Raw genomic sequence first — 230,686 nt, 5'->3', positions numbered from 1 at the left:
ACGAGGTCGGCCGAGTCGAGCATCTGGTCGGCATGTGGACCTCGTTCGCCGGATACGTCGCACACCACCAAATCACCTGCGGCACGACCTGCTTCGACGACGGCACGCACCGCGGCGGAACCGATCGCGCTCGGCAAGCGCCCGGCACCACCGCGTCCGCACGACAGCACGGCCAACCCGGGAGCGGCCGCCGGTAGTGCGCTGTGCAGCGCGGCCGCCGACACCCGGCCGTCCTCGATCACCAGATCCGGCCAGCGCAGTCCGGCCGTGGTTTCGATACCGAGCAGCATGTCGAGGCCTCCGCCGAGCGGTGCGCCATCGACGAGCACGGTGTCACGGCGAAACCGTTCGGCGGCCGATCGCAGTGCGGTCGCCGCGGCCAATGTCGAGGCGCCCGCGCCGCCGCCCGCACCGGCGATCGCGACGACCGCGCCGTCGCCGACACGGTTTTCGCCGTGCTCAGCAAACTTCTCGATAAGCCCGACCGCGGCGCCGGGCAGCGCGATAACGCGCTCCGCCCCGACCGCCGCGGCAGCCTGCCAATCGATCAATCCGGGCTCGCCGTCGGTCACCAGAACGACGCCGACACGCCGCAGATATCCGGCCTCCGCGCACTCCCGAGCCGCCGCTGTTTCGAGAATCACCAGCGGCGCACCGGTCCAGGCGTGCCTGCCCACAGGCAGCTCACGCTCGTCGAGACCGCGTTCCGCCGCGGCCGCGACGCGTCGAACCTCGTCGCGCAGGCGGGTATCCCGGATGAGCACAAGTGCCGGTGGCGTCGTAATCGACGGTGCAGCTTCGAGATCCATGCAGGTCAGCGTGGTCGATGCCGAGACGAAGCAGAAGAGGCAATATGCCGAGTGTGGATAACCCCGGGGCTGTGGATAACTCCGGAGCGAAAGGAATCGAACCGTCCCCTAAATAGAGGACGGCCCCAGCCGGGGGGGGAGGAGGCTGGGGCCGTCGGGTTCAGCCCCGGGGGGTCGGGCTGAACGCGCCTGGACTATGTCCAGGTGACAGCAATACTACACCCAAGCCCCGGCCACAACGCAAGTCTGTCGCCGGAGAACTTTGTGGCTGTCACCGGCCCGCGTGTCCAGGGCAAACTCGCCGCGTCAACCCGACGCGCGGCCCATTGACCAGCATCATCGGCGCGTGCGGAGTCGACGCAGCGGACCGCCTATTCTGAACGGGTGACGGCCGAGAGCGACCAAACCGGGCTTCCGGATCAGCCAACCACCGGAGGCGGACGTGTCGCCGCCTTCTTCGATCTCGACAAGACGGTGATCGCGAAGTCGAGCACCTTCGTGTTCAGCAAGCCGTTCTATGCACAGGGCCTGTTGAACCGCCGCGCGGTATTGGAGAGCAGCTATGCCCACTTCCTGTTCCTGCTGTCGGGTGCCGACCACGATCAGATGGAACGGATGCGCGCCCACCTGACCGACATGTGCGCGGGCTGGGACGTCGAACAGGTAAAATCCATTGTGGCAGAGACACTGCACGAGCTGGTCGACCCGCTGATCTACGCCGAGGCCGCCGATCTCATCGCCGACCACAAGATCCGCGGCCACGACGTGGTGATTGTGTCTGCCTCGGGCGAAGAGATCGTCGGCCCGATCGCCGAGGTGATCGGCGCCTCGCATACGGCGGCGACCCGCATGGTCGTCGCGGACGGCAAATACACCGGCGAGGTCGAGTTCTACTGCTACGGCGAGGGCAAGGTGGCTGCGATCGAAAAGCTTGCCGCGACTGAGGGTTACGACCTCGCGCGGTGCTACGCATACTCCGATTCGGTAACCGACCTGCCGATGCTCGGCGCGGTCGGCCATCCGACGACGGTGAATCCCGATCGCAATCTGCGCAAGGAGGCCACCGCCAGGGGCTGGCCGATCTTGGCGTTCTCCAACCCGGTGTCGATGTGGGCGCGGTTCCAGACGCCCTCGTCGACCACCCTTGCCGCGACGGCGGTGGTCGGGTTGAGCGCGGTGGTGGCCGGCGCGCTGAGCTACCGGTTACTGCGTGGGCGCCGCTGAGGCTTGGTCCAGACAGGCCACGCGTACTGGCTGTTGGGGAGCCAGCGGGTTGCTTGCCGGAGCGTTTGCTGACATAACACGAAGGATGTCGCGACCAGGGATTTAACCACGAAACGCCGATGAACACGCCGAATATTGGATGTTTCCCAGCCCTTGATGTGAGGGCGGTCACAGTGTAGAAAGGTAATTACGGAAGGTCGGAAGGCCAAGGCGGAACCAGAAGAGAAGGTTCAGTCTCCCGTCTGCTCTTCCCAGCACGGACACCAGGTACCCACGCGGAGCGCGCCGCGACAAGGGCAGAAGCGTTGTGGGCCTGCGAAATACGGATTGCCGACGGCGAGCGCCTCGCACAGGTTGCGGGGATGAACCGGTGGAGTCTGCATTATCGCCGAGGCCGCAGAACACAACCCACCTAGCACGCTTGGTAACCGGGTGATCCGTGTTAGCGGGCGGTGAGGTCGTTCAGACGACAACGCCGCCCGCTTTGATGTGCGCAGGGCTTGTGCTGTGTACGGGCCTCGCCGCCGCCCGCCCTAACCCGACGCCGAATCGGCGATCGACGTGGCCTCCCTTGCGCCGTCCTCGAAAGCGCCGCAGCACAGGATCACCCAGCCGCCCACCGCATCCGGAGCACCCGAGCCGAACGCGGCGGCCGCATCCAGGTACGCCTGCCGTCGCCGCAGCCAGAACACCTCGGGCACGCCGAGACTGTGCGGGTCGAGTCCGCTGGACACCGCGACCAGCCGCGATGCCGCCCGCGCCACGATGCCGTCGGCAGTCCCGAATGGCTGCAACGCCAACAACTCTCCGTGCACGACGGCCGCGACAACCGGTGCGGGCGCGGTGGAGGCGAGCACGGTCTGTACCAGCATGTCCAGCCGCTCGGCGACACCGGCGTCACCGCGGGGTCGGCCGAGCAGCGCCTCGTCGGTCACGAGATCGGCCGCGGCCAGCAGGTGCAGCCGGGCCAGCGCCTGCAGCGGAGCCCGCTGCCAGGTGCCGACCAGGTTCCGCAGTGCGTCACCGTCCAAGGCCTGCCCCACCCGCAGCGACCCGGCCAGGATCGGATCGTCTACGCGCCCATCGGCGGGCACCTCGGTGGTTCCCCCGTCGATGGCGGCGGAGGATCGGGCCGCGCGCACCGCGGCCTCCGCGGCCGTGGTCGGCCATCCACGCCGGTTCGCCTGGTGCCGATGCACGTCGGCAAGCGCGTCGCGGACCCTGTCAGCGCTTTCGCGCACACCGGGCAGATCGACGAGAGGCTGTAGCGGATCGGTCACGGGATACGAGGCTAGTTCAGTCGACCGCTGCCGCCCGGGGCCGGGCAATGGTCTCCTCGATACCGGTCAGTGCCGTCACCTGCTCCGACGCTAAAAGGTCGGTGAAGTGGCGGCGGACCGTGATCGGCATGTCGCAGGACCCTCTTGGCCATCGGCGCCGCGCTCGGCTGGGCGGCTAGGTCCGAGCTGCCGGGGATCGGCGCGCTCATCGTCGCCGCCGATGCACTCTACGCGGCGGTGACAGCTCATCCCGCCAACAGGTCGCGCCCCGGAATTGCGTCCAGCAGGCGGCGGGTGTACTCCTCTCGGGGGTTGTCGAAGACTTCGTCGGTGGTCGCGGCCTCGACGACCTTGCCAGTCTGCATCACCAGGACGTCGTCGGCGATCTGACGGACGACGGCCAGGTCGTGGGTGATGAACAGGTAGGACAAACCCAGCTCGGCTTGTAGGTCGTTGAGCAGCTTCAGGATTTGGGCCTGCACCAGGACATCGAGCGCGGAGACCGCCTCATCGCAGACAACTACCTCCGGGGCGAGCGCCAGCGCACGGGCGACCGCGACGCGCTGGCGCTGGCCGCCGGACAGCTCGTTCGGGTAGCGCCGCATCACCGTTGCGGGCAGCGAAACCTTGTCCAACAGTTCGCGTACCGTCGCCTCACGTTCCTTGCTGGTGCCGATCCGGTGGGTGCGCAGCGGCTCCTCGATGGTGCGGTAGATCGAATACATCGGATCCAATGAGCCGTAGGGATCCTGGAAGATCGGCTGCACCCGGCGGCGGAACGCGAAGGCGCCCTTGCGATCCAGCTTGGCCACCTCCTTGCCGTCGAAGGTCACCGTTCCGGCCGTTGGTTCGAGCAGTCCCAGAACCATTTGTGCGACAGTGGATTTGCCCGACCCGGACTCGCCGACGATCGCGGTGGTGGTGCCGCGCTCGAGCCGGAACGACACATCGTCTACCGCGATGAAGTCCGTCGACTTCCACGGTGCATTGCCGCGAATCTTGAACGCCTTGGTCAGATTCTGCACGATCAGCACATCGTCGGAGACCACCACGAGCTCGGTGTCGGCCGCCGCGACCTCCTCGGCGACCTGCACGGCCTGTTTGCGGATCTCGATGCGCTCCCGCACCGACGACAGCCGCTGCGAGGCGAGCGATGGCGCCGAGTTCACCAGACGCTCGGTGTACAGATGCTGCGGTTCCCGCAGAATCTGCAGTGCCGGACCGGATTCCACCACTCGGCCGCGATACATCACCACCAGATGCTCCGCGCGTTCGGCGGCGAGGCCGAGGTCGTGGGTGATCAGCAGGACCGCGGTGCCGAGTTCGCTGGTGAGACCGTCGAGATGGTCGAGGATCTGGCGCTGCACGGTGACGTCCAGGGCCGAGGTCGGTTCGTCCGCGATCAGCAGTTTGGGACGGCAGGCCAGCCCGATCGCGATGAGCGCACGTTGGCGCATACCGCCGGAGAATTCGTGCGGATACTGGTTGACCCGACGTTCCGCGTCGGACATCCCCGCTTCCTCGAGCAGTTCGATCGCTCGCTGCTTGGCCGCCTTGCCCTTCGCGATTCCGTTCGCCTCCAACGTTTCCCTGATCTGGAACCCGATCTTCCACACCGGATTCAGATTCGACATCGGGTCCTGCGGTACGAGCCCTATGCCGCTGCCCCGGACCGCGACGACGTCGCGCTTCGACGCCTTCGCGAGGTCCTTGCCGTCGAACAGGATGGACCCGGAGGTGACCTGTCCTGTTCCGGGCAGCAGGTCGATGATCGCGTGCGCGGTCGTGGTTTTCCCGGATCCCGACTCGCCGACGATCGCGACTGTCTGGCCGGGATACACCGCCAGATTGACATCGCGGACGGCCGGAATCTTCTTGCCCTCGGAAGTGAAACAGACATTGAGATTCTGGATCTCGAGCAGTGGTTTGTCGGACATCGCCGCGGTCACCTCTTCCTGGCCTTCGGGTCGAGCGCGTCCCGCACCGCGTCGCCGAGCAGGATGAAGCTCAGCACGGTGAGCGCCAAAGCCGTTGCGGGATAGAACAGAATCGGCGACCCACCACGCAGCTCATGCTGGTTGGTGTTGATGTCGGAGCCCCAGGACACGATCGTGCGCGGCAGCCCGACACCGAGATACGACAGCGTCGCCTCGGTAACGATGAAGGCGCCGAGCCAGATCGTAGTGACCACGATCAGCGGACCGGCCGCATTCGGTAGCACATGGCGCAGCAGCGTCCTTATTCGTGAGACGCCCAATGCCTTTGCCGCCGTGACATATTCGCTGTTCTTCGCCTCGATCACGGCACTGCGCGCGATGCGGGCCGCCTGCGGCCAGGTGAACGCCGCCAGGATCAGGATGACGGTCCAGATCGTCCGCGAGTCGAGCAACTGCATGATCACGATCGCGGCCAGCATCAGCGGGATCGCGTAGAAGATCTCCGCCACGCGTGACACCACTGAATCGAGCAGCCCGCCGTAGAAGCCCGCGAGCGCCCCGAGCGTGCCACCGATCACCAGGAACAACGTCGTCGCGCCCAAACCCGCCTCCACGGAAGCCCGTGCGCCGTACACGGTTCGGGTGTAGACGTCGCAACCCTGTTTGTCGAAGCCGAACGGGTGACCGGGACTGCGCGGGTGCATGCTGAAATCGCCGTTGCAGTAGCGCGGATCCTGATCGGTGAACAGGCTGGGAAACAGCACGACGATGACGATGAACAGGATCAGCAACGCGGCGACGATGAAGATCGGGTTGCGCCGCAACTGCCGCCACGCGTCCTGCCAGATACTTGTCGGCGAGCCGGATTCGTCGACCTGATCGGTGGCGAGGACTTGCACCTCGTCGGCCGGTGCGACGAAGTGCTGCTGCCGTGGCGGGGTTTCGTTGTCGAGGTCAGGCATATCGGATCCTCGGGTCGAGCGCGGCGTAGAGCAGGTCGACGATCAGGTTCGAGATCAGGAAGACGACGATGAGCACCGTCACGAAGGAGACCACCGTCGGCGGCTCGCCGCGCGTAATCGCCTGGTAGAGCGTTCCACCGACGCCGGGGATGTTGAAGATGCCCTCGGTGACGACCGCGCCGCCGATCAGCGCACCGAGATCGGCGCCGAGGAAGGTGATGACCGGGATCATCGAGTTACGCAGAATGTGCACGGTGACCACCCGGGGCCTGCTCAGCCCCTTCGCGGTCGCGGTACGCACGTAGTCGGCAGACATGTTCTCGGCCACCGAGTTTCGGGTCAGCCGTAGCACGTAGGCGAACGACAGCGACCCGAGCACGAACGCGGGGACCAGCAGCTCGGTGAAACTCGCCTTGCCGGTGACGGTCACCGGCGCGATGCCCCATTTCACGCCGAGCAAGAACTGAGCGAGAAAGCCGATCACGAAGATCGGGACGGCGATGATGATCAGGCTGACCACCAGCAGCGTCGAGTCGAACAGTTTTCCCTTGCGCAGCCCCGCGATCAGGCCGAAGACGATGCCGAAGAATCCCTCGATGACCACCGCCATCAAGGCGAGCTTGATGGTGATCGGGAACGCCCTTGCGAGCTCGGCGCGCACCGGCCTGCCGGAGAAGGCGGTCCCGAAGTCAAGCGTGACGATGCCCTTCAGATACAGCAGGTACTGCATGAAGAACGGGCGGTCGAGGTGATAACGCGCGCGAAGTTGGGCTTCCACGGCAGGCGTCATCGGCTTGTCGCCGGCCAGCGCGTGGATCGGATCGCCCGGAACTAGGAAGACCAGCGCATAGATGAGCAACGTCGCCCCGAGGAATACGGGGATCATCTGGAGCAGACGCCGCAAGACATACCAGGCCATTTCATCTCCTGGGTCGGCGGCGGAGCCGTGCCGTCGAGGTTCGGCGGCACGGCACCACCAAGGCGGCTACTTCTCGATGTTCTCGAAGTCGAACAGGCCATTCCAGGCGAGGTCGGCCTTCTTGACCTTGTCCGACCGACCTGCGGCGGCAAGGTAATCGATGATCGGGATGTCGGCCATGTCCTTGATCAGCAGGGCCTGGGCCTGCGCGACGATCTTGTAGGATTCGTCCAGGGTCGGCGCGGCGAGTGCGGCGTCGAGCAGGTGATCGAACTCCCGGCTCTTGTAGTCGACGTTATTGGTCTCCGAGTAGCTGTAGTACTGCGAGGTAAGGAACTGCAGCATCGTCGGGTAGTCACCTTGCCAGCCGTAGCGGAAGGCTTTCCCGATTGTCTTGGCGTTCACCAGGTCTCGGATGTTCTTGAAGGTCGGGTAGGGCGTGCCGACCGCGTCGATGCCGAGGGTGTTCTTCACGCTATTGGCCACCGCTTCGATCCACGCCTGGTGACCGCCGTCGGAGTTGTAGGCGATCTCGTAGCGGCCCGACCACGGCGAGATGGCGTCGGCCTGGGCCCACACCTTCTTGGCCTCGTCCGGGTTGTACTTCAGCACCTCTGCGCCCGGGAGGTTCCCGTTGAAGCCGGGCAGGGTGCTCGCGGTGAAGTCGCGCGCCGGGATCTTGGTGCCGTGGAAGATGGTCTCGCAGATCTGCTCTCGGTTGATCGCCATCGAAATAGCCCGACGCCGCAACAGGCCCTCTTCGCCGCCGAAGTGCGCGACGTTCGCCTGGACGCCGATGTGCTGGTTCTGCGCGGACGGCTCGATGATCGCGCGGTCGCCGAGATCCTTCTTGTAGGAGCTCAGCGCGCTATCCGGGATGGTGTCGAGGGTGTCGAGGTTGCCCGCCTGCAGGTCGGAGTACGCGGTGTCGAACGACTGGTACATCACGAATCGCAGACCCTTGTTCTTGGCCGGGCGCCCGCCCTTGTAGTCAGGATTCGGCGCCAGGTCGATCTTGACGTTGTGCTCCCACTTGTCGAACTTGTAGGGGCCGTTGCCGATCGGGTTCTCACCGAAGGCCTTCATGTCCTTGAACGCGGCGTCGGGCAGTGGATAGAACGGTGCGTAACCGAGTTCGGTTTCGAAGTCGATGGACGGCTGCTTCAATGCGACGGTGAAGGTCCGGTCGTCGACCACCTGCAGACCCGACAACGTCTGTGCCGTCGGCTTGTCCGCCGACACCTCGTCAAATCCGACGATCGGGGTGAACACGTAGCTCTGCAACTGCGCGTTGGTGCCGAGCGCGCCGTAGTTCCAGGCGTCGACGAACGACTTGGCCTTGACCGGGGTGCCGTCGGTGAACTTCCAGTCCGGCTTGATGGTGATCGTGTAGTTCTTCCGGTCCGTCGTCTTGATCGACTCCGCCATCTCGTCGTGGGCAACGCCCTTGCTGTCGTAGTACTTCAGGCCGGCGAACAGCCGGTCGACTACGCGGCCGCCCATATTCTCGTTGGTATTGGTTGGCACCAACGGATTCTGCGGCTCACCACCGTTGGTCGTGACGATGCCGGCATCAGCACTATCGCTCGACGAACATGCGGACAGTCCCAGACTTGTGGCCAGTAGGACTGCCGCGGTCAACGCTGTAGCTCTGTGGAATCTCAACGCGTTCTCCCGATTTCGAGACAGGCAAAGGAGATCGGCAACACGCGCAGGAGATCACTTTCCAGCGCGTCTCGATTCGATCGCCTTGGAATGTCACGGACAGTAGCTATTTGGACTCGCCTTGTCATCGGATTGACCGAGGTTCGTTCCACTTGTTACCAATCCGGCAACATTGCCGAAACACGAAAAACATGGCGCTGAAAACACCAATTCGCCGGAACAATGCCGCAGTGCGGGTCATCCGGTGCTGGAGGAGTAGAAGAAGACCATAACCAGCGTCGGGCCCGTTTGTCTGCCGATCGGGCCGGATACCCACCCTGGTGACGGGATGGAAACCCGGTGGACATACCGGACACGCCGTAGGTCACAGTTGATTAGTGTCGAACTGGCCCGCACCGGGCGCGTCGAATCGAGCGCTGCAGATTTACGTGAAAGAAGAGACGAGATGACCGATACCTCTGCTGACCACCGGGACTCGTACCCACCGACCTCGGAGTTCGCCGCCGCGGCGAACTCCGACGCCGCGCTGTACCAGCGCGCCGAGGCGGATCGTGATGCGTTCTGGGCCGGACAGGCCGGACGGCTGCATTGGGATCAGCCATGGACGCAGGTTCTCGATTGGAGCGGTGCGCCGGTCGCGAAGTGGTTCGTCGACGGCAAGCTCAATGTCGCCTACAACTGCGTGGATCGGCATGTCCTCGACGGGCACGGCGATCAGGTCGCCATCCATTGGGAAGGCGAGCCGGGCGACTCTCGCGACATCACCTACGCCGAACTGCTCGCCGAGGTGAGCCGCGCCGCCAACTACTTCACCGAGCTCGGCCTTGCGGCCGGCGACCGGGTGGCCATTTACATGCCGATGGTCCCCGAGGCCATCGTCTCGATGCTGGCCTGCGCCCGGCTCGGCCTCACCCACTCGGTGGTCTTCGCCGGTTTCTCCCCCACCGCGCTGCGCCAGCGCGTCGACGACGCCTCCGCGCGCCTGATCATCACCACCGACGGGCAGTGGCGGCGCGGCAAGCCCGCTCCGCTCAAGGAGGCGGTGGACGAGGCCCTCTACGCCGACGGCAGTGCTGTTTCGAGCGACCTGCGAGCAGTCGCTAGCGATGCTGTTTCGAGCGACCTGCGAGCAGTCGCTAGCGATGCTGTTTCGAGCGACCTGCGAGCAGTCGCTAGCGATGTGCCGCACAGTGTCGAGCACGTACTTGTCGTGCGGCGCACCGATATCGAAGTGCCCTGGACCGACGGCCGCGACGTGTGGTGGCACGAGACGGTCGCGCAGGCATCTCCGGAACACGAAGCGCAGGCGTTCGACGCCGAGCATCCGCTGTTCATCCTCTACACCTCCGGCACCACCGGCAAACCGAAGGGCATCCTGCACACCTCGGGTGGATATCTGACGCAGGCGTCCTACACCCACCACAACGTCTTCGACCACAAGGCCGGTAAGGACGTCTACTGGTGCACCGCCGACATCGGCTGGGTGACCGGGCACAGCTACATCGTCTACGGTCCGCTATCGAACCGGGCGACACAGGTCGTCTACGAGGGCACGCCGAACTTTCCGGACGAGCACCGGCACTGGCAGATCGTCGAAAAGTACGGCGTCTCAATCTATTACACCGCGCCGACGCTGGTACGCACCTTCATGAAGTGGGGCCGCGAGATCCCCGCCGCGCACGATCTGTCCAGCATCCGGGTGCTCGGCTCGGTGGGCGAGCCCATCAACCCGGAGGCCTGGCGCTGGTACCGCGAGGTGATCGGCGCGGGCACCGCACCGATCGTGGACACCTGGTGGCAGACCGAGACCGGCGCGATCATGATCTCCCCGCTGCCCGGCGTGACCGCCGCCAAGCCGGGCGCCGCGATGACCCCGCTGCCGGGCATCTCGGCGACGGTCGTCGACGAGGAGGGCAAGCCGGTCCAGCTCGGCGAGACCGAGGCCAACGGCTACCTGGTGCTCGACCAGCCGTGGCCGTCGATGCTGCGCGGCATCTGGGGCGATATGGAGCGGTACAAGACCACCTACTGGGAGCGCTACGCCGAGCAGGGCTGGTACTTCGCCGGTGACGGCGCCAAGCTCGACGCCGACGGCGACCTGTGGGTGCTCGGCCGGGTCGACGACGTGATGAACGTGTCCGGGCACCGCATCTCCACCGCCGAGGTGGAGTCCGCGCTGGTCGGGCACCCCGGTGTCGCCGAGGCTGCAGTGGTCGGGGCCAGTGACGACACCACCGGCCAGGGCATTGTCGCGTTCGTCATACTCACCGCCGAGGCCGAGGACACCGGCGCGTCGCTGATCGATGAGCTGAAGGCGCAGGTGTCGCGCGAGATCAGTCCGATCTCGCGGCCGCGGGAGATCCACGTGGTCCCCGAACTGCCCAAGACACGCAGCGGCAAGATCATGCGTCGACTGCTGCGCGACGTTGCCGAGGGCCGCGAACTCGGCGACACCTCGACGCTGGTCGACCCGAACGTCTTCGAGGCGATCCGGGCCAGTCGCGGCTGATCCAGGTAGGCAAACGGCAGGTGATCCGTTAGATAGAATTGCGTAAGGTGTGCCGGGAAGTCTGGTCGGCGTGCGGTCGTGAACCCGAAAGCTGAATCGGTGGGATTGTGCGTCCGCAGCCCTGACCACCGTGCCGGAAGGTTTCCCGTGATCACCCAAGTGCGCTCGGAACTGACGCGCTATCTACGCACCGAAACCGTCGGCGGCGCAATGCTTCTCATCGCGGCTGCTACCGCGTTGCTGTGGGTGAACTCGCCGTGGGGCGACAGTTACGTCACCATGACCGAGACGGTGCTGCCCATCGCGCCGCTGCACCTGGATCTGACCTCGGCCGACTGGACCGAGGACGGCCTGCTTGCCATCTTTTTCTTCGTCGCCGGACTCGAGCTCAAACGCGAGCTCGTCGTTGGTGAGCTCGCCGACCCCAAACGCGCCGCACTGCCGATCATCGCCGCGGTCGGCGGCGTGGTCACCCCGGCGCTGATCGCGCTGTTCGTCGGGTTCGGCGTCGACGGGATGGATCGAGGCTGGGCCATTCCGGTGGCCACCGACATCGCGTTCGCGCTCGCGGTGCTTGCCATGACCGCCTCCCGGATTCCGGCCGGCGCGCGAGTGTTCCTGCTCAGCCTCGCGGTAGTCGACGATCTGCTCGCCATCCTGCTGATCGCGGTGCTGTTCACCACCGCGCTCTCGGTCTTGTGGCTGGTCGCGGCCGCGGCCTGTTTCGCCGGATGGGCGCTGGCGCAGCACAAGCGGGTCAGCACGCCGATCGTCTACCTGCCGCTGGCGCTGATCGCCTGGTATGCGCTGCACGAGGCGGGCATCCATCCCACGCTGGCCGGTGTCGGACTCGGCCTGTTGACCAGAGTGAAAACCGATCCCGGCGAGCAGGAGCCGCCCGCCACCCGGCTGGAGCACATGATCCAGCCGATCTCGGCCGGACTGTGCGTGCCGCTGTTCGCGCTGTTCGCCTCCGGAGTTCCATTGGACGGCAAGGTCTTCGGACAGCTGTTCACCGACAGGCTGTCGCTGGCCATCATTCTCGGATTGCTGCTCGGCAAGACCATCGGCATTTTCGGGATCAGCTGGGTGGCAATCCGGTTGGGTATCGCGAAGCGCCCGGCGAATCTCGGTTACCGCGACATGTTCGCCCTGTCGGTGCTCGGCGCGATCGGCTTCACCGTTAGCCTTCTCGTGGCAGAACTCGCGCTGACAGACGTCGGCGACGGCTCCGCTGTCGAATTGGCAAAGGCAGCGGTGTTGGTGACATCAATGGCGGCGTCGCTCGCTGGTTCAGCGCTACTGTTGCGGCGTGGGCGCGTCCACCAGGCGCGTCGTGACGTGCGTGCGCTACAACCAGAAGAGTGAGGCCGAGGCAGTGCCGGGACAGGGAGAAGGGTCGACCAAGTGAGTTTCACAGACGGCGGTAACGGAAACGACGCACGACGCGACCGGTCCGCATCGCACGATTCCGGCCACACGGTCACCTCGATTCCACTCACCGACGCCCACCCCAACGGGTCCGCCAGCTTCGGCAGCCTGGTCCGCGACGCGACCGAGCAGATGTCGATGCTGGTGCGCGCCGAGGTGGAGCTGGCCAAGGCCGAGGTGACAGGTGAGATCAAGAAGGGGCTGCAGGGCAGCGTCTACTTCATCCTCGCGCTGACCGTCCTGCTGTTCAGCACGTTCTTCTTTTTCTTCTTCCTCGGCGAGCTGCTAGATCTCTGGCTGGCGCGCTGGGCGGCGTTCCTGATCGTGTTTCTGCTGATGATCGCCGCGACGGCGGCGCTCGCGTTCCTCGGCTACCGGCGGGTGAAGAAGTTGCGCGCCCCGGAGAAGACGATCGATTCGCTCAAACAGGCTCGTGCGGTGCTGCCGAGCGGATTCGGCGCGGCTGCGCACGAGGAACACCTTTCCCTCGACAAGCCGAGCAGCTAGGCGGTGGCCGGACCTTCGTCCGGCCACGCCGACCACTAGGCTCGATCGGCGTGTCGTCGAACTCCTTTCCGGATCCGTCCAGCGTCCGTTATGACGGACCGTGGACGCATCGGGACGTTCATGCCAACGGCATTCGATTCCATGTCGTGGAGGCCACTCCCGAGCGCGCGAACGCGCCGTTGGTCGTGCTGCTGCACGGCTTCGCCGACTTCTGGTGGTCCTGGCGCCACCAGCTGACCGGCCTTGCCGAACTGGGGTATCGCGCGGTCGCGGTGGATCTGCGCGGCTACGGCGACAGCGACAAACCACCGCGCGGCTACGACGGCTGGACGCTGGCGGGTGATGCCGCCGGACTCATCCGGGCACTCGGCTACACCGAGGCCAGCCTGGTCGGACATGCCGAGGGCGGACTGGTCTGCTGGGCGACCGCGGTGCTGCACCCGCGCCTGGTGCGTTCGATCGCCCTGGTGAGCTCGCCGCACCCGGCCGCGCTCAAGAGCGCGGTGCTGCGGGACGGCCGCCAGCGCAGGGCGTGGCTGCCCAACTTCCTGCGCTATCAGCTACCCCGATATCCCGAGGGCCTGCTGACCACACAGGACGGCTTCGAGGTCGAGCGGCTGCTGCGCCAGCGAGTCGGCGGAACCTGGTCGGGCACTGCCGAATTCGTCGACACCGCGCGGCGCATGCGCTCGGCCATCCAGATCCCCGGCGCGGCGCACTGCGCGCTGGAGTACCAGCGCTGGGCGTTCCGCAGTCAATGGCGTCCGGACGGTCGTCGGTTCATGGCCACCATGCGCGATCCCGTCGACATCCCGGTGCTGGCGTTGCGCGGCGAGCTGGACAACTACTTGCTGCGCAACACCTTCCACCGCGGTCAGCAGTGGTCACCACGACGACGCCTTGCGACCATCCCCGGCGCGGGGCACTTCGTGCACCAGGAAAACCCGGATGCCGTCACCACGGAATTGGCCAAACTACTGACCTGATCCCGACGGCACCGATATTTCGGCGGATGCCGAATCCAGCAGGGGCCGTCGGGATCAGGCTGCTCGACAGGTAGGGCGGCCGGTCAGCTCAGGACACAGGCCCCGGTGCCGACCGCCGCGTCCTCCGCGGGTGCGATATCCAGTTGAGCACGGACCTCGGCCAGGGTGAGCACGTAGCCGGTGTCGTCGTCGGTGACGGCGGCGCCGAACACCACACCGAGCACCTCGCCCTCCGTATCCACCAGTGGCCCACCGGAATTGCCCGCCCGAACCTGACCGCGCACGGTGTAGACCTCGCGCTCCACCGTGCCGTTGCGATAGATGGTCGGCCCGGTCAGATCCAAGGTCTCACGCACGCGGGCCGCGCTGGCCGTGTACGGCCCGCCACCCGGGTAGCCGAGCACGATGGCGCTGTCGCCGGAGCGGGCGGGCTTGGGAGCCTGCGGCACCACCGGAGCGGTGAGGCCGGGCACCGCGAGCACCGCGACGTCCTTGGACGGGTCGAACAGCACCACGGTCGCATCCAGCGGACCGCGTGCGGTGTCCGCCTTGACGCTGGTGGTGCCCGCGACCACGTGGGCGTTGGTCATCACCCGCTCGGGCGCGATCACGAAGCCCGAACCCTCCAGCGCCCGCTGACAGCTCGGCGCCACACCGCGGATCCGCAGCACGCTCTGCTGCAGCGAGCCCGCAACCGGGCTGGCGAGCACGCTCGGGTCCGGCGGTTCGGCGGCCGCGATCGGCGCACGGCCGAACGGGCCGATCACATCCGGCAGCCCGGAAGTGTTGAGCAGCTTGGAGAATTCGTTCGGAACCCGGCGCAGCCAGTTCGGAGCGACGTTGTTGACGTCGGCGAGGACCCGGGATCCATTGATCGCGGTGGCAATCGCCGGTTGCGACGTCGACGCCAGCGGCAGTGCCAGCAGCCACGCGGTGACCAGCACGGCCACCGCCTGCAGCACCGCGCCGACCACGCTGTCGACGCTGCGGGTGAGCGAATGCCGCATGCCGCCACGCGCGGCGCGACCGAGCACCATGCCCGCGACCTCGCCGACAATCACCAGCACCACGATCAGCAGCACGCCGGTGAGCACCCGGGTGCGGCCCTCGTTGACGTGGATCAGGATGTGCGGCGCGATCAGGATGCCCGCGACCGCGCCGAGCACGACGCCGAGGAAGGCGAGCGCGGACGCGACCGCGCCCGACCGCCACCCGGACGAGGCAGCGAGCAGCGCCAGTAGCACGACCGCGATGTCGAGCCAGGCCGAGGAGCTCATAAAGTCATCCCTACTGCGGCGAGCGACGTCTCCAGATCACGCACGTCCGTGTGGTCCCAATCTCGTTCCCAGCCAGCGGCTTTGAACAACCCGGCGAGAATACCGCCGGTCAGTCCCCAGACCAGCATGCCGTCCACCTGGAAGGCGGGGCTCTGATAGCCGAGGCTGCCGCGCACCAGGAAACGGTTCGCCGGATCGAGCATCTCGGCCAGCGGCACCCGTGCAACCCGTTCGGTCTCGGTCTGGTTCACCACGGCGACTTCCCTCGGCGTCCGCCAGTAGGCCACCACCGGGGTCACATCGAATCGGGACGGCGGCACAAACAGCTTCGGTAGCACCGCAAGGGGTTCCACGCCTTCTCGCTCCAGCCCGGTCTCCTCGCATGCCTCACGCAGGGCCGTGTCGATGGGTCCGGTGTCACCGGTTTCGACCTCACCGCCGGGAAAGGCGACCTGACCGCGGTGCTGTCGCATGGTGGAGGCCCGCTGGGTGAGCAGTACGTCCGCGTCGGCGGGTAAACCGCCGGCTGCGTTCGGGTCCGGCTCGGGTGAGCCGCTGAACAGCACGAGCACGGCCGCCTGGCGGGGTGTGCTCGTGATGGTCATCGCCCTGCGCAGTGCCCGCGCCCGCGACAGCGTGTCGGTGGCATCGGTGTCCGGCGCGGTCGCCCGGCGCAGCCAGGGCGGGATGTTCTCCGGTGTGGGGGCTGTCATGCCGGTACTCCCAATTCACTTGCGACGGTGTCGGCGATGTCGCCGACTCCGTCGAATGCGCGCACGACCACCTCGGCCACGGACCCGTCCGCTCGCAACAACACCGACACCGGCAACACGGCAGGTGCGCCGACCGCGGTGCGCACCTTGGTTCCGGCGTCCAGCACTCCGGGCAGGGTCACTTTCAAATCGGCAAGCAGAGCCAGTCCCTCCGCTTCGCCCGGATCGCTGTGCACGGTCAGCACCGTAATCGCGTCGCCGACTCGTTGGGCATACTCCTGTAGATACGGCAACTCCTTGGCACACGGTCGGCACCAATACGCCCACAGGTTCAGCAGCGCGGGCTTGCCCGCGAGCGCGGCGGCCAGGTCGACCGGCTTGCCATCGGCCAGGCAGCTGAGCGTGATCCCGGCCAGCGGGCCGTGCCCGACCGCACCCGCGGCGGGCTGCGGGCAGGCGGTGAGCCCGGCCTCGGCGCGCAACTGGTCCGACATCAGCGCGCTCGATTGCACCTGACGATCACCGGCGACAGTGCCACCACCGCCACGCGGCCACAACGCAACCGCCAACGCCACCACGGTGATCAATCCCGCCAGTGCAAGGCGTGCCGCGACAGGTACCTGGCTCACCGGCCCACCAGCTCGAGCAGGTGCTCCGCCTCCGGACCCTTCACGAGCTCGGCCGCGGCTTCCGGATCGGTCGGCCCGATCCCGAACGAGGGGCAGTCCTTGGCCAGCACGCACACGCCGCACGCGGGCTTGCGGGCATGGCAGACCCGGCGCCCGTGGAAGATCACCCGGTGCGACAGCATCGTCCAGTCCTTGCGCTCGATGAGCTCGCCGACGATGTGCTCGACCTTCACCGGGTCTTCCTCGGTGGTCCATCCCCAACGCCGCACCAAGCGGCCGAAATGGGTGTCGACCGTTATTCCCGGCACGTCGAAGGCGTTGCCGAGGATGACGTTGGCGGTCTTGCGGCCAATGCCTGGCAACTTCACCAATTCATCGAGAGTGTGAGGCAATTCACCGTCGTACCGCTCGATCAGCGCCTGTCCGAGGCCGATCAGCGAGCTCGTCTTGTTCCGGAAGAAGCCGGTCGGGCGGATGTATTCCTCGAGCTCGGCGCGGTTTGCCTCGGCGTAGGCGCGGGCGTCCGGATACTTGGCGAAGAGCGCAGGTGTGGTGAGATTCACCCGCTCGTCGGTGCACTGCGCGGAAAGTATTGTGGCGACCGCCAATTCGAGCGGTGTGGTGAAGTCCAGCTCGCAGTGCGCGTCCGGGAACGCCACTGCCAGCATGCGGTTCATCCGGCGGGCCCGCCGGGTGCGGCCGAGCTGCGTTTCCGCTTGTCGCGCTCGCGATTTGCGTTTGAGTGCGCCGCCCGCGGCAGGTTGCGCATCGGTCGTCGCGGGGGCCGGCGAAGACCCGCTCACGGCGGCTGCAGAGGGGGAGACACGCACCCGTCCACCATACGGAACCACCACGCAACGGTGCCCGTTCAGATCAGCTGCCGTGTTCCATCTGAGACCTAGACCGTGTTTACTCCTCCCTATGCAAGGACTCGCTGTGGCGCTCTTCCCAGTGGTGCTGATGCTGTTTGCACTGGTTATGGAGCGGGTCGAGAACCGGCTCCGCAAACTTCTCGAACCCGATGAAGAGGTTCAGCAGTACCTGGACAACGCAAGCAACGCCGAAGTGAAGGAGCTGACGAAGCTCGGACTGCCCGCCGCGGTTGCCCGGATGCGCAAGCGCCGGTCCCGCAGCGAAGAGCTGGACGTCGCTCGGGCGAGCTAATCTAGGGCCCGAACCCCGCATCGGCGCGCCGCGCAATACACTCGTTACGTGGTGTCTGTCACTGCGCTGCCCCGATGCCGCGTAGACTGCTCTGTTGGCCGATTCGCTTCGGTCCAGGACAGAGCCATTTCCCATAAGGAGCACATTCGTGGACGAGGCCCTCGCCAGAGCCGGCATCTTCCAAGGCGTAGAGCCCACCGCGGTCGCGGCTCTCGCCAAACAACTGCAGCCCGTGGATTTCCCGCGCGGCCATGTCATCTTCAACGAGGGCGAACCCGGCGACCGCTTGTACATCATCACGTCCGGCAAGGTGAAGATCGGCCGACGTTCCCCCGACGGCAGGGAAAACCTGCTGACCATCATGGGGCCGTCGGACATGTTCGGTGAGTTGTCGATCTTCGACCCGGGCCCGCGCACCTCGACCGCCACCACCGTGACGGAGGTCCGCGCCGTCACGATGGATCGCGACGCACTCAAGTCCTGGATCGACCAGCGGCCCGAGATCGCCGAGCAACTGCTCCGCGTCCTCGCCAGGCGGCTGCGTCGTACCAACAACAACCTGGCCGACCTCATCTTTACCGACGTCCCCGGCCGGGTCGCCAAGGCGCTGCTGCAGCTCGCACAGCGGTTCGGCACCCAAGAGGCGGGCGCGCTGCGGGTCACCCACGACCTCACCCAGGAGGAGATCGCCCAGCTGGTCGGCGCCTCCCGCGAGACCGTGAACAAGGCGCTCGCCGACTTCGCGCACCGCGGTTGGCTGCGGCTCGAGGGCAAGAGCGTACTGATCTCCGACTCCGAGCGACTGGCCCGGCGCGCGCGCTGAGCCTTCCCGTCGGTCGGGAAGTCCTTTCGTCATCCCGGCGTTCGCCGGGATGACGTTATGCCTGCTCGGCGCGCAGGTACTCCAGCTGCGCCTGTACCGAACTGCGGGCGGCGAGCCATAGCCGCTTGTCGACGTCGACGTAGACCTTCCGCACCACGGCCATCGCGCCCGCGTCGGGGCCGAGCACGCGCAATGCCTCCCGGACCTGGTCGAGACGTTCCTGCCGGTGCTTGATGTAGAACCGGGCCACCGGCTCGAGATCCGGATGATCCGGCCCGTGCGCGGGCAGCAATGCGCGCCCGGCGCCCGCCTCGACCAGTCGATCCAATGACCTCAGGTAGTCGGCCAGTTTACCGTCGCTCGAATCGAGCACCGTGGTGCCGCTGCCCAGGATGGTGTCGCCGGTCAGCACGGCGTCGTCGAGGACGAAGCTCACCGAGTCGAGGGTGTGCCCGGGGGTGTCGAGGACGGTGATCCGCAATCCGGCCGCCTCGATTACCTCGCCGTCGACCAGCGGCGCATCCGAACCGCGCAGGAATTCCCCGGTCCTTGCCCGCACCAGGGTGCCGGTGAGCTCGACAAGTCGGTCGATGCCGCCGGTGTGATCGTGATGCCGATGGGTGATCAACGTGAGGGCGATATTGCCCTCGGTGACCCGGGCGATCGCCTCGCTGTGCGCTTTGTCCTTCGGGCCCGGGTCGATCACCACACAGTCCGACCGTCCCGGTGCGCGCAGAATCCAGGTGTTGGTGCCCTCCAGGGTCATCTGGCCCGGATTGTCGGCGAGCAGGACCGCCGCGATCGGCGTCACCTGCCGTAGCTGCCCGTACGCGGGATGAGTCAGCGTCATCGGATTACCCCAGTCGATCGAAAATGGTGGCCGCTAGCGACTGCTTGCAGGTCGCTCGAAATTGTCCCCGCTAGCGACTGCTTGCAGGTCGCTCGAAATTGTCCCCGCTAGCGACTGCTTGCAGGTCGCTCGAAATTGTCCGAGAACCTGTTTAGCGCACCTCGGCGATGAGTTCGACTTCGACGGGGGTATTCCTCGGCAGTTCGTATACGCCCACCGCGGAGCGCGCGTGCACGCCCGCGTCGCCGAGCACCTCACCGAGGAATTCCGAGGCGCCGTTGATCACGACCGGCTGATCGTTGAATCCCGGTGCGGAGGCGACGAATCCGACCACCTTGACGATCCGCACCACCGCGTCGAGCCCGACCAGGTCGTGCACCGCGGCCAGCGCGTTGAGCGCGCACAGCTTCGCCGCTTCCTTGGCATCCTCGACCGACACCTCGGCGCCGACCTTGCCGACCGCCGACAGCTGACCATCAACGAACGGCAACTGTCCGGAGGTGTAGACCAGCGAACCGGTCCGGATCGCCGGGCTATAGGCGGCGACCGGAGCCACGACCGGGGGCAGGGTCAGTCCGAGCCGGGCGAGATTCTTCTCCCACTGGGTCACTGCTGACATCCCTTCTCTATTTTGGGCGCTTGAGGTAGGCGACGTGCTGCTCGCCGGTCGGGCCAGGGAGCACGGTCACCAGCTCCCAGCCGTCGGAGCCCCACTGGTCGAGGATCTGCTTGGTCGCGTGCGTCAAAAGCGGAACGGTGGCGTACTCCCACACGGTCACATCACTCATAACGGTGAGCGTATAGCTCTGTCCGATCTGCCGCGCCTGCGGCACGGCGTGTTCGCGGCCGCCTCGGGCTGATGTCCGAACGGCCGGGACGCGCCGAGCCGTCTCACTGTCTGGTACAGAACGGTCGAGAAACCGACCAGTAAGCCTATCCCTGGGACGAGATCTCAGAACGGGTTATAGGCTCGCGATCGTGGGAGTACCAACAGCAGTGCCTATTTCGGCGGAGCCGGGGCTAGAAACGGGTTGGCCGAACCGGGCGGAAAAGGCCCGCTTGCACTTCGTGTCCGGAAAAGGGGGAACCGGAAAGTCCACGGTCGCCGCGGCACTGGCGCTCGCCCTTGCCGCAGGTGGTCGCCGGGTACTGCTGATCGAGGTGGAGAGCAGGCAGTCCATTGCCCAGCTGTTCGATCTGCCGCCTCTGCCGCCGACCGAGACCAGGATCGCCACCGCCGACGGCGGCGGCGAGGTGGTCGCGCTTACGCTCGATATCGAGCACGCCTTTCTCGAATACCTCGACATGTTCTACAACCTCGGCTTCGCCGGGCGGGCGATGCGCCGGATGGGCGCCATCGAGTTCGTCACCACGATCGCACCTGGCCTGCGCGACGTCATTCTGACCGGCAAGATCAAGGAGTGCGCCGTCCGCGTGGACAAGGCGGGCAAGCCCGCCTACGACGAAATCGTGGTCGACGCACCGCCGACCGGCCGGATCGCCAGCTTCCTCGATGTCACCCAGGCTATGGCCGAGGTGGCCAAAGGCGGGCCGATCGCCTCGCAGGCCGAGGGCGTCTCGAGGCTACTGCACTCAGATCAGACGATGATTCACCTGGTCACGCTGCTGGAGGCGCTGCCGGTGCAGGAGACCGCCGACGCGGTCGCCGAGTTGGAGGCCGCCGATCTGCGCATCGGCACGGTGATCGTGAACCGGGCGAGCAAGGCCCTGCTGCCCGCGGACGTGCGCAACCGCGCCTCCACCGGTGATATCGATACCAACGCCATCCGCACCGTTCTGGCCGAGGTGGGAATCTCGTTGTCGGACCAGAACTTCCATGGCCTTATTACCGAAACCATCGAGCACTCGGCCACTTTGCGGGCGCAGGACGACAGCGCGTCCGAGCTCACCCAGGTCAACGTGTCGCGGCTGTATCTGCCCGCTCTCGAGGACGGCATGGACCTTGGCGGCCTATATGAATTGGCCGAGCATCTGAGCGCGCAGGGCGTCCGATGAGTACACCTGGCACGAACGCCACTGCGCCACTAGACATTTCGAAGATCATCGCCGATCGCGCCGCCCGCGTCGTCGTCTGCTGCGGCTCCGGCGGCGTCGGCAAGACGACCGCCGCGGCGGCGATCGCACTGCGCGCGGCCGAAATGGGCCGGAAGGTGGTGGTGTTGACCATCGACCCGGCGCGCCGACTGGCCCAGTCACTCGGCGTCGCCGATCTGGACAACGCCCCGCAGCGGGTACCGCTCGACCCCGAGGCCAAGGGCGAACTGCACGCGATGATGCTCAATATGCGCCGCACCTTCGACGATATGGTGCTCGAACACACCAGTCCGGAGAAGGCGGGGCAGATTTTCGCCAACCCCTTCTATCAGACCGTCGCCTCCTCCTTCGGCGGAACGCAGGAGTACATGGCGATGGAGAAGCTGGGTCAGCTGGCAAACCGGAAGGAGTGGGACCTGATCGTGGTCGACACTCCCCCGTCGCGCAATGCGCTGGACTTCCTCGACGCGCCGAAACGGCTCGGGAACTTCCTCAACGGCAGGATGATCCGGGTCATCATGGCCCCGGGCCGCGGCGTCACCCGGCTGGTGACCGGCGCGATGAGCCTGGCGGTGCGCGGTGTGTCCACCATCGTCGGCGGCCAGATGCTCAAGGACGCGTCGAACTTCCTGCAATCACTGGAATCGCTGTTCGGCGGTTTCCAGGATCGCGCCGACCGGACCTACGCGATGCTGTCCAATCCGGGCACGCACTTCCTGGTGATCGCGGCCGCCGAGCCGGACGCGCTGCGGGAGGCATCGTTCTTCGTCGACCGACTGTCCACCGAGCGCATGCCGCTGGCCGGACTCGTGTTGAACCGGACACATCCGGTGTTGAGCGCACTGTCGGCCGACCGTGCGCTGACCGCCGCCGAACAGTTGGCCGAGACGGATCCGATCACATCCGCGGTGCTGCGCATTCATGCTCAGCGCGTCGCAACCGCGAAACGGGAACAGCATCTGCTGCACCGGTTCACAAGCGCGCATCCGCGGGTTCCGATCGCCTCCGTGACCGCGCTGCCGTTCGAAGTCTCCGACCTCGAGGCGCTGCAGGCCGTCGGCGATCAACTCACCGGCACTTCGGCACCCGAGCCGGTCGTGATATCTGATTGATATAGCCCTCTTAACGCCGAACGAGCCCGCTTCCGCGGGCTCAATCGGGCTTCGGCTAGGGACTAGATCGCCACCTGGTGCTGACGCTGCGCCTGGAAGAAGTCCGACCAGGAAGTCACCTCGGGGTGCTGCTTCAGCAGCGCACGCCGCTGCCGCTCGGTCATCCCTCCCCACACGCCGAACTCGACACGATTGTCCAGGGCGTCGGCACCACACTGCATCAGCACCGGGCAGTGCCTGCAGATCGTCGCCGCTTTGCGCTGTGCAGCGCCACGGACAAACAACTGATCGGGATCTACTTCTTTGCATCGAGCCTGGGCAACCCAGGCGATCCTTGCTTCGGCCTGCTCTACGTCCAATCGAGCGATGGGGGTTGTCATGTGCATTTGGTGTGCCCCTTTGCAGTCCGAACACCGGGTCAACGGCGCTCCAGAATCGCGTGTCAGCGTCGCAGCAACTCAAACCCCGCTGCGAACTGCACCACATTCCACTTTGAGTGTTAGCTCTATCACACTGGGTTCTCAATCTAGGTAAAGGTATAGCTCGAGCGCAAGACCGTCCCGAGACTTTTTGGTACGTCCGTCCCTCCAAACGTGATAGAAAACCGCGCGGTCGACTCGACACGCGCCTCGCCCTCTCGCGACACGCCGGATCCCGTCGCGCGACACGCCCATACGAGCTCCGGAACCGCGAGTTCCGGTCAGAAAGCCACCCCGTAGGCTGAGCTTCGTGCCGATCACACAAACGCTCGCGAGGCTGGCCGGCAGCTGCGCGCTGGCCGCGGTGCTCATCGCCGGGCTGATGTTCCCCCTCGCAGGCGGTTTCGGATTCGTTTCCAACCGTGCCGCCGACGCCGTCGACAACGTGTCCGCGGAGCTGGTGGAGGGCACCGTCCCTGCCGTCTCGACCATGGTCGACTCGACCGGGGCGCCTATCGCCTGGCTCTACGAGCAGCGCCGCTTCGAGGTCCCCAGCGACAAGATCTCCAACAACATGAAGTTGGCGATCGTCTCGATCGAGGACAAGCGCTTCGCCGAGCACGCGGGTGTGGACTGGCAGGGCACGATGCGCGCGTTCCTCACCAATACGACAAGCGGTCAGGTCCAGCAGGGCGCGTCCACGCTCGACCAGCAGTATGTGAAGAACTTCCAGCTGCTCGTCGTGGCCAAGACCGACGCCGAGCGCCGCGCCGCCATCGAAACCTCCCCGGCGCGCAAGATCCGCGAGATCCGGATGGCGCTCACCCTGGATCGGGAGCTGACCAAGGACGAGATCCTCACCAGGTATCTGAATCTCGTCCCGTTCGGTAACTCCTCCTACGGCATCGAGGACGCAGCGCAGACCTACTTCGGCGTCGACGCGGCCGACCTGAACGTGCCGCAGGCAGCGATGCTGGCGGGCATGGTGCAGAGTAGCTCGAAGCTGAATCCCTACACCAACCCCGACGGAGTGAAGGTCCGGCGCAACACCGTGCTGGACACGATGATCCAGAACATCCCCAGCCGCGCCGACGAATTCCGCAAGGCCAAGGACGAAGCACTGGGCGTGCTGCCCGAGCCGAAGGGCCTGCCGCGCGGTTGCATCGCGGCCAACGATCGCGGCTTCTTCTGTGACTATGCGCTGCAGTATCTGGCCAATTCGGGCATCAGCCGCGAGCAGATCGACAAGGGCGGCTATCTGATCAAGACCACGCTCGATCCGTTGGTACAGGATTCGGTGAAGCGCTCGGTGTCCGAGGCGGCCAACCCGAACCTCGACGACATCGCGCAGGTCATGTCGGTGGTCGCGCCGGGACAGGACTCGCATCCGCTGCTCGCGATGGCGAGCAGTCGCACCTACGGCCTCAACCGGGACGCGAACGAAACCGTGCAGCCACAGCCGTATTCGATGGTCGGCGACGGTGCGGGCTCCATCTTCAAGATCTTCACCACGGCCGCGGCCATGGAGAAGGGCTTGGGCACCAACGCCCAGCTCGATGTGCCGGGCCGATTCGAAGCCAGGGGCATGGGTAACGGTGGTGCCCGCGGCTGCCCGCCCGCGACCTACTGCGTCGAGAACGTGGGCAAGTACAAGTCGCCGATGTCGGTGACCGAAGCGCTGGCCACCTCGCCGAATACCGCGTTCGTCAAGCTGATCCAGGCCGTCGGCGTCACCCCGACGGTCGATATGGCGGTCCGGCTCGGCATGCGCTCCTACACCGAACCGGGCAGCTCGGGGCATGGCAACCAGAGCCTCGCGGACATGATCAAGGAACAGAACCTCGGCTCGTTCACCCTGGGCCCGGTCGCGATCAATCCGCTCGAACTGTCGAATGTCGCCGCGACGCTCGGTTCTGGCGGCCGATGGTGTCCGGCGTCACCGATCAAGGAAGTCCTCGACCGCAACGGCAAGACGGTGCCGCTCACCCAGCAGGCCTGCGAGCAGGTGGTCGATCCCGGCTTGGCCAACACCCTCGCCAACGCGATGAGCAAGGACGACGTCAGCGGCACCGCCGCCGGCGCGGCCCACTCGGTCGGCTGGAACTTCCCGATGTCGTCCAAGACGGGAACCACCGAAAGCCACCGCTCCTCAGCCTTTCTCGGCTTCACCAACGCACTGGCGGCCGCTGCCTACGTTTACGGCGACAGCCCGACACCCGGCGAGATCTGCTCGTTCCCGCTGCGCCCCTGCGGCGACGGAAATCTGTTCGGCGGTAACGAACCGGCGCGCACGTTCTTCAACGCGATCAAACCGGTAATGCCGCACTTCCCACCACCGGGTTTGCCGCCGTTGGACGACAAGTACGTCCGCGGATCAAACGGCGCGCAGGTGCCGGACGTCGCAGGCATGTCGCAGGGCGATGCGACCGCCGCGCTGGTTCGCGCGGGCTTCCAGGCCTCGCCGGTGACCGGTGTCGGATCACAGCCCAAGGGCACGGTGATGGGGACCGCGCCGAACGGATCGGCGATCCCCGGCTCGGTGATCACGGTCTACATCAGTGACGGCACCGAACGGGCCGCACCGCCGCCGGGTCCCCCACCACCGGCTGTGCCCGGCCTGCCGCCGCCACCGCGGTTGCCACCGATCCCGATTCCGATTCCCATACCGCTACCCCGATAGTTTTATCGAGAAGTAGTCAGAGGCGGGCTTTGACGGCAGCCGAGAGTCGCGAACCGTCGGCCTTGCCCTCGGCGATCGCGGTGGCGGCCTTCATCACCTGACCCATCTGACGCATGCCCGGCCGCTCGCCCAGTTGCTCGGCGACCTGGGCGATCGCCGTGTCGGCGACATCGGCGACCTCCGCGTCGGACAGTTGCGTCGGCAGGTACTCGTCGATGATCCGCGCCTCGGCGTGCTCGTTGGCGGCCAACTCACCGCGCCCGGCCTGGGTGTAGACCTCGGCGGATTCGCTGCGCTTCTTCGCCTCTTTCTGCAGCACGACGATGACCTCGGCGTCGGATAGCTCACGCGCCTCCGGGCCTGCGACCTCGGCGTTCTGGATGGCAGCCAGCAGCATCCGCAGGGTAGCGAGGCGCAGCTTGTCCTTTGCTTTCATCGCGGCGGTCAGGTCCGCACGCAGCTGCGATTTGAGTTCCGACATGTGCCACACGGTAGCCGCTCGCGCGGGTCCGGCCCACTACATTTGCCATGCGGTCCGATTTCGGGCGAGACATCCGGACGCTTGTGCGTAAACACACTCGGCGTTCCTCAGCGAGGTCACCTATGCTGGGCAAATGCCCGTAATCTCGACGTCCGCCATCCGACGATCCGCGTTGGGAGCCGCCGGGGCCGCGGTCGCCGGAATCGGCTACGCCTCGCTGATCGAACGAAATGCCTTCGTGCTGCGCGAGGCGACCATGCCGGTGCTGGAGCCGGGTGCGGCGTCCCTACGGCTGCTACACATCAGCGACCTGCACATGATGCCTGGTCAGAAGCTCAAGCAGCAGTGGCTGCGCGAGCTGGACCGGCTGGAGCCGGACCTGGTCATCAACACCGGAGACAACCTGTCGCACCAGAAGTCGGTGCCGGCGGTGGTGCAGGCCCTCGGCGGATTACTTTCCCGCCCGGGCCTTTTCGTTTTCGGCAGCAATGACTATTTCGCGCCGGTGCCGAAGAACCCGATGAAGTACTTCAAGAAGGACCATCGCCGCGTGTACGGCGCGCCGCTGCCGTGGAAGGACCTGCGCGCGGCGTTCACCGAACGGGGCTGGCTGGACCTTACGCACGTCCGTCGCGATGTCGAGGTGTCGGGCATTCGCATCGCGAGCGCGGGCGTCGACGATCCGCACCTGCAGCGCGACCGATACGACACCGTCGCAGGGGCCCCGAACCCGCTGGCCGAGCTGAGTATCGGCCTGACCCACTCCCCCGAGCCGCGGGTGCTGGATCGTTTCGCCGAGGACGGCTACGACCTGGTCATGGCCGGGCACACGCACGGCGGTCAGCTGTGCCTGCCCGGGTACGGCGCGCTGGTCACCAACTGCGGCATCGACCGGTCCCGGGTGAAGGGCTCGTCGAAGTGGGGCGCGCACACCCAACTTCATGTCTCCGCCGGTCTCGGCACCTCGCCGTGGGCGCCCTACCGCTTCTGCTGCCGACCGGAGGCGACGCTCGTGACGCTCGTCGCGGCGCCGCCGAAGCGACCTGTCACCGACAGTGGGCAGGGTGTTTCAGCCTCGGAGGCCATCGCCCGCTAGGGTCGCTTGCCGAGACTGAAATGTCAGGCAGGGGACGACCGTGAGTGGATTCGACGACCGCCGCAACGAACCGACGGTTCTTGGACAACCCGAGGCCGCGTATCGGCAACAGCTATCTGGGGCAGGGCAATCCGGTCCCGCTGGGCAATGGGATAACGGGCAGGCGCAGCCGGATCAGGGTGCAAACGGCCCGACGACGCCATGGACGCCAGGCCGGGGCGGATCGGACGACACAGGGCTGCCCGACCCAAAATCGCAGTCGCAACCGCCCTTTGGCGCGCAGGGGCAGTCCGACGCCACGCAGCAGTGGAACCGTGGTGTGCAGCCGAATCCCGTGCAGCAGTGGGACTCTGGAGCACCAGCGCAACCGAATACTGCACAGCAGTGGAACGCCGGCACACCGGCCCAACCAAACGCCGCACAACAGTGGAACCCTGGCGCACCAGGCCAACCAAACCCCACACAACAGTGGAACCCAGGCGCACCAGGCCAACCAAACCCCACACAACAGTGGAACCCAGGCGCACCAGGCCAACCAAACCCCACACAACAGTGGAACCCAGGCGCACCAGGCCAACCAAACCCCACACAACAGTGGAACCCAGGCGCACCAGCGCAACCGAATCCCCCGCAGCAGTGGAACGCCGGCACACCGGCCCAACCGAACTCCATACAGCAGTGGAACCCTGGCACACCGGCGCAACCGAATACTGCACAGCACGGGAACTCCGGCGCACTAGACCAATCGAACCCCACCATGCAATGGCAACCGACTCCCGGTGGGCAGTGGGGCAATGAGGATCAGACACCTCCTCAGCAGGAGTCGCCCAGTAGTCCACCGCAGCCCGATCCGACTCTGCAATGGCAGCCCATCCCTGTCCAGCAATGGGCCACCGGCGCCGAGGCGACGCCGAACCCGCAGTGGCAACCGAACCAAGGCTGGCCCGCGCAAGCGGAACCCACACTGCAATGGCAGCCCGCGCCCGCGCAGACCGCGCCCGCCCAGTACGGCGAGATCCCGCCGATCGAGCAGTTTCCGGCGAATCAGTACGGCGCACCGCAGCCGACCTATGGCGGTTACGGTGAGCCGCCGCGGGTCGGTGGTCCGCCTCAACAATTTCCGCCCGGCTACGATCCTGACGGGCGGCCGAGCCGCGTCCGGGGCAAGGCGTGGCTGGCTGCGGCGGTGGCTGCGGTCGTGGTCGCGGGCGGCGCGACGGCCGCCGTGGTCGTGGCCAATCGCGGGTCCGACGACACCCGCGCGCAGGACACCTCGCCGTCCATGGTGAATGCACTGACCACGACGGCGGGTGCGCACAACCCGACCAAGACCAGCGCGGGCAGGCCGACCACCACCGGGCCCGCCACCCGCAACGAAGCCCCGGTCGTGCCTGGCTACCAGGTGGTCGTCGCGCCCGATCGCGGCGCCGCCTACGACGTGCCCGCCGACTGGACCGTGGCGCCCGAGGGCACCATCGGCGGTTTCGGCGAGCCGCCGAACGCCGTCGTCGGCAAGGGCTACGCCAGCGAAGGCAAGAGCTACTGCCCCGGCTCCACCCGCACCGTCTCGTTCCTCACCGGATCCAAAGAGTCCGATTCCGCGAGCGCCGCAACCGAAGTCGGCACCAAAACGGCCACCCTCGCCTATAAGAACGCATCCGCGACGCCGAGCGGCGGCCAAGCACTGAACTCGCTCGACGACACCCAACACGGCATGTTCGTCGAGACCAAGGGCACCATCCCCGACGCCAAACCCGGCTGCGCCACCCAGTACTCGGTCTATACCTTCGCCTCGCCCACCGAGAACGGTAACTTCGTCATGGTGATCGCCGCCGACACCGGCGTGCCCCATGCCGTCGACGTGGCGACCGCGAAGCGCATCTTCACCAGCGTCCGCACCCACGGCAGCTGATTGACCTGCGGGTTTAACGTCTAGACGTTAGCTGTTGTAAGCTACCTCAGGTCCGACAACGGGGTGTGGCGCAGCTTGGTAGCGCGCTTCGTTCGGGACGAAGAGGTCGCAGGTTCAAATCCTGTCACCCCGACTCGTTGGTTGAGACGACAGCAGGGCCCCTGACCAGTAGCTTTGGTCAGGGGCCTTACTCGTTGGATGGACGCCGACATCGGCGGTTCCGTGATTACGGCGAGCCGATCGAGCGGCCCGGGAGTCCGCCAGGTTCCTTGCTGGTCAGGCGTGCGGACTTCACCTCGCCGAGTGAGCGGTCAGCTATGTCTGCCTGTTGTGACCAGATCTTCAGAACGATTTAATTGTGTCTATCGGACGCAATGTGTCCAATTGGACACACTCGCTCGCGCCACGCCAGTGCAGCGGGAGGAGTGTGCGCAATCAGCGGAAGTTCGCCGAGGCAGTGCGAGACTGGCCGAGCACAGCTTCTGCGCTCCTCACACATGGAGGATTGTCATGACGAATTCTGTTGCACCACTCCGTCTGCCCACACCCCTGGTGATCACACTGGGGAATCTGAAGGGCGGTGTCGGAAAGACGACATCGGCGTTCTTCTTGGCCTCCTACTTCGCGTTGGTGCACGAGTTGAGGGTGCTCGTCATCGACGCTGACCCGCTCAGCCAAACGGGGTACTCCTGGTACCGGCGGCTGACCAAAGGGGAGATCGATGTGCCGTTCGAATTGATCGCCTTCCCGTCCCGGCACGTCGACGACTGCATCACGGACAACGCCGCCGCCTTCGACGTCATCATCGTCGACGCCGGGGGTGAGTCAGCGGAGATCTTCAAGGCCGCCGTTCCGGAGAGCCATGAGCTCATCCTGCTGACGAGTGTGAGCCCGTCTGAAGTGAAGCGGGTACCCAGCACCTACAGGGCCGCCGAGGAGGCGGTGGCCGAGCGGAACCGTCAGATCCGGGTGCGCGTCCTGATGACCAAGGTTCCGGTGACCATGAAGAACGGCGTGAACATGTCGACCGAGTACCGATCGCAGCGAAGGAACCTGGAGGACGCCGGGTACGACGTTTTCGAGTCCTACTTGAGCGCCTGGAAGTGGTACCGCGAGGCCGCCGATGGCGAGGTCGGCGACGGAGCCGAGAATCCGATAGAGGACCTGGGGGAATACCGGCGGGTGGGCGACGAACTCGTCAGCCCATATCGCGTCGCGGTGGAGGTGCCGGCCTGATGCCTCCGCAACGTAGGAAGGGTTCGATCGGCGGGGCCGCCAACCCGCTGTCCGATGGTGCCGAGCACACTCCGCCGGTGTCCCCGCTGCGCGACGCCGAGTGGCGCCGTCCGGGCGCTGAACTGCGGGTCGTCCAGGCGACCGCGGACACCGAGTCGCAGGCTCCGGGCCTGAACGTGTTGACGATGCCGCTGCCCGCCGGCGGCGAGGGCCCGCTGAGCGATAGCGAACAGGCTCAGCTGACAGTGTGCGAGTCGTCGATCGACAGCTTGCGCATTGCATTCTGGGCGGCCGGGCGCGCTCTGCAGATCGTGCGCGACGGCCGACTGTATCGCGACAGCCACGGGACGTTCGACGAGTACGTGGAACAGCGGTGGGATATGCAACGGTCGTATGCGCATAAGCTGATTCGCGCGTGGCCGCTCGCTGCGAAACTGCATCCGGTGGCGCCTGGCATCAACGAAGGTCAAGTCCGTGAGCTGCTGCCGGTGGCGGCCGAGCACGGCGAAGATGCGGCGATCACGGTATACACCACCATCGCCGAGACCACGGATGCGAAGGTCACCGCGGGCAAGATCCGGGAGGCGGTGGCGTTGCTCCCCGACCGTTTCGACCAGGCCGATGTGGTCGAGCGCCTGCGGGCCTGGCTGCGTGGTGAACTGCGTGACGACCCGAACGACCGCACGGCCGACCTGTTCGCCAGCGTGGGGTCGCGGCTCGCCGCATTGTCCCGGCGGGTTGTCAAGGGATCGAGCGACGACCCCGCCGGCGCGCGTGAATTCGCGGCGAAACTGCGCACTCTGGCCGAACAGATCGAGGAGCAGATCACCGCCTGAGACCGGGTTCGCACGAATGCCCCGCGGCAGAATTCATTCCGCCGCGGGGCATTTTCACGCCAGACCGGCTGCATATCTGATTCCTGCCAATCGACGCGTTATTAAAAGTACTTCCAGTAGTTATTGTTTCGTTATCTGAATTTGCTGTGCAGATGTGTCAAATGCCGGACGATGACAAATCGGATCCGCTGTACCGAACAGATCACCGTGCTGGTTTTCGAATCAATTCGAGGGCTTGGTGACAGCCACGAAGTGCGGCATCGCCCGGCCCTCGATACGAGGATCGGAGGACCGGATTATGGCTTCAACCGACGACGTACGATATTCGCGCTACCTGCGCCGAGTGGCCCTGTGGGCCCTGGCGATCGGAGCCGCGACCGCAGCGGCTATCGTTGCGACGCTGCTGAACGCGGGACAGGCGTCCGCCCAACCGCTGATAGTCCCAGCCGTGGGAACCGTCGAAGCCTCCGACGGCTTCGCGATCCCGACTGGAATCGGAGTATTGAATTCCGTGGATATTCCGGGAATCGCGGTCGAGCTCACCGCTGACATCCCCGTAATCCAGCTTCTGGAATCCACAGTTCCGGAATTAGAACGTCCGGCAATCGCAGATGTTTCGGAAGCGGAGATTATGGTCTCGAGCACCGCTTCGACAATCCCGCTCGCCGCAACCGATGCGATTCTGGGAACTGAACTCTCCGCGCCCGCCACGGTGCTGGGAACCCAACTTTTCGCGCCCGCCACGGTGCCGGGAGCCGAACTCCAGACGTACACAACCGTGCTGGGAATCGAGTTGCCGTTCCCGGTGCCCCTGCCGCGAATCGAACTCCCATTCCTCACCGGCATTCCAGAGATCGACCGCGCGGCGCCCGCCGCTCCCGCCGTGACGCCGAAGAAGACCACCGGCGAGGTCGCCGTCGAAGCGGCGCGGTCCAAACTGGGTGCCGATTACATCATGGGCTCGACCGGTCCCGACTCCTTCGACTGCTCGGGTCTGGTGCAGTGGTCGTACGAGCAAGCAGGCGTCGAAGTGCCGCGCACCAGCTACGACCAGCTCGCCGCGGGCACACCGGTATCAATGGACGAACTGGAGCCGGGCGATCTGGTGTCGTTCTACGGCGGCGGTCATTCGGCCCTTTACGCCGGTGACGGCCAGGTCATCCATGCCGCGACCGAAGGCATCGGCGTCACGATGACTCCGATTTCGCAGATGCCGGTGACGGGCACCCGCCGGTTCTGAATCCACCACGGCGGCAGCGGGAACCGCCTCGAGGTCACCGACCCAGGTGAGTTGCGTGAGCGCGTCCTCGGCGGCACCCTGCTCGACCTCTGACGTTGACAGTCATCACCAACCCACCCGAATTGCCTTGCTTACCAGGAACATATGACCTGGCACGAGAACGCCGACGCCTGACGGCCACGACCTGTGGTGGTGCGATGAGCCCCTCAGAGTCTGCGGAACGCGTCGGATTCCAAGTGTCCGGCGGCCAGCAGGATGCGGAAGGCCGCCGACTTTCTGGCGCAGCGGTCGATGTGGCATTGGCGGTGGCGTTGGAGGACTTGACCCGCCTCGGGGACGGTGAACGCGATGTCCGGTGCTTCGTGCAGCCAACCGACCGGCCCTGTCCGGCCGCGGGTCGCACGCCGCCGGCTCTCGCGGACGGCGAGGGGATGCTGGGTGGGAACCGGCCACCACACCGCGGCGGCGATGACCGCGAGTAGGCCGCATACGAGAGCCAGCAGTGCGATGAGGACTAGCGGCTTCATCGACACCTCCGCGACGCTGCTATTACTGGCGCCCGGCGCCGGGGCTGTTGCCACCGGCCGGCGGCTCTGGTCGGTCGGTGTGCCGATGAGAGGTAACGGCATCGACCCGGCGCCGGGGTTGCCCAATAGCCTTCTGCGGCAATGTGTCCGGCACCAGTCACGTGGTGTTGCCGAGTGTTTCCGTCCGCTCCCCGCGTCGCGACCGCGGCGGTGAGGTGTCGTCCACCTGGCGTTCGCTCGAGATTGAATGGCAGGCAGAACTGCCGTCGTGTTAGCGTCACGCGTTCGTATTCGACCTGATAAATGGCTGCAGGAGGTGGGTTGATGACCGTGCCGAAGACCACCGTCTCGCACGACGCCCGGACCCTCCACACGTTCCAGGTCCCGGTCTAGCCGACTCTCGTCCGGCGTTCGTGTCGCATGCCGCACGGCTCGCATGACGGTGGTGCCCTCTCTTCGAACGGGGCCGCATCACGAATACGGAGAATCCGGAATGACCACTCGTACCGACTGGATCGCACGTGTCGAGACCGACGCCGACATCCCCACAGTCCGGGACATCAATCTCGCTGCCTTCGCGACCGCCCTGGAGGCCGACATCATCGGCGCCCTGCGCGGTGACCCGTCCTCGGACGGCCCACTCACCGGCTACGCGCTACTGACCCGCTGCCACGTCGATGAAACCCCAGCATTGTGCCTGGGGCCCCTGCGCCGCTCTTCCTGAATACCAGCGCAGCGGCGCCGGTTCCGCCGCGATCCGCGCCGCACTCGACGCGGCACGAAAGATGGGCGAAGCCTTCGTAGTCGTCCTAGGACACCCGACGTACTACCCACGCTTCGGCTTCACCCGGGCCTCCCAGCACGGCATCGGCCTGAGCATCGACGTCCCGGACGAGGCGCTGATGGCGCTGACCCTGGACCTCGCACGACCACTGCCGCGCGGCACGGTCCACTACGCCGCACCATTCGGCATCGAGTAGCCGGAACCCCGGCCCCGGGGCACCTCAGACGCCCGGGGCCATCGGCGTCCCAGAATTTGTCCCAAGTTCAGAGGCATCGGGACATTGGAGTCGTAGCCGTCCGGGGAAGGGCGGTGAGGAGACTCTTACCGCTTGCTAACTTGCGGACATCTCGATGAAACGGGAGGTCCATAGCGTATACACGTATGTCGACAAGGGTGGCCACGCTGGCTGATGCGGCGGGGCGGCCGTTGCTGGACGTGGTTTACACGACGTTGCGTGGCGAGTTGATGAATGGGGACATCCGGTTCGGGGAGCGGCTGACCGAGCCCAAGTTGGCGGCTCGGTTCGGGATTTCGCGGACGCCGATTCGGGAGGCCCTGACGGTGCTGTGCTCGGATGGGTTGTTGCAGCGAGAGGACTACGGGTTCACGCCGGTGCGGCCGAGCATTCCGCTGATTCGGGATCTGTATGAGCTGCGACTTACCTTGGAGCTGGGGGGAATTCAACGGGCCATCGACAATCCGGCGGTGCGGCACGATCGTGCGCTGCTGGAGGCGGAGCGGGCTGGCTGGCTGAAGCTGAAGGCGGATCCGCCGAAGCAGGAACCGGGGTTCGTGGTTCGCGACGAAGAGTTCCATGTCTGCTTGCTGACGGCGGCGGGGAATGCCGAGTTGGTGCGGTCACTGAAGTCGGTGAACTCGCGGATCCGGCATGTCCGGATGTACGACTTCATGGTCAACAACCGGATCGAGACCACCATCTCCGAGCATCTCCGAATCCTGGATGCCGTCCTGGCAGAAGATCTTCCGCTCGCATACCGACTACTGCACACACACGTCGGCGGATCGCTGGATGTAGTGCTCGAGAGAGTCACGCGGGCCATCACCGCGATGTCCCTGGCAACTGAATAGGGAGTCGACGGTGACGCTGGAGTTCGATGCGGTGCGCGTCGCCGATCGCGGCGAGATCGCGTGCCGGGTGATGCGAACGGCCCCAGCGCTCGGTTTGGAGACGGTCGCCGTCTTCTCGGACGCCGATGTGGGCGCGGCCCATGTCGAAATCGCCGACGCTGCCGAGTTCGTCTACGACACCGACCACGGCGCGGCATCGTTCCTGGCCATTCTGGAAGCGATGAAACTCGAACTGCCCGCGCATAGCCCGGAAACGGGCACCGTGCTGAAGGTACTGGCCACACCCGGCGCCAAAGTGGAGCCGGGAACCCCGCTAGCCGTGATCGGAGTCGACTGAATGACCGCAGGTGTCCTAGGCAACACCGCAGTGCAACCGCAGGGATCGCCCACCGAACGAGTCGCCGCCGCCTATCGGCGGATCGCCGAGGTGGATCGACCCGAGGTGTGGATCACGCTGCGGCAGGAAGGCTATGTCGCCGCCGACGCGGCCGCCGTCGAACAACGGCTCGCCGCGGGTGAATCCCTGCCGCTGGCCGGGACTTTGGTGGCGGTCAAGGACAATATCGACGTCGCAGGGCTGCCGACCACCGCGGCCTGCCCCGAGTTCGCCTACACCGCCGAGGTCACCGCGGCTGCGATCGAGCGGCTGGTCGCGGCCGGCGCCATCTTGCTCGGCAAGACCAACCTGGATCAATTCGCCACCGGCCTGGTCGGCACCCGCAGCCCGTACGGTGCGGTTCGCAATGCGCACTATCCGGAGCTGATCTCCGGCGGCTCCAGCTCGGGGTCGGCGGTCGCGGTCGCATTGGGCATCGCGGACATCGGAATCGGCACCGACACAGCAGGTTCCGGTCGGGTGCCCGCCGCATTGCACGGAATCGTCGGTATCAAGGCCACTTTGGGCGTCATCCCGGCGCACGGCGTGGTGCCCGCGTGCGCCGATTACGACGCCGTCACCGTCTTGGCCGCCGACCTCGATCGTGCCGTCGCGGCCGCCGCGGTGATGGCCGGTCCGGAGCCACGCGACCCGCGTAGTCGGAGCTGGCCCACCGACGTCCACCTCGCCGCACCGCAGGCGCTGCGCCTCGCCGTTCCCCGAGCCGAGGACCTCGCGGCGCTCAGCGAGCCCTACCGCGATGCGTTCACCAGAACCGTTGCCGCCGTGACGAATTCCGGTATCGCGACAACGGAGATCGACATCTCGGGTCTGCTCGACGCCGCGCGACTGCTGTACGACGGCGCGATCGTCGCCGAACGCTACGCCGCGGTGGGCGCCTTCCTGGACACCGCACCGGCGGGCGCCGATCCCACGGTGACGGCCATCATCGAGGCGGCTCGTGCGACGACCGGTCCCGGATTCGCGGACGATCTCGACGCACTCGCTCGGGCGCGGTCCGCCGCCACCACCCTGCTGGCCGAGTTCCACGGACTGCTGCTGCCGACGACCACCGAGCACCCGAGTATCGTTGCAGTGCAGGCAGATCCGTTGGGGATCAATCGGCGGATGGGTACCTACACCAACTTCTGCAACCTGCTGGATATGACGGCGGTGGCCGTCCCCGGCCTACCCACTGCCGACGCCGCGCCGTTCGGCGTGATGGTCGTCGCGCCCGCTTTCGCCGACCAGGTCGCCGTCGATATCGCCGCACGCATCGTCGGCGTCGACACAACTCCGGCGCTGGTCGATCGCGGCACGGAATTGGCGGTCTTCGGCGCGCATCTGCGTGGACAGGCACTGCATTGGCAGTTGGAGGAGATCGGAGCTCGGTTCGCCGGGGAGATCCGCACCACCGACGCCTACCGACTCACCGCACTGGACACCACACCAACGAAACCAGGACTGGTGCGACACGGTGACGGTCTCGGCGCGCCGATCCTCGGTGAGCTCTTCCGAGTATCCGAGGCCGGGCTCGGTCGTTTCCTCGCGGCGCTGCCCGCACCAATGGCATTGACCAGCATCGAATTGGCCGACGGCCGTTCGGTTATCGGCTTCGCCTGCACCTATGACTCCGCACAGGCGGCGACCGATATCACCTCGTTCGGTGGCTGGAAGGCATACCTTCAGCGGCAGAGCTAGCCGTCGCGGGTGATGGCCCGGCGAATCCACGCTGGTAGATGCAGGTGCGGGCCGCGTGTAGCAGCGCTTCTCGGTTTTCCATGCAGACCACTGTACGCTCGTCTTACACATTTGTACTAGACAAGCGTGCAAGCCTTTGTTAAACATATGTCTAAGACACTCCAGTCGAGCAAGGGATTAGACAATGAACGCCAGCCACTCCGCCGCCAACCAGCCCCGCATCCTCGTCTCTGGCGGCGGTATCGGCGGTAATGCCGTTGCCCTGCAACTGCTTCGGGTCGGCATCCGGGCCACCGTCGTCGAGCGGGCCGACGCACCGCGCCCCGGCGGGCAGGCTGTCGACCTGCGCGGCCCGAGCGGCGAGGTGGCCGAGCGGATGGGCCTGATGCCGGGTATCCGGAACTACCAGCTCGACGAGCGCGGCATCGTCATGGTGGACAGCGAAGGCCGGGACCTGCTGCGCATGCCCGCCGAGATGTTCGACGGCAAGGGCGCTGTCGCCGAGAAGGAGCTCACCCGTGGCGACCTGAACCAGGTGCTGCTCGACGCACTCGCCGAGGCGGGCGGCGTGGACTACCGCTACGGCGAATGGATCACCGACATCAACCAGGACGACACCGGCGTCGAGGTCACCTTCGCCTCCGGCGGCACCGAGCGCTTCGACATCGTGATCGGCGCGGACGGACTGCACTCCGCGACCCGCCGCCTGGTATTCGGCCCCGAGGAACAGTTCTCGACCTACCTGGGCGGGTACATGTCGTTCTTCACGCTGCCGACCCCGGCGGGTACGGAAGACAACTGGTTCACAATGAATTCGCTGGTCGGCGCCACCGGCGTCGGGCTGCGCCCGGATCGCGACCCGGCCACCTGCAAAGCGATCATCACCATTCGCAAAGAGGCGGATCCGACACTGCGCCGCGATGTGCCCGCGCAGCAGCAGCAGATCCGCGAGCGGCTGGCAGGCGGCGGCCGGATCGCGAGCACGGTCAACGACGCCATGGCGGACGCGAACGACTTCTACTTCGACGAGCTGGCCCGCATCGATATGCCGAATTGGTCCAAGGGTCGGGTGACGCTGCTCGGGGATGCGGGCTCCTGCGGCTCGCCGCTCACCGGGCAGGGCACCGCCATGGCACTGGTGGGCGCCTACGTCCTCGCCGGTGAAATCGTCAAGTACGCAGGCGATCCGCAGCAGGCGCTGACCAGCTACGAAGAGGTGCTGCGGCCGTTCGTCGCCACCGCGCAGGAACTGCCGCCGGGTGGCCTGCGGTCGATGACGCCCAAGTCCCGCTTCGGAATTCGCGCGGGGCTCATGTTCAGCAAGCTGATGACCGCGAAGGTGATGAAGCCGGTGATGATGAAGATGCTCACCAAGACCGAGGATTACGACCTGCCGGACTACTCGGCCCAATCCGTCGGCTGACCACCCAAGGATTCGCGATGACCGGCGCCGTCGACCGCGGCGCCGGTCATCGCCTTTCCAGCAGGCATCATTCGATCGTCATCCGCTCGTCGAGCAGAAACGGCAGCACGAAATTTCGGAGCATCGCGCGCTCCTCGTTCCCGCCCGCACCGGGCAGGGTCAGTAACGACACGACCGCCCGGATCACCCACTGTCCGAGCAACCGGGCGGCGTCGGCGGATAAGCCGGGGCGGTAGCTTGCCACGAAACCGGCGCCGATCGCATCGATCACGTCCGACGAATTCGACAGCTGGGCAACGATTCCGGAGTTCGACGGCTCGAACCACACGGCCAGATGCGGGGTCTTGCGCACCTCGGCCAGCACCGCGGTCACCGTGTCGAGCAGTTGCTCCGCATGGTCGGCGGCGGCCTCGAAAGGCCGGTCGCGCCACACCCGCTCGACCAATTGCCGCGCCTCCCGGCCCGCGAAGGCCACATACAGCGCCTGCCGGTTGTCGAAATAGCGGTAGAGCGTCGCCCTGGAACATCCTGCGGCGTCGGCGACTTCGGCCATCCCGACCCCGCTGACGCCCTTCTCCAGAAACAGCATGCGCACCGCGTCGAGGATGCGTTCGGTCGCGAGTTCCGCGCGACCGTCGGCCAGCCAGTCTCCGTTCATGCCACGCACCGGAACGGGACCGTCGTCGGCCTACGCACGTAGGGCCCCGGCGCGTATTCGACCGCGTCGATATCTACGCGATAGTCGGGAAAGCGATCCAGCAACTCCTCCAAGGCAACTCGGGCCTGCATCCGAGCCGCGGCGGCACCGAGGCAGTGATGCGGTCCGTGCCCGAAGGTCATGATCCGCTGCGGATTCCGGTCGATATCGAGTTCTTCCGCATCCGCGCCGTAGGCCCGGTCATCGCGGTTGGCGGAACCGTAGACGAGCAGCACCTTGCGTCCGGCGGGCACCGTCGTCCCGGCCAACTCCACCTCCCGCGTCGCCGTCCTGGCCAAGCACTGCACCGGCGAGGTCAGCCGGGCGAGTTCCTCGATCGCCACGCCGATCCGGTCCTTGTCGGCCACCAGCGCGGCCCGCTGCTGCGGCCTCTGTTGCAGCAATTGCACTGCACCACCGAGCAATCCGGTGGTGGTGTCGTTGCCGCCCGCGACCATCGTCCAGGTGTAGGCCAAGATCTGCACCAGGCCGCGCACGTCTGCGTCTTCCGCGGCCATGCCCGCCTGCACCAGCAGCGACACCGTGTCGTCGCCAGGGTCGGTGCGGCGGCGTTTGATGAGTTCAGCGAAATAGCCGAGCATTTCGAACGATGCCTGCTGTGCGTGGGTATTGCGCGCGTCGATACTGCCCGCGACCACCGCGTCGGTCCAGCCGTCGAACCGCCCACGATCCTCGGCGGGCACACCGAGGTAATACGCGACAACCATGCTCGGCAGCGGCTTGAACAACTGCTTGACGATGTCTCCTCCACCCTGTTCGGCCAGCTGGTCCAGACGCTCGCGCACGAACCGACGAACCACCGGCTCGACCTCGACGACCTGCCGCGGGGTGAACCCGCGCGACACCAGCCTGCGGAACTCGGTGTGCACCGGCGGATCCTGCATCACCATCGGCGGATTGTCGGTCAGCCCGATCTGCTCCAACTCCCCGTACTCCACCGTCAACCCGTCACTCGAGGAAAACGTCTCGGTATCCCGAACCGCCGCATAGACATCCTCATGCCGAGTAAGCACCCAGTAGTCACGCTCCGGCCGCTCCCCGGGGACCACATGATGCACTGGATCCTGATCCCGCAACGCGGCATACATCCCCCACGGCGACCTCCAGGTCTCCCCCGACCGCAGCTCGAAGGACGGAGCATCACGATACTCTTGGAGCAACATGTTTCGACGATAAGACAGAATGACGGTTCTGTCTAGAGTAGTCGCTGAGCTGGCGGTTACCTGGCCCTCGATGATCCATTCCTCGTAGCGCTCGGCGAGCAACGGCAGGTAGAGCGTCACCGTGGCGCGCGCGGCGAAACCGTCGCATGAGGAGTGCCGTGTAGGTTGCGACAACCAGGATGAATGGAGGCGGCCGGGCCGGTCACCCTCGTGAACCGGCCCGGCCAGTACTTGGGTGGGATCGTCGGCGTGCACCGAATGGTTACCGTCGGCAGGAGCTTCTGGAAGAGCCATCCGAAAGTGGTTGCCCTCTAACGAAAACCAGCCGGACCGGTCACCCCTCGTGGACCAGTCCGGCCGGCCTCATCTCCGGGCTGCGACCTGTCAACCCCTCGAAGACAGGTCGTGCCCGGTCCCCACCCCCCGTGGTGGTTCATCCCCCTGGTAGGGCCTACTGGCAGTGCTCGAAGGTGCCGAGTACGGTGCGGCCGTCCTGTAGCCGGTGGGGTGGAGATCAGTGCTGGCGACCGCGTTCTCGCCGTCAGGCGCCAGCCACTGCACCTGCTGGACCACCCTGTAGCGGTTCGGGTCGTTGCGCAGCACCTTCATGTCGGTGTCGTTCATCTCGGCCGGCTTGGTGTCGGTGGCCTTGCCCTTCTGCCACTCCCCCGCGCCGGCCAACGTGCCCTGGGGCGCGTCGTAGATGACGGTGCGGTAGCGGACCAACTGGTGTTCACCGGGCTGCGCGTAAACGACAGGAGCGGCGATCTCGATCTCGATCCGATCGTTCTTATGGGTGCAGGTGGCCTGGCCGGTGAGCGCGGCGCCCGGGATTCCGGTGGTCTCCGCGGCGGCGGTGCCCGCGCCGAACTGCAGGGCGGCGGTCGTGGTGGTGAGGGCGAGGGCGGTGGTCAGCTTGCCGATCATCGTCAGTGCGTCCTTGTCAGGTCCGGGTGTTTGTTTTCCGGTGTTGACACAAACAATGCGGCCCGGGGCTTGCCACGCCCTTAAGAAGACCTTGTAGGAACAAATCAGCAGGTAGCGGCGATATGACCAGCGAGAACCAGTCGAGTTGCCACCACGTCACCGCGAATCGCGGGATGATGGAGGCGAGGGCGCCAAGGAGATTGGAGCGGCGATGGAAACCGTGGTGGTCTGGCTGCTGGCCTGCCTGGTGTATTGGTGGGGCCTGCTGTAGGGCCTAGCGCCGATGTCGGCGTCGTCGGACCGCGGACTCGGCGCGGCCCGGCACAATGACGAAACCGGCTCTACCGCTGATCGAAAGAGTCAGCAGGAGAGCGGGTTTCGAGTGTCAGGGCGGCATTGTCAGCGGACCTGATCGGTGCCGATCGGCTCGGCGACCTCCCACTTCGTCATCGAGATCACTTGTGACGGAATTCCCTTCGCGCCTAGCACGGCGGCGGCGAGCACCGGGCAGGGCAGCGGCAACGAACGTGGTGGACATCGCTGTGGAGAAGGCCGCCCTAGCCGCGGCGGCGAGACCGCTGTCCCCATTGGTTCCCGCGATACTCGAAGCGTCGATCGATGATCCACTGAATGTCCTGGGCTCCGGCGCCCAGGTCGGTGGCGATCTGCGGGATCGCCACATTGAGCACCTGCAGCGGCGCGAGCAACCGGCCCTGACCGGGGCGCAGATCGTGGCCGAAGCTGATCGAACTGGTCGCCGATGCGGTGTTCGGCGAGCTGGAGGGCCCTGATCCTGCGGATGCACGCGGCTGGCGAGCGGCCATCACGGACTTTGCCATCGGACTGCGCGCGACGGTGCTGCGCCACCCCTGGCTGGCATCGGTCTTCGGTGAGGTCGGCACCCTCTACCTCGGGCCGAACATGGTGCGCGGCAACGAGGCCATCCTCGCCGTGTTCGAGGAAGCCGGATTCGGCATGGAAGAGGCCGACCAGAGTGGTTCGAGAAGATGTGGCCCGCCGCTGCACAAACACTATGTCGCACAACCAGCAGGAGACATACCGAAGTCACCGAAACGAATCCTTCGAGCACGAACTGGGTTGATACTCGACGGACTGGATCTCGCACTGCGCAAACGTGATTGAACAAATGTCGGTAGGTCAGCGCATCGATTCGACGACGAGCTTTGCGGTGTCGGCGATTACGGCGTTGTCCGGCGTGGCATCCTGGGCGCCTTTACGGGTCAGCACCACGATCACAATCGGGGCGCGACCGCCGTCCGGCCAGGTGATCGCCGCATCATTGATGCAGCCGTAGTCGCCGGTTCCGGTCTTGTCGCCGATGCTCCAGCCCGCCGGAACGCCGGCGCGAATGCGCTTGTCGCCGGTGGTATTCGCCTTCAGCCAACTGATCAAACGGTCCCGCTCCGGTGCGCCGAGCCCGTCACCGACGACCAGCGCGCGGTAGTCGGCGGCCAGCGCGGCGGGAGTGGTGGTGTCCTGCGGGTCGCCGGGGACGGCGGTATTGAGGTCCGGCTCCCAGCGATCCAGCCTGCTCACCTGATCGCCGAGGGTGCGCAGAAACGCCGTAAGTTCTTCTGGCCCACCGAGTTCGCGCAGCAGCAGATTGCCCGCGGTGTTGTCGCTGCGGGTGATCGCCGCCTCGGCGAGAGCAGCCACGGTCATGCCATCGGCCACCTTGGCGGTGGTAACCGGCGAGTTCGCCACGAGGTCGGCGTCGGTGAAATGGACGACCCGATCGAAGTATCCGGTGTCGAGCGGATGTGCCTTGAGCAACGCCGCAACCGCGAGCGTTTTGAAGGTGGACAGCAGCGGGAAGCGCTGGTTGCTGCTGTTCGACACGGTCTTGCCGGTGCCGGTATCGACGGCGAACAAGCCGATTTGGGCTTCGTATCGCATTTCCAGATCCGCGATCCGAGCGGCGTTACGCACCGGCGCCGGAGCCGTCGCGCTCGGAAGGTTCTGTGCCGCCTTCGAATCGGTACCGCAGGCGGCGAGCACCGGGAGCGCCAGCGCGGCGGTCAGGGCTACCCGAAAATTACGTGTCGTCCGAAACATGCCATCACCTTGTCAGGTGATCGGACCGCCGGACAAACGGAACGTCGGTCCAGAGGACCTGCGGCAGGGCAGGTGCACACCCGAAGGATGCGCACCTGCCCAGGTGTCGAACTACCGCGCTGCGCCCTGCGAGGGCGACGGGCGGCCTAGCCGTCGAGGCTGGCCCGGACCCCTTCCTCGACCCGCTTGCCGAGATCGGTGTCCACGTTCTTCCAGTACTCGAAGACGCGACTGAGCACCGGCTCCTGAACACCGCCGAGCACGTGGCCGACGATGTTGTTCACCAGGCGTTCGCGCTGCTCGTCATTGAGCACCTCGCGCACCAGCGTGCCCGCCTGGGTGAAGTCGCCGTCCTCCGCGTGCTCGATGTAGCCGGCGCGCACGATGGTCGGATCGAAGTCCCAGATGCCGCCATCGGGCGCCTTCTCCGGGTCGGCGTGCGGGCCGCCGAACGAGTTCGGTGCGTACACGGGCACATCGGCCGGGTTGTAGTGGTACCGCATGGAGCCCTCCTTGGAGTAGGAGTTCACCTCCGCGGCCCTGGCCTGGTTCGGCGGCAGCTGCGCGTAGTTGGTGCCGATCCGGTAGCGGTGCGCGTCCGCGTAGGAGAACACCCGGCCGAGCAGCATCTTGTCCGGCGAAAAACCAATGCCGGGAACGACATTCGAGGGCTCGAAGGCAGCCTGCTCGATGTCGACGAAGTAGTTGCCCGGGTTGCGGTTCAGGGTCCACTTGCCGACCTCGATCAGCGGGTAGTCCTTGTGCGACCACACCTTGGTCAGGTCGAACGGGTTGAAGCGGTAGCCCTCCGCCGCGGCGACGGGCATGACCTGTACGTGCACCGTCCAGCTCGGGAACTCGCCACGCTCGATCGCGTCCCACAGGTCCTTGCGGTGGTAATCGGCGTTCTCGCCCGCGATCCGGTCGGCGTCGGCCTGGGTCAGGTAGTCGATGCCCTGGTCGGTCTTGAAGTGGTACTTCACCCAGAAGCGCTCACCGGCGGCGTTGATCCACTGGTAGGTGTGCGAGCCGTAGCCGTTCATGTGGCGGTAGGTCTTCGGGATGCCGCGGTCACCCATCAGCCAGGTCACCTGGTGCGCGGTCTCCGGACGCAGGGTCCAGAAGTCCCACTGCATGGTGTGGTCGCGCAAACCGTTGCCGGGCAGGCGCTTCTGCGAACGGATGAAGTCGGGGAACTTGATCGGGTCTGTGATGAAGAAGACCGGAGTGTTGTTGCCGACGAGGTCGTAGTTGCCGTCTTCGGTGTAGAACTTCACCGCGAAACCGCGGGGGTCACGCCAGGTGTCGGGGCTGCCCTGTTCACCGGCCACCGTGGAGAAACGCACCAGCGACTCGGTCCGCGTACCCGGCTGGAACAGCTTGGCCTTGGTGTAGCGGCTGACATCATTGGTCACAACCAGTTCACCGTAGGCACCCGCACCCTTGGCGTGCACGATCCGCTCCGGCACCCGCTCGCGGTTGAACTGGGCGAGCTTCTCGATGAGGTAGTGGTCGTGCAGCAGAATCGGTCCCTGGGTACCCGCGGTGAGGGACTCATTGTCGCTCTCCACCGGGGTACCGGTGTTAGTGGTTGTCGGCCTGGTCATATCGAAGCCTCCTTGGCTGATGAACAAACGTCCCGGGGGTGGCTGACCCGGGCTGTCAGGGTGACTGCCGTCCTTGCGAACGACATGTAGGGCACAGACCCCAGAAGACGACCTCTGCCTCATCGATCGCGAAACCGTGGTCTTCCACGGGTTCCAGGCAGGGGGCCCTGCCCACGACACAGTCCACGTCCACGACCGCGCCGCAGTTTCGGCACACCAGGTGATGGTGGTTGTCCCTGATCCGGGTCTCGTAGAGCGCGGCCGAACCGGCCGGCTCGATACGCCGCAGGATTCCGGCGTGCACGCAGGCCCGAAGCACGTCGTAGACGGCCTGCGTGGATACCGAACCCAATGCTTCCCGAACCGTGGCAGCTACCCGATCGGCATCCGAATGCGGTCGGGCCGCGACCGCATCCAGCACCGCGACCCGCGGGGCGGTAACCCGCAGGCCGGCCGCGCGCAACTGCTCACGCGGATCGGGGCCATCGGTGTGCATGGCCTCAGTCTGCCTCTTTTCTGGAATTAATCAAGAAAAGAATCCCAGAGAATCTGTGCCCTGGGTCACCCGCCGCGCCTTGCGTGCAGCGGTATCCGGCAGGGTCACCAGGATCATGCGGTCGAATCGGCCGGGGCGACGCAGGGCGACGTCGCTGTCCCAGGGATGGTTGGTCGGGCCGAGGATGTAGATGTCGGGCATGGCCGATTCGCGCTCGCGGATCGCTTCCCCAAGGATGTGGGGGTGACCTCACACGACGACGTACTTCAGCGCAGGCTCGGGCTCGCGGATTCGGTGGTCATCGGACTCGGGTCGATGGTCGGGGCCGGGATCTTCGCCGCGCTCGCGCCGGCCGCCGCGGCGGCGGGGAGTTGGTTGCTGGTCGCGCTGGCGGTGGCCGCGGTGCTCGCATACTGCAATGCGACGTCCTCGGCGCGGCTCGCGGCACGGTATCCGGTGTCGGGTGGCACGTATGTGTACGGGCGCGAACGGCTGGGGAAGTTCTGGGGATATCTCGCCGGGTGGGGGTTCGTTGCGGGCAAGACCGCGTCCTGTGCGGCGATGGCGTTGACGGTCGGCAATTACGCGTGGCCGGAGCAGTCCAACGCAGTCGCGGTGGGGGCCGTCGTCGCCATTACCGCGATCAATTACACGGGTGTGCAGAAGTCCGCGCTGGCTACCCGGATTATTGTCGCGCTGGTGCTCGCGGTGCTTGCGGTGGTTGTCGGGGTCGGGTTGTTCGGAACGCATTCGGCGGCGACGGTTCTGCCCGATCGGATCGGACCCCGGGGCGTGTTGGAGGCGGCGGGGCTGCTGTTCTTCGCCTTCGCGGGGTATGCCCGCATCGCCACGCTCGGGGAGGAAGTGCGGGATCCGCGGCGCACGATTCCGCGGGCCATCATGATCGCGCTCGGGCTCGCGGTGCTGGTCTATGCGCTGGTGGCGATCGTGGCGTTGGAGGTGCTCGGATCGGCGGGGCTCGCGGATGCGACGGACCCGCTGGCTCGGGTGGTATCCGACGCGGGGATACCTGAATTGGCGCCGGTGGTTCGAGTCGGTGCGGTGCTCGCGGCCGCCGGATCGCTGCTCGCGTTGATCCTCGGCGTCTCGCGCACGATGCTGGCCATGGCGCGGGATCGGTATCTGCCGGGGGCGCTGGCGGTGGTGCATCCACGGTTCGGGGTCCCGCATCGGGCGGAGTTGGTGGTCGGTGCGGTGGTCGCGGTACTGGCAGCGACCTTCGATGTGCGTGCGGCCATTGGCTTTTCGTCGTTCACGGTGCTCGTCTACTACCTGATCGCGAACATCTCGGCGGCGACGCTGACCGCGGCGGAGGATCGTCCCGCCCGCTGGGTGCCGATCGTCGGGGCGGTCGGCTGTGTGAGCGTGGGCTTCGCGCTGCCGATCTCCGCCGTGCTCGCGGGACTCGCGGCACTCGCGATCGGGGCCGTTTGGTACGGAATTCGCGCTCTGTCTACCCGATAACTCCAGTTCCCGTCACATCGGCCCACCGCACCTGCCGCCAGATCGAGTTTGCTTCACCGGTGCTGTCGGCGGGTATAGGGTGCCTCGGCACGATAGCCTTCTGGCCATGGGGCGTTTCTGTGGATTCCTGGCTGGAATCGTGGCGGTATCGCTGGTAGCGGGGGGCGTGTTCGCCGGGGGTGCTCAGGCGACCCCGACCGAGCAGGTCGAATGCGGGGTGTCCTCCGGGCGGGAGCCGGAGCGGGCCGCACCGGAACAGGTCGGTCTGGATTCGCAGCGGCTGGCGGAGGCGTTGGCGTTCGCGGGTGGGCGAAATCGGTTTAATGTCCAAGTTTTTCGCCACAATTGCCTGATCGGCGAGGGACCGACGAACGAGCAGACCGGGAATGTCGCGTGGAATGTCTGGAGCGCGACCAAGAGCGTCGTCTCCATTCTCGCCGGGATGGCGTGGGACCAAGGCAAACTCGATATCGATGCGCCGATCGATCAGTATCTGCCGCCCGGGCTCGGCGACGCGGCGCATCGGTCGATCACCGTGCAGAACCTGCTCACCGAGACGTCGGGCATGAAGGTCGGGGTGCTCACCGAGGGCATTACCGGGGTGATTCCGCTCGATCCGAACAGCGCGATGCAGGCGCTCGGAGTGCCGCTGGACAACCCGCCGGGCACGGTCTTCAGCTACAGCCAGCGCAATGTCGATCTGCTCGCGTACGTCATCGAACTCGCGGTCGGCGAACCGTTGCAGGAATTCGCGCAGCGCGAGTTGTTCGATCCGCTCGGCATCGCCCGCAGCGACTATTACTGGGCACGCGACCGCGCCGGACATACCTACGGCTACGCGCACCTGATGATCCCGCCGAACGACTTCGCGAAGCTCGGGCTGCTGCTGAGCAACGACGGACGTTGGGGTGCCCAGCAACTCGTATCGCGGGCCTACCTGCGCCAGGCGCGGCAGCCGTCACCGGCGAATAAGTGCTACGGGTATCTCTTCTGGCTCGGGCCCGCGTGCGCGGAGACCGCGGCCTTCCTGCCCGCCGACGTGTATTCGATGTCCGGGCTCGGCCTGCAGAACGTCTTCATCATCCCCAGCCTGGATTTGACGGTGGTCTGGACCGGGGTCTTCGGCAACGTCAGCAACGAGGGCCTGTCCGGAATCGTTCAGAACACTTCGGAATTGCCGCACGAGTTCTTCCGCAGGCTGTTCGCGGCGTTCGACGACAATCCGGTACCCGATCCCGGCCCGTATGTCGAGCCGCCGCTGCGACTGGATCCCAGCCGGTTCGTGGATACCAATATCCTGCTCGCGGTATTCGGGATCGGGCCGTCCGCGTATCCGGGATGCAATGTCTTCGCCTGTTTAAACTATCCGTTGGCGCCGCCGTTCGCGGATACCGCGCCGGGCTGCGCCATTCTGGCCTGCCTCGGACCCGGTCCGCGGACGCCGGGCATCCGCTGAATCACACCGGGAGTTCCCACACCCGGAAACACGGTGTAGTCACTGAGGCCGTAGAGCACTGCCGAGGATGCGACGCCGACCGACGCATCAGCGGCAGGGACAATCCGGTCCCGGAAGTACACATGGGCATGAGGGTTCGCCATCGGCGCAGGCTATCAGCCGAGACAGCGGTCGAGCGAGCCTATTTCAACGGCCGCGGATCGACCGGTTTCGGCATGGTCACCCACGCTCCGAGCATGGGCGACCAGCTGTCGATCAGCCTTCGGCGAGCCGGGACGCCCGTGCCGTATCCATATAGTCGCGGAACAGCGACACCTTGCCGTCGCGCACTCGAATGACATTGACGGAGGTACGAACCCGGGCCCGCTCGGCGCCGGGGATCGTCATGTCGACCTCGTTCTCCACCAGTACCACCTCGGGATCGGTGGTTTCGTACACCTGGGGATAGATCCCGTGTACCTCGATGCCCGAGATGCCCGACCAGCGCTGCGCGAGATGTGCGCGAATCTCCTCGTGCCCGACCAGCCGGGCCGGCACGCCGGGAATCGGGAAGGGAATCTCGAACACCGCGTCGGGGGTCAACATGTCGACGAACGCGTCGGCATCACGCGCAGGCAGACTCTTAAACATCCGTTCAACCAGTTCACGCGGGCTTTCCACCGAAAACTCCACCATGAAACACCTCTTTCAGAGAAGCGGAACGTATAGCCCGTTTATTATTCGGAACGATCGCCCCGTTTGTCAATGGCATAGGTAGACTCAGCTTTCGTGACCGATCCAGCGAAGGAGCCCCGCACCCTGCGCGCCGACGCGCGCCGCAACCGCGACCGCGTGCTCGCCGCCGCACAGGAAGCGTTCGCGGCGGAAGGATTGGCGGTGCCCCTGGACGAGATCGCCCGTCGCGCCGGTGTCGGCGCCGGCACCGTCTACCGGCACTTTCCGACGAAAGAGGCACTCTTCGAAGCCGCGATCGTGGACCGCACCGAGCGCATGATCGAGCAGGCCCGCGAGTTATCCACAGCCGACGACCCCGGCCGCGCCTTCTTCGAGTTCCTCGGGCGCATGGTGATCGAGGGCGGTATGAAACGCGACCTCGCCGACGCCGTCGGCGGCCACACCGCTCCGGAAAACCTCAAGCCGGTGCGCGAAATGAGCAGGGCGATCAGCGAATTACTCACCCGCGCCCAGCAGTCCGGCGCCGTGCGCACCGATATCGACATCGACGACCTGATGCGAATCATCAAGGGCGCGTTCCTCGCCGCCCAGAGCACGGGCGCCGACGCCGATCAACGGCAGCGCGCCTTCACCGTCGTCTTCGACGGGCTACGCAGCCGCTGATCGAAGCAGTCGGCGCGCACCGACGTCAATACACAACAGGCAGCCGTAACGCCGAACGACGCGGTGGTCCAACCGATGTGGACAATCCCGCGCCGTTCGAGGTCATGCGTTCGAGGTGCCGCCGACCGGACTCAGCGGTCGGCGAGCAGGACCTCGGCGATCTGGATGGTGTTGAGGGCGGCGCCTTTTCGGAGGTTGTCGCCGGAGACGAACAGAGCGAGGCCACGGCCGTCCGGGACACCGGGATCCTGGCGGATGCGGCCGACGAGGGACTCGTCGATGCCCGCCGCCTGCAGCGGCGTCGGGACGTCGACGAGCTTGACGCCGGGGGCCTTGGCCAGCAGTTCCTGCGCGCGCTCGACCGAAATCGGTTCGGCGAATTCGGCATTGATCGCCAGCGAGTGACCGGTGAAGACCGGCACCCGCACGCAGGTGCCGCTGACCAGCAGCTCGGGCAGGCCGAGAATCTTGCGGCTCTCGTTGCGGAGCTTCTGGTCCTCGTCGGTCTCGCCGGAGCCGTCGTCGACGAGCGCACCGGCCAACGGGATCACATCGAAGGCGATCGGCGCGACGTACTTGTTCGGCGCGGGGAATGCCACCGAACTACCGTCGTGCACCAGCTTTTCGGCATCGCCGACCACGGCGCGCACCTGCGAGGCCAGTTCCTCCACACCGGCGAGCCCGCTGCCGGACACCGCCTGGTAGCTGGAGATGATCAGGCGCTGCAGCCCCGCCACATCGTGCAGCGGCTTGAGCACCGGCATGGCCGCCATGGTCGTGCAGTTCGGGTTGGCGATGATGCCCTTGACCAGATTGCGGGTTTGCTCCGGGTTCACCTCGCTGACGACCAGCGGGACCTCGGGGTCCTTGCGCCAGGCCGAGGAGTTATCGATCACGGTGACACCGGCGGCCGCGAAACGCGGTGCCTGCACGCGGGACATGGTCGCGCCCGCGGAGAACAGCGCGAGATCAAGGCCGGACGGATCGGCGATCTCGGTGTCCTCGACCACGATCTCGCCGCCGCGCCACAGCAGCGTCTTACCCGCCGAGCGCGACGAGGCGAAGAACCGGATCTCGTCGGCCGGGAAGTTGCGCTCCTCCAACAGTTTTCGCATGACGGCGCCGACCTGTCCGGTCGCGCCGACAACGCCTACCCGTACGCCCATGAGCTATCGCCCCGTTCCCGCGTGCACGACGGCGACCTCGTCGCCGCCCAGATCGAAGGCCCGGTGCAGCACCTTGACGGCCTCGTCCAGTTCGGAATCCCGCACCAGCACCGAGATTCGGATCTCCGAGGTGGAGATCAGGTCGATGTTGACGCCCGCATCGGCCAGCGCCTCACAGAAGGTGGCGGTGACGCCAGGGTGGCTCTTCATGCCCGCACCGACCAGCGACACCTTGCCGATGTGATCGTCGTAAAGCACCTGGGCGAAACCGATTTCGCTCTGCCGCTTGGTCAGCATCTCCACTGCGCGGGCACCATCGGTCTTGGGCAGGGTGAAGGTGATGTCGGTCTTGCCCGTATCGATCTTGGAAATGTTCTGCAGCACCATGTCGATGTTGATCTCGGCATCGGCAATGGCGCGGAACACCTTTGCCGCGTAGCCGGGCTCGTCCGGCAGTCCGACCACGGTCACCTTGGCCTCGCTGCGGTCGTGCGCGACGCCCGTGAGGAGTGCTTTCTCCAAGGGGATGTCCTCCATAGATCCGTAAACGTAGGTGCCGGGCTTGTCGGTGTAGGACGAGCGCACATGCACGGGAACGTTGTAGCGGCGCGCGTATTCCACGCAGCGCAGCATCAGAACTTTCGCGCCGCAGGCCGCGAGTTCCAGCATCTCCTCGTAGGAGACCTGCTCGAGTTGCTGCGCGTCGGGCACGATCCGCGGGTCGGCGGTGAAGACGCCGTCCACGTCGGTGTAGATCTCGCAGACGTCGGCCTCCAGCGCCGCGGCCAGTGCGACCGCGGTGGTGTCGGAGCCGCCGCGGCCTAGTGTGGTGACGTCCTTGCTGTCCTGGCTGACACCCTGGAAGCCTGCGACCAGCACGACGAGTCCCTCGTCGAGTGCGCTGCGCAACCGGCTCGGGGTGACGTCGATGATCTTCGCGTTGCCGTGCGCACCGGTGGTGATCACGCCGGCCTGCGAGCCGGTGAACGAGCGGGCCTCGGCACCGAGTGAATGAATGGCCATGGCCACCAACGCATTGGAGATGCGCTCACCGGAGGTGAGCAGCATGTCCATCTCTCGGGCCGGTGGCACGGGCGCCACCTGTTGAGCCAGGTCCAACAGTTCGTCGGTGGTGTCACCCATCGCCGAGCAGACGACCACCACATCGTGGCCCTGCTTCTTCGTCTCGACGATCCGTTCAGCGACGCGCCGGATGCGCTCGGCGGTTGCTACCGAGGATCCTCCGTACTTCTGAACAACGAGAGCCACGACAGGGTCCTCCAAGATCGACAATCAGCTGCTGACAGCCACCAAGACTACCGACCCGGGTCCAGCGGATTTGCCCCCACCTCTCAGGGGACGAGTACCGAAGGGGCCATTCGCGAATCGAACTTAGTCGAAAGGATTACCAGCAGCCAGCCGTATTTGGTGTTCTGGAAGGCGGCGAACAACCATTCGCCGTCCTGCCGCACCGCCACCGAGGTCTGCACCTTGGTGTTGCGACGGGTGCGCCGCTTGTTCCCCTTCACCACCGCGCCCACGCTGTGCACCAGCGCCACGTCCGGCGTCACGAAGCGCAGCTGGGTGATCGCGCTGTCGAGGTGCGATCCCTTCTGGAACTTCTCGAACAGCGGCGTGTGGCAGGCAACGATCGCCTCCCGCCCCTTGTAGTGGGTGCCGAGGAAGCTGACGTAGTCCGCGTCCGGCGTGAACGCCGTGGCGTAGGTCTTGGCGTCGCCCGCGGCCCATGCCGCGTTCATCCGGTCGAACAGACGGTGGATGGCGGCCTCGTCGGTGTGCTGGTCGATGGTCATGGCGTTCCTCTCGGTACAATCTGATCAGATCATCAACTGAATCAGTCAATAGTTGATTGAGTAAGATACTTATCGAGTGAGATGAGGATGTCAAGAGATGCCGAAGCATGCGGATTTGTCAGCAGCGCTGACCATTGCGGCCCAGCAGAGCGCCAACGACGGCGTGATGATGCATCAGGCGGTCGCGGATCGACTCGGCATGCACGTAACCGACCTGCGCTGCCTGAACATGCTTCGACTCGGCGGTGCCGCCACCGCGGGTGAACTCGCCACGCGCACCGGGCTGACCACAGGTGCCATCACCCGGATGATCGATCGGCTGCTCAGGGGTGGTTTCGTGCGGCGCGAGCACGACGATCAGGACCGACGGCGGGTGATCATCACCGCCGTCCCCGAGCGCATCGACGAGATCGCGCCACACTACGAGATGCTCGCGAAGGAATTCGCCGACACGATGTCCGACTACACCGACGAACAGCTCGAGCTGATTCTCGAGCTGTTCCAGCGCTTGCACGAGACGTCGATGCGGGTGACCGCGCGGCTACGCGACGGCGAGTCCGGTTGAGCGACGCCACAACCGCACGCACGATGGAGCTATGAAGAGCACCGTGATCGACGTGGCCACGGGCCGCAGCGAAGTCGTCTACGACATCACCGCCCAGTGCGCGCGGTTCGCGCGGGCAGCGGGCGGCGACGGGTTGCTGCACGTATTCGTGCCACACGCAACCGCGGGGATCGCGGTGATCGAGCTGGGTGCGGGCAGCGATGACGACCTGCTCGCCGCCCTGCGCGACCTACTGCCCGCCGATGACCGGTGGCGGCACGCGCACGGCTCCCGCGGCCACGGCCGCTCGCACGTCATGCCCGCACTGATCCCGCCCTACGCCACCATCCCGGTCATCGACGGAGCTCTGACGCTGGGCACTTGGCAGTCGATCGCCCTGGTCGACCTCAATGTCGACAATCCAGACCGACAGGTGCGCCTGTCGTTGCTCACCAGCGCCTGAGATCAGGAATGGGCACGCCGCGCCGCGGCATCGAGCCGGGCAAGTTCGGTGCGGTTGGCGACACCGAGCTTGGCGTAGACGTGCGCCAGGTGGGTTTTGACGGTGCCACGGCTCATGAACAAACGAGCGGCGATGTCCGGGTTGGATAGCCCTTTCAGTCGAACTTCGATGCCGGGGACTCGGGCTCGGTCAGGCCCGGCTGAACCAGGTGACCTGCGCGCCGTTGCCGAATTCCTTGCGCTGCGTCGGCGCGAACATCGTCGGGCGGAATTCGCCGGAGAAGACCGGCACACCGCCGCCCGCGACGACCGGATAGCTCTTGATGATCAGCTCATCCAGCTCGCCGAGCAGTTGCGCGGCAAGCTTGCCGCCGCCGCAGAGCCAGATATCGCCGCCCGCCTCCGCTTTCAGGCGCCGCACCAGGCCAACCGGGTCGCTCTCGACCAACTCGACCTTCGGGTCTTCGATCCGGCCGAGCGCGCTCGACACGACGTATTGCCGCAGGTGCGCGTACGGGCTGGTCACGCCGACAGCCAGGCCGGGTTCATAACTGCCTCGGCCCATCAGCACCGTGTCGCAGCGCTTATTGGGTTCGTCCAGCGCCATGCCCGCGTGCGAACGCAGATAGGAGGGGACGAACTCCGGATACTCCGCGTTGATCCAGGCCGCCATTTCGGCGTCGAACGGAAAGAAGTCGAACTCCCCTGCCGGACCGGCGATATAGCCGTCGAGCGTAATGCCGACGTAGTAAATAAGCTTTCGCATACCGCCTGATCCGTAGTACTCTGCTTAGAGTGATTTCGAATGTAGTACTACGAACGGAGTGGTGTCAAGTGCGGACCAACCCGGAACGACGGCAGGCGTTGCTCGACGCGGCGATCGAGGTGCTGGCCGACGAGGGGGCGCGCGGGCTGACGTTCCGCGCGGTGGACAAGGAGGCCGCCGTGCCCGCGGGGACGGCGTCGAACTACTTCGCCAACCGCGATGACCTGCTCACCCAGGCGGGCAGCCGGTTCTACGAGCGGCTGCAGCCGAGCGAGGCGACCATGGCCAAACTCACCGAGGGGCCGAAGACCCGCGCCAACATCACTGAACTGATGAAGGAGACCGTTGCGCGCATCGAGGCATTCCGCACCGGCTACCTGGCTCTGCTCGAACTCCGATTGGAGGCGACCAGGCGACCCGAACTGCGCGCCGTGCTGACCGAGCGGGTGCGCGCCGACATCGATTTCAACGTGCGCAACCACCTGGAATCCGGCATGCCGGGCGACGAGAAGTCGGTGTTGCTGCTCTACCTGGCGCTGAATTGGCTGATCGTAGACCGGCTGACGCTGCCCGAGGTCTTCACCGAGGAGCAGAGCCAGGAACTGATCGAGATGGCGGTCGAGCGGCTGATCGGTGCCGAAGCTTGACCAGTGCCTTGTGACACGCATCACTCCCATCCGATAATGGAGCCCATGATGGCAAATGTCGGAGACCAATTACTCGTGCACGGACACGTGGTGGGACAGGTTGATCGTCACTGCGAGATCATCGAAGTCCGCGGCCCCGCGGGCGCACCGCCCTACCTGGTGCGTTACGACGACGGGCACGAGTCGCTCGTGTTCCCGGGCTCGGACGCGGTCGTAGAGCCGAGGTAACCGAGATCGACGTGCGGGCGGCCTGGGACCGCCCATTGGATGACAAGACGGCTGGATCGACGATACTGCCGTCCGACTGATGCACGCTCGAAACTTGTTCGCCCAGTTCACGATCGATAGTTGCCGAGGCGCTGCCCGGCGCCGAAACCCGCCCGAAGTGGTCGCAGCCATTTTCCGAACAGTTGACGATCAGTTGTGTCGCTGGGCACAATCGGCCGATGCAGTTGAGCGGGGGCGGAGGTATGGATGCGTACAAAGACCGATATCCGATTCGTCGTTGATACCAACGCCGATCAGGTGATGGACGCTTTGGCGGCAGTTGAATCCCTCCCAGAATGGTCGACTTCCTATCTCGACGCCCGGGTCGCGACACGTGATGACGAAGGTCGACCGCGCCGGGTATTCGTCAAAGCGGAACTGATGGGCGGGTCGGATCTGCAAGTCCTGGAATACGACTGGACCGATCGTCGGTCCGAGTGGGAGGTCACCGACAGCACGCGCGGCGTCAAGGGCCGCGGCTGGTTCGAAATTTCCGACGGCGAGGACGGCGAGGACGGCACGCACGTCTGGTACCACGTCGAGCTCTACCTGCCGATTCCGGTTCCCGGGTTGCTGGTCAGCCGGACGCTGCGCCGTTCGAACCAGGAGGCGGTGGCGAACTTCATCGCATTCGCCGAGCGATTTCCAGAGACCGACACCTACGAGGCGATATAGCCGACGTATAACTCGTCACCGGCCCGACATGGCCGGTGAAAAAGCCCGGCGCGCAGCGTATCCAGCAGGCACCTGTCGCACCGGGGTGCGAATATGTGCAGCATGATCGGTTCCAAACGGGTTCGGTTCCAGCTGGTAGCCGAAGGCGCGTCGGTAACTCAGCTCGAGCTGTTCTTCGATCTCGTCCTCGTCTTCGCGTTCACCATGGTCACCGACCTGGCCGCGGGGGAGACCAGCGCGAAGAATCTCCTGCGCGCGACCCTGGTACTCGCCGTCATGTGGTGGGTCTGGATCGCCTACTCGTGGCTCGGCAATGTAGTGCGCGCCGACGAGGGCATCACCCGGGTGGCCATGTTCGCCGCGATGGGCGGCGTTTTCCTGACGGCACTCAGCATTCCGGAGGCATTCCACGATCTGCCCGGCGGCTGGTACGGGCCACTGGTTTTCGCGATCGCCTATCTACTCGTACGACTGGTGCACCTCGGCATGTTCTGGCTGGCCAGCACGCAGGACGCGCAATTGCGCGGGCAGGTGATGAGGTGGGGACTCGGTTCGATCACCATCGGCACCACGCTGCTGGTGATCGCGGCGATGACCTCGGGGCTGGTGCAGATCGCGCTGTGGATTGCCGCGATCGCCGGTGACATGCTGTGGACCCTGCTCGCGGGTGAGGACTGGCGAGTGAATTCCGCCAGTCATTTCTCCGAACGATACGGGCTGATCATCATCGTGGCGCTCGGCGAATCCATCGTCTCCATCGGCATCGGCGTCGCCGGGCTGCCGATCTCGTGGCCGATCGCGGTCGGCGCGCTGCTGGGTCTTGCGGTGTCGGGATTGCTGTGGTGGGCGTATTTCGATGTCGCGGCGCTGTCGGTGGAACACGAACTCGCGCACGCCGAGGGCGAGCGGCAGATCAAGATCGCTCGAAGTTCCTACACCTATTGGCATTTTCCGATGATCGTCGGGATCATCGCGCTGTCGCTCGGGTTGAAGAAGGTGCTCTATTACGTCGGCGACGCGTCGCACCACAGCCTGAAGGACGCGTTATACGGCATACCGCTGTTCACGCTGTACGGCGGCGTGGTGTTGTATCTGCTCGCACTGGTCGGGTTCAAGCACTACGCGACCGGCTCGGTCACCGTGGTGCGGTTGGTGGCCGCCGCGCTGCTGCTCGCGCTGATCCCGCTGGCCGCCGCGCTGCCCGCGCTCGCCGCGCTGTCGATGCTGTGCGCGGTGCTGGTCGCGCTGATCCTCTTCGAGATGACCAGGTACGCGCGGCCGCGTGACGAAATCAGGCACGCGGTACACGACTGAGCTGATGTCGCACCGATAATTCGGGCGGTGTCGGACCGTACGCGGACGGCTCGAGGCGGACCCCGGCATGCACCGCGGTCCTGATCTGATCGATGTTCTCCCGCAACATGTCCGAAACGAGTTCGTCGGTGCGCGGATCCTCCAGCACCTGGAACACGATGCGAAATGTGGTGTCGGCGATCAGGCGGATGATGTCGTCGTGGAACGGGATGTAGCGCACCCGCCCGGCCTGCGGGTCCTTCTTGATGAGCTCGAGAATCATCTCGTCCATTTCGGCGCGATTCTCTTGCAGCGCGGCCGCGATATTGCGGGTGTAGTGGCCTGACCGCAGCACGTGCGCGACCTCGTCGAGCACCGCGATGGTCATCGGTCGCTTGATGATCTCCACGATGGTTTTCACGAACCGGTTGACCACGGCGGCGGTCACCCGGTCGCCGAGGGCCCGGTCGGCGACCCGGCCGACGCGGACCGCGATCACCACGATCCGCAGCAATCGGAACCCGCGCAAGAACGGGCTGGTCACCGGGATCATGCCCAGTACCTCGTACCAGTAGATGAAGGGGAACGTCCACGGCCAGCCGGCCCGGTGCCAGCGCCACAGGAACTCAGCGGCGAACACCGCGCACACCGAGTAGTCGATGATCACGATCACCCGATAGGTATTCGCGGCGACCGGGAAGAAGGTGATCCACGCGACGAGCACCACCGAGACGATGGCCAGCGCCAGCATCACAAAGTCCGTCCACAGCGCAGGCGGCTTGCGTGGATAGTCGTCCGGCTCCGGCGCTACATCGAAACCCGAGACGGTGGTCGGAGCTACCACGAGAAGATCCCTTCGACGCCGAACAGTGAGGCCGAGGGTAGTACTGAGGGCAAGTCGACCACCTCGGAGCGAGTCTTACGAGCGATGTTCGCGGCCGGCTTGCCTTCGCCGGCCGCGAACTCTGCAGCGCCGCAGGCGCTGCAGAGTGTTACTTACCGGCGCGGATGACGGCTTCGATATTGCGCTCGGCGAGGGCGGTGATGGTCAGCGACGGGTTGACGGTGCCGGTGCTGCCGGGGATGGCGGCGCCGTCCATGACGTACAGGCCGGGGTGGCCGTGCACGCGGCCGTTGCCGTCAGTAGCCTTGCCGAGCACCGCACCACCCAGCGGGTGGGCAGTGAACAGCGCGTTCGCGGCGTAGCCGAGCGTGCCGTAGTCGACGAGGGCATCGGAATGTTCGGCGATCCGGTGGTCGATCGCGCGGGCGGCGGCCATCGTGTCGTCCCGATTCTTGGTCGACCAGGACAGCCCGACCCGGTTGCTCGCCCGGTCGTAGCCGAAGCGGGCGCGGACCGGATCGAGCACCATGCCGAGTGAGGCAAGCGCACCGGTCTCGAAGGGAATGCCGGGGATATACCAACTTTCGAGTGTGAGCGGCACGGCCGATTCGTCGAAGATCCGGCTCACGCTCGGCACACCCTGACCGAGACCGGCCAGCTGACTCGCGCCGCGGGCGAGCACCACGTCACCGTTGGTGCCCCAGCCGTCGCCGATGTGTTCGTTGAGGTGCGGCAGGGTTCCGGTGGCCTGGGCGCGGACCAGCAGCTCGGAGGTGCCGACCGAGCCCGCGCCGAGGAACAGGCGATCGCAGGTGAGGGTGCGGGTGCCGAGCACGTCGCCGGTCGGTGCGAGTTTGGTGACGGTGACCGAATACCGCCCGCCGGGTTCCTGCGCGATGGCGTCGACCCGGTGGCCGGGGAACACCGCTGACTTGCCGGTGTCCTGTGCGTATTTCAGGTAGTTCTGGTTGAGATCGAACTTCGCGCCGTTGGAGTTGCCCAGGTTGCTGCGGGCCACCGTCGCCGACGGGCGGCTGCTGCCCGCGAGTTCGGCGCGCAAAATGTCCCAGGTGAAGATCGAGTCGTTGGCCTGCGGCTGGTATCCGGCCCTGCGCACCTGTTCGTCCCAGGCGCGGGAATGGGTGAACGGCGACGACGCGTAGACGTCCGACGGAATCGTGCTGAGCCGCAACATCTCTCGCACCCGCGGGTAGTAGACCCGATCCATCTCGCCGTAGTCGACGGTGCCGCCGAAAACGTGATCGAAGAAGCGGCGCTCCGGCGCGACCATAGCGCCGGTGAAGATCACCGAGCCGCCGCCGACCGCCGCGGCCCGCCACACGTCGATGCCCGGGTATTCGGTGCAGTCCAGCACGCCACCGAAACTGGCGAACCGCATCTGCACCTTGGTGACGCCGGTGAAGTTGGTGCGATGCCAGAAGCCGCGGCCGTCGGGCAGGTCGTCGCCGGTGAAGATCTCCCGCCACGGGTCGTTGGGCCAGCGCGAGCCGCGCTCGAGCACGGTGTTTGCAACGCCTGCCTGCGCGAGGCGCAGCGCGGTGACCGCTGCCCCGAAACCGGAACCGATTACGATCGCGGGCGAATGCTCGGGCGGATCAGGCAGTGGCGCAAAGATTTCCGGCACCCAGCCGCGAAACAAGCCCTCCCAGATCGGGTCGGCCGCGGCAGTCCCCCCACTCAACGCCGTGCCGGCGACACCGAGCAATGCTGCCGTACTCGCTGCCTTGAAAAAGGCACGTCTATGCACCAGCCACCTCCCTCATCACGCATGGCCGAGCGCAGACTACCGGGATTCGGTAGCGCTGAACAGAGATCGGGTGGACGGCGCCGACGCGACATCCGTCACTCGAAGGGCAGTCGATCGGCCTTGCACGAGGTACCGGGATCGGGTAGTTGCAGATCTATTAAATAGCGCTGTTGCAGCTTGCTGGTGCAATCGCCGGTCGGATCGTGCCCGCGTCCATCGACGACGACCAGTCGGGCATTGCCCAATGCTTGCTGCGCGCGCCGCGCGAACGGCACCGGGGTCACCGGATCGAACCGGTTGTTGATCAGCAGCGCCGGGACGTCGGAGCGCAGCGTCCACGGGCCGGTGTAGCGCTGTGGATAACCGTTCTGCGGCGTCGGCCACGCGGCGCAGGGCTGACGCATGTACAACCAGAACGCGGCGTAAGTCGGTGCGGTACCAGCGAATTCGCGTGCCAGCACGGGCCACTGTTCCGGTTGTCCCGGAAGTGTGCTGTCCGCGCAGGTAATTGCGGTGAAGGAGTCGAGGAAGTCGAAGGAGAAGGGGGCCGAGGCAAGTACCTCGCGCACGACATCGGGATTACCGTTCGCGCCACGCTCCAGTTCGGCAAGCAAATCGGCCAGTCCGAACCAGCCGCGCTGCGAGTCGTACAGCATGATCGCGTGCGCTTGGACGGCATCCCCGTAACTCACCTGCGCCGCGGTCTCGCCCTTCCCGACCACGATGGGTCCCTGCCGCAGCCGATCCAGCAGTGCGCGATCGCGCGCTCGGACATCCTCGCCCGCGAACGCACATTTCGGCTGACCCGCTTGCGTGCACAACCGGAAGAATTCGCCGAGCACTTCCTCGGTACCCGCCGCCGTATCGGCGACCGCGGCGCTGGAGTCGTTGGTGTATGCCTCCGGATCCATCATCGCGCTGAGTTGTAGTGCCCGAACCCGCTCGCCGAACAACGCGCCGTAGACCTCGCCGAGGTAGCTGGCGTAGGAACCGCCCTGGTAGGACAGCTTCGCGTCACCGACCGCGCGACGCAGCAGGTCCATATCGCGGGCGGCGTCGACGGTGGTGAGGTGCGCGATCAGCGCACCGTCGTGGGCGGCGCAGCCCGCCGCGAGCGCCCGACTACCGCGTTCGGCGGCGCGTTCCTGCTCGGGGTTCGCCGGCGGTTGCGGGGAATTCAGCCAGAACCGTTGCTGCTCATCGGCATTGGCGAAACAGCGGACCTGCGCGCTGCGGCCGATCCCACGCTGGTCGAAGGTCACCACATCGAAGCGGCGACTGAGCTCACCGGGAAACAGTTCACCCTGGCGCGCCCACGTGAATCCCGATCCGCCCGGCCCGCCGACCGCGGTGAACAGGGTGCCGATGCGATGCTCCGGATCGGTGGCGGGCTGCCGGAGGACCGCGAGCGGCAGCGTCGGACCGTTGGGTTGCGCGTAGTCGAGCGGGACGTTCGCGGTCGCGCACTGATACCGGCTGAGCTCAGGTTCGACGCACGGCGACCAGTCCAGCCGCGGCGTCCGCACGGCATCTGCCTGGGCGACCAGCTCGGCGACCTTCGACTGCTGCTGCTCGGCTTGTTGCCGTGGCGACGAGCCGCACCCACCCAGCGCGGGCGCCAGCGCGACGAGCACACCGAATACGACGATCTTCGACTTACCCACAGTGATCATCCTGTGCGCACACCACCTCCGCGTCGTCCTCCTTTGTGACGAGATCGGCTGTGCCGCAGCGCCCGAAGCGATCCGCTAGGCCGGTCGAACCCGCCGCGGCCGCGCCACCAACTTGCCGCCGCAGTTCGGGCACCCACTGTTCACCGCCCGCGTGCACGCCTCGCAGAACGTGCACTCGTAGCTACAGATGTGTGCGGGCCCGTCGACTTCGAGCCCGGCCAGGCATCGCTCACACTCGGCTCGCATCTCCAGCGCCATCCGCCACTACCTTCAAGTAGACAAACCCGCGGGCCACTTCGCGCGATTTTCGCCGCATCGCACGGTATTGCCGCCACCGCGGCATGAATATTTCCGGCATGGCCTAGGTCATGAGCAGCCGGATCACCGCGATGGTGCCGACCACGACGATGACGCCGCGCAGCACGTTGGGCGACATACGCCTGCCCATCTTGGCGCCGAGCTGCCCGCCGATGACCGAACCTACGGCGATGAGCGCGACCACCGTCCAGTCGACGTCGGCGATCACCGTGAAGATGACCGCCGACACCGCGTTCACCAGCAGGCTGAGCACGTTCTTGACCCCGTTCAGGCGCTGGATGTCCTCGTGCACGAACACCCCGAGCAGCCCGATCAGCAACACGCCCTGGGCGGCGCCGAAGTAGCCGCCATAGATGCTGCACGCGAAAATCGCCACGAACAGGATCAGGCCGCCGTGCTCGGGCGCAGGACCGGTGTCGATCTCGCGGCGCCGCTTCACCCACCGCGCCAGCCGCTGCTGCACCACCACCAGGATCAGCGACGCGATGATCAGCACCGGCACGACCGCCTTGAAGGCGGTCGCCGGAAGTGTCAGCAGCAGTACCGCGCCGGTGATACCGCCGAGCAGCGACGCGGTGCCCAGCCGCAGCAGTCTGGCCCGCTGCCCTTCGAGCTCGCGGCGGTACCCGATCACGCCGCTGATCCCGCCCGATACCACGCCGATGGTGTTCGACACGTTCGCCGTCACCGGCGGCAGCCCGAAAGCGAGCAGCACCGGAAAGGTGATCAGGGTGCCCGAGCCCACGATGGTGTTGATACCGCCCGCCGCGATGCCCGCACCGAAGACGGCCAGTTGTTCCAGCCAGGTCATAAAGAAACAGTTCCTTCGACGTACCGTGGGACCAAGTCCGTACAAGCGTTGGTGCCCGGCGCCGAACGAACGCTATAGGTAACGCCGGATGACCGGACGACTGGACCGGACTTTCAGGTCGGTATTGCGACACGGTAAGGTCGCGGACATCATGCAGCGGGCACTTCTTCTCGGCCGCCGCGACGGGGTCTGATCCGACCGGCCTCCCGTCGCGGGGTTCTGCTGCGCCGGTCGACCCTTGACATGGGATCCACCACACCCCACGGAGATACCGAATGTCCCCCGCCGACGCCTTCGTATCCGGCTCACGCACCATCGTGCCGCCGTCGAAGCCCGCCAACGCCGACCAGCCCGGCTGGAACGAGCAGAAGAACTCCTCGATGCCGACCTTCCGGTACCGGCCCTTCACCGAGGAGGTCGAGCCGATCACGCTGCCCGACCGCACCTGGCCGGACAAGATCATCGACCGCGCCCCCGGCTGGTGTGCCGTCGACCTGCGCGACGGCAACCAGGCGCTGATCGACCCGATGAGCCCCGCCCGCAAGCGCCGCATGTTCGACCTGCTGGTGCGGATGGGCTACAAGGAGATCGAGGTCGGCTTCCCGTCGGCCAGCCAGACAGATTTCGACTTCGTCCGCGAGATCATCGAGGACGGCGCGGTCCCCGACGACGTCACCATCCAGGTGCTGACCCAGTGCCGCGCCGAGCTGATCGAGCGCACCTTCGAGGCCTGCGCCGGCGCGACCAACGTGATCGTGCACTTCTACAACTCGACCTCGGTCCTGCAGCGGCGTGTGGTGTTCCGTGCGGACCAGGCCGCGGTGAAGAAGATCGCCACCGACGCCGCGAAGCTGTGCCTGGAGATCGAGCAGAAGTACTCGGACACCAACTGGCGCTACGAGTACAGCCCGGAGTCCTACACCGGCACCGAGCTGAGCTACGCCAAGGAGGTCTGCGACGCGGTCACCGAGATCATCGCGCCGACCCCGGCCAAGCCGATGATCATCAACCTGCCCGCGACCGTGGAGATGGCGACCCCGAACGTCTACGCCGATTCGATCGAGTGGATGAGCCGCAATCTGGCCCGCCGCGATTCGATCGTGCTGTCGCTGCACCCGCACAACGACCGCGGCACCGCCGTCGCCGCCGCCGAGCTGGGCTACCAGGCCGGTGCGGACCGCATCGAGGGCTGTCTGTTCGGCAATGGTGAGCGCACCGGCAACGTCTGCCTGGTGACCCTGGGGATGAACCTGTTCTCGCGCGGCGTCGACCCGCAGATCAACTTCTCCGATATCGACGAGATCCGTCGCACCGTCGAATACTGCAACCAACTGCCGGTGCACGAGCGCCACCCGTATGGCGGCGACCTGGTCTACACCGCGTTCTCCGGCAGCCACCAGGACGCCATCAACAAGGGCTTGGACGAGATGAAGGCGGCGGCCGACGCGGCCGGCTCCGACGTCGACGACATCACCTGGGAGGTACCGTACCTGCCGATCGACCCGAAGGACGTCGGCCGCACCTATGAGGCTGTCATCCGGGTCAACTCGCAGTCCGGCAAGGGCGGCGTCGCCTACATTATGAAGACCGATCACGGGCTGGCGCTGCCCCGGCGGCTGCAGATCGAGTTCTCCCAGGCGGTGCAGAAAATCACCGATGGCGAGGGCGGCGAGGTCACGCCGAAGGAGATGTGGGATGTCTTCGCCGACGAGTACCTGAGCCCGATCCGGCCGCTGGAGCGGATGCGGCAGAAGGTGACCGCGTCGGAAACCGATGGGGGCGTGGACTCCATCGTCGCCGTGGTCAAGGTGGACGGCGTCGAGCAGGAGATCAACGGCACGGGTAACGGGCCGCTCGCCGCGTTCGTCGAGGCGATCGCGACCGTCGGCTTCGATGTGCGCGTGCTGGATTACTCCGAGCACGCGATGTCCGCGGGCGACGACGCACAGGCCGCCGCCTATGTAGAGTGCGCGATCGGCGACAAGGTCGTCTGGGGCGTCGGCATCGCCACCTCCATCACCACCGCGTCACTGCGTGCCGTGGTATCCGCGGTGAACCGGGCCCACTGATCTCGACCTCGGAGTACGGTGAAAGCCGGATGCCCGATCGCGCAACGTGAAGTTGCCGACCCGGGCATCCGGCTCTCGAACTTGTTGGCAGAGACCAGCAATCGGACCACAATCGGCGGCGTGTCTTCCCGGCGCGTCCGCCGTCTACACTGCGGGGCGGGCCGCCGAACCCCGTGCTAGCTTTGACTCGCACTCAAGCGCCGAGCTCTCTGCTCGAATTCCCGAGCAGATGGGGGAACTGTGACTACCAACGACCACAACCCGACCTCTCCGCCCTGGCTGCAGAGTCATTCGGTGGACACGGCCGACGTCACCACCGAGTCCGCCGGAAACGCGGCGCTGGACGAGGCGGGCGAATCGTCGCCCGCCGATGTCTCGCCCGAGCCGATCGGCGACGCCGAAGCGCACGAGTCCGCCACGGCGGATGCCTCGGAAAGGTCCGGATCGGGTCAGCCGCAGGCGCCCGCGCAGCCGGAGCCGGAGCAATTCGCCGGTTTCCCGGCTGGAGCGGGATCGATGGAGCAGACCACGGCGTACCCGCAGGCCGCGGCGCCGACCTATGGACCGCCCGACGGCTTCGTGCCGCCCGGTCCGCAGGAAGTGTTCGCGCCGTACATCACTGGCCAGTTCGCGCAGCCGGCGCCCTACGCGGCGGAGCCGTACCAGCCCGGTCCTTATCAGCAGGATCCGTACCCCTACCAGCCCGGTGCGCCGGTCGGCCCGACCGAGAGCGGTAACCATCCGGTCCAGCCCACCCCTGAGCAGCACAACCAGTCGTATGGCGAGTACCGGCAGGAGATCGGCTCCGACGGGCTGGTCCGGCGGGTCTCGCACGACGAGGCCCAGCCCGATCAGCAGAGCGGCCCAATCTACAGTTGGGCGCCGCCGCCTCCGCCTCCGCCGATGCCGCAGCCCGCGCCGCAGCAGCCGATGTACCAGCAGCCCGGTCCGATGGGGCAGCCGCACATCGGACCGCCGCCCATCGGTCAGCCGCCCATCGGTCAGACCGGACCCACGGGTCAGGTGCCGCCGCCCGGTTGGCAAGGTGAACAACACAATCCGCACCAGCCGCAGCAGCCCTTCCAGCCGCAGCACATGCCGCAGCCGGGGCAGCCAGGGCATTCGGTCAACGACCTGAACCTGCTCAAGCGCGCCCGCAAGGCCCCGCGCAGCGGCTGGCGGCGAGCAGTGCACAAGGCCACCGGCGGCATGCTCAATCCCGGTGAGTCCTCGGCCGACGTCGTCTACCGCGATCTCGTCGAACGGGTGAATCAGCCGGTGCGCGGCGACTATCGGATCGCGATCCTCTCGCTCAAGGGCGGCGTCGGCAAGACGACGACAACGGTGGGCCTCGGGTCGACGTTCTCGACATTGCGTGGTGACCGGGTCATCGCGATCGACGCCAACCCCGACCTCGGCACGCTCGGGCACCGGATACCCCGCCAGACCCGCTCCACGGTCCGCAATCTGCTCGAAGACCCGCACATCACCAGGTACTCCGATGTCCGCGCACACACCTCGCAGGCGCCGAGCCGACTGGAAGTGCTTGCCAGCGAACAGGACCCGGCGGTCTCCGAGGCATTCAGCGAGGCCGACTATCGCCAGGCCATCGGCATCCTGCAGTCGTTCTACAACATCATCCTCACCGACTGCGGCACCGGTCTGATGCACTCGGCCATGGCGGGCGTGCTGGACATGGCCAGCTCGCTGGTGCTGGTCACCTCGCCGGCCATCGACGGCGCCCGCAGCGCCTCGGCGACGCTGGACTGGCTGGACCACCACGGCTACAGCAAGCTCGTCGAACGCACGGTGGTGGTGGTGAACGCGTCGCGGCGGGGCGCCTCCACCGTGGACCTCGACCAGCTGCGCAAGCTGTTTCTCGATCGCACCCGCGCGGTCCAGGTGGTCCCGTTCGACGACCACCTCGCCGAGGGCGCCGAAATCGACCTGGAATTGGTGAGCAAGCCGACCCGGCGGGCACTGCTGGAACTGGCGGCAATGGTGGCCGACGACTTCGTCTACGTCGGCTCCCAGCAGTACCGGCCCGGCCGGCACTAGGAGCTCGAAACTGGTGCGGTCCGGCGCTTATTGCGCCGGGCCGCGACTGTATTGAGTGCCTTCGTCCCAGGACTTCATCGATCACGCCGGGAGTTCGGGTTTCCGCGCCCCAGACGGGTTACCTCGACCCGATCGAACGGCTGCCGTCTCACGCGATCACCGCCATGCAACTTGACCGGCATCGACGCCGGTCGCGGCCATTTACCGGTCCTGCTGCGACTGATCGCGACCTTCGTCGGACACACGCCGAGCTGGTCGGAGTCGTGGCGGTTCGTTCGTTCGCACCCGGCCGCGCTGCCCGCGGTTTACGGTTAGGCGGCGGTAACCGGGGTTGGGTAGCCAGGCCCCGGGTAGGCCGCTTTACAGTGTGCAGTGCGTGTTAACAGGTCCCGAGGCTAGGCAGCAGAGTTGCGCATGGCAGAACAGCGGTGGACCGTGTCGCGGAGGGCAATGCTTCGCGGAACGGTCGCGGCAGGGGTGGCGACAGCGGGGGCTTTGACGGCCGGTGCCCTGAGACCGGCGCCTGCCGTCGGTAGTCCGGGCGGCAGGCGGGTCGCGGTACTCGGTGGTGGCGTCGCGGGACTGACCGCGGCGCACGAACTCAGCGAGCGAGGTTTCGAGGTCACCGTCTATGAACGGCGCGCGCTCGGCGGTAAAGCGCGCAGCATCCCGGTGCCGGGCAGCGGATCGGGGGGACGGCCGGATCTGCCCGGCGAGCACGGCTTTCGCTTCTTTCCCGGCTTCTACCAACACATTCCGGACACGATGCGGCGGATCCCGTTCGGTAGCAACCCGAATGGCGTCTGGAACAACCTGATCGGCGTGCCCGAGGCGCGCTTCGCCAGGCAGGACGGCGACGACTTCCGCCTCCCGCTCGGACCGAAGGCGCGTATCGCGTTCACGCCGGAGATGTTCCGGGAGACGGTCGGCGCGGTCATCAGCACGGCGCTGAAAATATCCGCCGCCGAAGGCATGTACTTCACCGATCGTCTACTGGTCTTCAACAGCAGTTGCGACGCGCGCAGGCTGGGGCAGTGGGAATATATGTCGTGGCGCGATTACGTCGGCGGGCACGCGCGGTCCCACGAATTCCGTGCGCTGCTCTCGCGCACCCTGACCAGCATCATGGTCGCCGCCAAGGAGGACGTGGCCAGCGTCCGCACCATCGGGACCATGGGTGAGCAGTTCCTGGGCAATCCCTTCGAGATCGGCAATGACGGCGCGTTGGATCGGGTGCTGAACGGTCCGACCAATGCGGCGTGGATCGAGCCGTGGACGCAGCGGCTGCGGGATCTGGGTGTGCGGTTCGCGCTCGGCGCCGAGGTGCGCGCGCTCGACGTGCGGGACCAGCGGATCTCGGCGGCTCGGATCGTCGACGAGAACGGCGCCCAGCGCACCATCGACGCCGACTACTTCGTGGTGGCATTGTCCGCCGAGCAGGCCCGCAAACTATGGTCGCCCGATGTCCTTGCCGTGCGTCCGGAACTTGCCGCGATGGACCGGCTGTACGTCGACTGGATGAACGGCATCCAGTTCTATCTGCGCAGGCCCGCGGACATCTCGCGCGGCCACACCGCCTACATCGACGCGCCGTGGTCGCTCACCTCGATCACCCAGAATCAGCTCTGGACACGGAAACTCACTGAATTCGGCGACGGCACCGTGCAGGACTGCCTCTCGGTCGACATCTCCGACTGGAGCACCCCCGGCATGCTGTACGGCAAGCCCGCCAAGGAGTGCACACGCGAGGAGATCGCCCGCGAGGTGTGGGCGCAGATGACCGCGCACCTCGACGACCGCGGCACGGTGCTGCGCGACGACGATCTGCACTCCTGGTTCCTCGACCCCGGCATCACCTGGCAGTCTGATCAACAGCGCAACGCGAACGCCGATCCGCTGTTGATCAATACCGCCGGATCGTGGGAATACCGGCCGGAGTCACACGGCGCCCTCGAAAACCTGTTCCTGGCAGGTGATTACGTGCGCACCAACATCGACCTCGCCACCATGGAGGGCGCCAACGAATCCGCCCGCACCGCGGTGAACGCGCTGCTGGATGTCTCGGGCTCGAATGCCGAGCGCTGCCGGATGTTCACGCTGTATCGCGCGGCCGAGTTCGAGCCGCTGCGCCGGATCGATGCGGACCGCTACGCGGCGGGCCAGCCGAACCTCTTCGACGTCCAGATCTGAGTCCGGCGGGTGTGATCGATCTCCTCCCGCCGAAACGGAATTCGATAGCTCGGCACTGTTCGCCGGTGTTTCAATCGAATTATGCGCGAGACCACCAGCCCTGCCGAGACCACCAGCCCGGCCGAGATCACCAGCCCGGCCGAACTCCGACAACTGCTCGGCGAGGTCATGCCACGCGCCGCGAACAAGGAACGCACCACGCTGCACCCTCGGGACCGCGAATGGATCGCCAACTCACCGTTCGTCGTCATGAGCACCAGCGACGCCGACGGCAACTGCGACGCCTCCCCCAAGGGCGATCCGGCCGGTTTCGTGAAGGTGCTCGACGATCGCACGCTCGCCGTCCCCGAGCGCCCGGGCAACCGCCGGGCCGACGGCTACCTCAATATCCTCGCCAACCCCCATGTCGGCCTGATTTTCCTGATCCCCGGCCGCCGCGAGACGCTGCGCGTCAACGGCCGCGCCCGCCTGGTTCGTGACGCGCCCTACTTCGACGACATGCTGGTCCGCGGCCATCGCCCGATCCTCGCCGTCGAGGTCGATATCGAGCAGATCTTCCTGCACTGCGCCAAGGCCTTCATCCGTAGCCACCTGTGGGAACCGGAGCAGTGGCCGGTCGACACCCTGCCTAGCCATGCCTGCCTGGTCAAAGAGGTGCAGACCAATATCAGCGAGTCGGTCGAGGAACTCGAGCGTTACTACTCGCCGGCGAACTACAATGTGAAGCTCTACCGGGACTGAGACGCGACAGGCGTCACATTCGGTCGATGTGGGGCAATCGGGCGCTGCGCATAGACTCGCGGCGTGGCAGACATATCGGTGCGTGGGCGGGTCGCGCTGTGGGCGGCGGCTGCGGCGTCGTGGGCTTCGCAGAAAGCCGGACGTGGCAAGGGGTCGATGATCGGCGGGTTGATCGCGCTGAAGATCGATCCGACCGTCATGGAGCAGCTCGGGCGCGACAAGCGCACGGTGCTGGTGACCGGAACCAACGGCAAATCCACCACGACCAGGATGACCACCGCCGCGTTGGGCAGCCTCGGTGCGGTGGCCACGCAGGCCGACGGCGCCAATATGGACGCGGGTATCGTTGCCGCGCTGAGCACGCACCTGGGTGCGCCGCTGGCCGCGATCGAGGTGGACGAGCTGCATCTGCCGCATGTCACCGATGCGCTGAACCCGGCTGCCGTGGTGCTGCTGAACCTCACCCGCGATCAGCTCGATCGGGTCGGCGAGATCAATATGATCGAGCGCAAGTTGCGGGCCGGGCTTGCGCAACACCCCGGCACCGTGGTGATCGCCAATTGCGATGACGTGCTGGTGACCTCGATCGCCTATGACCATCCGAATGTGGTGTGGGTGGCCGCGGGCAGCGGCTGGGCGATGGATGCGACCAGCTGTCCGCGCAGCGGCGAGACGATCCTGTGGGAGGGCACGCACTGGCGGAGCACGGGCACGGATTTCCAACGCCCGGAACCGGATTGGTGGCTCGACGGCGAAAAGCTGTGCGGCCCAGACGGATTGCGACTGCCGCTGCGACTCGCCCTGCCGGGGCGGGCCAACCGAGGCAATGCCGCGCAGGCGGTCGCCGCGGCGGTCGCGCTCGGCGCGGACCCGGCGGCCGCGGCGACGGCGACAGGAACGGTGCAGGAGATCGCGGGCCGGTACCGAACCGTGCAGGTCGGCGAGCACACCGCGCGGTTGCTCCTTGCCAAGAATCCGGCGGGCTGGCAGGAGGCGCTTTCGATGATCGAGCCCACCGCGGCCGGGTTGGTGATCGCGGTGAACGGGCAGGTGCCCGACGGCGAGGATCTGTCCTGGCTGTGGGATGTGCGTTTCGAACACTTCGAGGGCGTGCAGGTGGTGGCCTCCGGCGAGCGCGCCACCGACCTCGCGGTGCGCCTCACCTACGCCGGAGTCGAACACACCACGGTGCCGGATCCCTTGCGCGCCATCGCTTCCTGCCCGGCGGGCCGGGTCGAGGTGCTGGCGAACTACACGGCGTTCCGTGATCTGAACCGCGATCTCGAGGGGCGGACGGCATGAGCGAATCAACGGTGCGGATCGGGCTGGTACTGCCCGATGTCATGGGCACCTACGGCGACGGGGGCAATGCGCTGGTGCTACGGCAGCGACTGCGCATGCGCGGCTACGACGCCGAGATCGTCGAAATCACCCTGTCCGACCCGGTTCCCGAGTCGCTGGACATCTACACCCTTGGCGGAGCGGAGGATTCAGCGCAGCGCCTGGCCACCCGCCACCTGCAGCGCTACCCCGGCCTGCAGCAGGCGGCGGCGAAAGGCGCACCGGTGCTGGCCATCTGCGCCGCAATCCAGGTGCTCGGCCACTGGTATGAGACCTCCTCGGGTGAACGCGTCGACGGCGTCGGCCTCATCGACGTCACCACCGCACCCCAGCAGCAGCGCGCCATCGGCGAGGTGACCACCACCCCGCTGCTGCCGGGCCTCACCGCACCGCTGACCGGTTTCGAAAACCACCGTGGTGGAACGACACTCGGCAGCGGCGCCACCGGTCTCGCACGCGTCACCCGTGGCGTCGGCAACGGCGTCGGCGACAATCTCGAGGGAGTAGTACAGGGCTCGACCCTCGGCACCTACATGCACGGCCCCGCCCTGGCCCGCAACCCCGAACTCGCCGACCTCCTACTCGCCCGCGCCCTCGACGTATCGGAACTGGCACCGCTGGATCTCCCCGAGGTCGACCAACTGCGCCGCGAACGCCTGCGCGCCTGAACTCCCGAACGGCCACTGCCCGCAATGAGGCATCCGCCCACATCTTTGCCGCACAGGCAGCCTGACCTCGCCGCCCGAGCAGCTAGATCGCACGCGGGGTAGTCGTTCAACCACGGCCAGCTCCATGATCAACCGACGCCTCGGCCTCGGCGAACGCGCGCAGGCCGTCGGCATCGTGGTCGTTGGCCCGGGTCCGCGTCAGGCGGCAGGATCCACACAATACCGGACCGCCGTTGCCGCGTGAGCGGGAAGCCTCAGGCCGCAGTTCGGACAGGTGAAATCACGCATCCGCTTACACCTCCAGAGGAGCGACTTCGACCGAGACGGTAATGGAGCTCTCCCTGGCATCGGTGTAGATGATGCCGCGCAGCGGCGGCACGTCGGCGTAGTCACGACCCCAGGCCACGGTGACATACCGCTCGTCGGCGAACTGGTCGTTGGTGGGGTCGAAGGCGATCCAGCGGCCGGTCCGGTCGTGGGTGGTATCACCGGGCACCCATACCGCCGACCAGGCGTGTGTGGCGTCGATGCCGACCATACGTTCCCGGCCCGGCGGCGGATCCGTTGCGAGATAACCCGATACGTATCGGGCGGCCAGACCGTGCGAGCGCAGGCAGGCGACACCGATGCGGGCGAAATCCTGGCAGACGCCGACGCGAGCGGCGAACACGTCGGCGACCTTGGTGGACACGGTGGTCGATCCCGACCTGTAGGTGAAGTCGGTATAGATGCGAGTGTTCAACTCCCGCACCGCTTCCAGTAGCGGCCTGCCCGGGGTCAGTGATTCTGCCGCGTAAGCCGTTACCTCGGGGGTGATCTCGGGCGGTTGCAGGTCCAGGGTGAACTCCACCGCCAGCGGTCCGGTGACGACGGTCGGGCGCGCGTTCTCCCATGGTTCGGCGGCCGGGCCCCGCGTGGCCCCGTCGGGAGGGTCCACCTCGACCGTGGATTCGCCGATGACCACCAGCGTCCGATGTTCGGACGTGACATGGAAATACGAGGTGGTGTTGCCATACACGTCGGTGCCGATCGAGCGGTCCGAGGGCACCGGATCGATGGTGATCTCATGCGAAAGCAGCCGCTGCCCTGGGAATTCGCGTGGTGTGAGATACGCGCGTCCGTACGAGCTGCTGACCTCGCCGGAGTACGAGTACGTGGTGCGATGCGCCACCCGATAGCGACGGACGCAACCGCTGCGGCCGATCATTCGACGACCCTGGTGCTGCCCCACATCGGCTGGGTACCCACCGGCAGCGCTAATCTGGTCGTCTCGAACGATTCGGACATCTTGCGCAGCCGCAAGTGCACACCCGCCAGTAGCTCAGCCAGTTCGGTACGCCGGCCACCGTCGTCGGTGACATCCAATTCATCCGGTAGCCTGCACACCCGGCTGTCGAGTCGGCCGAGACCGGTGGTGCCCGACTCGACGAAGTCGGCAGAGAGCTCCGACCACATGCGCCGCACCCGGCCGTCGGAGTCGACCAGCTCGTCGTAGTAGCCGTTCATCGGTCGGCCGCATTCGTCATAGGCCGCGGTGTCCGCACCCTCCGCGCGGTACCTCGCGAATTGTTCGGCGATCTGTTCGCGCACGACGAGTCGAGCGTCGCCCAGCAGCATTGTCTCCGCTCGGACCGTGTCCGCTTCGTCGCGCATTCTCACCGCGCCGACCTCACTTCCGCTGCCAGACGTTGCTCGAGCGCCGGGTGACGGCTGTCCGACCCTCCGCTTTACCGGTCGCTGACCAGTCCCCATACGGGCCCGGCGTAGGTCGAGGATGCCCGGCGCACCAATGTCGGTGGACTGTGCTGCCATCTTTGCACGTAACTCCCCCAGATCGACCCGAGCGGTGGTGGCAGCTCGCCGAGGGTGTGCCACGGTTCGATCGCGCCGCGGACGAGCGCCCAGCGCGACGCAGGGTGTGCGATTGCTGCAGAGCTGCCCGTACGGAATGTTCGCCACGGCGAACAGGCGTAACTGCGCCCGGCCCGCGTTCGCTGTCCCCGTACGCTGGCCGGGTGAACTACGACCACGTCTTGTTGCCGTCCGGTGCTGCTTCGACGCTCGCGGAAGTGGATGCCTACCTGTCCACGCAGCAGGGACTTGCCGAGACGGACGTGGTCGCGGCGATGGCGGCGGAGTTGAACAACCGCAATGCCGAGCTACCGGAGGACGACCACTTTCTCGGTACCGACTCCGTCGGCGGCGCGGCCACCGGCGCGGTGCTGCACGTGCCATGCCCGTACGACGCCATCGGATTCGTCCGCCGGCTGCTTTTCGCGATCGCGACGCCACTGAACTACGCGGTCTACGACCCGCAGCTCGCGTGGCTGATCGACCCGGCCGGGCGCGTGCCGGCCACCGTCACCCACGGCGGCGCGGGCGAATTCCCCTACCTCACGAAAGCTCTTGCGGATCAGTGGGTTTCCGAACTCGCTCCGCCGAACCCGTACCTGATCGTGCAGCGCGCCGACCAGGTCTACATCCAGACCTACCGCGGCGAATCAGGGGCGTTCACCGTCGAATACCGAGATGGCGCCCCCAACAAGCACTTCGGCACCACGGTCGACGACGCACCCACTGTCGCCGCGCTGATCTGGGAGTGGGCCACCGACGACCGCACCCGCATGCAGACCCTCCCCTGGACCCGCGTCGAGTTCTAGCCACCGAATCCGGTTCGTGGTCACTGGTTTTGGACGGCCAACCGGCCTGCCAGGGCGATGAAGGATGCCCCGAAGACGCGGCGCATCCAGGTAACCACGGCCGGGCGGGCGATGACCTGATTGCGCACCGCCGCCGCGCAGGCGCCGTAGACAGCGAACACGGCGAACGTGGCCAGCATGAAGATGCCGCTCAGTTCGAGCATGCGCGCCAGCGCATTCGGCGCACCGGTCGGCACGAACTGGGGCAGGAACGCGAAGAAGAAGATCGTCAGCTTCGGGTTGAGGATGTTGAGCAGCACTGCCGAGGTGATTACCTGCCGCGCCGAGGGCGTCTTGGGCTCTCCCGGTACCTCCTCCGGTACGGCGAGCGCGCCCTTGTCCCGGAAGGTATTCCACGCCATGTACAGCAGGTAGGCGACACCGAGATATTTCAGCGTCTGGAACGCGACAGCGCTCGCATTGAGCAGCGCGGCCAGGCCGGTGACCGCCGCGATCATGTGCGGAATGATGCCGAGCGTGCAGCCGAAGGCCGCGATCACGCTGGCCCTGGTGCCTCGGGATAGTCCGGCCGCCAGTGTGAACAGCACGCCGGTGCCGGGTGTGGCAACGATGACGAGCGTGGTCAGCAGAAACTCGATGCTCATCCCCGACACAGTAACCCGCATCCGGTGGACCGCAACCCCGATTTACCGCGCGCCGACCGACCGCACGGCCAAGGGTCACACCGTCCGCGACCCGGTCGACTACAGCGCGCGACGCCCCGACAACGCGCGGCCGAGGGTCAACTCGTCGGCGAATTCGAGATCGCCACCCATCGGCAACCCCGAGGCCAACCGCGTCACGCTCAGGCCAGGGAAGTCGCGCAGCATCCGCACCAGGTAGGTGGCCGTCGCCTCGCCCTCCGTATTCGGGTCGGTCGCGATGATCACCTCGGTGACATCGATACCGTCCTCCTGATTTCCGATGCGCGCCAACAGTTCCCGAATCCGCAGCTGGTCCGGGCCGACCCCGCTGAGCGGGTCGAGCGCGCCGCCCAGCACGTGGTAGCGGCCGCGGAACTCGCGGGTGCGCTCGATGGCCTGCACGTCCTTCGGCTCCTCGACCACGCAGATCATGGTGCGATCGCGGCGCGGATCGGCGCAGATGCGGCACATTTCGTTGTCGGCGACGGTGCCGCAGACCACGCAGAACTGCACGCCGTCGCGCACCTTCTGCAGTGCGGCCTGCAACCGGTCGATCTCCGGCGGCTCCACCTGCAGAAAGTGAAATGCGATGCGCTGCGCGCTCTTCGGACCGATACCGGGCAGCTTGCCCAGCTCATCGATCAGATCCTGGACCGGACCCTCATACAACGGTTAGGCCCTCGAATCAGAAGTCGGGGAGACCGGGCATGGAGCCGCCCCCGGCCAGCGGGCCGAGCCGATCGGAGGCGAGCCGCTGCGCATTGGCCATCGCATCGTTGACCGCGCCGATCACCAAGTCCTGCAACCCCTCCACGTCGTCGGGGTCGACAACCTTCGGGTCGATGGTCAGCGAAACCACCTCACCGGTCGCCTTGATCGTCACCTTGACCAGCCCACCGCCGACCTGACCCTCCACCTCGGACGCCGCGATCTCGGCCTGAGCCGCCATCACCGCCTGCTGCATCTGCTGCGCCTGGGCGAGTAATTGCTGCATGTCGAACTGACCACCGGGCTGCACGGCTTGCTCCTCTCTGCGGAAAGTGTCGCCGTCCAGCGTAGCCCCGGTTCCGCCGTTCCCAGGATCCGGCCGGTGCGATCGGCTTACCATCGAATGTGATCGGGACGGGTGCGACGAACTCTGGAGACAGATATGAGCACTAACCGAGTACTTTTGCTCAGCGCTGTAGCGCTTTCCCTGGGTTCTCCCAGCGCCTTCCTGGGGGTCGGCTCCCCCACAGCGTCGGCGGACTCCGGTGTCACGGAGGCCTCGGACCCTGATTTCACGGCGGTGGCGGACTACGGTGGCGGCTGCATCCTCTATCCGGACAACCCGGCCGCGACCATCGACTCGCTGCGGTTGCGCTGCGGGCCCGCCCAGCAGGATGCGATCTTTCGCGACTCCCCACGCGGCGACGTGCCGATGGGCGTCACGAACGGGTGGGTGATCGGTCCGCAGTACGCACAGGCGGCGGCCCTACCTTTCTGGATCGGCAAAACCTTCTACACCGGCCCCGACGGCGGCTACCTGATGAACAGAGTCACCGGCGCCGGTATCGAGGCATGGAAAGCCGACGTCTACACCGCGCCCGCCATCCTGGACCATCAGCCTGCGTGGGCGCTGAACTACGACCCCTCCCCGACCCCGCCGGTCTATGACGAGATCCGCGAGATCACGCCCAGCGTGTGGTTCGGCAACTCCTGGTGGCGTGGTTTCTTCCAAACGACGCTGCTCCTGACCTTCGCCCTCGCCTACCCCTAATAGATCGGCGAGATATGTTGCACCACAACACTATCCAGCGTCATGACACCAACCCGGCGACGATGCTGCCGAGCTTCGCCCTCGCATGACCGGGACCGCTTGACTCTCCCCTCACTGGAGGGTGTTCGCTGAGAGGCATGACAGCGACCGTCTCCATCGGGGAGTTCGCCAGGCTGACCTATTTCAGCGTGAAGACGCTCCGGTACTACCACGACATCGAACTGCTCGAGCCCGTCGCGGTGGACCCGGCGTCCGGGTACCGGCGGTACTCGACCGATCAGGTGGCGCAGGCCCATTTGATCCGGCGTTTACGCGAATTGGACATGCCGCTGCCCGAGATCAAGGCCGTGCTCGCCGCCCCCGACGCGGGCGCCAGGGACGCCGCGTTGCGGGCGCATCTGGCGCGGATGGAGGCGGAACTGCAGCGCACCAGGGATGTAGTGGCCTCGCTGCGGTCGCTGCTCGCACCGGCGGCGCCGATCACCGTCGAATACCGCTCGGTTCCCGCGTTCGGGGCCCTCGCGTTCATCGACACGGTCACCCGAGGGGGGATCGATGCGTGGTGCGCGTCGGCGTTCCCGCTGCTGGACCAGACACTGGCGGCAGCGGGTGTGGCGGCTGCCGGTATCCCTGGCGCCACCTACTCGATGGAGTTCTTCGCCGACGAGGCGGGCGAGGTGGTTGCGTTCGTCCCGATCCCCGCGGACGCCCGGATAGACCCGCCCGGGGCACTATCCGTCATCGAACTACCGGCGCGGCGCTTCGCGATCGCCGTGCACAGCGGGCCCTTCGACGACTTCGACCGCACCTACGGCGCGCTGGGCAGCTACGTCGCCGAAAACGACACGGCGCTGGCCGAACCCGTGCGGGAGCTATATGTGCTCGGCCCCGGCGATATCGACGACCCCAACGCTTACCGAACCGAAGTCTGCTGGCCCATCGGCCTGCTGCAGAAATAGGAGAAGCTCGATGCCACTCTCACTCGGACACGTCACCTTCGACTGCGACGACGCGGCCGCGCTCGCCGGGTTCTGGTCCGAATTGCTCGCTCGCCCTGTCGATCCGGACGCGAATGCCGATTTCGCCACTGTCGGAAACAGCGCGGGAATCAAGCCGGTGCTGATGTTCATCAAGGTGCCGGACAAGACGCCGGGCAAGAACGTGATCCATCTCGACTTCCACGCCGCCGATTACCGCGAACAGATCGACCGCGCGATCAGCCTGGGTGCCGAGCACATCGGCGACTTCGACGAGTACGGCGCGAAATGGGTGACGCTGGCCGACCCGGAGGGCAACCTCTTCGATATCGGCGCCGAGTAAACCGATCCACGACATCCGCACCCCGATCGCCTATCGGGGTGCGGTCGTTGGATCAGGCCAGTTCGCGCTGCAGGTTCCCCAGCACCTCGGCCTGAATCTTCTTCAGCCCCAACGGCGCGAAGATGCCCTCGAAGATGCCCGCGACGCCGCCGGCTCCCTTCCAGGACGTGCGCAGCGTGACCTGCGAACCGGAACCGTCGGGCGTCACCGTCCAGGTGTTCACCATCGTCGAGTTCGAATCACGCTCGGTCACCATGGAATCCGACACCGAGACCACCGCATGCACGTTGCGGGTGCGCTTCTCGGTGGCCTGCAGGGTCCATTCGGCCACGGTGCCCGCGCCCTTGCCGCCCTCGATGACCTTGTAGTCGTGGTAGTGCGAGGAGAGGATACGCGGCCGCACCGTCGCATAGTCCGCAATGGCCTCGAGTGCGCGCTGCGGATCCGCCGCGAGGGTGATCGAACTGCTGGCGCTGACCTGTCCCACAATGAGCTCCTTGTCCGGATGCGGTATCTCGACCACCCCCTATCCTGCCCTGTCCCCCGATTCCCCCGACAACCGGACGCCGCTGCGCTACTCTCGCGGACATCTGCCACGCTGATGCGACATCGCCCGGTATATGGTGGCCTGGCTCTACTATTCCCGTTGCAACATATGCGTGACATTTCTCCCTCGTCGGCGATTTCGCGGTGGCTGACCACAGTGGTGCGTACTAGCGTCGAGGAGTGGCAGTGAGTCTGTTGGGGAAGGCCGGACGGGCACCGGCCGCACACGAATCAGGGTTCGCCGCGCACCGAGCGGGCGTAGACAGGCTGTTGGCGAGTTATCGAGCCATACCCGACGACGCCAATGTGCGGCTGGCGAAGAAAACCTCCAATCTCTTCCGGGCCAGGGCCAAGAACACCGCGCCCGGCCTGGACGTTTCCGGGCTGGCCAAGGTCATATCGGTGGACGCCGCGGCGAAGACCGCGGACGTGGCCGGGATGACCACCTATGAGGAACTGGTCGCCGCCACGCTGCCGTACGGGCTCGCGCCGCTGGTGGTTCCGCAGCTCAAGACCATCACCCTCGGCGGCGCGGTCACCGGTCTCGGCATCGAGTCCACGTCGTTCCGCAACGGCCTGCCGCACGAGTCGGTGCTGGAGATGGACGTGCTGACCGGCGCGGGCGAGATCATCACCGCGACACCGGATGGCGAGCACGCCGACCTGTTCCGCGGCTTCCCCAACTCCTACGGCACGCTCGGTTACACCGTCCGGCTGAAGATCGAACTCGAGGCCGTTCAGCCCTACGTCGCGCTGCGGCACGTTCGCTTCCACGACCTGCGCGAGCTGGAATCGACTCTGGCGCAGATCGTCACCGAGCAGGTGTACGACGGCGAGCGCGTCGATTGCCTCGACGGCGTGGTGTTCACCGCGGACGAGAGTTATCTGACGTTGGGCCGCCAGACCGACGAGCCGGGCCCGGTCAGCGATTACACCGACATGGACATCTACTACCGGTCCATCCAGCACGACGCCGCGCAATCCAAGCGCGACCGGCTGACCATCCACGACTACCTGTGGCGCTGGGACACCGACTGGTTCTGGTGCTCACGTGCCTTCGGCGCACAGCACCCGAAGTACCGCCGGTTCTGGCCGAAGCGCTACCGCCGCAGCAGCTTCTACTGGAAACTCATCGCGCTCGACCACCGCTACCACGTCAGCGACCGGCTGGAGGCCCGTCAGGGCAACCCGCCGCGCGAGCGCGTGGTGCAGGACATCGAAGTGCCGGTCGAGCGCACCGCCGACTTCGTCGAATGGTTCCTGCGCGAGATCCCGATCGAGCCGATTTGGCTGTGCCCGCTGCGGCTGCGTGATACCGGCGGCGAATCGGGTACCGCGGTATCGACGACGTCAGAACGCGCTTGGCCGCTGTACCCGCTCGAGCCGAACCGGACCTACGTGAACGTCGGATTCTGGTCGGCCGTCCCGACCGTCGCCGGCCGGCCCCAGGGCGCCGCCAACCGCGCTATCGAGCAAACGGTGACCAAATTCGACGGACATAAGTCCCTGTACTCGGATTCGTACTACGGCAAAGATGAATTCGCGGCCCTCTACGGCGGCGAGACCTACACCGAATTGAAGAAGCGCTACGACCCGGACCAGCGACTGCTGGATTTGTATTCGAAGGCGGTGCAACGCAAATGACTACATTCAAGGACCGTTCCGATGTCTTCGCCGATCTCGGAACCAAGCTCAGCATTGCCGAGATCTTCGAGACGCTGATCGACGGCGAAGTCCCGATCCGATTCACCGCCTACGACGGCAGTGCGACCGGACCCGAGGACTCGGAGTTCGCTCTCGATGTGAACTCGCAGCGCGGCATCAACTACCTGGCGACCGCCCCCGGCGACCTCGGTATGGCCCGCGCATACATCTCCGGCGATATGACCGCCACCGGCGTGCATCCCGGTGACCCGTACAGGATCCTCGAGGTGATCGACGGGCTGAAGTTCCGTCGCCCCTCGGCGCTGGCCCTGGTGACCATCGCCCGCTCGCTCGGTTGGGAGCGGCTGCGTCCGATCGCGCCGCCGCCGCAGGAGACCGTGCCGCGCTGGCGTCGAATCGCGCTGGAGGGCCTGCGGCACTCCAAGACGCGCGACGCCGAGGCCATCCACCACCACTACGACGTCTCGAATACATTCTACGAGTACGTCCTCGGCCCCTCCATGACCTACACCTGTGCGGTCTACGAGGACGAGAAATGGACCCTGGAGCAGGCGCAGGAGAACAAGTACCGCCTGGTCTTCGACAAGCTTCGGCTGAAGGCAGGCGACCGGCTGCTCGACATCGGCTGCGGCTGGGGCGGCATGGTGCGCTACGCGTCCAAGCGCGGCGTCAAGGTCATCGGCGCCACCCTCTCGGCCGAGCAGACGGCGTGGGCGCACAAGAAGATCGCCGAGGAAGGGCTATCCGACCTGGCCGAGGTGCGTCACTCCGACTACCGCGACCTCCCCGAGGTCGGCTTCGACGCCGTGTCCTCGATCGGGCTGACCGAACACATCGGCGTGCACAACTACCCGTATTACTTCGACTACATCAAGAGCAAGCTGCGCGACGGCGGCCTGTTCCTCAACCACTGCATCACCCGCCCGGACAACCTGCGCACTACCAAGGCCGGTGACTTCATCGACCGCTACGTGTTCCCGGACGGCGAGCTGATCGGTTCCGGCCGGATCATCTCCGAAATCCAGAACATCGGGCTCGAAGTGATGCACGAGGAGAACCTCCGCGAGCATTACGCGCTGACCCTGCACGAATGGTGCAAGAACCTGGTCGCCAACTGGGACGCGTGCGTCGCCGAGGTCGGCGAGGGCACCGCGAAGGTGTGGGGCCTGTACATGGCGGGTTGCCGACTCGGCTTCCAGCGTAACGTGGTTCAGCTGCACCAGGTGCTCGGCGTGAAGCTGGGCCCGAACGGTGAATCCGGGCTCCCGCTGCGTCCCTGGTGGACGGCGTAATCGAGTAGTTCCGCTGCCCGCTCAGTCCAGGAGTTCATCCAGGAACAGGGCGGGCAGCGTCGTGTCCGCGAGTTGTTCTGGTCCCGAACGCATTTCGGAGCGCAGCACGCGCAGGATGGCGAGCACTCCGGGTCCGGCGTCCAGTAGGGGACGGGTCCAGCCGAGTTCGGCACAGGTGACGGCCGCGGGCAGCAACAGCCCGGTGGCTTCGCCGACCCAGCCGGAGGCGGCCAGACATTCGGCGAGCAGCAGTCCGGTATCCAATTCGGCACGGGGACGGTTCTGTTCGACCATTCGACCGTGCAGCGCGCGGGCCCGGCGCACCGCCCGGTCGTCGGAGCGGAGCTGGCGTTCGGCGAGCACGCCCCGGATCGCGGCGATCTCTTCCGCCTCCGCCGCCAGCGCGATCGCCCCCGTCATCCGATGTGAATGGTGGATGGCACCGGAGCTGTCCGAGTCGTAGCCGCTCACGAAGTCGGCGACCCGGCGTGCCGCGGTATCCATCGGCAGTCCCAGCCGCAACCGCTCGGCACGGATGTGTGCGGCCAGGCGAATCAGCTTGTTGTCGGCGGCGATTCGGGCGCCTTCGTCGAGCCGGGCGGTGGCCGTATAGAAGTCGCCGCGCACCGCCTTGACCCGGGCGCCGATGACGAAGGTCGAGATCAGGAAATCGACCGGCCCCAGCCTGGTGACCAGCTGGTGGCTCTCGTCGAGCAGCCGATCGGCCGTATCCAGATCGCCGCAGCGGTAATTCACCTCACCGAGCAGCGCCGCGGCCACCCGCACCGCATGTGAGCGCGGACCGGACCGCACGCTCGCGGTCTCGTACGCCTCTTGGAAACACGCCGTCGCAGTGGCAATGTCGAGCTGTTCGTAGGCGGCGGCGCCCTGCACGCAGAGTCCGAAGACGGCGCCGAGCGGATCTTTGGAACGTTCGTGATACTCCGCGGCCCAGTCCTGGATCTCGCGGGCACCGTCGAAATCGAACTCGCACAGACGCACGAACGAAGTCAGGTTCGCGGCGGTCGACACGGTCCAGGCGGGCAATTCGTCGGTCCGTTCCAGACAGTCCGCCACTTGATCGAGCACGCCTTCGGTATGATCCCTCGCGATGGCATCCGAGGCGGCGAGCACCGCGGCCTCACAGCGCTGCCGGATGACATCGGCGTCGGTGGCCGAGCCGCGGGCCAGTGCATTCGACAACCGCCCGAGCGCGGACCGGGCCGCCCCGGACTGTTGCAGGTTGACATTCGCGCGAGCCACCGCCATCAACAGCTCGGACCGCGAAGCGACCTGCTGCATAGGCAGTTTCGACACTGTGCCCAGCAGCGTGGCCAGGCGGGACTTGTCGATCAGGTCCATGCCGCCGCCCTCGACCAGGTCCAACGCCATCGTCAGATCCGTCGCCGCCAATGCGTGATCGACCGACTTACGCAACAGCTGATTCTCGGCATACCAGCGGGATGCCTTGCGGTGCAACGACTTCAGCCGTTCAGGGTTGGCGCGTTCCAGCCGAGCCCGCAAATGTTCGGCGAACAGCGGCTGCATCCGGAACCACTCCGGATCGTGAGCGATGCGCTGCAGGAACAACTCTCGTTGATCGGCCTGCTCCAGCAGGTGCTCACTGTCGGGATCCCCCGACAGCGCCGATGCCAGCGACCCGCTCACCCGCTCGGTCACCGAGATCGACATCAGGAAATCGAGCATCTTGGGTTCGAGGGTGTCGAGCACGTTTTCCGCGAGGTACTCCCGGATACCGTGATTGCCCTCGGACAGATTCGCGATCAAGCTGTCCGGATCGGCGTTTCCGCGCAACGAGAGACTCACCAACTGGATGGCGGCGGGCCAGCCGTCGGTGGCCGTGTAGATCTGCTCCACCTGCTCGTCGGTGAGCGCGAAACCATTGCGCTCCACCAGAATCTGCCTGGTCTCCGCGGCCATCAGCCGCAATGCGGACGACCCGATCTCGATCAGTTCGTCATGCACCCGCATCCGGCTGGTCGGCAGGCCGGACTGTTCCCGGCTGGTCACCACGAAGCGCAAATGGTGACATCCGTTGTCCAGCAACGCTTCCATCGCCTGATGCGCGCCCGGGTCGGTGACCCGATGCCAGTCGTCGATGATCACCACGATGGTGGAACCCCCCGCGTGGATCTCATCGATGAGGGTGGCGATGACGAACGCGACGGCGTCGGCGGGCCGCTCCTCCAGCACCTGGTCGAGTCCCTCGCCGATGTCGGGGCGGACCCGGCGGATGGCCTCGATGAGGTGGGCGAGGAACCAGATCTCGTTGTCGTCGTCGCGGGCCACGCCGATCCAGGCGACCGCGACACCGCCCTCGGTCAGCTCGGCGCGCCACTGCGCGGCCACCGTGCTCTTACCGAACCCAGCCGGCGCATGGATCACCGCGAGCCTGCGTCGACCACCCGCCCGCAGCGTGTCCAGCAGCCGGGGACGCGGGATCGGATCCCGGGCCGGGGTCGGCGGCCGGAACTTTGTGGCCGCCGTCGGCGGCAGCATCGCCACCGTCGGTTCGGTCCCCGCGGGGTACTGCGACACTGCGGGCCGCAGCGTCAGCGGCCAGTTGCGGCGTGCGGTCACCGCGGGCTGCTGGGCAGTCGACGCGGCGCTGCCGTTGACCGCGGCATCGGGTTCCACCGCGGTATCCAGCAACGCCATCTCATCGGGCACTTGGCCGTGCTCGCGCTGCACCCCGCGCAGCAATTCGCCGAACTCGTAGGCCGAGGCCGGGCGCTCGAGCGGGTCGGTGGACATGGCCTGCTCGATCACATCGGCCACGTCGGCCGGGATATCCTGGTCGCGCAGGTCCGGCACCGGCAGCGTGGTGATCCGCAGGAATTGCGCGATCACCTTCTCCCCCGCCTGCCTCTCGAAGGCTGCGTGTCCGGTGAGCAGCGCGAACAGCGTGGCGCCGAGCCCGTACACATCCGAGCGGATGGACGGCTGCGCACCCTTGAGCACCTCGGGCGCGGTGAACGCGGGCGAACCGGTGATCAAGCTGCTCGAGGTCTGGAATCCGCCCGGAATCCTCGCGATCCCGAAGTCGGTCAGCTGCGGCTCGCCGTAGCCGCTGAGCAGTACGTTCGCCGGTTTCACGTCCCGGTGCAGAATCTGGGCGCGATGTGCGCTCTCGATCGCGCCCGCCAGCTTCACCCCGGCGCGCAGCGAATCCGACCAGGTGAGCGGGCCTCGATCGCGGATGAGCTGCTCCAGCGAACCGCGGGTCCAGTAGGGCATCACGATGACCGGCAGCCCGCTGGCGGTGACATCGACCTGCAGGATGTCGACGATGTTCGGATGGCCGGACAACCGGCCCATGGCCTGCTCCTCGCGCAGGAACCGTTCGCGGCTCTCCACGTCGATGTCCGAGGACAGCACCTTCACCGCGACCACGCGATCCAACGTCTGCTGGATGCAGCGGTAGACCACCCCGAAGCCACCCCGACCGATCTCGACCGCACCGGACAGGCCCATCGCCTCCAGTTCGTCGGCGATCCCAATGGGCGCATGTCGCTGCGTGTCCGATTCGGCCGGTGTCGATTCGGGGCTCACTCTGCCCGAACGCATCTGTGGATTCATGTGATCACCTCGAACTCACATCGAATCGGCGTCACCGGCGTTCAAAGGAACACGCTGACTTCGAACATCGTGGCTGCATCTGATGTCCGATCGATATGCCTACGCATACTCCAACGTAGCGCGGGATTACACCCAGCGGGTGGCTTTCACAACAGCGTGGTTTCGGCCCCGTCACCCCTATCGGACGGCCAGCGCGATGATCTGGGTGATCTGGTTCGCGGCAAAGTTGTTGTCGCTGACCAGGACCAGGGTGCGCTCGCCCGAGGGCAGGCGTGGACCCCAGGTCATCCCCTCCACATTGTCGACATCGGTCAGTCCGACGTCGGCAAGATCGACCAGCAGGCGCTTGGTGACCGGGCGGGCGTTGCCCAGCGGTGCGTCCAGCACGTTGGTGGCGGCGCTGGTATCGGCCTCATAGATCCGGATCTTGTTGCCGACGCCGAGCACATAGGACCGCTCCAACACAAGGATTTTCGTCGGGTCGAGCGGGTCGGCGGCCAGTATCGACGCGACACCGTTCATGCCCTGGCCGGGATCGGGCCGGGATTCGGCGAACACCGGCTCTTGGGGATACGCGTACTGGGCGAGCAGCGGACCGAAGCGGGCCTGCACCGTGATCCGCGACATGGCGCCCGACGCTGTGGTCGCGACCGGGCCGTCCTGCAACAGCGGCGCCTCCACAGACGTCACGAACAGCGAACCACCGGCGGCGAAGGTTGCGCCTTCCAATGCCAAGTTCTGCCGCGGACCCGTCGTGGGCAGCGTTCGCTCATTGTTCGGGATCGGCAACTCACCCGCGAAACTGCCGTCGGGGCGCGCGACCCGCACCGAGGTATCGGCGAGCACCGTGTCGGTGCGGTCGCCCTCCTGGGTCCAGTAGAAGTCACCGGTCCACGGGTCGACCCGAATCTCCTCGGGATCCAACGATTTCGGCGCGTATACGGCGCCATCCCTGGTCAATAGCGGCCGCGTTCCGGTGAAGGTCACGGGGCCGACGCCGCTCGCGTCGACACCGAAGCGGGCGGTGTAGAAGCGTGCCGGATTGCGCTCCGAGCGATCGTCGCTGATCAGCACGTATTCGCCGGTACGCGGCTGATAGTCGATACCGGACAGGCCGCCGACGGTGGTGCCGTGGAAGTCCAGATCGTGCGGGACGATCTGCTCGCCGAGCAGGCGGACCGGGGATCCGGATTCAGCGACCGGCGCAGGGGCCGCGGTCGCGGACGGCGCGATAGCTAACGCGACGGTGACGGTGACGGTCGCGGCGAACAGGGTTTGCATACGTCTGGCCACGATCGGCAACGGTATCCATAGTGCCGAGCGCACAGGTTAACGGCATCCGAAATCCGGTCGCCCGGTACGGCCGAAGCCCGCCACCGCGAAAAGCGATGGCGGGCTTCGTCGTTGCGTTTACCGTGCGTGGACTACTTACGCAGCGAGGCCGGGACCTCGAAGCGATCGCCATAGGTCTTGGCGAGGCAGTCGGCCCGAGCCACAAAGGCCTCCTGGCCACCCGGGTAGCCGACGATGAACTGGTGCACGCCACCCGTCCAGGCCGGGAACCCGATCCCGAAGATCGAGCCGATGTTGGCGTCGGCGGTGGTGATCAGCACACCCTCGTCGAAGCATTTCTGGGTCTCGATCGCCTCGATGAACAGCATACGGTCGATCAGATCCTGCAGCGGGACCGTGAAATCGGCGGTGGTCTTGAAGTGATCGCGCAGGCCCTGCCAGATGCCGGTGCGCTTGCCGTCTTCGTCGTACTCGTAGAAGCCGGCCTTCTCCAGGCGACCCGGACGACCCTGCTCGACCAGGTAGTCGATGACGTCCTGCGCCGGGTGCCGCTTCTTGCCCAGGGTGGCGTCGCCGTGCGCCGCGGCCTCCAGGGTCTCCTTGGCGATCTTCTGCATGAGCTTCAGGTTCAGCTCGTCCGACAGCTGCAGCGGCGCGGCCGGGTAGCCCGCCTGCAGTCCGGCCTGCTCGATGGTGGCCGGCTCGATGCCCTCGGTCAGCATGGCGATCGCCTCGTTGACGAAGGTGCCGATCACGCGCGAGGTGAAGAAGCCACGGCTGTCGTTGACGACGATCGGGGTCTTCTTGATGGCGAGGGTGTAGTCGAACACCCGGGCCAGCGCCTCGTCGGAGGTCTTCTCACCCTTGATGATCTCCACCAGCGGCATCTTGTCGACCGGCGAGAAGAAGTGGATGCCGATGAAGTCTTCCTGGCGCTTCACACCGGACGCGAGACCGGTGATCGGCAGGGTGGAGGTGTTGGAGCCCAGCAGCGCGTCCGGAGTGACGATGTCCTCGATCTCCTGGAACACCTTGTGCTTGAGCTCGGTGCTCTCGAAGACGGCCTCGATGACGAAGTCGACGCCCTCGAAGTCTGCGACATCCGCGGTCGGGGTGATCCGGTCCAGCAGCACCTTCGACTTCTCCTCGGTGGTCTTGCCACGCGAGAGGGCCTTGGCCTCGATCTTCTCGGAATAGTTCTTGCCACGCTCGGCCGCCTCGATGGTGACGTCCTTGAGCACGACCTCGTAGCCCGCCTTGGCGGAGACGTACGCGATGCCAGCGCCCATCATGCCCGCGCCGAGCACGCCGACCTTGCGGATCTCCTTCTTCGGGACATCCTTGGGCCGCGAGCCACCGTTGTTGATCGACTGCAGGTCGAAGAAGAACGCCTGGATCATGTTCTTCGCGACCGGGCCGGTCAGCAGCGAGACGAAGTAGCGAGACTCGATCAGCGACGCGTTGTCGATGTCGACCTGCGAACCCTCGACCGCGGCGGCCAGGATGGCCCGCGGTGCGGGCATGTTGGTGCCCTTGAGCTGCTTGCGCAGGTTGGCCGGGAACGCGGGCAGGTTCGCCGCGAACGCCGGACTGGCAGGGGTGCCGCCGGGGATCTTGTAGCCCTTCTTGTCCCACGGCTGCACGCCACCCTCGGGGTTGGCCTTGATCCACGCCTTGGCGGCGGGCACCAGCTCTTCGATCGAGCCGACGACCTCGTTGATCAGGCCGAGCTCCTTGGCCTTGCCCGGGCGGTACTTGTTGCCCTGCAGCAGCACCTGCATCAGCGCGCCCTGGAGGCCGAGCATGCGCACGGTGCGGATAACACCGCCGCCGGCGGGCAGCAGGCCCAGGCTGACCTCGGGCAGGCCGATCTGTACACCCGGTACATCCGCGGCGATGCGGTAGTGGGTCGCGAGGGTGATCTCCAGGCCGCCGCCGAGCGCGGCGCCGTTGATAGCGGACACGACCGGCTTGCCGAGGGTCTCCAGCCGACGCAGCGCGCCCTTGATGGTGGCCAGCTCGTCCATGAGGGCCTGGCCGTCTTGCGGGCCGACCTTCATCATGTTCTTCAGGTCGCCACCCGCGAAGAAGGTCTTCTTCGCCGAGGTGATCACGACACCGGTGATGGTGTCCTTCTCGGCCTCGAGCCGGTCGACGGTCGCGGTCATCGACGTCTTGTACAGCTCGTTCATCGTATTGGCGCCCTGGTTCGGGTCGTCCATCGTCAGTACGACGATGCCGTCGGAATCCTGTTCCCAACCGATCATGTTGGTCTCGCTCACAGCTCTGTGTCTCCTTGTGGAATTGGTGGCGTTCGCGGGGCCCTACGTGGTTACGCAGGCTGCCGCCTCCGGGCCCGTCGCTCGCGTCACCGTGGAATCTGAAGTCTCGGTTGGGGTTAGACGCGCTCGATGATGGTGGCAACGCCCATGCCGCCACCGATGCACAGGGTGATCAGCGCGTAGCGGCCGTTGCGGCGCTCCAGCTCGTCGACCATGGTGCCGGTGATCATCGCGCCGGTGGCGCCCAGCGGGTGGCCCATGGCGATCGCGCCGCCGTTGACGTTCAGCTTCTCGTCCGGGATGTTCAGGTCCTTCTGGAACTTCAGCACCACGGAGGCAAAGGCCTCGTTGATCTCGACCAGGTCGATGTCGTCGAGGGTCAGGCCCGCCGTGGCCAGCGCCTTCTTGGCGGCCGGGGTCGGACCGGTGAGCATGATGGTCGAATCGGCGCCGCTGGTAGCGGTGGCGACGACGCGCGCACGCGGGGTCAGGCCGGACGCCTTCCCGGCCTCTTCGGTGCCGACGAGCACGAGCGCGGCGCCGTCGACGATGCCCGAGCTGTTGCCGCCGTGGTGCACGTGGTTGATCTTCTCGACGAAGTAGTACTTCTGCAACGCCACGGCGTCGAAGCCACCCATTTCGCCGACCACGGCGAAGGACGGGTTCAGCTTGGCCAGGTCCTCAGCGGTGGTGCCGGGACGCATGTGCTCGTCCTTGTCCAGCACGACGATGCCGTTCTGGTCCTTGACCGGGACGATCGACTTGGCGAAGTAGCCGCCGGTGGTGGCCTTGGCGGCCAGTTCCTGCGAGCGCACCGCGTAAGCGTCGACGTCATCGCGGCTGAAGCCCTCGATGGTGGCGATCAGGTCGGCGGAAACACCCTGCGGGACGACGTAGGTGTCGTAGTTGGTAGCCGGGTCGAGCATCCAGGGGCCGCCGTCCGAGCCCATCGGCACGCGGGACATGGACTCCACGCCACCGGCGATGACCAGGTCATCGAAGCCCGAGCGGACCTTCTGCGCGGCCAGGTTCACGGCCTCTAAGCCGGAGGCGCAGAAGCGGTTGAGCTGGAAGCCACCGACGGTGTCCGGCAGGCCGGCCACGGTCACGGAGGTGCGGGCGATGTCCATGCCCTGGTCGCCGACGGGGGTGACGACACCAAGGATCAGGTCCGAGATCCGGTCCTCGTCGAGGTTCGGGAAACGGCCGCGCAGCTCTTGGATCAGACCAACAGTCAGGTCGATCGGCTTCACCGAGTGCAGCGAACCGTTCTTCTTGCCGCGGCCACGTGGAGTGCGGATGGCCTCGTAGATGTAGGCCTCTGTGGTCATATCGGAGTGTTTCCTTCCTTGGGGTGCGGTGGGGCGAACCGGCACCGTGTGTGCGGCGGGGCCGCGGATAACCTCGTCGACCGGCCCTGCGACCGACCGTCCTGACGCTGTACAAAACTCGGCAAGCAGCGGCAGGCATGTTCTAGGCGCCCAGACGCCTGGGCACACCATAGAACTTCGCCATACCTGAGCTCACGCCCACCCGTTCATACTACCGTGGCGTGCGAACTACGGTTAACTTAACGTCGTCGAGGCGGTGGTTGTCAACCGTCCAGCCGGGTGGCGCCGAGCTCACTCTTGAGCAACTCCATGGCGATCTCGTCGGGGTCTCGCCGCTCGCCGGGGGCCACCGGCTCCGCGGATTGCGCGAGCATCTCCCGCTCTTCCTCCGGCGTGGCAGGCGGCGGCACACCGTCGACCGGCGGGTAGTCCACCGGTCCCGGGTCATCGGGTAGGTCGGGGAAGTCCGGCGGCGGAATGTCGTCGTCGCCCTCGCGTGGCCGCAGGTCCGGGCTCGGACTCGGGCTCGGTCGTTGGGCGCCTGCGCCCGCCGCGGCGTCGGACACCGCGCCCCGCGCCTGGCTCGGTCGCGAGAATCGCGGCGGCGCGGCGGCATCCGAGCCACGCCCGGCCGCGGCGCCAGGTTCACGTGCGGGCGCATTCCCCGAGTCACGTCCGGCCGCGCCCCGCGACCTACCGGCGGCGGTCCCGGCCGTAGGTCGCGGCGCAGGCGCTCCGGCCTCCCACCGCACCTCGTGATCGCGGCCGAGCACGGCGCGCACCGCCGATCGCACCGCCTCCAGATTGCGCGGATCCGACAGCCGTTTGGCCAGCGGCGCATGCTGATGGGCGAACACGATCACGTTCCCCTCCAGCCGCGACACCGACGCCCCGGACAACAACGCCTGCACCGTCGGCCCGAACTCGCGGACCTTCGCCCGAATGTCCGCCCAGGCGGCCTCGACCTTCCGCAGCAAATCCGCGCCCTGCTCGGCCGGCGCTGCCTGATCCACCGGCTCCGCCGCTGCGAGCACTTCCGGCTCGGCCGCATGCACCGTCGGCAAGGGCGCCGAAACCAGCTGCGCTGCTTCGGTTTCCGGAGATGCCGCGAAAGCAGCGGCATCGGGTTTCTCGGTGACCGCGGCCGGTTCACCTAGAGCGCTTGGTTCGGCGGCAGGGGTCCGTTCCGCAGCCTGAGTCGGCTCGACCGCCCGGGTCGACTCGGCGATGGCAGTCGGCTCGACCATCGGCGTACGGTCGGCGACCGGGGCAGGTTCGGCGCCGGTGGACGGCTCGTCAACTGACGTCCGCTCGGCGATCGGGGGCGGCTCAGGAGCCGGATCCGGCTCGGCGACTCCCAGACCAGGGCCATCACTGGCGGCGCGGGTCTCGCGGCGGGCGGCGGCCAGCAATTCGGCCCCCCGCCTGCGCGGAGCGCTGGGAGGCGACGCTTGCGCTGGGGCCTGACCGGTCGACACAGCAGCGGGCGCCGGGGTGGCGGCCGCCGCGGGCGCGGTCGCGCCGCTCGCGATGCCGCGCTCGAGTTGTTCGATGCGCTGCAGGGTGGCGGATTCGGCGTCCGAGACCGAGGGCAGCAGCATGCGGGCACAGATGATTTCGAGCAGCAGTCGGGGGGCGGTGGCGCCACGCATTTCACCGAGGCCCTCGTGCAGTAGTTCGGCATGCCGGGCCAGGGTGGCCGGGCCGAGGCGTTGCGCCTGGTCACGCATGCGCTCGAGTACATCGCCGGGTCCTGCGACCAGGCCGCGGTCGACGGCGTCGGGTACGGCGCGCATCAGGATCAGGTCACGCAGGCGTTCCAGCAGGTCGACGGCGAAGCGACGCGGGTCGTGCCCAGCCTCCATGACCCGATCGACCGTGCCGAACAACGCCGCGCCATCGCCGGTGGCGAGGGCATCGATCGCGTCGTCGATCAGCGCGACATCGGTGACGCCGAGCAGGGAAACCGCCCGCGGATACGTGACACCCTCCGGGCCCGCACCCGCGAGCAGTTGGTCGAGCACGCTCAGGCTGTCGCGCGGGGAGCCGCCGCCCGCCCGAATCACCAGCGGATACACCGCCTCCTCGACGGGGACCTGCTCCTGCTCGCAGATCTTCCCGAGCAGTCCACGCATGGTCGCCGGGGGCAGCAGCCGGAACGGATAGTGGTGGGTACGGGAGCGGATGGTCGGCAACACCTTGTCCGGCTCGGTGGTGGCGAAGATGAAGATCAGGTGCGCGGGCGGTTCTTCGACGATCTTCAGCAGCGCATTGAAGCCCGCCGTGGTGACCATGTGCGCCTCGTCGACGATGAACACCCGGTACCGCGACTCCGCAGGCGCGTAGAAGGCCCTGTCACGCAGTTCGCGGGTGTCGTCGACACCGCCGTGGCTCGCGGCGTCCAGCTCGATCACGTCCAGGTTTCCCGGACCGCCGGGTCCGAGCGCAACACAGGACGGGCAGACGCCGCATGGCTTCGAGGTCGGGCCCTGCACACAGTTCAGCGACCGCGCGAGAATGCGGGCCGACGAGGTCTTGCCACAGCCGCGCGGACCGGAGAATAGATAGGCATGAGTGATTCGGCCGGTGTCGAGCGCAATGCTGAGCGGATCGGTGACGTGCTCCTGACCCACTACCGCAGCGAATGTTGCCGGTCGGTATTTCCGGTACAGAGCCACGGCCCGAGGCTACCGGCGAGCACCGACAAAGAACATTCCCGCCGACCCGCGGACCCGGCGCGGCGCGGTACCAAGAGATTTCCGACAGTAGATGTGATGCAGATCACAATCTGCAGGATCCTTTTTTAACCCCCCTTGATCAGCGACGAAAGTGGCAATACCCCAGCAATCACCTGCACGACGGGGGTCGAATCGGGAAACTTGACACTTGACCACCTCCTTATCAAGTTTTAAGTTGAACTTTCACCCTGGTTAGAGGCTCATTTCCAGAGATAACGAAACCGTCAAGGTAAGTGACACCGAGGCAATCGGCTGGCTACCGTGGTTATCGGCGACTTCGGTAGCCAAACCTTCATCAGGTTGGTGGCCCCGGCCGGTCCCTCATCCCGACCGGGGCACAACTACAAATTCCACGCTTCCACCGGAGGGCTGTTCTATCGTGCCGTCGTGTGACGACATTGCCGTCGCCTGGCTTTCGAGCACCGACCTCGCCGACGACCACGCCGCTGTCGATCTGCTCAGCCGCGCCATCAGCCCGCAGGACTTCGCGATCAAGCGCGACGCGCTGCCGGTGGCCGCCGCTGCCGATCCGGCGACCGCCGCGGCAATCCTCGAACTACTCGAGCGTGGCCAGGTGCCGACCATGGCCGCCATCCGGACCCTCACCGCGCAGAACGAGATGCGCCGCGAGGCCACGCGTATCGAACGCCTGGGCCGGCGGGCGCAGCGCAGCATCGATGACTTCGGCCGCGTCCTCGCCCAGCTGGCCCACGACCACTGGACCGAATACGGCGCCGGGCCCATCCGCCGCGACGTACTGCAGTCCGAACCGGTGATGACGCTGATCCGGGAACGAATCGGCGATATCGCGCCCACCGCAGTGAAACACCTCTGGCTGATCGAGCGCGCCCAGCGCGCGGGCTGGATCGCATCCAACCCCGAGCCCGGGTCACTCTGCGCCGCGAGGCGTTTCCATGCCGCCAAGTATGGCAACCGGGTCTCACTGCGACCGGTCAACGTCATCGGAGCCATCGTCGCGACCTTCCTGGACGAGCACCTGACCGAACATGACCGACCGCCGCGCTGGTCGACGCTCGCCCACGACCTGCGCGACGACCGTGGCCGCCGGATCTTCCACGACACCGCCGACGCCCGGACCCAGCAGCTGTGGCTGACCACCGCCGAATGGATGGCGGTACGCGATGAACTCCCGGTTCCCGGCCGTCGCGGTCTGCGGGCGGTTGCGCGCAAGTCTCGACGCTGACGCACCCTGCTGTACTGGGCTGACGCACCTGCGGTGGTCGGGCGGGCAGTGAGCATTCGGTAATTTCCTTGCAACGCATTCCTGCGTGAAAGGAGTTACCCGTATCTTCAACCATCGATCCCGCGGCCACCGCCTGGCTGCTCATCAGTACAGCCCTGGTGCTGCTGATGACGTCGGCGCTGGCCATTTTCTACGGCGGGATGGTGCGCTCGACCGGCGTACTCAACATGCTGATGATGAACTTCATCGCGATCCCCCGTGGTCTGGTTGCTCGCCGGATACAGCCTCGCCTTCAGCGGCGATGCGGGCGGCGGCTTGATCGGGAACTTGGACCACTTCGGGATGGCGGGCATCGCTCCGAACGCGGTGCACGGGTCGGTGCCGGAATTGCTGTTCGCCACCTTCCAGCTGACCTTCGCGATCTTGACCGCGGCACTGGTCAGCGGCGCGATCGCGGACCGCGCGAAGTTCTCCGGCTGGATGGCGTTCGTGCCGCTGTGGGCGCTGGTGGTGTATGTGCCGATCGCGCACTGGGTGTGGGCTCCGGGCGGTTGGCTGGCGTCCTTCGGCGCGCTGGACTATGCGGGTGGTCTGGTGGTGGAGATTGCCTCCGGCGCGTCCGCGCTGGCGCTGGCGATCGTGCTCGGCCCGCGCATCGGCTTCAAGATCGACGCCATGCGCCCGCACAACCTGCCCTTCGTGCTGCTCGGCGCGGGTCTGCTGTGGTTCGGCTGGTTCGGTTTCAATGCCGGATCGGCGCTGTCCGCCAATGGTGTTGCGGCAGCGGTATTCCTGAACACGCTGGTCGCGGGCTGCCTCGGCATGCTCGGCTGGCTCGTTGTCGAGCAGATCAGGGACGGGCACCCCACCACCTTCGGTGCGGCCTCCGGCGTGGTCGCGGGTCTGGTCGCCATCACACCGTCCTGCGGTTCGGTGAACACGCTCGGTGCGCTCGTCGTCGGACTCACCGCGGGCGTGGTGTGTTCGTTCGCGGTCGGCTGGAAATTCAAGGCGGGCTATGACGATTCGCTCGATGTGGTCGGTGTGCACTTCGTCGGCGGTATCGTCGGCACGCTGCTGATCGGTCTGCTCGCCAACCAGGTGATGACCGGCGGCGTCGAGGGCCTGTTCTACGGCGGCGGTCTGGCTCAGCTGGGCAAGCAGTTGGTGGGCGTGCTCGTCGTCGCGGCCTACGCCTTCGGCGTGACCTTCGCCCTCGGCAAGGGCATCGACCGCGTCATCTGCTTCCGAGTGACCGCGGAAGACGAGACCGCGGGCATCGACTTCGCACTGCACGCCGAAACCGCGTATGCCGAAGGCGTGCACGGCCATTCACCGCGACGCTTCGGCGAGGGATACTTCGGGTTCCCGCACGGCGGCCCGACCGACCAGGATCGCTGACCGAAAGCACCAATAGCGCCAACGCCTGGCTGACGCGGTGTGCAAAATGGCTGTTACGCCGACATCCGGTCAGTTCACCGCGTTGGCCGGCGCCGTGAACGTATTGCACTGTGCCGCACGGTTTTTGTCCACACCCGTCTCGAACCAGGCGCCGCCGTTCTCGGCGGTGCCGTGATCGCGCATATCGCCGCGCTGGTCACCGCGGCCGTGCGCGTCGCGGCGAGCCAGGGTGATCTGTGCGGGGGTCAGCGAACCACCGCCGGACGACGAGGCCATGTACATGCCGTCGAAGCAGTTGGCCTGCAACTCGACTCGGCGCGAGAGCTCCAGGCCCTTGTCGCTGCGCGCGCCCGCGTCGACCCGATCGCTGTTGGCCTTGCGCAGGATTCCGGACATCGCCTGCACGTGATGGCCGTACTCGTGCGCGAACACCGACAGGTAGACCACCCAATTGTCTTTGAACAGGTCGGTCTGCAGCTGACTGATCGGCATGTAGACGGTCTTGTTCGCCGGGCAGTAGAAGGCGGCGAAATTACTGGTGGTGCCGGTGCACGGGGTGGTGATGCCCGCAGTGGTGGCGCTGACATTCAGCAGCGGCGACTGGAACGGCAGATTCGCCTTCTCCAGCACCGGTTTCCACGCCGCCTCCAGGCAACCGGCGGCCGTCTCGAAGAACTTGCGCGCGGTATCTACCTGGGTGCCCCACGGCGCGTAATTGCACCGCGCCGGAAGCAAAGTCGCGTTGGGATCGGTCACCAGCGGGTTGGATCCGGTCTCGGCGCGGCCTGCCGCACCGTTCGGATCCGGGGTGAAGGTGAAGCTCGGCGCGGGTCCCGACGAGTCGGTGCCGACCGTGCCTGTGGTCACCGCAAACCGCACCAGCGCACCGGCGATCAGGAACACCACGACCAGCAGCAAGGTGACAAAGCCGCCACCACGACGCTTGAGCGGCGGGCCGGGCGGACGACCGGGCGGGCCGTAGGGCATCGGCGGCGGCATTGGCTGCCGGTATCCCGGCGGCGAAAAGCCCGGCGGCGGAGCGTATCCGGGCGGCGGGCCATACGCCGGCGGCGGGCGATAGCCCGGCTGCTGTCCGTAGCCGTACCCAGGGGGCGGCGGAACCGGGCGCCCACCAGGCGGAACCGGTCCATAACCGTACGGTGGTTGTGTCACTCCCCCGTACCCCCTCATCTCATGATCGCCGACAGCCGCTGACGCAGAATAGCAACTTGTCTAGAGTAGGCAGCCATGCTCACTTTTCGGGGGGGCGCCGCAGGCGCGCTGATTCTCGCCACCGCGGGAATGATCGCGGCCGCACCAGTTGCCCACACGGAGCCCGCAACCAACGGCGTGACCATTACCGCCGATCTGAAACTCAGCAGGCAAGGCGTCCTGGAGGTCACCGAGAAGGTGGTCGTGCCGCCCGAGGGCGAGTTCAAGATGTCGCTGCCACTGCGCCTGCAGGTGGGCAAGGATGTCGAACGCGTCTTCAAGGTCACCGATGTCGCCGCCCAGGGCGCGGGCACCACGACGGAGGCCAACGACCAATTCACCATCGTCGCCAAGCCAGGCGAGTCCACCTTCAACTACGCGATCCACGGCGCGGTCAGCGAGGCGCCGGGGACCCAGGTCTTCCACTGGCTCGGGGTGATCAATGCCGACGTCGCCTCGATCAGCGCGTCGCTGATCAGCCCGAGCTACGAAATGGGCATCGTGGACTGCAAACTCGGTCCGCCCACCAATGCGCGCAAATGCAACGACGTACAGGTCGAGGCGGACGGCGCGCTGTTCCTCGAGGAGTCCGACCTGCATAAGGGCGACTCCATCGACCTCACCCTGCAGCTGCCGCCCGGCACCGTGCCGACCAACGCCGACATTCGCGACGGCAGCGCGTCGGGCCCCTTCGCCGTCACCACACCGGTGCTCGTCGCGTTCGGCGTACTGCTGCTCGCGCTCGTCGGAATGGCCGCGTATGTGCTGAAGGCGCGCCGCGAAAACGCAGCGGCGGGAACGGGTTCGGACACGATCGATCCACTGCTGCGCGAGGGCGATCGGGTGCAGTTCACCTCCCCCGACGGCATCCTGCCCGGCGAGGCCGGATTGGTGCTCGACGAGCATGCCGATCCCGCCGACATCGCGGCCACCGTGGTAGATCTCGCGGTGCGCCGGTATCTGTGGATAACTCCGATCAGCGTCTCCGACTGGCGGATCAATCGCGTCAACGCGCCCGACGACCAGCTGCGTGATTACGAGAAGGCGGTCTACTGGGCGCTGCTGCCCGAGGGCACCGATTCGATCACTGTCGCCGACCTGCGGGCACCCGGCCGCGTACCGGCCGAGCCGGTGCGCAAGGCCATGCTCGCCGACGCGGTCGCCCGCGGCGCGTTCGTCGGACGGTCCGGCCTTGGACTGCCGGTCTGGGTGGGCGGTGGCCTGATTGTCGCGGGCATCGCCACGACCATCGCACTCGCCACCACCTCCGGGCACGCCCTAGTCGGCGTCGCGATCCTGCTCGCCGGCGTGGCGACCCTGCTACTGCCGCGCTACTTGCCGGTCCGCACGGCGCGTGGCCGGGACCTGGCCGGACAGATCCGCGCCCTCCAGCGCGGACTGGACGCGACTGCGCGCGAACACATTCCACCCGCCGATCAGGAACTGGTGTTCTCCAGGGCACTGCCGTTCACCGTCATCAGCGGCCGGGCCGACAACTGGGTGCGCGCCTTCCGCGACCTGAACCCGGCCGCCGATTCGCAGCCCGGCATCTACTGGTTCGGCGGTTTCGAACGCGACCGCAACCTGCAGCGCTTCGCCGCCCACTTCCCGTACTTCATCACCGCGCTCGAGGGACTCTTCGGAACGTCCGGCGGCACACGGTAGTCCGGGCGTTCCTCGCCCGATTCCACTGCCACACAGACCAGCTGACGGCCGGGCAGTTGCCCAGCCGTCAGCCTCTCCGCGGTAAGTCGATCAGTCGACCGCCGCGGCGCGCCGCATGGCGGACAGCGGGTCCGCATACAGAGCGCTGAGCGAGGTCACCACGGCGGCGAATTCCTGGACCTTGCGGCCAAATCCGCTGATACGGATGTCGGTGGGCGGCAGGCTGGAGGACTGCTGGAAGGCGCGCGCCACATGGGCCACGGCCGGGCGGTACCCGGTGAAGGCCTGACCACCGAGAATCACCCGGTCCGGATTGAGCATGTCCCGCACCAGCGCGACGGTCTGGCCGAGGATGGTGGCCCGCTCCGCCAGCAGTTCACGCGCAGGCTCGGAGCCCGCCTCCGCCGCCCGATACAGATCGGCGATAGTCGAACCCGCGGTGCCGTTGTAGGCCGGGATGATCCCGCGCCCGACGGCCCTCGCGTGCAGCGACCGGTTACCGACGGTCACCTCGAGGCAGCCGCGCCTGCCGCATGGGCACACCACATCGGAGCCGGTCGGCAGGTGCGCGATGGAACCGGGCCCGTTGCTGGGAGTGTGCACGCGGCCGTCCAATGTGACCGCGACACCGGCGGTTTCGCGGACGTAGAAGTACAGGCTGCTGGCCCGCTCCGGTCCGAAGGGACGACCCTGGGCCGCCGCGTCCCGCAATTCCGGGGTCGGCAGCAGCAACTCGGAGGCGGCCATGGCCTCGACGTGCGGCGCTACCGAAACGGGTAGCTCGAGCACGTCGCCGAGGACCGCACCGACGGGTACGCCCTTCCACTCGAGCTTGGGGTGGTCGACCACCCCGGTGAGCGGGTCGACCCGGCCGCCGATCGCGACACCTGCCCAGAGCGGTTTGCGCCGATGCCAGCGCTGCAGGAAGGCCCGTGCGCTGCGCGCGACGGTGGTGGTCGCGAAGTCCTGCCCGGTCTGCGGGGTGGCGATCGCCAAGCCGCCGAGGATCCGGCCGCGCAGGTCGGCCACGACGATCTTGGTGACCGCGGCGCCAATGTGGATGCCGAGAGTCAGGTACGCCTCGTGGTCGATCTCGAAGGGCACCCGCGGACGCCCCACCGAACCCGATGCGGTCAGGTCGGGGCGCTCGCGCAGCAGCCCGGCGGTCAGCATCGCGGACACCTGACGGTTGACCGTCGCGATGCTCAAACCCGTTGCGCGCGCGGCATTATCGCGGGATATCGGGCCGCCGGTCGCGGACCGGAGCACGGCCGCCGCCGGGTTGTCGGCGATGCGGAGTTCCGGCGCGACGACGGGGCGCTGAACACGAACACGACCGGTGGCAACCCGCGAAACGGGTCGCTCGAGAATGGGGAGGGACATATGAAGATTCCTTGCCGAAGTCCCGGGCTGCGGGACGTGCCTACATGTGTGGCGACGAGGCAGCGAGCGAGCCGGAAAACGGTTCAGCTGCGGCGGCAGGGACAACACAGTTCGCGTGTCAATGGCAGCCGCAAGCCCAGCGCGGCGGTCACGTACGTGACCCGCAGAGCGGTGGGGCGACTAGCAGACATGGGGTCAAAGTTAACACCGAAACCCCCGCTCACCAAGCCCCCTCGACGCGCGCAGCGGTCCCCGAATCGGGGTTTTACACCGAAAACCTTGCCCCACATAATGTTCCGATCCGCTGTGGCCCAGCGCACGATTTGTCCAGGAAAAACCTGTCCAGGAAAAACCGAATGGGGCCGCCGATACCCGGCGACCCCATCGGGTGACTGCTCAGCCCCCTACGCGGCTTCGGCGGCCAGTTCGCGCCGGGTCAGCAGCGCGGTGGCCGAGGCGAGCAGTCCGACCAGCGCGACCACCGCGACCAGGTACAGGCCGGGCCGGTACTGGGCGATGCTGGTGGCGGCGCCACCGCTGATCAGGCCGGTGACGACGGCCAGCACGACCGCGCCGCCGATCTGACCCGAAGTCTGTACCAGACCCGAGGCCAGTCCCTGCTCGTGGTCGGCGATGCCGTCGGTGGCCTGGACCATGACCGAAGAGAAGCCGAGCGCGAAGCCGAGGCCGAGCAGCAGGAACGCGGGCAGGTAGTCCACGACGTAGTTCGGATCGGCGCTGCCGCCGAGAGCCAGGAACCACACGTACCCGAGCACGAACGAGGCCATCGAGGCGATGATCATCGGGGTGGTGCCGAAGCGGTCGATGAGCTTGCCCGCGATCGGCGAAAGGATTGCCACGATGATGCCGGTGGGCGCCAGCGCCATCTTCAGCGGATCCCAGCCGAGGGTGTTCTGCAGGTACAGCGACACGATCGTCTGGAAGCTGATGTAGGAGCCGAAGATTGCCAGCGCGGCCAGGTTGGCCCGCACGATGGACTTGACCCTGAAGATGCTCAGCCGGACCAGCGGGTGCCCAACCCTGTTCTCTACCACGAAGAACGCGCTGAGCAGTGCGACCGCGATGACAGCCGTCGCGACAACGCTTGCGGTGAGGCCCTTTTCGGGTGCAGTGACGATGGTGTAGACGGCGGCGAGCATGCCACCGGACAGCAGCGCGGCGCCGGCGAAGTCGATGCGGCCCTGCTCCTTCTCGATGTTGCGCGGCACCACGAAGTAGGCGGTGGTGACGACACCGGCGACCACAATCACCGGGACGTAGAAGGTCAGTCGCCAGTCGATGCCGGTGAGCAGGCCGGAGACGATCAGGCCGGAGGCGTAGCCGGTCGCACCGAAGACGGTGAAGATCGACAGCGCGCGGTTGCGGTCCTTACCTTCCTTGAAGGTGGTGGTGATGATCGAGAGCGCGGCCGGTGCGGTGAACGCGGCGGCGACGCCCTTGACGATCCGGCTGGCGATGAGCAGTCCACCGTCGTCGATCAGACCGCCGACCAGGGAGGCGGCGCCGAAGACGACCAGGGCGGTCAGGAAGACCTGGCGCCGTCCGAGCAGATCGGCGGCTCGTCCGCCGAGCAGCAGCAGGCCACCGTAGCCCAGGATGTAGCCGTTCACGATCCACTGGAGGCCGGCGGTCTCCAGGTGAAGTTCGGAGCCGATGGACGGCAGCGCAACGCCGACCATCGACACGTCGAGTGCGTCGAGGAACATCGCCAGACCGGCGACGAACAACACGGCCCACAGCTTGGGCCCCCAGCGACCGGGGGCGTGTTCGGCAGACGAGGGAGCTGTCTGGTTCTCGAGTGGTGTAGCCGTCAAAGTCACGTCGGTTAATTTAGATGCACCTGCATTAATTGTCAATGCATCTAATGTGGGCGCACAAACCTCCTGGTCGGGCCAAGAATGCGGCAGGCCCCGCCCAGTCGAGAGGACTGGGTAGGCCCCGCCCAGTCGAAAGGTACTGGGCGGGGCCTGTTTCCGCGGCGGTGGCCGCCGCGGGTGCCGGTTCGGTCTACTTGGCCGGAGCCGGCTGAATAAACGGCTGATTGATGGTGGTGAAGTATTGGATCGCCGCACCGATCGCCACCGGCGCGGTGATGAAGATCTGACCGGCCAGGGTGCCGATCGCGCCGACGGCGATGATGCCGCCGATGCAGCCGATCACCGCGGCGGGCAGGAACGCACCGAACAGGCCGACGATGGTCGCAGCGGCGACCGTCGCGCCGGCGATGCTGCCGAGCGCGCAGCCGAGGGCCCCGCCGCCAAGACCGCCGACCATGGTGCCGACCGTGGCGCCTGCGCTGATCGTGTCCTTCAGGCGGTTCCAGGCAGCCTGCTCACGGTCGTAGGGGGTCTTCCACGGTGCGGTGTCCTCGAAGGGCAGCGCGACCGGCTTGTAGACCGCCTTGGCCGGGTCGATCTGCGGGGTGAGCGTCGCGGTGCGGCCGGAGATGTCGGCGGCGATCGGGAACTCGAAGTCGTCGATGCGCAGGTGCAGCGGGGTGCCCGCGACAACGTTGCCGTTGGCCGCCTTGATCTTCAAAGCGTCGTCCTCGACGACGAGCGAGCCCGCATCGGTCGTGATGATCGACGATGCCTCGGTGGACTGGGCTGTGAAATTAATTGCGTCGCTGCCCTTTTCGGGAGCCGGTGCCGCGCCGGAGGTGCCCGCAGCGACCCCGGTCGCCATGGTCACCAGCGCCGCGACGACGGCAAGCTTCCTCATCCTCATGTACTGCATCCCTCATCTCAGGTAGAGCTTCTTCCGAGGCAAAGCATCAATGAGGTATCGATCGAGGACGAGGGAAAAATGCAGGCAGATTCCAACTACGCAAATCGGGCGCAACCGAACCGGGCCCAGTGGGCAGCCTGCTTTGCTCCTACTTTGCCGCGGCCTTCATCTGCTTTTTGAACGCCCGCACTTCCAACAGCGACTCGGCGTCCACGATGTCGGCGGCGGAGCGGCGCGACCCCTTTTCCGAGTAGGCCCCGGCAGCCGTCTTCCAGCCCTTCGGTTCGACTCCGAGCTGTTTGCCGAGCAGCGCAAGGAAGATCCGCGCTTTCTGATCGCCGTAGCCAGGCAACGCCTTCAGCCGCTTCAACACTTCCTTGCCGTCCGGATCGCCTGAGGTCCAAATCGCGGCGACGTCGCCGTCGTAGTGCTCGACCACGTACTTGGCGAGCTCCTGCGTCCGACGCGCCATCGACCGCCCGTAGCGGTGGATAGCGGGCGGCGTCGCACAGAGTTCTTCGAACTCCGCGGTATCGGCCTCGGCGATCCGATGGATGTCCAGTCCGCCCATCCGGTCGGCGATCTTCTTCGGACCGCGGAAGGCATGTTCCAGCGGGAACTGCTGATCGAGCAGCATGCCCACGAGCAGGGCGAAATCATCCTCGGACAGCAGTTTGTCCGCTTCGGGGTCCTGCGCCAGGCAAAACTTGCGACTCATCGCCGATCCTCCTGTGCCAATGTGCTCGACTGCTGTCGATCATCTCACTTGGCGACGACGGTGGTCCCGGCCACCTGGATCGGCACCATGACCGAATCATGACGCACCCCACAGACCTGTCGTGCGATGAGATAGGGTCGCGCGTAGGCTCTCGGCCATGCCTCAGACGACGGCCATAACGAGGGACGGAATCGGACCCATGGATACGCTCGGGTTACGCCCGGACCGCTTCGACAGCGCGGGCCGGGATCAGTTAGTCGATGTGCGCGATCTACAGGCCACACTGCCGGGAATCCGGCGGCTGCGCAACTGGGCCCACGACGCACTCGCACTGCAACCGGGCGAACACGCGGTCGACATCGGCTGCGGCTCCGGTTCGGAGGTGCTTGCCTTCGCGGATGCGGTCGGGCCGACCGGAACCGCGATCGGCGTCGAGCCCGACCCGCATCTGCTCACCGCCGCCGAACGCCGCGCCGCCCAGGCCGGGTCACCGGCCAAGTTCCATTCCGGCGACGCCTACGGCTTGCCCTTCGGCGCGGACAGCTTCGACGCCGCCCTGTGCGAGCGGGTGTTCCAACATCTGACCGCGCCGATCCGCGCTGCCAACGAGATCGCGCGCGTGCTGCGACCCGGCGGCCGGGTCGTAGTGGTGGACAGCGATTGGGGAACGGCGATCGTGCATCCGGGCGACCGGCAGGTCGTTCGCGAGGTCGTCGACACGCTGGTGTCGGCGACCACCAACCCGTTCTCCGGGCGCAGGCTGCCGGGATTGCTCACCAAGGCGGGCCTGGTGATCGACGAGATCGGCTCGCACGCCCTGGTACAGGACCGGACCGTCGGAGCGGGTTCGCTGGTCTCTCGCATCTCGGCAATGGCGGTGGCGCGCGGTGTGATCACCGAAGCACAGCGTGACCAGTTGATCGCCGACCTGAAGCAGGGCGCCGAGAGTGGCGATGTCCACCTGTCGGTGACGATGTTCGCCGTGCTCGCCCACAAGCCGCACTGATTCCGAAACGCCAACGGGCGCATACCGAATCGGTATGCGCCCGTTGGCGTTCGGCTACTTGTCGAGCAGCTTCTCGGTGGCGGCCAGCAGCACACAGGTGGCCAGACCGTCCATTGCCTTCTCGAGTTCCTCCATCTTCGGGAAGGTCGGCGCGATGCGAATGTTCTTGTCCTCCGGGTCATTCCGGTAGGGGAACGTCGAACCCGCTGCGGTGAGCGCGATTCCGGCATCCTTGGCCAGCGCGACCACTCTGGTCGCGGTGCCCTCGAGCACATCGAGGCTGATGAAGTAACCGCCCTTTGGCTCGGTCCAGGACGCCACCTTGTACGCGCCCAGCCGATCGTCGAGGATCTTCAACACCAGCGCGAACTTCGGCTCGAGGATGGCCCGATGTTTCTGCATGTGCGCGCGCACGCCCTCGGCGTTGCCGAAGAAGCGCACGTGCCGCAGCTGGTTGAGCTTGTCCGGGCCGACGCTCTTCTTCGACGCGTGCTGGAGGTACCAGTCCAGATTGGCGGTCGAGCCGCCGATGAAGCTGACCCCGGAGCCTGCGAAGGTGATCTTCGAGGTGGAGGCGAAGACGATGGGGCGATTGGGGTTTCCGGCCGCGGCCGCCAGGCCGAGCACGTCGATCACCGGCGCCGCGGTGTCGGTCAGCGGATGCACCGCGTAGGCGTTGTCCCAGAACAACCGGAAGTCCGGCGCCGCGGCAGGCATCGAAACCAGTTCCCGGACAACCTCTTCGGAGAACACCACGCCGCTCGGGTTGCCGTAGTTCGGCACCGCCCACAGACCCTTGATCTGCGGGTCGTTGGCCAGCAACTCGGCGATGGCGTGGGTGTCCGGGCCGTCATGGTTCAGCGGGACCGGGATCATCTCGAAGCCGAGCGCCTCGGTGATCGCGAAGTGCCGGTCGTAGCCGGGGCTGGGGCACAGGAACTTCAGCGTGGACTCGGCCGCCCAGCGCTGCTTGGAATCCTGGGTGCCGTACAGCATCGCGTAGGCGATGACATCGTGCATCAGCTCGAGGCTGGCGTTGTTGCCCGCGAGCAGGTTCTCGACCGGAATGCCGAGCAGCTCACCGAAGATCGCGCGCAGTTCCGGGAGTCCGTGCAGCCCACCGTAGTTGCGGCAGTCGGTCCCGGCGCCATCGCGGAAATCGCCCGCGCCGGGCAGCGAGAGCAGGTCGGCGGAGAGGTCGAGTTGTTCCGGCGAAGGTTTTCCCCTGGTCAGATCCAGCGTGAGCTTCTCGGTCTTGAGCGTCGCGTAATTCGCGTTGTGGGTCTCGTGTTCGGACACGAGCTCCGCGTGGCTCATCAAACCGATCTGCGTTTGCCTGGGCATCCTGGGCAGCCTTTCGAAGCAGCAAAAGGGGCAAGGGGGACGTCCGTCCGTTACCTGCGTGAGGCGTCGGCGAACCGTTGTTCACGTTACCCGGCGGTTGCCTCGAACTGGAGGGAACATCTGCAGCCGGGCCTTCGCCCACGCAACGCTCCAGGAGGCGGATGGAACTTCGTTGTCGCCCGAGCGATAAATAAGGGGACCCCGCGCACCCGGCAGAGCCCATTGACCCTTGCTGCCTTCCGGCCCTGGGGGAGTTCACAGGATGCGCGCCGCGCGGGATCCGTGGACCAGTGTAGCGGCCTATTGATCACACCCCTATATCCGGGGCCACCACACACCCGCTAACACTGGCTACGATCTGTCCAACATAGGAGGGGCTTTCCTTATGTACGAGGGGATGTACAGGTGACAGACAACAATCGGCCGCACGGCGGCCACGAGATGCCGCCGCTGGACGCATCGGGCGAAGGCTCCGCCGAGGCGGCGGAGCCGTGGTGGGAGTCTCCGAGCACCGGGAGCTCGGGCACGGCAGGCGCCGATCCGACGATAGTGCGTGGCGCACCCGGACAGTTCGCGTCCTACCCGTCGCAGCCGTATGCCCAGGGCGCGCCGTACACGCCGCCACCGCAGCCGTACGCACCGCAGTATGCGCAGCAACCACCGCAGTACGCGCAGCCCGCTCCCCCGCCCGCAGGGCCGCCCGGCTACCCACCGCCGCCCTACGGCAGCCAGTATCCCGGCATGCCGCCGCGGCGCCAGAAGAGCAAAACGCCGTGGATCCTCGGCGGTATCGCCGCGTTGGTCCTGGTGACGGCCCTGGGCGGCGGCCTCATCGTGGCGGCGAACGGCCTCGGCGGTGGCGACAAGTCCTGGGAGGGCAATTACGCCATGGACAAGGTCACCGACTCCTGCAAGCTGGTCGACGTGAACATCCTCGGGCAGTGGGCGCCCAACCAGAAGGACGTCACACACACCGAGAACCAACCCGATTCGCGCTGGGGTGGCGGCTCGCTGAACTGCAGGGCGCGCAACGAGGGCACCGGCATCAACGACGCGACCCTCAGCATGCAAGCGGACTTCGCAAGCAAATACAGCTCACCCTCGTACAAGATCTGGAAGGACACGGCCACCAGCACCACCGGCACCGGGCGCGCCTCCGGCCCGGTGAGCGGGCTCGGCGAGGAGGCCTACTTCTCCTCCCGCGAGGACGCGTCCAGCTCCTTCAACACGCTGGACTACACGATCGGCGTACTGGACAGCAACCTCTCGATCCAGCTCGAGATCAGCGTCTACTCGAAGACCCCCATCGACAAGTCCGCCGTCGCCGCCGCCTGCGAGGCCCAAGCCAGAAAAGTCATGGCGGGCCTGCGCAAATAGCCTCGACGAGGGCCCATTTGGCGACCGACGGGGTGCAACCGGTATGCTGCTGCACGGAGGATTCGCCTAGTGGCCTATGGCGCTCGCCTGGAACGCGGGTTGGGTTAACGCCCTCAGGGGTTCAAATCCCCTATCCTCCGCCGTAACAGCAGGTCAGGACACGTTTTTTGATGTCCTGACCTGCTGTTGTTTGTTGACAGACAACGTCGACCACTTACGAGATAGGTCAGAGCTCGCAGGTCGGCGGCTTCCGCCCATCAGGGGATCTGCTCCCCTGAATGGCGCGGTTGGGCGGAGTCGTTTCGAGACATTGCTCCGTCCAGCACGATGAGTCGGGCGCCAGAGGTCTCGGCCACAGCCACACGGTCGCAGGTGCCGACCAGAAGCCCCGCAGACGACACCGATCGAACTGATCCTTCTCGAATCGATGCCCGAAGTGTGCAGTGAGCACGGACAGCCTGCCGTTGAAAATCGTGAGTCCGGCGGAGTGGAGGCGCTTGTCCGTTTCGAATGCCCGGCCTGCGAAGATTGTCTTCGTGATGTCCGCCGGTACCGGCGCATCGCGTTGCTGCTGCTGGCCTTCGCGATTCTGCCCGGATGCTTACCCTCGGGCCAGGCACGCCGGCGGGCGTTCAATCACCTTTGGCGGCCGGGGTGAGCGAGGCACTCGACCGCGACGGCGGGCAATGCCGCCGGCCGGGTAGATGTCCCACGCTCCTGACCACCCGCTGAACGGGAAACGCCAACGCACCCATGACCTTCGGCATGCTTGTGCGTCCTGGATTCCGCGAAGTCGAGGTTAATACCCGATCTATCACCGTCGCCGCGGCCTACGTGGTGGTTGTCCGGTCCGGTGTGGCCGCCTGGCTGCTTCTTTCCGAACCTCACCGATCTGGTCTTTGGGAACGAGTTCGATGATGTCTTCTCGTGAGGTGATGATCAGTTTTTGGAAGATCGCGGCCATCTGCGCGTCGATGGTTCTGTGGGAGTTGCCTCGGCGGGCCGCGATCGCGGTGTTCGTCCATCCCGCCGCCGCCAGGATCGCGACCTGCTGCTCGGCTCTGGACAGCTCGTCCCAGTGTGATGAGGTGTTCTTCCTGGCGGGATGGTCCATCGGCAGCCTGTCAATGGACAGTGTGCCCAGCGCCAGGCGCTGCACCTCGTGCAGGCCGGGACGCAGCAGGGAGCCCTGCCTATAGGCGGCGGCGAACGTCTCAGGCCCCAACACGCGGCGGGCAACGACGATCGCATTGTCGTTTTCAGCGGCTATGAGCGCCAGATCCTCAAAATTGACACTTAGCCCCGCTCGCAGCGTTGTGGCCCCTCCAGCGAGTTGACCGGTTTCGGTGGCCAATGCCTTGAGCCTCGCCCGGTCGGTACTTCCCGCCGCGATCAAGTCGCTGATGATCTGCGCCAATGACCATGTCCGAATATTCACCGCCATCGACGCGCCCAACTGGTCTTCCACAGCTTCCTGGTGTGCCAGTGTTGCGCGCCCGATTGCCAACGCCTCGGTGGGATCACCGTGTTTGGTCAACGCGATCGCCCATGTCATCTCGGCCCAGGATTTCGTCGACCCAGATCCGGACGCGGTGACGTGATCGAGGTGGCGTCTTGTGATCTCGAGGGCCTGCTGTGCCGATCCGAGGAAGCTCGCGGCCCAGCCCTCGTTCAGCTCGCTCATCACCTCGCCACCACGATCGCCGAGGGCACGGAACTTTTCACGGGCGCGTGCCAACACAGTGACGGCTCTCGGGTCTCGGTGGGCCATCATCAGTTCCAACCCCCACAAGAATTCGAGGGGAGCGGGCAGACCTGTGTCGGTTTCCGGCGTCTGCCGCCAATTCTCTCGGGCCTTCGGGTCACCGACGCAGACGGCGGCGCATTCCTCGAGCATCCACTCGACATCGTCGTTCCTGCCCTGCAGGAAAAAGAGCCATCCGGTCAAGGTCATCGCGGCAAGTTGGAGTTCGGTCGTCTGCGGGGTCCACGCGTGGGTGGCCTGTAGCGTGCGTTCGGTCCAGTGACGCATTTCCCGGGGTGAACCTCTGAAGATGGGCAAGGTAATCAGACCCGTGGAGATCTCCAAACCGAGTGCCGGCTCGCCGGAGGTGAGGCTCGTCTCGATCGCGGTCACAATGTTGTCCCACGCCGCGCGAGCCCAGTCCAGCAGTTCATGCTCGGCGGGACCGAACCAATCGAGCTGCGCCGCAACGACTTTGTCCCGATAGTAGCGGCGGTGACGCTGTGCGAGCCGCGCCGGTTCGTCCACCTCCGGGGTGGAACGTTCCGCCAGCTGTCGCCCGGCGAAGAGGCGAATACTTTCCAGCAGGGAGTACCGCACTGTGGTCGGGGTGATGTGACGGGTTACCAGCGACTGGTCGACGAGACGCTCGAGCAGGCCCTCGACCTCCTCGGTTGCCACGCTCACCATCGCCTGTCCGTTTCCCCGGTCGTGTCCGGGTGCCGGATCGTCGCCGCAAACCACCTCGATTGCTTCCAGGTCGGCACCGACATTCAGGGCGGAGCTGGTGTCGTCCTCGGGGTTGGTGTCATATCCCGCGGCGAAGACCGACATCCGGTCCAGAAGCAGCCGTTCCTTGTCCTGGCACAGGTCATAGGACCAGGCGATGACGTCACGAACCCCCTGATGGCGTGGTTCCGCACCCACCCGAGGCCCATGCGACCACCGCATCCGTTTGTCGGTCGCCTCGCCGCTCAACTCCTGAAGGATCATCGTCAACGGCTGCCGAAGCAGCCGTGCCGCGGCTAAGCGGATATACAGCGGATGGTTGTCCACATGACGACAAATCAGGCCGGCCACCGCAACCTGATCGGTGTCGGTGATCGGATGATCGGTGAGTACGGCGCGCTGCCGGAACAACGTCAGAGCTTGCTGCTGTGTCAGCGGGGGGACCACGATGACATGTTCATCGACCCACCCGATCGCCTCGCGGCTGGTCGCCAGGATGGTCAATCCCGGCACCGCCTCCAGCAACTCCGCGATCAGGCGACCGGCGTCGGCGAGCACATGCTCACAATTGTCCACCACCAGCACCGTCTGCAGATTCCGCCCCACCGCGTCGGTCCTGGTCAACGTATCCACAAGCGCGTCCCACCCCGATCGTCCCGAGAAGTCGGCATCGATCACCGAGGCCGCGACCTCGTCCTCGATCGCGGCCACATCCGAGCCCTTGGCCAGCCGCGCCAACCGCACCCAATACACCGGTATGCGCCCAGCTTTGCCGAATCGGCGGAGTATCTCGGTTGCGAGTCGTGTTTTCCCGATCCCGCCCGGGCCGATCAACGTAATCAACCGAGCCGAACCCACCAGTAAGGTACTGATCTTGTCCAGCTCCGGACCACGACCAACGAAATCACCCGTTGCCGCGACCGGATCCCCAGCACGTTCTCGGCGTGTCGCCGACATAATACCGAGCGTAGTCGCCCAAACACGCCGCTGGTCGCTGCTATAGCCGGCGCCGCCGGGAGCTGATCGATATCGGCCAGGCACCGGGCTTGCCTCGATCAGGGCTGATTCTCCAGGCGCCCGGGTGTGCTCGTTCGGATGGGTGCTGGTGCAGCCGCACCAGCCGCGCGGCGCGCTCGACCAACGTGCCGGCGGTGCCGCTGATCGGGTTGTCCTCCTATTGTCCTGGCAGACCGCCTGTTGATCGGGCTCGAGTGTGTTGCTGATGGTTCATGTCCATAGTCTGCGACATGGCAAGGGTGGCCAACTGCCGCTGAGGTTGTTGTCGATTGTGACGGCCGCACCGACCTTGTAGGCGGCAGCAGCGAACCGGTCGGCCACCGCGCGGTCGTCTTGGTAGTCCAACTCCAACGGCGGACACATGAACCGCACCTGTATGTGGCACAGGTCCCGCTGCCACGATCCCACCCCGTTCATCGGCGTTGCATTCCAGCCGTGATCGTTGGCCGGGCAGCCCGACCCGCGCTGGTGCGGATCGGGCATCTCGTGCTCGGTGGCCGGCCATTGCCCCGAGCGCGTGTCACGACGATGGTCACTGTCATGGCCTTAACTGACATGTCGTCGGTCGTGAACTGATATCCGGCCCGTTGGATTCTGTCCGGTGATCACCTGCCGATGGAACTGCCCCAGGTCGTGGATCGCGGCGCGGGCGTCGCAGAGCAGATCCGAGCCGACGTGGTGGACGTGCGGGGCGCGGTCCCAGATCTGCAGCCGTGTCGGGACCTGAGCCTGGGCGCAGCGTCGGGCCAGCAACTCGGCGTCCGGCAGCAGGCATTCGGTGGAGCCGACCTGGATCAGGACCGATGGTAGGTCGGTGAAGTCGTGGTTGACCGGCGACCATGTCGGGTCGAGTTTGCCGTTGACGGCAAAACCTTGCCGCGCGATTACTTCCATACACCGTGAAGGCAGGTAGGAATCGCGGTGCCGGTTGGGGTGGGCGTTGCGCGTCGTCGAGTCGAAGTCGGCCCATGGTGAGATCGCGGAGATGCCGCCGGGCATCGGCAATCCCCGCTCCCGAGTGGCCAGCGCGAGCCGGAAGGCGATTCCGCCGCCCGCGGAGTCGCCGGACACTATGATGCGCTCAGCTTGGAAGCCCTGCTCGAGCAGGTATTGATACGACTGGACCGCGTCGTCGAGTGTCTCGGTGAAGTGCGCTTTCGGCAGCTGTCGATAGTCGACATTGAACGCGGGCATCCGGCTGGCTCGTCCGATCTTGGCGACGAGGCGCCGATGGGTATTCCGGCTGCCACTGATGTACCCGCCGCCGTGGAAGTACAGCAGCGCAGAGTCCTGCCGTTGCCGTGGGTCTGCCAACTCGTCGTGCCATAACCATTCGGCGCGGAACCTTTCCAACTGCGCGGTCGCGCGTTTGGTGCCGTTCGGAGGGACGAGCACGGTGGCCGGGAGATCGGCGAGACGGCCGATCCACCTCATCTGCTCGAGCTGGCTGTAGCCGCCAATCCGCGCCAGGGTTGCCAACCCGAGCCCGACCGTGCCGCGCAGCAGTGGGTTGGCGATCCGGGTTCCCATACTTGCCTGGTTCGGCCGTTCCACGATCACTGACGACACTGCGGGTTGCGGGGCGGTTCGCAGGACTTCCGTGGTCATCGCGGTTCTCCGGTCGGTCCGGTCGGTGCCGCAGCAAGACAACTTGCTTCGAGATCGGACGTTGACCGAAATTTCACCCTGTGTGCTGGACACCGCCCCAGACAGCGCGGCCCGAGGGGTTCGGTCCGCAATCGAGGTGACCGACCGGCCACGCTGCAGCAGTCGGTACGCAAGACCACGCCTGCCCGCCCAAATTTGTATGCGTCGCACCTTGTCGATCCTTCCGGCCACGAAACCCACAACTTCCGGCCACGAAACCCACAACCTGACCATCAGCAATGCTCAGCGAGTAGGGCGGCGCCACGCATCGGCAGATACCGACGGATCTACCTATAGCGGCTACCTAGCTAGGGGCCCGGAGACGCCTGCTCCCGCGTGTGCTCGAACCGAACCAGGCTGCGACACGTCTATGCCATATGAGGCGACTGATCGACCCGGATCTGCTGATCGGTGCGGTCGAGCGGGCGCGCAGCAGCGTCGAGCGCGTCGACGAGCATACCGGCACTCAGGCGTAGCCGTCAGCCGCGGCCACTTCGCGCAATGCGGTGTCGAGCAGGCCGGTGTAGATGTCGATGTCGGGAAGTACCGAAGCGTCGGCGTGCACGGAAATCGTGATGGTGTCGCCGATTCCGTGCACGCCGTGGGTCAGGTTCATCACCGCGCCGATGGCCGGGAAGCCTGCGGTGAAGAGGACTCGTCCGCCGCCGAAGGTCAGGTCGGCGGGCCCGCGATACACGCTCGACACCACGGTGTGTCCGGCGATGGAGTCCGGGACGGTGTCGATGGGATAGCGGTCGATGTCGCGGCGCAGCAGCGGGGCCGGGACGACGGCGGTGACCCGATCCTGCGCCGCCAGCAGCGGGTGTTGGGCGCGGATTCGGCGATCGGACAGCGCCGCCGCGATCTTGCCAGCCCGAACGCGCAGATCCGGTTCGTCGATGAACAGGTCGACGCCGAGGCTGCGGTAGTTGTTGCGGGCGGCGGACTGCGGGCCTGCCAGCGCCATTGGAACCTGGGCGCCGAGGCGGTCGACCGGTTCGCCGCGCGACTCCAGGTAGCGGGGCAGCGCGATCGAAATCGCCGTCAGGACAACCACCGTGACGGTCCAGTCGGTGCCGCGCAGCGGGCCCGCGTCACGGACGAGCATGCGCGCCACATGGCCCGGCGCCTGGACCGCGATCGGCCGGTTGACCAGGCTGGGCGCGAAATCCGTCCCAGGCGAGGGCAATTGACCGGCTGCCGTAAGTTCGGCCAACTCCTGCTGCGCCCGGTAGGCATGATAACCACGCAGGGCGGTTCGCGTCAGCTGGATCGGCATGCGCAGCAGTCCCAGCGCTGAATCGGTCAGTGCGGAAGCCCACGTCGGTGTGGCCGAGGGTAGGAAGGGGTACCGGCATTGGCCGACCTGCTCCCGCGCCATCTCCAACCCCGCATGAACCGGATCGGACGTCGACCGCAGGGTGGGCACCGCCTCCGCCGCATACACGGCCGAGTCAGACGTCGGCCCTGAAGTCTGGACCACTCCCGGCGCCTGCCCAGCCGACTCAGGCATCGGCCGCAAAGTCTGGACCATCTCCGCCGCCCGCACAGCCGAGTCGGCCTTCGGCGGGTGGCCGACGCCGCCCGCCCCGACCGCGGCAGGTTCCGCGAATAACTCGCGGGCAATGTGCGCTCCGCGCACCCCATCGGCCAACGCATGCGACATTTGGAGCACCACCACAGTCGCGGGCTCCCCATCGGACAATTGCCCCGGGGCTCCCAGCACGCCGCGGAAAACATGCAATCGCCACGGGCGTCCGGCCGCGTCCACTCCGGTGCCGAGTAGTTTGCCGAGCGCATTCGACACACTCGGCCAATTCGCTTCCGGCAGGGCATGCTCCACAAATTGCTCGGCGGCGAAATCGCAGGGCGTCCAGGACGGATAGTCCAGATTCCCGGGGACCTCGCGCAGCCGGACCCGCAGATCGGCGATCCGGGCGCTGCGCCGCGCGACGAGGGCGCGCAGTTCCGTGGTGGGCCGACCGGAATCGGCAAAGCAATACAGCAGGAACAGATCGTTGCGGGTGCGGCCCGACAACCAGTACATCGTCGCGTCCTGGGGTGCCACGGAGCTCACCTATCGACGATATCGGCCGTCGTTCGCCCCGGCGGCGGCGCCCCCAATCGCTGAATGATCTTGCTCCGCACCTGCGCTCGACGAAACCTATCGATTTCGACCCGCTCCTCTGCTACCGTCTGTAGTAGAACTACGTATCATTCACCCGAGGGGCGGGGTGTCGATCATGGTTGGTCAGGTAAGTCGCAAGCTCAGCGCACAAGCCGATGCCGCGGATGAGCGATATCGGGCCGCGGCATTCGTCAAACGGTCGATCAACAAGGTCTTCCCGACCCACTGGTCGTTCCTGCTCGGCGAGATCGCGCTCTACAGCTTCATCATCCTGCTGCTATCGGGCGTCTACCTCACCCTGTTCTTCGACCCGTCGATGAACGAGGTCATCTACAACGGCACCTACCAGCCGCTGCGCGGCGTGACCATGTCGCGGGCCTACGAGACGGCGCTGAACATCTCTTTCGAGGTGCGCGGTGGTCTGTTCGTCCGCCAGGTACACCATTGGGCCGCACTGCTTTTCGCGGCGTCGATCATCGTGCACCTGTTCCGCATTTTCTTCACCGGCGCATTCCGCAAGCCGCGCGAGGCGAACTGGGTGATCGGCTCACTGCTGCTGATATTGGCGATGTTCGAGGGATACTTCGGCTATTCACTGCCCGACGACCTGTTGTCGGGCACGGGCCTACGCGCGGCGTTCTCGTCGATCACGCTCGGCATCCCGATCATCGGCACCTGGATGCACTGGCTGATGTTCAGCGGCGACTACCCGGGCACGATCATCATCCCGCGCCTGTTCATCGCCCACGTGCTGCTACTGCCCGGCATCATGCTCGCGCTGATCGCCGCCCATATCGCGCTGGTCTGGTATCAGAAGCACACCCAGTTCCCGGGCCCGGGCCGCACCGAGAACAATGTGGTCGGCACCCGCATCGTGCCGGTGTTCTCCCTGGATCAGGGCGCGTTCTTCGCCTTCACCCTCGGCATCGTCGCGATCATGGGCGGCCTGCTGCAGATCAATCCGATCTGGAACATGGGACCGTACAACCCGTCTCAGGTGTCGGCGGGTTCGCAACCGGACTTCTACATGATGTGGACCGACGGCATGATGCGCCTGATCCCACCATGGGAGCTGTATCTGGGCCGCTATACGGTGCCCGCGCCGGTCTGGGGCGCGTTGATCATGGGCTTGGTGTTCACGCTGCTCATCACCTATCCGTGGATCGAGCGGCGCCTGACCAAGGACACCGTGCACCACAACCTGCTGCAGCGGCCGCGAGATGTGCCGGTGCGCACCGCGATCGGCGCCATGGTGATCGCCTTCTATGTGGTGCTGACGCTGTCGTGCGTCAACGACATCCTCGCCTACAAGTTCGACATCTCACTGAACGCGACAACCTGGGTCGGCCGGATCGGCATTCTGATCGCGCCGCCGACCGCGTACTTCATCGCGTATCGAATCTGCCTCGGCCTGCAACGCAGCGATCGCGCGGTGCTCGAGCACGGCGTGGAAACCGGTGTGATCAAGCGGCTGCCGCACGGAGAGTACATCGAGATTCATCAGCCGCTCGGCCCGGTCGATGAGCACGGCCATCCGATCCCGCTGGAGTACCAGGGCGCGCCGGTACCGAAGAAGATGAGCAAGCTGGGCGCGGCCGGTAAGCCCGGTACCGGCGGCTTCTTCCGCGCCGACCCGCGGCAGGAGTCCGAACGCAATCGGACCGTCGACCACGAAGAAGAGCACAAACAGCTCGCGGTACTGCGCCGGGTTCAGGAGCAGACCAACGGCCACCGCGGCAACGGGTCAGGCAGCGGGCACCGCCCATGAGCAGTGCAAAAGTGCCTTGAACAGCGCGAAGGCCCCAAGTCCTTGTCGACCCGGGGCCTATGCTGGCTGGTTCAGATGCTCATGTGGTTCAAGAGCGTCTGAACTCCGCCGCTACTCCCGTTAGGAATGCGTCCCACTCATCCGGCGCGAATGCCAACACCGGGCCATATCCATTGTTCTTGGTGTCGCGAACCGCTACATTGCCGTCGACGGTAAATGCGACTTCCACGCAGTTCCCGTCAGGGCCACTGTATGTGCTCTTGCGCCACACAGCACCCGCAAAATCAACCTCCACGACCCTAGCTCCTTTGCTGCGTCGAGAACGAGAATTCTTCTGACATCGTTCTAACTAGCACCGGCACCCGGCGGGAACGCCGAATCCCGTGGTGCGCTCTGTGGTAGCGCGCCGCTTTCACGGTGCATCGCGATCGCACTGCGCTTCGAGGTGGAATACACCCCCGGGGTTGTCCCCGCGGGCTAAAGACTAGCAGGTTCATCGACAATTTGCCGATGTCTTGCTCGCTCGATCATCGCATCTGCCAATCTTGCGAAGATGAAATGTTGCGGAGACATTGCCAGGTCGGTGACTTTCATTCGGACCACTGGTGCACCGCTAACTTTTGTGTCGATGTGATTACTCCGTGATCCGTCATTTGATCACCTCCACCCCGTTGCCTCGACAGCTTCGCAACGACCCGTGGATCATGGGTCTATGGTCGAACGCCCCCGCGACGAGGCAGGTCGTGCCCGCAATCCCCGCCCACGTGACAGATTCGGGCGCCCGCTACCGCTCGGCAGCCCCGGCATACGGCGAATTCCGGATGACCTGACTCTGCCGCCCGAGCAAACTCTTTCCTACGCCCAGCAACTGCTGGATGAAGGCTTGGCATTCAACGCACACGAGGTATTGGAGGCCGCATGGAAGAACGGACCGTTCGCCGAACGGATGCTGTGGCAGGGTTTAGCGCAATACGCGGTCGCTCTGACACACATCCAGCGCGACAATCCCAAGGGCGCGCGCACCCTGCTGACCCGCGCCGTGACCCGGCTGACTACCTACCAACCGGACAATAGCGGCGAAACGGATGTCGATACCCCTTACGGAATCGACCGACCAGGATTGATCGCGCACGCCGAGTCTCTGCTCGCCGAACTGGATTCCGCGACACCGATCGCCGCCGATCGGCTCAAACCACGGCTGCAGGGCCGACCATGACCGACCGCAGACCACCCCTAACATGGCAAAAGTGTCAATCGTCTCCGACGTAGCGCGCGGCGCGGGCAGGTACGCACCGAGCCCGTCCGGCGATCTACACCTGGGAAACCTGCGCACGGCACTGTTGGCCTGGCTGTTCGCCCGCTCGACCGGGCGGCGCTTCCTGATGCGAATAGAGGATCTGGACCGGGTGCGCCAGGGCGCAGAGGCGCGACAGCTGGCGGATCTGGCCGCGGTCGGCCTCGACTGGGATGGGCCGGTCGTCCGGCAATCCGAACGACTGCCTCTCTATCAGGCGGCCATCGATCGACTGACCGATGGCGGGCTCACCTATGAGTGCTATTGCACCAGAAGAGAAATCCAGCGGGCCGCGATCGCACCGCACGGACCGATGGGCTCCTACCCCGGTACCTGCCGGACGCTGACCGACGCCGCGCGCGCCGAACATCGGGCCAACGGTCGCCCCGCGGCGCTGCGCCTGCGCGCGACCGCGACCGAGTTCGAAATCATCGATGAGCTGCACGGTCCCTACCGCGGCCCGGTGGACGACGTGGTGCTGCGCCGCGGCGACGGTATCCCGGCCTACAACCTGGCGGTGGTGGTGGACGATGCCGCACAGGGGGTCGATCAGGTGGTGCGTGGCGACGATCTGCTGTCGTCCACGCCCCGACAGGCGTATCTGGCATCGCTGCTCGACCTGCCGGTTCCGCAATACGTCCATGTACCGCTGGTCTTGAACGAGCACGGACAGCGGCTGGCCAAACGCGACGGCGCGGTGACCCTCGCCGATCAGGCCGCGCTCGGCAACACGCCCGAGCAGGTGGCCGCCGCGCTGGCCTGTTCGCTCGGATATCCGCCGTTGTCGCCGGTCGAGGTCCTCGGCCGTTTCACACCCACCCATCTGCCCAGAGAACCGTGGATACTCGACGAGAATGGGTTGTTGCAACGCAGCCGATGTCCGTAACGTACGCACTCGACCGATCTACTGATCACTGACGAGGACTCAATATGACAAGCGGTGGGTACGACCCCAACAAGTATCCGCAGGGCGGGCAGCAATATCCACAGGGCGGGCAGCAGTATCCCCAGGGCCAGCCGCCACAGGATCCTTACGGCCAGCAGCCGCCCCAATACGGGCAGCAGCCGCCCCAGTACGGACAACAGCCGCAATACGGACAGCCGCAGGACCCCTACGGCCAGCAGCCGCCCCAGTACGGCCAGCAGCCGCAATACGGGCAGCCGCCCCAGTACGGACAGCCGCAGGACCCCTACGGCCAGCCGTACCCGCAGCAGCCGTATGGCGGACAGCCCGGCTATGGCTACGGCGGCGGCCAGCCGGGTGATGTCGGGTCCCGCATCGGTGCTCGTGTCATCGACCACCTGATTGTCGGCATCCCGGTCTTCATCATCGTCACCGTCATCTTCGGCTTCGGCAGCACCACCGGGTCGATCGTGAACGGCGTGGTGGTTTCGCTCGCGCTGCTCGGCTACTTCATCGGCATGGAGACCACTCAGGGCACCACCCTCGGCAAGAAGTTGCTGGGTCTCAAGGTGCTCGCGCCCGGCGGCGCGGCGAAGATCAGCCCGGAGACCTCGTTCAAGCGCAACATCTACGTGGCGGCGGAGGTCATCCCGTGCATCGGCGGCCTGGTCGCGCTCGGCCTGGTCATCTACATGATCATCTCCACCTCGCAGGACCCGAACAAACAGGGCTGGCACGATAAGTTCGCTGGCGGCACCCAGGTCGTCAAGGGCTGATACCGGCTCGCACGATCGACACAACGCGCAGGGGCGCACCCGAATCGGGTGCGCCCCTGACGTTTTCGGTGCCTTCGAGAACTAGGTGCTGCTGCTGGCCAGGACGATGACGAACCACACCACCGACAGCACGATCACGCCGACACCGATCCAGATGCCCGCCAACGCCATACCGCGGCCGTCCTGGCCGGACTGCTTGATCTGATTCACCGCGATAGCGCCGAGGATAATCCCGACAATCGACCCGATACCGCAGGTGACGAACCCGAGCAGGGACGCGATCAGCGCGCCGATGGCCATACCGCTGGTCCCCTGCGCCTGCGGATAACCGTAGGGCTGGTATGCATTCGGGTAGGCAGCGTTCTGGTAGCCATAATTCGGCGCCTGCGGATACGGCTGCGCGCCAGGCTGCTGCGGCTGATAGGTCGGATACTGTGGTTGGGGCGGCGGTGTCATCTGCGGGGCAGGCTGCTGCGGGTACTGCGGAGCCGACGGGTATCCGGACGGCTCAGCGGTCGGATATTGCGGAACCGAACCGGGTGCGCCAGACTCCGGCGACACGCCTTGGCCGCCGTACTGTTTCCACCACTCGTCGGAATCGCCGGGATTCGTCATTGCTACAGGGTATTCCACAACCTGGTTGGATGAAGCGCGTGAGTGAGTCGATTAAAACCGAAGAACACGACGGATCTGGACACCCCGCGCCGGACCATGCGGCATTCGCCCAGGTCGCGCGAGGGTACTACGCACCGATCGTGGCGTTGTTCACCGCAACGCTGATCATCTCAAACATCTGCGCCACCAAAGGCGTTCAATATTTCGCCGATCATTCGGTGAAGCTGGGGCCGTTGGAGATCTTGCCGATCACCACCGACGGCGCCTGGTTCCTTTTCCCCCTCGCCTACATCATCGGCGACGTGCTCAGCGAGGTATACGGCTTCCGCGCCGCCCGCAGGGCCATCTACTACGGCTTCGCCATCCTGCTGGTGGCGGTGGTGTGCTTCGAGATCGCCATCGGCCTGCCCGCCGCGAGCTTCTATGAAAACCAGGACGCGTTCCGGTCCGTCATCGGAACGACCCCGCAGCTCGTCGCCGCCGGGCTCACCGGCTACTTCGTCGGCGAGATGCTGAACTCGGCGACGCTGGTGCTCATCAAGGAACGTACCAAGGAGAAGCACCTGTGGGCGCGGCTGATCGGTTCCACTGTGGTCGGCGAGTTCGGTGACACACTGATCTTCTGCTCGATCGCGGCCACCGCCATCGGCATCGACAGCTGGGGCCAGTTCGTGAATTACGTGATCGTCGGGTTCATTTGGAAGACGCTGGCCGAGGTCATCGTGCTGCCCATCACCTACCGGGTGATCGCCTTCTTGAAGAAGCACGAACCGAGCTACGCCCCGCGCGAAACCCCAGCATTGCTCAGCTGATTCGGCCCACGTCCTGATCCCGCTCCACGTCGCGGGCATTTCGCAACCACCACGGCTCTGTCTTACGAGCACCGTTCGCGGCCGGCTCGCGGCCGAGTGGCCGAAGCGCATGCGACGCAGTCGCCAGTCTCGGCCACTCGGACGCAAGCCTTCGGGGCCGCGAACACGCAGCGCCGCAGGCGCTGTAAATCAAACACAGCTACTGGTCTGCTGACCACCACGGCGCGAGTCTTACGAGCGCCGTTCGCGGCCGGCTCGCGGCCGAGTGGCCGAAGCGCATGCGACGCAGTCGCGAGTCTCGCACCGCTCGGACGCGAGCCTTCAGGGCCGCGAACACGCAGCGCCGCAAATCAAACACAGCTACTGGTCTGCTGACCACCACGGCGCGAGTCTTACGAGCGCCGTTCGCGGCCGGCTCGCGGCCGAGTGGCCGAAGCGCATGCGACGCAGTCGCGAGTCTCGCACCGCTCGGACGCGAGCCTTCAGGGCCGCGAACACGCAGCGCCGCAGGCGCTGCAAATCAAACACAGCCCTGCCAGCGGCCGAGGGTTTCGGCCTTGTACTCGTCGAAGTAGCCGCCCTCGAGGCTCTCGCGAATGCGGTCGACGAGCCGAATCGTGTAGCGCTCATTGTGAATTGTGCACAGCGTCGAGGCGAGCATCTCCTTGGCCTTGAACAGGTGATGGATGTAGGCCCGGGTGTAGTGCGCGCAGGTGTAGCAGTCGCAGGTGTCGTCGATCGGGGTGAAGTCGCGGCGGAAACGCGCGGTATTGATATTGAATCGGCCCTCGGCGACATAGATGGCGGCATTGCGGGCGACCCGGGACGGGTTCACGCAGTCGAAGGTGTCCGCGCCGTTTTCCACGGCGGTGAAGATGTCCTCGGGCTCGCTGATGCCGAGCATGTGGTGTGGTTTGTCCTCGGGCAGTTCGTCGCAGCACCAGCCGACGATGGTGCCGAGGTTGTGCTTTTCCAGTGCGCCGCCGACGCCGTAGCCGTCGAAACTCGTTCCGGCACTGCCCCGTATCGATTCCAGCTCGCGACATGCCTTGCGACGCAGGTCTTCGTACTGCGCGCCCTGGATCACGGCGAACAGCGCCTGATACGGGCGGTGCGCGCGCGCCGCGGTCAGCCGCTCGTGCTCGTCGATGCAGCGCTGCGCCCACTCGTGCGTGCGCTGCAACGACTTCTCCTGGTAGCCACGGGTATTGAGCAGGGTGGTGAGCTCGTCGAAGGCGAAGATGATGTCCGCGCCGAGCTGGTGCTGGATGCCCATCGACACTTCCGGCGTGAACCGGTGCTTGGATCCGTCCAGGTGCGAGCGGAAGGTGACGCCGTCGTCGTCGACGGTCGCCAGCCGCTCCTTGCCCTTGGCGATCACATCGTCGCTGCGGACGTCCACGGCCTCCATCGCGAGCACCTTCTTGAACCCGACGCCCAGCGACATCACCTGGAAGCCGCCGCTGTCGGTGAAGGTGGGTCCGTCCCAGTTCATGAACTTGCCGAGCCCGCCCGCCTCGTCCACGATGTCCGGGCCGGGCTGCAGATACAGATGATATGCGTTGGCCAGCAGCGCCTGCGAACCGATCTCCTTCATCGTCTCCGGCAGCACCGCCTTCACGGTCGCCTTGGTGCCGACCGGGATGAACGCGGGCGTCGCGATCGTCCCGTGCGGTGTGCTGATCACGCCGGACCGACCGTGCCGCCCACCATCCAGGCGAGTACCGACGGTGAACGAGAAGGATTCCGGATCAGACACCCGAATATCCTCCCAGGACGGCAATCCTCCGGAGACGATGGGGCGGGGGCCGGAATTCAGGTCAGGCGTCGGCCGCGGCCGCGGCGAACTGGGCGTTGTAGAGGCGGTAGTAGGCGCCGCGCTCGTCCAGCAGGCGTTCGTGGTTGCCGTGTTCGACGATGCGGCCCGCTTCCATCACGACGATCAGGTCGGCGTCGCGAATAGTGGAAAGGCGATGCGCGATGACAAAGCTGGTGCGGTCGCGGCGCAGCGCCGCGGTCGCGTGCTGGACGAGCACCTCGGTGCGGGTGTCGACCGAGCTGGTCGCCTCGTCGAGGACCAGGATGGACGGTTTCGCCAGGAAGGCGCGGGCGATGGTGATGAGTTGCTTCTCACCTGCGCTCACCCCCGAGCCTTCCTCGTCGATGATGGTGTCGTAGCCGTCGGGCAGTGCGTGCACGAACCGGTCGACATACGCGGCGCGCGCCGCGGCAATGATGTCCTGCTCGCTGGCGTTCGGATTTCCGTAGGCGATGTTCTCTCGGATGGTGCCGCGGAAGAGCCAGGTATCCTGCAGCACCATGCCGATCCGGGAGCGCAGGTGGTCGCGGGTGATCTCGGTGATGTCGACATCGTCAATGGTGATGGTGCCCGCGTCCAGCTCGTAGAACCGCATCAGCAGGTTCACCAGCGTGGTCTTGCCCGCGCCGGTCGGACCGACGATGGCCACCACATGCCCTGGCTCGGCGACCAGCGACAGTCGCTCGATGATCGGCGTCTCCGGTTCGTAGCGGAACGAGACGGCCTCGAATTCGACCCGGCCGCGGTCGACCGGACGAGCGTTCTCCACCGCCGGGTCGGGCAACTGCTCTTCGGCGTCGAGGATCTCGAAGATCCGCTCGGCCGAGGCCACGCCGGACTGCAGCAGGTTGGCCATCGCGCCGATCTGGGTCAGCGGCTGGCTGAACTGCCGGGAGTACTGGATGAACGCTTGCACCTCACCGAGCGACAGGCTGCCTGTCGCCACGCGCAGGCCACCGACGAGCGCAACCAGCACGAAGTTCACGTTCCCGAGGAACATGATGGCGGGCATGATCAGGCCGGAGATGAACTGCGCCTTGAAGCTGGCGTCGTAGAGCTCGTCGTTGCGCTTGTCGAACTCCTTGCCGACCTCGCGGTTACGGCCGAACGCGGTGACGATTTCGTGCCCGGTGAATGCCTCTTCGACCTGGGCGTTCACCATGCCGGTGTACTTCCACTGGTTCACGAAGTGCGGTTTGGACCGCTTGGCGATCTGCGCGGTGACGACAATGGCCGCCGGGACGGTGAGCAGCGCGATCACCGCGAGCAGCGGCGAGATCCAGAACATCATGATCAGGATGCCGAGCACCGAGAACACCGAGGTCAGCAGCTGACTCATGGTCTGCTGCAGGCTCTGTGACACATTGTCGACGTCGTTGGTGACGCGGCTGAGCATATCGCCGCGCGGCGCGGAATCGAAGTAGCTCAACGGAAGTCGATGCAGTTTTTCCTCGACGTCGCTGCGCAGCCGCTTCACCGTGCGGTTGATGACGAGGTTGAGCAGGATGCCCTGCAGCCAGCCGAACACGGCGGCGGCGACGTAGAGCACCAGCACCAGCACCAGCACCCGGCCGACGGCGTTGAAGTCGACGCCGACACCGGGGGTGACATTCATGGCGCCGAGCATGTCGGCAAAGGTGTTGTCGCCCTTCGCCCGCAGCGCCTCGATCGCCTGGTCCTTGCTGATACCCGCGGGCAGCTGCTTGCCGACCACGCCGTCGAAGACCAGATTGGTCGCCTTGCCGAGGATGTACGGGCCGAGCGTGTTCAGCACCACCGCCGTGATGACGAGCAACACGATCAGGATGACGTACGCCCGTTCCGGAGCGAGCCTGCGCAGCAGCCGCTTCAGCGATGGCTTGAACGACTTCGGTTTGGTATCCGGCGCACCGGGACTCGGCATTCCGGGCCTCATCGGACTTCCTCCGCACTGAGCTGCGATGCGCAGATCTCTTGGTATTCCGGACAGTCGCGCATCAGCTTTTCATGGGTGCCGATCCCGGCCATGGCGCCGTCCTCGAGCACCACGATCTGATCGGCATCGCGGATGGTGGAAATCCGTTGCCCCACAATGATTACCGAGGAGTTCCTGGTCACCGGCCGGAGCGCTTCGCGCAGCCTGGCATCGGTGGCGACATCCAGCGCGGAGAAGGAATCGTCGAACAGATAGATCCGCGGCTGTTTAACCAGCGCCCGCGCGATGGCAAGGCGCTGACGCTGGCCGCCCGACACCGTGGTCCCGCCCTGCGCGACCGGTGTCTCCAAACCCAGTGGCATGTCCCGCACGAAGTCGGCGGCCTGGGCGATTTCCAGCGCCTGCCACAGATCCTCGTCGGTGGCGTCCGGATTGCCGTAGCGCAGGTTGCTCGCCACCGTTCCGGAGAACAGGTACGCCTTCTGCGGTATCAGGCCGATCTGGGTGCGCAGCAGCTCGAGGTCGATGTGGCGGACATCGGTCCCGCCGACGTAGACGGCGCCGTCGGTAACGTCGATCAGCCGGGGAATCAGGTTGAGCAGCGTGGTCTTGCCCGCACCGGTGGAACCGACGATGGCGGTGGTGGTGCCCGGTTCGACCTGGAACCTGATGGCGCGCAACACCGGCTTCTCCGCACCGGGGAACGCGAACTCGGCGAATGCGATGTCGACCGATCCCGGATCACCCTTGAACGGCTGCGGCAGCCGCGGCGGCACCACCGATGTTTCGGTGTCGAGCACCTCGCCGATCCGATCCGCCGAGACCGCGGCGCGCGGCGCCATCATGGCCAGGAACGAGGCCATCATCACGGCCATCAGGATCTGCATGATGTAGGACAGCATCGCGGTGAGCGAACCGATCTGCATGGTGCCGGCTTCGATAGCGTGCCCGCCGAACCAGATCACCGCCACCGCGGTGACATTGCTGATCAGCATCACCAGCGGGAACATCAGCGCCATCAGCCTGCCGACCTGCAGCGCGGTATCGGTCAGCTCGGTATTGGCCACCCCGAAGCGCCAGGTTTCCTGCCGCTCCCTGACGAACGCTCGCACCACCCGAATGCCGGTGATCTGTTCCCGCAGCACCCGATTGACCTCGTCGATCTTAGTCTGCATGGCGCGGAAGCCGGGCACCATCTTGGCGACGATGAAACCCATCGAGATCGCCAGCGCGGGCACCGCGATCAGTAGCAGCCAGGACAGGCCGAGGTCTTCGCGCAGCGCCATGATGATGCCGCCGATGCACATGATCGGCGCCATCACCAGGATCGTCGCGGACATCACGATGAGCAGCTGCACCTGCTGGATGTCGTTGGTATTGCGGGTGATCAGCGACGGCGCACCGAACATGCCGACCTCGCGGGCGGAAAAGGTGCCCACCCGGTGCAGCACGGCGCCACGCAGATCCCGCCCCGCACCCATCGCGGCCTGTGCGCCGAGATAGACCGAGGACGCGGACGCGACGATCTGCACACCCGTCACCGCGAGCATACATAAGCCGGTGGTCCAGATGTAACCGATGTCACCCTTGGTGACTCCATTGTCGATCAGATCGGCGTTCAGGCTCGGCAGGTAAAGCATCGCGATGACGGAAATCAACTGGAGCACAACGACCCCCGCCAATTGCGCCCGATATGGGTACAGGTAGGTACGGAGCAGTCTGATCAACATAATGATTGGGAGGCTACCGGCAAACACCGACGCGCGTCGCGCGGATTCCTGACCAGCGTCGATGCGCATTGTGCGCGGGTATTACCTACGCGCCCACGCGCCGGGGTCTTCGGTGAGCGCCGCCACGAATCCCGGCAGGCGATTCTGGGCGATGTCATCAATGGAGACGTTCTCGAGCACGGCGCGAATATTCACCCGCAGCGCGATCCACACCCGCTGCAACGGCTCGGCCGCGCCCGGGTAGTTCACGTCCTCGGGACGCTGCCCGCGCACCGAAGCGAGCGGACCCTCGATCGCCCGGATCACGTCGGCGATGGAGATCTCGGCGGCCGGGCGGGCCAGCCAGTAGCCGCCGTCGGGGCCACGCCTACTTGTCACGAGGTCGGCCCTGCGGAGTTCGGCAAGCACGGTTTCCAGCACCTTCGGCGGAATTCGCTGGGCGGTAGCAATCGCATCGGCTTTCACTACCGCGGCGGCCGTGATCATCGGGACTGCCTGCACGATCGAGCCGTCCGGCAGGACCACGGCGTCAGATCCGATCTGGGCCTGGCTCACCCGCGGTGCGCGGGCGATCTCGAGCAAGGTCCGCACCGCGTAATCGACCTTCGCGGTGATGTGCACAGCGGCGACTCCTGAACTATCGGATGACCAGGTCGAATCTACGCGGTGCCGCAGGCGGTGAGCACGCAGGTGGCCGCGTCGAGCAGCGTCGTTTCCACCATGGAATCGGCCGCACCCGGCACCAACTCCTGGGACAACAGCGCCACTCCGAGCACCTCCAGCGCCGCGCACGCGCGCAGCATCGCCTCGTCGGACGCGTCCGCTCCGGCCAGCCAGATGCGCAGGCGTCGGTTCGAATCCATCAGGTCGGGATACCGGTCGGCCATCGCATTGATGATGGCCACCGTGTCGCGCACGCACAGCGCCCCGGCATCGCGATTGCGGATCATGCCGCGCAGATAGTCACGCAGCACCGCACGCACGCCTTCGGCATCGTGCGGCACCGAGTTGAGATCCTCGACGACCGCACGCATGTGATCGATGATCGGATCGATGATCGCGAGTAATAGATCTAACTTCGAGGCGTAGTGATAGTAGAGCGACGCCTTTGTGATTCCTACCGCATCCGCGACCTCGCGCAGGCTCGTCTGTTCGAATCCCTTGGCGCCGAATAGCTGCACCGCGGCGTCGCGTATCGCCATCTTGGTGCCGCCACCTGCGGAAACGGCGCCGGTTGCGTCAGGGACGGTCATCGGATGATCCTCTCATCACTCCTGAGCTGAGCTAACGTTGCCACCGAAGTTGAGGTTGTACCTCCGCTTAGCCTCTGGGTAATCTACCTACCGCACGGTAGGCAGAAAGCGTCACGTGGAGACGGGGCAGGCAGGGCTCCCCGCGAGTGCTGTCTACAGGCCGCGAATCAGCCCGCCCTCAGTCATCGCTAGGAGAACCCTCGTGTCCGTTTACCTGTATAGATGGGGAAAGTTCGCTTTCCGCCGGAAATGGATAGTGCTTCCGGTCTGGCTCATCCTCTTCGTCTTCCTCGGCGGCCTCGGCACGCAGCTTAAGCAGCCGATGAGCAATGATTTCAGCATGCCGGCGCTGCCGTCCGCCCGGGCCAACGACATCCTCGACAAGCACTTCCCCGGCGCCTCGGACGCCTTCAAGTTCGATGCCGTCACCGGAACATACGTCATCGCCGCACCCGCGGGGCAGAAGTTGACCGACCCGGCGAACCGTGCGGCGCTCGATGCGTTCATCGCCAAGCTCGGCCAACTCGACATCGTCGATCACAGCAAGCCGGTCATGAACCCGGTCCAGGCGGCTGACAAGATGGGCTGCCTGACCGACGCCGATCCGACCAAGTGCAGTGGCGCGCCGCTGAACGTGCTCAGCAAGACCGAACCCGATTCGGTCGCCTTCATGAGCGTGCCGTTCACTATCAAGAAGTTCACCGATGTCACCTCCGAGCAGCGCAAAGCGGCGTATGACGTGGCAAGCGACGCGCGCAATGCCGGGCTCGCCGTGGAGATGAGCGGCTCGATCGCGACCCAACAGCAGATGCCGAGCGGCAAGTCCGAGCAGATCGGCATGGGCATCGCGCTGATCGTCATGGTCGTCGCTTTCGGTGCGATCGTCGCCGCCTTCGTGCCGATCATCACCGCGATCATCGGCCTCGGTGCGGCCACCTCGCTGATCTTCCTCGGCACCTCGGTGATCGAGGTGCCCAGCTTCACCACCTTCCTCGCCTCGATGATCGGTATCGCGCTGTCGATCGACTATGCGCTTTTCATCGTGTCGCGGTACAAACATGAACTGGCGGTACAGGATTCGCCGGAAGAGGCGGCTGGTACGGCGCTCGGCACGGCCGGTTCCGCGGTCGTTTTCGCGGGCCTCACCGTGATCATCGCCCTGGCCGGACTCAGCATTGTCGGTGTCCAGTTCTTGACCTTCATGGGTCTGGGTGGCGCGATCGCCGCCGGCTTCGCCGTGCTCACCGCGATCACGCTGATGCCCGCGCTGCTCGGCGCGTTCGGCCGCTTCCTGTTCAAGCCGAAGCTGCCGTTGATCGCCAAGCACGACCCGGAGGACGAAACCTCGGTCACCAACGGCATGCGCTTCGGCAAGCTGATCGGCAAGGCGCCCGCGGTTACCCTGCTGCTCAGCGTGGTCGTGCTCGGACTACTCGCCGCACCAGCCGCGGGCCTGAACCTCGGCCTGCCCGGCGACGACAGCCAGCCGAAGACCTCCACCATCCGCAAGGCGTACGAGTTGCGCACCGAGGGCTTCGGCGAGGGCAGCAACGGCGTGCTGAACGTCGCGGCCGACCTCACCAATGTGCCCGCCGATCGCCGCGAGGCCGCGGTCGCCGCGCTACGCAGCAAGCTGGAATCCTACTCCGGCATGGACTACGTCACCGCACCGAAGTGGAGCGGCGCGGACAAGGCGGGCGCGCTGCTGGACGGCGTGCCGAAGTCGGGGCCGAACAATCAGGCCACCAAGGACTTGGTCGGTAACGCTCGCAAAGCCGAGTCACAGCTGAAATCCGAATACGGCATGGAGTACGGCATCACCGGCAGTACGGCGATCTTCGCCGATGTCGACCATGTGTTGCTCGGCAAGATCGTGCCCTACCTGGCGATCGTGGCGGGCGCGGCGTTCCTGTTGCTGATCCTGGTCTTCCGCTCGATCCTGGTACCGCTGACGGCCGCACTCGGCTTCCTGCTGTCCATGGCGGCCACCTTCGGCGCCACGGTGCTGATCTTCCAGGAGGGCAAGTTCGGGTTGATCGACGACCCGCACCCGATCATCAGCTTCCTGCCGATCATGTTGATCGGTCTGGTGTTCGGCCTTGCCATGGACTACCAGGTGTTCCTGGTGACCCGCATGCGCGAGGAATTCGTGGCGGGCAAGTCCGCGAAGGAAGCCATGGTCGGCGGCTACCACCACGGCGCCCGGGTGGTGACCGCGGCGGCGATCATCATGATCTCGGTGTTCGGATCCTTCCTGCTCGAATCCGACGCCACCGCAAAGTCGTTCGGCTTCGCACTGGCGGTGGGCGTGCTGCTGGACGCCTTCATCGTCCGGATGATCCTGATCCCGTCGCTGCTGGTCCTGATGGGCAACTGGTCTTGGTGGATGCCGAAGTGGCTGGATCGGATCCTGCCCGAAATCGACGTCGAGGGCACGAAGCTGCGTGAGCTGCAGCAGAAGTCTGTGCAGCTGGACAAGGAGCCGGTCCCGGTCGGCTGACCGACCCGCACCTGAACGACCGCTCGGCCCCGCACCCGGAAACCGGCTGCCGGGCCGAGTGCTTTTCCGCCCTGTTCTTGATCTTGTGCCGCGATCCGATCACCGCGAGGCGAGCCTGTGTCCGTGTACGGACCCGCAGCTGTTAAACAAGCGGCCGCTTCCGGCTGAATCGGGTCGATGAGATTCCCGCGCCCCCCATCCGAATTCGGATGAGGGGCGCGGTTGTGTCGGGGGCGTCACGAATCAGGCGGTGTCACCCGACGGCGGCGTTGCTGGCTGGCTGTGTCACCGAACGGCCGGGTCACTGGCTCGGCTGCGGCAACTGACATACCGAGATCTTGGGGTTTACACCCATGTAGTTGAGCGGACCTGCGACCGCGGTGACGGCGACCGTGCCGTAACCGGCGCAGTTGAGTGGGCCGCTATCGAAATAGTGGCGCTGACCGGCGGCAATGAGGCCGATGGCCAACCAGACAAGGAGCAGCAGACTGACGATTCGCGTTCTTGTCTCGTGTTGCGGTCTCCGGTTGATCGTTCGCTCGCGCATTGCCATCGCCTTCTTTCTGCACTCACGTATTCCCCCGAATACCCGTAGACACTCGGGTTATCCACGATGTTGCTGCGATGTTTCTCGGCAGGCGCTGCGACCGACACGACCGAGCACCGGAGGTCCACGGACCACCGGTGCTCGGTGCGTACTTCGATCGGCCTCCCTGATCACCTACCGCTACGAACTAGGTTGCGGCACATTGCAATCAGCGATCTTCGGGTTCACACCCATATAGTTCAGCGGGCCGACGATCACGGTCAGCGCGACCGTGCCGAACCCGGCGCAATTGATCGGACCGCTGTCGAAATAGTGGCGCTGACCCGCTGCGATCACGCCGATGACCAGCCAGATCAGGACTAGAGCAGTGCCCCGTTTCATGTTTCACCCGCGCATCTCTGCCGCGCGGGTGCGTTCGACGGCGCATTCTCATCGCGTCCGTCCCGCTCTTCCTACCGGGCGGATACCCGCGCGTGAGCCGATTATCCGTGCCAACGCGCGACCCGCCCACCATTTGCGACTGTTTGCGCGCCGCGCCGTCCGACCCGTGACAACGGCGCAGCTGGGCCGTTGGACCACCCGTGCCGAGCAGTCCCCGGCCCAGCTGCCGTAATGCCGCTGTCAGCTGCCCGCGCTGTTACGGACTAGGTTGCGGCACATTGCAATCCGAGACCTTCGGGTTCACACCCATGTAGTTGAGCGGACCCGCGATCACGGTGACCGCGATGGTGCTGAAGCCGGCGCAGTTGACCGGACCGCTGTCGAAGTAGTGGCGCTGACCTGCGGCTATCGCACCGATAACCAACCAGATCAGGACCAAAAGGCTACCTATTCTCATGCGACTCTCGCTCATGTATCTTCTGCGCATCGTTCCCGCGCGGACCGTCCTGCGGCGCATCATGTCATTGCGTCCTTGCCGCACTTGCCTATTTCGCATATACCCGCGAAATAGACGACTACCCAGGGAACTTCGACCGATTTCGAGTCGTTCTTCCGGACATGGAGGCACTGCTGGCGTGGAGCATTCCCGGCTGGGTCATGCTGCTGATGATCGTCGCACTCTACGAGGCGCTGACCAGAAAACGGCGCAAACGCCGCAACCCGGTCTCGGGCACCTTCACCGACGAGTTCACCGCGATGTTCTACGGAACCAAGCGCATGGAACTCGACCAACGCGACTCGATCTCGATGCTGCGCGACGAAGAAGCCCAGGGCGCACCCCCTCGACTCGGCGTCGACCTCAACCGCCAGACCGTCGTCCTGCGGTCGATGACAAGTAGGCCCCGGATCTCTCCGGGGCCTACTTCAATCTCGGCCTCGCGGCCGTTCGAACCTGGTACCGCATCGCGTTTCTAACTCGATCATGGCCGCTTGACCTGCTCAGTCGTCCTGACCGTCGTCATCGGCGTTCGCTTGCTCGTTCCAATTGTCGTTGGCATTGCCATCCGGCCCTGGTCCCTGCACACTCACCATCGTTGTCACCTCCTTTCCAGCCTCATTGCTGCTAGGTGTTCACACACCGCCCCCCCGGCAAACCCGGCAACGGGCGCGGCCATCGGACGTAGGTGTTCTCGGGCGACACCGTGATCGCGTCGCACACCTTCACCAACTCGTCAGGCACATCTCCACCGAGATGTTCCAAATTCAGCACGATCACCGCGTCGACATCCACCCGTGCCACCACGTCCAGCAGGCGAGTCATCGGGCCCGAGACCGAACACCACGTCTTGGCGAGGTCATATCCGAGTCGTTTTGCACGACTGCGGATATGGGTTTCATCCCATTCAGTAAGCGTCACGGAACCTTCACCGAGCTCCGAGGGCGGCAGCGACGGCCACCGATAGCCGCGCGGGTACACCTGCTCGGGGGTGATCAGTGCGCACAGTTCGGTGATCGCCTGTTTCATGTCCTCGCCGTGCTCTAGCCCGGGCGTTGCGATCGTCACTGCTTCCGCATTGCGAATGTGCTGCACCATCATCAAATTCGCGACTTTGACGCTGAAGAAGACGCTGTACACCTACGCGAACTCTCGGGAATTGCATCTGACGGGCGAGAATCGCCTGGTTGCCTGATGGAATCTGGGGTTCAGGCTCGCGGATCGATAGTGCGAGAACGGCTGCTGGCCTTGCAGTTTGCCAAGACGATCCCATTTGATGCATGACTCGCCCGCTGTTCGGTGGCGCGGGAGGCGGGGTTGCGGCAGGTCGATCTGGCGGCGGGGAACAGCGCATCGGGAGCTGGTGTCCGGTGTGGTCCAGCTGCGTCCGCAGGATGCGATGGTGGAGGCTAGGGCTGTTCAGCGAGTTCTTGCAACCGCAACAGCCCCACGCCACGTTTACACAGGTCAGCGAGTCCCCACGAAGGAGCTACGCCTATTTAGATCAGTCGCCGGTGTTCATCTACCTTGTTGGCCGACTTTCGGTCGGTCTGCGGCGGTCGGTTCGTGTTGTGCCTGCTTGGCGCGTACTCCTTGCTCGACTCGGTCACCGAGATCCTTGTCGATGTTGCGCAGGTACGCGAACGTCCTGGTGAGCACGGGTGGGCTCACTCCGTCGAGCAGGTGCGCGATGATGTTGTTGACCAGTCGTGTCCTGGCGGCATCGTCGAGAACCTTGCGAACCATCGTGCGGGCCTGTCCCCAGTCGTCGTCGTCCGCGCGCAGCGTGTAGGCGGTTCGCACCATCTCGCCGTCGGCATACCAACCCGCGGGCTGTCCCGCCACTGCGGGATCGGCGTGCGGTCCGCCCTTCGAGTTGGGCACATACACCGGATCGCCCGGGTTGTTGTGGCGCATGGCGCCGTCTTTCGCCCACGATCGGACCTCAGTGGCGTGTGGCGAATTGACCGGTAGTTCTTTGTAGTTGATTCCTATCCGGTGTCGATGCGCGTCGGCATAGGAGAACCAGCGACCGAGCAGCATCTTGTCGGGGCTGGGACCCGTGCCGGGTACTGCGTTGCTGGGCTCGAACGCCGCTTCTTCGATGTCGGTGAAGTAGTTGGCCGGGTTGCGGTTCAAGGTCATCTTGCCGACCTCGATCAGCGGATAGTCGCCGTGCGGCCATACCTTGGTGAGATCGAAGGGGTTGTAGCGGTAGGTTTTCGCGTCGTCGAACGGCATAATCTGCATCTTCAGGGTCCAGCTCGGATACTCACCGCGTTCGATCACTTTCCACAGATCGCGCTGGTGGTAGTCCATGTCGATCGAGGTCATATGATCGGCTTCGTCCTGGGTCAGGAACTTGATGCCCTGATCGGTCTTGAAGTGGTACTTGACCCAGAACCGTTCGCCTGCAGCGTTGATCCACATGTAAGTGTGGCTGGAGTACCCGTTCATGTACCGGAAGGTGGCCGGGATACCGCGATCTCCCATCAGCCAGGTCACCTGGTGCGCGGATTCCGGTGACAGGGTCCAGAAATCCCATTGCATGTCGTTGTCGCGCAGATTGTTGTCGGCACGGCGCTTCTGCGACCGGATGAAGTCCTGGAACTTCATCGGATCCCGCACGAAAAAGACGGGTGTGTTATTGCCGACCAGGTCGAAATTGCCCTGCTCGGTGTAGAACCTCACAGCGAACCCACGCAGATCCCGCACGGTGTCGGGATATCCCTGTTCGCCGGCGACGGCGGAAAACCGCGCCAGCACTTCGGTCTGCTTGCCGGGTTGGAACACATCGGCCTTAGTGTAGGCAGTGACATCGTGGGTCACTTCGAACGTGCCGAACGCCCCGCCGCCTTTGGCATGTGGTTGCCGTTCCGGCAGGCGCTCACGATTGAACGCCGCCATCTTTTCGATCAGATACGCGTCGTTCAGCAGAATCGGGCCATCCGGGCCGACGGTCAAGGAATGGTCATCGCTCGGTGCCGGAATTCCGGCGGCATCGGTCGTGTAGTTCGGCTCAGACATCTCTCTCCTTTTCCACAGACATAGAGCCGCGGCCCCATCGGGACCGTTGTGCGACGTCGGCGGGCTGGCGGTCATGGGCCCCACCATCGGTGCTGAACCTGGACTCCACCTCGTCGGCGCCGGTCGGTCAGCCGAGTCGTCGGTCGGTGTCATACACGGCACCGCGGATGACCCGGCGGTGTGCAGGCAGCGAGCACAAGTCGATTGCTCGTGTCGAGACGAAAACGCGTGCCATACGCGGCAGGTGTTTGTCGAGAATCGTGAGCACGCGAGCTACCCCGCGGCAGCCTGCGGATCGACACCGCGAAGCAGTCCAGCGTTTGCCACGACCAGCCACCCGTCGTGCACTAATTCGACCATGTCTGCGGGAACCTTTCAACCCACCCGGCGACGACCGGTCGGCACCAACATCACAGCGGTAAGTGCCGCGTGCGCTAATGACCGGCCCCGGGGCCGTCAGGATCGTCGGGAGTCAGAACTGGGCCGGCGAATGTTGCTACACCGCGACGACGTTCAGCAGCGGTCCGAGCGCCTTGAAGTCGTCTGGGTTGCGGGTGTAAAGCGGCAAGCTGTACTGGACTGCTGTAGCTGCTATCTGGATGTCGGCCACTCGTCCTCGCGGTTTACGCCCGATCTGCTCGAGGAGAAAAGCCAACGACCCATACACGTTGGCTGTCTCGGCGTCGAACGCGAGTGGGTTGAACGATTTCGCGACCCACTGGAACTGGAGTTGGCGTTGGGCTTGTTTCCAACACGTGCCAAGACTAAATCCCCCTGCTACAGAGAAGAAAATTGCCCCCCACCTGCACAAACAGGTGAGGGGCATAAGCGGTGGCGGAGGGATTTGAACCCTCGGAGGGGGGTTACCCCTCACACGCTTTCGAGGCGTGCTCCTTAGGCCGCTCGGACACGCCACCGCCGACAACCATACCGGACCGCCGCCGGATCGATAAATCGCCTGTAGAGGCCGGGGGGTGAGGGTTTCGAGCCCGACTATGCCGAGCACTGTCAGCGTTGGGTGCGGAAGAAATCGTCGAGCAGGGCGGCGCATTCCCGCTCGAGGATGCCGCCGCGAACCTCAGGACGATGATTGAGGCGGCGGTCGCGGACCACGTCCCACAGCGAGCCGACCGCACCGGTTTTCGGCTCCCACGCGCCGAAGACCAGGCGGCCGACCCGAGCCAGGACCAGCGCGCCGGCGCACATGGTGCACGGTTCCAGGGTGACGGCGAGGGTGACGCCCTCGAGACGCCAGCCGTCGCCGTGCACCTCGGCGGCGCGGCGCAGGGCGAGGATTTCCGCGTGCGCGGTCGGGTCGCCGAGGGCTTCCCTGGCATTGGCCGCGCGCGCGAGTTCGCGTCCCGCGGAATCGAACACGACCGCACCCACCGGCACGTCACGAACTCCCGCGCCACCCGCCGCGGCGATCGCGGCGCGCACCATGTCGGTGTCGGAGATTCCGTCGGTCAGCAAACCCACGTCAGCCGATAACCCGGGTCAGCGCGGTAGCTTGTCCAGCACCGCCGATAGTTCATTGGCGAAGCCGAGCCGTTGGGCGATCATGCCGAGCTGCTCATCCGGGTACAGGTCGGTCTCGGCGAGGATCACACTGAGCACCGGCTCGGGCAAGCCGAGATCGGCGAGCACACCGAGGTCGCCCTCTTCCCACGGGTCGATGTCGTCGAGTTCGTCGGGGTCGATGTCGGGGATCTCGACATTCAGTGCCTCGAGCACGTCGGCGGCGATGTCGTAATCGATCGCAGCCGTCGCATCCGAGACCAGCATCCGGGTACCGCTCGGCGCGGGCCGGAGCACTACGAAGAATTCGTCATCGATGTCGAGCAATCCGAACACCGCGCCGGAACTGCGCAATGCCTTGAGCTCGGTTTCCGCCGCGGACAAATCGGTCAGCGCGGCCGAACTCAACGGAGTGCACCGCCATTGTCCTTCTTCGCGGACAACGGCCACTGCGAACCCCTCTACGTCGTCGTAGTCATCCGACGCCGCCCTGTTCGTGCCCGAGCGCTGTGCTGCCATGGCCGCAACGGTAGTCGGCTCGAGCCGAAATGTTGAAGTCGTATGCGAATCTGTTCCGATGACTCGTGACCAGAAAGCACCCGTGTGTGTCCTCGGGGCGGGCTTGATCGGTGGTTCCCTGCTGCGTGCCGCCGTGGCCGCGGGCTATAACGCCTGGGGATACAACCGTTCGGAGGCGGGTGCGCAGGCCGCGCGAGCCGATGGATTCGACGTCACCAGCGACCTGCTCGGCGTGCTGACCCGCGCCGCTGACACAGACGCGTTGATCGTCCTCGCGGTGCCGATGCCCGCGGTCGACCACATTCTCGCCGACGTGTCCACATTCGCGCCGCGCTGCACACTGACCGATGTGGTGAGCGTGAAGGCGCCGGTCGCCGCGGCGGTACGCAAGCACGGGCTGTCGGCCCGTTATGTCGGCGGCCATCCGATGGCGGGCACCTCCGAATCCGGCTGGGCCGCCACTGATCCCGGCCTCTTCCAGGGCGCGGCGTGGGCAGTCGGGGTGGACGAGGGCACGCGTCCGCAACCGTGGATCCGGGTGGTGCGGCTGGCATTGGATTGCGGCGCGGTGGTGGTGCCGGTCGTCGCCGAAGAACACGATCGGGCCGTCGCCCGGATCTCGCATCTGCCGCATGTGCTGGCCGAGTCGCTGGCGGTGGTCGGCGCGACCGGCGGCGAACTGGCGCTCGGCCTGGCGGCCGGGTCCTTCCGTGACGGCACCCGGGTGGCCGCGACCGCACCCGACCTGGTCCGCGCCATCTGCGAGCCGAACGCCGAGGCCCTACTGGGCGTGCTCGAACAGACGCTCACCGTGCTGGCCGCCGCGCGCGACAGCCTGCTCGGGGAAGGGTCGCTCGCCGATCTCGCCGAAGCGGGCCACGACGCCAGGCAGCGCTATGAAACGGCACAGCGCTGGCCCATCACCGATATCCGCCCGGGCGACCACAATTGGCTCGGGCAATTACACGAGGCGGGCCAACACGGTGGTGTGCTCACCGAGCTGAATTGATCCGTCCGAACCACATCGGAGGCGAATGCACTATGCCGATCACCGTCCGGCAGGATCTCCTCATTGCCGCTCGACCGGAGGACATCTGGCCACTGCTGACCGAGGGTAGGTAGCTGCGGGATTGGTATGCGTTCGGTGGCGCCGAGGTGGACCCGCGACCCGGCGGCGCGATGGTGTTTCGGTGGGACGAACACGGCAGCTTTCCCGCGACGGTCCGCGCGGTCGAACCGGCTGGGCGATTCGCTTTCGAATGGCATCCGCTGCCGGGTCCGGTCGTGACATTCACGCCCGGTCAGATGCGTTCGGCCAGCCCCGGGTAATCCAGCAGGAAACCGTCGGCGTCGAGGGTGACGGTGGCGCTGGAGACCGGGGACAGGACGCTGATGCCGTCGGCGGCGCCACTGTAGGTGAGGCTAGCTTCCTGGACGAGCAGGTCAGGGAGACGGACGTAGACGACCGGGACCTGCACATCGCCGACCACGTTCTGTAGGCCGAAGCGGCGGATGGGCAGGGTGTTGAAGAACGGGCTCAACACCACGTCGACGTCGAGGGCACCGGCGAAGGTGGAGCGCACGTGGCTGCCGCCCGCGTCGACGAGCCAGTAGTTCTCCGCGTCTCTGGCGATGGACGCGTGCCGCTCGCCCGCCGCGGTGGTGCTGCGCAGCGATAGCCGCTTGGTGACGCCGTTCTCATCGGTGACCAGGTCATAGGAGGCGCTGAAGGCGGGATGGTCGGCGCAGGCGCCACCGATCATGCGGCCCGCGGCACGGATACGGTTCCCGTTCAGCGTCACGCGCACCGATTCCATCCGCACCGCGTTGTGCGCGCGCCACGTGAGAATCGCCGGCCACCGCGATGCCGCCGGTTGGCTGTCGGAGCCAGAGGCTGGGTTCGTCACGTATCTACCGTAAGGGACGCGCCCCCGGCGTCCGCATCACACCAGCGACTCGCGCCAGGCCGCGTGCAATCCGGCGAACCGACCGGTGCCGGTGATCAGCGCGCTCGGGGCGCCGTCCTCGACGATCCGGCCGGCCTCCATGACCAGCACCCGGTCCGCGATCGCGACGGTGGACAGGCGATGCGCGATGATCACCGCGGTGCGGTCGCGCAGCACCGTTTCCAGTGCCTGCTGGACCAACCGCTCGCTCGGAATGTCCAGGCTAGAGGTCGCCTCGTCCAGCACGATCACCGCGGGATCCGCTAGGAACACCCGGGCGAACGCCACCAGCTGCCGCTGCCCCGCCGAGAGCCTGCCGCCGCGCTTGCGCACGTCGGTGGCGAAACCCTCGGGCAGTGCCGTCACGAAGTCGTACAGCCCGATCGCCCGGGCCGCCACATAGACCTCCTCGTCGGTGGCATCGGGCCGGCCGAGCCGGATGTTGTCGGCCACCGATCCGGAGAACAGGTACGACTCCTGGGTCACCATGACGACATTGCGGCGCAGGTCGGCATCCGTCAGCTCGCGCAAATCGGTGCCGTCGAGCGTCACCGTGCCGCCGGACGGGTCGTAAAACCGCGTCAGCAGCTTGGCCAGCGTGGACTTGCCCACGCCGGTCGCACCGACCAGCGCGATCACCTGACCGGCCGGGATATCCAGCGTGAATTCGGGCAGCACCGGACGCGCCCTGGCCTGGAATCGCTGCGGCGGTTCGGCCGCGCTCCTGTCGGACAGCACAAGCGCGCTGTCGGCAATATCGTTGCGCCGCACAAGCTTTGCGGCTCCACCATCGACCGACAGCGCAGCTGTGCCCGCTGTATCTCCGGACAGCAGCCCAGGGCTCCCGCTGGTTTTTCCGAGTGCGATCGCGGCCTTCGCGTCACTGTCTTCGCCTTGCTCCACCGCGGTCACCGCGGTGTTCGCTGGTTGTTTCGCTTCGACACTTCCGCGCCGCTTCGGGCTGGTGTCATACCCGAACCACACGTGGTCCATCCGGACCGCGCCCGCCGCCTTGCCCAGCGACACCGGGTCGGTGGGCTCCGGCACCGAGGGTTCCTCCTCCAGCACGCCGGAGATCTTCTCCAGCGCCGCCGCCGCGGACTGGTAGGAGTTGAAGACCTGGGCGAGTTCGTCGAGGGGTCCGTAGAACTCGTTGAGGTATAACAGGTATGCCGCGAGGACGCCGACCGCGAGGTCGCCTTCGATCACCCGCCAGGCGCCGACCACGATGATGATTGCGGTGGTCAGGTTGCCGAGCAGCCGCGTGAGTCCGGCGTAGTCACCCATGCCGCGCATGGCGGCGGTGGTCGCCTGCCGATACTCGGCATCCTCATACGCCAGCACGGATTCGTTGCGCTGCTCGCGCCGAAAGGTCTGCACCGCGCGGATGCCGCCCATCGACTCGACGAACTGCACAACGACCCTCGCGATGGCGCCACGGGTTCGCCGGTAGCCCGCGCGCTGCCTGCGTTGCGCCCAGCGGGTCACAAGCACCAGCGGCACGAAACCGGCCAGCACGATCGCGGCGAGGGTCTGATCGAGGTAGATCAGCAGCACCGCGATGGTCAGCACCGAAAGGACCGCGCTCAGCGCCTGATTCAGCGCGCTCTCCAGCAATTCCTGCAGGGTCTCGATGTCGCCGGTCAGCCGGGCGACCACCTTGCCGGAGGTGTACTTCTCGTGGAAAGCGACGCTGAGCCGCTGCATGTGCGTGAACGAACGCACCCGCAGGTCGATCAGCACACTCTGGCTGAGCTTTCCGGAGATACGCAGGAAGAAGAAGGTGGTGAGCACGCCGAGACCAACCGAGACGAGATAGCCGGCGACGGTGCGCGTCAACGGCATCCAGTTGCCCCGGCTACCCTCGGCGATGCCGGTGTCGAGCCCGTGCGCGATGAACAGCGGGGCCGAGACCGTCGCGGCGTTGTCGACCACGATCAGCACCAGGGCCAGCACTGCCAGCTTGCGGTAGGGCCGGACCAGATCGAGCAGCAGACGCCGAGATCGACCGGCCAGCACCAGGTTTCCGGTCTCGGTGACCTCCTTGTCCTCGCTGGCGATACCGCGCCAGTCGGCGGCGGAATCCTGGTCGGCCGAACCGGTCGGGCTCTTGTCTGCCGGACCCGCCGCTGCAGCCGGATGCTCTTCTGTCTCCGCGGTCATGATTCACCTCCCATCAGCTCGCGGTAACGAGTGCTGGTCTTCAGCAGTTGGTCGTGGGTGCCCTCGGCGACGATCCGGCCGTCGGCAAGCACCGCCACCCGGTCCGCCAGCGCCGCCGTCGACGGGCGGTGCGCGACGAGCAGCGTGGTTGCGCCCGCCAGCACCGTGCGCAACCGCTCCTGCACGCGCTCTTCGGTTTCCACATCCAGCGCGGACAGCGGGTCGTCGAGCACCATGATTCGGGTCCGGTCGCCCGCGCCCTCCCTAGCGAGCACCGCGCGAGCCAGCGCGAGCCGCTGCCGCTGGCCGCCGGACAGGCTCAGGCCCTGCTCGCCGATTCTGGTGTCCAGCCCCCACGGCAGGTCAGCGACGAAGTCGGCGGCCTGGGCCACGTCGAGCGCGCGCCGCACATCGACGTCGGTGGCCTCCGGGTCGCCGAGCGCGACGTTTTCTCGCACGCTCGCCGAGAACAGCACCGGATCCTCGAACGCCACCGACACCAGCGAACGCAGGTCGGCCACCCGCATCGACGCGATATCGATACCGTCGATGGTGATGACGCCGCCGGTGGCGTCGTAGAGCCGCGGAATCAGGTTGAGCAGCGCGGTCTTTCCGCTGCCGGTCGCGCCAACAAGTGCCACCGTCTCGCCCGGTTGAATCTTGAGCGAAACATCATGCAGCACCTCCCCTTTCGCATCGGGAAATGCGAATCGCACAACGTCCAGGGTCAGTTCACCCGCGATCAGCGCGGGCAACTCCACCGGATCAGCGGGATCGGTGATGTCGACGGGAGCGTCGATGATCTCCCAGTACCGATCCGCCGCGGTGCGGGCATCGTTCAGCTCGGCGAGCAGGAAGCCGGTCCAGATGATCGGCCACTGCAGGAAGGTCGACAGCGTAATACCCGCGACCAGGGTGCCGAGCGTCATCGTGCCGTGCGCGACCGCGTAGCCGCCGTAACCCAGCGCGAAGGCGATGGCCAGCTGCGGCAGGCACTCCGTGGCCGACATCAGCGTCGCGTCCATCCGAACCTTGAGCAGTTCGGTCTGCTGGAGTTCGCGCGACTGCGCGGTGAAGCGTCCGCCGAAGAACACGCCGCGGCCGAACGCCTTGAGCACCCGGACGCCCTGCGCCGACTCCTCGGCGGTGGTCGCCAGATCACCGGACTGATCCTGCGAGCGCCGCGACGCCACCTCGTAGCGCCGCGCGAACCGCGTACAGATGTAGCTCAGCGGGATCGAGATGATCCCAAATATCAGGCCGATCTGCCAGCTCAGCGCGCACAGCACGAGCAGGCCGACCGGGATGACGATCATGTGGATGATCAGGAACGGCCCGGCGAACCCGACGAACCGGCGCAGCGTGGCCAGATCGTCGATCGCACGCGAGAGCAGCTGACCCGATTCCCACGCGTCATGACGCCCGATGGCGAGCGACTGCAACTTGCGGAAGATTTTGGCGCGCAGCGTGATTTCGAAATGCGTCGCAGGCTTGGACACCAGCCACCGGCGTCCCCACACACCCAGCGCTTCCAGCAGGCCCAGCACCAGCACCGCGAGCACCGGAACGACCAGACCCGCGAAATCGCGGTGCGCGATGGGTCCGTCGATGATCCGCGCGATCACCAGCGGTATCACGATCGCGGTCAGCGTGGCGAGCACCGCGAGCGCGGTGGCGCCGAGCAGTGCGGCGCGATATGGGCGCAGGTATGGCATAAACCGGCGCAGCGAATGCAGGCGACCCGACGCCGAAGCGGCGGGCAGCGCCGGTCTGTCGGCCTCCGATTCGACCGATGGCCGGTCGAGCGTGACAGACAAAGCTCCCCCTCGTGGTCCGCGGATTGGCGGTGTCGCGAACGGACCGCCCAATGATGTTCGCACCTGGGTCCGACAGTCCAGCGTCGCATCGACGCCCGGATCGGCCAACCGATTTTTCGGCTGGTCCGATACCCGCGAACCGGTATCCACAAGGGAAATCACACTCGGCTGGCAGGTCGGCACGGCACCCATGCCCCAAGCCAACAACCTCGAGCAATCTCGAGGTCAAGGGTCGCACCCGGTGAGCGCTTCGACAGCTCACCGGACGCGATCCTTAAACGGACGCGCCCTGCGATTCGGAATCGACTGGTGCGTCCGGGAAATCCTGCTGCTGATACCCGCCGCGCAGTGTGCCCTCGATATAGGCGGCCCGGCATGCACGCCGGGCGATCTTGCCGCTGGAGGTGCGCGGAATCGAACCCGCCGGAATCAGCAGCAGATCACGCACCGTGACACCGTGGCGTTGCGCGATGGCCGCACGCACGGTGTCCGCGATCGGCTCCGGATCGACCTTGCCCGCACCGGTTCCGCGCTCGGCGACGACGACCAACTGCTCGGAGGTGTCGTCGGCGTCGAAGGTCAGCCCGCAGTGGCTGCCTTGCTCGAACACCAAGGCGGGCAACTGGTTTGCGGGCACCGAGAACGCCGCGACGAAACCGGGGCGCAGTGCGGTGCTCGATTCCTGGGCCGAGAACTCCAGGTCCTGCGGGTAGTGGTTGCGCCCATCGACGATCACCAGGTCCTTCACCCGCCCGGTAATGTACAGCTCGCCGTCGAGGTAGACGCCGAAATCACCGGTGCGCATCCACTGTGCGTCGGGTCCGGTGCCCTTGGCGTGGCTGCCCTCGGGCAGTCGCGTGACGAGCGTGTTGCGGAAGGTCTCCACGGTTTCGTCCGGGCGACCCCAGTAGCCGATGCCCATGTTCTCGCCGTGCAACCAGATCTCACCGACCTCGCCGTCGGCCCGCTCGATACCGGTGTCGGAATCGACGATCACGGCCCACTGCGATAGCGCCACATAGCCGCAGGACACCTGGGCGATGGCGTTATCGGTACCGGGCTCGACCTCGACCATGTATCCGGCATTCAGCTGATCGCGGTCGACGTAGACGACCTTCGCCTCGTCCTCGGCCTTGGTCGCCGACACGAACAGCGTCGCCTCTGCCATGCCGTAGCAGGGCTTGATCGCGGTGTTGGGCAGCCCGTAGGGCGCGAACGCGTCGTTGAACTTCTTCATCGACGAGACCGACACCGGCTCGCTGCCATTGATCAGCCCGATCACATTCGACAGATCCAGCGACTCGCCCGCCTTCGGCTTACCTCGGGCTGCCGCGTGCTCGAACGCGAAATTCGGTGCGGCGGCGAAGGTTCCGGCGCCATCGGAGGCGGCGGCCAGTTCCTTGATCCAGCGGTACGGACGCCGCACGAACGCACTCGGCGACATGATCGTGATGAACTCGCCGCCGATGGTCGGCAGAATCACGGACAGTAGACCCATGTCATGGAACAGCGGCAACCAGGTGACACCGCGCGAGTTCTCGGTGACACCGATAGCGTCGATCATCTGCAGCAGGTTCGTGCCGACCGCCCGGTGGGTGATCTCCACGCCCGCGGGGGTCCTGGTGGAACCCGACGTGTACTGCAGGTACGCGACGCTGTCGATATTGATCTCCGGCCGCACCCACGTCGCGCCGACGCTGTCGGGGATCGCGTCCACGGCGATGATGCGCGGGCGCTGTGCCGCGGGCAGATGCCGGAAGAAGTTCCGCACTCCCGCCGCGGCGGAGCCGACGGTCAGGATCGCCGCTGGCGTGCAATCGCCGAGCACCGCGTGCAAGCGATCGGTGTGGCCCTGTTCCTCGGGATCGAACAGCGGAACCGCGATATTGCCCGCATATACCGCGGCGAAAATGGAGATCACATAGTCCAAGCCCTGCGGCGCGAGGATCGCGACCCGATCACCCGGCTGCGAGACCTGCTGCAGCCTGGCCGCCACCGCACGCAGCCGAACTCCGAACTCACGCCAGGTCAGGTCCTGGTATTCGCCATCACGCTCACGCGAGTAGTCGATATAGCGGTACGCGAGTCCGTCTCCGTTCTCTGCGCTGTGCTTATCGACGAAATCGATCAGGGTTTTGTCACCCAGGATCTTGATATTGCCTTGTTCGTCCAAATAGTCGTCAAAGGTCTCGCCGATCATCGCCTTATCCTTTTCCAACGCACGCAGTAGGCCGTGCAGTGACACCGAACACAGATCGATACCGGAAGCGCCGGGAAGATTAGCAGGTCGCCCGGCACCGGATCACTCAGTACCGGCCAAATGCGAGCGCCACGTTGTGCCCACCGAAGCCGAACGAGTTGTTGACGGCGTAATCGATCCGCCCGGGTCGCGACTGGCCCTTGACGACGTCGAGATCGACCTCCGGGTCCTGGTTTTCCAAGTTCAGGGTCGGCGGGACGATGCTGTCGCGCACGCTCAGCACGGTGATCACCGATTCCAGGGCGCCGACGGCGCCGATCGAGTGGCCGAGCGCCGACTTCGGCGCGTAGACCGACGCGTGGTTGCCGACGGCGATGTTGATCGCCCGCGCCTCGGCGGTGTCGCCGATGGGGGTCGCGGTGGCATGCGCGTTGACGTGGGTGATGTCGTTCTTGGTCAGACCGGCGGTCTGCATCGCCCTTGTCATCGCGCGGGCGGCGCCGTTGCCGTCGGGGGCGGGGGCGACCAGATGGAAACCGTCGGAGGTGATGCCCGCCCCCAACAGCCGCGCGTGAATGGTCGCGCCGCGCGCCTTGGCATGCTCCTCGGTCTCGATGATCATCATCGCCCCGGCCTCACCGAACACGAAGCCGTCCCGATCGGAGTCGAAGGGCCGTGACGCGCACTTCGGGTCGTCGTTGCGGGTGCTCATCGCGCGCATCATGGTGAACGCCGCGATCGGCAGCGCCTGGATGGAGCCCTCGACGCCGCCGGCGACGACCATGTCGGCATCGCCCATCACGATCATCCGCCAGGCATTGGCGACGGCCTCCGAGCCCGACGAGCAGGCCGATACCGGTGTCACCACACCGGCCCGCGCCCCGAGTTCCAAGCCGACGCACGCGGCCGCGCCGTTCGGCATGATCGCCTGCACGGTCAGCGGGGAAACCTTGCGGTAGCCACCGTTTTCCATCTTGTCGCGGGCGTCGATGATGGCCTCGGCACCACCGAGCCCGGTGCCGACCGCCACGCCGAGGCGATCCCGGTCCACCTCCGGGCTGCCCGCATTGCGCCAGACCTCGCGGGCGAGGCAGATGGCCATCTGCTCCACATAGGACAGGTGCCGGGTCTCGCCGCGGGACAGGCCCGCTCCTGGCGCGACCTTCAGGTGTCCGCCGATGCGGACCGGCAGGCCGAAGTCATCAATGAAGGCGTCTTCGAGGACATCGATGCCGCTCTCGCCGTTGAGCAGGCCCTTCCAGGTCGAATCGACATCGCCTGCGATCGATGTGGTCGCTGCGAGGCTGGTCACGACAATGTTTGGATAGTTCCCGCTCTTGGTAGACGGAATCTGCATCTCGCTCACTTTCCTGGCATCACTGGGGAGAACCGGGGACTGCGCGGCGACGCTGGAGCGCCGGAAGGTCAGCAGTGGCCAGGAGCGGATATGCCTCCTGGCATCGAGCGGGCCGTGACGTGACTCGGCCTACAGGCATTATGCCGATATGCATTATCGGACGGACCGATCGGCTCCCATCGCAAGACACGCGGCCGTGGCAATCGCCCGAATAGCGACTCGAGTAACCTGCTCTGCGAGCACGTGGAATCGCGGAAAGGAATGACTGTGACGGGCGGGCGGATGGTCGGGCTGTTCGCCGGTATCGGCGGGCTGGAGCTCGGGCTCGGCGCGCACGGCTGGGATACCGAGTTGCTCTGCGAGATCGATCCCGGCGCGCAGGCGGTCCTGGCCGCGCGCTTCCCCGATATTCCGCTACACGGTGATATCACCAGGCTGCGCGCCATTCCGGCCGGGACGGAGCTGGTTGCCGCCGGTTTCCCTTGCCAGGACCTGTCGCAGGCCGGGCGCACCGCGGGCATCACCGGAAAACGCTCCAGTCTGGTCGACGAGGTGTTCCGCCTGGTGCGCCGGCAGCGGGGGCCGCGCTGGCTGCTGATCGAAAACGTCCCGTTCATGCTGCAGCTCGGCCGCGGCGCGGCCATGCGGCATATCACCGAGGCGCTGGAGGAGCTCGGCTACATCTGGGCATACCGGGTGGTGGATGCCCGCGCGTTCGGCCTGCCGCAGCGGCGCCAGCGGGTGCTGATGCTCGCTTCACGCACCGAGGATCCGCGCCAGGTGCTCTTCGGTGACGACGCCCGGCCACGGGACGTCGGCGATCCGGAGCGGGATCCGTGCGGCTTCTACTGGACCGAGGGCGTGCGCGGCCTCGGCTGGGCGGTGAACGCGATCCCGACCATCAAGGGCGGTTCGGCGCTCGGCATCGCCAGCCCGCCCGCGGTGCGGCTGCCGTCCGGGGAGGTGGTCACGCCGGGCATCGTCGACGGCGAACGTCTGCAGGGCTTCGATTCCGACTGGACCGCACCCGCGACCGACGCGCCGGGCGTTCGCAGCGGGCATCGTTGGAAGCTGGTCGGCAATGCGGTGAATGTGCGGATGGCGGCGTGGGTGGGGGCACGGCTTGCCGCACCGCTCGGCTCGATACCCGAGGACCAGCGGCTGCCGCCCGGCGCGCCGTGGCCGAGCGCCGCGTGGGGTCGCGGTGGCGTCGCTCATCGGGTGCCGGTCTCGACCTGGCCGGTGCATGAGCCATATGAGGATCTGGGGAACTTCCTCGCCGATTCCCGGCTGCTGTCGGCCCGCGCCACCGCCGGATTCCTGCGCCGCACGGGCATGGGCAGCCTGCGGTTTCCGCCCGGCTTCCTGGCCGATATGGAAAGCCATCTCGATCGCATGGGCGGCTGGGCGGCATGAGCTCGCGCCAGCCCTCGCAGCGGCCTGCGACGGATGCGGCGACGAGTGCGCGGATGGCGCGGCAGCGGCGCAGCGCAACCGCGCCGGAACTCGCGCTGCGCCGAGAATTGCACCGGCGGGGTCTGCGATATTTCGTCGATCGGGCGCCGCTACTCGGTCAGCGCCGCCGGGCCGATCTGGTATTTCCCCGGCGGCGGGTCGCGGTCTATGTCGACGGGTGTTTCTGGCATCGATGCCCGCAGCACGCGACCGATCCGAAGAACAATGCGCAATGGTGGGCGCAGAAACTGCTCGGCAATGTGGCCAGGGATCGGGCCACCGACGCGGCGTTGGCCGAGGCGGGCTGGCGGGTGATTCGGGTGTGGGAGCACGAGAATGCCGTCGCGGCGGCGGACCGGGTTCAGGCCGCCCTCGATGCGCAACCCTGAGTTAGCGGTGGCGTACCCGAACCAGGCTGCGTGGCGCGTGGGCGGCGAGATATCCCGACACCGCCATCCCTGTCATTACCGCGATTCCGGCCGCGGCCGTCGCAAAAGCAATCATGGAACCTCCTTCGTCCATTTCAGGATGTCGGACCGACCTGACAGGTCCCTGTGGGCGGGTTGGGAGTCGGGTGGGGAATAACGCCCGAACCCGAGTTGGTTAGGACACACTGACCTACCGTTGATCAGCGGACCAGGTGCAAGCAGGAGAATGGGTCGGGTGACTGGTCGCCAGAAGATTGCCGAACGACACCTACGAGTGGTCTCCTCGTTCATCGCCGCGGCTATCGCGATCGCAGGGCTCGCCTATTCCTCCTGGCTGCTGGAATTCGTCCTGCATATCAATGTCGACCCGGTCAACTCGTTCCTCAGCGAACTCGACGCGGAGGGTAAGCCTGGTCGACAGGTGTTCGCTACGGCAGACAAGGTCGTGGGCATATTGCTGATGCCCGCGTCCATCGCCGGTTTGCTGCTGTTCCCGCGCCGCAGATTGACCACCGTCGGCTGGGTGGCACTGTTCTGCTTCGCCGCCGCGACCATCGGCGACGTGCTGCTGCCACTGCGAGACTGCACCCCGCACAACGACAGCGCGTGCGACGGTAGCAGCGAGCTGTTCCCGCAACTGCACCAGCCGCACGCGCTCACCAGCACCATCGCGGTGACCGCCGTCGCCATCGCGACGTTCGCGTTCAGCCTTGCCGCGTTCCGGTACCGCCGCTGGCGGATCCTGCGCGAAGCCGGGCTCGCGGTGCTGGTGATCGGGTCGTCGGCGACCGTGTGGATGCTGGTCGCCGACAACCTGCCCGGCCGTCACGCCCTCGGCATCGCCCAGCGGATCCAGGTCGGATCGATGTCGCTTTGGCTGATCACGCTGGCCGCGGCCGTGATTCTGGAGGGTCGCGAATGGATCGACCCGGATAACTAGTCGATCTTCAGCGCCACGGTGTGGGTGTCGGTCTTGGCGGGCAGCTTGGTGGTGTCGACCATCAGGATCTTGCCGGTGTCCTGCACGCCGTTGGGCAGCGTCTTGGGCTTCAGTCCGAACGGCGGTTGTTCGCCGATGCTAGCGGCGAGGCCGAAGTCGCTGTCGTTGGCGATATAGAGGGTCTTGCCGCCGTCCAGGGTTGCCACGCCCTCGACCTTGTCGTGGCCGTAGAACTTGCCGTCGGCGTTGAGGCCGTTGAGCAGTGCGGTGAGATCGAGGTGCGTCGTCTTGGCCGCTGGGGCGATGCCGACCTTGGTCAGCGTCGCGATGCCCTCGGTGGTGGCGACCGTGCCGACCAGGGTTTCCAGCAGCTTGCCGTCGACCTGCCGCCCGCCGCGCTCTGGATCGTATTGCGCGCCTGCGACCTTCGAGTCCGGTCCGACGGGTGGCGCCGGAGATGTCAACGGTCCACAACTTCTTGTCCGACTCGGGGGCCAGGTCGCCGTCGCGTTCGTCGACCAGGAAGGTGGTGGCGCTCAGCGCCGTGATCTCGGAGTGCGCGACGTTGGTGCTCTTCGGATCCTGCAATCGTGGGGACGAAACTCGGTGTCGGCGCGATCTTTTCGTTCTTGCCGGGCCCGTCCACGTTCGGGCCGCGGTCGGTGAGGCCGTAGAACTCGTCCTTGCTGCCGGGCGCCGTCGTCCAGGCCGAGCCGAAACCGCTGGCCTGCACGGTGGTTCCGCCGAAGTCGCCGATCGGCGGAATGTCGGTGGTGTGCAACCGAACCGCGTCGGTGGTGGTGACCTTGAAAGAGTCAGTGCCGGTGTAGCCGGGCTTCGGCTGGTAGACCAGCGCGCCGTCGAAGCGGCGGGTCAGCGAACCCGGAGTACGAGTCGGTGTCCACCCGGGCGCCGCCGCACATCACCGCCTGCCATCATGGCGCCATGGGTGATCGTGTGAACATCTCCTCCGGCTCCGAGTTCGAGGACATCGTCGGCTACTGCCGCGCCGTCCGCGTCGGTAATGTGATTGCGGTCAGCGGCAGCACCGCCTCGGCTCCCGGCGGCACCGCGGTCGGCGGCGATGATATCGGCGAGCAGACTCGGGAAACCCTCAACCGCATTGCTACCGCTCTCACCGAAGCCGGCGCCAGCCTGGAAGACGTGGTGCGCACTCGCATCTTCGTCACCGACATCTCACGCTGGCCCGAGGTCGCCAAGGCGCACTCGGAGGTCTTCGGCAAGATCCGCCCGGCCGCCTCCATGTACGAAATCAGCGCCCTGATCACGCCCGCGCTGCTGGTGGAGATCGAGGCCGACGCCATCGTCAGCGAGTAAAACCCCGCAGCCCGGCTCGTCGGCACTGCCCGGCGGGCCAGGGACGGTGTCGCTAGGGTCGGATCGTGACCAGCGATGCTCCGGAAACCACCGTCCAGCTCGATACCGTCGCCGAGGCGACGACCCGCCTGCTCGACACCGTCCGTGGTCTCGGCGAAGCCGACGTGACCGAGCCCTCGCTGCTGCCCGGCTGGACCCGCGGCCACGTGCTCGCCCACCTGGCCCGCAATGCCGACAGCCTGGTCAACCTCCTGCTGTGGGCCCGCACCGGCATCGAAACCCCCCAGTACCCGAGCCAATTCATCCGCGACGCCGACATCGAAGCCGGCGCCCCACGGCCACTGGCCGAACAGCTCACCGACAACGAGACCGCCGCGAGGCGCTGGCTCAGCCTCGCCCAGACGATGCCCCCGGCGGCCTGGGAAGCGATCGTGCGCACCAGGCAGGGCAGGCCGATCGCCGCGACAGAGGTGCTGTGGATGCGATTACAAGAGGTCGAAATCCACCACGTGGACCTCGCCGCCGGATACCAGCCCGCCGATTGGCCGACCGACTTCGTGACGCGCCTACTGCCCCACGCAGTCGCCGACCTGAACAAGGCTGCGGCCTCCGAGACCACCCCGACGTTCGAGATCCACACCAGCGATACCAACTTCACCGGCACAATCGGCACGGCGGCCCGATCCCACACCATCACCGGCCCCGCCCACTCCCTACTGGCCTGGCTCCTCGGCCGCTCGATCGGAGCCGACCTGACGGGCGATCTCCCACCACTACCCGCATGGAAGTGACCTCGAGACAACGGAATTCGTGGCGCGGCGGAGGCCGGGACCGACTCGCCGCCCCGGCCGTCGCACCGGCTTCCTGTCGACTCTTCGCCTGCCGACAACCCTCGGGCTCGGACGAGACCGGGACCGGGACCGGAGAAGGTTCGTCCAGCCTGTCTGTACCCGCCGCCGATATCGACAGCTTGGTGACGAAAGTCTGACGGCACGGCCGAGTTCGGCAATATTTGCGCTGACAGACATCAGAATCGGGTACGCGGCAGCCACAGTGGCGTAGGAGCATTACGCGGTCGCACGGGCTTCGGTGACCGGATCCGGCGTGACAGCACTGCGCTATCACAACGTATACGGGTGGGCATAGCGTTCGGCGCGTTGCGGTCACGATCCAGTACGAGGCGGCATTCATCGCAACGGAACACTCGCTCACTCAACCGTAGGACCGCTCCACCGTCTGCTGCTCGAGGTCGGCTCTGACCAGCGCGAGTCCCCAATTGAACGCGAATCGTTGTGCCCCACAATGCGACCGCGGCATGACAACCTGATCCGGCGTGGGATCGAGAGCAGATCGGTATGCCTGGATCCAATGCCACTTAGCTTGACGTGTTTTCGCAGGTCATCGGCATGATTGCGATGTAGTGCCAGCTGGTTGGTCTGTGAGACTGGTTGGTGTGGAGCGTTTTTGGGCGTGTCGGTGCCGGATCGTGTCGGTGCTGGGGTTAGCGTCGCCGACGTGGTGGATGTGGGTGCGGTGTCGTTGATCGATCAGGTGTCGTTGGGTGTGTTGACCGCTGTGGTGGACCGTGATGCGGTGGAGATGGCGATTTCCGAGCACGGCAAGGCGCCCAAGCGTCGTGGTGGGACGTTGCCGCCGCATTTGGTGATGTATTTCGTGGTCGCGTTGGCGTTGTTCGCAGGTGTGGACTACGAGGGGGTGATGCGGAAACTGGTTGGGCCGCTGCGGCTTTGGCGTTGTTGGGATCCGAAGTGGAGTTTGCCGACCTCGGGTGGGATCACCCAGGCCCGGCAGCGGCTGGGGTTCGAGCCGATGAAAACACTGTTCGAGCGGATCGCGGTGCCGGTGGCGTCGCGGCTGACCCTGGACGCGTTCTACGCGCGACGCAGGCTGGTCTCGATTGATGGCATGGTGTTCGACGTGGCCGACACCGAGGCCAACGCAACGGAATTCGGTAAACCGAGCAAGGGAGTGTTGCCACAGGCACGGGTGGTGACGTTGACCGAATGCGGCTCGCATGTGAGCCTGGGCGCGGTGATCGGGCCGGTCGTGGGCAAGGGCACCGGTGAACGCACCGCCGCGGCCGAACTGATCTGGTTACTCGAACCCGGCATGATGTTGGTGTGTGACCAGGGGTTCTACAGTTTCAAACTGTGGTGCCAGGGCGCCGACACCGACGCCGACCTGTTGTGGCGTCTCGGTGACATTATGGACCTGCCGATCGTGGACCGCCTCGGTGACGGCTCCTATGTGACACTGCTTTTCGCGCCCAAAACCCCGGCGAAAATGCGGGCCGAGCTGCTGGAGGCGGCCATAGCCGGGGAGGAGTTGGACTGGGACCGGACTCGTTTCGCCCGCGTCATCGAGTACGAGATCACCGACCGTGGCGAAGGCGGTGAGCTGATCTGCCTGCTCACCACCATCCTCGACCCGCACGAGGCACCCTCGCTGATCCTGGCCGAGGCCTATCACCAACGCTGGGAACACGAAGCCGCGAACAGGCAAATCAAGACGCAGCTCCGCGGCCCCGCCAAAACCCTGCGCTCGCAAACCCCGGACATGGTCCGCCAGGAAATATACGGATTCCTCATCGCCCACTACGCGATCTGCTCGCTGATCTGCCGGGCCGCGGTCGAGACCGGCATCGATCCCGACCGCGTGAAGTTCACCCAGACCGTCCGACTCGCCCGCGACACCATCGCAGGCCCGGACGGTTTTTCCCCCTGACCGCCAACTCGAGCTCCACACCGAACTCGCCGAACAGATCACCGCAAAACGCCACCTCAACCCCCGCCGCCACCGCTCCTACCCCCGCGTCGTCAAACGCGCCAGACACAACAGCTTCCGAGTAAAACGCAAGGCAGACAAGGGAACCCGTCACACCGGACCCGCTACCATCCGGCTGGCCAACCAAAGCTGCATCACGCCGACACAACGACGACCATCCGCAAAACCGCCGGTCACAGCTCTACAGGGGGCGAGCTAAGCGGCATTGTGCCTGGATCGGTTGTGCATCACCGACACTTGAACAATCCCGACCCCGAATCTGTCCGAACTGTTCCGATGTGCTTGGACGACGACCATCGCATTCGGATACGACAGGTTTCGATGCCGTTGACGGATCGTCGGCTACAAGAGGTCGGGACCAACGATCGTCCAGGGAGTAACTCTGCGCCCGGTCAATATGAACAAGGCCTCCGGCGTGAACACCGGAGGCCTTGTCGAAGTGCGCCCGGAGAGATTCGAACTCCCAACCTTCTGATCCGTTCGTCCGTCCGGCACTGTCTGCCGGAGTACGCGATTGCTGCTGTGGCACAACGGTTCTCGGCTCGATGTACTCCCGTAAGTCCCTCGGAGTTCGCGTCTGTACGGGCACGTTTGTACGGGGAAAGTACTAGATCGGTCGAGAAGGCCGGCCACGGTTGGGGCGCTCGCTTTCAAGTCGAATACGTTGTGTCCGCGCTGGTCTCGCGGGCGTACGCGCTCCTACGTGAGGTGCCGAAACGCCTCCGTGGGAGTCTTGTCGTGTCCGGGGCGGTCCGGGTGACTTATGACAACTCGGTGACAACGGGTGACATGTTGACTGGTGGCACGCCGTGTCGGAGTAGAGCTAATAGAGTTCGACTCAGATGGAAAGCGGCGAGGAAGACGCGGGCATGACGAGTCATCAACACGATCTGTTCTTTACAGGCCTCATCCATCCGCAAGCTGGGTCCTGGCGCCTCGATCGCCCGGCCACGATGAACGACGGTGAACGCGTGATTGAGGTGTTTTTCGTCAATTCCGTGTTCAACGTGCGCGTCACCTTCAGCGATAGCCACCAGCTCGGTAGCGGCGAAGACGACAGTGTCTGGCTTAACCCGATCTGGTACGAGGTAGAGGCAGTGGTGCAGGCAGTACTGGACTCGCTGGGGTTTGTCTTGGCCGCATCGCTTGAGCTTGAGATGACAACTGGAAGGGCAGACGCCAATGCCATCGTCGGCGGACTAACCTCACTGCCCGCGTTCGCCCGCGTCGAGGGGGACCGTGTCGATGGCGAGTCGCTCGGAAAGTACTTAGCTGCGTCGAACGAGAACGCCAACGTACGCCACGCGCTCGCCGACATGCGAATGGCACTTCGGCTCACGATCGACACAGCCTTCTACTGTTACCGAGCGATCGAGTGCCTACGACAAGAGTTTGTCTACCCCGAGGACGAAGGTAAACCCGGACGGTCGTGGGAACGCATGCACGCCGCTCTGCGTACTTCCAAGGCCGAGATGGATCCATTGACAGAGCTGGCGACGCCGCGGCGACATGGTGAAGCTCTGCCGCTTTCTCACGACGACCGGCTGAAATGGCTTCGATGGACCCGTGATGTCGTCGGCCGGTACATCGAGGAGTACTACCCTCGTGGGTGTCGGTGACTTGTGCTGCGGACGGACTGCGGACGAGACCGGCGGTATTGCGCTGGAGTTTCCCTGGTCTTTTAGAAGGGGGAATCGTCAGCGTGCACGATGTCCAAACATTCCCGCCGTTGTTTGGAGGGAACGACTTTCTTCCACTCGCCGATCCGAAAGTTCCGACCTTGAAACCACTCAACTGCGGTCGCGCGGCAGGATGCCCAGACGGCGTCCTCGATATCAGGCTTGATCGCAGTCTTGATACCAACGCCTGAATTCGTGGGCGAGATCTTGTGGTGGGTCCATGTGCCGATGGCGCGGAGGCGGTTGTCATTCTGCGCGTCGATCGCTGCCTGCGGTTTCAGGATACTTAGCTCCTGGCACCCGGTTTGATACGTGATGACCTCATAGGTCACCTCGAGGGGAGGAAGGCGGCGATACTCCCAGCGACGCTTAGCGTCTTCGTAGCGGGCTTGGTCGATGTACACATACCTGACGACACCTTCGAGCAGAGCTTGGGAATCAAAAGCCTCGTCACGGTCAGGGTCGAAATCGAGATCGTGTGCGCCCTCGTTGCCGATGTGGCGAAGGTGAGTGGCCCAATCCACGAGGCGACCGTCGATCTTGCCATCGCCTTGTAGCGCTATCAGGCGCTTTTCGAGTGTTCCTGACGTAGCACCTTGATCGCGGCAGAGCGCCTCCAAACCGCGGCGCGCGGCAACAGTGGCCATCGCGTAAGCGCCACCCTTCATACACCCCTCGACTTCGGCAAGCGCGCGACGAACAATCGCCGGCAGCACCTCAGTTCGCCCGAGGCGTTCCTCCCACTCCATGCATGGAGCATAGCCAGGGCGCTGGTGTCACCCGAGCCATTTTGTGGCGCGGACACATCACCGACCCGAACCGACTGCCCGCCCCGGCGACTTCCCTTCCCCTGCTTCCTCATACTGGCCGTCCCTCAGCGAAGGGAGGTCGTGTCAAGGGTGGCGCGTGCGCCATCGGCTTGCCGACGCCGTAGGCGCTCTTGACCCGTCCGAGTAGAGCGAGATCATGGGGCCATGAGGAGGCAGGGACCTACCCGCGGACTCCATCTCGGATCGTGCCGTTCGTCGTGTGCTGGCTTGGGGCATGGTGACCACAGCCAGTCGACTGGGCAGAGGCCAGCCGATTCGTGATCGGCTGCGGGAGGTAGGTCGGGTACGGCTCACGTCGTGCCCACACTTCCTCGGTTATCGCAAAAGTGAGCCACAGTGTCCTGAAGTGACATTGGAGGCGCAACGCGTCGCCGACGTGCCGACGCGCCGCGGCCGGAGCATGCGTAGGGAGCGTTGCGCGTCGTAGCGCGGCGGCGGCGCGTAGCGCCGCCGCAGGCGCTCTTGTACCTGTATGGCTGAATTCGGCAACAACCGTCGAACGGTTGGCGTGACGGAAGCCGGAACGGCGTAGCTCATGAAGCCTGATCGGGCATCGTCCTTGGCCACTGCCTGGGTTGTGGAACCGGCTGCGTTCCAACGATTCTCGTCGGTGGCCTGTCGTAGTGTGGTGACACCTCTATCCGCGGGGCGGTGGACATGGTCCAGACATCGCGCCCAGGAGGGAGGTGGTGGGTTTGGCGAAACATCGCCGGAAAATGAGCAAGGCCCCGGTCGACTACGGCATCGTGTTGATGACAGCTGCCGTGATCGCCGGGGCGCTCATGCTGGTCCGCTGGTTGCGGGCTAGGTAACCCATCAGGTGGGGCGTCGGTCGCAACGGCGTCCCACCGCCCAGCATCACTTGCGTGATAGTCGTTACTTTACATCGAACGGGGGAGATTAGGCGACCAGGCCGAGCAACTGCGATGCCTCGTGGTTAAAGTCCTGGACTCCTTGCACTGAGGCGTAGGGCTTCAGACTCCGCTGCAAGTCGGTCACTGCTTCTAGGCAGCGAGACGAGTTAACTGATGCCGTGAGTCGGACAACGACTTTCGCGTTCTCTGCGGCCGCGTCGATGTCATTGCGCTGGAGGTGAGCCATGGCTACGGCAGCTTGGCTCAGGCCACCACGGCGCGCACGGCGTTGTTCGCGGCATTCCTGAATCGAGAGGTCGGCGAAATGATCGATCTCGGCGGGCTGCTGGAGATCGCGGAAGCACTGTGCAGCTTCGCCATAGAAGTAGGCCCGATCGATGAACCGTGCCCATTCGGGTTCGCTGTCGTGGTCGATCGTGCTGAAGGTCGATTCTGCGCGGGTAAGTGCTTTTGTGGCAGCTCGTGCATCTCCTAGGCGTGCAAGGGCACGAGCTTCGAGAATGCCAAGGTCGGCGTAGCAGGCAGCAGAATCGGATGGCGTGATCCCATGAAGTCCAGCGCGTGCCAGGGCCACAGCCTCATACGAATGACCCAGTAGGTTGGCCTGGTCGGACATGCCGGCCAAAACGTGGGCGCCAAGAACCTGGTTGTCAGCTGCCTGCGACAGGCGAAGTGCCTGAATGAGATACCGCTGCGCTAGGCCGTGTTCACCGTCGTCGTAGGCCATCCAGCCGATGAGGTACGCCTGCTCAGCGGCGGCATCGTAGAGGGCTGTTTGGACATCGGGCTGATGTTCGCGACGGATGAGCGGAATGACGGTGCTGTTCATATAGCTGATCAGCGCTGTGCGGGCGTGTCCACCGCCGCGCATGACGTCCATCTCCTGAAAGAGGCCGAACATGTTGCGGATTCCGGCTACCTGCTGCATTCCAATCGCCCTGGGGCCACGCTCCGAGTCCAGCTCCTTGAACGTGGCTAGGAGCCAATCTCGGCTGGGAGCTGCAAGCGCTGCCAGGATGAATGGAGCGTTGAACATGCCGGTACTATAGGCCGCGCCCAGATCCCGGATAGTGTCCAACGTGGTCTCAGGGTCTGGCGAGTACTCAAGCCCTCTCGCTGCCAAAGAGTCCATTCCTTCCATGCCGATGTCATGGGGCCGAACTGTACGACCGAGTCGTTCGGATAGCACCCGACAGATCAGAGTCGGAGTGATGCCCCGCGGCTTCTGCCCTTGCTTCACCCATCGGCCTACAGCGGTGTAGTCGTAGCGCAGTGCTTGACCTTCGTTCGCGCCAAGATCGTTGACGCGCTTGGCAAGTCCTGCCCAAGACATACCGGATTCAGTGATCAGCGCTGCAAGAGCGTTGTTCGGCTCGGCCATCGTGGTCCACCCTCTTCCGAGACCGTCAGTTCGTTCTCCCGGCTGATGATACGCGGCGCGGCACCTCTGAAAAGGTCCCGCATGGTTCCGCGAGGGTTCGCATGGGCGTTCACATGGTCCGGCCGAATAGGCAGCTGCGGTTGCCTGTATCTATGCAAATCAGCAGTGAGAACCGGGCGCAGATCGAGGATCGCTTAGCGATCGTAGCGGCCCGGCTGGAGGGGCTTACTGAGAGGCTTCGCGTTTTGGAGAGTGCTCCAGCGCGGACAAGCGAGTCTCGAAGTCGTCGAGCCGAGTCATGATCGTGTCAAGCCGATCGATGATGTCGTCGGCGGGCTCCGCATCAGTGTCGGCGGGGACACGGTAGAAGGTACCTCGGCCTTGCCAGGACACGACCAAGCCTTCCGAGCGAAGCACGTCGATGGCCGCTCGAATGGTCTCCTTCGCGACGCCCCATTCCTCGGCAAGCTTGGGAGTGGAGGGAAGTCGTTGACCTGGCGTGTAGGCGCTGCGGAGCGCTTCCGCGATCCGCAAGTACACGGGCCGCAGATCGTCGGGGTCCATCAGCTGTTTCGACACACGGCAAGTCTACCCAGGCTGTGCAGGATGGTCCTGGATCGGGTTTCCTAGGAAAGTGTAGACAACTAGTGATGAGGATAGTAACCTAGGAAACATACCGAAACATATTCCGCAAGCCGTAAGGGGCAGAACATGGCGATTAAGAGGGGCTACCGATTCCCGATCGAGTTCAAGGACGCGTTCCCGCAGGGCTTGCTGCTGCTGGGTGAGATCTCGCAGATGACGAAGTACAACCCGGATCCGCGTGCGCTGGCTGAGGGTGTCTTCGACTTCGACAAGGAAGGCAACGGCACCGGGTTCCCGTTGTGGGCTGCGTCGGTGACCGACCCGCATGAGGGCAGCGACGGTAAGGCGCAGCGGGCGTCGTTCCAGATCATCTTTGTGGCCACCCATCAGCCGGTGCCTCAGAACGAGGAGATCATCAAGGGGACCGGGATGCGGATGATCGAGTTGGAGGGCTTGACCGCCGAACCGGTCGTCGTGCGCCAGGGTTCGGGTGACAAGAACTTCTCGTATGTCACCTACAAGTTCCGGGCGACCGGGATCAAGGGTGACACCTCCGGTGCCAAGGTGCCTGCGGCTGATCCGGGTGCGGCCCGTCCGGCTAAGGCTGCGTAGTCATGAGGTTCAGCGTGGCGACCGCGAGCATGCTGCTCGTTCGTGTGTTCGCGGTCGTGACGATCGTCGGCGTAGGGGTTGCGGCGTTCCGGTTGTCCTTCGCCACGTTGAAAGACCTGGCCGTGCTCGCGCACATCCCGGTTGGTGATGCGTGGCTGCTTCCGGTCGTCATCGACGGCACGATCCTGTTGGCGACCTTGGGCACGCTGGTGCTGGCCAACAGCCCCGATCGCCTGTATTTCGTCCGGCTGCTGATCATCGGCGCGGCGGTGTCGATCGCGGGCAACTGCCTGCACGCGGTGGTCTCCGGAATGGTGCTGCCGGCGTGGGCTTCAGCGGTGCTGTCGGCGGTGGTGGCCGCTATCGCCCCGATATCGCTGCTCGCGGATACGCATGGTCTGGCTGTGCTTCTGCGTGCGGCACAACACAATTCGGCTCCCGCAGTGTCCGTACCGGTTGCGGTGGTGGACGAGGTGGCCGAAGAACCGGTGGAGGTGCCCGCGGCTTCTCCCGCGCCGGTGGCCTCGGCTCCGGTTCGTCCGGCACAGGTGCCGGTGAAACCTCGACGACCGGTCACGGCACCGGTTCGACCTATTCATCCCGTGCGACCGGTGCAAGAAGCGCTGCCGATCGCTGTTCCTGTCAGGAGTGTGTGATGTCGTTCGTCACTGCCACAACCAATTTCGAGTTTCACAGGGCGCAGTACCAGCCCGCCAGGGTGCACCGCTTCGGCGAAGGGGACGAGTACGCGTGCCCGATCCGGGCGACCGTGTATGTGTCCATGGGCGACGTTCGGATGACGCTGAGCATCGAGGATGCCCAGGCGCTGATGGCCGCGCTGGGTGAGGCCCTGTACGTGCACGGTGAGGCCGTGGTCGAGCAGGAAAACGCCGAGTATCGCGTCGATCTGTTGAAGGCGGTGGCGTGATGTCGAAGTCGTTGATGCTGCCGGTTGGGGTAGCGCTCGCCTCGTTGATTGTGGCTGTGGCTCCGGCTGCTGTGGCTACGCCCGAATCCTCCACCAGTGAGTGTGTGATGTTCTGCGAGGACCAGCAGCGCCGTCCGTCTCCGGACGCGTGCGTGATGTTCTGTGACGAAAAGCCTGCTCCGCCTGCGAATTCCGGCGGCTGCCGCCTGTTCTGCGAGTTGGGTAAGCGCTCCGATACCGGTGCGGGGGTGGCGTGATGTCTGTGACTGCTGCTCTGGTCACTGCTGGTGTGGCCGTGACGTCGGGGCTGATGTGGCAGTGGCGGCGCATCGGTGCCGGTAACTCACCGACGCCGCAAGATCACGCGGCTGCGGCTGCGCTGGAGCTTCGGACCGCGGTGTTCGTGGTGACCGATCCGGCGCAACTGTCAGTGATGTGGCCCGCTCTGGGTCTCGGATCGTGGCAGGTCGGTTTCCCGAATGTCGTTTCGGCCACCTACACCGCGTTCGGGATGTCGGTGCAGGTGCAGATGTTGGGTGGTCAGTCGCTCAAGGACTGGACCAACGACAACACCCGCGATGCCCTCGCCCAGTACCTGGGTGTCGCGTCAGTGATCGTCTCGTCGGTCGATCCTGGCTTCGTCCGTCTGGATCTGCGTGTCTTCGACACCCTCGCCGACACAGCAACGTTGTCGGGTCTGTTTTCTGGCGAGGTGGACCTGGAAGCGGTCCCGGTCGGGGTGACTGAGGACTTCGACACCTGGCGGCTTCGGGTGCTGTACGCGCACATCCTGCTCGCCGGTGCTACGGGTAGCGGTAAGGGCAGCGTGTTGTGGTCGCTGCTCGCCGCTCTCGGTCCAGCGATCAAAGCCGGGTTGGTGGATGTGTGGCTGGCAGACCCGAAGGGTGGCGCGGAGTTCGGGCGTGGTGAGGATCGACTGTTCGTCCGTTTCGCCACCGACACCGACACCATTTTGGCGATGCTGCGCGAAGCCGAGAAGACGATGCGCGAGCGGCTGGCCCGGATGCGAACGGTTGGTATCCGCAAGATCGTCCCGAGTACCGATGAGCCGCTGGTCCTGATCATCATCGATGAGGCCGCGTCGCTGTCGTCGTATGCCAGCCGGGATGAACAGCAGGAGTTCCGGCGTCTGACCGGTCTGTTGCTGTCTCAGGGCCGTGCGGCGGCGGTGTCGGTGGTGGCCGCGTTGCAGGACCCGTCGAAGGAGACGATGCCTAACCGGCAATTGTTCCCGGTCCGGATCGGTCTCCGGTTGGATGAGCCGACCCAGAACGCGATGGTCCACGGCCAGGGCGCTAGGGATCGTGGTGCACGCTGCGACGAGATCAGCGCCCGCACACCGGGTGTCGGCTATGTCGGGGAGGACGGCACCACCGAGTTCGTGCGGGTGCGCGCGTTCTACGTCTCCGACGACGACACCGACGCGATTGTGGATGCCTACTCCCCGGCCCCTGAAATCACCGGTCCGACTGAGGATTACAGCGGCTTCGACCCTGATGACCTCGGCGACGAAGACGGGTCGGTGGCGGCATGAAGCGAGGGTTCGTGACCGAGACGCATGTCGTCGTCTACTGCGACGGTTGCGGCGACATCTACAGCGAGAACGAAGCCGAGTCGATCTGCTTCGACTCCACCCACCAGGCCGTCTCCTACATCAACACCCGTAGCGCCGGCGTGGGCTGGCGGTATGACGGCGACCGGGTGCTGTGTGACGGCTGCCTGGCCACCGCCCGGTGCGCCGAGCACGGCCACCACTTCCCCGAAGCCTGGCAGACCACCGTGTGGCCGCTGGGCACTTCCACTCGTTGCCGCACCTGCATGGTGTGCGGCGTCCCTGAAATCGAGGTCCTTCCATGAGCATTCGTCGTTTCCGTACCACGTTGGCTGGTCGCCTGGAAGACGAAGACATCGATGCTGTTGTCGATATCCGTTCGCGGCGCCGCTGCCATTACGAACGCTGCGGCTTGGATCCGGTCTCGGTCGCGGTGCATCTGCTGGTCGAGACCGGCGATGTCCCCGGCTGGGATGACGGCCTGGACGGTGGAGAGGACTGGGTGGCATGACCACGATTGGACTGGTCGACTCGAACATGCGCGCCGCGTGGCTGGAGGAACAGTTGGCCATCGTCACCGCCGAGCGTGACCGGCTCGCGCACGCCAATGCCGAACTGGCGGTTCGCAACCGAGAGTTGGCGAGTGATTTGGATGATGCGCTGGATCAGCTCGCAGGGCATGCCCTGCACGACGAGCAGGAACGTCTCGTGGCCACGCCGCGCTACATCGGCGCATGCGTCCGGGCCGAACACGCGAAGGGGTGGAGACGGTGACGTTGACGGTGACCGATTTGTTTTGCGGTGCAGGCGGTTCCAGCACCGGCGCGTCCGAAGTCCCCGGGGTGGAAGTCCGGATGGCGGCCAATCATTGGCGGCTGGCGGTGGAAACCCACAACACCAACCATCCGAAGACCGACCACGCGTGCGCTGACCTCTCGCAGGTCGACCCGCGGCTGTTTCCCCGCACGGATGTGTTGTGGGCCAGCCCGTCATGCACCAATCACAGTGTCGCTCGCGGTCGTGCCCGCAACATCGACTCGACCCCGGACCTGTTCGGTGAGATCCTGCCCGATGAAGCCGCCGAACGATCCCGCGCGACGATGTGGGATGTGGTGCGCTTCGCCGAACACCACCGCTACCGGGCGATCATCGTCGAGAACGTGGTGGATGCCGCCAAGTGGGTGATGTGGCCGGCGTGGCTGCAAGCGCTGGATCTGCTCGGCTACCGCCATCACGTGGTCTACCTCAACAGCATGCACGCCCAAGCCGCTGGTCTCCCGGCGCCGCAGTCGCGCGATCGGATGTATGTGGTGTGCTGGCGTGCCGGTGACCGTGCTCCGGACCTAGAGCGCTGGACCCGCCCGCAAGCCTGGTGCGGCCACTGCGACCGGGAAGTGACCGCGGTGCAGGGCTGGAAGAACCCACGTCGCCGGTGGGGCCGCTACCGCGCCCAATATTCCTGGCGCTGCCCGCAGGTCGCTTGCCGCAACTCCATCGTGGAACCGGCGTGGCTGCCCGCCTCCTGCGCGATCGACTGGACGCTTCGTGGTGAACGGATCGGGGATCGCCGTAAACCGTTGGCGGACAAAACCATGCAACGCATCCAAACCGGGCTGACGAAGCTGGGTGGCGCACTGCTGGTGCCCTCTGGTGGCACGTGGCGGGATGAGGCGGCGCCGGTGGCTGCACCGATGTCGACGCGCACCACCCGGGAGACGGATGCGTTGCTCGTGCCGGTGGAGGGCCGTGTGGGTGTGTTCGCACGCCCGGTGTCGGCTCCGGTGCGCACGATGACCACGCGCAGCGAAACCGCTTTGTTGGTGCCCTATTACGGCAACGGCACCGCGCGCCCGGTGGATGATCCGCACGGCACGATGACCACCCACGACCGGTATGCGTTCGTGGTCCCGCTGCGTAATCACAACACCGCGAAACCGGTCTCCGACCCGTTGGACACGATCGCGGCGGCCGGGAACCACCACGCGCTGGCGACAGTGGCGCCGGTGGTCCAGGACTGCGAGTTCCGGATGCTCGAACCCTCCGAGATCGCTCGCGCCATGGCGTTCGACCAGAAATACGTGATCCTCGGTAACCGTCGTGAACAGGTCCGCCAAGCCGGTAACGCTGTCACCCCACCTGCGGCTCGGGACCTGGTATCCGCGGTCGCGGAAGCGCTCGGTCACGAGGTGGCGGCATGACCGATCGAGGCGACCCGAAACCCGCACGCCGTCAACCGAACCCGGTCGTCGTCGCGGCATCGGCAGGGATCAAGTCCAACCGTGGCAAAACCCGTCGCACCAAACCAGAACAACTGGCCCTGTTCGACCTGCCCGCAGAGAGGCAACCCCGATGACCAACACCACAACCACCCGCCACGACCCGTTCGACCTGATCGGCCTGGCCGTCCTCAACACGGTGTGGTGGGCCCTGATCGGCGTCGGCGTGCTCGCCTGGTGGGCAGCGCTATTCCCCATGGTGTCCGTCCCGATCGCCCTGGCGGTAGCTGCCGGGTTCCTGATCGGCTGGCCTGCGGCTGTCGTGGTGGTCGGGGTGTCCATCGCGGGGATGGTGCTGTGGCGCCGCAGGAGTCGCCAGACCTTCGAGCGGTGGATCACCTCGCGGGCACGCACCCGGTTCCTGGCGTGGTTTAGGTATCGCCGTCGCTGGGCTCGGCTCATGGATGCCTGCCACCTGAGCATCATTCGCGACGAAAACACCCTCGTCCCGCGGCTGGTGTCGGTCGCTATCGGTGACACGGTCGATCGGCTTCGGGTGCGGATGCTGGAAGGTCATTGCCCGGATGACTGGGAAAACCGGGTCGAACACCTCGCCCACGGGTTCGGCGCCCTGGAATGCCGGATCTCGATCGTCGGCCCCGCGCTGGTGGAACTGGTTTTCCGTCATGCCGATTCCCTCGCCGAAACGATCGAGCTGCCCCGTATCGACGGTGGCCGCTGGACTAAGGACGCTGCCTGATGAACGAGACCACTATCGAAGAACCCAAGATCCGGGAAAGCGCTGCTGATCGTCGCGCCCTGCCCAACCTCTACGAAGTGGCGGTAGCTGCGGCCGAGAAGTTCGGGGTCTGCGTTCGCCCGGTCACGATGCGAGTAGAAGATCCCAAGAGCGGGACCGTGTCCTATGTCGGGTCACCGTGCAAAGCCACCATCGCATCGGTGTGCAAGCCATGTGCCGACAAGGCCCGGTATCTGCGGATCACCCAATGCCGGGAAGGTTGGCACGCCGAGACCGAACCGGTCGCCCAGACACGCGAACCTACCCAGTGGCAAACCGAATTACTCACCGCCCGAGCTGATCTCGCCGTCCAATACCAGGAAGCCAAAGACGACGGCGACCAGGATCTGATGGCCGCTATCCGCGAGATCGTCACCGACCTCGATCAGGAGTTGCGTGCCTGCGGTCTGCGTGGCCCACTGCCGTCGCTGGACCCGAAACCGGCCAAGCGGCGTGCCCGCTCCACCAAACGCCGTCAGGACGTGCCGGACCTGCCGCGCAAGAAGGTTGCCCGTAACACGATCGGGCGCGTCTACGGCGGCAAGTACCGGCCGTCGATGATGGTCACCCTGACCATGCCGTCCTACGGTGCGATCAACCCTGATGGCGCCATCGACAAGAAGACCGGTCAGCCGTGCTCGGATGGTTCCCCACGTCGCCCCGACGAGTACGACTATCCCAGTGCCGCACGAGATATCGTGTTCTGCTCGGCGTTGTTCGACCGATGGATCCAAAACCTTCGCCGCGCTGTCGGCTATGACGTGCAGTACTTCGCGGCCGTGGAGCCCCAGAAACGGGGTGCCCCGCACTTTCATGTGCTGCTGCGCACCGCGATCCCGCGCGACATCCTGAAACTGGTCACCGCGGCTACCTACCACCAAGTGTGGTGGCCGCACTTCGACCCCGACAACGAGGTGTACTCCGGGGACCGGATGCCGGTCTGGGATCACCAAGCCATGACCTTCGTCGACCCCGACACCAAACAGGCGTTGTCGGGCTGGGATGAGGCCCTGGACATCCTCGACACCGTCGATGACCTGAAACCGGCCTACACAGTCCAGTTCGGGGCACGCATGGACCCCGGCGACGTCCGCGGCCACATCCCCGGCAAGGACGCCGACCGGGCGATCGGCTACGCCACCAAGTACCTCACCAAGAGCATCAGCGAAGTCCTCGAAACCGACTCGGTCCGCACAGCCACCCACTACGACCGGTTGCACGCCGAGCTCAAGCACACCCCGTGCTCACCGAAATGCGCGGTCTGGTTGCGCTACGGCATCGTCCCCAAGGGCGCCACCGACAAAACCGTTGCCGGCCGCTGCAAGGGCAAAGCCCATAGGCGGGACACCCTTGGCCTTCCCGGTCGGCGGGTGCTGGTGTCGCGTCGCTGGAGCGGGAAGACGCTGCCCGATCACAAGGCCGATCGTGCCGATTTCGTTCGGCAGTTGCTCGCCGATGTCGGGATCGTCAAACCGGACACCTCACACCTGAGGGTCACCCCGGTCGAACCTGGTGATCAGTCCAGACCGCTGCGTGAGCACCTGATCATGGCCGCGATCTCGCAGCGCACGGTGTGGCGGGCGGAGTACCTGAGAGCCCAGTTGGCTGCCGGTCCACCTGGGGCGCAAGAAACTTCGGCAATCCCACAAGCGGCATAGAAGGGAACAGGGGAGATGGCGCGATTGCTCACCGAGCAGGAGGTCCGGGAGCGCATTCCGGTCGGACACAGCAAGTACTACGAGCTCATCGGATCGGGTGAACTGCGCTCGGTAAAGATCGGTCGACGACGGTTCGTGACAGAACAGGCTGTCGCTGACTACATCGCCGGGCTCGATCAGGCGGCGTGAACCTGTGCCTAGACAGCGTATGACCCCTGGTGAGTGGGGCAAGATCACGGTCAGGAAGTCGGGGCCGGGCCGGTTCACCGCATCGACATACATCCGGGACGAGGACGGGCGTCGCCGGCAGGTGGAGCGGAGCGGTTCAAGCGAAGAGGATGCGCGGCGGGCACTGCTGCGGCACCTGAAAAAGCGAACCACGCCCACCGTGGGTGCTGTGGTAAGTGAACGAACCTCGTTGTCGGAGCTGTTCGAGGTATGGATTTCACTGAAGGAAAACCTCAAAGGGCAGTCGCGCGACGAGTACCGCCGGGTGTGGGACAAGCACGGTGCATCCCAGCTCGGGGCGCTGCGGGTGCGGGAGCTCCCGACGAGCCGCGCCGAACGATATATAGGGACGTTGCCTACCTCGCGCGCCCGGACGCTGCGTGTGGTGCTGATCGGGATGTTCGCGACGGCTGTTCGGTATGACGTGCTCACGGTAAATCCCATTCGGGAGGTGACCCGTAAGTCCAGCAAGGCTGCACCAGCGCGGGCATTGACGCCGGAGGAGTTCGCGACGGTTCGTTCGGCAGTACAGGCGTACCGCAATCGGCCTGGGGTGAGTGGGCCACGTCCGGGCCGGTTGCTCTTGGAGTTCATCGACGTGATGGCGTCGACGGGATGCCGACCAAATGAGGTGCTTGGGCTGCGCTGGTCCGATGTCGACTTGCTGGCTGATCCACCGACGATGACGACTGCTGGCACGGCGTTGGACCACGGCAAGGTGACCGGCAAGGGCGTGCACCGTCAGGACGAACGCAAGGGTGGTGCTCCGGATCACACGGTCGTTCTTCCGAAGTTGGCGGTGGATGCGCTGACCAGGTTGTTCGGCAATCCCACCGATGCGGACGGCCCGGTCTTCGCCAACCGTGACGGCGGATGGATGAGTTTGGCGAACCTGCGTCGGTCGCTGCGGGCTGCTCTGCCTGATGAGCTGCGATGGGTGACGCCGTACAGCTTCCGGCGGACGGTGGCGACGTTGGTCCGCGACGACCTCGGTCCGGCCCAGGCGCAGGCTCAGCTTTCGCACGCGAAGTTGTCGACCACCGAGCAGCACTACCTTCAGCGGCAGACCCAGGGGCCGGACGTTCGGAGCACCCTCGACCGATTCGCCGAGGGAAAGTAACGACTGGTTTGTAAGGGCAAAGTACTGGATCTGTTGCAGATGATCGTGAACGCCAGTTGGCCCCCGAACTGCTTACGCAGGCCGGGGGCCAACTTCTGTGCGCCCGGAGAGATTCGAACTCCCAACCTTCTGATCCGTAGTCAGATGCTCTATCCGTTGAGCTACGGGCGCATGGTTATTCAGTTGTTGCCCGGTTTTACCCGGGTGTGGCGGAGGCGAGAGGATTTGAACCTCCGGTCCCCGTGAAGGGACAACTCATTAGCAGTGAGTCCCATTCGGCCGCTCTGGCACGCCTCCTGGAGCCTTCTCTTCGAGGGCACCGGTCCTTTCGAACCGCCGAGCAGCAAGGTTACAGTAGCCGCGGTCGAGATCGCAAAACGCCTGGTTGTCAGCGTAAATTGCTGTCGAACCAGTCGAAGATCCTGGTTTGTGAGTCGACGAAGTCGAAGTCGTCGTCGGCGCCGGGGTGGTCGGCCCGGTGATGCAGGCCGGGATAGCTCACGACGAGGCTCGCCGCCAAGGCGCGGGCGGTGGCGTCGCGGAGTTGGTCGACGTGTGCGGGCGGGGTGGCGGGGTCGTCGGTGCCGAAGAGGCCGAGCCACGGCGCCTGCAGGTTCGGGGCCGCGTGCACCAGGGCGTCGGCCTGGTCGGTGAGCGGTTCGACGATCCCGGACGCGGCCACGCTCACCGCCGCGCCGATCGGGCGATTGGTGGCGACCAGAAAGGCCGCGGTGCCCGCGTGGTCGAAGCCGAGCACGCCGATGCAGTCGGGGAACACGCCGCGGCGGGTCAGCCAGTCGAAGCAGGCGTCGAAGTCCTCGAAGAGTTGGTCGCCGAACACCCCGGCGGCCGGATCGCCGGTCACCCGATGGAACAGATTGGGCGCGACCACCGTCCAGCCCTCGGTCGCCAGGGCGCCCATCAGGTCCAGCAATGTGCCGGTGAACTCCCTGGATTCGTGCAGCACCACGATCCCGCCGCGCGCGTTGCCCTCCGGCTCGGCCACGGTGATGGGCACATATTTGTTGTCGGCTTGTGGCCGATCCTCCTGCGACGATTCCGCGTCTCGGTCGGAATTCATGTCGTCGCCACCGCGCAGCGGCGCAATATCGTCATATATGCCCGACATGGAACCAGAATATGGCGACTTCGTTATCTTCGCGAGAAATTGCACGTCAGCGGCCCTTGCCCACAGATTTTCTGGTACCGGGCCTAGGGTAGGAGTGTGAGCGTGCAGATCCGGCCGGACCTTGATTCTATCCCGGCGTACACCCCCGGCCGCAGCCATCCAGGCGCCGTCAAGCTGGCAAGCAATGAGACGACCTTCGGTCCGCTGCCGGCCGCCGCCAAGGCGATCGCCGAGGCCGCCGAACTGGCCAACCGGTATCCGGACAATCAGGCCAGCGAGCTACGTGCGGCGCTCGCGGACTTTCTCGGCGTCTCCGTGGCGAACGTCGCGGTTGGCTGCGGCAGCGTCGCACTGTGTCAGGAGCTGGTGCAGATCACCTGCTCCGCGCCGACCGACGAGGTGCTGTTCGCCTGGCGCTCGTTCGAGGCGTATCCGATCGTCACCCAGGTCGGCAACGCGACCATCGTGCAGGCGCCGCTCACCCCGGACCTGGTGCACGATCTGGACGCGATGGCGGCCGCGGTCACCGAGCACACCAAGCTGATCTTCGTCTGCAACCCGAACAACCCGACCGGCACCGCGGTCGGCAAGGCCGAGCTGACGCGTTTCCTCGACTCGATCCCCGAGCACGTGCTGATCGTGCTCGACGAGGCCTACTACGAGTACATGCGGCTGACCCCGCAGGAGCGCCCGGACGGCGTGGAGTTCGGCCGCAGCCGACCCAATGTCGTTGTGCTGCGCACCTTCTCCAAGGCCTACGGCTTGGCCGGCCTGCGCGCCGGGTACGCCGTCGGCGATCCGGCCGTGATCACCGCGCTGATGAAAGTGCACATCCCGTTCAGCGTGAACCAGGTCGCGCAGGCCGCAGCGATCGCCTCGCTGGAGGCGCGGCACGAATTGCTGGATCGGACCGACGACCTCATCATCGAACGCGGCCGGATCCGTGACGCGCTGCTCGCCGCCGGTTACCGGGTGCCGCCGAGCGAGACGAACTTCGTCTGGCTGCCGCTGGGCGCGCGCGGCGCCGAGTTCGGTGAGGCGAGCGCGGAAGCGGGTGTGCTGGTGCGTCCGTACGGCACCGACGGTGTGCGGGTGACCATCGGCGATCCGCACGAAAACGATCAGTTCCTGCGCTTCGCCACTGATCCGGCCGTGGTGGCGCGGTTCGGCTAAGCGACGCCGAGCGCCCGCGAGATCGTCGGCCAGGACCGGGCCAGCTCGTCGCTCCAGTAGGGCCACGAGTGGGTTCCGGTCAGCCGGAAGTGCGCGGTCACCGGAATGCCCAGGGTGATGAGCCGATCGGCGAGCCGGTGCGTGCAGGCATTGGCGGCGGCCTCGAGCGCACCCCCGAATCCGATGGTGCTGACCAGGTCCGGGTTGTCGGGTCTGTCGTACTTGCCGGGTAGACCGCTGCCGACCGACAGGTAGATTGCCTTGCCGCGCAAGGCTTCCGCGTGCACTATTACGTCATGGTCGAGCCAGGCGGGATCGTTCTGTGGGCCGAACATGTTGTCGGGCTCGCCGCTGTAGGTGGCCACCACCGCACGGGCCTGCGCCTGTCCCAGATCGGTTCCCATGGAAAAACATCCGCTGTGCGCCGCGACCGCCGTGTACAGCTTCGGGTGCCGGAAGGCGAGCATCATGGCGGCCTCGGCGCCCATGGAGACGCCGACGACCGCGTTGCGGCCGTTGCCGTCGAACTTCGCGTCGATCAGCGGCGGCAGTTCGCGGGCCAGAAAGGTCTCCCACATGTTGGTGCCGAGCACCGGATCCGGCTGCTGCCAGTCGGTATAGAAGCTGGCCGGGCCGCCCACCGTGAGCACCACATTGACGTCTTTGTCTTCGAAGAATTGGTCGGCGTGCCCGAGTTCGGTCCAGTTGTTGCTGGTCGGGTTCGCGCTGCGGCCGTCGAGCATGTACACCGTCGGGCGCGGATGGCTCTGGTCGCGCGGCAGCAGCACCTGCACCTCGACCGAGCGGCTCATCGCGGGCGAGTGCACGAACACCCGTAGCCAGCGATCGGTGATCGGTTCGATGCGGTCGATGGTGGGTTTCGCCGCGGGCGGTGTGGTCGGCTCGGCCGGGCTCGGACCATCCGATGATCCAGTGTCGGCCGGTGGCGTCGCCCATCCTTGCGGTGCACCGACTGCCGCCGCACCCGATATCAGTGCGACGCTCACCATGACGCTGGAAACCCAACGACGGACCCCGCGCCGAGACAGCATGACAGCCATACTGCCAGAAACGCTCAGGTCAAAGCGGTTGCGATACCTAACGGCCGGTATTTGTGACAGGCTAAACTTTCATTTCCTAGTCGGTAGCCAGCGTGCCCTGCCAGCGGCGTTCCACTCCGGCGAAGCGCCACACCGCTACCGCGATCGCCCACGTCACCACGAATAGACCGACCACGATGTAACCGAGATCACCCAAATCGAGGTTCCCGATCCAGGCGATGATCCCCGACCGCTGTCCTGCGCCACCAACTTTCGCGTCGTGTTGTCGATCGCGGCGATGCGGTCGGCCTCGAAGGCATGCCGCATCCCCAATGCGTACGCGGTGAGACCGAGTCCGACGCCGAACACCGCCCCCTGTACCACGTGCTGCCCCGGCACCACGAACAGCAGCAATGTCCCCTACCCGAGGACATGAAGCGCGACGACAGCAACCGCAATACCCACGACACCGCGCACGAGCCAAACCCTCACTGCTGGACGATCCGAACCGATCAACCGTACCGCCGCACCGGCACACCGGTTGGTCCTCGGCGATCCGAACAGGCATTACATCGAATCTAGGCACACGACCAGCACACCGGCCTTACGCTGCTACACGGGCCTTTTCAGGCGTCGAACGGGACGGGCATGATCACCGACAGCAAACACCGGCATCGAGGTCGCGGCGCCGTGCGTGGGTGCGACGACCCGAAAGCCCGCTCGGCAGCCCCTTTCGATCACCACCGCACTCCGGCAGCCACGGCAACAAGACGGCTATCTCGTGGCCCGCCCGCCATGATCGGTATCGGCCGCGCCCGCATGCGCGAATTCTCTGCTCGAAAGATGTCTGTCTGTTTGGCCGCAGTACCTGATGCCCGACCGGAGAAAACTGTGAACCAAGTCCTACCCGTACCGTCGCTCGAAACTGCCCTCGAATCTACTTCCGACACAAAGCCTTTCAGCCTAGACCTACGTCGGCGAATGCATGATTGCGACGAATTCTTTCGTCTCCCCGAGCTGGCGCACCTCTCGTCACACCGCCGCCGCTCGGCGCTGGAGCAGCTCGAAGAGACCGGCGGCTACGTGCAGACCGCCGAGGAAATCTTGATCGGAGCGAAGCTCGCGTGGCGCAATCATGCCCGCTGCGTCGGTCGAAAGCATTGGCGCTCACTCAAACTGCTCGACGCCAGGCGGCTGCGCTCGGCCAGGGAACTCGCCGAGGTGTGCTGGCAGCATCTGCACATGGCCACCAACGGCGGCGCCATCCAGTCGATGATCACCGTCGGCCCGCCGCGCCAGCCCGACGGCCGCGAATTCCGTATCGTCAGCCCACAATTGATCCGCTACGCGGGGTATGGCAATGGCGACGGCAGTGTCACCGGCGACGCGGCCAATGTCGCGATCACCGAGTTCGCGATGAAGCTCGGCTGGCGCGGAACGGGTTCGCCGTTCGACATCCTGCCGCTACTCATCAGCACGCCGGACGAGCCGATCCGCTGGTTCGACATTCCGCCCGAACTGGCCCGCGAGGTCGAACTCGAGCATCCCGACTTCGACTGGTTCGCGGGGCTCGGCCTGAAATGGCATGCGCTGCCCGTGGTTTCGAATATGAACCTGGAGGTCGGCGGCATCACCTACCCGTTCGCCCCGTTCAACGGCTGGTACATGGGCGCCGAGATCGGCGCCCGCAACCTCAGCGACACCAACCGCTACAACATGCTCCCGCTGATCGCCGACATGATGGGCCTGGACACCGGCACCGAACGTACCCTCTGGCGCGACCGAGCCCTCGTCGAACTGAACCGCGCCGTCCTCTACAGCTTCCGTAAGTCCGGCGTCTACATCGTCGACCACCACACCGTAGCCAAACAATTCTGCGACCACGTCAAACGCGAAGAAGCCGCGGGCCGCACCTGCCCCACCGACTGGACCTGGGTAAACCCCCCGATCTCCTCGGGCCTGACCCCCACCTTCCACCGGTACTACGACCCGCCGGACATGGACATCCGCCCGAACTTCGTCCGCCGCACGTAGACAACGCGCCTGCCTGGGCACTCAGCAGGTCCGCTGAGTACCAGGGAGGCGGATGAGCTCGGAGACGGAGGGATTTGAACCGTGCTGTCGCAGCGGTCGACTCACCCCTCCGGCCGCGCACGCGAACACCCACCGCCGCGAGCCGGAGGCGGGCAATATGATCGCGAGTGTTCGACCGGGAGGGAGTGACGGTGACAACCGAGTCGGTACTAGAGGCGCCCGCGGTGCCGCCGTGGTTCACGGATCTGTTCGCCCATCGGCGCTGGATACGCCGCAGTCAGCCGTTCCCGCACGTGTATGCCCGTGACGTGTTCGTGCCCGAGTTCTATCAGCGGATGACCGACGAGCTGGGGCGGATCCAGCGCGAACGCCCCGGATTGTTCGGGAAGGTCGCGGCGGATTACAGCGCCGACGGGGTGCGCCTCGCCGATCTGCGAGACGGCCCGCTCGCGGTGTTCGCCTCCCGGGAATGGCACGACCTCGTCGCGGGGATCGCGGGAGTCACCGCGACCGGTGATATCGAGGGATCGGTCCATCACCACACGCCGGGCGCCCCGTACGGTTGGCCGCACAACGACCTCAATCCCGCCTGGTTTCCCGGCGAGCCTCCTGCTCCCGACGAGGTGCGGCTGCCGGACGAGACGGTGGACACGAAGTCCGGTGCACGCGCATCGGGTGTCGTCGCCCGCGAGTCGGTGCGTGCGGTGGCGGTGCTGTTCTATTTCGGCAATCCGGGCTGGCAGCCGGGTGACGGCGGCGAGACCGCGCTCTACGACCACATCGCCGAGGGCGAGAAGCTGCCGCAGCTGACCCTCATCCCGCCACTGGACAATTCGCTGATCCTCTTCGAAGTCACGCCGCGGACGTGGCACACCTTCGCGGGCAACAACACCAAGGACCGCAACAACGTGGTGATGTGGGTACACCGGACCAAGGACGACGCGGTGCGGCGCTGGGGCGGAGACAAGATTGTCTATTGGTGAACGCCGGGTCTGCCTGCTCACGGGCGCGAGCGGCACGCTGGGCGACGTTTTCTGCCGGTCCTATTACACCGAGTACGACATCGTCGCGGTATGCCGCACCCACACGCCCGCGGTGCCGTCGCAGCTGGAGTGGTTCGTCGATCCGCTCCAGCCGGAACAGGCGGTACCGGAGAATGATTCGCGGATCTTCGTGGTCCGCGCCGATCTCACCCAGCCCGGCGAGGTCGAGCGCGTGGTCGATCTCGCACTTGCCCGGTACGGGCGGGTCGATCTGCTGGTCAACAACGCCGCCCACATCCGGCTGCAGCCACGCGGGATCGTCGACGGCGATGCCGCGCTGGAGCAGTTCGAGCCCCATTTCGCACTGAATGTTGGCGTGCCGCTGCGCTTTTCGGCTCGACTTGCGCAACGGTTCTGGCTGCACGCGGGGGCGGAGAACCGCGCGGAGAACCGGAACATCGTCAACGTCTCCAGCATTTCCGGCTCGGAGGTGTACCCGGGGCAGACGCTCTATTCCGCGTCGAAGGCCGCGCTCAACCAGTTGACCCGGAATATCGCCGAGGAATTCGCGGAGTTCGGGGTGCGCGCGAATGCCATCGCGCCCAACAATTTTCCGGCGCTGGTGCCCACCGAGCAGGTCGCGCAGGCGATCGTCGAACTCGATGTGAGCACCCTGACCGGCGGCGTGTTCGGCGTCGGCGTGGAGCCGGACGATACGGAGGGTGGCCTCCACCCCCGGCTCGCCGAAGCCGAGCACTAGCCGCTACTCGGCCGAACCGGCAACCCGCTCGGACATCTCCCACAACTGAAGCGCGAGAGCGGGATCCACCGCTTGCCTATTACTCGGCCCGCTTTGAGCCAACGACTGCGCACTCGTGTCGGTGGTTTGGGCTGGGCGGGCTGCAGGGTGGCGGCGATCGCGGCGGCAGGGAATACTATCTCGGCGCGCACGTGCTGACGGCAGACGGGTGCCGATGCACGGGTTGGCCGGAATCAGCGGCTCCGGTTCGAAGGCCGCTGCCGCCCCCATCGCGGCGTAGCGGAAGCCGTGCTCACCGCAGGCCGGGAGAGTTCGAAAAACTACCCCGGACCTACGGCGCAACCGGCGGAGACGGAGGGATTTGAACCCCCGGTCGCTCTCGCGACGCTCGCTTTCAAGGCGAGTGCATTCGGCCGCTCTGCCACGTCTCCAGGGTCACGATGGTAGCGGACGCGCTAATCGGCACGCTCGCCGATTGCCTGGTCGACGCGAGCGAAGACCTCGCCGATGATCTCCAGTTGGCCGGGGGTCAGCAGGTCGACGAAGTCGCGGCGGACGGCCTCGACGTGGCCGGGGGCGGCGGACTCCAGGCGGCGCATGCCCTCGTCGGTGAGTTCGGCGAGGACGCCGCGGCCGTCTTCGAGGCAGGTGTTGCGGCGCACCATCTGTTGCGCCTCCATGCGCTGGATCTGGTGGGTCAGCCTGCTTCGAGACGACAGCACACCGTCGGCGAGCTCGCTCATCCGCAGCGACCGGTCGGGCGCCTCGGAGAGGAGCACGAGGATCCGGTACTCGGCGACGCTGAGATCGCAATCTTGTTGCAGCTGACGGTTCAGCACCGTCATCAGGCGCAGGTGGCCGTCCATGAAGGCCCGCCATGCGCGCTGCTGCGCCGGGGCAAGCCACTTCGGCTCAGCGGGCGCGCGACCGCTCGGTTCGGGATGCACGTTCACCATTCTAAGCTGGGCTGAACTGGGGAAATCCCCGCGCGGGGCGGCTGCGCGGGCGGTCGCGACGAACGATCGGTTCAATTCGACGGGCCTCGCGCACCCGGTCAGACCCAATGTCGAGTCGAAATCGGACAGCAGAAGCCGCAGGGCATGGCGCACTCCGGCGTGGCCGGCGATGCCGGGACCATAGAACCACGGCCGCCCGTACAGCACCGCCTTCGCGCCGAGCGCCAGCGCGATCAGCATGTCCGAGCCGGTGCGGATGCCGGAGTAGAAGAGCCTCGGTGGTGGAAGACGCCGCGGTCGACAGCAGCCCAGGCCGAGTTCCTTGGTGACCTCGCCGACGACCACCTCGCCGCGCTCGTGCGGCAATTCGAGCACCCCCACCGGCGCGGTCAGCACCAGCGCGGCCAATCACGTCCCGAGCACCTCCACCGCCAGATCGCGGGCCCCTGGCCCGGAGGCGCCGCGCAGCATCCGCGGCACGATCCGATACCGATCGAAGGCCCCAATCCACCCAGGTAGATCTCATTCTGGAAGTCGACGAAACCGCTCACGGGAGGTCGGTAGTCCGTCCGGCCCATTCATGCGGCGTGCTCGCGAGATTGGTGGCCGAGGGCGGCGGATATACCGTCCCGCGCGCGGCCGGGCTCCGCAACCGGCAGTATGGGTCGTGTGCGAGCTATCAACCTGAATGGTTTCGGCGGCCCCGAGGTAATGGAGTGGACCGAGGCGCCCGATTCGGTGCCCGGGCATGGGGAGGTGCTGATCGAGGTCGCCGCGGCCGGTGTGAACCGCGCGGATCTCTTGCAGCGGCAGGGTTTCTATCCGCCGCCACCGGGTGCGAGCGACATCCTCGGCTTGGAAGTTTCCGGAGTGATCGCGGAGGTCGGCGACGGTGTGCGGGACTGGCAGGTGGGCGACCGGGTGTGCGCGCTGCTTTCCGGCGGCGGGTATGCCGAACGCGTCGTAGTGCCCGCTACACAGGTGTTGCCGGTGCCCGAGGGATTGGATCTCGGCGCGGCGGCCGGGCTGCCGGAGGTGGCCGCAACGGTGTGGTCGAACCTCGTCACGACCGCGGGACTGCGCGCGGGCCAGCTGGTGCTGATCCACGGTGGCGGCAGCGGGATCGGCACGCACGCCATCCAGTTGGCAAAGACCCGGGGTGCGCGAGTCGCGGTAACCGCCGGGTCGCAACAGAAGCTGGACCGCTGCAAGGAGCTCGGCGCGAGCGTGCTGATCAATTACCGCGAGGACGATTTCGTCGCGGCGATCCGTGCCGAGGAGTCCGGCGCGGGCGGCCCCGGCGCCGACATCATCCTCGACAACATGGGCGCCGCCTACCTGCCGCGCAATGTGAAGGCGCTGGCGCAGCACGGCCACCTGGTCGTCATCGGCATGCAGGGCGGCGTCAACGGTGAGCTGAATCTGGCTGCGCTGCTCGGCAAATGGGGCAGCGTGCACGCGAACAACGTGCGCAACAGACCCGCCACCGGCAACCACAGCAAGGCCACCATCATCGCCGAGCTGATCAGGCACGTCTGGCCCCTCATCGCCGACGGCACCATCGTTCCGGTCATCCACGCCGAACTGCCGATCAAGGACGCACCCGAGGCGCACCGCCTACTCGACTCCTCGGAAACCTTCGGCAAGGTCATCCTGCGCGTCCGCGACTTCTGACTCGAAAGTCCGCTCCCGCCAATCGGATCCGTACGAGGTTCGGCCGAGATCACTCCAGGGCGGCGAGGCCGCGGCCGAGCTGGTCGATCTCGAATTTCGTGGTGTACGGAGCCAGGCCGACGGTTACCGCGCCACCCTCGTCGTTGACGCCGAGTGCATCCAGCAGTCGGCTGCCGCCGTGCACGCCGCTGAGGGTGCCGATGCGGTTGTCGGCGAGTTTGGCGGCGACCTTTTCGGCCTGCATGCCGCCGAGGGTGAAGCTGACGGTCGGGATACGGGTGGAGGCGCGGCCGATGACGGTCAGGTTGGGGATCTTGTCGAGGACGTCCATCAGGTGCTCGAAGAGCTGATCGTGATAGTCCTGCAGCGAGATGATGGACATTTCCAAGCGCTCGCGGCGGGTGCCGACGGCCCGCTCGTCGAGCCCGGCCAAAAAATCGATCGATGTGGTCAGCCCGGCGAGCAGGGCGTACTGGTGGCCACCAACCTCGAGCCGCTCGGCACCTTTTGCGTACGGGTTCAACGACATCGACGGAATGCGATCCAGGAACGCGGGATCGCGGAACACCAGCGCACCGATCTGCGGGCCACCCCAGGCCGGGGCGCTCAGCGCGACCACGTCGGCATTCAGTTCGTCGATATCAATAAGCGCGTACGGCGAAGCACCGAACGCGTCGGCGACCAGCAGACCGCCCACCTCGTGCACGCGGTCCGCCGCAACCCGCACCGCGGGCGCGGACCCGACGATCGGCGACGCGGCGGTCAGCGCGACCAGCCGGGCGGTCGGCCCGATCAATTCCTCGAACTGCCAGGACGGCATCTCGCAGGTCTCGATCTCGACCTCGGCCCAGCGCACGTGCGCACCGTAGCGATTCGCGATCCGCAACCACGGCGCGACATTTGCCTCATCGTCCAGCCGCGACAATACGATCCCGGTGCCGAGCCCGAGCCGCGAACTCAGCGATTCCGCCAGCCAGGCCAACAAGACCGCTCGGTCCGGTCCGAGCACCACACCCGCGGGATCACCGCCGACCAGATCCGCGACGGCCTCGCGGGCCGCGTACAGGATCTCGGCGCTGCGCACGGCGGCGCCGTTGCGTCCGATATGGGAAAACGACGACATGCGGAAACCTGTTGATACGGCACGAGATACCGAATCCGGGACCAGCATGCCCGCTTGCGGGTCGAGATGGATCCAGCCGTCGCCCAGGGACGGTATCAGGCCCCGAACCCTCGCGACGTCGTAAGTCATGTTGGCCACTCTAAGGGCAGCGGGCGAGGCTGCGTAACCGCGTTCCCTCTCTCGCGGATGGACACCAGCAGGCACGAGCGCAACAACCTGGGACTCAGCATGGCAACCGACTTTCAACAAATCCGAACCACACGACCCGAACAGAATAGAACGCCAGCGCACCACCGCGGCACGGACTCCGATGACCTCCGCCTTAGCGCGTTCGCGTGCGACGCGACATGATGGGGAACATGACGCAATCGGATGAGGCACCGGAATCCATCGTCGTGATCGGACCCGACGGCCGGCCGCTGGAAATCCCAGTGGAGGCCGGGGCGGACACGCCCTTCACCGCACAGGTGGTCACCGACAGCGATAAGAAATCCGACCAATCGGATGAAAATGATGAATCCGGCGAATCGCTCGCCGACATGGTCGAACAACCCGCCAAGGTCATGCGCATCGGCACCATGATCAAGCAACTGCTCGAGGAGGTGCGCGCGGCACCGCTCGACGATGCCAGCCGGACCCGACTTCGCGAGATCCACAAATCCTCGGTCCGAGAGCTCGAGCAGGGCCTCGCCCCCGAATTGCGCGACGAACTCGAGCGGCTCACGCTGCCGTTCACCGACGACGCCATCCCCACCGACGGCGAGCTGCGCATCGCACAGGCCCAGCTGGTCGGCTGGCTGGAAGGCCTGTTCCACGGCATCCAGACCGCACTGTTCGCACAGCAGATGGCGGCGCGGGCACAACTGGAGCAGATGCGTCAAGGTGCACTGCCGCCCGGTATCCATGCCGTCGATCCCCGCGGCGGTCAACCCGGCCAGGTCACCGGCGGCACCGGTCAGTATCTCTGAGCGACGGCACCCGTGTGTGCCACCCGGGCCGGTCGGGGTTTGCAAGGGTAGTGTCGAGCACCGTGCCCGCCGCTGCCGCTCGCCCCGACTCGGTTTCCGATGTGAGTCCGGTGCGTACTGAAGAGAGCCATGTGCATTCAGCTGACAGCCAAGCGTCGTTGGACGAGACGCCTTCGGGCGAGAGCCGAGTGCGTTCCGAAGAGAGCCCCGTGCAATCGAATGAGAACCCGGTGAGCCCAGACAAGAACCAGGACGAGAATCCGGCTCCGAAAGAGAACACGGCCGCGCCTACCGAGACCGGATCGGTCGCCGTAGCCGCGCCGCCGGTATCGGATTCGCAGACCTTCCACCGCGCGTCCAGGGACTTCCGGGACGGTTTCGCACAGCGCGAGCTCTGGCTCTCCCTCGGCTGGCAGGACATCAAACAGCGCTACCGCCGGTCGGTGCTCGGCCCGTTCTGGATCACCATTGCCACCGGCCTGCAGGCCGCGGCCATGGGTGTGCTGTACGCGACACTGCTCGGTCAACCACTGAAGGGCTATCTGCCCTACGTGACGGTCGGGCTCATCGTCTGGAATGTCATCCAGGCGAGCATTCTCGAAGGCTCCGAGGTATTCATTGCCAATGAGGGCCTGATCAAACAACTTCCGTCGGCGCTGAGCGTGCATGTCTTCCGGCTGGTGTGGCGGCAGATGCTGTTCTTCGCGCACAACATGGTCATCTATCTGGTGCTGCTTGCCGCCTTCGGTGTCTGGGAGCACTTGAGATGGTCCAGCCTGCTGGCGATTCCGGCGATGGTGCTGCTGTTCCTCAACTCGATGTGGGTGTCGATCGTGTTCGGCATTTTCAGCACCCGCTACCGCGATATCGCGCCCATTCTCGGCAGCACGACGCTGATGCTTTTCGTGCTCACGCCGGTCATGTGGACCACGAGTAACCTGCAGTCGCAGATCGGCGGCAACCACGATCGGGCCAGGCTGGCCGAACTCGTCCCGACCTTCCACTACCTCGAAATCGTCCGCGCCCCGCTGCTCGGCGAACCACAGGCGCTGCGCCACTGGGTGATCGTCGGCGCGATCACCATGGTCGGCTGGATCGTGGCGATCTTCGCTATGAAGCAGTACCGTTCGCGCGTGCCGTACTGGGTATAGGAGATTGGCCTCGATGACCGATCATGTGAATATCGAAACCCACCAGGCGTGGGTGGAGTTCCCGATTTTCGACGCGAAGTCGCGGTCGTTGAAGAAGGCGGTCCTCGGCAAGGCCGGTGGCGCGATCGGACGCAATCGGTCCGACGTGGTAGTGGTCGAGGCGTTGCGCGATATCACGCTGTCGCTGAAAGAGGGCGACAAAGTCGGCCTGGTCGGACATAACGGCGCGGGCAAATCAACGCTGCTGCGGCTGCTTTCGGGAATTTACGAACCGTCGCGCGGCAGCGCGCGCATCCGGGGCAGGGTGGCGCCGGTGTTCGATCTAGGCGTCGGCATGGACCCGGAGATTTCCGGCTACGAGAACATCATCATCCGCGGCCTGTTCCTCGGGCAGACGCGCAAGCAGATGCTGTCCAAGATCGATGAGATCGCCGATTTCACCGAGCTCGGTGAATATCTGTCCATGCCGCTGCGCACGTACTCCACCGGCATGCGGGTAAGGCTCGCGATGGGCGTGGTCACCTCGATCGACCCGGAGATCCTGCTGCTGGACGAGGGTATCGGCGCGGTCGATGCCGAATTCATGAAGAAGGCCAGGATCCGATTGCAATCACTGGTGGCCAGGTCCGGCATCCTGGTGTTCGCCAGCCATTCCAATGAATTCCTCGCGCAACTCTGCGATACGGCCATGTGGATCGACCACGGGCAGATCCGTTTGCGCGGCGGTATCGAAGAAGTGGTGCGCGCCTACGAAGGACCGGACGCGGGAAACCACGTCGCCACCGTGCTGCGCGAAATGGAAGCCGAGCGGACAATGGGAACCGAACGAGAACTGGAGCGGAACCAGGCATGAGCGAGCGCAGCGAGCGAATCGTGTTGCAGCGCGCATCGCGCATGGCGGAGCCGAGCGTCAGCGAGGCGCAGGCATGAGCGAGCGCAGCGAGCGAATCGTGTTGCAGCGCGCATCGCGCATGGCGGAGCCGAGCGTCAGCGAGGCGCAGGCATGAGCGAGTCGACCGGGCAGGAACCCCCGATCAACGCAGGGGACCCGTCCCCGGTCGAGTCGCCGGAACCCGCGCAGGCAGGGACGCCCGATCCTGATGCGGCAGTAGCGTTCACCCCGGTCGGCACCGGCCCGGATGCTCGAATCGTCGCGGTCGTGGTGACCCATAAGCGGCGGGAACTGCTCGCGGAATCGCTGAAAGTTGTTACCTCCCAGTCGCGTCCGGTGGATCACCTGATCGTGATCGACAACGGGAACGAAGCCGAGGTCGCCGACCTGGTTCGGGAGCAGCCGATCGAATCGACCTATCTCGGTTCGGCGCACAACCTCGGTGGCGCAGGCGGTTTCGCGCTCGGCATGCTGCACGCGCTGACCCTGGGCGCGGACTGGGTGTGGCTGGCCGACGACGACGGCAGGCCCGAAGGCCCCGAGGTGCTGACCATCCTGCTGGATTGCGCTGAGCGGCACGGACTTTCCGAGGTCTCCCCGGTGGTCTGCGATATCGACGAACCGGACCGGCTCGCCTTCCCGCTGCGCCGCGGATTGGTGTGGCGACGCCTACGCTCCGAGCTGAGTTCATCAGAAACGACGAGCGCCGAAGACTTCCTGCCGGGCATCGCCTCGCTGTTCAACGGCGCCCTGATCTCCGCGAAGGCGGTCGACGTGATCGGCGTGCCCGACCTGCGCCTGTTCGTGCGCGGCGACGAGGTCGAGGTGCACCGCCGCCTGGTCCGCTCCGGTCTGCCCTTCGGCACCTGTCTACAGACGGCCTACCTACACCCCAATGGCGCCGCCGAATTCAAGCCGATCCTCGGCGGGCGCATGCACACCCAGTATCCCGACGACCCGGTGAAGCGCTACTTCACCTACCGCAACCGCGGCTACCTCATGTCCCAGCCCGGCATGCGAAAGCTGCTGCCCCAGGAATGGGTCCGGTTCTCCTGGTTCTTCCTCGTTACCCGCCGTGACCCCGCCGGCCTGCGCGAGTGGTTCCACCTCCGCAGCCTCGGCCGCCACGAACAATTCGGCAAACCGGACTAGAAATCGGGCTGGTCGCAGGGACAGATCCCGGCGGCAAATGTCGACACCGTGCTGATTCGGCCGACGGCGATGTCGATCTCGGGCGGATGCCGGCGCTGGCCTGGGAAAGCAATGCGCAGCCGATCGTACTGCTCACCAAAGCAGACGCGGCGCCGAAACACTGCCGGTTCGGCGATTGCGCACACAATCGCGAACCAGGCTGCGCGGTACGGGAAGCCATCGACAACGGCGAGCTTACCTAGCGTCGTCTCGACAGCTATCGCAAGCTGGCCAGGGAAAACGTGTGGATGGCCGCGCGCTCGGACACACGACTGCGGGCCGAGTGCGAGCGCGTGTGGCGCGACATCAATAAGCAGCAGCGCCTGTATTACAGGCGCGACACTCACGGCGCTGATCCGGCCGAATCGCGATAGGGTCGGCACGCACAAATCGCTATTTGGAGGGTTGAATTGAGTTACCCCGGCGGATATCCGCCTCAGGGCCAGCAGCCCGGGCAATGGCCTGGGCAGCCGGCATACGGTCAGCCCGCACCCCAGAGCGGGCAGTACCCACCGCCCTATGGTGCGCCACCACAATACGCACCGGCGCCGGGCCAGCCGGTTGGTCAGCCGCATCTGCTACAGCCCGCGGTCGGGCAACCGCAGTACGCCCAGCCCGCCGTCGGTCAGCCCTACGGCCAGCCGCAGTTCGGCGGGGCGCCGCAGTACGGCCAGCCGCCGGTACAGCAATTCGGCCAGCCTGCACCGCAATTCGCGCCACAGGCGCCTTACGGCGCGCCGCCCGCGCCGCCAGGGATCACCGTCGATTCCTCCTACACACCGGTGGCGTTCCTGCTCGGGCTGCTGACCAAGCCCAAGATCCGGATCAACGGTCAGCAGGTGCCGGGCACCCGGTGGGGCCCGACCCATATCCCGGTCGGGCCGGGCACCTACCAGGTGTGGGTGGCCACCCCGTGGCTGTTCGACATGGGCTCGAACCAGATAACGGTTCAGGTCGCGGAGGGTGCGGGTACCAGGATCTACTACCGCACGCCCGCGGTGTTCTTCCTCAGCGGCGCCATGGGCCTGGTGCCCCAGAAGACGCCGGGCATCCTGTTCATCTACCTCGGCTGGGCACTGGTCGCGCTACTGGTCCTGTTGCAGTTCATGATCCTCGCCTCCACCTGAGGGTGAGCGGTCTGAGTCACTCGGACCGCGCGCACGATCCGGCGCGCCGAACCACCACGGTTCGGCGCCCCACTTTCGACCACCTATGCAACTGGTTGCATAGGGGTAGGGTTTACCCTTAACGTGCAAACCGCGGAAGGCCGCGGGCGCCACCTGCGGCACATACGACAGGAGCAGGTCATGACGGAACCGAGATCCAAGCCGCTCGCGGGCAGGACGATGATCATGTCGGGCGGCAGCCGTGGCATCGGCCTGGAGATCGCCAGGCGGGCCGCGGCGGACGGCGCGAACATCACCCTGATCGCGAAGACCGACCAGCCGCATCCCAAGCTTCCCGGCACCATTCACACCGCCGCCGCGGAGATCGAGGCCGCGGGCGGCCAGGTGCTACCGTTCGTCGGCGACGTCCGCATCGACGAGTCGGTGGCCGAGGCCGTGCGCCAGACTGTGGAGCGATTCGGCGGCATCGACATCGTGGTCAACAATGCCTCGGCGATCGACCTGTCCCCCACCGACGCCATCTCGATGAAGAAGTACGACCTCATGCAGGACATCAACTGCCGCGGCAGTTTCCTGCTCTCCAAGCTCAGCATTCCGGCGCTGCGGGAATCGGCTGCGGCAGGCCGTAATCCGCACATCCTCACCCTGTCCCCGCCGCTGAACCTGGATCCCAAGTGGGCGGGTATGGCGCTGGGCTACACCATCGCCAAGTACGGAATGTCGCTGACCACATTGGGTTTGGCGGAGGAACTCGAGGGTGACGGCATCGGTGTCAACTCGCTGTGGCCGCGCACCACAATCGCCACCGCCGCAGTGCGCAATTTGCTCGGCGGCGACAAGATGATCTCCACCTCGCGCACCCCCGACATCTACGCCGACGCCGCCTACCTGGTGCTCACCTCACCGTCGAAAGAGACATCCGGCAACTTCTTCATCGACGACGATGTCCTTGCCGCCCACGGCATCACCGATCTGGACAAGTACCGCGTCGTCCCCGGCGACGGCGAACTCACCACCGACCTGTTCTTGTCCGCTCCACCGACTCTTTAGGCCGTACTGGTGAGTGCCGCGATCTCCACGTTCAGGTCCTGCGTTGGGTGCCTGATAAGCCTTGGGCGTGCCCGACAAGTTATTCGGCCACCAGAAGCGGCGCGGTGAAAGTCAGTACGGGCGCCGCCGACTGGCTGATCAGTCGCTCTTGATGCCGTAGAGACGCTCCCAGTTCGCGCGGCTGGTGAGCTCGGGGATCGCGGCGCGGTACTGCTGCTGCAGGGTGGGCAGTTCGCGGCGCAGACGGCGTAGGACGCGGATGGTGCGCAGCAGCAGGGCGCGGGCACGGGCCTTGTCGCGCCGGCGGATTCGGACGCCGGACTGAGAGGCGTCGGTGACCACGACGTGGTCGAACAGCGAGACATGCCACCAGTGCGCGTCCTCTCGGGTGACCCCGATCAGCCCGTGCTGGGTACGCCCGGTCCACTGGTTGATGGCCCGCTTGATCAGCACCGCGGTGGTCCGGCTCGGTTCACCACCGGCGCGTCGCAATTGGATATCGGCCGCCCGGACCGGTGGGGTCGCGGCGGGGTGCTTGAGCGTCTCCGCGTAGTCGGCGCGGCTGGTGCGGGCGGCGGCCAGTGCCGCGATGCCGCCGTCGCGCAACACCTTCGGGCCCTCCAGGAAATCCTCGATGCCCTGCAGCGTCGTGTGTACCAGGCCGTACTGCATGCCGACCAGGTGCTCGGCCAGATCGCGGAACAGCTTGCGCGTGATGGCCTTTCCATCGAGATCGGTGTGCAGCGCTCCGACGATGAGCGAGTTGCGCGTGCTGAAGTACCGCGCCCAGTCGTCGTAGTCCTTCCAGTAGAAGTCCGCATGCCACACCGCCGCATTCGGCAGCGTGACCGTGACGAAGCCGTTCTCGCGCGCGCGGATGCCGTATTCGACGTCGTCCCACTGGAAGAAGATCGGCACCGGCAGCCCGATCTTCGCGACCACCTCGGCCGGGATCAGGCAGGTCCACCAGGCGTTGTAACCGGCATCGACGCGACGCTCCTGGTTGCGCTTGAGCATGCTGGTGTTGCGCAGTGCCTTCGGCACCTTCTGGCCGTGCTTGAGCTCGTGCAGGTGCACTTCCTCGGCGCCGACGTTCAGATAGTCGGGGTTGAGCAAGAACAGCATCTGGGCGCCGACCAGCGTCGGCTCCACCGTCATATTGGCGAAGGCGTTGAGCCGCAATACCGTTTCCGGCTCGCACAGGATGTCGTCGTCCATCAGGATCACGTCGGCGTGCTCGTTCGCCGCGGAGACCTCGTACAGGCCGCGGGTGAAGCCGCCCGCGCCACCGAGATTCGGCTGCCGGATGTAGCGCAGCTTGTCCCCCAAGACCGGCAGAGTGTCCTGGAACACCGGACGGTTCTCCACCAGATCGGTGCCCTGATCCACCACGTAGACCGCGTCGATCGCGGCGAGCACGGTCGCGTCGGAGGCCAGCGCGGCCACCGTATTGGCGCAGTCCTCGGCCCGGTTGAACGTACAGATCGCGATCGCGACCGGCCGCACATGATCGGGCGCCACCGAGGTCCAGGTGAGCTCGGTAACCCCGAGGTCGCCGCCGCTGGCATCGAACTCGAGCCACAGCGCGCCGCCGTCGACGTACTGGTCCAGCGGCGCCGAGAGCGTCAGCGGGCCGCTCGCGGTGATCTCGGCGGTCTGGATGATCCGGCGATGCCCGGCGATATCGGAGGCGACGACCCGGATGCGCGCCTTCTTGGTCACATCCAGCACCATCGTCGCGCGCACCTCGGTGACGGTGGTCCAGCGCTGCCAGTAGCTGGCGGCGAACCGCCCGAAGTAGGTGTTGGTGTGCGCGGTGGCGCCCTTCTCCAGTCGTAGCGCCAGTCGCTCCCGATGCGACCGACCCTTCACGACGGCATACAACTCGTCGCTCACCTTCGCCGACGGCCCGATGAAGATGCCGCGCTGCAGCACAAGTCGGTCCGGTGCGCGATGGTCGGCGCGCAGCGCGGCCGGAGCGGCCGCCGCCGAAGGGCGATCGTTCGTTTCGGTAACGGCTTGGGTAGCCGACTGATCCATGAAGTTCCTCGAAATCCTCATTGTGCCGACGGGACAGACACGCCCCTGGATGCCGTTCGCGGCGGGCCCGAGGATATCAACAGGCCTCGGTACCTGCCTGCTCAGTGACCCGGGCGCCGCGGTCAGTTCTGTTGCTCGCCGTTCGCCAGGCTGCCTTCCTCCGCCGCGCCATCGGCGGCCCGCCCGCCCACGAAGACGAATCTGTCATAGGCCCAATAACGGAACACCACCGCGACGATCTGCCCGATCAGCGTGCCGGAAATGTTGTCCGACAGCGGTGTCGACACATCGAGCACATACCGGGAAAACCCGAGGCAGCCCAGTTGCAGGCCGATGGCGACCACATTGAATACGGCATAGAGCAGGTATTCGCGGCCCGGGTTGTCGGTCTTCTTGTGCGCGAAGGTCCACCATTTGTTACCGAAGTAGGTGACAACGGTAGCCACGGCGATCGCGATGATCTTGGCGGGCAACGGTGCGTGGTAGAGCACACCCTCCCCGCCCCAGAACACCAGCAGGTTGTAGGTGCCCGCATCGACGAGGAAGCCGATCGCGCCGACCACCAGGAACGCCCCGCCGCGCCGCAGCGCCGCGATCAACCTCGCGGTGAGCGGCTCATCCGGCGGAGTCCGCGGTTCGGAACTCGGCGTGAGAGGCAGGGAGCCGGACCGCTCGGGGAATGACACGGGCTGCTCGGGGTAAGACACTGAGCGACGGTACCCCAGTAGGCGACTGCCTCGCCTTCGCTCGGCACGGCGCAGTGCGATAGACGGACTGCGTCCGGCCGCGCCCCTGATGCTCAGCGAACCGAGCGGGCAATCTTTACCGAGTGCGCGCTGGGCCGCACAGCCCTGTACCCTCCCGGTGTTCCCATTCACACTGCCGACCTCGAGGATTGACCCGGGTGGACTCCACCGAGCTTCGTATCGCCGCCGTGGTCCCGTGCCATAACGAAGAGGCCTCGGTGGCGAAGGTCGTCGCCGACCTGCAGGCTGCCGTGCCGGGAATCGTCGTTTATGTCTACGACAACCTGAGCACCGACAAGACGGCCGAACGCGCCCGCGCCGCCGGTGCGATCGTGCGCCACGAATACACCAAGGGCAAGGGCAACGTAGTGCGCCGCGCTTTCGCCGATATCGAGGCGGATGTCTATCTGATGATCGACGGCGACGACACCTATGAGGCGTCGGCCGCGCCGCTGATGATCAAGACGCTGCTGGATGGCCCGTACGACCACGTGCTCGGTGTCCGCAGGCAGGAGCAGGAAGGCTCGTCGGCGTACCGCACAGGCCACGAGACCGGCAACCGGGTGCTCAACGGCGTCGTCGGAAAAGTGTTCGGCGAGAACGTCGAAGACATGCTCAGCGGCTTCCGGGTGTTCTCGCGCCGATTCGTGAAGAGCTTCCCCGCCGTGTCGCGGGAGTTCGAGATCGAGACCGAGCTGACGGTGCACTCGCTGCACCTGCGGGTGCCGCAGACCGCGGTCCCGGTCGGCTTCCGTGATCGGCCCGCGGGCAGCGAAAGCAAACTGCGCACCTATCACGACGGGTTCAAGATCCTCGCGCTGATCATCGGCCTGGCCAGGCACGAGCGGCCGGTCGCCTTCTACGGCTTGTTCGGCGCGCTGAGCTGGCTGGTCTCGATCATCCTGACCATCCCGATCGTCATCGAGTTCTACAACACTCACGAGGTGCCGCGCTTTCCCACGCTGTTCCTCGGCTTCACCCTGCTGCTGCTCGGCAGCCTCGCCTGGACCGCGGGCCTGATCCTCGACGGCATCCGCCGCTCCCGGCACGAGGCTTCCCGGTTGGTCTACCTGCGGTACTCGGCCGTCAGCGCGGACGACCCGCACCCAAACGCAAACGGCGGTGACGCGGATACCGGTGGAGCCGACCGGTGACCACCTCCGCCGATCGGACCACGACGGAATCCGCCGACGCAGGGCCGAGCCCGGCCCCCGCCCTCGACAAGCCGGTGGGCTCGGATAACGGTGCCGCCCAAGCGAAGTCGTCTCCCGTCACCACGGATCCGACGTCCAGCTCGCTGCGCTCGGTGCGTCGACCAGGGCAGCGCATCGTGACGCGCTTCGGCGCCGCGACGGTCGCGTTCACCATCGTCGCCACCCTGTTCGGGGCGCTGTTCGCCGTTGTCACGCCGCCGTTCTGGGGCCATGACGAGATCACCCAGTTCGGTCGCGCCTATCAGGTCGCGCACGGCGGATTCGTGCCCGAGCGGATCAAGGACGGTCGCGGCATCTCCTACGGCGGCGACGTGCCGGCCAGCATCACCATCCTGATGGGCTACGCCCTGCACGACTACACCATCAACCCCGAAGAGCCGGGCGCGATGGTGGACGATCCCGGTGGCTACCGCCGGCTGGGCGGCGCTGCGGTCTCCTCGACCACCGAACCGATCTGGTTCACCAATACTGCCGCCTACTCGCCGGTTCCGTACGTCCCTGCCGCCATCGGTATTCGACTTGCCGACCTGTTCGGCCTCGATGTCGGCGGCTTGATCACGCTGACCCGCCTGGTCGGACTGCTCGGCTATCTCGTCGTCGTCGGCTTCGGCCTGTACGCGCTGCGCGCGCACCGGGTGCAGTGGCTGGCGTTCACGGTTGCGGTGCTGCCGATCGCGGTGTTCCAGGCGGGCACGGTCACCGCGGACACGATGACCAACGCGCTGGCCATCCTGGTGTCCGCCCTCCTGGTCAAGGCGCTGTTCCTCGGCGACGGGCTCGGGAGGTTGGAAACGGCCGCGCTGCTGAGCTCGACCATCCTGCTGCCGATCAGCAAGCCGACCTATGTGCTGCTGGCGATGCTGGTCGTGGTGGTGCCCGCGCATCGGCTCGGGTTCGGGCGGTGGCGCAACGACCCGGACATCGAGCGCGGCGACTCGCGAATCGGCTGGCAGCGGTGGATCCCGTTGGGATTCGCGGTGGCGGGCCTGCTGGTCTTCGCGGCCTGGATGAAGGTCGCCGCGCCGACCGGCGACGGCATGGGCCTGATGCGGCCACAGCCCCAATGGAACTCGGTGAAGCCCAGCGAGCAGCTGCACGGAATCATCGCCGACCCACTGCATTTCGTGAACGTGTTCGGCGAGAGCATCGCGCTGCGGGACCAGCGATGGTTCAGTCAGTTCTTCGGTGAGCTCGGCTTCGCCTACATCGATGTGCCCGCCTTCTCGATGCTGGCCTGCCTGCTCGCATTCGCGGTGAGCGTGGGGATCGCGGATCGGATGAACACGGACACCGCCACGTTCCGGCGCACCCTGATCGTCGCGCTCACCGTGGCCGCCAGCGTCGCGATGATCTACGTGACGCTGTACATGTCGTTCACGCCGATCGGCTACTACATCATCGACGGCGTGCAGGGCCGCTACTTCGTCCCGCTGGCGATCGTCGGACTGGCGGTGCTGCTGCGGTGGATGCCATTGCGGCTCACCAACTCCGACGGCAAGACGCCGACGCGGGGCCCGGCGATCACCATCATCGCGGCCACCTCGATCGCCCTCATCGCCGCGCTGTGGAAGTACTACTCGATCGTCTGGGGCTGACGGCTTGCCGGGCAATAGGGCCGACAAGAAATATCGGGAACCACGCCTCCGTTGTCGATCAAGACCATCTACGAAAAGTACTGGTAATCACCGCGCCGGTGGCGATCGGTGCTGCGATCCAGTACATCACCACCATCAACCAGCCGTTCACGCCCGCCAAGTAGGCGGTAGCACAACGGAATACGAGAAACTACTCAGGTCACCGGGTGGGGCTGATCTCGGTTTCGCCGGCGGCGGCGTACGCGCGCTCGGTCAGCGCCTTGTGCGGGCGCCACCAGGATTCGTTGTCGCGGTACCACCGGATGGTCGCGGCCAGCCCGGACCGGAAGTCGCGGTAGCGCGGGGTCCAGCCGAGCTCGGTGCGCAGCAGCGTCGCATCGATCGCGTAGCGCTGGTCGTGACCAGCCCGGTCGGTGACGTGATCGAAATCGTCGGGGTCGCGGTCGAATGCCTCCAGGATCATCCGCACCACCGACTTGTTGTCGAGTTCACCGTCGGCGCCGATCAGATAGGTCTGCCCGATCCGGCCGTGGTCGAGGATGTTCCACACCGCCCGGTTGTGGTCGTCGACATGGATCCAGTCGCGCACCTGATGCCCGGCGCCGTAGAGCCGCGGCCGCACCCCATCGATCAGGTTGGTGATCTGGCGCGGAATGAACTTCTCCACGTGCTGATAGGGCCCATAGTTGTTGCTGCAGTTGGAGATCGTGGCCCGGACGCCGAACGAGCGGGTCCAGGCGCGTACCAGTAGATCACTGGAGGCCTTGGTCGCCGAGTAGGGGCTCGACGGGCTGTAGGCGGTGGTCTCGTCGAACGGGGCGCCGTCGGTTGTGAGATCGCCGTAGACCTCGTCGGTGGAGACGTGGTGGTAGCGCACCTCATGGCGGCGCACCGCTTGCAGCAGCGAGTAGGTGCCGACAATATTGGTCTGCACGAAAGGCCACGGATCGGCAAGGGAGTTGTCGTTGTGCGATTCGGCGGCGAAATGAACGACGGCATCGACACCGCTGACGAGCTCGTCGACCAGATCGAGATCGGCGATATCACCATGCACGAAGTCGACACGGTCGGCCACCGGGTCGAGCGATGCGCGATTGCCCGCGTAGGTGAGGGCGTCAAGGACGGTTACCGTAGCGTCGGGGCGTTCGGCCACGGTCTGCTGGACGAAATTCGCACCGATGAATCCGGCACCGCCGGTTACGAGCAATCGCACCCCACGACACTACGTCCACCGATCGGGCCGCCGGTGGCCGAGGCCCTTCGCCGAGCCGGGAGGCGCTTCCAGAGGTTCACTCTGTGAGATTTGTCTCAAATCAAGCGGAGACCGCAAGACGACCAGTCTGGTTCTCTAGGAAAAACCCTAGTCGGCACCTACATTTCCGGCATCCCACCGTGCAGCAAGTCTCGATGGTGAACAAAAGTTGAATAAACGGTCACAAAGGGTTCACCACTCGTTAGCTGGTCTAGATTTCGATGGTCTAGTCCCCTACGAACGCTTCACACTGAGGTCCAAACAAATGCTGATGAGGAAATTCGCCGCTACGTCGGCACTGCTGATCGCCGCCATGGGCGTCACCGCGGGCACCGTCAACGCGCAACCGGCGGCCCCGGCCGCCGACGCCCCGATCAACTTCACCGCCAAGACCACCGACAACTCGTCGATCATCACCACCGACTCGGGCTCGCTGGTTGTCGAGGACAACGCACTGAAGATCAAGGCGGCCAACGGCAACGTGGTCGCGGGCACCCCGCTGTCCCTGCGCATCGACGACTTCGAGTTCCCAATCGCCGCCGACATCTCCGGCCGCACCGCGACGCTCACCCCGCAGATCGACCCGGCCAAGGCGGTCTACAAGCCGGTCGCGCTGCCCTTCGAGGACACCGCACCGTGGAAGACCCCCTACGACCGTGAGCAGGCTGCCTGGAACCGCCTGAAGGACACCATCGCCACGGGCGCCACCGTCGGCACCCTCATCGGCGGCCTCAGTGGCGGGGTCCTCGGCTGTGTGCTCGGCGGCATCGCCGGCGCGACCGTCGCCGCTGCGACCATCGTCGGCCTGTTCGGTGCGTTCCTGCCCGCCGCGGCCATCGGCTGCATCGGCGGCATCATCGCCGTCGGCGCGATCGGCACCCTGGCCGGCCAGATCTTCATCACCGCCCCGGTGGCGATCGGTGCTGCGATCCAGTACTTCACCACCATCAACCAGCCGTTCACGCCCGCCAAGTAAATCGCGCGTACTTCTCCACAACTGAACTCGCATAACTGAAAAGCGGGCCAGAAAACCCGCCCCGGGCTATCGACTGGGCGGGTTTTCTGCCGCCGGGCCGAGTTACTGAATATTTGCGAACCAAGTTTCGGTCACTCCACCCGCTCAAAGCGCACCTGATAGAGGACCACACCACATGATTATCAAGAAGTTTGCTGCAACCTCGGCGCTACTAATCGCCGCCATCGGCGTCACCGCGGGCACCGTCAACGCGGCACCGGCGGCTCCGGCCGCCGACGCCCCGATCAACTTCACTGCCCAATCCACCGACACGTCGTCGATCATCACGACCGACTCGGGCTCGATCGTCGTCGAGGACGGCGCCTTGAAGATCAAGGCCGCCAACGGCAACGTTGTCGCGGGCACCCCGCTGCACCTGCGCATCGACGACTTCGAGTTCCCGATCGCCGCCGACATCTCCGGCCGCACCGCGACGCTCACCCCGCAGATCGACCCGGCCAAGGCGGTCTACAAGCCGGTCGCGCTGCCCTTCGAGAACACGGCGCCCTGGAAGTCGGACTTCGACCGTGAGCAGGCCGCCTTCAACCGCCTGAGGGACACGATCAGCACGGGCGCCACCGTCGCCACCCTGGTCGGCGGCCTCGGCGGCGCGGCCCTCGGCTGCGTGCTCGGCGGCATCGCCGGCGCGACCGTCGCCGCTGCGACCATCGTCGGCCTGTTCGGTGCGTTCCTGCCCGCCGCGGTGATCGGCTGCATCGGCGGCATCGTCGCCGTCGGCGCGATCGGCACCCTGGCCGGTCAGATCTTCATCAGCGCGCCGGTGGCGATCGGTGCGGCGATCCAGTACATCACCACCATCAATCAGCCGTCCATTCGGCCGGCTCCGGCCAAGTAGCACGGTATCGCGGCCGATAGTCGAAGCCGCGCAACCAGATACAACGCAACCCCGTTCGGCGCTCAGCCGGGCGGGGTTGCCTGTTTCCGACCGCAGGTTGTCCATCGATGGCCACGCCAGCACACAATGAACCCCGTCCCGGAACTCCGGGACGGGGTTCGACTCGTCCGGCCGACCGTGATCAGGCCGTCCGAGCCTGCTCCGGCTGCTCGAGGCGAGCGCGGACGAACCGGGAGACCCGGGCCAGCGCCGCCCTACCCTCGGGCAGGTTCGGGAAGATGCTCATGAACGCGTGCACCTGGCCGCGCCACAGCTCCAGCGAGTGCGGCACACCCGCCGCGGTGAGCCGCTGCGCCATCAGTTCGCAGTCGTAGCGCAGCACCTCGTCTTCGGCGGCGATCAGCAGCACCGGCGGCAGGCTCGCCAGTGCGCCGTTGACCGGTGACAGCATCGGGTCGAGTCTGCGGTCGACCTCCGCACCGATCCGCACGACCGCCCGCAACGCCGAGAGCGGAATATAAGGATCACGCACCACATTGACGTAGTCCCGCTTGGCCGCATAGTCCAGATCGAGCAGCGGGCTCAGTCCGATCAGGCCGGCGGGGCTGGGCAGCCCGAGTTCGATCGCACGCAGCGCGGTGGCGAAGGCCAGATAGCCGCCCGCCGAGTCGCCCGCGAAGACGATGCGCGCCGGATCGGCGCCGTGCCGCAGCAGCCAGCGGTAGGCGTTCAGGCAATCGTCGACCGATTGCGTGATGCTCTGCGCGGGCAGTTGCCGGTAGTCGACATTCACCACCGGCAGCCCGGTGCGCCTGGCCAGGCTGGCCGCGACCGGACGATGGGTACGCAGCCCGCAGACGGCGAACCCGCCGCCGTGCATGTACAGCACCGCACCATGCCGCAGCGCCCGTGAGCCGCCCGCCGGTCGCACGATCTCCATCCGGAAACCGTTCAGCGCCACCTGTTCCCGATCGATCCCCCGCGGCTCCGGCCGCAGCCGCGCCAGGGTGTCGATCGCGACGGCGCCGATGGGAATGGTCGCGCGGGTGATCGGCGCCACCCGCAAAGCCGGTCGCAGCACCCCGAGGCACGTTGCCAACAGCACCCGCGACGGTGCGCTCAGACCATTCGGATTCATCACCACACCGGGCTCGCCGACTCTGATCGCTGACATAGCGCACCTACCTCACAACTGGCGCGCCGAACCCGACCGGAGGTTCTCAGGCGAGTTGTCGACGCTGACATCTCACACAGTGATATTTCAGAAGACCACGCGAACATGACCTACGCAACATAAATCGTCCGACGCGCCCGGTCACCAAACGTTCGTGATCAATTTGTGGGCGAGTCGGAACCTCCCCGACTCCGAGCGGGGCGAAGCTGGCAGACTCCTCGGCATGCGCGGAATCATCTTGGCGGGCGGCACCGGTTCGCGGCTGCACCCGATCACGCGCGGGGTGAGCAAGCAGCTGGTCCCGGTCTACGACAAACCGATGGTCTACTACCCGCTGTCCACGCTGATGCTCGCGGGCATCAGGGACATCCTGGTGATCACCACCCCGGAGGATGCCGCCGCGTTCGCCCGGCTGCTCGGCGACGGCGCCCAATTCGGTCTGTCCATCAGCTATGTGGTCCAGTCCGAGCCGGACGGGCTGGCCAAGGCGTTCGTGCTCGGCGCCGACCACATCGGCACCGACAGCGCGGCATTGGTGCTAGGCGACAACATCTTCCACGGGCCAGGACTGGGCACCAGCCTCAGCCGCTTCAGCGGGATCGGCGGCGGCGCGGTCTTCGCGTACTGGGTGTCGGACCCGACCGCCTACGGCGTCGTCGAATTCACCGAGGGGCGCGCGGTGTCGATCGAGGAGAAGCCGAAGGCGCCGCGCTCCAACTACGCCATCCCCGGGCTGTATTTCTATGACAACGACGTGGTGGAGATCGCGCGCACGCTGCGGCCCTCCGCACGCGGCGAATACGAGATCACCGACATCAATCTGGCCTACCTGGAACAGGACCGACTGCAGGTCGACGTATTGGCCCGCGGCACCGCGTGGTTGGACACCGGCACCTTCGATTCGCTGCTGGACGCCGCCAACTACGTGCGCACCATCGAGCAACGACAGGGCCTGAAAATCGGTGTGCCCGAAGAGGTCGCGTGGCGAATGGGCTTCATCGACGATGAAAAGCTGTGCACGCTTGCCGAACCACTGGTCCGCTCGGGTTACGGCAGCTACCTGCTCGACCTGCTCGAGCGCGGGCGGGACTGGTGAGCATGGAGTTCCGTGAACTCGCCGTGCCCGGCGCCTGGGTGATCACGCCGCGCCAATTCGGCGACGACCGCGGCATGTTCCTCGAATCGTTCAAGGCCTCCGAGTTCGAAAAGGTGACCGGCCGCCCGTTCGACCTGCGTCAGGTCAACTGCTCGGTCTCCGCCGCCGGCGTGCTGCGCGGCGTCCACTACACCGAGGATCCGCCGGGCCAGGCGAAATACGTAACCTGCGTGCACGGCGCCTTCCTCGACGTGGTCGTCGACCTGCGCCCCGGCTCCTCCACCTACGGTCGCTGGGACAGCGTGGTGCTCGACGATGTCGACCGCCGCTCGGTATTCTTGTCCGAAGGCCTCGGCCACGCCATCCTCTCGCTGGCAGATCACTCCACCGTCACCTACCTGTGCTCACTCGAATACACCCCCGAATTCGACAGGGACATCGACGCTTTCGATCCCCAACTCGGCATCGAGTGGCCGACCGTCGGCCGCGACGGCAACCGACTCACCTACGTCCGCTCACCCAAAGACGCTGCCGCCCCGCCGTTTTCCTAACGCTCGCGCGCAGAAATCGTACGTAAAAGCCGAACGTAACATTACATGCAGCCACATTAAATGCGGACACAACTAATGCACTTGCATTGATGTCCGATGGCCACTAGGATGAGGCCATGTCGAAGGTGGCGACTCCAGACGTAGCCCGGCGCACCGTCGCGCCGACCGGGCTGGTGGGCGAGTGGCGCGAGTTGCTCGACCGGCACGCGGCGGTGAGTTGCGCACTCGAAAAAGCGCTACAGGGTCAGCACGATATCGGCCTCAGCGAGTTCGAGACGCTGGACCGGTTGATCGACGCGGCTTGCGGAAATTACCGGATGAGCGATCTGGCTCATGACATCTATCTGAGCCAGAGCGCTCTCTCGCGCGCCGTGGCCCGGCTGGAACGCGACGGTCTGGTCTCGCGCAGCATGTGCGCCGAAGACCGCCGCGCGATTTTCGTCTGCCTCACCGAGAAGGGCCGCGAGGTTTATGAGAAGGCCCTGCCGACCCATCGCGCGGTCCTCGCGCAGACGTGGGACAGCGGCAAGATCTGCACCATGTAGGCAAGAGCGCGGATTTACAGCGCCGAGCGCGCTTCCTCGATGGCTGCGCGCGCGTCCACGGCCGCGGCCTTGATGCTCACGAAAGCCTTTCGGTACCGGTCGATTTCCTGGTCCTTGTCCAGGTAGATCGGTCCGGTGAACGCCTCCAGGTAGACGACCGGCGGTTCGGCCAACTTGCCTGCTGCGACTTCGGCGAAATCGAGTAGCACGAACCGGCCGGAGTCCATGCCGTCGTGATAGCCGGAACCCGATGGCGCCACCTGGATTCGCACATTGGGCAGGTCGCACATGCGCCGCAGGTGGTCGAGCTGTTCGACAGTCACGTCGGTGCCGCCGAGGCGGCGCCACAGCAATCCCTCGCTGATCACCACGTCCAGCTGCAACGGCCCATCACCGCGAGTGACCAACGCCTGCCTTGCCATGCGCAGCTGCACCCTGCGGTCGATTTCGGCGGCGGGCACCTCCGGGCGCGCCGCCGTCAGTAGCGCGCGGGCATACGCCTCGGTCTGCAGCAGTCCCGGGACCAGCTCGTTCTCATAGGTGGACAGCAGCCGGGCGGCCTCCTCCAGCCCGATATACACATCGAAACCCTCGGCGATCACGTCGCTATAGCCGGTCCACCAACCCCTGGCCCTCGTCTCCCTGGCCAGTGCGGTCAGCGGCTCGACGAGCTCGCTCGGCGCACCGTAGATCTTGCACATCGCCTCGACGTCCAGGCTGCGCAACGAGGTCTGACCGGTCTCGATCCGCCAGATCTTCGCTTCGGACCATTCGAGCTGCTGGGCGGCCATCCTGGTGGTCATCCTGGCTCGATTGCGCAGATCGCGCAGGTGTCGGCCGAGCTGCCTGCGGGGCATGGTCGAACCGGTGGTCCCGTGCGGTAAAGCCATGCTTCCCCCTCGTGCCGTGCGTCGGACTCACTCGCGAGCCCCCGTGCTCGCGAGTACGACGCTCCCTACTGGATATCCGGACAGCATTGTTTCACAACAAAACTCGCAGCAGTCACCGTATGTGTCACAGATACGCCACCGGCGCAGTAACGCCGAATACGTTCAACCCGTTGCGGTTGCGGCAATTCAGTTCAGTTGCTACTTGCGCGATCCGCCCTTGCGGAAGCGCCAGAACTGCACCGCACGAACGTCTTCCGAAAGCTGGTTGACCGGCTCCGCGACATCCGACAGCGCCTGGAACAGATCGACGGCCAGATCACTGATGTGCTCCACCCGGGTGGCCAGCCGGGACGCGTTCTCCACGAATTCCAGCAGCAGACGAACCACGGCCGCGATGGTCAGCCCGAGCGGGACCGCGATCAGCGCGGCCAGCACGCCGAGCACCGCCGAGACCTGCCACATCAGCACGGTGATCGCGATCGGTATGCCGACCGCGAAGGCCAGCCCGAGCATGTAGGCCAGCGGCAGCAGCGTCCGTGTCGCCGGATGGTGGAATTGCACATCGAGCAGTCCGCGCGCCGCCTCGACGCTCCATCGACCGAAGGCGCGCGGGCTCTCGAAGGGCTCGGCGGGCTCTTCCGCCGTGGTGGGAGTGCGGGCGAACCGCTCCTTCCACGCGTTCCAGCGCGATTCGGTCTCGAACTCATCCGAATCCGGCGCCGGGCCGTTGGATTCATCGGTCATGCCGGAATCCTTCCCGTCTTTCACCAGCTGAGCCAGCCGGATCATTCGGCGCCGACCCGTCCACAGCAATGTCCCAGCTGGGACTCAGCCGCGCACCAGTTCAGTGGCCGAAAGTTACCCTGCGAGACCGGGAAAGCAACCCTGCGAGACCGATAGCAGCAAGACGCCGGGTGAGACGAATCCAACACTCGCGAAGAACTTTTGGACAACCCGTAACGCTCAGGCAGCCCGCCGCCGATACGACCCATGTATGCAGGACCCAGATCATCGGGGAATGGAGAAAGACAGTGCGCACCACGTTTCCGACTTCCGTCTCGGCGGCAGCAGTCACTGCCGCTGCGCAGGACTACATCCAGCGCGGGTGGACGATCGCCGAAACGGCCAACGGGATCAGCCTGATCACCGATGCCGACCTTTCGGGCATCGAGGTCAGCGGCGAACTGGCCGGCGACGTGCGCCGGTTTCTGCGCGCGAACAGCCTGTCCGGTCCGGTGATCGAGATCCCGGGCGCCGAGCGTCGCGAGATCCATCTGGTCACCGGCCTGCGTAAGGCCGCGATGGCCCTGGAGGCGCTGCGCGAGGCAGGCGCCACCATCCACACCGACGGCGCGGGCATCCCGCTGCCGCCCACCCAGCTCATGGCTGGATCGGCGTGCTGGGGTATCGCGCCGAGCGAGGCTCGCTGGATCCCGCCGGTAGTCGCGATCAGCGCGGCCGTCCGGTCGGCGACCTCACGCAAGCGCGCGCAGCGCACGCAGCTCACCAGCGTCGCCTGCTGAACGACACCTGCACGTAGGGCAGGGTCCTGCACTACTCGGCCCACAGTGACCGATACCCGGAATCCGAGGTATCGGTCATTTCGCGTTGCCGAGCTACCCGGGTACTGCGGAAATCCGTGGGTTCGTTCCTGTTTGACTCGGCGGTTCGGCGCGCGATGATGGGGTATGGCCCCGATCACCGATGCGTCCCGGACGCTACTGCGCACCTGCCCGTTATGTGAGGCGGTGTGCGGACTCGAAGTCACGCTCGATGCGAACGACCAGGTGACCTCGGTCCGCGGGGATCGCGAGGATCCGTTCAGCAAGGGTTTCATCTGCCCCAAGGGGGCCAGCTTCGGGCATTTGGACGGGGATCCGGACCGGCTGACCGAACCGATGATCCGCGACCGCGCGACCGATACGTGGCGCTCCGCGTCCTGGACCGAGGCGTTCGATCTCATCGCCGAGCGCTTCCCTGCGATCGTGGCCGAGCACGGAAACCAGGCCGCGGCACTGTATCTCGGCAATCCGAACGCGCACACAGTGGCGGGCGCGCTGTACCTGCCGGTGCTGATCCGCGCGCTCGGCACCAAGAACCTCTATTCCGCCAGCACCGCCGACCAGATGCCCAAGCAGGTGGCCAGCGGGCTTATGTTCGGCGACCCGCTAACCGTGCCGGTGCCGGATCTGGACCGCACCGACTATCTGCTCATGCTCGGCGCGAATCCGCTGGAATCGAACGGATCTCTGTGCACCGCACCGGATTTCCCCGGCAGGCTCAAGGCGCTGCGCAACCGGGGCGGTCGATTCGTCGTGGTCGATCCTCGGGTCACCCGGACCGCGAAGCTGGCCGACGAGCACCTGTTCATCCAGCCGGGCAGTGATGCCTATCTGCTGTTCGGGATCGTGCACACGCTGTTCACGCGGGAGCTGACCGACGTGCGCGTCGAGGTGACCGGGCTGGACGAGGTGCGCGCGGCCGCCGCGGAATTCACCCCGGAGGTGGTCGCGGCCCGAACCGGTGTGCCCGCCGAGACCGTAATCCGGCTGGCCCAGGAACTGGCGGCGGCCCCGACCGCCGCGGTGTACGCGCGAATCGGAACGTGCACGGCCGAATTCGGCACGCTGACGCAGTGGCTCGTCGAGGTGATCAACGTGCTGACCGGCAACCTGGACTCCCCCGGCGGCGCCATGTTCGCCCATGCGGCAGCCGGAGGCATCACCCGCACCAGGCCGTTCCGCACCGGTCGCTGGGCCAGCCGCGTGCGCGGACTGCCCGAGGCGATGGGCGAACTGCCGGTGGCCACCCTGGCCGACGAGATCAGCACACCGGGCGACGGGCAGGTTCGCGCGCTGGTCACGGTCGCGGGAAACCCGGTGCTGTCCGCGCCGAGCGGATTCCGGCTGGATACGGCCTTCGCGGAGCTGGACTTCATGGTCAGCGTCGATCGATACCTGAACGAAACCACCCGGCACGCCGATGTGATCCTGCCGCCGCCGCGACCCGTGCAGTCGCCGCACTACGATTTCGCGCTGCTGCAGTTCGCGGTCCACAACTACGCCCGCTATTCGCCGCCGTTGGTGCCGCTGGGCGACCGTCCCTCCGAGGCCGGGATCATGGCCCGCCTCGCCGCGGCGCTCACCGGCACACCGCACGATGACGCCGACGGGCAAGACCCGTTGACCGCCGTGGACGAGCTGATCATCGCGGGCACGCTGCACAAGGCCGGGATGCCGCAGCGACGGCCGGAACTGATCGGCGCGAACAGCACCGAGCAGCGCATCGACATGATGCTGCGCCTCGGGCCCTTCGGCGAGTGGAACAGCGGCACCCTCAACCTGCAAGTGCTGCTGGACAATCCGCACGGCGTCGACCTCGGTCCGCTGAAGCCGAAACTGCCGGGGAACCTGCGCACGGAATCCAAGCGGGTAGAACTCGCGCCGCAGCCGCTGCTCGACGACGTGGTCAGGCTGCGGGCCCGGCTCGCCGATGCCGCGCCGGACGTCGTGCTGATCGGACGCCGCCAATTGCGGTCCAACAATAGCTGGATGCATAACATCCCGACGCTGGTCGGCGGGTCGAATAAGTGCACGCTGCATATCAATCCGGCCGACGTGGCGCGGCTCGGACTCGGCGACAACGCGGTGGTGAAGTCCGCCGCGGGGGCGTTGACGGTGCCGCTGGAGCCGACCGAGGCGATCATGCCGGGGGTGGTGAGCCTGCCCCATGGGTGGGGTCACACCGACAGCACCCAAACCGTCGCCAGGGAGCACGCCGGGGTCAATGCGAATGTACTGACCGATGATTCGGTGGTCGACGTGCCGTCGGGCAATGCCGTGTTCAACGGCGTCCCGGTGACGCTGACCCCGGCCTGAGGGGTGCTCGACACGAGACCTAAAATGATCCGAGCGGATTTATAATCCGCGCCGGTCGACTCGTGGCAAATTCGCGGAGACCTTTGCGCTAATTAGGCATTCGATGCGTTCTCAACATGGATTTTGAAGATTCGCTCGGCGAAACCTATTAAGATGGACAGGATTTCGGTTTAGTCGCGGTTCAGCGTCGAACCTCGAAGAGCCGGACTCCGGCTACCAGAGAGGGCGCAGATGCCCGGTACACATTGTGGCAGTGATGGTGAGCACGAGCTACAAGACAGGTACGGTTCGCAGGACAGAGCCGAGCGCTTCTATGAAGACCAGGTGCTCGACCAGCTGAACCCCACGATGATCGAATTCATCGGCCGGATGGATATGGCGTTCATAGCCACCTCCGACAAGCACGGAGAATGCGACTCCAGCTTCCGCGCCGGTGTCCCCGGATTCATGCACGTGATCGATGAGCGCACGATCGCCTACCCCGAATACCGCGGCAACGGTGTCATGGCCAGCCTCGGCAACATCCTGGAGAACCCCCACGTCGGCATCCTGCTCATCGATGTCGTCCGCGATCTGATCGGCCTGCACATCAACGGCTCGGCCCAGATCGTGGACGACACCGTGCTGCGCCACTCCGTCACCAACCTGCCACAGGGCCACAGAGGCCGCGCCGCCGAACGCTGGGTCGTCGTCGATGTCGAAGAGGCCTACATCCACTGCCGCAAACACATTCCGCATCTGGTGCCCGCCGCCCGAGAGCAGCGCGACTGGGGCACCGACAACACCCGCGCCAAGGGCGGCGACTACTTCGGCGCCAAAGCCCGGTCCCGCGAGCCCGCCGAGCCGACGCCGATTCGGAACTGATCGACCGCTCCCGACTCAACCAACCAGGTGCGAGTCTTACGAGCGCCGTTCGCGGCGCCGCAGGGCCGCGAATCAGACTCCGATTTTGAAGATGACCACGCGCTGGACGATGAAGTTGATGACCGTCGCGGTGCCCTGGGCCACGCAGAACGCCAGCGGCAGCCGCCACCACTGATCGGGCAGCGCGTGGTACATCACCCAGTTCAGGCCGACCTGCACCGCGAAGGTGACCGCGTAGAGCGCGATCACCGCGATGAAACGGGCCCGGCTCGGCGGCGCCTTGAAGGTCCAGCGGCGGTTGATCAAATAGGCGGTCGTGGTGCCCGCGATGAAGCTGATCGCCTTCGCGACGTTGAACGGCAGTCCGACGACCTTGAACAGGAACGCGTACAACCCGAAGTCGACGATGGCCGACAGCCCGCCGGTGAGGGCGAAGCGGATGATCTGCGTCTTCAACTCGACTTCGGTACCACCCGGCTCGTCGACCAACGGCAACTCGGCCGGGAGCGGGAGATGGGGTTCGGCATGCACGCGATGAGCGTAGCGGGACGAGCGGGGTGTTGCGGCCGTCGGTAAGCGCTTCTGCGGGCAAAGCCATAGCTCCCATACTGGGGAGTACGGCGACGCCGACCGGATGTCCGGCTATGCATGTAGCCTCTATGCCGATGTCCACGAAAGCTCCGACCGCCGCCACCACCGGTATCGACTCCGGCACTACCCCCGATGATGCGTTCGCTCTGCCGACACGCACTCGGGCGTTGACCGGGTGGGGTCGCACCGCACCAACTTCCTCCGAGGTCCTCTCGACCAGCGATCCCGAACTGATCGCCAAGGCTGTCGCCATGGTCGCCGAGGACAACGACAGCAAGCCCGCACATTTGCGCCGCGGCGTGATCGCGCGTGGACTGGGCCGCTCCTACGGCGACCACGCCCAGAATGCCGGCGGCCTTGTCGTCGACATGACGGCGCTGCACCGCATCCACCGCATCGACGGCGACACCCATATCGTCGATGTCGACGGCGGGGTCAGCCTGGATCAGCTGATGAAGGCCGCGCTGCCGTTCGGGCTGTGGGTCCCGGTGCTCCCCGGCACTCGTCAGGTGACGATCGGCGGCGCCATCGCCTCCGACATCCACGGCAAGAACCACCACAGCGAGGGCAGCTTCGGCAACCACGTGCGCTCGATCGATCTGCTCACCGCCGACGGGCAGGTGCAGCACGTCACACCGAAGCGCAACGCCAAGCTGTTCTGGGCGACCGTCGGCGGCAACGGCCTCACCGGCATCATCCTGCGCGCGACCGTCGAGATGGCGGTCACCGAGACCGCGTACTTCCTCAACGACGGCGTCAAGACCACAACCCTCGACGAGACGATCGCGGCGCACAGCGATGGCAGCGAAGCCGACTACACCTACTCGAGCGCGTGGTTCGACGTGATCAGCCCGCTGCCGAAGCTCGGCCGCGCCACCATCACCCGCGGTCGCCTGGCGAAGCTCGACGAGCTGCCCAGGAAGCTGCAGCGCAAGCCGCTGAAATTCGATGCGCCCCAGCTCATGACGGTTCCGGATATCTTCCCGAACTGGACCATGAACAAGGTGACGCTGATGTCCATCGGCGAAGCGTACTACCGGATGGGCGGCAACTACACCGGCAAGGTGCAGAATCTGACGCAGTTCTACCACCCGCTGGACATGATCGCGGAGTGGAACCGTGGCTACGGATCCAATGGATTCCTGCAGTACCAGTTCGTGGTGCCGACCGAGGCGGTCGAGGAATTCAAGCGCATCATCATCGACATCCAGGCCTCCGGCCACTACTCGGCGCTGAATGTTTTCAAGCTGTTCGGGCCGGGTAATCAAGCGCCGCTGAGCTTCCCGATGCCGGGCTGGAACATCTGCGTCGACTTCCCGATCAAGCCGGGTCTGAACGAACTGGTCGGCGAGCTGGACAAGCGGGTGATGAAGTTCGGCGGGCGGCTGTACACCGCGAAGGACTCGCGCACCACGGCGGCGGCTTTCCACAAGATGTACCCGCGGATCGACGAGTGGATCAAGGTCCGCCGGAGTGTCGATCCCACAGGCGTTTTCATGTCCGATATGGCGAGAAGGCTGGAGCTCCAGTGATTAATGCCGTAGGCAACCCGCAGACCATCCTGCTGCTGGGCGGTACCTCGGAAATCGGCTTGGCGATCTGCGCCGAGTACCTGAAGAAGGGTCCGGCGCGGATCATTCTCGCCGCGCTGCCCGGTGACCCGCTGCGTGAGTCCGCGGTCGCCGAGATGAAGTCGGCGGGCGCGAGCAGCGCCGACGTCATCGACTTCGATGCTCTGGACACCGACAGTCACCCGAAGGTGATCGACGCGGCCTGGGACGGCGGCGACGTGGATGTCGCCATCGTCGCCTTCGGCCTGCTCGGCGACGCCGAGGAGCTGTGGCAGAACCAGCGCAAGGCCGTGCAGATCGCCGAAATCAATTACACCGCAGCGGTTTCCGTCGGCGTGCTGATCGGCGAGAAGATGAAGGCGCAGGGCTTCGGGCGGATCATCGCCATGTCCTCGGCCGCCGGTGAGCGGGTGCGACGCTCGAACTTCGTCTACGGCTCCACCAAGGCCGGCCTGGACGGCTTCTACCTCGGCCTCGGCGAGGCGCTGCGCCCCTTCGGCCCGCGTGTGCTGGTCATCCGCCCCGGCCAGGTTCGCACCCGGACCACACTCGAGCACTGGAAGTCCGCAGGCGTCAAGGAAGCCCCGCTCACCGTCGACAAGGAAGATGTTGCAGCGCTTGCGGTTTCGGCGTCGCAGAAGGGCAAGGAGCTCATCTGGGCGCCCGGCGCCTTCCGCTACTTAATGATGATCCTGCGCCACATCCCGCGCCCGATCTTCCGCAAGCTGCCCATCTGATTTCCCCGAGCCGCACCCGGACTGTCCGCGCATGCCCTGCGTTGGACGGCGCGGGTGCGGCCGGTTTCTTTCATGGGTGAGTGGCCACCGATACGATGCGATCGAGCTGCGGCAGACGCCGCCCGGACCAGGGCAGCGTTGCGGAGGACGCATCGAGGGACTGATCGCGTGGTGAACCTCTACTCCGGAGACGGCCGCGCAAACAGTGCACCACGCTCGCACCGGTCGATCGGCACGCTCCGGCACCCTGCTGGTGCGGGCGGCCGGGCGGCGTGGCAAGTTCGGAGCCGACCATGATCACGGCCGACCTGAATACGGAGGCGTAGTGCGAGTGAGCGGATACCAGCGTGCAACTCGCCGCAACGAGCGCGGCGGCCACCGGCGAGCGCTCGAACCGCAGGCGGGGCGGCACATCACGGACGGAGCATGCCGTTGAGCACTGCAACCGCGGAGCACGCCCACTCGCCCGTGCCTGTGTCGGGCCGAACAGCAGTGCTGGCCCGGCACATCGGCACCGGGTTGGGCGAGGCGGTGCTGGCCGCTGCGGTCGCCGCGATTGTGGCAGCCGTCGGGTTGGTGGCGTTCTCGATGGTGCAGTGGCCCGCGTTCAACTCATCCAATGTGACGCGCGCGCTCACCACCGTCGGACAGGTCGTCGCCGTGGTGATGCTGGCGGTGACAATCGGGCTCATTCGCACTCGGCGGTGGCCTTGGATGGCGAAACTGCTGTCGTGGGTGGGGATTTCGACGTTTGTCACTTTTACCCTCGGCATGCCGCTGGCCGCTACCAAGCTGTATCTGTTCGGTGTCTCGGTCGATCAGGAGTTCCGCACCGAGTATCTGACACGCCTCACCGACAGCGCGGCGCTGCACGACATGACCTACGCCGACCTGCCGCCGTACTACCCGGCCGGGTGGTTCTGGATCGGTGGACGCGTGGCCAACGTGCTCGGCATGGACGGTTGGGAAGCGTTCAAGCCGTACGCCATCGGATCGCTCGCCGTCGCGGCGGTGATCTCGCTGGTGTTGTGGTCCACGCTGATTCGCGCGGACTTGGCGGTCGGCATCACCGCGGCGATCACGGCGGTCGCGCTGTCCTCCGCCGCACCCGAGGCATACAGCGCTGTCATCGTCATCCTGCTGCCGCCCGCACTCGTGCTCGCCTGGGGTGCGCTGCATCGGCCGCATGAGCGCGGCATCCGGCGCGAATCGGCAGCACGCCATTCGGAGCCGTCGGTCACCGATGCTGCGGTTGCGCAGAGCCACGAATCCGGGGCGAACAGCCCCGCTGTTGTCGGTGGCAGTATCGACTCGGCGGAGCATGACGGCCGAACGGCGGGCGGCTGGGGCGCGGTCATCGGGACGGGGTTGTTCCTCGGCGTGGCGGCCCTGTTCTACACGCTGTATTTCTTGCTCGCGGTGTTCGCGATCGGGCTGATGGGTCTGGTCGCCGCCGGGCTCGCGGTGCGCGAGCAGCGCGCGGCCACGCACCCGAGTCGGTCGGCTGTGGCATCGGCCGACGTCCGGCCGTGGCGTGCGGCGATCCAGCCGCTGGTGCGGTTGGTGGTGATCGGTGCGATCTCCGGGGTGGTCGCGTCGATCTTCTGGCTGCCGTATCTGCTGAAATACCTGCGCGCGACCACCCCGAAGTCGGGCACCGCCCAGCACTACCTGCCCGAATCCGGCGCCGAGTTGCCACTGCCGATGGTGGAGTTCTCGCTGCTGGGTGGGCTGTGTCTGATCGGCACCGCATGGCTGGTGGTGCGGGCCGCGTCGTCGCGGCGGGCGCAGGCGCTCGGTATCGGTGTCGTGGCGATCTACCTGTGGACGCTGCTGTCCATGGCAGCGACGGCCGCGGGAACCACACTGCTGTCGTTCCGACTCGAGCCGATCCTGCAGGTTTTACTGGCCGCAGCCGGAGCGTTCGGATTCGTGGAAGGCGCGCGGGCGGCCTACCAGGCGTTCAACGAACCGGGCCGGTTCCGGCTCGCGGTGATCGTGGTCGCCACCATCGGTGCGCTCGCGTTCACCCAGGACATTCCGCGAGTGCTGGCACCGGAGATCACCACCGCCTACACCGACACCGACGGCAACGGCGAGCGCGCCGACAAGCGCAGTCCATCGGCGGTGTTCTACTACCGCGAGGTGGACGCGGCGCTTTTGGCGCAAACCGGCCGGCCACGCTCGGACTCGGTGGTCCTCACCGCCGACACCAGCTTCCTGTCCTTCTACCCCTACTACGGCTTCCAGGCACTCACCTCGCACTACTCAAATCCGTTGGCGGACTTCGCAGGTCGCGCCGCGACCATCGAGGGTTGGAGCAAGCTGGACTCCTCCACCGCAATGCTCGACGCCCTCGCCGCCACCCCATGGCGCGCACCCGACGCCTTCCTGTTTCGCAGCAGCGGCGACAACTACACCCTCCGCCTGGCCAAGGACGTCTACCCCAACGACCCCAATGTCAAGCGCTACACAGTGAGCTTCCCCAAGAAACTCTTCACCGACCCCCACTTCACCACCACAGACATCGGCCCGTTCACGCTCATCACCACCCACCGGTAGATCAGCAGGTCCGAGAGTTCGTTGCGGTCCTGCCGCGCGCACCCCACCGCGGGGTAGGCGGCGGGCAGCCGGTGTGCCCGCCGGCGACCACAAATGCCGTACGCGCCGCGCGATCGCGGCGCCGCACTCGACGTAGACCGAACGGATCCGCGCGCGGATCGGGTGCGCATCGATGTGTGACTTGTGGAGTAGCAGGGTAAGTCACCGGGGACGTCCAGAACTTGGCCAGATAATCCGCGCAGGAGTTGAGCGCAGGTCTCCCAACGCACGGCTGAACACCCGACAAGCCGCGTTGCGCGGGTGTTCACAGGGTGGTTGGGTACTTTGAACGGCTGATTCGGGCATGGAGGAGAAATTCGTTTTGCAGGTTGAGGCACCGGAAGTTGTAGGCGTCGTATCAGAATCGACACCGAGCAGAGTGCCTTTACCGGGCCGGAAGGCACCCGATAGGAAACGCAGACGGCTGCGGATACGCGTCAGTCGCAGTCATCTGATCGTCGCGGTGGGCTATCTGGCGTTGGCGTTCACGGTGTTGTCGGGGCAGTGGCGGAATACACAGAGTGGGTATCTGATCAAGAGTGGTCAGGACCAGACGATGTGGGAGTGGTTCTTCGCGGTCACGGCGCATTCGGTGGCGCATCTGCAGAATCCGCTCGGGACCGATCTGCAGAATTCCCCGGCGGGCGTGAACATGATGGCCAATACGGCCATGTTCGGGGTGGGGGTGCCGCTTACGCCGATCACGCTGCTGTTCGGTCCGACCGTCACGTTCGTACTTGTGCTCACGCTCGGATTGAGCACCACGGCCTTCGCCTGGTACTGGCTGTTTTCCCGGGAACTCGTCGACTCCAAACTTGCCGCCGCGATCGGCGGCGTGTTCTGCGGATTCGCGCCTGCGATGATCTCGCACGCCAACGCGCATCCGAATTTTGTTGTGCTGCTGCTGCTTCCGATCATTGCGGGATTGCTCATCCGGTTGGCACGGCGCGCACTCAGCGCGGATCCACGGCCGCGCAGGCGCATTCGGGACGCGGTGACCCTCGGCCTGCTGGTCGCCATGCAGATCGCGCTCGGCGAGGAACCGCTGCTGATCTTCGCGCTCGCCTTCGGGCTGTTCGCGGTGGTGTATTACCTCCACGCGCCACGCACCGGTCTACGGGTGCTGCGCGCGCTGATTCCGACGATCGCGCTGGCGGGGGTGATCACCGTGATGCTCACCGAGATTCCGCTGTGGTGGCAGTTTTTCGGGCCGCAGAGCTATCGCTCCATCGACCACGGCCCGATGGGCAACGACCTGAAGGCGATCGTGCAGTTCCCGTCCGAATCGCTGGGCGGCATCTTCGCGCCAGGCCAATACGTGGCCATCAACGAGACCGAACAGAACGCCTACTTCGGCTGGCCACTGCTGCTGTTGGTCGCGGTGACACTGGCACTGCTGTGGCGTGAGCGCGCGGTGCGGGCCGCGGGTGTGGTAATCGCGGTGTTCGGGGTGCTGTCGCTGGGTTCGGTGGCCATGCTCGGCAAGCAATCCACCGGTATCAAGCTGCCATGGCAGTGGGCCGAAAAGGTCCCGTTGCTCAACACCGTGCTGGAAACCCGGCTCACCATGGCGGCCATTCCGGCCATCGCGGTGGTGCTGTCGCTGGTCACCGAGCGCGCGCTCGCATCGTGGCGTCAGTCGGCGGGCGACTGGCGGCCATTGGCCTGGTTCGCCGCGCTGACGTTCGCACTGCTGCCACTGGTCCCGACCATCCTGCCGGTGATCAATCGCCCGCCGACGCCGCAATTCTTCACAGACGGGAAAGTGCGGAACTATGTCAGCGGCGGTTCGGTGGTCATGGTGCCGCCGCCGTGGCCACCCGACGCGCGGGCGCTGCTCTGGCAGGCCGACGCGAACTTCGACTTCCCGCTCGCGGGCGGCTATTTCGTCGGCCCGACCGGCACCACGAAAAAGGGCATCTACGGCCCCGAGATCCGACCCACCGCCGCCCTGCTGGTCCGCGCTCAGGACACCGGCGTCGTGCCCGCCCTCGACGGCGACGCACGCGCACAGGCCCTCGACGACCTTCGATTCTGGCAGGCCGACGTGGTGGTACTGCCCGCCGCCAAGAACGCCGACGTGCTGCGCACGACCATCACGCAACTGCTCGACGCCCCACCGACACGAGTCGATGATGTGTGGCTCTGGGACGTTAGAGCGCTGCGATAGCGGGGGTCATAGGCGACGGTAGCTAGCATCAACTCCGTGCGACCGGACCGATCATCTCGAGCATTCACCCGTAACCGCCTGATCGCCCTCGTCTCCGGGCTTCTCGGATTCGTGCTGGCGCTGCTGACACCGCTGCTACCGGTGGAGCAGGACCAGGCGACGATGGACTGGCCCCAGACCGGCGCCACCAGTGTCGAAGCACCGCTGGTGTCCTATGTGCCACAGCGGTTGAGTACGACCCTGCCGTGCGCGGTCGTGCGGGCGGCCGGGTCGGGCACGGTGCTGTCGACCATCCCGGCCGCGTCGGGGCAGGCGACGGCCAAGGGGTTGGTCGTCTCGGTGACCGACGGGGTGCTCTCGCTGATCCTGCGTGACGTGCCGCTGCTGTCGGCGCCGGTGGCCGAGATCGCGGGATGTGACGCGGTCACGGTCACCTCGACCGCGGCCGGGACCACCGCCGAATTCGTCGGCGCCAAGCGCCAGGACGGTACGCCGTTCCGCAACACCGTGGACCGGGACATCCGACCGCAGGTGGTCGGGGTCTTCACCGATCTGAAAGCCGGACAGTTGGACGGCGCCCGGTTGCACGCCGATATCGACTCGCGTTTCTCCTCCACACCGTCCACGTTGAAGCTTGCCGCGATGATCGCCGCGGCCGTCCTCACCATCGTCGCGCTGATCGCGCTGCATCTGCTGGACAACGCCGACGGCAGGCGCGCCCGCCGCTTCCTGCCCGCGCACTGGTGGCGCTTCACCATCGCCGACGGCGCGATGCTCGGCATCCTGGTGCTGTGGCATTTCATCGGCGCCAACACCTCCGACGACGGCTACATCCTGAATATGGCGCGTGTCTCCGAGCACGCCGGATATATGGCCAACTACTACCGCTGGTTCGGGGTGCCCGAGGCGCCGTTCGGCTGGTCCTACGAGGTACTTGCCTGGATGACACGGGTCTCGGATGCCAGCCCGTGGATGCGGCTGCCCACGCTGGCCGCCGGCGTGGTGTGCTGGCTGGTAATCAGCCGAGAAGTGCTGCCCCGCTTGGGTGCTCGGGTCCGGCGCAACAAGGTCGCGCTGTGGACGGCCGGGCTGGTCTTCCTCGCCTTCTGGCTGCCCTACGACAATGGCCTGCGCCCCGAACCGCTGATCGCCGCGGGCGCACTGCTCACCTGGTGCTCGATCGAACGCGCCATTGCGACGGGTCGGCTGCTGCCGGCGGCGATCGCGGTATTGATCGCGGCGTTCTCGCTGGCCGCCGGGCCGACCGGACTCATCTGCATCGCGGCACTGATCGCCGGTTCCCGGCCGGTGCTGGAGATCATCGTCCGGCGGGCGCGTGATGCGGCGGGCACGCTCGGCGGCGTGCGCCGAGCCGGTGCCGCGGCGAATCTCGCTGCGAGCAAAGCCGAATCGGGCGACGGGGATCCGACTGGGAGCGACGCGTTCTCTGCCGCGGTGCCGGGATCCGACGACGACGCGCAGCAGGCCGGGAATGCGGGCGCCACGGCGGCCGGACGTAGCACCGCTGCCCCTGGGATCGAGCAACCCCCGTCGCGTCTGGGCGCGGTATTCCGGTATCTCGCGCTGCTCGCGCCGGGGCTCGCTGCCGGAACCCTGGTACTGGTAGTGGTTTTCGCCGATCAGACGCTGGCGACGGTGATGGAAGCGACCCGGGTCCGCACCATCATCGGCCCGAACGTGGCCTGGTTCGACGAACGCACGCGCTGGGATTCGCTGCTGATGCTCGCCCCCGACGGTTCGCTGTCGCGGCGGTTCGGTGTGTTGGTCATGCTGCTGTGCCTGCTGGTCTGCGTGCTGCAGGTGCTGCGCAAGGGCCGGATTCCCGGTACCTCGCGTGGGCCGTCGGTACGGATTCTCGGCATCGTCTTCGCGTCACTGCTGCTGATGATGTTCACGCCGACCAAGTGGACACACCACTTCGGCGTGTATGCCGGGCTGGCCGGATCGCTGGCCGCGCTGGCCGCGGTCGCCGTGGGCAGCGAGGGCATTCGCGCGCCACGCAACAGGGCGCTGTTCACTGCCGCGGTGCTGTTTCTGCTGGCGATCACCTTCACCGGCTCCAACGGCTGGTGGTACGTCTCCAGCTACGGCGTGCCGTGGTGGGACAAGGCGCCGCTGATCGCGGGCAAGGGCGTCTCCACGATGTTCCTCGTGCTCAGTGGCGTGGCGCTGATCGTCGCGGTGTGGCTGCACTATCGCGAGCCGTACCTGCGGACGCGCGCCTGCGGCCCCACCCGTTTCGGTCGGTTCGCCTCCGCGCCGCTGACCATAGCCGCGGCGGTGCTGGTGCTGTTCGAGGTGGCCTCGCTGGCCAAGGCGGCCGTCACCCAGTACCCCGCGTATTCCATCGCGAAGTCGAATCTGGACTCGCTGTCGGGCAATACGTGCGCGCTGGCGAACGAGGTGCTGGTGGAGACGGACACCGCGGACTCGCTGCTGCAGCCCTATACCGGATCGCCCGCGGATGGATTGTCCGCGGAATCAAAGGGATTCACGCCCAACGGGGTCGCCGGCGATCTCACCGCCGATGCCGACGAAACGGTGTCGGGCGGCGCGAACTCGGTCAACAGCGGCGCGAAGAACAAGACCACCAATACAACCGGCGCCGGCACCGGTGGCGGCACCAGCGAGCAAGCCGGAATCAACGGCAGCACAGTGGCATTGCCGTTCGGGCTGGATCCGGCGCGGACGCCGGTGCTCGGCAGCTACCAGGAGGGCGAGCAGCAGCAGGCCAAGCTCACCTCGCAGTGGTATCGCCTCGACCTGACCGACAGCATGCGCCACGACCCCGCCTACCAGGTGCTGTCGATCACCGCCGCGGGCCGGATCCGTTCGGTCGACGCGGACGGCGTCGTCACCTACGGTGCGGACCTGCGCCTCGAATATGGAACCCGGGGCACGAACGGCGAGGTGAAGACGCTCGGCTCGGTGACCCCGCTCGACATCGGCCCGGCCCCGTCGTGGCGCAATCTGCGTGTCCCACTGGACCAATTGCCTACCGACGTGAACGCGGTGCGCCTGGTCGCGGTGGACAACGACATCACCCAGAAGCAGTGGCTCGCGGTCACCCCGCCCCGCCTGCCCAAGCTGGCGACCCTGAATTCCGTTGTCGGATCGAATGATCCGGTGCTGCTGGACTGGCACGTCGGCCTCGCCTTCCCCTGCCAGCGCCCCTTCAACCACCACGATGGCGTAGCCGAGGTCCCCAACTGGCGCATCCTGCCCGACCGAGTCGGCTCCGACGCCTCCAACGCCTGGGAGGACGATATCGGCGGCGGCCCGCTCGGCTGGACCGGCCTGCTCCTGAATTCCCAAACCATCCCCACCTACCTCGACCACAACTGGTTCCGAGACTGGGGCTCCCTCGAAAAGTTCACCCCCGACGACAAAACCGCCACCCCCGCCACCATCGGCGTCACCGTCGAACCCCGCAACGGCTGGGCCAAATCCGACCCCATCCGAGTCCAGTGATCGACCGCCGCCCGAGCAGCTACAAGGCAGAACCAGACTTCGCTGTCACCTCTCAGGAGGTGCTCCGGCGCGAGCTGGGCGGCAACGAGTGATCGTCTGCGACACCGGGCCGCTTCTGGCCATCGCCAACAAACACGACAGCGACCACACAGCTGAAGTCGGTATGGATCTAACCGCCACCCCCACCGAAATGATCCAAGCCGCACCAGTCTTCGCCACCTCTCAGTGAGCGTCCGGGAACTCTCGTCGGCCGTGGCTGGTGGTGAGTTGGCGGAGGGTTCGGCTGTGCCAGGGTCTGGTGGTGCAAGGGTGGGCGAATGTAGTTGCAAGGCAATGATGTTCGGTTCGGCCTGGTGTAGCCCGAATATGAAGAACTCCTGGTAGAGCATCGGTTGTCGAGACCATGTTCTGCCAGGAGTTCGCGTGCCAGTATTGCCGAGTTGTCTGTGTTCGCCATGCCCGGCCAACGACCAGTCGCCGACACCGTGTCCAGGGGCGTGGGCGATGCCGGAACGGGCCTGCGCGTCGGTCGGGTTCACGCCCGACACAGCGACCCGGACGCGGACCTCGCCGGGGCCGGGTGAGGGCAGGTCGCGGTCGACGAGTTCGAGAACCTCAGGACCGCCGTTGTCGCGGTAGATGATGGCCTTCATCGAGATGTCCTTAATGTCTGTGCCCCTCATCCGATGGGGACTTCGCTGGAGCGGGACTCGACGGCGTCGAGGGTCGCGGCGTCGAAGGTGATCCGGCTGACCGCTACGTTGGCCTCGAGGTGGGCGGCGTTGGCGGTGCCGGGGATGAGCAGCACGTTCGGGGCGTGGTGCAGCAGCCACGCGAGGCCGATCTGGGAGGGCGTGACCCCCAGGGACTCCGCGACCGCGTGCACCGCGGGCTCGTCAGTCGCCTTGGGCAGGCCGGGGAAGGTGCCGCCGAGCGGGAAGTAGGGCACCCAGGCGATGTCCTCGGCCAGGCACAGCTGGAGCAGGTCCTCGTCGTCGCGAGAGACCAGGCTGTAGGCGTTCTGCACGCAGGCTTGCCACGGCCGACGAGAGTTCCCGGACGCTCACTCAGTGGTCCTCCGGTGCGAGCGCGGCGCGTATGCACACGATCCTAAGCCGAGCCAACCAAACGTCTAGTTGCTTTACTTGATATCGTCTAGTCCCTAGCCTATTCTGATGATTGCGGAGCACGCGACCCGTGCAATCCTCAGAGAGCTCATCGACGCCGGATGGAACCTGAAGCGCAATGCCAAAGGCAGCCATAGCCTTTGGCAATGTGGCGGCGGGCGACACACGGTTACCGTCCCGGATGGACACCGAACGATTCGACCGGGCGTGGTCCGCGTGATCCGCAAGGCGATCATGTCTTGCGACTGCGAAGGAGGTGCGTGATGGCCTACACCGTGCGTGTATCGAGGGAAGGGCGTTGGTGGGCGCTGGCAATCCCGGAGCTCGGGGAGGATGCGCTCACGCAGGCGCGGCGGCTGTCGGAGGTCGAGCGGGAAGCCCGCGACTACATCGCGGTGACCATGGATGTCGCGCCATCGACCGTCGAGGTCCAGGTGATTCTCGATGACATCGGCCTCACTGCCGATACGCGAGCGCGGTCCGAAGAGCTGCGAGCGTTGCGTGCACAGGCAGATGACATCCACGAGACGATCGCGGAGAAATCAGCGGCGCTGGCCAAGGAACTCGCAGCCAAGCAGGTGCCCGTCCGCGATATCGCCGCACTGATCGGTACCTCACATCAGCGAGTGAGCCAACTCCTTTCAGCCTGAGGAACATAGCGGACCGAGGTGCTCATTGCGTCCGAGCGCTACGACGGCAATAGGACGTCACCGGACAACCAGGTACCCCCACGATTGGTGATTCGAAAACCTGCCGAGGGTGCTGGCGGACCGTAATCTGTGAACCATGACCGCGGCCTTCGATGATATGGATCTGCGCGACCTCGTCGGACTGCTCACAGCCGACGAGCAACGGGAAATACGACCGGCGGTGTTTCGCGTTCTCGCACGCCACCCCTCACAAGAACTGCTCCGCCGCGAACTCGGCCTTCGCATGATGAAGGTCTGACCACCCGCCGGAGCACCGAGAGCAGAAAGGCCGTCGCATCGGTTGATCCGATGCGACGGCCTTTCGTTGTGCCTGCCGGAGGTTACCGCGGCGCCGTTAGAAGACCCGGAGCCGGCCTGGGGACCACAGACCCGAGCGGGTCGCGGTACCCGTTTCCAGATGGGCGGCCTTCGCGTTCGGGTCGTACTGGTCGTAGCGCTCGAGGGAGCCCCAGTCGCGTGCCCAGTTGTTCTTCATGTACGTCGGAATCGTGGTCGACCTCGCCAGCATCTGGGTGAAGCCGAGCGGGCCGCCGAACTCTTCGGCCTGCCAGGTGTTGGTGGAGCTGACGGCCAGCGGGCGGTCGGGCAGGATGCGGTAGCCGGGGACCTCGGCGACGCCGTTCTTGTGGTCGAATGGACGCTGGCACGGGAACTGCAGGCCGACGGCCCAGTCCAGCAGCACCGGCTGCTCGCTGCCGATGAAGCTGTTGAGCGACTGCAACTTCGGCATCCGCGGCGGGGTGAAGGCCAGCCACTGGTCGCCGATCAGGATCGGGTCGTTGGCGACGATCCGGACCGCGTCGGCCTCGGGCGAAATCTTGTCCAGCGGCACCCGCAGGTTCCGCCAGGATGGGAACGGACCGATATCCCGCGGCAGGTAGGTGCCGAGCGACTGCACGCTGCCGTCGGGCTGGCGCTTGCCGTAATCGACGGTGAGCGACTGGCCGTACTTGACCGATCCGGTGTCGTCGATGGACAAGATGCGGCCGGCCGCTGAGATCACCACCAGCGGCCTGTCCGCCGAACGGGCGGGCAGCTGGTACCAGCTGGACACCACGTGCGCGGGCTGCTGCACGCCCTCCTGGTAACTACCGAGGATCGGCGTGGTCGCCGGGTCGAGCCCGAACGGCAGCGCCACCGTGCTGCCGTTGACGCCACGCGCGCCCTCACCGCCGCCGGTGCCCGCGCTCTGCCCCTTCTCGAACGCGGCGCCAATGGACTGGGTGGAGGTGTTGCCGGTACCCGGCTTCACCTCGACGCTGTCGGCGGACAGGTCCTTCGGCACGCCGTTGGGATCGAAGCCGACCGGATCGGCGCCCGCCAGCGGATCGTTGGGGTCCTTCGGCGGGTTGGCCGGATCGATGATCGGCTGCAGCCTGCCGGCGTTCGGATCCGGTTCCACCAGCACGTCATTGGCGAGGCCGCACGAACTTCCGCCGATCGCGTCGAAGTTCGAGCGGGCCAGCGAGTAGGCGGGGTACTGCGAGTACGCGCCCTTGACCAGCGAAAGCACCTCGATGGCAACCATCAGCGCGGCGACGACGGTCAACGGGATGGCCGCGAACTTGCGGATTCGCCTGCCGCGCGGCGACTTCGGTGACGGTTGCGGCTTGGTGTAGTCCTCGCGCAACGCATACCAGCCGACCAGCGCCAGCGTCAGCCCGAAGAAGATGAGCATCACCGTGTTCGACTGGTAGCCGTGCAGCGAGATCCGCTTGTCGAACCACGGCACGCCGAAGCTGGATACGTACCAGTAGCCGTTGATCCCGGAGAACGCGATCGCCAGCACGAAGAACAACCCGGCCAGGAAGATCGCGCGATTCTTCCGCGCCCGCAAGGCGCTTGCCGAGACCGCGACCGCGGTGACCGCGGCCAGTGATCCGGCGATGCCCGCGTACGCACCGAAGTGGTGGGTCCACTTGGTCGGGTTGAACATCATGAAGAAGATGGTTCCGAAGACCACGCCCATCAGCCGCCAGGTCGGGCCGCTGGCGATGCCGGGAACCTGCCTGCGCCGCAACAACACCAGCATGGTGGTGAACAGGCAGAGCAGCATCACCAGGAAGGCGAACCGGCGCGACAGCGAACCATCGACGGTCTCCACGAACAGATAGTAGTAGCGCAGGTAATCCTCGTACCAGGCGAGGTTTGGCCCGGTCACCTGACGCACCCGGTTGGCTTCCTGGATAGCGGCGAAGGACTGGTCGCTGTAGACCACGGTCAGTACCAGCACACCGGCCGCCGCTATCGGCGCCAGCAGCGACAGTGTCGACACCCACCGACTGCCCTGCGCGACGAACTGTCGATGCCGTCGCACCACGACCCGCACCAGTGGACGGATACCGGCGAGCAATGCCGCGACACACATCAATCCGGTCGGCGCCGCCGCCAGCGTGAACGCGGCGACCACAACGGCGATGGCGGCGGGCAGCAGCCGTCCGGTGGCAATGGCGCGCTCGATCGACACCCAGGTGAGCAGCGCGCCGAGCGCGACGATCGGCTCCGAGCGCAGACCGTTGTCGTAGGGCAGCCAGAACGCCAGGAACACCAGACCACCGGTCCACAGCGCCACCTTGCTGTTGCGCACGCCGCGACCGAGACGCGGCACCACCTCGCGGCTGATCACCATCCAGCAAAGGATGGCGCAGGCCAGCGCGGGCACGCGCACCCACGGGCTGGCGGTGGAGATCTCCGAGAAGACCTGGATCACGTAGTAGTACCAGCCGAACGGCGCCTCCGGGACGCCGTACCAGCGGAAATAGTTGGCCATATAGCCCGCGTGCGGAGCGACCCGCACCATGGTCAGGATGTAGCCGTCGTCGGAGGTGTTGGCGCCGACGAAATGCCACACCAGCAGCGTGCCGATGACCGTGCCGTCCGCCCAGGTCGGCTTCAGCCAGTTGGCGGGCAGGAACCGGCGGTGGCCGCGCCCGTCGCTGCCATCGAGCCGGGCCAGCGCGGCGAGCGCGATCAGCGTGCACAGCACCGCCGCGATCATCGCGATCAGCTTGATCGCGGTCGGGCTGGAGGAGAACCGGGTATCGACCGTCGACTTGAACGACAGCCCGGCGGGCACCGCACCCTGCAGATCGGAGAAGACCCCGACCACCTGCGGCCGCAGGTCACCGCTCAACTGCCCCTCGACCGGTACCGAAACCAGCTGCTTGGCTCCGGGCGCCCCACCCTCGACCGGCTTCTCCACCATCGTGGTCAGGCCGTCGAACGCCGCCCTGGTCCTGTTGATGTCGGAACTGATGGTGATCGACGTACAGTCGCCCATCTGCGAGCGCTGCGCCGAGGCGACGACCGCATTGCGGTCGATCACGTCCACCGCGGTGTCCGACACCCGGATGAACATGGCCTCCAGCGCCGCCCCATCCCCCTGCGGCGGCGCGGTGGCAAGCAGCATGCCGCCCTGCGGCGGCAGCTCCGCGACGGCAGCGCACGGGATCGTGGCGTCCAGGTCGATCGGCACCTGCGAAACCAGCGGCGCCTGCACGTTGCCGAGCTTGCCGTCTTGCGGCCAGTTCAGCACGGCAGTCGTCTGCGAGACCGGCAAGAACGGACTCGCCAGCGCGAACAGCGTTCCGAGCACACCGGCGACCAACGCGACTATCCGCGCGGTGCGGAAATCGTTCGGCGCGGCCGCGGGCGCGGCGGGCGGTTTCGTCAAGACAGCAGTAGCGGCGTCGGGCACGGTTGGCAATGCTATCTGCCCGCGTGTCTGCGCGGACAGCGCATGCACATCAGGCGCGCCGAGCTCCCAGCAAATTCTTAGCCGACTGCCAGTAATAGCGCCGCTATCCTGGCAAAAGCCGGGGCCACCGACCGAATATCCCCGTTCTCCTTGGCACCGGGAAAAGGCCTGGCCGATGGGAAGGGGACCTGGCGGCGGCAGCGGCGCGCAGAAAGTAGACCCCGAATGGCTGACCGGTTGCGCGGGCAATGGAAAGCTGGGGTCATGACCAAGGTGAATATCGAGACGAATTACGGACCGATGGTGCTGGAGCTGGATGACGAGAAGGCACCCGGCACGGTGGCGAACTTCGTGGATTACGTGAACGCGGGCCATTACAACGGCACCATCTTCCACCGCGTCATCCCCGACTTCATGATCCAGGGCGGCGGTTTCGTCCCTGGCATGCAGCAGAAGCCCACCAAGCAGCAGATCCAGAACGAGGCCAACAACGGCCTGAAGAACGACAAGTACACCGTCGCGATGGCGCGTACCAACGATCCGCACTCGGCCACCGCGCAGTTCTTCGTGAACGTGTCCAACAACGGCTTCCTGAACCACACCGCGCCGACCCAGTCGGGCTGGGGCTACACCGTCTTCGGCAAGGTCGTCGAGGGCACCGAGGTGGTCGACAAGATCGCCGGTGTCGCAACCGGTTCGAAGGGCGGGCACCAGGACGTGCCGCGCGACGACGTCATTATCGAATCCGCGTCCATCGCTTGACCTGTTGTCACACAACGCGAATCGGGCCGCGCCCCAATAGGGTGCGGCCCGATCGCGCAAGACGAATCAGAGCGGCAGCAGATGATGCTTGCGCGGATTGCGGGCAAGTTTTTTGTCGCGCAACAGATGTAGCGCGCGACGTAGCTCCAGGCGCGTCGCCGCGGGCTCGATGACCGCATCGATATAACCGCGTTCGGCGGCAACCCACGGCGTCGCAACGGTCGCGTTGTAGAAGTCGATCATCTGCTTGCGCACCGCCGCCCGCTGGTCCTCGGGCGCCGCCTCGATCTGCTTGCGCCCGATCAGGCTGACCGCGCTCTCGGCGCCCATCACCGCGATGCGCGCCGTCGGCCACGCCAGATTCACGTCCGCGCCAAGCTGTTTCGAGCCCATCACCGCGTACCCGCCGCCGTAGGACTTGCGGATCACCACGGTCACCTTGGGCACGGTGGCCTCCACGTAGGAGAACAGGAAGCGGCCCCCTCGCTTGATGACGCCGATCTTTTCCTGCTCCACACCCGGCAGGAAGCCCGGGGTGTCCACCACGAACACCAGCGGGATCTCGAACGCGTCGCACATGCGCACGAAATGCGCGGCCTTGTCCGATGCCCGCGCGTCCAGCGCACCGGCGTACACCATCGGCTGGTTGGCCACCACGCCGACGCTACGCCCGTCCACCCTGGCGAATCCGGTGATGACATTGCGTCCGGCCGGCGCACCGATCTCGTGGAAGTCGCCGTCGTCGAAGATGCGCAACAGGATCTCGTGCATGTCGTAGCCGGCGTTGTCCGAGTTGGGGACAAGCGAATTCAATTCCAGATCGCTGTCGGTGATCTCGGGCTCCAGACCCGGATTCACCACCGGCGCCAGCTCCTGGCAGCTGGTCGGCAGGAAGCTCAGGTACGCGCGCACCCATTCGAACGCCGCGGTCTCGTCCTTGGCGATGTGATGGATATTCCCGTACTGCGCTTGGCTATGCGCGCCGCCGAGTTCCTCGAGGCTGACGTCCTCGCCGGTAACCTCCCGGATCACCCCGGGGCCGGTGACGAACATGTACGCCTCCTCGGTCGCCACCACCACGTCGGTGGTGATCGGGGCATACACCGCGCCACCCGCGCACTTACCGAGAATCAACGATACCTGCGGCACCATGCCCGACAGCGGTTCGTGGCGGAGACCGAGCTGGGCGTACCAGGCCAGCGAGGTCACGGCCTCCTGCACGCGCGCACCACCGGAATCGTTGATGCCGACGACCGGGCAACCGACCTTCGCGGCGTACTCCATGATGCTGGCGACCTTGCGGCCGAACATCTCGCCGACCGACCCGCCGTACACGGTCTGATCGTGCGAGAACACCGCGACCGGCCGACCGTCGACGAGACCGTGCCCGGTAACCACACCGTCGCCGTACAGCGCCGACGGATCACCCGGCTTACGCACCAGCGCACCGATTTCCACGAAGGTGCCCGGATCGAGCAGCATATTGATCCGGTCGCGGGCGCTCGGGATGCCTTTCTGCGCCCGCTTCGCCACTCCCACTTCACCCGCTGGTTCCTGCGCCAATTCCAGCCTTCTACGCAGGTCGGCAAGCTTCTCGGCAGTAGTACTCACTAGGACTCTTTCGTCGCGATCGCAGCAAGTTTCGCGGTGAGGTCGGCTCCGATCTTTCCGATCCGGGGCTCATCGATGATCTGCAGGTGGTCGCCCGGGATGTGGATGACTTCCAGGTTCGGCAGGTAGTCGTCCCAACCGCCGTTAGGCTGGCGGTGGGCGTATCGCGGCTCCAGTTCGATCGCGCCATCGTGGTAGCGATCGGCGAGGTAGAGCACGACGTCACCCTCGTAGCGCGTCGGCCGCACCTGCTGCAGGGCACGGTTCTCGATCCACGAGGTGCGCTGGTGCTCGAGCACGCCGCCGGGGATCTTTGCGCCGCTGAACTTGATCAGATCCAACACCATCTTGAACTGTTCTTCGTCGGACGACGACGCCAGCTCATGCAGCTGTGTCCGATCCAGTTCGCCCTCGACGCCGTAGGTCTTCTGCGCGAATGCCTGGAAGCGCTCGATCCGGCGCACCCGCTCCTCGGGACTGTTGTCCTCCGGCTCGGTCGGAATGGCCAAGTCGATCAGGCCGACCACGCGGACATCGGCGCTTTCCGCACGGAGGACCTGAGCAACCGCCATGGCCAGCACGGCGCCGAGGGACCAGCCGTACAACACATAGGGACCGTCACCCTGGATCTTGCGAAGTTCCGGCACGTACTGCCGGGCACGTTCCTCGATCGCACCGTCGACCCGCTCGACGCCATACATCGGAGTATCCGCGGGCAGTCGCTTCAGCAGCGGCTCATAGACCAGCGTGTTGCCGCCCGCCGGGTGAAACACGAAGACCGGCGCCACATTCGAGCCCTCGGGCCGCGCCCGCAGCGGGCGAATGAAGCCGTCGACATCGGCGCCGCTGTCCTGCAGGGTGCGCACGATGTCGGCGAGTTGTTCGATCGTCTCACAGTCGAGCACGTCGTCGACGGTAACCTCGGCCTTGACCCGTTCGGTGAGTCGAGCCGCCAGCTTCTCGGCGGTGTCCTCGTCCAGGATCGGCAGGCTGTTGAAGATGCCTCCGGCCGACTTCCCGGTGACGACGGCCCAGGTGGCGTAGGTCAGCCGCTCGGCGGCATCGCGCGGTGGCACGTTGTCCTCCTCGGCAACCGGAGCCGCGGCAGGCTCGGCGACGGGCGCAGCAGCAGGCTCGGTCTTCGTCCCGGCCTCGGCGACTATCGCCTCAGCCGCTGCCTCCACGGTGGTGTTCTCCGCGCTGAGTGCCTGGTCGAGCGTCGCATCGGCAGCCTGCGAATCCGCTGCGGCGGCAACGTTGTCCGTGGTGGCCGTGGCCGACTCTGCCTCCAGCGCAGCCTTCGCCGCGGCGACGACATCGGTCACATCCGCGCCACCGGTCGCCTGCGCCTCCAGCGCTGCCCGGGCCGCGGCGGCGAATCCGCTGTCCTCGCCGTCGCCCTGCTGTTCGGCGACGGCCTTTATCTCGTCGCGATGCTCGATCGCATACCGCAGGTACTTGCCCACCTCTTGCAGGCTCATATCTCGCACGACCTGCACCTGCAGCTGTGGGATATCGAACTCGTACTCGACCCGGTTCTTGATCCGCATCGCCATCAGCGAGTCCAAACCGAGTTCCATCAACGGAATTTCGAGCGGCAGGTCCTCGACCGCGTAGCCCATCGACTCGGCGACGATCAGTGCCAGCCGCTCTTCCGGAGTCTGTGTACCGTTCGGATCCCAACGCTCACCGAAGGTTTCGACGATCTCGATGTCGGCAGCACCCGTGGTCGCCAACTCGGCGCTTGGAACAGGCGCCGCGACAACGGTTTCGGGCAGCGCAGCACCGGAGGTGACCACCGCGTCGAACAGCAACCGGAAGGCCGAGCCCTCGCGAGCGTGCACCTGTACCGAGGCGCCGCCGAGGTGCGGGGTCAGCGTGGTGGTGAGCGTTCCCGAGGTCGGCAGCCCGGCGTGCGGGATCGACGCACTCAGCGACGCGTCGCTGAGCACCTGCGCCGCAGCGGAATTCACCAGCGCGGCCAGGTCGGTGACGGACGCGGCCTGCACCTCCCACACGTGCCTGCCATCCGGCAGCGCGACGTGCGCACCCGGCACCCGGGCATTGCCGCCGCCTGCGCCGATGGAGATGTTCGCCTTCGGCCAGTACTGCTTGCGCAGGAACGCGGTACGCGGGATATCCGCGTAATCACCGGCGGGCAGCAGCGAGGACAGGTCGACGCGGTGGCCGTGCACGTACAGCTGGGCCAGCGCGGAAAGCACGCCCGCGGACTCGTCTTCCTTGCGCTTGAGTGTGGGGATGAGCTGCGCGTCGTGCACGCCCGCGGCGAAGGTGGTGCCCAGAACCTGCATCAGCGCAACGGAATTCGGCGCCAGCTCCAGAAACGTGGTGTGCCCGGTCTCCACCGCGAGGCGCACCGCGTTGGTGAAGTACACGCTGTGGCGCATGTTCTTCACCCAGTAGTCCTCGTTGTGCACCGGGTCGTGGCCCGCGCGGTAGAACTGTTCCTTGTCGACCGTCGAGTACAGGCCGACCTTCAGCTTGGTCGGCTCGATGCCGGCCAGTTCCGCGGCCAGCTCGCCGAGCAGCGGATCCATCTGCGAGGTGTGTCCGGCGCCGCGGGTCTGCAGGACCCTGGCGAACTTACCCGCCGCCTCGACCCGCGCCACGATCGCCGACACCTGATCCACCGGGCCGCCGATGACCGTGTTGGTCGGCGCCGCGTACACCGCGACCTCGACATCCGGGTATTCCGGAAGCAGCGCCTCGACCTCTTCGGCGCTGTATTCGATCAGCGCCATATTGCGCACGTCGGCGTCGGTGATCATCGCCTCGCCCTCGCCCATCAGGCGGGAGCGGGCGCAGATCACGCGCACCGCGTCTTCGAGCGGCAGACCACCGGCGATGTAGGCGCCGGCGACCTCGCCCATCGAATGACCAACCACCGCGGCGGGTTCGGCGCCGTGCGCGCGCAGCAGCGCGGCCAGGCCGAGCTGGATGGTGAAGATGCCGACCTGCGAGGTGCCGACGTTGTAGTCCTGGGTGTCGTCGAGGAACATCTCGCGCACCGAGTACCCGGCCTCGTCCTGCACCAGCTCGTCGACCTCGTCGACGGTCTTGCGGAAGATCGCGTTCTCGAGGTAGAGCTGCTTGCCCATCTTGCGGTGCTGCGCGCCGAATCCGGCCAGCACCCACATCGGGCCGTTGACGGCCGGTGCATCGGCGGTGAACACACCGGTGCCCGGCTTGCCCGCCGCGATCGCGCGCAGACCGGCGACCGCTTCGTCATGGGTCTTGGCGAGCACAACACCGCGCGAACGGTTGTGGCTGCGCTTGGCCAGCGACCGAGCGACGTTCTCGAGCGGAACGTCGCGACCTGCGTCGGACTCCAGCCAATCGGCGAGATCCGCGGCGGCACGGCGACGGCGCGAGGGCAGGTAGGCCGAAACGGCCAGGATCACCGGCAGCGGCTCTGCCCGCTCGGCCGACCATTCGGCCTCGGGCGCAGCGGTTTCCGCGGCCTCGGCGACGAGCTCGGTCGCCTCCGCGACCACGTCGGTCGTCTCTGCGTCCGCGACGACCGCATCATCGACGTCGGCGACAGGCGCGGGCAGCGCGGGCACGTACTCCTGAATGACGATGTGCGCGTTGGTACCACCGAAACCGAAGCCGGAGATACCGACGGTCGCGGTGCCGCTGTAGCGCGGGAATTCCGTCGGCTCGGCGACGACCTTCAGGTGCGCCTGATCGAACGGGATATACGGATTGGGGCCGACGTAGTTGATGTTCGGCGGAATGACGTTGTGCTGCAACCCCATGATCACCTTGGCCAGGCCGGCCGCACCGGCGCCCGACTCGAGGTGACCGAAGTTGGTCTTGGCCGAACCGAGCAGCGCGGGCTTGTCGTCGTCACGACCGCGCCCGACCACCCGGGCGAGCGCATCGGCCTCGATGGGGTCACCCAGCAGGGTGCCGGTGCCGTGCGCCTCGATGTAATCCACGGTGGACGGTGCGATTCCGGCATCACGGTAGGCACGACGCAGCACGTCCGCCTGCGCATCCGGGTTGGGCGCAAGCAGGCCGTTGGAGCGGCCGTCGTTGTTGACCGCGGTGCCCTTGATGACCGCGTAGATCTTGTCGCCGTCACGTTCGGCGTCGGCCAGGCGCTTGAGCACCACGAGGCCGCCGCCCTCGGAGCGGACAAATCCGTCGGCGTCGTTGGAGAACGCCTTGATGTGTCCGTCCTTGGCCACACCACCGTTGGCGTCGAAGCCGAGCGTCGCGGCCGGAGCCAACAGCATGTTCACGCCACCGGCCAGCGCTAGATCGGCGTCACCGCTGCGCAGCGTGCGCACCGCATCGTGCACCGCAACCAATGAGGACGAGCAAGCGGTGTCGATAGCCACGGACGGGCCACGGAAGTCGAAGAAGTAGGAGACACGGTTCGGAATGATCGAGGAGACGCTGCCCATGATGGCGTACGCCTCGGCCGACAGCGGCGTATTCGCATCGGGTTCCTTGCCGAGCGCCAGCGCCGCGATCAGCATGAACTCATTACCGGAGGAGCCGATGAACACACCGACTGGCTCGCCCTTCAGTCCGCTGGCGGGAATCCTGGCGTGCTCCAATGCCTCCCAGGTCAATTCCATCGCGAGCCGCTGCTGCGGATCCATACGCTCCACCTCGACCGGCGAGGTGGCGAAGAACTCCGCATCGAAGCCCTTGACGACCTCCTGATCGAGGTAGCCGCCCTTGGTGTTGGCGTTCGCAATCGCCTCGGCCATGGTCGGGTCGCCGGTGAATTCGCTCCAGCGGCCCTCGGGTAGGTCGCGGATACCGTCACCACGGCCGACGAGGAAGTCCCAGGTGGATTCCGGGGTGTCGCCCGCGCCCGGCAGGCGCGTGGACAAGCCGACGATGGCGATATCGTGCGCCTCGCCCGGGGTATACCCGGCGGTGTAGAAGGCATCGTCGGCCGATTCGGCCGGAGCCTCGGGCTCACCGTTGATGACCCGCTCCGCCAGCGAAGCGATCGTCGGATGCTGATAGACGATCGTCGCGTTCAGCGCCACACCGGTCAGCTCTTCGATGTCACCACCGAGCGCGATGGCATCGCGCGAGGCCAGCCCGAATTCCTCCATCGGCCGGTCAACCGTGATGTTCTCCAGCGGTTGACCGGTGGCGTCGGAAACCCAGCGCCGCAGCCACTCTCGCAGTTCGGCGACCGACATATCGGTCGTCGCAGGCGCAGCGTCTGCCGCGGTCGAAGAAGTATCGGTCGCGTCGGCGAGCACGATTTCGGTCGTTTGGGTGGGCGTGCCCTCGTTGTCAGCCATCAATTCCTCAAGCTACCTGTCTGCGTACCGGGCGCGCCGCGAATTGACGCGCAGGTCGTTTCGAGCGACCTGCAAGCAGTCGCTAGCGGCGTGGGATGGGTCGGCGCCGAGCGTCGATGATCGGCTCGCCGAGTTCACCCCTGGGGGCAATTACTCTTCCGGTGCATCGGGGAATGCCTGCTGGGTGTAACCACCCCGGAGCGTTCCCTCCAGATAAGCAGTCTTGCAGGCGCGCCGAGCGATCTTGCCGCTGGAGGTACGCGGGATGGACCCCGCTGGTACCAGCAGCACGTCGCGCACGGTCACACCGTGGCGCTGCGAAACGGCCGCGCGAACGGCATCGGCGATCGGCAGCGGATCGGCCTTGCCCGCCCCAGGGCCGCGCTCGCCGACGATCACGAGCTGCTCGGAGGCATCATCGGCGTCGAACTTCAGGCCCGAATGGCTGCCCTGCTCGAAGACCTCGGCAGGCAGCTGATTCGCGGCCACCGAAAACGCGGCGACGAAGCCTGGCCTGAGCGCCTTCGAGGCTTCCTGCGCGGAGAACTCGAGATCCTGCGGGTAGTGGTTGCGACCGTCCACGATCACCAGGTCCTTCACCCGCCCGGTGATGTACAGCTCGCCGTCGAGGTAGACGCCGTAGTCGCCGGTACGCATCCAGTTGGCGTCCGCGTCGGCACCTTCGGCGTGACTGCCCTCGGCCAAACGATGCGGCACCTTGTTCTTGAACGTCACGGAGGTCTCGTCGGGACGACCCCAGTAGCCGATGCCCATGTTGTTGCCGTGCAACCAGATCTCACCGACCCTGCCGTCGGGCAGCTCGCGGCCGGCGTCGTCGTCGATACCGTCCGGATCGACGATCACGGCCCACTGCGATAGCGCCACATAACCGCAGGAAACCTGGGCGATGGCGTTCTCCGCTGTCTGCTCCACCTTGACCATGCGACCCGCATTGAACGCATCGCGGTCGACATAGACGACCTTCGCTTCGTCCTCGGCCTTGGTCGCCGACACGAACAGCGTCGCCTCCGCCATGCCGTAGCAAGGCTTGATCGCCGTCTTCGGCAGACCGTAGGGCGCGAACGCGTCGTTGAACTTCTTCATCGACGAGGTGGTGACCGGCTCGCTGCCGTTGATCAGGCCGATCACGTTCGACAGGTCGAGCGACTCGCCATTCTTCGGCAGACCACGCGCAGCGGCGTGCTCGAACGCGAAATTCGGTGCGGCGGCGAAGGTTCCGGCGCCGTCGGAGGCGGCGGCCAGTTCCTTGATCCAGCGGTACGGACGCCGCACGAACGCACTCGGCGACATGATGGTGATGTACTTGCCGCCGACCGCGGGCAGGATCACCGTCAGCAGGCCCATATCGTGGAACAGTGGCAGCCAGGTGACGCCGCGGGAGTTCCAGTCCAGGTTGATCGCGTCGACCATCTGCAGCAGGTTGGTGCCGACCGCCCGGTGGGTGATCTCGACACCGGCCGGGATCCTGGTGGAACCCGAGGTGTACTGCAGGTAGGCGATGTCGTCGATGGCGATGTCCGGGCGCACCCAGGTCTCCCCGACGCTGTCGGGGATCGCGTCCACGGCGATGATGCGTGGGCGCTGCGCGGCGGGCAGCGAGCGGAAGAACTGCCGCACCCCCGCCGCCGAGGAGCTGGCGGTGAGGATGGCCGAGGGCTCGCAGTCGCCGAGGACGGCGTGCAGGCGGTCGGTGTGACCCGGCTCGTCGGGGTCGAACAGCGGCACCGAGATGGTGCCCGCGTAGATCGCGGCGAAGAAGGAGATCACATAGTCCAAGCCCTGCGGCGCGAGGATCGCGACCCGGTCGCCCGGATTGGTCACCTGCTGCAGTCGAGCGGCCACCGCGCGCAGCCGAATACCGAACTCACGCCACGTCAGTTCCTGCGCCTCGCCATCACGCTCACGCGAGTAATCGATGTAGCGGTAAGCAAGGGTGTTCGCGTCGTTCCTGGTGTGCTTCTCGACGTGATCGACCAGGGTGTGATCCTCGGGAATACTGATGTTCCCGGTTTCATCCAGGTAGTCGTCGAAAGTCTCTTCCATTCCTTCTTCTCCTCCGAGGCACACGCAGCAAGACGGCGACTTCGCCGCTGTTACCTGTGAGGCCCCGACTCGCTATCGCCCGCGGGTGCTCTATATGCAAGAGCCAGCCTGCAGATTTTGTGGCGGTCTGCGCGGTGACCGCCATCGGCTAGGTTCTCAAACCAGAGTCATGGTACAGATGAAGAGCGGCTCACTCGTCCCGCAGCAGCGGAATAACGGGCGCGAAAGCGTCCATCTGGGTGGGGAACACACCGACATAGGACATCGATGTGAGCTGCCGCACCCGACGGATCTGCTCGGCGATCTCCTCGAATGTACCGATGGCCACATACGGCGATTCGAGGATCTCCTCGACGGAGAGCTTCACGTCGACCTCGAGGTCGGGATGCAGGCCACGATCGAGCGCGGAAAGGGCTATTTCCGCCGTCTTCTCCCGATCGTCGGTGATGACGATCGCGGTGATGGCCCAATTCAACTCGATGTCGGCAAACCGATCACCGGCCGCCTCGCGGATCAGGTTCACCTTCTCGATGGTCTTCGCCATGGTGATACCCGAAAGCAGGCCCTTGCCGTTCTTGGTGGTAACCGGAACGACCGAGATGATGTCGGCGTGCTTGGCGGCCAGCCGCAGCATCTTCGGGCCACCGCCGCCGGTGCAGATCGGCGGGCGCGGACCCTGCCGCGGCCGTGGCGTGCCCTTGATGCCCTTGACCTGGTAGTGCTTGCCCTCGAAGGTGCACTCCTGGCCGCGCAGCAGCACATCCAGAATGGTCAACGCCTCGTCGAGCTTCTCGAGGCGGACGCCGGGCGTCTCGTAGGGCAGGCCCGCGGCTACGAATTCGTCCTGCTTCCAGCCCGCCCCGAGACCGACCTCGAGGCGCCCCTTGGAGAGCACGTCGATGGTGGCGAGGTCCTTGGCCAGCACCACCGGATGCCGGAAACCATTGGCCAGCACGGACGTTCCGAGGCGGATCTTCTCGGTGGCCTGCGTCAGCGCACCCAGCGCGGCGATCGGACCGATCTGGTCACCGAGGTGATCGGGCACGACAAAGCTGTCGAAGCCGTACTCCTCGGCCTGCTGCGCGGTCTGGATGAATTTGCGGGCACCGCCCTCCTGCTTGTTTCCCTCGCCCGCTGCCGCGAAGCGGAAGCTACGCAGCGGCGTGCCCAACGCGGTCAACTCACCAGCCGGTGCGGCGGCTTCTGTCATGAACTCATGCTCCTGGCTGTAAGGAAATTGCCTGCGCGCCGCCTGCCCACAGTCCTGGGGGCACGAGCCGACGTCGCGATCATCAGCGCACTTTACAGCGTGCTCGTGTTCGATTGCCGAGGCTTCGGTATGGAGACATGCACTACCGCGTGGCGGCCTGGCTCGTTGTGATCGTTCACATGGCCCGATCCTCAGGAATGCGCTGGATGCGGCGCCCCTTCGATCAGGCCGTTCGCCCAGTTGACGGTCCACTGGGTCGCGGTGGTTCCGCCGCCGTCGACCACGAAGCCGTTGTACAGGCTGTGCACCGGGTTACCCGCCGCGCCCATCAGTGTCAGCGCGCTGCCCACAATGTTCAGGGGGCTCAACGCTTGCCGCGGTGAATCACAGATCAGATCGCCCGGCGCGCAGATGGTGAAGGTGCGGTCGGCCAGCGAGCCGAAGCCGCCCGGACGCGGACCGGTCATGGAAATTCCCGGCACGTTCACGCCGTTCAGCGCGACCTCCGCGCCGACTCCCGGTGGCGGGTTCCCGATCTGGATGGCCTGTCCCGGCCCGGTGTCACCGGTGCGGCGCCCATCGGCGATCAGCATCACGCCGAGCACCTGGTCGGCGGGCACCGGACCCTTACCCGCGGCGATCTGGGAGGCGATATCGCCCCCGATCACCGCGCCCTGGGAGAAGCCCGCGATCACATAGGTGGTCAGCGGACACTCGCGATGCCGATTCACCATCGCATCGACCATC

Annotated in this window: 206 protein-coding genes, 6 tRNA genes, 1 other RNA gene and 4 pseudogenes (2 of these 217 cut by a window edge); 110 read left to right on the top strand and 107 right to left on the bottom strand. The window is 66.0% G+C overall.

Translation table 11 applies throughout. The features are described from left to right. Positions 1-809, bottom strand: partial view of a septum site-determining protein Ssd gene (gene ssd, locus ACV7NQ_RS18240; protein WP_463360776.1) — the 5' portion only. 304 nt of this gene lie to the left of the window's left edge; 809 of the gene's 1,113 nt are visible here — the first part of the coding sequence; the start codon lies at positions 807-809; its stop codon lies beyond the left edge, outside the window. Positions 810-1,193: 384 nt separating this feature from the next. On the opposite strand from ssd, the gene ACV7NQ_RS18235 reads away from it, so the two are divergent. Beyond that, positions 1,194-2,033, top strand: coding sequence for an HAD-IB family hydrolase (locus ACV7NQ_RS18235; protein WP_463360775.1), 840 nt, complete (start codon positions 1,194-1,196; stop codon positions 2,031-2,033). A 533-nt stretch (positions 2,034-2,566) separates the two neighbouring features. Here the strand turns inward: ACV7NQ_RS18235 and ACV7NQ_RS18230 are convergent. From ACV7NQ_RS18230 to ACV7NQ_RS18210, 5 genes are all read right to left on the bottom strand, one after another. After that, positions 2,567-3,313, bottom strand: coding sequence for an oxidoreductase (locus ACV7NQ_RS18230; RefSeq protein ID WP_463360774.1), 747 nt, complete (start codon positions 3,311-3,313; stop codon positions 2,567-2,569). A 245-nt stretch (positions 3,314-3,558) separates the two neighbouring features. Further along, positions 3,559-5,250 carry a dipeptide ABC transporter ATP-binding protein gene (locus tag ACV7NQ_RS18225; protein ID WP_463360773.1) on the bottom strand — a complete coding sequence of 564 codons (1,692 nt, stop codon included), beginning with the start codon at positions 5,248-5,250 and terminating at the stop codon, positions 3,559-3,561. A gap of 8 nt (positions 5,251-5,258) precedes the next feature. Beyond that, positions 5,259-6,212 (bottom strand): ABC transporter permease, encoded by a 954-nt coding sequence (locus ACV7NQ_RS18220; RefSeq protein ID WP_463360772.1) that lies wholly within the window; start codon positions 6,210-6,212, stop codon positions 5,259-5,261. Further along, positions 6,205-7,131, bottom strand: coding sequence for an ABC transporter permease (locus tag ACV7NQ_RS18215; RefSeq protein ID WP_463360771.1), 927 nt, complete (start codon positions 7,129-7,131; stop codon positions 6,205-6,207). The genes ACV7NQ_RS18220 and ACV7NQ_RS18215 overlap by 8 nt, the downstream gene beginning before the upstream one ends. Positions 7,132-7,197: 66 nt before the next feature. Further along, positions 7,198-8,772 (bottom strand): peptide ABC transporter substrate-binding protein, encoded by a 1,575-nt coding sequence (locus tag ACV7NQ_RS18210; RefSeq protein ID WP_463360770.1) that lies wholly within the window; start codon positions 8,770-8,772, stop codon positions 7,198-7,200. A gap of 469 nt (positions 8,773-9,241) precedes the next feature. On the opposite strand from ACV7NQ_RS18210, the gene ACV7NQ_RS18205 reads away from it, so the two are divergent. The 4 genes from ACV7NQ_RS18205 (at position 9,242) to ACV7NQ_RS18190 (ending at position 14,229) form a co-directional block, all read left to right on the top strand. After that, a complete protein-coding gene (locus ACV7NQ_RS18205; protein WP_463360769.1) occupies positions 9,242-11,305 on the top strand; it encodes an acetate--CoA ligase in 2,064 nt (687 codons plus the stop codon). 150 nt (positions 11,306-11,455) lie between these two features. Further along, complete coding sequence (gene nhaA, locus ACV7NQ_RS18200) at positions 11,456-12,673, top strand: Na+/H+ antiporter NhaA (protein ID WP_463365720.1); 1,218 nt, start codon at positions 11,456-11,458, stop codon at positions 12,671-12,673. 39 nt (positions 12,674-12,712) lie between these two features. Then, positions 12,713-13,243 (top strand): phage holin family protein, encoded by a 531-nt coding sequence (locus ACV7NQ_RS18195; protein ID WP_463360768.1) that lies wholly within the window; start codon positions 12,713-12,715, stop codon positions 13,241-13,243. A 50-nt stretch (positions 13,244-13,293) separates the two neighbouring features. Further along, complete coding sequence (locus ACV7NQ_RS18190) at positions 13,294-14,229, top strand: alpha/beta fold hydrolase (RefSeq protein WP_463360767.1); 936 nt, start codon at positions 13,294-13,296, stop codon at positions 14,227-14,229. A gap of 83 nt (positions 14,230-14,312) precedes the next feature. On the opposite strand, the gene ACV7NQ_RS18185 is transcribed toward ACV7NQ_RS18190, so the two are convergent. The 4 genes from ACV7NQ_RS18185 to nth are packed head-to-tail and all read right to left on the bottom strand — an operon-like array spanning position 14,313 to position 17,651. Then, positions 14,313-15,506: a MarP family serine protease gene (locus ACV7NQ_RS18185; protein WP_463360766.1), complete on the bottom strand. Its 1,194-nt coding sequence runs from the start codon at positions 15,504-15,506 to the stop codon at positions 14,313-14,315. Further along, entirely contained in the window at positions 15,503-16,219 is a 717-nt protein-coding gene (locus ACV7NQ_RS18180) for an NUDIX hydrolase (RefSeq protein ID WP_463360765.1), read from the bottom strand. The genes ACV7NQ_RS18185 and ACV7NQ_RS18180 overlap by 4 nt, the downstream gene beginning before the upstream one ends. Next, the gene (locus ACV7NQ_RS18175; RefSeq protein ID WP_463360764.1) at positions 16,216-16,848 is read right to left on the bottom strand and encodes a TlpA family protein disulfide reductase; all 633 of its coding nucleotides are present in this window, start codon (positions 16,846-16,848) and stop codon (positions 16,216-16,218) included. Before ACV7NQ_RS18175 ends, ACV7NQ_RS18180 begins: the two co-directional genes overlap by 4 nt. Continuing rightward, positions 16,845-17,651, bottom strand: coding sequence for an endonuclease III (gene nth / locus ACV7NQ_RS18170; RefSeq protein WP_463360763.1), 807 nt, complete (start codon positions 17,649-17,651; stop codon positions 16,845-16,847). The genes ACV7NQ_RS18175 and nth overlap by 4 nt, the downstream gene beginning before the upstream one ends. 133 nt (positions 17,652-17,784) lie before the next feature. On the opposite strand from nth, the gene ACV7NQ_RS18165 reads away from it, so the two are divergent. Continuing rightward, complete coding sequence (locus ACV7NQ_RS18165) at positions 17,785-18,012, top strand: hypothetical protein (RefSeq protein WP_463360762.1); 228 nt, start codon at positions 17,785-17,787, stop codon at positions 18,010-18,012. Between the two features lie 148 nt (positions 18,013-18,160). Beyond that, positions 18,161-18,835, top strand: a complete 675-nt coding sequence (locus tag ACV7NQ_RS18160) for a Crp/Fnr family transcriptional regulator (RefSeq protein ID WP_011206875.1) — start codon at positions 18,161-18,163, stop codon at positions 18,833-18,835. A gap of 55 nt (positions 18,836-18,890) precedes the next feature. On the opposite strand, the gene ACV7NQ_RS18155 is transcribed toward ACV7NQ_RS18160, so the two are convergent. From ACV7NQ_RS18155 to ACV7NQ_RS18145, 3 genes are all read right to left on the bottom strand, one after another. Then, the gene (locus tag ACV7NQ_RS18155; RefSeq protein ID WP_463360761.1) at positions 18,891-19,685 is read right to left on the bottom strand and encodes an MBL fold metallo-hydrolase; all 795 of its coding nucleotides are present in this window, start codon (positions 19,683-19,685) and stop codon (positions 18,891-18,893) included. A gap of 151 nt (positions 19,686-19,836) precedes the next feature. After that, positions 19,837-20,304 carry a RidA family protein gene (locus ACV7NQ_RS18150; protein WP_463360760.1) on the bottom strand — a complete coding sequence of 156 codons (468 nt, stop codon included), beginning with the start codon at positions 20,302-20,304 and terminating at the stop codon, positions 19,837-19,839. A 7-nt stretch (positions 20,305-20,311) separates the two neighbouring features. Further along, positions 20,312-20,473, bottom strand: a complete 162-nt coding sequence (locus ACV7NQ_RS18145) for a DUF4177 domain-containing protein (RefSeq protein WP_227998080.1) — start codon at positions 20,471-20,473, stop codon at positions 20,312-20,314. Between the two features lie 208 nt (positions 20,474-20,681). Between ACV7NQ_RS18145 and ACV7NQ_RS18140 the strand changes: the two genes are divergently transcribed. Continuing rightward, positions 20,682-21,701, top strand: coding sequence for an ArsA family ATPase (locus ACV7NQ_RS18140; protein WP_463365719.1), 1,020 nt, complete (start codon positions 20,682-20,684; stop codon positions 21,699-21,701). After that, positions 21,698-22,852, top strand: a complete 1,155-nt coding sequence (locus tag ACV7NQ_RS18135) for an ArsA family ATPase (RefSeq protein ID WP_463360759.1) — start codon at positions 21,698-21,700, stop codon at positions 22,850-22,852. Before ACV7NQ_RS18140 ends, ACV7NQ_RS18135 begins: the two co-directional genes overlap by 4 nt. Positions 22,853-22,914: 62 nt before the next feature. On the opposite strand, the gene ACV7NQ_RS18130 is transcribed toward ACV7NQ_RS18135, so the two are convergent. Further along, positions 22,915-23,238 (bottom strand): WhiB family transcriptional regulator, encoded by a 324-nt coding sequence (locus tag ACV7NQ_RS18130; protein ID WP_305082794.1) that lies wholly within the window; start codon positions 23,236-23,238, stop codon positions 22,915-22,917. Between the two features lie 415 nt (positions 23,239-23,653). Here ACV7NQ_RS18130 and ACV7NQ_RS18125 point away from each other — a divergent pair, with 415 nt between their 5' ends. Then, positions 23,654-25,951, top strand: a complete 2,298-nt coding sequence (locus ACV7NQ_RS18125; protein ID WP_463365718.1) for a penicillin-binding protein — start codon at positions 23,654-23,656, stop codon at positions 25,949-25,951. Between the two features lie 16 nt (positions 25,952-25,967). On the opposite strand, the gene ACV7NQ_RS18120 is transcribed toward ACV7NQ_RS18125, so the two are convergent. After that, positions 25,968-26,432: a GatB/YqeY domain-containing protein gene (locus ACV7NQ_RS18120; RefSeq protein ID WP_463360758.1), complete on the bottom strand. Its 465-nt coding sequence runs from the start codon at positions 26,430-26,432 to the stop codon at positions 25,968-25,970. 133 nt (positions 26,433-26,565) lie between these two features. Here ACV7NQ_RS18120 and ACV7NQ_RS18115 point away from each other — a divergent pair, with 133 nt between their 5' ends. The 6 genes from ACV7NQ_RS18115 (at position 26,566) to ACV7NQ_RS18090 (ending at position 32,752) form a co-directional block, all read left to right on the top strand. Further along, on the top strand, positions 26,566-27,528 hold the full coding sequence (locus tag ACV7NQ_RS18115) for a metallophosphoesterase (protein WP_463360757.1): 963 nt from the start codon (positions 26,566-26,568) through the stop codon (positions 27,526-27,528). A 757-nt stretch (positions 27,529-28,285) separates the two neighbouring features. Further along, positions 28,286-29,440 (top strand): hypothetical protein, encoded by a 1,155-nt coding sequence (locus tag ACV7NQ_RS18110; protein ID WP_463360756.1) that lies wholly within the window; start codon positions 28,286-28,288, stop codon positions 29,438-29,440. 59 nt (positions 29,441-29,499) lie between these two features. Further along, positions 29,500-29,573, top strand: a tRNA-Pro gene (locus ACV7NQ_RS18105). 377 nt (positions 29,574-29,950) lie between these two features. Beyond that, positions 29,951-30,676, top strand: a complete 726-nt coding sequence (locus ACV7NQ_RS18100; protein WP_463360755.1) for a ParA family protein — start codon at positions 29,951-29,953, stop codon at positions 30,674-30,676. Continuing rightward, positions 30,676-31,512 (top strand): hypothetical protein, encoded by an 837-nt coding sequence (locus tag ACV7NQ_RS18095; protein WP_463360754.1) that lies wholly within the window; start codon positions 30,676-30,678, stop codon positions 31,510-31,512. Before ACV7NQ_RS18100 ends, ACV7NQ_RS18095 begins: the two co-directional genes overlap by 1 nt. A 298-nt stretch (positions 31,513-31,810) precedes the next feature. Beyond that, positions 31,811-32,752 carry a C40 family peptidase gene (locus ACV7NQ_RS18090; RefSeq protein ID WP_463360753.1) on the top strand — a complete coding sequence of 314 codons (942 nt, stop codon included), beginning with the start codon at positions 31,811-31,813 and terminating at the stop codon, positions 32,750-32,752. Between the two features lie 206 nt (positions 32,753-32,958). Here ACV7NQ_RS18090 and ACV7NQ_RS18085 read toward each other — a convergent pair whose 3' ends face one another. Continuing rightward, positions 32,959-33,279, bottom strand: a complete 321-nt coding sequence (locus ACV7NQ_RS18085; RefSeq protein ID WP_463360752.1) for a hypothetical protein — start codon at positions 33,277-33,279, stop codon at positions 32,959-32,961. Positions 33,280-33,772: 493 nt separating this feature from the next. Here ACV7NQ_RS18085 and ACV7NQ_RS18080 point away from each other — a divergent pair. The 6 genes and pseudogenes from ACV7NQ_RS18080 to ACV7NQ_RS18055 all read left to right on the top strand — a co-directional run bounded on the left by ACV7NQ_RS18080 (position 33,773) and on the right by ACV7NQ_RS18055 (position 38,652). Then, a pseudogene (locus ACV7NQ_RS18080) lies at positions 33,773-34,259 on the top strand (GNAT family N-acetyltransferase). A 185-nt stretch (positions 34,260-34,444) separates the two neighbouring features. Continuing rightward, positions 34,445-35,152 (top strand): GntR family transcriptional regulator, encoded by a 708-nt coding sequence (locus tag ACV7NQ_RS18075; protein WP_463360751.1) that lies wholly within the window; start codon positions 34,445-34,447, stop codon positions 35,150-35,152. Positions 35,153-35,162: 10 nt separating this feature from the next. Then, positions 35,163-35,357, top strand: a pseudogene (locus ACV7NQ_RS18070) (biotin carboxylase N-terminal domain-containing protein); the annotation flags it as partial. Continuing rightward, positions 35,355-35,489: an acyl-CoA carboxylase biotin carboxyl carrier protein subunit gene (locus tag ACV7NQ_RS18065; RefSeq protein ID WP_463365717.1), complete on the top strand. Its 135-nt coding sequence runs from the start codon at positions 35,355-35,357 to the stop codon at positions 35,487-35,489. The pseudogene ACV7NQ_RS18070 and the gene ACV7NQ_RS18065, both read left to right, overlap by 3 nt. Then, positions 35,490-37,229, top strand: a complete 1,740-nt coding sequence (gene atzF, locus ACV7NQ_RS18060; RefSeq protein WP_463360750.1) for an allophanate hydrolase — start codon at positions 35,490-35,492, stop codon at positions 37,227-37,229. Between the two features lie 184 nt (positions 37,230-37,413). Beyond that, positions 37,414-38,652 carry an FAD-dependent monooxygenase gene (locus ACV7NQ_RS18055; RefSeq protein WP_463360749.1) on the top strand — a complete coding sequence of 413 codons (1,239 nt, stop codon included), beginning with the start codon at positions 37,414-37,416 and terminating at the stop codon, positions 38,650-38,652. 67 nt (positions 38,653-38,719) lie between these two features. Here the strand turns inward: ACV7NQ_RS18055 and ACV7NQ_RS18050 are convergent, their stop codons facing one another. From ACV7NQ_RS18050 to ACV7NQ_RS18040, 3 genes are all read right to left on the bottom strand, one after another. Then, a complete protein-coding gene (locus tag ACV7NQ_RS18050) occupies positions 38,720-39,310 on the bottom strand; it encodes a TetR/AcrR family transcriptional regulator (RefSeq protein WP_463360748.1) in 591 nt (196 codons plus the stop codon). Then, the gene (locus ACV7NQ_RS18045) at positions 39,307-40,533 is read right to left on the bottom strand and encodes a cytochrome P450 (protein WP_463365716.1); all 1,227 of its coding nucleotides are present in this window, start codon (positions 40,531-40,533) and stop codon (positions 39,307-39,309) included. The genes ACV7NQ_RS18050 and ACV7NQ_RS18045 overlap by 4 nt, the downstream gene beginning before the upstream one ends. A 384-nt stretch (positions 40,534-40,917) precedes the next feature. Then, complete coding sequence (locus ACV7NQ_RS18040; RefSeq protein WP_463360747.1) at positions 40,918-41,460, bottom strand: hypothetical protein; 543 nt, start codon at positions 41,458-41,460, stop codon at positions 40,918-40,920. A gap of 145 nt (positions 41,461-41,605) precedes the next feature. Here ACV7NQ_RS18040 and ACV7NQ_RS18035 point away from each other — a divergent pair, with 145 nt between their 5' ends. Next, positions 41,606-41,731 carry a hypothetical protein gene (locus ACV7NQ_RS18035; RefSeq protein ID WP_463360746.1) on the top strand — a complete coding sequence of 42 codons (126 nt, stop codon included), beginning with the start codon at positions 41,606-41,608 and terminating at the stop codon, positions 41,729-41,731. A 286-nt stretch (positions 41,732-42,017) separates the two neighbouring features. Here the strand turns inward: ACV7NQ_RS18035 and ACV7NQ_RS18030 are convergent, their stop codons facing one another. Next, a complete protein-coding gene (locus ACV7NQ_RS18030; protein WP_463360745.1) occupies positions 42,018-42,167 on the bottom strand; it encodes a hypothetical protein in 150 nt (49 codons plus the stop codon). A 58-nt stretch (positions 42,168-42,225) separates the two neighbouring features. Here ACV7NQ_RS18030 and ACV7NQ_RS18025 point away from each other — a divergent pair, with 58 nt between their 5' ends. After that, positions 42,226-42,603, top strand: coding sequence for a TetR/AcrR family transcriptional regulator C-terminal domain-containing protein (locus ACV7NQ_RS18025; RefSeq protein WP_463360744.1), 378 nt, complete (start codon positions 42,226-42,228; stop codon positions 42,601-42,603). 15 nt (positions 42,604-42,618) lie between these two features. Here ACV7NQ_RS18025 and bla read toward each other — a convergent pair whose 3' ends face one another. From bla to ACV7NQ_RS18005, 4 genes are all read right to left on the bottom strand, one after another. Next, on the bottom strand, positions 42,619-43,536 hold the full coding sequence (bla, locus tag ACV7NQ_RS18020; RefSeq protein WP_463360743.1) for a class A beta-lactamase: 918 nt from the start codon (positions 43,534-43,536) through the stop codon (positions 42,619-42,621). Between the two features lie 146 nt (positions 43,537-43,682). Next, the gene (locus ACV7NQ_RS18015) at positions 43,683-45,143 is read right to left on the bottom strand and encodes a catalase (RefSeq protein ID WP_463360742.1); all 1,461 of its coding nucleotides are present in this window, start codon (positions 45,141-45,143) and stop codon (positions 43,683-43,685) included. Between the two features lie 55 nt (positions 45,144-45,198). Further along, a complete protein-coding gene (locus tag ACV7NQ_RS18010; RefSeq protein WP_463360741.1) occupies positions 45,199-45,639 on the bottom strand; it encodes a Fur family transcriptional regulator in 441 nt (146 codons plus the stop codon). A gap of 30 nt (positions 45,640-45,669) precedes the next feature. Beyond that, positions 45,670-45,840, bottom strand: coding sequence for a hypothetical protein (locus ACV7NQ_RS18005; RefSeq protein WP_463366111.1), 171 nt, complete (start codon positions 45,838-45,840; stop codon positions 45,670-45,672). Positions 45,841-45,882: 42 nt separating this feature from the next. On the opposite strand from ACV7NQ_RS18005, the gene ACV7NQ_RS18000 reads away from it, so the two are divergent. Next, positions 45,883-47,124 carry an APC family permease gene (locus ACV7NQ_RS18000; RefSeq protein ID WP_463360740.1) on the top strand — a complete coding sequence of 414 codons (1,242 nt, stop codon included), beginning with the start codon at positions 45,883-45,885 and terminating at the stop codon, positions 47,122-47,124. Positions 47,125-47,230: 106 nt separating this feature from the next. Next, complete coding sequence (locus ACV7NQ_RS17995) at positions 47,231-48,580, top strand: serine hydrolase domain-containing protein (protein ID WP_463360739.1); 1,350 nt, start codon at positions 47,231-47,233, stop codon at positions 48,578-48,580. 255 nt (positions 48,581-48,835) lie between these two features. Here ACV7NQ_RS17995 and ACV7NQ_RS17990 read toward each other — a convergent pair whose 3' ends face one another. Next, a complete protein-coding gene (locus ACV7NQ_RS17990) occupies positions 48,836-49,255 on the bottom strand; it encodes a nuclear transport factor 2 family protein (protein WP_463360738.1) in 420 nt (139 codons plus the stop codon). A 93-nt stretch (positions 49,256-49,348) separates the two neighbouring features. Between ACV7NQ_RS17990 and ACV7NQ_RS17985 the strand changes: the two genes are divergently transcribed. After that, positions 49,349-49,918 (top strand): TetR/AcrR family transcriptional regulator, encoded by a 570-nt coding sequence (locus tag ACV7NQ_RS17985; protein WP_463360737.1) that lies wholly within the window; start codon positions 49,349-49,351, stop codon positions 49,916-49,918. A 131-nt stretch (positions 49,919-50,049) separates the two neighbouring features. On the opposite strand, the gene ACV7NQ_RS17980 is transcribed toward ACV7NQ_RS17985, so the two are convergent. From ACV7NQ_RS17980 to ACV7NQ_RS17970, 3 genes are all read right to left on the bottom strand, one after another. After that, positions 50,050-51,084 (bottom strand): aspartate-semialdehyde dehydrogenase, encoded by a 1,035-nt coding sequence (locus ACV7NQ_RS17980; protein ID WP_463360736.1) that lies wholly within the window; start codon positions 51,082-51,084, stop codon positions 50,050-50,052. Positions 51,085-51,087: 3 nt separating this feature from the next. Beyond that, a complete protein-coding gene (locus ACV7NQ_RS17975; protein ID WP_463360735.1) occupies positions 51,088-52,353 on the bottom strand; it encodes an aspartate kinase in 1,266 nt (421 codons plus the stop codon). Positions 52,354-52,436: 83 nt separating this feature from the next. After that, positions 52,437-52,898 (bottom strand): SgcJ/EcaC family oxidoreductase, encoded by a 462-nt coding sequence (locus ACV7NQ_RS17970; RefSeq protein WP_463360734.1) that lies wholly within the window; start codon positions 52,896-52,898, stop codon positions 52,437-52,439. A 97-nt stretch (positions 52,899-52,995) separates the two neighbouring features. On the opposite strand from ACV7NQ_RS17970, the gene ACV7NQ_RS17965 reads away from it, so the two are divergent. Beyond that, positions 52,996-53,463, top strand: coding sequence for a MarR family winged helix-turn-helix transcriptional regulator (locus ACV7NQ_RS17965; protein ID WP_463360733.1), 468 nt, complete (start codon positions 52,996-52,998; stop codon positions 53,461-53,463). Between the two features lie 31 nt (positions 53,464-53,494). Next, complete coding sequence (locus ACV7NQ_RS17960; RefSeq protein ID WP_463360732.1) at positions 53,495-53,905, top strand: YjbQ family protein; 411 nt, start codon at positions 53,495-53,497, stop codon at positions 53,903-53,905. A 2-nt stretch (positions 53,906-53,907) separates the two neighbouring features. Here ACV7NQ_RS17960 and ACV7NQ_RS17955 read toward each other — a convergent pair whose 3' ends face one another. Both ACV7NQ_RS17955 and ACV7NQ_RS17950 read right to left on the bottom strand, forming a co-directional pair. Further along, entirely contained in the window at positions 53,908-54,198 is a 291-nt protein-coding gene (locus tag ACV7NQ_RS17955) for a response regulator transcription factor (protein ID WP_463360731.1), read from the bottom strand. Next, positions 54,095-54,670: a dihydrofolate reductase family protein gene (locus tag ACV7NQ_RS17950; RefSeq protein ID WP_463360730.1), complete on the bottom strand. Its 576-nt coding sequence runs from the start codon at positions 54,668-54,670 to the stop codon at positions 54,095-54,097. Before ACV7NQ_RS17950 ends, ACV7NQ_RS17955 begins: the two co-directional genes overlap by 104 nt. A 68-nt stretch (positions 54,671-54,738) precedes the next feature. Here ACV7NQ_RS17950 and ACV7NQ_RS17945 point away from each other — a divergent pair, with 68 nt between their 5' ends. From ACV7NQ_RS17945 to ACV7NQ_RS17930, 4 genes are all read left to right on the top strand, one after another. After that, positions 54,739-55,317 carry a TetR/AcrR family transcriptional regulator gene (locus ACV7NQ_RS17945; RefSeq protein ID WP_463360729.1) on the top strand — a complete coding sequence of 193 codons (579 nt, stop codon included), beginning with the start codon at positions 54,739-54,741 and terminating at the stop codon, positions 55,315-55,317. Positions 55,318-55,365: 48 nt separating this feature from the next. Beyond that, positions 55,366-55,545, top strand: coding sequence for a DUF1918 domain-containing protein (locus ACV7NQ_RS17940; protein WP_463360728.1), 180 nt, complete (start codon positions 55,366-55,368; stop codon positions 55,543-55,545). A gap of 246 nt (positions 55,546-55,791) precedes the next feature. Then, entirely contained in the window at positions 55,792-56,259 is a 468-nt protein-coding gene (locus ACV7NQ_RS17935; protein ID WP_463360727.1) for an SRPBCC family protein, read from the top strand. Between the two features lie 102 nt (positions 56,260-56,361). Further along, positions 56,362-57,573 carry a low temperature requirement protein A gene (locus tag ACV7NQ_RS17930; protein ID WP_463360726.1) on the top strand — a complete coding sequence of 404 codons (1,212 nt, stop codon included), beginning with the start codon at positions 56,362-56,364 and terminating at the stop codon, positions 57,571-57,573. Here the strand turns inward: ACV7NQ_RS17930 and ACV7NQ_RS17925 are convergent. From ACV7NQ_RS17925 to ACV7NQ_RS17905, 5 genes are all read right to left on the bottom strand, one after another. Next, entirely contained in the window at positions 57,551-58,396 is an 846-nt protein-coding gene (locus tag ACV7NQ_RS17925) for an ion transporter (protein ID WP_463360725.1), read from the bottom strand. The two genes, ACV7NQ_RS17930 and ACV7NQ_RS17925, sit on opposite strands and share 23 nt — an antisense overlap. Positions 58,397-58,544: 148 nt before the next feature. Beyond that, positions 58,545-60,164, bottom strand: coding sequence for a GMC oxidoreductase (locus ACV7NQ_RS17920; protein ID WP_463360724.1), 1,620 nt, complete (start codon positions 60,162-60,164; stop codon positions 58,545-58,547). 95 nt (positions 60,165-60,259) lie between these two features. Continuing rightward, on the bottom strand, positions 60,260-61,837 hold the full coding sequence (locus ACV7NQ_RS17915; RefSeq protein ID WP_463360723.1) for an alpha/beta hydrolase: 1,578 nt from the start codon (positions 61,835-61,837) through the stop codon (positions 60,260-60,262). Between the two features lie 75 nt (positions 61,838-61,912). Then, positions 61,913-62,083 (bottom strand): DUF1272 domain-containing protein, encoded by a 171-nt coding sequence (locus ACV7NQ_RS17910; RefSeq protein ID WP_463365715.1) that lies wholly within the window; start codon positions 62,081-62,083, stop codon positions 61,913-61,915. Between the two features lie 115 nt (positions 62,084-62,198). Continuing rightward, positions 62,199-62,966, bottom strand: a complete 768-nt coding sequence (locus ACV7NQ_RS17905; RefSeq protein WP_463360722.1) for a sulfite exporter TauE/SafE family protein — start codon at positions 62,964-62,966, stop codon at positions 62,199-62,201. Between the two features lie 275 nt (positions 62,967-63,241). On the opposite strand from ACV7NQ_RS17905, the gene leuA reads away from it, so the two are divergent. From leuA to ACV7NQ_RS17875, 6 genes are all read left to right on the top strand, one after another. Continuing rightward, a complete protein-coding gene (leuA, locus tag ACV7NQ_RS17900; RefSeq protein ID WP_463360721.1) occupies positions 63,242-65,035 on the top strand; it encodes a 2-isopropylmalate synthase in 1,794 nt (597 codons plus the stop codon). Between the two features lie 240 nt (positions 65,036-65,275). Continuing rightward, positions 65,276-67,093, top strand: a complete 1,818-nt coding sequence (locus ACV7NQ_RS17895) for a MinD/ParA family ATP-binding protein (protein WP_463360720.1) — start codon at positions 65,276-65,278, stop codon at positions 67,091-67,093. A 450-nt stretch (positions 67,094-67,543) separates the two neighbouring features. Beyond that, the gene (locus ACV7NQ_RS17890) at positions 67,544-69,283 is read left to right on the top strand and encodes a hydroxysqualene dehydroxylase (protein WP_463365714.1); all 1,740 of its coding nucleotides are present in this window, start codon (positions 67,544-67,546) and stop codon (positions 69,281-69,283) included. Between the two features lie 81 nt (positions 69,284-69,364). Beyond that, on the top strand, positions 69,365-70,024 hold the full coding sequence (locus ACV7NQ_RS17885) for a pyridoxamine 5'-phosphate oxidase family protein (protein WP_463360719.1): 660 nt from the start codon (positions 69,365-69,367) through the stop codon (positions 70,022-70,024). A 63-nt stretch (positions 70,025-70,087) separates the two neighbouring features. Further along, positions 70,088-71,326: a MurT ligase domain-containing protein gene (locus ACV7NQ_RS17880; protein WP_463360718.1), complete on the top strand. Its 1,239-nt coding sequence runs from the start codon at positions 70,088-70,090 to the stop codon at positions 71,324-71,326. After that, entirely contained in the window at positions 71,323-72,033 is a 711-nt protein-coding gene (locus ACV7NQ_RS17875; protein ID WP_463360717.1) for a type 1 glutamine amidotransferase, read from the top strand. Before ACV7NQ_RS17880 ends, ACV7NQ_RS17875 begins: the two co-directional genes overlap by 4 nt. A 292-nt stretch (positions 72,034-72,325) precedes the next feature. Here the strand turns inward: ACV7NQ_RS17875 and ACV7NQ_RS17870 are convergent, their stop codons facing one another. Together ACV7NQ_RS17870 and ACV7NQ_RS17865 are read right to left on the bottom strand one after the other, a co-directional pair. Beyond that, the gene (locus ACV7NQ_RS17870; RefSeq protein WP_463360716.1) at positions 72,326-73,240 is read right to left on the bottom strand and encodes a transglutaminase family protein; all 915 of its coding nucleotides are present in this window, start codon (positions 73,238-73,240) and stop codon (positions 72,326-72,328) included. Beyond that, positions 73,237-73,692: a hypothetical protein gene (locus tag ACV7NQ_RS17865; RefSeq protein ID WP_463360715.1), complete on the bottom strand. Its 456-nt coding sequence runs from the start codon at positions 73,690-73,692 to the stop codon at positions 73,237-73,239. Before ACV7NQ_RS17865 ends, ACV7NQ_RS17870 begins: the two co-directional genes overlap by 4 nt. Positions 73,693-74,048: 356 nt before the next feature. Between ACV7NQ_RS17865 and ACV7NQ_RS17860 the strand changes: the two genes are divergently transcribed. Continuing rightward, entirely contained in the window at positions 74,049-74,693 is a 645-nt protein-coding gene (locus tag ACV7NQ_RS17860) for a hypothetical protein (protein WP_463360714.1), read from the top strand. Between the two features lie 20 nt (positions 74,694-74,713). Here the strand turns inward: ACV7NQ_RS17860 and ACV7NQ_RS17855 are convergent, their stop codons facing one another. The 3 genes from ACV7NQ_RS17855 to ACV7NQ_RS17845 all read right to left on the bottom strand — a co-directional run bounded on the left by ACV7NQ_RS17855 (position 74,714) and on the right by ACV7NQ_RS17845 (position 76,394). Further along, positions 74,714-75,337 carry a LysE family translocator gene (locus tag ACV7NQ_RS17855; RefSeq protein ID WP_463360713.1) on the bottom strand — a complete coding sequence of 208 codons (624 nt, stop codon included), beginning with the start codon at positions 75,335-75,337 and terminating at the stop codon, positions 74,714-74,716. A gap of 99 nt (positions 75,338-75,436) precedes the next feature. Then, on the bottom strand, positions 75,437-76,045 hold the full coding sequence (gene recR / locus ACV7NQ_RS17850; protein ID WP_463360712.1) for a recombination mediator RecR: 609 nt from the start codon (positions 76,043-76,045) through the stop codon (positions 75,437-75,439). A 16-nt stretch (positions 76,046-76,061) separates the two neighbouring features. Beyond that, positions 76,062-76,394: a YbaB/EbfC family nucleoid-associated protein gene (locus ACV7NQ_RS17845; protein ID WP_463360711.1), complete on the bottom strand. Its 333-nt coding sequence runs from the start codon at positions 76,392-76,394 to the stop codon at positions 76,062-76,064. Positions 76,395-76,526: 132 nt separating this feature from the next. On the opposite strand from ACV7NQ_RS17845, the gene ACV7NQ_RS17840 reads away from it, so the two are divergent. From ACV7NQ_RS17840 to ACV7NQ_RS17830, 3 genes are all read left to right on the top strand, one after another. Then, on the top strand, positions 76,527-77,135 hold the full coding sequence (locus tag ACV7NQ_RS17840) for a hypothetical protein (RefSeq protein ID WP_463360710.1): 609 nt from the start codon (positions 76,527-76,529) through the stop codon (positions 77,133-77,135). Positions 77,136-77,272: 137 nt separating this feature from the next. Next, positions 77,273-78,094 carry a MerR family transcriptional regulator gene (locus tag ACV7NQ_RS17835; protein WP_463360709.1) on the top strand — a complete coding sequence of 274 codons (822 nt, stop codon included), beginning with the start codon at positions 77,273-77,275 and terminating at the stop codon, positions 78,092-78,094. 10 nt (positions 78,095-78,104) lie between these two features. Then, complete coding sequence (locus tag ACV7NQ_RS17830; RefSeq protein ID WP_463360708.1) at positions 78,105-78,455, top strand: VOC family protein; 351 nt, start codon at positions 78,105-78,107, stop codon at positions 78,453-78,455. A gap of 52 nt (positions 78,456-78,507) precedes the next feature. Here ACV7NQ_RS17830 and ACV7NQ_RS17825 read toward each other — a convergent pair whose 3' ends face one another. Further along, positions 78,508-78,942, bottom strand: a complete 435-nt coding sequence (locus ACV7NQ_RS17825) for an SRPBCC family protein (protein ID WP_463365713.1) — start codon at positions 78,940-78,942, stop codon at positions 78,508-78,510. Positions 78,943-79,187: 245 nt separating this feature from the next. Between ACV7NQ_RS17825 and ACV7NQ_RS17820 the strand changes: the two genes are divergently transcribed. Further along, positions 79,188-80,645, top strand: a complete 1,458-nt coding sequence (locus tag ACV7NQ_RS17820) for an FAD-binding oxidoreductase (RefSeq protein ID WP_463360707.1) — start codon at positions 79,188-79,190, stop codon at positions 80,643-80,645. Continuing rightward, the gene (locus ACV7NQ_RS17815; protein ID WP_463360706.1) at positions 80,642-81,958 is read left to right on the top strand and encodes a class I SAM-dependent methyltransferase; all 1,317 of its coding nucleotides are present in this window, start codon (positions 80,642-80,644) and stop codon (positions 81,956-81,958) included. Before ACV7NQ_RS17820 ends, ACV7NQ_RS17815 begins: the two co-directional genes overlap by 4 nt. A gap of 21 nt (positions 81,959-81,979) precedes the next feature. Here the strand turns inward: ACV7NQ_RS17815 and ACV7NQ_RS17810 are convergent, their stop codons facing one another. The 5 genes from ACV7NQ_RS17810 to ACV7NQ_RS17790 all read right to left on the bottom strand — a co-directional run bounded on the left by ACV7NQ_RS17810 (position 81,980) and on the right by ACV7NQ_RS17790 (position 93,142). Next, complete coding sequence (locus tag ACV7NQ_RS17810) at positions 81,980-85,558, bottom strand: protein kinase domain-containing protein (RefSeq protein WP_463360705.1); 3,579 nt, start codon at positions 85,556-85,558, stop codon at positions 81,980-81,982. A gap of 177 nt (positions 85,559-85,735) precedes the next feature. Continuing rightward, positions 85,736-86,851, bottom strand: coding sequence for an esterase-like activity of phytase family protein (locus ACV7NQ_RS17805; RefSeq protein WP_463360704.1), 1,116 nt, complete (start codon positions 86,849-86,851; stop codon positions 85,736-85,738). 131 nt (positions 86,852-86,982) lie between these two features. Next, positions 86,983-89,133: a 3-hydroxyacyl-CoA dehydrogenase NAD-binding domain-containing protein gene (locus ACV7NQ_RS17800; RefSeq protein WP_463360703.1), complete on the bottom strand. Its 2,151-nt coding sequence runs from the start codon at positions 89,131-89,133 to the stop codon at positions 86,983-86,985. A 116-nt stretch (positions 89,134-89,249) separates the two neighbouring features. Next, complete coding sequence (locus ACV7NQ_RS17795) at positions 89,250-90,464, bottom strand: acetyl-CoA C-acetyltransferase (RefSeq protein ID WP_463360702.1); 1,215 nt, start codon at positions 90,462-90,464, stop codon at positions 89,250-89,252. A gap of 263 nt (positions 90,465-90,727) precedes the next feature. After that, positions 90,728-93,142 (bottom strand): DNA polymerase III subunit gamma and tau, encoded by a 2,415-nt coding sequence (locus ACV7NQ_RS17790; protein WP_463360701.1) that lies wholly within the window; start codon positions 93,140-93,142, stop codon positions 90,728-90,730. A gap of 439 nt (positions 93,143-93,581) precedes the next feature. On the opposite strand from ACV7NQ_RS17790, the gene ACV7NQ_RS17785 reads away from it, so the two are divergent. Continuing rightward, complete coding sequence (locus tag ACV7NQ_RS17785; RefSeq protein ID WP_463360700.1) at positions 93,582-94,406, top strand: hypothetical protein; 825 nt, start codon at positions 93,582-93,584, stop codon at positions 94,404-94,406. A gap of 167 nt (positions 94,407-94,573) precedes the next feature. Beyond that, positions 94,574-95,807, top strand: a pseudogene (locus ACV7NQ_RS17780) (ammonium transporter). Positions 95,808-95,876: 69 nt separating this feature from the next. On the opposite strand, the gene ACV7NQ_RS17775 reads toward ACV7NQ_RS17780, so the two are convergent. Next, a complete protein-coding gene (locus ACV7NQ_RS17775) occupies positions 95,877-96,794 on the bottom strand; it encodes a neutral zinc metallopeptidase (protein WP_463360699.1) in 918 nt (305 codons plus the stop codon). A gap of 261 nt (positions 96,795-97,055) precedes the next feature. Here ACV7NQ_RS17775 and ACV7NQ_RS17770 point away from each other — a divergent pair, with 261 nt between their 5' ends. After that, on the top strand, positions 97,056-98,684 hold the full coding sequence (locus ACV7NQ_RS17770; RefSeq protein WP_463360698.1) for a DUF2207 family protein: 1,629 nt from the start codon (positions 97,056-97,058) through the stop codon (positions 98,682-98,684). Between the two features lie 90 nt (positions 98,685-98,774). Here ACV7NQ_RS17770 and ACV7NQ_RS17765 read toward each other — a convergent pair whose 3' ends face one another. The 4 genes from ACV7NQ_RS17765 to ACV7NQ_RS17750 all read right to left on the bottom strand — a co-directional run bounded on the left by ACV7NQ_RS17765 (position 98,775) and on the right by ACV7NQ_RS17750 (position 103,533). Then, positions 98,775-100,067 (bottom strand): ROK family protein, encoded by a 1,293-nt coding sequence (locus ACV7NQ_RS17765; protein WP_463360697.1) that lies wholly within the window; start codon positions 100,065-100,067, stop codon positions 98,775-98,777. A 404-nt stretch (positions 100,068-100,471) separates the two neighbouring features. Continuing rightward, positions 100,472-101,818, bottom strand: a complete 1,347-nt coding sequence (locus tag ACV7NQ_RS17760; RefSeq protein WP_463360696.1) for an MFS transporter — start codon at positions 101,816-101,818, stop codon at positions 100,472-100,474. Between the two features lie 277 nt (positions 101,819-102,095). After that, the gene (locus ACV7NQ_RS17755; RefSeq protein ID WP_463360695.1) at positions 102,096-102,815 is read right to left on the bottom strand and encodes a hypothetical protein; all 720 of its coding nucleotides are present in this window, start codon (positions 102,813-102,815) and stop codon (positions 102,096-102,098) included. Between the two features lie 148 nt (positions 102,816-102,963). Next, complete coding sequence (locus tag ACV7NQ_RS17750) at positions 102,964-103,533, bottom strand: HhH-GPD-type base excision DNA repair protein (RefSeq protein WP_463360694.1); 570 nt, start codon at positions 103,531-103,533, stop codon at positions 102,964-102,966. A 199-nt stretch (positions 103,534-103,732) separates the two neighbouring features. On the opposite strand from ACV7NQ_RS17750, the gene ACV7NQ_RS17745 reads away from it, so the two are divergent. Beyond that, positions 103,733-104,539 (top strand): methyltransferase domain-containing protein, encoded by an 807-nt coding sequence (locus ACV7NQ_RS17745; RefSeq protein WP_463360693.1) that lies wholly within the window; start codon positions 103,733-103,735, stop codon positions 104,537-104,539. A gap of 54 nt (positions 104,540-104,593) precedes the next feature. Here the strand turns inward: ACV7NQ_RS17745 and ACV7NQ_RS17740 are convergent, their stop codons facing one another. Together ACV7NQ_RS17740 and ffs are read right to left on the bottom strand one after the other, a co-directional pair. Next, entirely contained in the window at positions 104,594-105,883 is a 1,290-nt protein-coding gene (locus ACV7NQ_RS17740) for an aminotransferase class I/II-fold pyridoxal phosphate-dependent enzyme (protein WP_463360692.1), read from the bottom strand. A gap of 190 nt (positions 105,884-106,073) precedes the next feature. After that, positions 106,074-106,168: signal recognition particle sRNA small type (ffs, locus tag ACV7NQ_RS17735), an RNA gene on the bottom strand. A gap of 120 nt (positions 106,169-106,288) precedes the next feature. Here ffs and ACV7NQ_RS17730 point away from each other — a divergent pair. Continuing rightward, positions 106,289-107,260 (top strand): hypothetical protein, encoded by a 972-nt coding sequence (locus tag ACV7NQ_RS17730; RefSeq protein ID WP_463360691.1) that lies wholly within the window; start codon positions 106,289-106,291, stop codon positions 107,258-107,260. Positions 107,261-107,315: 55 nt separating this feature from the next. After that, a tRNA-Ser gene (locus ACV7NQ_RS17725) sits at positions 107,316-107,400 on the top strand. 674 nt (positions 107,401-108,074) lie between these two features. Here ACV7NQ_RS17725 and ACV7NQ_RS17720 read toward each other — a convergent pair. The 3 genes from ACV7NQ_RS17720 to ACV7NQ_RS17710 form a co-directional block, all read right to left on the bottom strand. Then, positions 108,075-110,690 carry an AAA family ATPase gene (locus ACV7NQ_RS17720; RefSeq protein WP_463360690.1) on the bottom strand — a complete coding sequence of 872 codons (2,616 nt, stop codon included), beginning with the start codon at positions 110,688-110,690 and terminating at the stop codon, positions 108,075-108,077. Between the two features lie 606 nt (positions 110,691-111,296). Next, positions 111,297-112,280 (bottom strand): alpha/beta hydrolase, encoded by a 984-nt coding sequence (locus ACV7NQ_RS17715; RefSeq protein WP_463360689.1) that lies wholly within the window; start codon positions 112,278-112,280, stop codon positions 111,297-111,299. Between the two features lie 583 nt (positions 112,281-112,863). Then, positions 112,864-114,465, bottom strand: coding sequence for a wax ester/triacylglycerol synthase domain-containing protein (locus tag ACV7NQ_RS17710; protein WP_463360688.1), 1,602 nt, complete (start codon positions 114,463-114,465; stop codon positions 112,864-112,866). A 175-nt stretch (positions 114,466-114,640) separates the two neighbouring features. Here ACV7NQ_RS17710 and qcrB point away from each other — a divergent pair, with 175 nt between their 5' ends. Further along, entirely contained in the window at positions 114,641-116,293 is a 1,653-nt protein-coding gene (qcrB, locus tag ACV7NQ_RS17705) for a cytochrome bc1 complex cytochrome b subunit (protein WP_463360687.1), read from the top strand. Positions 116,294-116,381: 88 nt separating this feature from the next. Here the strand turns inward: qcrB and ACV7NQ_RS17700 are convergent, their stop codons facing one another. Beyond that, positions 116,382-116,564: a DUF397 domain-containing protein gene (locus tag ACV7NQ_RS17700; protein ID WP_463365712.1), complete on the bottom strand. Its 183-nt coding sequence runs from the start codon at positions 116,562-116,564 to the stop codon at positions 116,382-116,384. Positions 116,565-117,005: 441 nt separating this feature from the next. Between ACV7NQ_RS17700 and ACV7NQ_RS17695 the strand changes: the two genes are divergently transcribed. The 3 genes from ACV7NQ_RS17695 to ACV7NQ_RS17685 are packed head-to-tail and all read left to right on the top strand — an operon-like array spanning position 117,006 to position 119,267. Continuing rightward, positions 117,006-117,509 carry a DUF309 domain-containing protein gene (locus tag ACV7NQ_RS17695; protein ID WP_463360686.1) on the top strand — a complete coding sequence of 168 codons (504 nt, stop codon included), beginning with the start codon at positions 117,006-117,008 and terminating at the stop codon, positions 117,507-117,509. 31 nt (positions 117,510-117,540) lie between these two features. Continuing rightward, complete coding sequence (gene gluQRS, locus ACV7NQ_RS17690; protein ID WP_463360685.1) at positions 117,541-118,473, top strand: tRNA glutamyl-Q(34) synthetase GluQRS; 933 nt, start codon at positions 117,541-117,543, stop codon at positions 118,471-118,473. A gap of 44 nt (positions 118,474-118,517) precedes the next feature. Beyond that, positions 118,518-119,267, top strand: a complete 750-nt coding sequence (locus ACV7NQ_RS17685) for an RDD family protein (protein ID WP_463360684.1) — start codon at positions 118,518-118,520, stop codon at positions 119,265-119,267. Between the two features lie 81 nt (positions 119,268-119,348). Here ACV7NQ_RS17685 and ACV7NQ_RS17680 read toward each other — a convergent pair whose 3' ends face one another. Then, complete coding sequence (locus ACV7NQ_RS17680) at positions 119,349-119,882, bottom strand: DUF4190 domain-containing protein (protein WP_463360683.1); 534 nt, start codon at positions 119,880-119,882, stop codon at positions 119,349-119,351. Between the two features lie 29 nt (positions 119,883-119,911). On the opposite strand from ACV7NQ_RS17680, the gene ACV7NQ_RS17675 reads away from it, so the two are divergent. Continuing rightward, entirely contained in the window at positions 119,912-120,694 is a 783-nt protein-coding gene (locus tag ACV7NQ_RS17675; RefSeq protein WP_463360682.1) for a queuosine precursor transporter, read from the top strand. 520 nt (positions 120,695-121,214) lie between these two features. Here ACV7NQ_RS17675 and tgt read toward each other — a convergent pair. The 5 genes from tgt to ACV7NQ_RS17650 form a co-directional block, all read right to left on the bottom strand. After that, the gene (tgt, locus tag ACV7NQ_RS17670) at positions 121,215-122,453 is read right to left on the bottom strand and encodes a tRNA guanosine(34) transglycosylase Tgt (RefSeq protein WP_463360681.1); all 1,239 of its coding nucleotides are present in this window, start codon (positions 122,451-122,453) and stop codon (positions 121,215-121,217) included. Between the two features lie 61 nt (positions 122,454-122,514). Then, complete coding sequence (locus ACV7NQ_RS17665) at positions 122,515-124,428, bottom strand: ABC transporter ATP-binding protein (protein WP_463360680.1); 1,914 nt, start codon at positions 124,426-124,428, stop codon at positions 122,515-122,517. Beyond that, positions 124,425-126,158 (bottom strand): ABC transporter ATP-binding protein, encoded by a 1,734-nt coding sequence (locus ACV7NQ_RS17660; protein WP_463360679.1) that lies wholly within the window; start codon positions 126,156-126,158, stop codon positions 124,425-124,427. The genes ACV7NQ_RS17665 and ACV7NQ_RS17660 overlap by 4 nt, the downstream gene beginning before the upstream one ends. Positions 126,159-126,239: 81 nt before the next feature. Beyond that, positions 126,240-126,779 carry an RrF2 family transcriptional regulator gene (locus ACV7NQ_RS17655; protein ID WP_463360678.1) on the bottom strand — a complete coding sequence of 180 codons (540 nt, stop codon included), beginning with the start codon at positions 126,777-126,779 and terminating at the stop codon, positions 126,240-126,242. 38 nt (positions 126,780-126,817) lie between these two features. After that, the gene (locus tag ACV7NQ_RS17650) at positions 126,818-127,411 is read right to left on the bottom strand and encodes a TetR/AcrR family transcriptional regulator (protein WP_463360677.1); all 594 of its coding nucleotides are present in this window, start codon (positions 127,409-127,411) and stop codon (positions 126,818-126,820) included. Between the two features lie 202 nt (positions 127,412-127,613). Between ACV7NQ_RS17650 and ACV7NQ_RS17645 the strand changes: the two genes are divergently transcribed. Continuing rightward, positions 127,614-129,911, top strand: a complete 2,298-nt coding sequence (locus ACV7NQ_RS17645; RefSeq protein WP_463360676.1) for an MMPL family transporter — start codon at positions 127,614-127,616, stop codon at positions 129,909-129,911. A gap of 301 nt (positions 129,912-130,212) precedes the next feature. Here the strand turns inward: ACV7NQ_RS17645 and ACV7NQ_RS17640 are convergent, their stop codons facing one another. From ACV7NQ_RS17640 to ACV7NQ_RS17630, 3 genes are all read right to left on the bottom strand, one after another. Continuing rightward, the gene (locus tag ACV7NQ_RS17640) at positions 130,213-130,458 is read right to left on the bottom strand and encodes a hypothetical protein (protein ID WP_463360675.1); all 246 of its coding nucleotides are present in this window, start codon (positions 130,456-130,458) and stop codon (positions 130,213-130,215) included. Positions 130,459-130,638: 180 nt separating this feature from the next. After that, positions 130,639-130,839 (bottom strand): hypothetical protein, encoded by a 201-nt coding sequence (locus tag ACV7NQ_RS17635; protein ID WP_463360674.1) that lies wholly within the window; start codon positions 130,837-130,839, stop codon positions 130,639-130,641. 256 nt (positions 130,840-131,095) lie between these two features. Continuing rightward, on the bottom strand, positions 131,096-131,296 hold the full coding sequence (locus ACV7NQ_RS17630) for a hypothetical protein (protein ID WP_463360673.1): 201 nt from the start codon (positions 131,294-131,296) through the stop codon (positions 131,096-131,098). Positions 131,297-131,457: 161 nt separating this feature from the next. Here ACV7NQ_RS17630 and ACV7NQ_RS17625 point away from each other — a divergent pair, with 161 nt between their 5' ends. Next, a complete protein-coding gene (locus tag ACV7NQ_RS17625; RefSeq protein ID WP_463360672.1) occupies positions 131,458-131,814 on the top strand; it encodes a DUF6191 domain-containing protein in 357 nt (118 codons plus the stop codon). A 148-nt stretch (positions 131,815-131,962) separates the two neighbouring features. Here the strand turns inward: ACV7NQ_RS17625 and ACV7NQ_RS17620 are convergent, their stop codons facing one another. From ACV7NQ_RS17620 to ACV7NQ_RS17595, 6 genes are all read right to left on the bottom strand, one after another. Further along, the gene (locus ACV7NQ_RS17620) at positions 131,963-132,475 is read right to left on the bottom strand and encodes a hypothetical protein (RefSeq protein ID WP_463360671.1); all 513 of its coding nucleotides are present in this window, start codon (positions 132,473-132,475) and stop codon (positions 131,963-131,965) included. Positions 132,476-132,853: 378 nt separating this feature from the next. Next, the gene (locus tag ACV7NQ_RS17615) at positions 132,854-134,362 is read right to left on the bottom strand and encodes a catalase (RefSeq protein WP_463360670.1); all 1,509 of its coding nucleotides are present in this window, start codon (positions 134,360-134,362) and stop codon (positions 132,854-132,856) included. 496 nt (positions 134,363-134,858) lie between these two features. After that, on the bottom strand, positions 134,859-135,017 hold the full coding sequence (locus ACV7NQ_RS17610; protein ID WP_463360669.1) for a PIN domain-containing protein: 159 nt from the start codon (positions 135,015-135,017) through the stop codon (positions 134,859-134,861). A gap of 174 nt (positions 135,018-135,191) precedes the next feature. Beyond that, positions 135,192-135,279 (bottom strand) — tRNA-Ser (locus ACV7NQ_RS17605). Between the two features lie 91 nt (positions 135,280-135,370). Further along, complete coding sequence (locus ACV7NQ_RS17600) at positions 135,371-135,805, bottom strand: nucleoside deaminase (protein WP_463365711.1); 435 nt, start codon at positions 135,803-135,805, stop codon at positions 135,371-135,373. 54 nt (positions 135,806-135,859) lie between these two features. After that, on the bottom strand, positions 135,860-136,399 hold the full coding sequence (locus tag ACV7NQ_RS17595; RefSeq protein ID WP_463360668.1) for a tRNA adenosine deaminase-associated protein: 540 nt from the start codon (positions 136,397-136,399) through the stop codon (positions 135,860-135,862). A gap of 58 nt (positions 136,400-136,457) precedes the next feature. On the opposite strand from ACV7NQ_RS17595, the gene ACV7NQ_RS17590 reads away from it, so the two are divergent. Beyond that, positions 136,458-137,408 carry a prephenate dehydrogenase gene (locus ACV7NQ_RS17590; protein ID WP_463360667.1) on the top strand — a complete coding sequence of 317 codons (951 nt, stop codon included), beginning with the start codon at positions 136,458-136,460 and terminating at the stop codon, positions 137,406-137,408. 292 nt (positions 137,409-137,700) lie between these two features. Here the strand turns inward: ACV7NQ_RS17590 and ACV7NQ_RS17585 are convergent, their stop codons facing one another. From ACV7NQ_RS17585 to ACV7NQ_RS17565, 5 genes are all read right to left on the bottom strand, one after another. Then, the gene (locus ACV7NQ_RS17585) at positions 137,701-138,306 is read right to left on the bottom strand and encodes a putative glycolipid-binding domain-containing protein (RefSeq protein WP_463360666.1); all 606 of its coding nucleotides are present in this window, start codon (positions 138,304-138,306) and stop codon (positions 137,701-137,703) included. A 36-nt stretch (positions 138,307-138,342) separates the two neighbouring features. Then, positions 138,343-140,508, bottom strand: a complete 2,166-nt coding sequence (locus ACV7NQ_RS17580; protein ID WP_463360665.1) for an ABC transporter transmembrane domain-containing protein — start codon at positions 140,506-140,508, stop codon at positions 138,343-138,345. Further along, complete coding sequence (locus ACV7NQ_RS17575; protein WP_463360664.1) at positions 140,505-142,325, bottom strand: ABC transporter ATP-binding protein; 1,821 nt, start codon at positions 142,323-142,325, stop codon at positions 140,505-140,507. Before ACV7NQ_RS17575 ends, ACV7NQ_RS17580 begins: the two co-directional genes overlap by 4 nt. 274 nt (positions 142,326-142,599) lie before the next feature. After that, positions 142,600-144,525, bottom strand: coding sequence for a long-chain-fatty-acid--AMP ligase FadD32 (gene fadD32 / locus ACV7NQ_RS17570; RefSeq protein ID WP_463360663.1), 1,926 nt, complete (start codon positions 144,523-144,525; stop codon positions 142,600-142,602). A 106-nt stretch (positions 144,526-144,631) separates the two neighbouring features. Continuing rightward, on the bottom strand, positions 144,632-145,882 hold the full coding sequence (locus tag ACV7NQ_RS17565) for a KasA/KasB family beta-ketoacyl-ACP synthase (RefSeq protein WP_463360662.1): 1,251 nt from the start codon (positions 145,880-145,882) through the stop codon (positions 144,632-144,634). Between the two features lie 261 nt (positions 145,883-146,143). Here ACV7NQ_RS17565 and ACV7NQ_RS17560 point away from each other — a divergent pair, with 261 nt between their 5' ends. The 3 genes from ACV7NQ_RS17560 to ACV7NQ_RS17550 all read left to right on the top strand — a co-directional run bounded on the left by ACV7NQ_RS17560 (position 146,144) and on the right by ACV7NQ_RS17550 (position 148,705). Further along, positions 146,144-147,298, top strand: coding sequence for a DNA cytosine methyltransferase (locus ACV7NQ_RS17560; RefSeq protein ID WP_463360661.1), 1,155 nt, complete (start codon positions 146,144-146,146; stop codon positions 147,296-147,298). Beyond that, complete coding sequence (locus tag ACV7NQ_RS17555) at positions 147,295-147,726, top strand: very short patch repair endonuclease (RefSeq protein ID WP_463360660.1); 432 nt, start codon at positions 147,295-147,297, stop codon at positions 147,724-147,726. The genes ACV7NQ_RS17560 and ACV7NQ_RS17555 overlap by 4 nt, the downstream gene beginning before the upstream one ends. A 274-nt stretch (positions 147,727-148,000) precedes the next feature. Further along, positions 148,001-148,705, top strand: a complete 705-nt coding sequence (locus ACV7NQ_RS17550; protein WP_463360659.1) for a DUF998 domain-containing protein — start codon at positions 148,001-148,003, stop codon at positions 148,703-148,705. Here the strand turns inward: ACV7NQ_RS17550 and ACV7NQ_RS17545 are convergent. Together ACV7NQ_RS17545 and ACV7NQ_RS17540 are read right to left on the bottom strand one after the other, a co-directional pair. Then, a complete protein-coding gene (locus tag ACV7NQ_RS17545; RefSeq protein ID WP_463360658.1) occupies positions 148,702-149,169 on the bottom strand; it encodes a hypothetical protein in 468 nt (155 codons plus the stop codon). The two genes, ACV7NQ_RS17550 and ACV7NQ_RS17545, sit on opposite strands and share 4 nt — an antisense overlap. After that, the gene (locus tag ACV7NQ_RS17540; protein WP_463360657.1) at positions 149,166-149,486 is read right to left on the bottom strand and encodes a hypothetical protein; all 321 of its coding nucleotides are present in this window, start codon (positions 149,484-149,486) and stop codon (positions 149,166-149,168) included. Before ACV7NQ_RS17540 ends, ACV7NQ_RS17545 begins: the two co-directional genes overlap by 4 nt. A 164-nt stretch (positions 149,487-149,650) precedes the next feature. Between ACV7NQ_RS17540 and ACV7NQ_RS17535 the strand changes: the two genes are divergently transcribed. Both ACV7NQ_RS17535 and ACV7NQ_RS17530 read left to right on the top strand, forming a co-directional pair. Further along, positions 149,651-150,043 carry a RidA family protein gene (locus ACV7NQ_RS17535; RefSeq protein ID WP_463360656.1) on the top strand — a complete coding sequence of 131 codons (393 nt, stop codon included), beginning with the start codon at positions 149,651-149,653 and terminating at the stop codon, positions 150,041-150,043. A 65-nt stretch (positions 150,044-150,108) separates the two neighbouring features. Continuing rightward, positions 150,109-150,834, top strand: a complete 726-nt coding sequence (locus ACV7NQ_RS17530) for a maleylpyruvate isomerase family mycothiol-dependent enzyme (protein ID WP_463360655.1) — start codon at positions 150,109-150,111, stop codon at positions 150,832-150,834. Positions 150,835-151,255: 421 nt separating this feature from the next. On the opposite strand, the gene ACV7NQ_RS17525 is transcribed toward ACV7NQ_RS17530, so the two are convergent. Further along, on the bottom strand, positions 151,256-151,408 hold the full coding sequence (locus ACV7NQ_RS17525; protein ID WP_463365710.1) for a helix-turn-helix domain-containing protein: 153 nt from the start codon (positions 151,406-151,408) through the stop codon (positions 151,256-151,258). A gap of 105 nt (positions 151,409-151,513) precedes the next feature. Between ACV7NQ_RS17525 and ACV7NQ_RS17520 the strand changes: the two genes are divergently transcribed. Further along, complete coding sequence (locus tag ACV7NQ_RS17520; RefSeq protein ID WP_463365544.1) at positions 151,514-152,788, top strand: IS4 family transposase; 1,275 nt, start codon at positions 151,514-151,516, stop codon at positions 152,786-152,788. Between the two features lie 902 nt (positions 152,789-153,690). After that, positions 153,691-154,467 (top strand): hypothetical protein, encoded by a 777-nt coding sequence (locus ACV7NQ_RS17515; RefSeq protein ID WP_463360654.1) that lies wholly within the window; start codon positions 153,691-153,693, stop codon positions 154,465-154,467. Positions 154,468-154,529: 62 nt separating this feature from the next. Here the strand turns inward: ACV7NQ_RS17515 and ACV7NQ_RS17510 are convergent, their stop codons facing one another. The 3 genes from ACV7NQ_RS17510 to ACV7NQ_RS17500 all read right to left on the bottom strand — a co-directional run bounded on the left by ACV7NQ_RS17510 (position 154,530) and on the right by ACV7NQ_RS17500 (position 158,192). After that, the gene (locus ACV7NQ_RS17510; protein WP_463360653.1) at positions 154,530-155,276 is read right to left on the bottom strand and encodes a DUF4145 domain-containing protein; all 747 of its coding nucleotides are present in this window, start codon (positions 155,274-155,276) and stop codon (positions 154,530-154,532) included. 981 nt (positions 155,277-156,257) lie between these two features. After that, a complete protein-coding gene (locus tag ACV7NQ_RS17505; protein ID WP_463360652.1) occupies positions 156,258-157,613 on the bottom strand; it encodes a hypothetical protein in 1,356 nt (451 codons plus the stop codon). Positions 157,614-157,838: 225 nt separating this feature from the next. After that, complete coding sequence (locus ACV7NQ_RS17500) at positions 157,839-158,192, bottom strand: winged helix-turn-helix domain-containing protein (protein WP_463360651.1); 354 nt, start codon at positions 158,190-158,192, stop codon at positions 157,839-157,841. Between the two features lie 132 nt (positions 158,193-158,324). On the opposite strand from ACV7NQ_RS17500, the gene ACV7NQ_RS17495 reads away from it, so the two are divergent. From ACV7NQ_RS17495 to ACV7NQ_RS17430, 14 genes are read left to right on the top strand one after another with little or no spacing between them, the layout of a single operon-like run. Continuing rightward, entirely contained in the window at positions 158,325-158,810 is a 486-nt protein-coding gene (locus ACV7NQ_RS17495) for a hypothetical protein (protein WP_463360650.1), read from the top strand. 2 nt (positions 158,811-158,812) lie between these two features. Next, on the top strand, positions 158,813-159,466 hold the full coding sequence (locus ACV7NQ_RS17490; protein ID WP_463360649.1) for a DUF2637 domain-containing protein: 654 nt from the start codon (positions 158,813-158,815) through the stop codon (positions 159,464-159,466). Continuing rightward, a complete protein-coding gene (locus ACV7NQ_RS17485; RefSeq protein ID WP_463360648.1) occupies positions 159,466-159,738 on the top strand; it encodes a hypothetical protein in 273 nt (90 codons plus the stop codon). Before ACV7NQ_RS17490 ends, ACV7NQ_RS17485 begins: the two co-directional genes overlap by 1 nt. Continuing rightward, complete coding sequence (locus tag ACV7NQ_RS17480) at positions 159,738-159,995, top strand: hypothetical protein (RefSeq protein WP_463360647.1); 258 nt, start codon at positions 159,738-159,740, stop codon at positions 159,993-159,995. The genes ACV7NQ_RS17485 and ACV7NQ_RS17480 overlap by 1 nt, the downstream gene beginning before the upstream one ends. Continuing rightward, positions 159,995-161,293 carry an FtsK/SpoIIIE domain-containing protein gene (locus tag ACV7NQ_RS17475; protein WP_463360646.1) on the top strand — a complete coding sequence of 433 codons (1,299 nt, stop codon included), beginning with the start codon at positions 159,995-159,997 and terminating at the stop codon, positions 161,291-161,293. The genes ACV7NQ_RS17480 and ACV7NQ_RS17475 overlap by 1 nt, the downstream gene beginning before the upstream one ends. An 11-nt stretch (positions 161,294-161,304) precedes the next feature. Further along, complete coding sequence (locus ACV7NQ_RS17470) at positions 161,305-161,616, top strand: hypothetical protein (protein ID WP_463360645.1); 312 nt, start codon at positions 161,305-161,307, stop codon at positions 161,614-161,616. Further along, entirely contained in the window at positions 161,613-161,822 is a 210-nt protein-coding gene (locus tag ACV7NQ_RS17465; protein ID WP_463360644.1) for a hypothetical protein, read from the top strand. Before ACV7NQ_RS17470 ends, ACV7NQ_RS17465 begins: the two co-directional genes overlap by 4 nt. Beyond that, positions 161,819-162,085 carry a hypothetical protein gene (locus tag ACV7NQ_RS17460; protein WP_463360643.1) on the top strand — a complete coding sequence of 89 codons (267 nt, stop codon included), beginning with the start codon at positions 161,819-161,821 and terminating at the stop codon, positions 162,083-162,085. The genes ACV7NQ_RS17465 and ACV7NQ_RS17460 overlap by 4 nt, the downstream gene beginning before the upstream one ends. Next, the gene (locus ACV7NQ_RS17455) at positions 162,082-163,509 is read left to right on the top strand and encodes a DNA cytosine methyltransferase (RefSeq protein WP_463360642.1); all 1,428 of its coding nucleotides are present in this window, start codon (positions 162,082-162,084) and stop codon (positions 163,507-163,509) included. The genes ACV7NQ_RS17460 and ACV7NQ_RS17455 overlap by 4 nt, the downstream gene beginning before the upstream one ends. Continuing rightward, positions 163,506-163,664 carry a hypothetical protein gene (locus ACV7NQ_RS17450; RefSeq protein WP_463360641.1) on the top strand — a complete coding sequence of 53 codons (159 nt, stop codon included), beginning with the start codon at positions 163,506-163,508 and terminating at the stop codon, positions 163,662-163,664. The genes ACV7NQ_RS17455 and ACV7NQ_RS17450 overlap by 4 nt, the downstream gene beginning before the upstream one ends. Next, complete coding sequence (locus ACV7NQ_RS17445) at positions 163,661-164,287, top strand: hypothetical protein (RefSeq protein ID WP_463360640.1); 627 nt, start codon at positions 163,661-163,663, stop codon at positions 164,285-164,287. The genes ACV7NQ_RS17450 and ACV7NQ_RS17445 overlap by 4 nt, the downstream gene beginning before the upstream one ends. Continuing rightward, the gene (locus tag ACV7NQ_RS17440) at positions 164,287-165,984 is read left to right on the top strand and encodes a replication initiator (RefSeq protein WP_463360639.1); all 1,698 of its coding nucleotides are present in this window, start codon (positions 164,287-164,289) and stop codon (positions 165,982-165,984) included. The genes ACV7NQ_RS17445 and ACV7NQ_RS17440 overlap by 1 nt, the downstream gene beginning before the upstream one ends. 15 nt (positions 165,985-165,999) lie before the next feature. Then, complete coding sequence (locus ACV7NQ_RS17435) at positions 166,000-166,173, top strand: helix-turn-helix domain-containing protein (protein ID WP_463360638.1); 174 nt, start codon at positions 166,000-166,002, stop codon at positions 166,171-166,173. 4 nt (positions 166,174-166,177) lie between these two features. Further along, positions 166,178-167,332 carry a tyrosine-type recombinase/integrase gene (locus ACV7NQ_RS17430; protein WP_463360637.1) on the top strand — a complete coding sequence of 385 codons (1,155 nt, stop codon included), beginning with the start codon at positions 166,178-166,180 and terminating at the stop codon, positions 167,330-167,332. A 98-nt stretch (positions 167,333-167,430) separates the two neighbouring features. Here the strand turns inward: ACV7NQ_RS17430 and ACV7NQ_RS17425 are convergent. The 3 genes from ACV7NQ_RS17425 to ACV7NQ_RS17415 all read right to left on the bottom strand — a co-directional run bounded on the left by ACV7NQ_RS17425 (position 167,431) and on the right by ACV7NQ_RS17415 (position 168,461). Further along, positions 167,431-167,503: transfer RNA gene (locus ACV7NQ_RS17425), tRNA-Arg, on the bottom strand. 36 nt (positions 167,504-167,539) lie between these two features. After that, positions 167,540-167,629, bottom strand: a tRNA-Ser gene (locus tag ACV7NQ_RS17420). 91 nt (positions 167,630-167,720) lie between these two features. Continuing rightward, the gene (locus ACV7NQ_RS17415; protein WP_463360636.1) at positions 167,721-168,461 is read right to left on the bottom strand and encodes a dienelactone hydrolase family protein; all 741 of its coding nucleotides are present in this window, start codon (positions 168,459-168,461) and stop codon (positions 167,721-167,723) included. A 96-nt stretch (positions 168,462-168,557) separates the two neighbouring features. Between ACV7NQ_RS17415 and hisC the strand changes: the two genes are divergently transcribed. After that, a complete protein-coding gene (hisC, locus tag ACV7NQ_RS17410) occupies positions 168,558-169,634 on the top strand; it encodes a histidinol-phosphate transaminase (RefSeq protein WP_463360635.1) in 1,077 nt (358 codons plus the stop codon). Here the strand turns inward: hisC and ACV7NQ_RS17405 are convergent. Together ACV7NQ_RS17405 and ACV7NQ_RS17400 are read right to left on the bottom strand one after the other, a co-directional pair. Further along, positions 169,631-170,686 carry an alpha/beta hydrolase gene (locus ACV7NQ_RS17405; RefSeq protein WP_463360634.1) on the bottom strand — a complete coding sequence of 352 codons (1,056 nt, stop codon included), beginning with the start codon at positions 170,684-170,686 and terminating at the stop codon, positions 169,631-169,633. The genes hisC and ACV7NQ_RS17405 overlap by 4 nt on opposite strands. Positions 170,687-170,848: 162 nt before the next feature. Continuing rightward, positions 170,849-171,043 carry a HoxN/HupN/NixA family nickel/cobalt transporter gene (locus ACV7NQ_RS17400; RefSeq protein ID WP_463365709.1) on the bottom strand — a complete coding sequence of 65 codons (195 nt, stop codon included), beginning with the start codon at positions 171,041-171,043 and terminating at the stop codon, positions 170,849-170,851. Positions 171,044-171,655: 612 nt separating this feature from the next. Between ACV7NQ_RS17400 and ACV7NQ_RS17395 the strand changes: the two genes are divergently transcribed. From ACV7NQ_RS17395 to ACV7NQ_RS17385, 3 genes are all read left to right on the top strand, one after another. Continuing rightward, complete coding sequence (locus ACV7NQ_RS17395; RefSeq protein ID WP_463360633.1) at positions 171,656-172,708, top strand: nitric oxide synthase oxygenase; 1,053 nt, start codon at positions 171,656-171,658, stop codon at positions 172,706-172,708. A gap of 191 nt (positions 172,709-172,899) precedes the next feature. Further along, positions 172,900-173,691, top strand: a complete 792-nt coding sequence (locus ACV7NQ_RS17390; protein ID WP_463360632.1) for a 2OG-Fe(II) oxygenase family protein — start codon at positions 172,900-172,902, stop codon at positions 173,689-173,691. Further along, a complete protein-coding gene (locus ACV7NQ_RS17385; RefSeq protein ID WP_463360631.1) occupies positions 173,678-174,451 on the top strand; it encodes an SDR family NAD(P)-dependent oxidoreductase in 774 nt (257 codons plus the stop codon). The genes ACV7NQ_RS17390 and ACV7NQ_RS17385 overlap by 14 nt, the downstream gene beginning before the upstream one ends. A 346-nt stretch (positions 174,452-174,797) precedes the next feature. Here ACV7NQ_RS17385 and ACV7NQ_RS17380 read toward each other — a convergent pair. From ACV7NQ_RS17380 to ACV7NQ_RS17370, 3 genes and pseudogenes are all read right to left on the bottom strand, one after another. Then, a tRNA-Ser gene (locus ACV7NQ_RS17380) sits at positions 174,798-174,882 on the bottom strand. Positions 174,883-174,906: 24 nt separating this feature from the next. Continuing rightward, a complete protein-coding gene (locus tag ACV7NQ_RS17375; RefSeq protein WP_463365708.1) occupies positions 174,907-175,407 on the bottom strand; it encodes a MarR family winged helix-turn-helix transcriptional regulator in 501 nt (166 codons plus the stop codon). Between the two features lie 66 nt (positions 175,408-175,473). Beyond that, a pseudogene (locus ACV7NQ_RS17370) lies at positions 175,474-175,752 on the bottom strand (alpha-hydroxy-acid oxidizing protein); the annotation flags it as partial. Between the two features lie 324 nt (positions 175,753-176,076). Between ACV7NQ_RS17370 and ACV7NQ_RS17365 the strand changes: the two are divergent. Continuing rightward, a complete protein-coding gene (locus ACV7NQ_RS17365; RefSeq protein WP_463360630.1) occupies positions 176,077-177,081 on the top strand; it encodes an NAD(P)H-quinone oxidoreductase in 1,005 nt (334 codons plus the stop codon). 49 nt (positions 177,082-177,130) lie between these two features. On the opposite strand, the gene ACV7NQ_RS17360 is transcribed toward ACV7NQ_RS17365, so the two are convergent. Next, entirely contained in the window at positions 177,131-178,333 is a 1,203-nt protein-coding gene (locus tag ACV7NQ_RS17360) for a cysteine desulfurase-like protein (protein WP_463360629.1), read from the bottom strand. A 230-nt stretch (positions 178,334-178,563) separates the two neighbouring features. On the opposite strand from ACV7NQ_RS17360, the gene ACV7NQ_RS17355 reads away from it, so the two are divergent. The 4 genes from ACV7NQ_RS17355 to glfT1 all read left to right on the top strand — a co-directional run bounded on the left by ACV7NQ_RS17355 (position 178,564) and on the right by glfT1 (position 182,367). Further along, positions 178,564-179,172, top strand: coding sequence for a bacterial proteasome activator family protein (locus ACV7NQ_RS17355; protein ID WP_463360628.1), 609 nt, complete (start codon positions 178,564-178,566; stop codon positions 179,170-179,172). 230 nt (positions 179,173-179,402) lie between these two features. Then, positions 179,403-180,323 (top strand): galactan export ABC transporter permease subunit Wzm/RfbD, encoded by a 921-nt coding sequence (gene wzm, locus ACV7NQ_RS17350; RefSeq protein WP_463360627.1) that lies wholly within the window; start codon positions 179,403-179,405, stop codon positions 180,321-180,323. Positions 180,324-180,336: 13 nt separating this feature from the next. Beyond that, on the top strand, positions 180,337-181,176 hold the full coding sequence (wzt, locus tag ACV7NQ_RS17345) for a galactan export ABC transporter ATP-binding subunit Wzt/RfbE (RefSeq protein ID WP_463360626.1): 840 nt from the start codon (positions 180,337-180,339) through the stop codon (positions 181,174-181,176). Between the two features lie 150 nt (positions 181,177-181,326). Then, entirely contained in the window at positions 181,327-182,367 is a 1,041-nt protein-coding gene (gene glfT1, locus ACV7NQ_RS17340; protein ID WP_463360625.1) for a galactofuranosyltransferase GlfT1, read from the top strand. Here glfT1 and ACV7NQ_RS17335 read toward each other — a convergent pair. Then, the gene (locus tag ACV7NQ_RS17335) at positions 182,364-182,795 is read right to left on the bottom strand and encodes a hypothetical protein (RefSeq protein ID WP_463360624.1); all 432 of its coding nucleotides are present in this window, start codon (positions 182,793-182,795) and stop codon (positions 182,364-182,366) included. The genes glfT1 and ACV7NQ_RS17335 overlap by 4 nt on opposite strands. A gap of 21 nt (positions 182,796-182,816) precedes the next feature. Between ACV7NQ_RS17335 and ACV7NQ_RS17330 the strand changes: the two genes are divergently transcribed. Further along, the gene (locus tag ACV7NQ_RS17330) at positions 182,817-183,533 is read left to right on the top strand and encodes a hypothetical protein (RefSeq protein WP_463360623.1); all 717 of its coding nucleotides are present in this window, start codon (positions 182,817-182,819) and stop codon (positions 183,531-183,533) included. A 180-nt stretch (positions 183,534-183,713) separates the two neighbouring features. Then, positions 183,714-184,583 carry an SDR family oxidoreductase gene (locus ACV7NQ_RS17325; RefSeq protein WP_463360622.1) on the top strand — a complete coding sequence of 290 codons (870 nt, stop codon included), beginning with the start codon at positions 183,714-183,716 and terminating at the stop codon, positions 184,581-184,583. A gap of 138 nt (positions 184,584-184,721) precedes the next feature. On the opposite strand, the gene ACV7NQ_RS17320 is transcribed toward ACV7NQ_RS17325, so the two are convergent. After that, positions 184,722-186,623, bottom strand: a complete 1,902-nt coding sequence (locus ACV7NQ_RS17320) for a glycosyltransferase (protein ID WP_463360621.1) — start codon at positions 186,621-186,623, stop codon at positions 184,722-184,724. A gap of 122 nt (positions 186,624-186,745) precedes the next feature. Further along, the gene (locus ACV7NQ_RS17315) at positions 186,746-187,330 is read right to left on the bottom strand and encodes a GtrA family protein (protein WP_463360620.1); all 585 of its coding nucleotides are present in this window, start codon (positions 187,328-187,330) and stop codon (positions 186,746-186,748) included. A gap of 197 nt (positions 187,331-187,527) precedes the next feature. Here ACV7NQ_RS17315 and ACV7NQ_RS17310 point away from each other — a divergent pair, with 197 nt between their 5' ends. After that, positions 187,528-188,523 carry a glycosyltransferase gene (locus tag ACV7NQ_RS17310; RefSeq protein ID WP_463360619.1) on the top strand — a complete coding sequence of 332 codons (996 nt, stop codon included), beginning with the start codon at positions 187,528-187,530 and terminating at the stop codon, positions 188,521-188,523. After that, positions 188,520-190,178 carry a DUF2142 domain-containing protein gene (locus ACV7NQ_RS17305; protein WP_463360618.1) on the top strand — a complete coding sequence of 553 codons (1,659 nt, stop codon included), beginning with the start codon at positions 188,520-188,522 and terminating at the stop codon, positions 190,176-190,178. The genes ACV7NQ_RS17310 and ACV7NQ_RS17305 overlap by 4 nt, the downstream gene beginning before the upstream one ends. Before the next feature lie 199 nt (positions 190,179-190,377). Here the strand turns inward: ACV7NQ_RS17305 and rfbB are convergent, their stop codons facing one another. After that, positions 190,378-191,391 carry a dTDP-glucose 4,6-dehydratase gene (gene rfbB, locus ACV7NQ_RS17300; protein WP_463360617.1) on the bottom strand — a complete coding sequence of 338 codons (1,014 nt, stop codon included), beginning with the start codon at positions 191,389-191,391 and terminating at the stop codon, positions 190,378-190,380. A 304-nt stretch (positions 191,392-191,695) separates the two neighbouring features. Between rfbB and ACV7NQ_RS17295 the strand changes: the two genes are divergently transcribed. Continuing rightward, the gene (locus tag ACV7NQ_RS17295) at positions 191,696-192,406 is read left to right on the top strand and encodes a hypothetical protein (RefSeq protein WP_463360616.1); all 711 of its coding nucleotides are present in this window, start codon (positions 191,696-191,698) and stop codon (positions 192,404-192,406) included. A 175-nt stretch (positions 192,407-192,581) separates the two neighbouring features. After that, on the top strand, positions 192,582-193,301 hold the full coding sequence (locus ACV7NQ_RS17290; protein ID WP_463360615.1) for a hypothetical protein: 720 nt from the start codon (positions 192,582-192,584) through the stop codon (positions 193,299-193,301). 181 nt (positions 193,302-193,482) lie between these two features. Here ACV7NQ_RS17290 and ACV7NQ_RS17285 read toward each other — a convergent pair whose 3' ends face one another. Then, the gene (locus ACV7NQ_RS17285) at positions 193,483-194,475 is read right to left on the bottom strand and encodes an alpha/beta hydrolase (protein ID WP_463360614.1); all 993 of its coding nucleotides are present in this window, start codon (positions 194,473-194,475) and stop codon (positions 193,483-193,485) included. Between the two features lie 223 nt (positions 194,476-194,698). Between ACV7NQ_RS17285 and rfbA the strand changes: the two genes are divergently transcribed. The 3 genes from rfbA to ACV7NQ_RS17270 all read left to right on the top strand — a co-directional run bounded on the left by rfbA (position 194,699) and on the right by ACV7NQ_RS17270 (position 196,667). Beyond that, positions 194,699-195,571 (top strand): glucose-1-phosphate thymidylyltransferase RfbA, encoded by an 873-nt coding sequence (gene rfbA / locus ACV7NQ_RS17280; RefSeq protein WP_463360613.1) that lies wholly within the window; start codon positions 194,699-194,701, stop codon positions 195,569-195,571. Positions 195,572-195,573: 2 nt separating this feature from the next. Then, complete coding sequence (locus ACV7NQ_RS17275; RefSeq protein WP_463360612.1) at positions 195,574-196,122, top strand: dTDP-4-dehydrorhamnose 3,5-epimerase family protein; 549 nt, start codon at positions 195,574-195,576, stop codon at positions 196,120-196,122. Positions 196,123-196,238: 116 nt separating this feature from the next. Continuing rightward, positions 196,239-196,667 (top strand): MarR family winged helix-turn-helix transcriptional regulator, encoded by a 429-nt coding sequence (locus tag ACV7NQ_RS17270; protein ID WP_463360611.1) that lies wholly within the window; start codon positions 196,239-196,241, stop codon positions 196,665-196,667. Between the two features lie 14 nt (positions 196,668-196,681). On the opposite strand, the gene ACV7NQ_RS17265 is transcribed toward ACV7NQ_RS17270, so the two are convergent. Both ACV7NQ_RS17265 and ACV7NQ_RS17260 read right to left on the bottom strand, forming a co-directional pair. Next, the gene (locus ACV7NQ_RS17265) at positions 196,682-197,557 is read right to left on the bottom strand and encodes a helix-turn-helix domain-containing protein (protein ID WP_463360610.1); all 876 of its coding nucleotides are present in this window, start codon (positions 197,555-197,557) and stop codon (positions 196,682-196,684) included. Positions 197,558-197,755: 198 nt separating this feature from the next. Then, positions 197,756-198,301 (bottom strand): DUF4282 domain-containing protein, encoded by a 546-nt coding sequence (locus ACV7NQ_RS17260; RefSeq protein ID WP_463360609.1) that lies wholly within the window; start codon positions 198,299-198,301, stop codon positions 197,756-197,758. Between the two features lie 287 nt (positions 198,302-198,588). Here ACV7NQ_RS17260 and ACV7NQ_RS17255 point away from each other — a divergent pair, with 287 nt between their 5' ends. From ACV7NQ_RS17255 to ACV7NQ_RS17245, 3 genes are all read left to right on the top strand, one after another. Continuing rightward, positions 198,589-199,080, top strand: a complete 492-nt coding sequence (locus ACV7NQ_RS17255) for a hypothetical protein (protein WP_463360608.1) — start codon at positions 198,589-198,591, stop codon at positions 199,078-199,080. Positions 199,081-199,245: 165 nt separating this feature from the next. Continuing rightward, positions 199,246-201,435, top strand: coding sequence for a molybdopterin-dependent oxidoreductase (locus tag ACV7NQ_RS17250; protein ID WP_463360607.1), 2,190 nt, complete (start codon positions 199,246-199,248; stop codon positions 201,433-201,435). Positions 201,436-201,666: 231 nt separating this feature from the next. Then, positions 201,667-202,299, top strand: coding sequence for a pyridoxamine 5'-phosphate oxidase family protein (locus ACV7NQ_RS17245; RefSeq protein ID WP_463360606.1), 633 nt, complete (start codon positions 201,667-201,669; stop codon positions 202,297-202,299). Between the two features lie 72 nt (positions 202,300-202,371). Here ACV7NQ_RS17245 and ACV7NQ_RS17240 read toward each other — a convergent pair whose 3' ends face one another. Beyond that, the gene (locus ACV7NQ_RS17240) at positions 202,372-202,830 is read right to left on the bottom strand and encodes a GtrA family protein (protein WP_463360605.1); all 459 of its coding nucleotides are present in this window, start codon (positions 202,828-202,830) and stop codon (positions 202,372-202,374) included. A gap of 134 nt (positions 202,831-202,964) precedes the next feature. Between ACV7NQ_RS17240 and ACV7NQ_RS17235 the strand changes: the two genes are divergently transcribed. The 5 genes from ACV7NQ_RS17235 to ACV7NQ_RS17215 all read left to right on the top strand — a co-directional run bounded on the left by ACV7NQ_RS17235 (position 202,965) and on the right by ACV7NQ_RS17215 (position 213,461). Continuing rightward, positions 202,965-204,422: an FAD-binding oxidoreductase gene (locus ACV7NQ_RS17235; RefSeq protein ID WP_463360604.1), complete on the top strand. Its 1,458-nt coding sequence runs from the start codon at positions 202,965-202,967 to the stop codon at positions 204,420-204,422. After that, a complete protein-coding gene (locus ACV7NQ_RS17230; RefSeq protein ID WP_463360603.1) occupies positions 204,419-205,198 on the top strand; it encodes a decaprenylphospho-beta-D-erythro-pentofuranosid-2-ulose 2-reductase in 780 nt (259 codons plus the stop codon). Before ACV7NQ_RS17235 ends, ACV7NQ_RS17230 begins: the two co-directional genes overlap by 4 nt. Before the next feature lie 426 nt (positions 205,199-205,624). Next, on the top strand, positions 205,625-207,760 hold the full coding sequence (locus ACV7NQ_RS17225) for a galactan 5-O-arabinofuranosyltransferase (protein ID WP_463360602.1): 2,136 nt from the start codon (positions 205,625-205,627) through the stop codon (positions 207,758-207,760). 343 nt (positions 207,761-208,103) lie between these two features. After that, positions 208,104-209,969: a glycosyl transferase gene (locus tag ACV7NQ_RS17220; protein WP_463360601.1), complete on the top strand. Its 1,866-nt coding sequence runs from the start codon at positions 208,104-208,106 to the stop codon at positions 209,967-209,969. 27 nt (positions 209,970-209,996) lie between these two features. Further along, positions 209,997-213,461, top strand: coding sequence for an arabinosyltransferase domain-containing protein (locus ACV7NQ_RS17215; RefSeq protein WP_463365707.1), 3,465 nt, complete (start codon positions 209,997-209,999; stop codon positions 213,459-213,461). Between the two features lie 679 nt (positions 213,462-214,140). On the opposite strand, the gene ACV7NQ_RS17210 is transcribed toward ACV7NQ_RS17215, so the two are convergent. Continuing rightward, positions 214,141-214,488: an aldo/keto reductase gene (locus tag ACV7NQ_RS17210; protein WP_463360600.1), complete on the bottom strand. Its 348-nt coding sequence runs from the start codon at positions 214,486-214,488 to the stop codon at positions 214,141-214,143. 148 nt (positions 214,489-214,636) lie between these two features. Between ACV7NQ_RS17210 and ACV7NQ_RS17205 the strand changes: the two genes are divergently transcribed. The 3 genes from ACV7NQ_RS17205 (at position 214,637) to ACV7NQ_RS17195 (ending at position 215,536) form a co-directional block, all read left to right on the top strand. Further along, positions 214,637-214,852, top strand: a complete 216-nt coding sequence (locus tag ACV7NQ_RS17205; protein WP_463360599.1) for a type II toxin-antitoxin system HicA family toxin — start codon at positions 214,637-214,639, stop codon at positions 214,850-214,852. Further along, positions 214,852-215,238: a hypothetical protein gene (locus ACV7NQ_RS17200; protein WP_463360598.1), complete on the top strand. Its 387-nt coding sequence runs from the start codon at positions 214,852-214,854 to the stop codon at positions 215,236-215,238. Before ACV7NQ_RS17205 ends, ACV7NQ_RS17200 begins: the two co-directional genes overlap by 1 nt. 136 nt (positions 215,239-215,374) lie before the next feature. Next, positions 215,375-215,536, top strand: coding sequence for a hypothetical protein (locus tag ACV7NQ_RS17195; protein ID WP_463360597.1), 162 nt, complete (start codon positions 215,375-215,377; stop codon positions 215,534-215,536). A gap of 96 nt (positions 215,537-215,632) precedes the next feature. On the opposite strand, the gene ACV7NQ_RS17190 is transcribed toward ACV7NQ_RS17195, so the two are convergent. Next, complete coding sequence (locus ACV7NQ_RS17190; RefSeq protein ID WP_463365706.1) at positions 215,633-218,995, bottom strand: arabinosyltransferase domain-containing protein; 3,363 nt, start codon at positions 218,993-218,995, stop codon at positions 215,633-215,635. A 264-nt stretch (positions 218,996-219,259) separates the two neighbouring features. Here ACV7NQ_RS17190 and ACV7NQ_RS17185 point away from each other — a divergent pair, with 264 nt between their 5' ends. Then, a complete protein-coding gene (locus ACV7NQ_RS17185) occupies positions 219,260-219,757 on the top strand; it encodes a peptidylprolyl isomerase (RefSeq protein ID WP_463360596.1) in 498 nt (165 codons plus the stop codon). 66 nt (positions 219,758-219,823) lie between these two features. On the opposite strand, the gene ACV7NQ_RS17180 is transcribed toward ACV7NQ_RS17185, so the two are convergent. From ACV7NQ_RS17180 to ACV7NQ_RS17160, 5 genes are all read right to left on the bottom strand, one after another. Further along, on the bottom strand, positions 219,824-221,368 hold the full coding sequence (locus tag ACV7NQ_RS17180; RefSeq protein ID WP_463360595.1) for an acyl-CoA carboxylase subunit beta: 1,545 nt from the start codon (positions 221,366-221,368) through the stop codon (positions 219,824-219,826). Continuing rightward, positions 221,368-226,560 (bottom strand): polyketide synthase Pks13, encoded by a 5,193-nt coding sequence (pks13, locus tag ACV7NQ_RS17175; RefSeq protein ID WP_463365705.1) that lies wholly within the window; start codon positions 226,558-226,560, stop codon positions 221,368-221,370. Before pks13 ends, ACV7NQ_RS17180 begins: the two co-directional genes overlap by 1 nt. A gap of 255 nt (positions 226,561-226,815) precedes the next feature. Continuing rightward, on the bottom strand, positions 226,816-228,729 hold the full coding sequence (gene fadD32, locus ACV7NQ_RS17170; RefSeq protein WP_463360594.1) for a long-chain-fatty-acid--AMP ligase FadD32: 1,914 nt from the start codon (positions 228,727-228,729) through the stop codon (positions 226,816-226,818). 190 nt (positions 228,730-228,919) lie between these two features. Then, on the bottom strand, positions 228,920-229,939 hold the full coding sequence (locus tag ACV7NQ_RS17165) for an LLM class F420-dependent oxidoreductase (RefSeq protein WP_463360593.1): 1,020 nt from the start codon (positions 229,937-229,939) through the stop codon (positions 228,920-228,922). A 191-nt stretch (positions 229,940-230,130) separates the two neighbouring features. Then, positions 230,131-230,686 carry the 3' portion of a cutinase family protein gene (locus ACV7NQ_RS17160; protein WP_463365704.1) on the bottom strand. Its footprint extends 437 nt past the window's final position, so only the last 556 of its 993 coding nucleotides appear in the window; its start codon lies off the right edge, out of view — the gene reads right to left on this strand; the stop codon is at positions 230,131-230,133.

This window comes from Nocardia sp. Tas62D01 (assembly GCF_055232035.1).
The sequence above is the reverse complement of the archived record's forward strand: the minus strand, read 5'-3'. Positions and strand labels throughout refer to the sequence as shown.

Bases quoted from the DNA above. Each gene is read 5' to 3' on its own strand.
- ACV7NQ_RS17275 (WP_463360612.1), top strand. From the start codon at position 195,574: ATGGAGTTCCGTGAACTCGCCGTGCCCGGCGCCTGGGTGATCACGCCG.
- ACV7NQ_RS17855 (WP_463360713.1), bottom strand. From the start codon at position 75,337: ATGAGCATCGAGTTTCTGCTGACCACGCTCGTCATCGTTGCCACACCC.
- atzF (WP_463360750.1), top strand. From the start codon at position 35,490: ATGACCGCAGGTGTCCTAGGCAACACCGCAGTGCAACCGCAGGGATCG.
- ACV7NQ_RS18120 (WP_463360758.1), bottom strand. From the start codon at position 26,432: ATGTCGGAACTCAAATCGCAGCTGCGTGCGGACCTGACCGCCGCGATG.
- ACV7NQ_RS17460 (WP_463360643.1), top strand. From the start codon at position 161,819: ATGACCACGATTGGACTGGTCGACTCGAACATGCGCGCCGCGTGGCTG.
- ACV7NQ_RS18150 (WP_463360760.1), bottom strand. From the start codon at position 20,304: ATGTCAGCAGTGACCCAGTGGGAGAAGAATCTCGCCCGGCTCGGACTG.
- ACV7NQ_RS17290 (WP_463360615.1), top strand. From the start codon at position 192,582: ATGATTATCAAGAAGTTTGCTGCAACCTCGGCGCTACTAATCGCCGCC.
- ACV7NQ_RS17615 (WP_463360670.1), bottom strand. From the start codon at position 134,362: ATGTCTGAGCCGAACTACACGACCGATGCCGCCGGAATTCCGGCACCG.
- ACV7NQ_RS17715 (WP_463360689.1), bottom strand. From the start codon at position 112,280: ATGGGAACCCGGATCGCCAACCCACTGCTGCGCGGCACGGTCGGGCTC.
- ACV7NQ_RS17990 (WP_463360738.1), bottom strand. From the start codon at position 49,255: ATGGTGGAGTTTTCGGTGGAAAGCCCGCGTGAACTGGTTGAACGGATG.
- ACV7NQ_RS18075 (WP_463360751.1), top strand. From the start codon at position 34,445: ATGTCGACAAGGGTGGCCACGCTGGCTGATGCGGCGGGGCGGCCGTTG.
- ACV7NQ_RS17505 (WP_463360652.1), bottom strand. From the start codon at position 157,613: ATGGCCGAGCCGAACAACGCTCTTGCAGCGCTGATCACTGAATCCGGT.
- ACV7NQ_RS18095 (WP_463360754.1), top strand. From the start codon at position 30,676: ATGCCTCCGCAACGTAGGAAGGGTTCGATCGGCGGGGCCGCCAACCCG.
- ACV7NQ_RS17840 (WP_463360710.1), top strand. From the start codon at position 76,527: ATGAGCACTAACCGAGTACTTTTGCTCAGCGCTGTAGCGCTTTCCCTG.
- ACV7NQ_RS17660 (WP_463360679.1), bottom strand. From the start codon at position 126,158: ATGTTGATCAGACTGCTCCGTACCTACCTGTACCCATATCGGGCGCAA.
- ACV7NQ_RS18155 (WP_463360761.1), bottom strand. From the start codon at position 19,685: ATGACGCTGACTCATCCCGCGTACGGGCAGCTACGGCAGGTGACGCCG.
- ACV7NQ_RS17475 (WP_463360646.1), top strand. From the start codon at position 159,995: ATGTCTGTGACTGCTGCTCTGGTCACTGCTGGTGTGGCCGTGACGTCG.
- ACV7NQ_RS17915 (WP_463360723.1), bottom strand. From the start codon at position 61,837: ATGATCACTGTGGGTAAGTCGAAGATCGTCGTATTCGGTGTGCTCGTC.
- ACV7NQ_RS17890 (WP_463365714.1), top strand. From the start codon at position 67,544: ATGCTTCGCGGAACGGTCGCGGCAGGGGTGGCGACAGCGGGGGCTTTG.
- ACV7NQ_RS17625 (WP_463360672.1), top strand. From the start codon at position 131,458: ATGGAGGCACTGCTGGCGTGGAGCATTCCCGGCTGGGTCATGCTGCTG.
- ACV7NQ_RS17765 (WP_463360697.1), bottom strand. From the start codon at position 100,067: ATGTCCCTCCCCATTCTCGAGCGACCCGTTTCGCGGGTTGCCACCGGT.
- ACV7NQ_RS17980 (WP_463360736.1), bottom strand. From the start codon at position 51,084: ATGGGCGTACGGGTAGGCGTTGTCGGCGCGACCGGACAGGTCGGCGCC.
- ACV7NQ_RS17270 (WP_463360611.1), top strand. From the start codon at position 196,239: ATGTCGAAGGTGGCGACTCCAGACGTAGCCCGGCGCACCGTCGCGCCG.
- ACV7NQ_RS17885 (WP_463360719.1), top strand. From the start codon at position 69,365: ATGCGCGAGACCACCAGCCCTGCCGAGACCACCAGCCCGGCCGAGATC.
- ACV7NQ_RS18100 (WP_463360755.1), top strand. From the start codon at position 29,951: ATGACGAATTCTGTTGCACCACTCCGTCTGCCCACACCCCTGGTGATC.
- ACV7NQ_RS17250 (WP_463360607.1), top strand. From the start codon at position 199,246: ATGGCCCCGATCACCGATGCGTCCCGGACGCTACTGCGCACCTGCCCG.
- ACV7NQ_RS18040 (WP_463360747.1), bottom strand. From the start codon at position 41,460: ATGATCGGCAAGCTGACCACCGCCCTCGCCCTCACCACCACGACCGCC.
- ACV7NQ_RS17405 (WP_463360634.1), bottom strand. From the start codon at position 170,686: ATGCTGTCTCGGCGCGGGGTCCGTCGTTGGGTTTCCAGCGTCATGGTG.
- ACV7NQ_RS17565 (WP_463360662.1), bottom strand. From the start codon at position 145,882: ATGCAGATTCCGTCTACCAAGAGCGGGAACTATCCAAACATTGTCGTG.
- ACV7NQ_RS17940 (WP_463360728.1), top strand. From the start codon at position 55,366: ATGGCAAATGTCGGAGACCAATTACTCGTGCACGGACACGTGGTGGGA.
- ACV7NQ_RS17875 (WP_463360717.1), top strand. From the start codon at position 71,323: ATGAGCGAATCAACGGTGCGGATCGGGCTGGTACTGCCCGATGTCATG.
- ACV7NQ_RS17675 (WP_463360682.1), top strand. From the start codon at position 119,912: ATGAAGCGCGTGAGTGAGTCGATTAAAACCGAAGAACACGACGGATCT.
- ACV7NQ_RS17650 (WP_463360677.1), bottom strand. From the start codon at position 127,411: ATGACCGTCCCTGACGCAACCGGCGCCGTTTCCGCAGGTGGCGGCACC.
- ACV7NQ_RS17685 (WP_463360684.1), top strand. From the start codon at position 118,518: ATGACAAGCGGTGGGTACGACCCCAACAAGTATCCGCAGGGCGGGCAG.
- ACV7NQ_RS17440 (WP_463360639.1), top strand. From the start codon at position 164,287: ATGAACGAGACCACTATCGAAGAACCCAAGATCCGGGAAAGCGCTGCT.
- ACV7NQ_RS18045 (WP_463365716.1), bottom strand. From the start codon at position 40,533: ATGTTGCTCCAAGAGTATCGTGATGCTCCGTCCTTCGAGCTGCGGTCG.
- ACV7NQ_RS17165 (WP_463360593.1), bottom strand. From the start codon at position 229,939: ATGACAGAAGCCGCCGCACCGGCTGGTGAGTTGACCGCGTTGGGCACG.
- ACV7NQ_RS18145 (WP_227998080.1), bottom strand. From the start codon at position 20,473: ATGAGTGATGTGACCGTGTGGGAGTACGCCACCGTTCCGCTTTTGACG.
- ACV7NQ_RS18005 (WP_463366111.1), bottom strand. From the start codon at position 45,840: ATGCCCGACATCTACATCCTCGGCCCGACCAACCATCCCTGGGACAGC.
- ACV7NQ_RS17285 (WP_463360614.1), bottom strand. From the start codon at position 194,475: ATGTCAGCGATCAGAGTCGGCGAGCCCGGTGTGGTGATGAATCCGAAT.
- ACV7NQ_RS17510 (WP_463360653.1), bottom strand. From the start codon at position 155,276: ATGGAGTGGGAGGAACGCCTCGGGCGAACTGAGGTGCTGCCGGCGATT.
- ACV7NQ_RS17750 (WP_463360694.1), bottom strand. From the start codon at position 103,533: ATGAGTCGCAAGTTTTGCCTGGCGCAGGACCCCGAAGCGGACAAACTG.
- ACV7NQ_RS18225 (WP_463360773.1), bottom strand. From the start codon at position 5,250: ATGTCCGACAAACCACTGCTCGAGATCCAGAATCTCAATGTCTGTTTC.
- ACV7NQ_RS17935 (WP_463360727.1), top strand. From the start codon at position 55,792: ATGCGTACAAAGACCGATATCCGATTCGTCGTTGATACCAACGCCGAT.
- ACV7NQ_RS17480 (WP_463360647.1), top strand. From the start codon at position 159,738: ATGTCGAAGTCGTTGATGCTGCCGGTTGGGGTAGCGCTCGCCTCGTTG.
- ACV7NQ_RS17595 (WP_463360668.1), bottom strand. From the start codon at position 136,399: ATGGCAGCACAGCGCTCGGGCACGAACAGGGCGGCGTCGGATGACTAC.
- ACV7NQ_RS17265 (WP_463360610.1), bottom strand. From the start codon at position 197,557: ATGGCTTTACCGCACGGGACCACCGGTTCGACCATGCCCCGCAGGCAG.
- ACV7NQ_RS17745 (WP_463360693.1), top strand. From the start codon at position 103,733: ATGGATACGCTCGGGTTACGCCCGGACCGCTTCGACAGCGCGGGCCGG.
- ACV7NQ_RS17995 (WP_463360739.1), top strand. From the start codon at position 47,231: ATGGGGCGTTTCTGTGGATTCCTGGCTGGAATCGTGGCGGTATCGCTG.
- ACV7NQ_RS18050 (WP_463360748.1), bottom strand. From the start codon at position 39,310: ATGAACGGAGACTGGCTGGCCGACGGTCGCGCGGAACTCGCGACCGAA.
- ACV7NQ_RS17795 (WP_463360702.1), bottom strand. From the start codon at position 90,464: ATGACCACAGAGGCCTACATCTACGAGGCCATCCGCACTCCACGTGGC.
- ACV7NQ_RS17185 (WP_463360596.1), top strand. From the start codon at position 219,260: ATGACCAAGGTGAATATCGAGACGAATTACGGACCGATGGTGCTGGAG.
- ACV7NQ_RS17450 (WP_463360641.1), top strand. From the start codon at position 163,506: ATGACCGATCGAGGCGACCCGAAACCCGCACGCCGTCAACCGAACCCG.
- ACV7NQ_RS17205 (WP_463360599.1), top strand. From the start codon at position 214,637: ATGATTGCGGAGCACGCGACCCGTGCAATCCTCAGAGAGCTCATCGAC.
- ACV7NQ_RS18010 (WP_463360741.1), bottom strand. From the start codon at position 45,639: ATGCACACCGATGGCCCCGATCCGCGTGAGCAGTTGCGCGCGGCCGGC.
- ACV7NQ_RS17555 (WP_463360660.1), top strand. From the start codon at position 147,295: ATGAGCTCGCGCCAGCCCTCGCAGCGGCCTGCGACGGATGCGGCGACG.
- ACV7NQ_RS17220 (WP_463360601.1), top strand. From the start codon at position 208,104: ATGGAGGAGAAATTCGTTTTGCAGGTTGAGGCACCGGAAGTTGTAGGC.
- fadD32 (WP_463360594.1), bottom strand. From the start codon at position 228,729: ATGGAAGAGACTTTCGACGACTACCTGGATGAAACCGGGAACATCAGT.
- ACV7NQ_RS17720 (WP_463360690.1), bottom strand. From the start codon at position 110,690: ATGTCGGCGACACGCCGAGAACGTGCTGGGGATCCGGTCGCGGCAACG.
- ACV7NQ_RS18205 (WP_463360769.1), top strand. From the start codon at position 9,242: ATGACCGATACCTCTGCTGACCACCGGGACTCGTACCCACCGACCTCG.
- ACV7NQ_RS17910 (WP_463365715.1), bottom strand. From the start codon at position 62,083: ATGCGAGCCGAGTGTGAGCGATGCCTGGCCGGGCTCGAAGTCGACGGG.
- ACV7NQ_RS18125 (WP_463365718.1), top strand. From the start codon at position 23,654: ATGTTCCCCCTCGCAGGCGGTTTCGGATTCGTTTCCAACCGTGCCGCC.
- pks13 (WP_463365705.1), bottom strand. From the start codon at position 226,560: ATGTCGGTCGCCGAACTGCGAGAGTGGCTGCGGCGCTGGGTTTCCGAC.
- ACV7NQ_RS17260 (WP_463360609.1), bottom strand. From the start codon at position 198,301: ATGACCGATGAATCCAACGGCCCGGCGCCGGATTCGGATGAGTTCGAG.
- ACV7NQ_RS18215 (WP_463360771.1), bottom strand. From the start codon at position 7,131: ATGGCCTGGTATGTCTTGCGGCGTCTGCTCCAGATGATCCCCGTATTC.
- ACV7NQ_RS17665 (WP_463360680.1), bottom strand. From the start codon at position 124,428: ATGAGGCCCGGAATGCCGAGTCCCGGTGCGCCGGATACCAAACCGAAG.
- ACV7NQ_RS17325 (WP_463360622.1), top strand. From the start codon at position 183,714: ATGACGGAACCGAGATCCAAGCCGCTCGCGGGCAGGACGATGATCATG.
- ACV7NQ_RS18185 (WP_463360766.1), bottom strand. From the start codon at position 15,506: ATGAGCTCCTCGGCCTGGCTCGACATCGCGGTCGTGCTACTGGCGCTG.
- ACV7NQ_RS17515 (WP_463360654.1), top strand. From the start codon at position 153,691: ATGGAAAGCGGCGAGGAAGACGCGGGCATGACGAGTCATCAACACGAT.
- ACV7NQ_RS17755 (WP_463360695.1), bottom strand. From the start codon at position 102,815: ATGAGGATGAGGAAGCTTGCCGTCGTCGCGGCGCTGGTGACCATGGCG.
- leuA (WP_463360721.1), top strand. From the start codon at position 63,242: ATGTCCCCCGCCGACGCCTTCGTATCCGGCTCACGCACCATCGTGCCG.
- ACV7NQ_RS18085 (WP_463360752.1), bottom strand. From the start codon at position 33,279: ATGAAGCCGCTAGTCCTCATCGCACTGCTGGCTCTCGTATGCGGCCTA.
- ACV7NQ_RS17970 (WP_463360734.1), bottom strand. From the start codon at position 52,898: ATGACCATCGACCAGCACACCGACGAGGCCGCCATCCACCGTCTGTTC.
- ACV7NQ_RS17930 (WP_463360726.1), top strand. From the start codon at position 56,362: ATGATCGGTTCCAAACGGGTTCGGTTCCAGCTGGTAGCCGAAGGCGCG.
- glfT1 (WP_463360625.1), top strand. From the start codon at position 181,327: ATGAGCGAGTCGACCGGGCAGGAACCCCCGATCAACGCAGGGGACCCG.
- ACV7NQ_RS17960 (WP_463360732.1), top strand. From the start codon at position 53,495: ATGAAGAGCACCGTGATCGACGTGGCCACGGGCCGCAGCGAAGTCGTC.
- bla (WP_463360743.1), bottom strand. From the start codon at position 43,536: ATGTTTCGGACGACACGTAATTTTCGGGTAGCCCTGACCGCCGCGCTG.
- ACV7NQ_RS18015 (WP_463360742.1), bottom strand. From the start codon at position 45,143: ATGACCAGGCCGACAACCACTAACACCGGTACCCCGGTGGAGAGCGAC.
- ACV7NQ_RS17360 (WP_463360629.1), bottom strand. From the start codon at position 178,333: ATGACTTACGACGTCGCGAGGGTTCGGGGCCTGATACCGTCCCTGGGC.
- ACV7NQ_RS17965 (WP_463360733.1), top strand. From the start codon at position 52,996: ATGCCGAAGCATGCGGATTTGTCAGCAGCGCTGACCATTGCGGCCCAG.
- ACV7NQ_RS18090 (WP_463360753.1), top strand. From the start codon at position 31,811: ATGGCTTCAACCGACGACGTACGATATTCGCGCTACCTGCGCCGAGTG.
- ACV7NQ_RS18115 (WP_463360757.1), top strand. From the start codon at position 26,566: ATGCCCGTAATCTCGACGTCCGCCATCCGACGATCCGCGTTGGGAGCC.
- wzt (WP_463360626.1), top strand. From the start codon at position 180,337: ATGACCGATCATGTGAATATCGAAACCCACCAGGCGTGGGTGGAGTTC.
- ACV7NQ_RS18110 (WP_463360756.1), top strand. From the start codon at position 28,286: ATGCAATGGCAACCGACTCCCGGTGGGCAGTGGGGCAATGAGGATCAG.
- ACV7NQ_RS18135 (WP_463360759.1), top strand. From the start codon at position 21,698: ATGAGTACACCTGGCACGAACGCCACTGCGCCACTAGACATTTCGAAG.
- ACV7NQ_RS17320 (WP_463360621.1), bottom strand. From the start codon at position 186,623: ATGGATCAGTCGGCTACCCAAGCCGTTACCGAAACGAACGATCGCCCT.
- ACV7NQ_RS17630 (WP_463360673.1), bottom strand. From the start codon at position 131,296: ATGAGAATAGGTAGCCTTTTGGTCCTGATCTGGTTGGTTATCGGTGCG.
- fadD32 (WP_463360663.1), bottom strand. From the start codon at position 144,525: ATGATCGGCGAGACCTTTGACGACTATTTGGACGAACAAGGCAATATC.
- ACV7NQ_RS17600 (WP_463365711.1), bottom strand. From the start codon at position 135,805: ATGGTGCGCGCCGCGATCGCCGCGGCGGGTGGCGCGGGAGTTCGTGAC.
- rfbA (WP_463360613.1), top strand. From the start codon at position 194,699: ATGCGCGGAATCATCTTGGCGGGCGGCACCGGTTCGCGGCTGCACCCG.
- ACV7NQ_RS17680 (WP_463360683.1), bottom strand. From the start codon at position 119,882: ATGACGAATCCCGGCGATTCCGACGAGTGGTGGAAACAGTACGGCGGC.
- ACV7NQ_RS17490 (WP_463360649.1), top strand. From the start codon at position 158,813: ATGAGGTTCAGCGTGGCGACCGCGAGCATGCTGCTCGTTCGTGTGTTC.
- ACV7NQ_RS17355 (WP_463360628.1), top strand. From the start codon at position 178,564: ATGACGCAATCGGATGAGGCACCGGAATCCATCGTCGTGATCGGACCC.
- ACV7NQ_RS17415 (WP_463360636.1), bottom strand. From the start codon at position 168,461: ATGTCGGGCATATATGACGATATTGCGCCGCTGCGCGGTGGCGACGAC.
- ACV7NQ_RS17770 (WP_463360698.1), top strand. From the start codon at position 97,056: ATGCTCACTTTTCGGGGGGGCGCCGCAGGCGCGCTGATTCTCGCCACC.
- ACV7NQ_RS17200 (WP_463360598.1), top strand. From the start codon at position 214,852: ATGGCCTACACCGTGCGTGTATCGAGGGAAGGGCGTTGGTGGGCGCTG.
- ACV7NQ_RS17580 (WP_463360665.1), bottom strand. From the start codon at position 140,508: ATGACCGCGGAGACAGAAGAGCATCCGGCTGCAGCGGCGGGTCCGGCA.
- ACV7NQ_RS17195 (WP_463360597.1), top strand. From the start codon at position 215,375: ATGACCGCGGCCTTCGATGATATGGATCTGCGCGACCTCGTCGGACTG.
- ACV7NQ_RS17640 (WP_463360675.1), bottom strand. From the start codon at position 130,458: ATGCGCGAGCGAACGATCAACCGGAGACCGCAACACGAGACAAGAACG.
- ACV7NQ_RS17235 (WP_463360604.1), top strand. From the start codon at position 202,965: ATGTCCACGAAAGCTCCGACCGCCGCCACCACCGGTATCGACTCCGGC.
- ACV7NQ_RS17485 (WP_463360648.1), top strand. From the start codon at position 159,466: ATGTCGTTCGTCACTGCCACAACCAATTTCGAGTTTCACAGGGCGCAG.
- ACV7NQ_RS17830 (WP_463360708.1), top strand. From the start codon at position 78,105: ATGCCACTCTCACTCGGACACGTCACCTTCGACTGCGACGACGCGGCC.
- ACV7NQ_RS18130 (WP_305082794.1), bottom strand. From the start codon at position 23,238: ATGCACATGACAACCCCCATCGCTCGATTGGACGTAGAGCAGGCCGAA.
- ACV7NQ_RS17635 (WP_463360674.1), bottom strand. From the start codon at position 130,839: ATGAAACGGGGCACTGCTCTAGTCCTGATCTGGCTGGTCATCGGCGTG.
- ACV7NQ_RS17395 (WP_463360633.1), top strand. From the start codon at position 171,656: ATGCATGATTGCGACGAATTCTTTCGTCTCCCCGAGCTGGCGCACCTC.
- ACV7NQ_RS17465 (WP_463360644.1), top strand. From the start codon at position 161,613: ATGAGCATTCGTCGTTTCCGTACCACGTTGGCTGGTCGCCTGGAAGAC.
- ACV7NQ_RS17835 (WP_463360709.1), top strand. From the start codon at position 77,273: ATGACAGCGACCGTCTCCATCGGGGAGTTCGCCAGGCTGACCTATTTC.
- ACV7NQ_RS17740 (WP_463360692.1), bottom strand. From the start codon at position 105,883: ATGCCCAGGCAAACGCAGATCGGTTTGATGAGCCACGCGGAGCTCGTG.
- ACV7NQ_RS17225 (WP_463360602.1), top strand. From the start codon at position 205,625: ATGCCGTTGAGCACTGCAACCGCGGAGCACGCCCACTCGCCCGTGCCT.
- ACV7NQ_RS17535 (WP_463360656.1), top strand. From the start codon at position 149,651: ATGGGTGATCGTGTGAACATCTCCTCCGGCTCCGAGTTCGAGGACATC.
- ACV7NQ_RS17695 (WP_463360686.1), top strand. From the start codon at position 117,006: ATGGTCGAACGCCCCCGCGACGAGGCAGGTCGTGCCCGCAATCCCCGC.
- ACV7NQ_RS17870 (WP_463360716.1), bottom strand. From the start codon at position 73,240: ATGATCGGCCGCAGCGGTTGCGTCCGTCGCTATCGGGTGGCGCATCGC.
- ACV7NQ_RS18180 (WP_463360765.1), bottom strand. From the start codon at position 16,219: ATGACAGCCCCCACACCGGAGAACATCCCGCCCTGGCTGCGCCGGGCG.
- ACV7NQ_RS17445 (WP_463360640.1), top strand. From the start codon at position 163,661: ATGACCAACACCACAACCACCCGCCACGACCCGTTCGACCTGATCGGC.
- ACV7NQ_RS17810 (WP_463360705.1), bottom strand. From the start codon at position 85,558: ATGAATCCACAGATGCGTTCGGGCAGAGTGAGCCCCGAATCGACACCG.
- ACV7NQ_RS18220 (WP_463360772.1), bottom strand. From the start codon at position 6,212: ATGCCTGACCTCGACAACGAAACCCCGCCACGGCAGCAGCACTTCGTC.
- ACV7NQ_RS17590 (WP_463360667.1), top strand. From the start codon at position 136,458: ATGACTCGTGACCAGAAAGCACCCGTGTGTGTCCTCGGGGCGGGCTTG.
- ACV7NQ_RS17245 (WP_463360606.1), top strand. From the start codon at position 201,667: ATGCCCGGTACACATTGTGGCAGTGATGGTGAGCACGAGCTACAAGAC.
- ACV7NQ_RS17375 (WP_463365708.1), bottom strand. From the start codon at position 175,407: ATGGTGAACGTGCATCCCGAACCGAGCGGTCGCGCGCCCGCTGAGCCG.
- ACV7NQ_RS17950 (WP_463360730.1), bottom strand. From the start codon at position 54,670: ATGCGAAAGCTTATTTACTACGTCGGCATTACGCTCGACGGCTATATC.
- ACV7NQ_RS17435 (WP_463360638.1), top strand. From the start codon at position 166,000: ATGGCGCGATTGCTCACCGAGCAGGAGGTCCGGGAGCGCATTCCGGTC.
- qcrB (WP_463360687.1), top strand. From the start codon at position 114,641: ATGGTTGGTCAGGTAAGTCGCAAGCTCAGCGCACAAGCCGATGCCGCG.
- ACV7NQ_RS17560 (WP_463360661.1), top strand. From the start codon at position 146,144: ATGACTGTGACGGGCGGGCGGATGGTCGGGCTGTTCGCCGGTATCGGC.
- ACV7NQ_RS17295 (WP_463360616.1), top strand. From the start codon at position 191,696: ATGCTGATGAGGAAATTCGCCGCTACGTCGGCACTGCTGATCGCCGCC.
- ACV7NQ_RS17815 (WP_463360706.1), top strand. From the start codon at position 80,642: ATGACTACATTCAAGGACCGTTCCGATGTCTTCGCCGATCTCGGAACC.
- ACV7NQ_RS18055 (WP_463360749.1), top strand. From the start codon at position 37,414: ATGAACGCCAGCCACTCCGCCGCCAACCAGCCCCGCATCCTCGTCTCT.
- ACV7NQ_RS17775 (WP_463360699.1), bottom strand. From the start codon at position 96,794: ATGCCCTACGGCCCGCCCGGTCGTCCGCCCGGCCCGCCGCTCAAGCGT.
- ACV7NQ_RS17495 (WP_463360650.1), top strand. From the start codon at position 158,325: ATGGCGATTAAGAGGGGCTACCGATTCCCGATCGAGTTCAAGGACGCG.
- ACV7NQ_RS17905 (WP_463360722.1), bottom strand. From the start codon at position 62,966: ATGACCTGGCTGGAACAACTGGCCGTCTTCGGTGCGGGCATCGCGGCG.